Genomic DNA, 230686 nt, shown 5'->3' on the forward strand with positions numbered 1-230686 from the left:
TCTTTATGCGTGATTTTCAAGGAGAGATGCGTCCTTACGTGCATGTGCGTTTCGGCATCAACGCATTGATACAACGATCAACTTTTTTTCATTTAGTTGAAATGGGGGAGTTGAGCGAAAATGAGCAAGGTGAATCAGTTTTGAATTTAAAAAGTGGTAATCTGCTATTGCAATTAGGGACTTGAGGTTTAAGCTTAGCCCATTCATTTAAGCATTATAAAAGTAGTCGTTGAGATGTCTGCAATTTTACCCCAACCGAGCTCTAATGAGCCTATGCCTCATGCACTTGAACATGCCCCTATTGGGATTTTCGACTCGGGGATTGGTGGTTTATCAGTTGCATTGGAAATAGCAAAATATTTACCCAATGAGCATATCCTTTACTATGCAGATACAGCTCATGTCCCTTATGGTCCGCGCGAAGATCAAGATATTCGTCAGCTCACAGCACATGCAATTGAGTGGTTGTATCGTCAAGGATGTAAAGTTGCGGTTGTTGCGTGTAATACGGCATCAGCTTTTAGTCTGGATTACTTAAGGACACATTATGGTGAGCGATTTCCGATCATTGGGTTGGTTCCTGCGTTAAAACCTGCAGTGTTACAGACACAGTCTAAAGTAGTGGCTGTATTGGCGACTCCAGCGACTTTTAGAGGCCAGTTAATCAAGGATGTAATGCAGAATTTTGCAGATCCTTTAGGTGTTAAAGTTCATCAAGTCACCAGTTTGGATTTGGTTCCTTTCGTGGAAGCAGGGCAACAAAATTCGCAAGCCTGTATTGCAACATTACAACGGATACTTGATCCCGTCATGCAAGATCAAGCCGATTATTTGGTGTTGGGTTGTACGCATTATCCATTTTTAAAATCAGCAATTGAGCATCTTTATACAGAGCGACTGACTTTGGTTGATTCAGGATTTGCTGTTGCACGCCAAACAGCAAGAGTCCTTATCAAAAATAAATTCAATGCTACTCAACCATATGACAAATCAGTGCAGTTGCGTTGTGTCGTCAGTGGCGGAAATGCGCTTGAACTTCAGCCTGTACTTCAAAATATGATCGGGCATGAAATACTATGGTCAATTGAAAATTTAACTGATACATTCGAAGAAGAATGATCAATATCAAGCTATATATTTTAAGCCTTATGAGTAAGGCATTTTTACCTAGATGCAGGATTGGATTAAGGCATGCTAGATAAGCGTTACCAAGTGTTTATTACAACTTCTGGTAAAGAGATGCAGCCAGAACGTATGGTTGTGTCTCAAACGCTGATCGGTATGGGTTTTTTTTCATGGGGTTTAGAACAAAGAACACCTGTAACAACCGCTTTTGCACGCCGTCAAATTGATGATTGTGATTATGTACTTCTGCTTTTAGGAAGCCAGTATGGTGAGCAATCTGTCTCTGGCATTAGTTACATGCACTTGGAATATATCTATGCAGTGACTAAGCAAAAGCCCATCATTGTATTTATGCATGAACAGCCAGAATCGCGTGCGGAGCATTTACGAGAGCATGAAGCGGATCTTCAACAGCGCTTTCAAAATTTCCGTCAACAGATCGTGAAAGAAGTTGATCAGGTCGTATGTTTTAAAAGTGCTCGTGAATTAGAGCTTGCACTCAGGTCTCATATGCCTCAAATGCTTGAGCGTTACCCTGTTTTGGGTTGGGTAAGACCACAAAGCATTCAAGCAAAACAAGATGAGATTGATCGATTAAGAGCTCAGCTGGCACAAGCAAAAATGGAACAAACCAAATCTGAAGTCGATCCTTTTCTATCTTTGCCTAGAATAGAGTGGGATGATCAATTCAGTTTTGATTATCGTATGCATGCCTATGTTGATAGTCATTTTAAAGAAATTATTTGTATACGTTCCATGCGATGGCATGAAATTTATACTGTTCTTGAGTCTCAATTTTCCCAAGCAACACCAGAAGATTTTTATTCTAAAGTGTTGAATCAGTATTTGACTGATACGGGGCTGGTCGATGCTCAATTGCAACTTCCTAAGGCACATATGGTATCTAGAGCACAGATTAATGTACGTGCATTGCATACCATCAAGCAACAAATGCGTAATAATGAATGGATCGTTCCTGTAGGACGAGATGATCGTCAGCGGATGTTATGGAAATGCATGAATAAATAGATCAAGTTCATATGATAGTTTTTCTCTTTCATTCACATTTTAAAAAGCAATCATAAAATCACGCCGAATTTACTTAGACTCTGATAAAGTATTTCTTAATTAAACAGTGAATTGATGTGGATCAGATGTCTGAGTTAAAGCCGAAAATCACCGTAATTATTGCCAACTTGGGAACACCAGATGCCCCTACAGTGCCTGCGGTACGAACTTTTCTAAAACAGTTTTTATCTGATCAGCGTGTGATTGAGATTCCATCGTTTTTGTGGAAAATTATCTTACATTGTTTTGTTTTACCATTTCGACCAAAGCATGTTTCTGAAGCATATGCGCAGGTGTGGAATGAAGATTCACCTATGCGTGAAATTCTGTTAAAGCAAACAGATTTAATCCGTCAAAAAGTTATTCAAGATTATCCAGATTTTGAGGTTCAGGTCGTTCCTGCGATGACTTATGGTCATCCTAGTATTCATGATGTTCTAAAAAAACTCTCTCAGACACCGCAAGATCACGTCATTTTATTTCCACTTTTTCCTCAATATTCAGCGACATCTACAGCACCTTTGTATGATGCATTGGCGAAATGGGTTTTAACGCAGAGAAATTTACCTGGCTTAAGTTTAATACGCGATTATTATCAACATCCAAAATTTATTCAGGCTTTGGCAAAGAGTGTTCAGGTTTTTCAGGCGCAACACGGTAAAGCGGAAAAATTATTAATGTCTTTCCATGGGATTCCTCAGCCTTATGCAGATAAAGGTGATCCATATGCCGACCGTTGTAGAGTTACAGCGAAAAAAGTCGCAGAGGCTCTGGGATTACGTGACGATGAATGGGCTATCAGTTTCCAATCACGATTCGGTAAACAGGAGTGGGTCAAGCCATATACAGATGCGTTGCTGACTGAATGGGGACAACAAGGAGTTCAATCTGTCCATGTGCTCAGCCCTGCTTTTTCAGCAGATTGCTTAGAGACTTTAGAAGAGTTGGCTGTGGAAAATGCCGAAACCTTTAAAACGGCTGGCGGGAAAGATTATGTCTATATTCCAGCATTAAACACTGATGCAGCACATATTGATTTGTTGGTCGATTTAGTAGAAGCTCAACTGGATGCACTCAAGATTACCCTTCAACATTCTGCATAAATTTAAAGGTTCCTATGCTTCAAGTTAAAATTATTCCTGTGACAGCATTTCAGCAAAATTGTTCCTTGGTTTGGGATCAAGAGACCAAAGAAGCTGTGTTAATTGATGCTGGAGGTGAGCCTGAAAAAATTATGCAAGTTGTGCAAGAGTTAGACTTAACCGTGAAGGAGCTATGGTTAACTCATGGTCATCTTGATCATGCTGGTGCGGTCGGAGCATTGGCGCGAGAGTGGGGTATTCCAGTAATTGGTCCTCATAAAGAAGATGCATTTTGGTTAGATATGATTCAGGAAGTTTCAGCACGATATGGGTTTCCGATACCTGAACCTGTTGTGGTTGATCAGTGGCTTGAAGGTGGTGAAACTTTAAAATTGGGGGATGAGTCCTTTGAGGTTCGATTCGCTCCCGGTCATACGCCTGGCCACGTCATGTTCTATAATGCTAACTATGGCTTGTTATGGACTGGCGATGTTCTTTTCAAGGGTTCAATTGGTCGAACAGATTTTCCCAAGGGAAATCATCAACAGTTGCTGGATTCGATTGAGAGAGAATGTTTTAGTTTGCCAGATGAAACACAGTTTATTTCAGGGCATGGTCCAATCAGTACCATTGGCTATGAGAAAAAGTTTAACCCGTTTGTGGCAGGTAAAGCTGGTTAATTAAAAACGAAAAAAGTGATCTCGATTGATGTCATTCAATTCCCAAAAGAGAAGGGCAGCGGCTAACACAAATAGTGCAGAGATTAAAATCAAGACGAAATCATGTTGATAAATGCCTAGACCTGCAAAAAGGAGGCCTAGGCAAGATAAAATTATACTGAGTGTGAATGTGAATTTATAAAGTCTCATGTATTTATGAAGGTAGAATTGTTGTTTTAATGTGATTATCATCACAATATCACAACATAAACTTAAATAAAATCACATTTATTGAGTTTTCTTAAAAAAGCTAATTTTTTTGTTTGTGTAAATATAATTGAATTATTCTTTTAATATTGAGCAAAGTTGGCATTATTCATGATATTCCCCTTGATCAGCTTGAGGAGAATCCTGTGTCGGAAGGCGATATTCATCATTTGCCCAAGCCCCTAAATCGATAAGTTTGCATCGTTCAGAACAAAATGGACGAAATTCATTGCCAGTCCATTGACTAGGCTGTCCACAGCGTGGGCACGGAAATGTTTTTGACATAAATGAATCCTAGTAAAATAAAACAGCTAAAATAGGCAAAAGCATCTAGAGTTGCTAGACTTGTCGCGTTTTCATAAGTTTGATCTGATTATGCCGATTCGTCAATTTCAAGCACAGCGTATGCATGCGCCACGCGACTTTCAACCGATTCTAGCTGAACCACTATGTGTTGAGATTGGGGCGGGTAAAGGTAAACATGCTTTATTGTTTACGCAACAAAATCCGCAAAGACAACTAATCGCGATTGAACGAACTAGAGAAAAATTTCTAGCGATGCAAAAACAGCATCAACTAGAGGGACAAACCAATTTGCGACCTGTACATGCAGATGCAATCCCTTGGATCGTACATGCGCTATTTCCACAGCAAGTTGAAGATTTTTTTATTTTATATCCGAATCCTGAACCTCATAATCCAGCGCAACGTTGGTTGAATATGCCTTTTTTTGAATTTTTACTGTCTCGATTGCAACCGAATGGTACGATCACTTTAGCCAGCAATATTCCTGAATATATTGACGAGGCAGAGCAACAACTGATTAATGTTTGGAACCTTTCTTATGTTAAAGAACGAATCTCTTCAACTTCGGCAAGAACGCATTTTGAAGTAAAGTATCTAGAGCGTGGTGAATTATGCCAGCAGTTGATTATTCAAAAACCTGAAGCGTACCAAACTCGCTTCGATCACTTTATGCCTCTGCAAGGGCAAATGCCGATCTCTTCTGAAAATCAACAAACGAATAATCTATGAATTTGGAATATTCAAAGCGAATCGCAATCGTAGGCGCAGGTCCAGCAGGTTTAATGGCTGCTGAAGTTTTATCTGCTCATCCTGCATTTGAAGTTCATATTTTTGAACAAAAGCCTTCAGCTGCACGTAAATTTTTGATGGCAGGTAAAACAGGTTTAAATATTTCTCATGCCGAACCTATCGATCAATTTATTGGTCGTTATGATCATGCCGAATGGCTTGCACCTTGGGTAAAAAAATGGGATGCGCGTTGGATTCGAAATTGGATGAAAAACCTAGGGATTGAATCCTATGTTGGAAGCTCTGGTCGTATATTTCCCAATGAAATGAAAGCAGCTCCATTACTGCGTGCTTGGTTAAAAAGTTTAGTAGATACCAAGGTCAATTTTCATTATCGGCATCAAATTACCGCGCTTAATCAAAATGAACTGACAGTTTTTGATACTCAATCCAATTCAATACGAACTGAGCAATTTGATGCGATTGTATTGGCGTGTGGCGCTGTGTCATGGGCACAGTTGGGTAGTGATGGGGCTTGGCAGTCATGGTTGGCTAAAGAAGAGTTAAAAGCGTTTTCCCCGAGTAATGCTGGTGTAGTCAGAGCTTGGTCTTCGTATATGGAACCTATATTTGGCTCGCCACTCAAACGAGTTGAAGCTTGGGTGGATCATCAGCCCAAAGCTAAGGGTGATATCGTGATCACCCATTATGGTTTGGAGAGTGGGTTGGTCTATAAGCATGGTCGGGCACTTCGAACACAATTGCAATATCAAGATTCCATGGTTTTAAATTTAGATTTACTGCCAGAATTATCTGAGCATGAAATCATCTCTAAACTTAAGAATGCTAAGAAGCAAAGTATTAATAATATTTGGCGAAAAATGGGATTAGACACTGCAAAGTCAAATTTATTACGTGAATTAACCCCAAAGCATGATTGGGCGATTGCAGAGAAAATGGCTCAGCATATTAAACATTTATCTATCAAACTAGATGGTTTTAGACCCATTGAAGAAGCCATTAGCTGCGCAGGTGGTGTACGGGAAATTGCCTTGACTAAACAGTTACAGTTGAAAAGTAATCCAATTGTTTTCTGCTGTGGAGAGATGTTGGATTGGGATGCCCCGACAGGTGGTTATTTACTTACAGCATGTTTTGCAACAGGTCGAGCAGCAGGATTAGGTGTAATTGAATACCTAAATAAAACTGTTGAAAAAGACTAGCCAAGCGCTAGTCTTTATTTATGATTATTTCGCAGTGAGTGCATTTCCTTCAAATTTAATGCCATCCCATCCATGAATCATGAATTGACGGATATTTTGATGATCTGATGCTTCAGGTGTCGCCAGAACAGAAGCGTAGTGTTCTGCAAAAAGCTGTAATGTTTGTTCTTGAGAAAGACCATTTAATTTGGCAAAGGAAAAAACTTTAGCACTCCCTTGATTTTCATTACTGGCATTATATTGTTGACCATTACTAAATGCGGTTGGCGTATGTGTATAACCTGCTTCAATAAATGAAATTACGTCGGCAAATTTTGCTTCGCCATTTTTTAATTGTTCCAATAATGCTTGAGCCATAATTGAGTCCTTACACGTTTAAATTTGCTACATCTTAACGAAAAAAGCGTGAATCCAAGACAATAATTCGTTACTTTTTAAGGTAAAAATATGATCAATACACGAGAACGGACATAATATGAGTTGGTTATGGGTAGCATGTGGTGGAGCGATTGGTGCAACACTTCGATATATGACCAGTATGTGGTTCATGCAAAATGCAGATCAATTTCCATGGGCAACTTGGATTGTGAATATCTTGGGCTGTGTTCTAGCAGGGGGATTTTTTGCATTCAGTTTACAATATCCTGTATTACAACATGAGGCTCGCCTATTTTTTATGGTTGGCATATTAGGTGGTTTTACCACATTCTCAAGTTTTGGCTTGGAAACTTTTCAATTGATAAAATCTGGGCAATACAATTTGGCACTGATGTATGTTGTGAGTAGTATCATGATTGGACTCTTGGGATTGGTTTTGAGTTTTTTCTTTACTCAATTTTATTTAACCAATAAATAACGATAAGAATAAAAAAAAGCCTAAATTGGAGGAGTAAATTTAGGCTTTAAAATAGTGAGAGTCGAAAATTTTTTTATTTACGTTTAAAGCGACCGAAACGCTTATTGAAACTTGCCACACGACCTTCATTATTGGCCTGACGGACCTCACCAGTATAGAAAGGGTGCGAAGCACTTGAAATATCTAGCGTGACATAGGGGTAAGTTTTCCCTTGATATTCTTTTGTTTGCTTTGACTGAATCGTACTACCGATGATGAAATACTGATCTGCGTTGGTATCATGAAATAGTACTTCATGGTATTCAGGATGAATATTGGGACGCATGAAAACACTCCGAATTATTTATATAATGTTATAATATAACATAACAATAATGAGGATTGTAAGGTCTTGTTAGTTTTTTCAAATCGGAACGAGCGTTTCAAACAAATCATTGAGATTGTCATCGACCTTTAAGTTAATCAGATTCCAATAGTGTCCAGAAATCGTACGATTGACCATTAATGTGTCTGGAGAGGGCTTAAATGTATCCCAATACTTAAGTGATTTTTTCACTAAAATGACGCCATCATGATGAGATGAGTTTTCAGCAAAATTGTATTGAGTGGTAAGGGGTCTGAGCAACACTTCTAACCATTGTTTGTAAAGTTCCTCAGGGAATTTTCCTGTTTCAGCAAGAGCATCCAACGCGAATAGATGTTGTTCAATCTCTTGGATATTTTCAGCACGACCAGCGCGAACTAATTTTTTAAATCGATCCACCAGTTCAGCAGATAAGGTTTTAACACCACCAAAATCATAGATGATGACACTACCATCTGAGCGGAAAGCAAAATTGCCAGGATGCGGATCACAATGAAAGCGTTTTAGATAGAAAATCTGATGGCCAAGAGCCTGAATTAGTCGACGACCAATTTCGTTACGTGTTTCAAGCGGCCAAGTGCTTGCGGTTTCAATATTGTCACCTGCTTCTAAGCTCAATGTAAGAACTCGTCTGCTGGAATAATCTTTGAAAACTTGTGGGATAATAATTTTAGAATCCAATGCTTGATGGAAGGTTCTAAATACCTCTAAATTTTGCGCTTCAATTTCATAGTTGAGCTCTTCGTGTAAGCTGTCTTGAATTTCTGCAAATAATCGATCTTGTAATTTTTTATCGACTTTTAATACACCCATCAAACGTAAAGCCAAGCGGACTTGTTTTAAATCGCTTTCGCATGCTTCATCTACGCCTGGGTACTGTACTTTTACAACGACTTCTTGGCCATTTTTTAAGGTTGCTTTATGAACTTGCCCAATCGAAGCTGCTGCAAAAGGTTGTTCATCAAATGTTTTAAAAACATCTAACAGTGGCTGACCAAGTTCTTTTTCAACTTGTTGCTTGATTTGCTGGAAGGGCATCGCAGGGGCTTGACGTTGTAATTTAGCAATAGCCTTTGCGACTTCAGGCGGGAAAATATCTTTGTATTGTGATGCAATTTGACCAACTTTCATTACAGCACCTTTCATTTCCCCAAGGGTGTCTGCAATTTGAACACCAATGTCTTGAAAGAGCTTACTGCGTGCTTCGTTTTTTTTATCATCATCTGCATTAAAGGTGCGGATAGAGTTGGACACGGTTTTAGTAGCAATACTTGCAGTCATACCTGCGAGTTTCATGAAACGACGGCCGGGAGAGCTCGCTTTGTTTGCCATGAGTTGAGAACCTCGATTCATTATTTTCATCTTCTGATTTGATCATAGGCGACAAATCAAAAGATGCATATTTGAAATTGTTAATGAGTTGTAAGTAAATGATTGGCATAAAAAAATAAATCCCGAGCATTCGGGATTTATTGTTCATGATGATTGACTACGCTCAAGTCGCTGATTATTCATATATAAACGTCCGAGTAAGAGTACACAGGCAATACTTAACCCCACGATCAATCCAATCCATACACCCGCAGGACCAATGTTGGTAAATCTAGAGAGATATACGCCTACAGGGAATGCAATCACCCAATAGGCAAGCATAGTAATCCACATAGGACCCTTCGTATCTTGCATGCCTCTTAGACATCCTGCAGCACTGATTTGCCAAGCGTCCATCAGTTGGTAAGCAACAGCGAATAGCACCAAGTAAACCGCAATTTGAGTCACCAATACATCAGAGGTATATAACGCGACAATTTGATGGCGGAAGACCCACAATAAAACCATGGTCATTACTGCCAGTACAGTACTTGTTGCTAAACCCAACCATTGGACTTTACGCATAGATTGGTAATCCTTTTCACCATAATACGTTCCCACTCGGATGGTAAGTGCGATCGCGAGAGACATCGGGATCATAAATAATTGTGACGTAATGGAGATGGCGATCTGATGCGCTGCTACCGTAATTTCACCCAATGGACTCAATACAATTGCTGCAGTACTGAAAATACTGACTTCAAAGAAGATAGCCAATCCAATTGGGAAACCTAAAGCAAGGATGCGTTTTAACCAGTAGCGATCAATTTTTTCAAAATGACTAAAGGGTTGGGTTTTTTGATATGCCTGATTATTCAAGATATACAATGCCAACGTGATCAGCATCAGCCACTGTAGAATTGCCGTTGCAAATCCACATCCAGCACTTCCCAATGCAGGAATTGGACCTAGACCATACATAAACACAAAATTAAGCGGAATAAGTACGACTAAGGCCATTAAACTGATCACAGTCACTGGGCGTGGATTACCAATCGCCTCAGAGTATCCTCGTAGTGCAGCAAACATGGTGACCGCTGGCATACCGAATCCAATCGCATGTAAAAATAGGCCAGCTTTATGGTGAAGTGAATCTGGAACGCCAAGAAGAGGAAGCGTATAGGGAAGAATCTGTAAGACTAGACCAGCAATAATCCCGAGAACTAAAGCAACCCATAATGCTTGTCGTGTAATAGTGGCAATTTTCTCTGGAGTCCTCGCACCGTTTGCTTCAGCAACCAACGGCGTTGTTGCAATCATAATACCGCTAAATAGCAACATGACAGGAATCCAAAGACCGACCCCGACAGCAATTGCCGCTAAGTCTAATGCAGATAAATGTCCTGCCATAATGGTATCAATCAGTCCTAATCCTGCTTGCGAAAATTGCGTAATCAAGATTGGGATCATGAGATGAAATAGTTTTTTTAATTCATAACTGATGTTGGAAGTTGCAGTCACATTAGACACAAAAATTACTCATCGTTTTTATGTGCTTAGAATGAAGGTTTAGCGTTGTAAAGTGAGAAGCACACCTATAAAAATCACCACGCCACCCAAAATGCGCTGCCAATTAATGGCAATTTTTTCTGTACCTAAAATTCCAAAATGGTCGACTATCATGGACATAACAATCTGTCCAAAAATAATTAATGCCGATAAGGTTAAGAAACCTAATTTAGGTGCGGAATAAATACTAATACTGATGGCATAAACACCTAAAAAACCGCCAAGCCAAAGATGCCAAGGAATTTGTACAATTTCGCTCAATTGTGGTTTTTCAGTCTGTTGAAAAAAAACCAGTATTGCGAGAACTATTGTACCAATCAAAAATGATAAAAGTGCAGCTTGTAATGGAGAATATAAATATTCACGTAATTGTGTGTTAATCGCAGTTTGGAAGGTCATTGCGATTCCGATCCCCAGCGCTAAAGGGATAAAGAATAAAAATTGGCTCGCGACTTTAAACATAAATGCACCCACGTCCTTGTTTTATATTGAGTGTAAAGTAAAAACTGAATCAGTTCTGAGCGTTATGGTGTAGTCATGTTAAAATAAGTTTTTTAAGTTTTGAGCTGTACGTTTGGCTACTTTGAATCCACAAGATATTCCATTGTCACTTTATATTCATATGCCGTGGTGTGTGCGTAAATGTCCATATTGCGACTTTAATTCGCATGCAGTACCCAATGGGGCATTGTCCATGGCGTTGGAGAAAGAATATTTACAAGCATTGGTTGAGGATTTCAAAACACAGATAAATTTTGCTCAGGGTCGTCAAATTCATAGCGTGTTCATAGGTGGAGGTACTCCTTCTCTCATTTCTGCTCAAGGGTATCAATGGCTATTTGCTCAGCTAAGCGCTTTGATTCCGTTTGAGGATGATTGTGAAATTACCTTAGAAGCCAACCCGGGAACGGTAGAACATGATCCATTTGCAGATTATTTAAAGGCGGGGATCAATCGGTTGTCTTTAGGTGTCCAAAGCTTTAACTCGAATCATCTTCAAAAACTGGGGCGTATTCATTCCAACCAAGATGCAATTTCAGCAATTGGTTTGGCGAAAGATGCAGGCTTTAAGCGAATTAATGTCGATTTAATGCACGGCTTACCTGAACAAACGCTTGAACAAGCATTACTTGACTTAAAACTTGCCGTGGAGCACGGTGCTACACATATCTCGTGGTATCAGTTAACCATTGAGCCCAATACCGTATTTTTTCGAACTCAACCTATATTGCCTGTCGATGATGTATTAGAAGAAATTCAGGTACAGGGTGAGGCCTATTTAATCGAAAATGGTTTTACTAACTACGAAGTGTCGGCTTGGCGTAAAGAAAAACCTTCAGCACATAATTTAAATTATTGGCAATTTGGCGATTACTTAGCAATTGGTGCTGGTGCGCATGCTAAAGTGACGCTAAGTGATGGTGTATATCGTTACCAAAAAACACGATTACCGAAAGATTATCTGGCGAAAGTCCCTGCAGAGCATTTACAGTTTAAGAAAATTGAAGCTGATGAAATGCCATTCGAATTTATGATGAATGCACTTCGACTTAATCAAGGTGTACCAACCTCACATTATGAAGCTCGTACAGGTTTATCTTTGCAAACAATCCAAGATCAAGTTCAATCATTGATTGACAGAAAATTAATGGTAGATGATCGAAATCGTTTGTCATGCACTGCTCAAGGACATTTATATTTGAACTCATTGCTTGAGGAGTTTCTGTAAGTTCTATAGTTAAACTCCAATGTAATTTTTAACACTGAAACTGTTAAATCCACATTTATTTCGCTTTTTTACTGTGAAAATAATGATGAGTCTTTTAATGGTTCTCATCACGATAGGTATTAAAAATGAAATTGGTTCTAGTGGCTTCAATCTTGGGATTGGCATTCGTTGGTTGTGCTGATAAAAACAAAAATAGTGATCAAATGTCAGAACAAGAGAGACCAGCGCATTTAAATGCTGAAGCTTCAGCGCCTGTTGATCAAGTTGCTCGTGCTGAAGGTGAACAGGTGATCCATTTTACTGGACCAATGGATTTAACATTAGAGCTAAAAACAAAAGACAATTTTCAGACGGCAGAACTCAGGGATAACTCGGATGCGGTTTATCACTTGAAGAGCGCGGTTGCTGCAAGTGGTGTAAAACTTGCAAATAGAGATGGTATTTCAATTCATTTTAAAAATTTCAATGGTTTGAATGAGGGAACAGTTGAACTCGTGAAAGATAAGCCAATAGAGATTAAAGAGTACCGTGAGCATTAAAATATATGCATTAATTTACAACACCTGATTGGTTGTTCAATCAGGTGCTTTTTTAATTCCTTAATTTGAGCTTTGATCTTCAACATACTTTTTTAAATGATTGGCCATTTCCCACTGAGAACCAATAAAACGATACAGGGCTTCAACTTCTTGTTTTGTCGCGCCTTGAATAAATTGATCGTCTAAAGTTACTTCAATAGTTCGTTCAAATTCTGTGCTATTGGCGTTGATACGATCAAATTCATAGGTAATTTTTGAATGGATTGGGACTTGAGCAAATTGTTCTATGGTTGCGATAACAAACTTCTTATCTTTCTCAAACTCAATCACATGCCATTCATTACTCCAATCTTTTATGCCTGGAATCGGGCTGCTAATAAATTCTTTGAAAGTCGTACCTTTTTGAACACGAATATTCTTAGGCTCAATGGCTTGAGTTGCACCCACATTAATTTTTGGCCAAAGATTCACATTGGTTAAAATATTGAAGACTTCACTCACAGGGCGATGAATAATGACCTCAGCAGATCCACTCGTCGAGTAATTCAAATGCTTTGTTGAATACGTCGTGGTTTTTTTGTGATTTTTAATATCCGATTCAGCGAAGCTATTTGTAGCGAGAAAGACTGCACTGAGTAAAGAGAAGGAGATCAATGTCTTATGCATATTATTTTCCTTTTTGTATATTGATAAAAGCTCATTTGGAATATTTATATCGCTTGATCAAGATACCACTGTTGTATTCTTGCTCTAAATGTAATTTCGTATTCTTAAAGTACAATGGTTTATTGAATTAATAAAAAAAGACCGCCTTGGCGGTCTTTTTTTCTATGAAATCTTAGTAATCAAAACTGAAGTGTTCAGCTTCTAAAGACATTAAAGTTTTCGAAGGGTTAACCATAGATTCAGCATGACCTTGGGCACGTGGAAGTAAACGCTCAAAGTAGAAATCTGCAACTTTGATTTTCGCTTTATAAAACTCAGGAGTTTCTTGACCATCACCTGATGCTAACTTCGCTGATGCCACTGCCGCTTGTTGAGCCCAGTAATATGCCATCATTGCATAACCAGAGAACATTAAGTAATCCACAGAAGCACTTGAAACGATGTCGCGATCTTTGCGTGCAGCAAGCATAATACGTACAGTTAATGCGTTCCATTGTGCACAAATCTTAGTTAAGTCCCAAGCAAAACGGCGCATGTATTTATTGCGTGCGTGCTGGCCACAGAATTTTAAGATTTCAGCTGTATAGTCACGAACGACTTTACCTTTAGAAGATAACAGTACTTTACGACCGATTAAGTCTAGTGCTTGAACACCAGTTGTACCTTCGTAAAGCGTTGAAATACGCGCGTCACGAACGATCTGCTCCATACCATGTTCTTTGATATAACCATGGCCACCAAAGACTTGCATACCGTGATTTGCTGCTTCTAAGCCTAACTCAGTTAAGAAGCCTTTCAAAATTGGTGTGTAGAAACCTAGTTTATCATCGTAATCATCAAACTTCGCTTGATCACCTTGAGCTAAAGCATCAGTCATTTTGTCAGCAAGCTGTGCAGCATGATAGATCATTGCACGGCCACCTTCAGCAATCGCTTTTTGAGTCAAAAGCATACGACGAACATCAGCATGATGGATAATTGAGTCAGCTACTTTTTCAGGCTCTTTTTTACCTGAGAGTGCGCGCATTGACATACGTTCTTTTGCATAAGGTAATGCACCTTGGAATGCAAGTTCTGCATGTGCTAAACCTTGAACAGCAGTTCCGATACGCGCCGTATTCATGAAGGTAAACATTGCGTGTAAGCCTTTGTTGACTTCACCAATCAGATAACCCGTTGCAGCATCAAAGTTCAGTACGGCAGTAGCAGACGCTCTGATCCCCATTTTGTGTTCAATAGAACCGCAAGTCACAGGATTGCGTTCGCCTACACCACCATCAGCAGTTGGGATGAATTTTGGAACAATGAATAAAGAAATACCACGTGTACCAGCTGGAGAGTCTGGAAGACGTGCCAACACAATATGAATGATATTTTCAGTTAAATCGTGCTCACCCGCAGAAATAAAGATTTTAGTACCTGTGATAGCATAAGTACCGTCACCTTTAGGCTCAGCTTTAGTTTTAACTTGACCCAAGTCTGTACCACATTGTGGTTCAGTTAAACACATTGTGCCTGACCATGTACCAGCAGTGAGGTGAGGCATGTAGGTGTTTTTCTGTTCTTCAGTACCAAATTGCATGATGGTATTCATACAACCCATACTTAAGCCCGGATACATCGTGAAAGACCAGTTTGCTGTACCCATCATTTCTGATTTGATCAGGTTCAGCGACATAGGCAGTGCTTGACCACCAAACTCTTCAGGATACGAAAGACCTTGCCAGCCACCTTGTACAAACTGCTCGTAAGCTTCTTTGAAACCTTTAGGCGTTTTGACTTCGCCATCTTTAAAATGACAGCCTTCTTCATCTCCAGGCTGATTAAGTGGAGATAATACATTTTCACAGAAATCTGCAGCACCTTCGATAATCATATCGACAGTATCAGAGTCAGCAGCTTCGCCGTTGCTTAGAGTTTTATAGTGCGCAGGATAATCAAAAACTTCGTTCATTAAGAAACGAATATCACGTACGGGCGCTTTATATGCAGGCATTGAACTTTTCCTAATTTGAATAGAGAAAATACTTTTTAGATGATCCGATTATTGACCTACAACACTAAAAAAACATTGATGTAAGTCACGGAAATAAATGTCAGAATTGCGAATTAGTGTTTAGGCTCTTGAATGAATATAAACTGAATTCATTTGTTGTAGTAGGAGTTTATTAGAAACAATAATATTATTAATACATAAGCTTAGGTTGGTTTTGTTGTGTGGATGACCATATGTTTAATTTGAATTTATTCAATTTGAATATGCACTAAAAATATGTCACTAAAATCAATTCGAAGAGATTTAATCGATATTATATAGAGAAAAAAGTGCAATTTAAAAAATTGCACTATTCACAAGGCACTAAACGTGTGCAAAAACTAAATAAAATCTTTTAATTCTGGACGCACACCATTCCAAATCGCGAAAGATTCAATCGCTTGTCCAACGAGCATTCCAAATCCTTCTGCAGTCGGAATTCCACGCTGTTTCGCTTGATCAAGGAAAGTGGAAGGTTTGCCATAGGCCATTTCATAGGCATATTTGAATTTTAACTGTTGGGGTAGATTGATTGCATCGCCAGATAAGCTTGCCGAGGTAGCATTAATAACAATATCAAATTCACCTGCTATGTGATCAAGACCACAAGCGTTTAGCTCTAGATCTGGGACAGCAGGTTGTAAGTCCTCAATCAATTGCTCTGCGCGAGCAACCGTTCGATTAGCAATCATGATTTTATTTACACCAGCTTTATGCAGTGGATAAATCACGCCACGTGTTGCACCACCTGCGCCTAAAATAAGCACGCTTGCTTGCTCAAGAGGCCAATTTAAATGTTGAATGGCTGCAACAAGTCCTTGGCCATCGGTATTGTCGCCATGCAATACACCATCTTTCATCCATAGTGTATTTACTGCTTTTGCAATTTTGGCACGTTCAGTGAGTACATCACATTGTGCAAAAGCTTGTTCTTTAAACGGCACCGTGACATTCAGACCAATACCACCAGCCTTAAAAAATTCATTGATACTCTGTGTAAAACCATCTAGAGGAGCAAGGCGTTTGCTATATTCAAGGATCACCCCAGTCTTTTGTGCGAACGCATGATGAAGCTCTGGAGATCGAGATTGTTCAATGGGATTTCCAATTACGGCAAATTGTTTGCGCATTGCTCTAATTCCTGATGAAGAAGTGGCAAACAATATACGTCAAATGCAGAAAGTTCCCAATATGAACATATTTAATGAAGTGTATTAATGACTTGGGTTACAAATTTCAAATAGGGTATGAAGTAAAATATGCGCAATGTTGAGCAGTAGACCAACAGCTGCAAACACCATCAAGCTAAAACCAAAGCTATCATTGAGTAGTGTTTCTGAAAATATAGTGGTACTGATTGCACTCAAAAGAGCAATAACCAGTGTCCAAAATACGACAACACGTGCGCGAATAGAGTTGTGTTGCATATCGATTCCTTATGCAGAAGTAAAAACTTCCATGAGTAATACAATTAAAAATTGATTGTACAGTACTTTGCTTAAATTAAACTTAAGAGCTGTGTCAGAAGTGTGACAAAATTTAATCAATTTTATCTATTGTGCCTTTTTTTCTAAGAGAATGTAATGGAATTATTCAATTTCGTTAGACAATGGGATGAATATATTGCTCAACAAAAAAGCCCTGTTTTAACAGGGCGAGTGATTTGCAATTAATGCAGTTCAGCGAGCCAATCTCTGGGTTTTAAATAGTAGTCGGTTAATTTTTTTTCAGCAGAGCCTTCATCCCATTCAGGTCTGTATTTCCAACCCGTTAATGGAGGAAGACTTACTAAAATAGACTCAATTCGACCGCCAGTTTGTAATCCAAATAACGTCCCTCGATCGTAAACTAAGTTATATTCCACATAGCGCCCACGACGATACAATTGGAAATCGCGTTGAGCTTCACTATAGGGTTTATCTTGATTACGTTGGAAGATTGGTAGAATCGCATTGAGATATCCATTGCCTACAGCTTGCATGTATTTAAAACAAGTTTCGAAATCCCACTGATTTAAGTCATCAAAAAATAACCCACCGACACCACGTTGTTCATCACGATGCTTCAAATAAAAATAATCATCACACCATTTTTTATGATCTTGGTAGACATGATCGCCAAAAGGTGCACAAAGATCGTGCGCAGTTTGATGCCATGATTTAACATCTTCATCATTCGGATAAAATGGCGTTAAATCAAAACCGCCGCCAAACCACCAAATAGGATCTTGTCCTTCTTTTTCTGCGACAAATAGTCTTACGTTGGCATGTGAGGTCGGCACATTTGGATTTCTAGGATGGATCACTAAAGAAACCCCCATGGCTTGTGCTTGTGCGCCAGCTATATGTGGGTGCCGTTCGGTAGCAGATGCTGGTAACTTTGAGATATTGATGTGCGAGAACATCACACCACCTTTTTCGATCACTGTACCATCTTGTAATACGCGTGATCTGCCACCACCACCTTCGGGACGTTCCCAATCATCGATCTCAAATCGGGCATTACCGCCACCTTGTTGTTCTTGTTGTTCAAGCGCAGCACAAATTCGAGTTTGTAAGTCGAGTAAAAATTCACGAACACGTTGAATATCTGCAGAAGTCGGGTGTGACATACCAAGCCTCTTGGGCAATGAAAAACTAGCTACATCAAAACATAAATTGTATGAAAGATTAAGGCGATTTTATCGATATAGCAGATCGAGATTTAAGTTTAGTCAGGGTAAACGTACTTTGTGATTTGAATTTGCTTATGAATCCTGACCAAGATACTAGGTTGAATTAAAAGAATAAGCTCCTCAAAATAGGACGACTGAAAGCAGTTAAGCTTTTAATATGTGGTGATTTTAAAGGTGGGGATATGTTCGAAAACGTTGTTTCACTGGTGCAAAAATATAATGTTCCAGGTCCTCGATATACGAGCTATCCCACAGTTCCGTATTGGGAGCAGTCGACTTTTGATCGAGTACTATGGCAGCAAAAACTAAAAATACGTTTTGATAAATCGAATAGCCAACATGGTATTAGCCTTTACATTCACTTACCTTTTTGCGAGTCCTTATGTACTTTTTGTGGATGTCATAAAAAAATCACTAAAAAACATGAAATGGAACAGCCCTATATTTTGGCTTTGTTAAAAGAATGGAAATTGTATTGTGAGTTATTTATAGAGCGTCCTTTGATTAAAGAGATACATCTAGGGGGGGGGACACCTACATTTTTTTCTCCTCAGCATCTTAAACAGTTGATTGATGGGCTTTTAGCGTTATCACAAGTAGCTGAAGATCATCAATTTAGTTTTGAAGGACATCCTAATAATACTTCTTACGATCATTTAAAGACGCTGTTTGAATTGGGTTTTAGACGCGTTAGCTTTGGCGTGCAGGATTATAATGAAACCGTGCAGAAAGCGATCCACCGAATTCAATCTTTTGAACACGTAAAGCAGGTTACAGAATGGGCGCGTGAAATTGGTTATACCTCTATTTCGCATGATTTGGTCTACGGGCTGCCCTTTCAATATTTAGATGATGTTTTAAACACAATTGATCAAACCATTCAAATTAAGCCAGATCGTTTAGCCTTTTACAGTTATGCGCATGTACCATGGATCAAAGGCAATGGGCAACGTGGTTTTAAAGACCATGATGTTCCGCGCGATGAAGAGAAAAGACAGTGTTATGAGCAAGGAAAACAAAAATTATTGTCTGCTGGATATCATGAAATAGGAATGGATCATTTTGCGCTTGAGCATGATGATATGTATCAGGTATTTCAAGCACAACAGTTACATCGTAATTTTATGGGATATACCGTTTCAAAAACAGAAGTGATGATTGGCTTAGGGATGTCAGCTATTGGCGATTGTTGGCAAGGTTTTGCCCAAAATGAAAAGACGCTTGAAAATTATTATGCTCGATTAGAACAAAATGAAATTCCAGTTTTTAAAGGCCATCTTTTAACAGAAGAAGATTTGAAAATCAGAAAACACATTTTAAATCTCATGTGCCACTTTGAGACGAATTGGCAAGGTGACATGGATTTTGCACAGCGACCACAAGTTTTAGAAGATTTAGCTGAAATGCAAAATGACCAACTTGTGAAGATGAGTGAATATGGATTGAAGGTAACGAAAGCTGGAAAACCATTTGTACGAAATATCTGTATGGCTTTCGATTTAAGGTTAAAAAGAAACAAACCTGAAAATCGGATATTTTCTATGACGATATAGTCATCTTCACAAATTAGATTGAGTCTAAGTGAAAAAATACCCCTAAGCATCGGGGTATTTTTTTACAACGATTAAATTATGCTGTAGTTAAAAATCATCCTTTTGATACATATGTGACATGCGCTCATGTTTGGTTTTTAAGTATTCTTCATTGAATTTATTCAAACCGACCGTTAACGGGACACGATCAACCACATCAATTCCTAAATCAGTTAAAGCTTTAATTTTGAGAGGATTATTCGTAACCAGTTTGACTTTTTTCACTTGTAAGTGATCCAGCATGATACTGCACATATCGTATTTACGCGCATCAGCGGGTAAGTTGAGCATCAGGTTGGCATCCACTGTGTCATGTCCTTGATCTTGCAAGGCATAAGCACGAATTTTATTGGTTAAACCAATACCACGACCTTCTTGACGTAAATATAAAATTACGCCTTGTCCTGCTTCGTTAATCAGTTTTTGAGTTGCTTGAAGTTGTGGGCCACAATCACATTTTAATGAAGCAAAAGCATCACCTGTTAAACATTCGGAATGGATTCGTACCAAGACAGGAGAGGTGGGTGCTGTATCTAATCCTTTTGACAATGCTACGTGTTCTTCACCTGTTTTAGGATCTTGAAAAACAGTGATTTTAAAATCACCAAAGGCAGTGGGTAATTTAGATGTGGCAACAAACTCTATAGGCACAGCGACTTCCATTACATGTTCATAATTTGGCTAAAGTATAGCTGAATGATCAGACCATAGTTGAGTATCATTGTGCAAATTTACACAGAAGATTTCCTTTTTTTTGCAAAGCACAAGATAATAGTTGATAAGTAGCATCGATATTCAGGATAATCTAGCTACCTAACAACGCCCGTTTAGCGAAAGCTCAACACTGGACCAATATAAATGTGGTTGATTTAAGGTGTTTTTTTTCGATTTCTCGATCAATAAGAAGAATCGAGCTAACCCATTTACCTAGCTTAGGATTTGCCAGGCTTTAGAAGGCATTGCCACATATGTTGTATACCGAAATACCTAGTCAACGTCCTGTTACGCCTTTGTTGGATGCGATTGATCATCCAATGCAATTGCGTCAACTAGCCAAAGAACAATTGAGTCAAGTGTCGGACGAGCTACGTCAATTTATTTTGTATGCTGCTGGACAAAGTGGTGGGCATTTCGGTGCCAATCTGGGTGTAATCGAATTAACTGTTGCCTTGCATTATTGTTTCAATACACCACATGATCGTCTTATTTGGGATGTGGGTCATCAAGCATATCCACATAAAGCTTTGACTGGACGTCGTGAGCAACTAACAACAATTCGTGCAAAAAATGGCTTAGCGGCGTTCCCCGCTCGTGAAGAGTCTGAGTTTGATACTTTTGGTGTGGGCCACTCATCAACTGCTATTTCAGCGGGTTTGGGAATGGCTTTAGCTCGTCGTTATCAAAAAGATCCTTGTGAAGTAGTTGCAATTATCGGTGATGGTGCAATGACAGCAGGGATGGCATTCGAAGCCATGAATGATGCTGTTGCACATAATGCTGATCTCATGGTGGTACTGAACGATAATGATATGTCGATTTCATGTAGCACGGGTGGTTTTGCAAAACATTTGGCTGCTATTTGGGAAAAAGGGCAATCTGTACACATTGATGAGCAGGGTAATCCATTTATTCGGGATTATCCTGAGTGGGACTACACTTCACGCTTACATTGTGCTGCTACAGAGGCTGCAGATAACTTATTTAAAGCGATTGGATTTGACTATTTTGGTCCATTCGATGGTCATAATGTCGATGAACTTGTTAATGTATTTAGTGCCTTAAAAAAACGTAAGGGGCCGCGCTTAATTCATATCTATACCAAGAAAGGTAAGGGCTTCGCACCTGCTGAAGTAGATCAAATAAAATATCACGCAATTGCTAAATTAAATGCTGCATCAGCTTCAACAAAAGCACCCAAATATTCTGATGTTTTTGGGCAATGGTTGTGTGATGAAGCCCAGTTGGATGATAAGTTGTTAGCCATTACACCTGCCATGTGTGAAGGTTCAGGTATGGTGCAATTCGCCAAACAATATCCTGATCGTTACTTTGATGTGGCAATTGCAGAACAACATGCAGTGACCTTAGCTGCTGGTATGGCATGTGAAGGTTTAAAACCAGTAGTGGCAATTTATTCAACCTTCTTACAGCGTGGTTATGATCAGCTCATTCATGATGTGGCATTACAAAACCTTGATGTCACATTTGGTATCGATCGTGCAGGTTTAGTAGGTGAGGATGGACCAACTCATGCTGGTGCATATGATTACGCATTTATGCGTACAGTTCCGAATATCGTGATTATGGCACCAAAAGATGAAAATGAATGCCGTCAAATGCTACATACCGCTTATTTGCACCCGGGTCCTGCTGCAGTACGTTATCCACGCGGAAATGGTTTAGGTGTTGAAATTCAAAAAGAACTGACAGCGCTTGAAATTGGTAAAGCTGAGTTAACTTTGGAGCTGAATGTAAAAGCCGAAGAAGTGATTACTATTTTAGCTTTCGGTAGCCGCGTGAGTGTTGCAGAAAATGCTGCTCAGCTTTTAGTTGATCAATTGGATGTTGCAGTACGCGTTTTGAATATGCGTTTTGTTAAACCCCTAGATGGTCAAATCATTCGACAATATGCAGATCAAACCCAACTTTTTGTAACGGTTGAAGAGCATGCAGTCATGGGTGGTGCTGGAAGTGCTGTGAATGAATTTATAATGGCCGAACACATTCTCAAGCCAGTTTTGAACATAGGCTTACCTGATCAATTCTTAGCACAAGCCAGTCATGGTGAGATGCTTAAAGATTGTGGATTGGATGCAGAAGGTATCCAATCTTCAATTCAACAAGCTTGGTTGAAGCTTGTACAGGTGGTTTAAATACAAGTCATAAAATTTTAGAAACATTTTTTACCTAAAAGCGCCGATATTTGATAAAATGTCGGCGCTTTTATGCATTATTCTTTATCAGTATCTTCAAATTTGTAGTGGGTGTTCAATGGAACCTATGGTGGTGATGGCTGCGCGTGCGGCTCAAACAGTTGGTCAAGAGCTTTTAAAAGCGCATCAGAATCGTCATAAACTTGATCTGCAAGTTGAAGAAAAAGGTATCGAAGGTCCTGTGACTCGCGTTGATCGCTATGTTGAAGAGTTGACGATCGATATCTTGCGCAAAAGCTATAAAAATCACAGCTTCCTTGGTGAAGAGTTTGGTATGCAAGAAGGTAAAGGTCACGATGCTGACTGGTGTTGGGTGATCGATCCTTTAGATGGTACTTTAAACTTCATTAATGGTGTCCCACACTTCTGTATTTCTATTGCAGTTCAACACAAAGGCGTGACTCAACACGGTGTTGTGTATGACCCAATCAAAGATGAATTGTTCTCTGCGAGTCGCGGTCGCGGTGCAATGATGAACCAACGTCGTATTCGTGTGAATGTAAAAGATAGTTTAGATCGTACATTCTTGGCTGTTGGTCATGCATATCGTGCTAAACGCGATGGCGAAGTAGTTTCTTATGCAAAAAATCACTTCGATTCTTTGTTGGCTGTATCTGAACAAGGTGCTCAATTCCGCCGTTTAGGTTCGGCAGCACTTGACTTAGCTTATGTTGCTGCTGGTCGTTACGATGGTTATTTCGAACTTGGTTTGAAACCATGGGATATCGCAGCGGGTGAGCTAATTGTTAAAGAGGCTGGTGGTACAGTAGTTGATGCGCGCGGTGGTTCAAATTCAATGGAAAATGGTCAAGTCTTGGCTTGTTCTATGAAATTATTGAAACCATTGATGCAAGCAGTTGTCCCAGCTTGGGGTGCTGCTGCTAAATAAGCAGATCAAATTTATGATAGCTCCCTAACTGGGAGCTTTTTTATGTCCAAAACATGATAAATCTGAATATTTGTACTTGAATGCACCAAAAAGCAATTAAACTTAATGACATTATAAAAAAATCTGTTATACTCCGCGCACGCACTAAATTTCGTTCATTACCTGAACATTTCTCTTCTATATTGTGTATGCGCGTCCGGTCCAAAGAGAGGACATTATTTCGCGCCCCACCCAATCGCTAAAAGCGATTCCTTCAGGTTCAGGCTGTAATCATGTGTGCGTTATACGCATCGTCGTTCTCGGATCGCCGCTGATTCTATATTTTCAGCGATTATTGCTGTACCGCTTTTTGCCGATGTCCATCAGACTTTATTTAATGGAGCACCCAATTTTCGGGTGAAAAACTCTATGAGCAAAACTTTTGCTGATTTTCCACTACACGAATCACTTCAACAAGCATTACAAGCATTAGGCTTTACATCGCCTACTCCTGTTCAGGAACAATCAATTCCTGCTGCTTTAGATGGTAAAGATCTTTTAGTATCAAGCCAAACAGGTTCTGGTAAAACTGCTGCATTCTTATTACCTACACTTCACGCTTTAGCGGGTAGTGAAGATACGTTGCTTTCTTTCAAAGAGCGTATGCGTGCTGTAACTGCACCTACAATTTTAGTACTTTGCCCAACACGTGAATTGGCTCAACAGGTGAGCCAAGATGCGATTGCATTTGTACGTCACATGAAAGGTGTTCGTATTGCTGCGATTATGGGTGGTATGCCTTTTGGTAAACAAATCCAACAATTAAAAGGTGCACAAGTTGTTGTGGCGACTCCAGGTCGTTTACTTGATCTAGTAAACCGTCGTCAAATCAAATTGGACAAAGTTAAATCATTAATTGTAGATGAAGCAGACCGTATGCTTGATCTTGGTTTCTCTGAAGATTTAGAGGCGATCAGTGATTTAGCGGGTAACCGTGATCAAACATTAATGTTCTCTGCGACGTTCGCACCACGTATTATTACGTTGGCAGAACGTATGATGAATGAGCCAGAACGTATTGCGATAGAAACTGGTCACACGACGAATACTGACATCACTCAGACTCTACATTGGACTGATGGTTTTGAGCACAAGAAAAAGCTTTTAACACATTGGTTAAATGAAGAAGATCTTGATCAAGCTGTTGTATTTGCTTCTACGCAAGAAGATACAGATATGCTTGCAGAAGAACTGTCTGAAGCTGGTCTTTCAGTTGTAGCACTTCATGGTGCAATGCCACAGACTGTACGTAACCGTCGTTTGCGCAGCATCCGTGAAGGTCGCGCAAAAATTTTAGTTGCAACTGATGTTGCAGCACGTGGTCTAGATGTACCAACAATTTCACACGTGATTAACTTTGGTCTTCCAATGAAGAACGAAGATTATGTACACCGTATTGGTCGTACAGGTCGCGCAGGTCGTACTGGTAAAGCAATCACATTAGCGACTTACCGTGAACGTGGTAAAATTCGTGCTTTAGAAGACTACTTAGATGCACGTCTAGAAGTTTCTGAAATTGAAGGTCTTGAGCCATCTCCACCTCCAGCACGCGGTAGTCGTGATGGCGCTGGTCGCGGTCGTGGCCGTGGTGGTGAAGGCCGTGGCCGTGGTGGTTTCGGTGGTGGTCGTCGTTTTGAAGGTGAATCAAACTTCAAACGTCGCGAAGGTAACCGTGATGGCGAACGCCGTTCGTTTGGTGAAGATCGTCCACGTCGTGAATTCAATGGTGAGGATCGTCCACGTCGCGAGTTTAACAACGACCGTCCACGTCGTGAATTTAATGGCGAAGATCGTCCGCGTCGCGAGTTCAACAACGATCGTCCACGTCGTGAATTCAATAGTGAAGATCGTCCACGTCGCGAGTTTAACAATGACCGTCCACGTCGTGAGTTTAATGGCGAAGATCGTCCACGTCGCGATTTCGGTGACCGTCCGCAACGTTCATTTGATGATCGTCCAAAGCGTGATTTCGGTGATCGCCCTCGTTCTAACGATGACAATCGTGGTAACCGTGTAGATTATAAACCTCGTGAAAACAGTTTTGGTGACCGCCCAAAACGTGATTTCGGTGACCGTCCAGCACGTCGTGAAGGTGGTTTTGATCGTCCAAAACGTACATTAGGTGATGACCGTCCAAAGCGTGAATTCAATAGCGATCGCCCACGTCGTAAATTTAACGACTAATCGGTAAAGCTAAATAAAAACCAGCCTTCGGGCTGGTTTTTTATTGCTCATATAAAAAAATCTGTTAGAATAAAAGTGAATAAGTTCACATTATTTATGGTAAATGTAAAATATGAATAATAAGATTATAATGATTGAGACGAAGCAAATGAATGTTGGTGCAATCATGATGTACGTGTTCTTTTTATTGGTATTACTTAATCTTGCCTATTACTTTTTTAGTATCACATTATAAATTTATAAAAAAGAATAATTTCAAATCATTGTTTCATAAATAAAACACATCTTTCTATAAGCAAAATTAATAAAAATGATCAATAATGCTACAATGTCCGCTTAACCTTGTATTTTATAAATAACATTTAAATTCAGTTATTTCAGAGTATAGTATGCAAGCTGAAAAATTGTAGGAACACGCTCAGCTATGAATAATCAAATACAAATCGATGAGCAAGCGTTGATCGAAGTAAAAAATCTAAGCTTTAATCGTGGTGATCGTGTTATTTACGACCAAGTCAATTTAAAGATTCGTAAGGGTCAAATTACTGCCATTATGGGGCCTTCAGGGACGGGTAAAACCACGCTTCTTAGACTCATTGGGGGGCAACTTGTACCTGATGCAGGCGAGGTCTTGTTGGATGGCAAAAATATTAGCCAAATGAGTCGTCAGGAATTGTTTAAAGCACGTGCTCGTATGGGGATGCTCTTTCAAAGTGGTGCGCTTTTCACTGATATGACTGTCTATGAAAATGTAGCTTTCCCTATCCGCGCCCATACTCAATTGCCTGAACATCTGATTGCAGAACTGGTCGCTTTAAAACTCGAATCTGTGGGATTACGTGGCGCTGAGCAAATGATGCCTTCTGAGCTTTCAGGGGGGATGAATCGTCGTGTGGCGTTAGCTCGTGCAATTGCACTAGATCCAGATTTGATTATGTACGATGAACCATTTGCTGGTCAGGATCCCATCGTAATGGGGGTTTTAACCCGATTGATTCGTTCTTTACGAGAAGCGTTAGACCTAACGACCATTATTGTGTCTCACGATGTTGCTGAAACATTATCGATCGCAGATTACATTTATGTGGTTGCGGAAGGTAAAGTACAAGGCGAGGGCACACCTGATCAGTTAAAGAATCATAGTTCGCCTTTCGTCCGTCAATTCTTAACAGGTTCGGTCGAAGGTCCTGTGGATTATCAATTTAGTCATCAAGCATATTTAAGTGATGAGGTGCGTACATGAATGCGATAGCCTCACTAGGTAGACGCGTTATAGAACGTGTTCAAGGTATTGGCGTTGCAGCCATTATGCTAGTTCAAATTTTATTTTCGATGCCAACTTGGATTGGAGTCAAACTCTTTATCTATCAAATGTATCGTGTTGGCGTATTATCATTGCTTATCATTGTGGTGTCAGGGCTGTTTATAGGTGCAGTCTTGGGTTTACAGATGTATAGCATTTTGGTCACTTTCGGCAGTGAAGCGATGCTTGGTGCAGCAGTTTCGTTGACCTTGTTGCGTGAACTTGCGCCAGTGGTTGCTGCACTTCTTTTTGCGGGGCGTGCAGGATCTGCTTTAACCGCCGAAATTGGTTTGATGAAAGCGACTGAGCAATTGTCTAGTATGGAAATGATCGGTGTTGATCCACTTAAACGCATTATTTCACCACGTTTATGGGCGGGTATATTTAGTTTGCCTATGCTTGCCGTAATTTTTGCTGCTGTGGGGATCATGGGCGGAAAAATGGTCGGTGTGGATTTTTTAGGTGCTGATGAAGGTTCGTATTGGAGCGGTATGGAAAGTGCCGTTCAATTTTATAAAGATGTCTTTAATGGCACGATCATCAAAAGCTTTGTATTTGCTTTAATCTGTACGTGGATTGCCGTATATCAGGGGTATTCATGCGAGCCTACATCAGAAGGCATTGCGACAGCAACAACAAGAACGGTAGTGTATTCATCACTATGTGTTTTAGGATTTGATTTTGTTTTGACTGCGGTCATGTTTGGAGGTGTGTAATGAAATCACGTACGAGTGAGCTCGCAGTTGGAATATTCGTGATTCTATTTGGTTGTGCATTATTTTTCTTGGCAATGAAAGTAAGTGGCTTAGCTGGGACAAATTTAAAAGACAGTTATAGCATGACCGCAACTTTCGATAATGTGAATGGTATTAAACCACGTGCTAAAGTTGCACTGAGCGGTGTAAAAGTTGGTGAAGTTGAGTCAATCACATTAGATCCGTTAACACGTCTTGCAACAGTGAAAATTAATTTAGATGGTGAGCTGACATCTTTCAATGATGAACAACTTAAAACTGTGCAAGAAGGTGCTTTAGAAGAGTTGCGTTATAGCAGTGACTATGAAGTTGCGACGCCATCGCAACAAAAAGAAATGGAAAAGCAACTGATCGCTAACATGAACTCCATCACCAATATTGATGAAGATGCTTACATTATGGTAGCGACAAATGGCTTACTGGGCGAGAAGTATCTCAAAATTGTTCCAGGTGGTGGTTTAAATTATTTAAAACGTGGTGATCAAATTGGCAACACACAAAGCACAATGGAAATTGAAGACTTAGTGTCTAAATTTGTGACTGGTGGTGCTGGTGATTCAGCTGCGAAAAAAGATTCAAATGGTTCATCAGATGCAGAAACTGTAGAATTCACAGATGAAACTGCTTCTTTTGTTGAATGATTAAATAGAGGAAAAATAAATGAATACGTTCGTAAAGCAAACACTGACTGTTAGCGTTTTATCGACGATGATTGCGAGTACAGCATTTGCTGCACCTACGGAGACTCCTCCTGCATTTATCAAAAAAGTAGCTGATGGCTTAATTTCACGTTTAAAAGCAGACCAAGCTAAGTTACAAAATAATCCTGCTGCGGTACGCGCAATTGTTCGTCAAAATTTAGATCCATATATTGATTCGCAATCATTTACTCGTATCGTGATGGGAACTTATGCGACGAATCAATATAGTAATGCTGCTCAACGCGCACAGTTTGAGAAGAACTTCCGTGAAACATTGATTGAAAACTATGGCAGTGCTTTCTCTAAGTTTTCTAATCAGACATATACAATTCGTCCGTATAAAGCATCTAACACTAAAAACCCTGTTGTAACGATTGATTTTATTAACAAGGGTGAGAAGATCCCTGTATCGTTCCAATTGGCTGATAAAGGTGATCAGTGGAAGATTCGCAATATCAACGTTTCTGGAATTGACTTAGGTTTGCAATTCCGTAATCAGTTTGCTGCTACTGTGAAGCGTAATGGTGGCGATATTAATAAAGCAATTGCAAACTTCAAGCCTGATGCTGAAGCTGCAGTTGAGAAAAAATAACAGAGAACAATTGTGATTTCACTCAAAGATCAAGAAATTATGGTTTCTGGAAAAATTAGCTTCGACAATGCTGAACAGTATTATCAACAAGGTTTAATGTTGATTCAGCAGGCAAAGCAGTTTCCACTTACTGTAAATTTATCAGGTCTTGAACATGGTAGTACTCTGGCGCTAGCTGTTTTAGTGCGTTTATTGCGTCAAGCACCTGGAACATCGAGTTTACATTTTAAATCTGTGCCAGAAAAAATGATGAAAATCATTCAATCTTGCCATTTAGAAAATGATTTAAAATTGATTTGATTGAAAAATAAAAAAGCACCTTAGGGTGCTTTTTTATCGCTATAAAATAGTAATTTACTCAACAGAAAGTACTTCATACGTTGTTTAAAAAACGCGACATCCAAGCGTGCTCAAATCCATTTTTTCCATCTAAAATAAATCAGTGGTCCAAATAAGAACACTAGGATAATCAGACTGACAACAACAAAGCTCGTCGTCCCTTGAGCAAAGGGCAGTACATCAGTATTCATACCATAAATACTGGCCACCAACATCGGGGGAGCAAGCATACTAGGTAAAATCGAGAATCGACGAATCGTATCATTCTGTTCAGTATTAATGAAACCGGAAGTGGTATCCAATAAGAATCGAACCTTTTGGAACAAGAATGCATCATGTTCTACTAATGAGCGAACATCCTCACTGAGTTCTCGAATATCAGCATCATAAATATGACTGCCTAAGGCACGGGGTCTTGCTAAGAACGTCAGGACGCGGCGTAAGTCAATCAAACAGAGTTGTGCTTTACCCAACATATCTTCTTTTTGAGCAAGACGGGTAATCATATCATCGAGATCAAGAATTTGTTCACGGTGGCGAACATTCAATACTTCTGTAGAGTAGAGTTCTAGATCCTTGTGGATATCTTCTAAGATATCCGCAAGCTCATCGAGTTTAGCTTCGAGTAAACCCAAAAGTATCCAAGTCGGATCTTTATAGTCAATGTCGTAATCATTACGGCGAGCACGTGCTCGAAAGGCACGGAAAGCAACGAGCTTTTCACCACGTAAAGTAAATAGTCGATCTTTATGTAAAATAAATGCAACGGTTTGAACCGTTCCTAGCATATTGGATGACTCTTCAGGGTCACCATCGACTTGGTAGTTTTTATTTTTCGTTAAAAAATACGTACTGATATGTAAAATGCCATCATCATCACGGTAGAATCGCGCAGATGATGAAATATCTTCTAATGATTTTAGTGTTGGAAGATTTTGTTTATAGGCATCTAAAACCCATTCTTGCTCATCTTGAGAGGGTGCAATTAAATCGATCCAAACCAATTCAGGGTGTAAATCAAACCCACCATTGATCGTTGCATCTTCTAGACTACCGCGCTCTGTGGCATAAAAGGCTTCAAGCATTTTATCTTTTCTCCCTTGCGCAGTTTGTGTGTGAACGATGGGTGTATTTTAGACAAGGATGCCATGAAAAAAAACTGATTCCATCATTAATTAGGTTAAAAAACACAGAACATATCATTTTAATTGTTGTTATAAAAACTTAAGGCTAATTTTAAATGAATTCTATTGCAATATTTTGTGGTTCAACATTAGGTTCCGATCCTGTTTATGCTGATGCAGCAAAGAAAACAGGGAAATATTTAGCGCAACAAGGCAAGACCTTGGTGTATGGTGGCGGTCGTTCAGGATTAATGGGGATTGTTGCGGATAGTGCATTAGAGGCTGGTGGAAAGGTCATTGGCGTGATTCCACAAGGATTGGTGGATCGTGAATTAGCACATCCAAATTTGACTGAACTTCACGTTGTTACCAGTATGCATGAGCGTAAAACGCTGATGGCAGATTTGTCGGATGGTTTTATTGCCTTACCGGGTGGTGCAGGAACAATTGAAGAAATTTTTGAACAATGGACATGGGCGCAACTCGGTATTCATCTTAAACCCTGCGCATTTTTAAACATTAACGGGTTTTATGATGTTCTATTACAATTCATTCAACATACGACAGATCAAGAGTTTACTCGAGCTCGCTTTACCAATGCATTAATCAATTCAACTTCAATCGAGGATATTGTGTCAAAATTCGAGTCTTATCAGGCACCACAACCGAAATGGGGTGTCCAAGATCGAGAAGATTTGGTGAAACTAGATACATGAGCAAAATCATTACTGTCGCAGCAGCGATTATTTCCAATAAGGATCAGCAGTTGTTGTTGGTTCGAAAAAAGAATACCCAGTTTTTCATGCAAGTTGGTGGGAAGTTAGAGGAGAATGAGCCTTCTGAAGACACGATTCTGCGAGAAATTAAAGAAGAAATTGGCGCTGAGGCAGTAATAGATCAATATATAGGTCGTTTTGAAACCAAAGCTGCAAATGAAGCGGATCATCAGTTGATTAGTTATCTCTATCGAGTTCAGCTTAAACAAGAGCCTCACATTCATGCAGAAATTGCTGAAATGAAATGGATCGATTTAGATGATGATGCTACGCCTTTAGCACCGTTAACTCGAGAAATCGTGATTCCTTGGTGTAGGCAGCATTTTAATGCCGATTAAAACTTAAAGTGACTGTGTCAATATTCTGCGGCTGCAATGCATGCGATCTGAATGTTCTGACAGCCGAGCTTTTCTAGTGCATTGGTCAACGCATTGACTGAACTCCCTGTGGTCACGACATCGTCAATAATCAGGATATTTCTAAACTTTCCTTTTTCTGAACGTATAGGTTTGAATTGAGATTGAATATCCTCGATTCTTTCTACACGTGTTAAGCCTTTCTGTGAGTGTTGTGCTGAACGTTCAATTGGCTGCCAAATGGGTATTTGCAGTTTTTTGGAAAGAATTTTTCCGATGACCATCATTTGATTATAACCACGCTCTTTCAAGCGCTCGTTTGAAATAGGCATAGGTACAATCGCTTGAAAACGTTTCAGTTTAAGTTCTAGCAATGTGTGTGCTAGAAAAGTTTGATAATGAAGTTGTTGTTCATATTTGAATAAGTGAATAATGCGATCTATAGGAAAGCTATAGTCGAAACAAGCATAAATATTTCTTTCATGTCGATGAATGAGTGAAGGGCTTTTCCATGGAAGCATTGTCCAACAGTCATCACATAGTCTGTGGGTTTGAGTTGGAGAGAATCCGCATAATTGGCAAGCGCGTCGTGATAATAATGTGTGATAGAGGTTATGAATAGGGCTCAGCATCATGGCTCAAGTTATTTTTATTGTGAGTACCTATGATTATAACTGAGCTCGTTGATTAAGGAACATATTAAACATACGCATATCTAGGCGCTTCTGGTAACCATCGTTTAAGAAGAGCATCCGCTTGATGTGGGTAATCTTTTAAAATTTGAGTCGCGACATAGTGCGCTTGAGTTAACAGATGGTCATCCCGTTCCAATTTAGCCACGCGAAAGCCCATGTCTCCAGTCTGTTTCGTTCCTAACAGTTCGCCTGGGCCGCGGATTTCCAAATCTTTTTCTGCTATTAAAAAGCCATCATTGGTTTCACGCATAATGCGTAAACGCTCTTGTCCATTCTGCGATAAAGGACTTTTATATAATAATGCGCAAAAACTTGCTTTAGCACCTCGACCCACACGGCCCCTTAATTGATGTAGTTGAGATAGACCCAGTCGCTCCGCATTTTCAATGACCATGATGGATGCATTTGGTACATCCACTCCAACTTCGATCACAGTTGTTGCGATCAGCAGTTGTAATTGATTGTCTTTGAACTGTTGCATGACAGCTTGTTTTTCATCAGCTTTCATTTTGCCATGAACCAAACCAATATTGAGGTGCGGAAAGCGTTCTTTAATCTCCTGATAAGTCGCTTCAGCAGCTTGGGCATCTAACGTCTCTGATTGTTCCACTAATGTACAGACCCAATAAGCCTGCTTACCTTCAGCGCAGTTTGTCGCAATACGCTGCAGGACCTCTTCACGACGATCGAGTGGAATAGTGACTGTTTGGATTGGGGTACGCCCTGGGGGTAACTCATCAATCACAGAAGTATCTAAATCTCCGTACGCTGACATTGCTAACGTACGTGGGATAGGGGTGGCGGTCATTACTAACTGATGTGGTGTCGTATCCTGTGCCCCTTTATTTCGTAATGCTAGACGCTGGTCAACTCCAAACCGATGCTGTTCATCAATGATGACAAGACCCAATTTATGAAACTGGACGTTATCCTGAAATAGTGCATGAGTGCCGACGACCAATTGGGCAGAGCCTTCTCTAATCTGCTGTTCTGCAGCAGCGCGTGCTTTCCCTTTTTGTTTGCCTGATAACCAAGAAACTTGGATGCTGAGTGGTTCGAACCATTTTTTAAAATTTAAATAATGTTGTTCTGCGAGGATTTCAGTCGGTGCCATAAGAGCAACTTGCCATCCCTCTTCGAGTGGATGACATGCCGCAATGCCTGCTACTAGGGTTTTGCCTGCGCCTACATCACCTTGCACCAGTCTGAGCATCGGTTTGTTTTGTTTAAGATCTTTCACAATTTCATTTGAAACACGTTTTTGAGCATTCGTCATTTCAAAGGGAAGTGTGGAGAGAAGTTGTTTGGCAAATGTTCGACTGGCTGAAAATGCAGGTGCGGAGATCTGTTGAATGTATGCACGACGAGTCAACAAACTAATTTGATGACTGACTAATTCTTCAAAGATGAGACGTTGCTGCGCAGGATGCTGCCCTTCAGCCAGTTGCAACATATTGGCATCGGTGGGAGGGTGATGAATATATTCTAGTGCTTCTTTTAAAGCATACCCATTGGTAAATTTTGCAGGAATCAGTTCTGGTAAATCATGGGCATGTTGTGCTAAAGCTTGTTTAATATATTCGCGCAGTTTAGGTTGAGTGAGTCCTTCCGTTGATGGGTAAATTGCGGTTAGCTGCGTTTTGGGAAGTGGGGTATGCTCCGTAATCAATTGAATTTCTGGGTGATACATTTCTAGGCCACGAGCGCCTACTCGGACTTCACCAAACACTCTTAAACGATTTCCAGGCTTTGCGCGATCCATCAATGCTTTATAAATATGATAAAAACGTAAGGTGACTTTTCCAAAATCATCTTGTAATAATATTGCCATGGATTTGCGTTTACCGGGCGGCATATCCATTGATGCGACAGTGCCTTCAAGTAAATAGCTTCGACCTACTTGAAGTTGATTCATGGGCACAATAGTACTGCGATCTTCATAATCTCGAGGCAGATGAAACAAAAGATCATCCGTATTCCAGATATTTAATTTTTCGAGTAAAGCGGCAGCGGCGTTTCCTACACCTTGCAACTGATGGACTGCAGTCATGTCCCCTCAACTTTGCTTAAATTGACTTTATAACACTAGAGAATAGGTCTTACATGCATATTCTATTTATCGGTTATGGTAAAACATCCCAACATGTTGCTAAACAATTATTTCAACAAAGACATCAAATTACCACAGTCAGTTTAAGCAGGAAAGATCAAGCAGGTGCTATGCATCTTCAACAAGATATACACCAACTTGATTTATCGACATTGTCGCCTATTGATGCAGTATACGTGTTGATTGCACCCAAAGACCCATCACTAGACGGGTATAAAGCTGCTTTCATAGATGCGATTCCACATATGAGAAATCAGCTGGCATTGCATCCCATCCAAAAGATTATTGTTGTCTCATCAACACGCGTTTACGGACAAGATCAAGGGGAGGAGATTGATGACCAAACAGAGATCAATCCGAAAGATGAGAAAGCATTAGTGTTAGCCACAATGGAGAAACTTTGGCAAGACGCCTTCCCACAGCAATGTATCATTGTGAGACCCACTGGTATTTATGGCGTATCCGTGAAGAGAATGATGCAGCTTGCTCAAAATACAATGACCTATCCCAATGTGCATTGGTCGAATCGAATTCATATCGAAGATTTAGCGGGTTTTCTTGTCCATTTACTTCACGTGGAACATCCAGAAAAAACTTATATTTGTAGTAATAATCAACCCATTCCATTACATGAAATTATTCTGTGGTTCCAAAAGCAGTTAAACATCCTTCCATTAAAATTATTGAGTGAGGCACAGCATGGAAAGAAAATTTATGCCTCTCGAATGTTAAGCACTGGTTTTAAATTGAAACATAATCAATTTTTTAAGGATTATCGAGAACTCATTTAGGCATAAAAAAACCCTCGCTGGGGAGGGTTTTAGATACTATTTTTTCTTGCGTTTTAAGCGTTTTTTGGCTTGTTGATCAGCAACTGCATCCAAAGCTTCTTTGAGCTCTTCATCGTTAAATGAAGTGATATGTTGCAACATTTGTAAGGTTACATCATCTAGTACCAAGTTGGCATATTGAGCAACCTCTTTGAATTGTGCATCAAAGACTATTGCGCCTTCTTCGTTATTACTGATATAGCCTTGTTGAGTCAGAACTTTGATAAAACTTTGGAAGAGCGCTTTATCAAAGAATTCAGGTGAGTTGAACTCATAAAGTACAGATAAACGCTGACCTAATAGATGGCTTAAATCTTCGACCTGCTTGGTCGTAATATTTCCAGAGCCACGTTGAGTAATTAGGGCAAGTGTCATGTAGTAGCGTTCAATACTTTGCTTCACTGGAGCAGCAAGCACGACTAACTGATTGTGTTGTTCAGAGTTAGGTGCAGGGCTACATAAATTTCCATGTTCATCAATCGTAATCAACTGTGCTTCTACCAGACCTTGAACATAGTTACAGATCTGTTCTTTAAGTTCATCCGTATTCCACTTAAGGAAAAGTTCAGCTTTCAAGAATGGATAAAGTGTACGAATGACATTAATCAAATCGCCCTGTGAAATTTTACCATTGTGCTCGACCATCGCAGCAATCAGTGATGGCAAGACATAAGCATGCAAAATATTATTGCGGAAATATGTCAGTAATACTGCTTGACCATCTTCAATCGCAATGATGTCGCCAAGGACATGTTTTACACGCTTAATCAACTTGAGTTTTAAACCATAAGCAATGATTTCTTTACCAGACAGTGGTGTGATTTGAACTCGATGATCATAAGGTAAAGCTGTTAGAAGATTGCGATAGGTATCTAACTGTTTAATGCAAATCTCTTCATCAAGCGTGTGCTTGGAAGTCGATAAAAGAATAAGTGACAATAACGAAACTGGGTTGATAACAGCAGCACGGTTAATATTTTCAAGAATTGCATTTGCTGAGGTGTTGACTGCATCAGAAACTTCTTGAGGAATCGGGTCATCATTCTTCTCAATTTTGATATTTTCAGCACCATGCTGTTTCAAAATCTCATCAAGGAAGACGGGTTCACCAAAGTTTACGTGTACTTTACCGAAGATGCGTTCAATCTTTCTTAAGGTTTGTAAAATACCAAAGATAGATTCGGCCTCTTTAGGCTTACCATTCATTTCACCGACGTAAGTTGCACCTTCCATCAGGCGTTCATAACCAAAATAGGTCGGGACAAATACAATAGGTTTAGCACGACCACGCAAATGACTATGCACAGTCATTGCCAACATACCTGTTTTCGGCGGTAATAAACGTCCAGTACGTGAACGTCCACCTTCAATAAAGTATTCTAATGGCGTGTTGCGCGATAGGATACTGTATAGATATTCTTTGAATACAGTGGTGTATAACGCATTTCCACGGAAGGTTCGACGTATAAAAAATGCACCGCCACCACGTAAAAGCTGACCAACGAATGGCATATTCAGGTTATCACCTGCAGCAATGTACGGTACCATCATCCCACGCTTATAAATCACATAAGAGAGTAATAGGTAGTCAATATGGCTACGATGACAAGGTGTATAAATAATTTCGTAGTCTTTCGCTAATTCACGAACTGTATTGAAATTATGTACTTCTACGCCGTCATAGAGTTGAGTCCAAAGACGCGTCAGGGCTTGTTCTGCAAAACGTACGGTTGCATGAGAATAGTCTGATGCAATTTCATTCACGTAGCCGATCGCACGGCGCTCAGCTTCAATCAAACTGATTTTAGAGCGAATACTTTCTTTGCGAATTCCGTCCTGAACATCTTGAGATTTAATCAATGATTGCATCACGTTTCGACGATCTGACAAATCTGGACCTAATACAACTTCACGCTGACGATCTAGATAATCATTGAGTTGATTGACGATATATGTTGCAGGAGACAAGTTTGGATGTGTTACACGTGCGTAATCTACCAATTCGCGCAGTGATTTTGGTTCATGGAATTCAAGAAAAGATTGGCGACCATGTAAACCAATATTCATCAGTTGTTTAACAGTACTTGGTGTTGCCCAAGTGTCCGTAAATAGCAATTTAAATAATGAATCTTCTTTGTCCGGTGAGCGGCCCCACAATACAGTCACTGGTACAAGTTCAATGTCAGTATCTGGGTGCTTATCCAATATCTCGATCAATCTGAGGAGACGAGGTGGAAATGCATGGGGTGGCGGATTAAGTAAGTTTGTTTCATCTTGATGTTGTAAAAATAATACAGCAGCTTTCTCTTTATGGTCCCCGATCATGAGTGGGTCAAGTGCTGGCGCGAGATTTAATCGACGAGTTTCGCCGTCAACCACTAACGCATTACTACGCGAGTAATTTTGTAATACATAGCACACCACTTTTTTGTGAGTCGTGTTATTTTCAGTGGGTGGTGTTGAAGGTTGGGTTTCAGTAGGAACCTCTCCAAGAACATGCGGTGTTACTACGAGGTCAAGCAACTTACTGGAAAGTCGACGATACATTTGACCAAAGCCATTCTTGGACATACATACTCCTAGCCAAAGACGAATTTCGCATGACGCGAATGAAGGCAATTATTTTCTTAAATCTGTGATCAAAACAATATGTCATTTTCTAACAAAATGCACAGAATTTGGATGAATTTTCGTTAATAATCGTATTTTTAGCCAAAATATCAAATTTGTTTTATGACAATATAGTCAAGCAAAGTTTAGTTGTTTACTCGGAAATTATGGCAAGATAGAGATTGAGTCATTAAATTGGAAAATCTGTTTAAATTCAACAGGACCAATTTAATGTCGTAGCAATGAAATATATAGGTCCGATATGAATCAGCTCACGCAAGAACTCGTAGATTTACTCACGCTAGAACGACTTGAAGAAAACATTTTTAGAGGCAAAAGCCAAAATTTGGTTGGCAAACGCGTCTTTGGTGGACAAGTTCTAGGTCAAGCTTTACGTGCTGCTTCATATACAACTGATCGCCCTGCACATTCATTGCATGCATATTTCTTATTTGGTGGAGATGTTAATGCACCCATTATTTATGAAGTAGATCGAATCCGAGATGGGCGTAGTTTCGTGAGTCGCCAAGTTCGTGCGATTCAACATGGCAAGACGATATTCATGTGTATGGTATCTTTTGCAGACCAAGAAGAGGGTCTCAATTATCAAGTTGCTGAACCAGAATACCCGCCAGTAGATGGGCTAAAATCTGAAGCTGAACTCAAGAAAATGATTGTCGATTTCGTACCAGAGAATGTGCGTGCCAGCTTTATGCGTGATCGTCATGTTGAAATTAAGCCTGTAATGCCAGTCAATCCATTCCAACCACAACCTGAAGCGCCGTCTTACGCGCACTATATTCGTACACACGATCGTTTGGCTGATGATGTAGATGAAAATGCATTACATCAGGCGATCGCTGCTTTTTATTCAGACTTTACTTTGATGACAACTGCACTACGACCACACGGACTCAGTTATATTTCACCGAGTTTACAATGTGCCAGCATTGACCATACCATGTACTTTCATAAACCATTTCGTGTAGATGATTGGATGCTCTATGACATGGAAGCAACGATTAGTGCAAGTTCTAGAGGATTGAACTTTGGAAGAATGTGGCAAAATGGACAATTGGTCTGTAGTACAGTGCAAGAAGGTCTAATTCGAATTCGTGAAATCGAAACGCAATAAGATAATTGATCCATGCTTCAAGCCAAATCTTCAGATTTGGCTTTTTACTTCATATTTGTATTTATAAATTATTCGTTTCGGTTGCAAAGCTAACAAGAAAAAATGATCGATTCTTGAGGGCGCTCATGGCATAGTGCGACTAATAAATCAAAATGAAAAGCACATGACATGAGTCTAAATACGCAAATTTTAATTGCTGCAATTTTAGGTGTGGCTTTTGGCTTCTTGTTAAATGTATTCCCTCATACAGCATTTTTTAACGGAAGTTTATATGGCTTAGGGATTGCCAGTAGTATCTTTATCGGCCTACTGAAACTATTACTGATTCCTCTCATTTTTAGTTCTATTGTTGTCGGAGTTTCCAATCTACAGACTGGTGGCCAACTTGGTAGAACTTGGAAAATTACCCTCGCTTGTTGTGTCACAACCACAACGTTGGCGCTGATTTTGGGGCTTGCGTGTGCGCATCTTTTTGAGGTCGGGAAGGGTGTAGACATCACTATTTTTCAAGAGACCATGAATCAGCATCAGACGCCTGATACTTTGACGCCCTCGAGTTTTTTTACCAACTTTATCCAAAATACACTAATAAACCCGTTTAAAGCATTTGCTGAAGGTAATGTGTTAGCCGTTGTCGTTTTTGCACTTTTAATTGGGGTGGCTCTTGTTAAAGGTGGTGAAAAATTTGAAACAGTGAAAGCGTTGAGTCAGCAATTTTTTGAAATCATGATGTTGATGATTGGTTGGGTGATGAAGCTCGCACCAATAGGGATTTTTGCGTTACTGGCAAAGTTAATCGCGACGGAGGACCTATCTGTTCTGAGTCGATTAGCAGAATTTGCAGCAGTAGTCACGGGAACGACCATCTTTCATGGTCTTGTTGTTTTGCCTTTGTTGCTCTGGATTTTCGGGAGAATGAATCCAATTACATTTTTTAAGGGAACACGAGCAGCCTTGATTACGGCGTTTGCTACCAGCTCAAGTTCCGCAACCATGCCGCTATCAATGAAGTGTGCTCAGGAAAATTTAGGAGTAAGACCCCAGACTGCAGGATTTGTGATCCCTCTCGGGACACAGTTGAATATGGATGGGACGGCATTGTATGAGGCTGCGGCGGCGCTGTTTATTGCGAATTTAATGGGGCTTGACTTAACGTTAGGACAACAATTGATTGTGTGTGCGACAGCAATGATTGCATCTTTAGGGGCACCAGGTATACCTAGCGCAGGTATGGTTACCATGATTATGGTTTTACAATCAGTTGGACTCCCAGCAGAAGCAATCGCGATATTATTGCCGATTGACCGTTTATTAGATACTGTCAGAACAGTGGTGAATGTGCAAGGGGATATGATGATTAGTGTTGTTGTAGATCGTTACACGAATCCTGATCATGAACCCATTGCAAAAAATACAGCTTAAAAGATTAGATCAGATATAAAAAAAGCAGGGATCACCCTGCATTTTTATTGAATACATTATGCAACTTTCAGTGCTGCGCGTTCCGCTGCTGGTGATTGATTTAGATAGTTGATCGCATCTTCAGTTTTTGCTTCATGAACAGGGTCGTACCAAGGCATTAAATAGCCGAGTTGTTGAGAAACAAGCCAGAATGGGTGTGGGAGTAAACCATTGTCTTTTTGGGCAATTCGTGCCCATTCACGCCAAATCCAAGGTTTGTAAACAGCTGGTTTAATTGATTTAAAGCGAGGGTCTTGACCCATAATATGAGCAGCACCATCAACCCATAAACCTAATACAGCAGCAATCACAACTACACTTTGATAATAACGAGAAATATAACCACCGCCGAGATGACGATATAAGTCAAATGCAACGGTACGGTGTTCAATTTCCTCAGCACCATGCCATTTTACGAGATCGAGCATATTGGCATCAGCGCCCAATTCACCCCATTTTTTGTTGTACAAGGCATATTTGCCGAGGACACAAGTCATATGTTCAACAGTAGCAATAATACCTAATCTGAATAAATCCCACTGATGATCTAAGGCTTTTGGGATGTTTAGACCTAAAGGTTTATCCGCTAAAAGTTTTCCAAAAAGAAAGTCCATGATATCGAGGTTACGTTGAATATCGATATGACGTGCGCTGAGATATTCTTTATTTGCTGAATTATGTGCTTGAGCGTGCATCGCTTCTTGGCGAATAAAAGCTTTCACATCTTCTGCAAGTTTTTCATCAGTAATTTTGGGCAAAACTTTGTTGTACAGACGACAAAACCAGAATTCGCCTGCTGGTAAGATGTTATTGATTTCATTGATAAAATAACTAACGAAAGGCTGATTTGGAACCCAATCTACTGGTGTATCCGCCCACTCAAATTTAACTTTACGAGGTTTGATGTGATACTCAATAGAAGATCCAATCTTACTATTTCTTAATCGAGACAATAATTTCATCACACTTTCCTGAATTTTTGTTGTGATTATCATTTTTCAGTATAAAAAAATGCCCTCAAATAACCTTAGCATTTGGGGACATTGATGTATCAATTAGTGAATGTAATGATTTAACCATTCGGTAGGGTAGATACTATTCGGCTTTGTTGGATTTTAGTTCGGTTGTTTCGCTTGGTGATTCATCATCTTCTTGAATAACATGATCAAAATCTTCATCGATGTCTGATTCACTTACTTCAGGAATTGCACTTAGATCAAATCCGTTAGGCTGCTCAAGCGTAAAATTTAAACGACCAGCAATAACGCTTGCGAGTTCTTCAAGACCATGCTTATTGAGGGATGAGAACAATTGGATAGAGAAGTTAAGCTTCATTTTCTTTAATTGAGCTTTGACTTCTTGCAATGCTTTGGAAGCTGGACCACGATTTAACTTATCTGATTTTGTTAATAAAACATGGACAAATAATTTACGTGAATAAGCCCATTCTAACATCATAACATCGAAATGTTGTAAAGGGTGTCGTATGTCCATTAACAGTACAAGCCCTTGTAAACTTTCACGATGAATGAGGTAGTTTTCAAGCTCTTTTTGCCAAACGATTTTCATGCTTTCAGGTACAGCAGCATAGCCATATCCAGGAAGGTCAACTAATCTTTGTTCGGCATTGCCCATGCTAAAAAAGTTAATCATTTGTGTGCGACCAGGTTTTTTAGACGCACGTGCAAGTTGTTTTTGATTGGTTAATGCATTAATCGCACTCGATTTACCAGCATTCGAGCGACCTGCAAAAGCAATCTCATAACCTGTGTCTTCTACACATAAATTCAGTTTTGGTGCACTCATTAAGAATTCGGCTTTGCGCAACCAGTTGAGCGCTTGAACCGAATATTCAGTAATCGCTGGATCGGCTTTTTTCTCATAGCTGATCTTTTGCTTTGGGGCATTTGACGCCTTACTGTTTTTCGACTTTCCTCTGCTGTGATGCATAGCTCAACTTCAATAACTCAATTTACAATCAGCTATTATAAAGGAAGTCGCGCATGCAAGCGAATACTCAATCGAATTGAGTCAATCTATGGTGTAACTTGAATGAAAGGAATGGGTGAATCTGAATTGAATTTTATACCTGAGGTGGTTATAACATCCTTCAGTTTAAATTGATCTAAATGCTGATAAAACTGTTGGACTGCATGATCTAAAATGCCTTTTAATCCACAGTCACTTCTTAATATGCATGGTGGATTATGACACTCAACAATTTGCTGATCGCCTTGAAGTGTTCTCACTAAAGTCCCTAATGAGATATTCAGAGTTTGAGGGGCTAGACGTATACCGCCACCTTTGCCTCGAGTGGTTATTAGCCAACTTTGTTTTGCCATATAGTGAACGATTTTCATGGCGTGGTTTTCTGAGACCTGCAATTGGTTTGCCAGTTCTGCAATGGTATAAGGCAAGTCGCGAGGGTGTGCGACATACATCAATATACGCAGCGCATAGTCGGTAAATTTATTCAGTTGCATAGATCATCATCAAAGATAGCTTATTTCTATCTTAACATTGAAAGCCCCGCGAACGGAGCTTTCAATGATCTCTTAAAATCTTATTTCGGTTAAAGATTTAGATGAATTAATTTTTTAGTGGTGCAGATACCTCAACCACATCACCTACTTGATAGTGGTTTAATAAGATATTTGCCACAGAATATTCAGTTGCTTCATCTACCGCTTTTACTGTGATTTGATACTGGTCAGCTTGTGCAGCATCAAAGCTAAATTGTTGTGGTTGGCGAATCTCTTGCCCCGGTACTTGGACTCGCACCGAAATATATTCACCTGCTTCAGCCGTCGCAATGGTGTGACCGTCTTTGGCAGCTAAAGTTAAGGTTTTGGTGTTAGCTTCAGCTTCAATCGCTGTAATTTTAAATTCACGCCAGCCAGCCCAACCGCCATCTTGTGCAGTCAAAGCTTCATATTTTGATTTTTCGACACCGATTAAAATGTCTGCCAATTGCATATACGCGGCTTTCCAAGCAGCAATCAGATCAGAGTCCATTGGCACATCTAATACTTCGCTGATTGAATGCAGAAGGTTTTCACCCACAATCGAGTATTGATCCGCTTGAATGTCTAAACTTACGTGTTTAGTGGTAATTCGCTCAATCGCTTTTGCCAAAACTGTAGGATTTTCAATATTTTCAGCATATGCCAAAACAGCAGCAGCTAAAGCACGTGGCTGACGACCAGTACTTTGGTGATCCATGTTAAATGTATTTTTTAACTCGGGGTTGTTGTTCAGCATGCGATTATAGAAATAGGTTGTAAGGGCTACACCATTCTCACGCAGGACGGGAACAGTCGCTTTTACAAGTTCAATATGTTGTGGCGTCATGAGCTTCAACTTTAGTTTTATTAAAAGATATATTTAAAATACATCTTTTAGGGTCGAGCTGCAATATGACTTGCATAGAAAACCTTAAAATAATTATGGGATATTAAAATATCCCATAATGAAGTTAGAAATGATGGGTAAAGGGAGGGCTATTTTTTTCCAAATAATGAGCCCAGTAGACCGCGTACGATTTTTTGCCCAGTGCTTCCGCCGAGGCTTCGTGCAGCACTTTTAGCAAACGTACCGACAATATCTTGGGTGAGTTTTTCGCGTTGTTTGGCTGCACGTTCTGCTTCTTTTTGTTGTTCACGGGCAAGGCGTTCTTGTTCTTTGGCTTGCTGTTTTGCGAAAGCTTCTTGCTCTTTAGCAATTTGCTTCGCGTAGGCCTCTTGTTCCTTAGCTTGTTGTTTTGCTAACGCTTCTTGTTCGGATTGTTGTTGACGCTGAACTACTTTGTTTTGCAGCATTTCAAAAGCACTTTCTCGATCAAGTACTTGCTCATAAACACCTGCAATCACACTGTTTGTCATGAGCGTCTTACGCTCTTCAAGCGTGATAGGTGTAAAAGATGAATATGGGGGCATAACCCAACCGCGTTCAACCATTTGTGGCGTACCTTGCTCATCTAGACAGCTAATCAGCGCTTCACCAACTGCCAGCTCCGTAATAGCATCTTGTACATTGAATGCAGGATTTGCTCTAAAAGTATCAGCTGCAGTTTTTACTGCTTTTTGATCTTTTGGTGTGAAGGCACGAAGTGCATGCTGAACACGGTTGCCCAGTTGTCCTAAAACACTTTCAGGTAAATCCAGAGGATTTTGGGTGACAAAATAAATACCTACTCCCTTAGAGCGGATTAAGCGTACCACTTGTTCGATCTTTTCTTGCAAAGCAGGGCTGGCATTGTCAAACAGTAAATGAGCTTCATCGAAGAAAAATACCAATTTCGGTTTATCCATATCACCGACTTCAGGTAATTGTTCAAAGAGTTCGGAAAGCATCCACAGTAAGAAAGTCGCATAAAGCTTTGGGGTATTCATTAATTTATCGGCAGCGAGCAAATTAATATTGCCGTGACCTTGTGCATCGGTTTGGATAAAATCCATGAGGTCTAATGCAGGCTCACCAAAAAATTGATCACCGCCTTGATCGGACAGTGCTAGCAAATTACGTTGGATTGCACCCAGGCTGGCAGGGGAAAGATTGCCGTATTCTGCTTTAAAGTCAGCTGCATGCTCAGTCACATAAGTGATCATCGCTTTGAGGTCTTTAAAGTCGATCAGTAATAAACCTTGATCATCCGCGATGCGGAAAATCGCAGAAAGCACACCTTCTTGGGTGTCATTCAAATTCAGCATTCGGGCTAAAAGCAATGGACCAATTTCTGATACTGTAGTCCGAATCGGGTGACCTTGTTCGCCAAATAAATCCCAAAAAACCACAGGTGATGCGCGAAATGGGATTGATTCAATATTGAGGCTCTTGATGCGTTCATCAAATTTTGAATTATTTTCACCTGCTTTGGCAAGGCTAGAGACATCACCTTTTGCATCGGCTAAAAATACCGGCACACCAATACGAGAAAAGTTTTCTGCCAAGACCTTTAAAGTGACTGTTTTGCCTGTGCCTGTTGCGCCGGCAATCAAGCCATGTCGGTTTGCCAGTTGCGAATGTAAAACAATCTCTTGGGATGTATCTGAGGTTTTTTTTGCGATGACAATTGGTGTGCCCATAATTATTCCTTTTTATTCGATCTTTTGTTGTTGCATTATTTTGAGTGCTTGTTGAATATCTTCTATCAAATCGTGAGGATGTTCCAGTCCTATACAAAAACGAACCAATATTCCTTCTTGTAAATGTGGATGTGCAAGCTCACGCATTTGATCAATTTGATAGAGCATTACTAAACTCACTGGGCCACCCCAGCTAAAACCTAATTTAAACAGGTGGAGAGCATCACAAAAATGGCGTATATCTTGAAGATTATATTTTTTATCAAAAATTACACTGATTAAACCTGCACTTAATTCTGATATGCAAACTTCCTTCCAAAAAGTATGACCTGCAGATTTTGGATTGGCAGGGTGTAACACTTGTGCAAACTCATTTTGCTGTTGAAGCCAGCTCAATAAAGTTAGCGCTGATTTAGATTGGTGCGTATAACGGAGTTCCATTGAAGATAGGCTGCGCTGAATCTGTGCAGTATCATCGCCTGATATTGAAATCCCTTGAATTGCATGCATACGAAATAGCTTGTGGTATAAATCCTTGGTTTTTGTAACGACACTCCCCATGAGAATGTCACCACCACCGCTTGGATATTTGGTGAGTGCATGGACGGTGATATCGACTGCTAAATGTTCTGTACCAAAATCAAAAGCATTAAAAGCCAGACCTGCTCCCCAAGTATTATCAAGTGCGGTAAGGATCTTATGCGTTTGAGCTTTTTTGACCAGATTCTTTAAATCTGGAAATTCGAGTGTTACAGATCCTGCAGCTTCTAACCAAATTAACTTAGCTTTATCACTGGGTTTAAAGCTCTCAACATCAATTGGGTTATAGACCTTAACGGCAATACCATAACGTGATTCTAGGTTTCGCAAATGCTCCATATTTGGACCGTAAATATTGTCAGCGACCCAAACTTCATCACCATGTGCTAAAAAACAAGAATTCACCAAGTTGATTGCAGAGAGTCCGCTTGGTGCAAGGAGGCAGTATTCTCCGCCTTCTAATTGTGCAATATTGTCGCCTAGCGTAAACGTAGTGGGGGTGCCATGCGTTCCGTAACTATAGTCATAAGCATTGGTCCAATGGCGATTGAAAAGAGCATCGGTATTTTCAAAAATGATCGTTGATGCACGATAAATAGGAGGTTGAATACTATTTAAAAGTTGAGGTGCTTTTCTAGGGCTATGTATGAGTTGAGTTTGCGTATTTATTTTCACAATTTACCTGTATAAACCGTCATTTTATAACTAACAAAACATACTACTAAAAAACTGCATAGCTGTGCTTTGTTTAAAATTATTTAACAGCCTATAGGTTGGCTTCATTTTTGCAACTGCTAGTGCAATATAAGAAAAGTTCGGGTTGGAAAATGAAGCCATTAAAAGTGCATTACTTTCAGCATATTGCTGGTGAAGGGTTCGGAAGTTGTTATGAGTATTTAAAATCAATTGGAGCACAAATTAGTGCTACCGAGTTTTTTGCATTACCTGTTGAGATGGCATTAGAAATCGAGGCGTTACCAGCAATTGAAGATATTGATTTACTAATCATCATGGGTGGAGCAATGAGTGTAAATGATGAGGCAAATTATCCATGGCTAAAAATAGAAAAAAGATGGATCCGTCGATATTTATCACTAGGCAAGCCAGCAATTGGTTTGTGTCTCGGAGGTCAGCTTATAGCCAATGCTTTGGGAGCAAGTGTACGTTTAAATGAACAACAAGAGTTAGGTTGGACTAAAGTCTTCAGAACTCAACATGGTTTATCAGATTACTTTGAAATACCTAAAGAATTGGAAATAATGCAATGGCACAGTGAAACTTTTGAGATTCCTAAAGGAGGCGTCAGACTGGCTGAAAATAATGTGTGTGCAAACCAAATGTACCAAATTGGAAAGAATGTGCTGGGTTTTCAGTTTCATCCAGAAATAACGCCGAAAGTTTTACAAATGTATATTGAGAATGAAGAGCATGAGAAGGTATTTTCTGGCACTTATGTACAATCATTAGATACCTTAAAACAAACAAAAAAAACGAGGTTTCAAAAAGGGAATGAATTGCTGATCGATGCAATTAATTATGTATTGGGGTTCGGGCAGGGTGTACAAAAGAAAGCCGCCAACGCTTAACCGTAAATTGAGAAAAAATGATAAATAGGTTTGCTTAACAGTTAAACAATCGTTATAATGGGCGACCCTTTGATATTAAGGGCTAAACAACGTTGATTGTTGTTTAGATCGTTACAGTCGTGGCATCGATCACGACCTTAGTGATTTTCACTGCCTCTGACACTTGCCTTGTTTTCGGACAGGGTGAGATGCGTCATGGGTGATTCTTTATATATTTGGCTTGGAGTTTACTGGTATGTCTAACCAGAGAATCCGTATCCGTTTGAAGTCTTTTGATCACCGTTTAATTGATCAATCTTCTCAAGAGATCGTAGAAACAGCAAAACGTACTGGCGCACAAGTTTGTGGTCCAATCCCGATGCCAACTCGCATCGAGCGTTTTAACGTTCTAACTTCACCGCACGTTAACAAAGACGCGCGTGATCAGTATGAAATCCGCACTTACAAGCGTTTGATCGACATCGTTCAACCTACAGACAAAACTGTAGATGCATTGATGAAATTAGATCTTGCAGCTGGTGTAGACGTTCAGATCGCATTGGGTTAAGGCTTTCGGTTAATTAACACTCTAAGTTAATTAAGCCGCTTTTTTAGAGGTTTATGCACATGGCTATTGGTTTAGTCGGTCGCAAGTGCGGTATGACACGTATCTTTACAGATGCTGGTGTTTCTGTACCTGTTACAGTGATTGAGGTTGATCCTAACCGCATCACTCAAATCAAAACGCTTGAAACTGATGGTTATCAAGCGATTCAAATCACTACTGGTGAACGTCGCGAATCTCGCGTTACTAATGCTCAGAAAGGTCACTTCGCTAAAGCGGGTGTTGCTGCTGGTCGTTTAGTTCAAGAGTTCCGTGTTACAGAAGCTGATCTTGAAGGTCGTGAAGTTGGCGGAACTATCGGTGTAGATTTGTTCACAGTGGGTCAAATCGTTGACGTAACTGGTCAGTCTAAAGGTAAAGGTTTCCAAGGTGGTGTTAAGCGTTGGAACTTCCGTACTCAAGACGCTACTCACGGTAACTCTGTTTCTCACCGTGTTCTAGGTTCTACAGGTCAAAACCAGACTCCTGGTCGCGTATTCAAAGGCAAAAAAATGGCTGGCCATTTAGGTGCTGAACGCGTAACTACACAGGGTCTTGAAATCGTTGCTATCGATACAGAGCGTTCAGTTCTTGTAGTTAAAGGCGCGGTTCCTGGTGCTACCGGTGGTGACGTAACTGTTCGTCCTACTATCAAGGCTTGAGGGGAAATAACGTGAATTTAAATACTGTTTCCGGCTCTGCTGTTGAATTATCAGAAGTTGCGTTCGGTCGTGAATTCAATGAAGCTCTTGTACACCAAGTTGTTACAGCTTATTTAGCTGGTGGTCGTCAAGGTTCAAAAGCTCAGAAATCACGTGCAGACGTTTCTGGCGGTGGTAAAAAACCATTCCGTCAAAAAGGTACTGGTCGCGCTCGTGCTGGTTCTATTCGTAGCCCAATCTGGGTTGGCGGTGGTAAAACTTTTGCTGCTCGTCCACAAGACTGGTCTCAAAAAGTAAACCGTAAAATGTATCGCGGTGCTATGCAATGCATCCTAGCTGAACTTGTTCGTCAAGATCGCTTAGTTTTAGTTGAAGAGTTTGCTGTAGCTGCTCCAAAAACTAAAGAATTGCTTGCAAAACTTAACGACTTGAATGCTACTCGTGCATTAATCGTTACTGATGCTGTTGATGAGAACTTGTATCTAGCTGCTCGTAACCTTCCACACGTTGATGTGGTTGATGCTGCTGCTATCGATCCTGTTAGCTTGATCGCGTTCGATAAAGTTGTTATGTCTGTAGCTGCTGCTAAGAAAATTGAGGTAGAACTCGGATGAACAACGAACGTATCTATCAAGTCCTAAAAGGACCTGTATTCTCAGAAAAAGCACAAGTTTTAGGTGAAACTGCTGGTGTTCAAGTGTTTAAAGTTGCTATCGATGCAAACAAACTTGAAATCAAAAAAGCAGTTGAACAATTATTTGGTGTAGAAGTTGTTAAAGTTAACACGACTATCACTAAAGGTAAGACTAAACGCTTTGGTAAAACTATCGGACGTCGTTCTGATGTTAAAAAAGCATACGTCACCCTGAAAGCTGGCCAAGATGTAGAAATGGCTGACTTGGGCGATACCGCTGAAAGCACAGCGGAATAAGGACGAGAATTATGCCTATTCAAAAATGTAAGCCAACGTCTCCAGGACGTCGCTTTGTAGAGAAAGTCGTTCACGACCATCTTCACAAAGGTGCGCCTTATGCTCCGTTGGTAGAAGCTAAAAAACGTACTGGTGGTCGTAATAACAACGGTCACATTACTACACGTCACGTTGGTGGTGGTCACAAGCAACATTACCGTATTGTTGACTTTAAACGTAACAAAGATGGCATTCCTGCGACTGTAGAGCGTATCGAATACGATCCTAACCGTACTGCACACATTGCATTAGTTTTGTATGCTGACGGTGAGCGTCGTTATATCATTGCGCCTAAAGGTCTACGTGCTGGTGATAAAGTTCAATCTGGTAACGATGCTCCAATTCGTCCAGGTAACTGCTTACCACTTCGTAACATGCCTATCGGTTCTACTCTTCACAATATCGAGCTTAAAATCGGTAAAGGCGCTCAATTAGTGCGTTCTGCTGGTGCTTCTGCTCAGTTATTGGGTCGTGACGGTTCTTACGCAATTATTCGTCTACGTTCTGGCGAAATGCGTAAAGTACACGTTGAATGTCGCGCAGTTCTTGGTGAAGTTTCTAACCAAGAAAGCAACTTACGTTCACTAGGTAAAGCTGGTGCTTCACGCTGGCGTGGTGTTCGTCCTACCGTTCGTGGTATGGCGATGAACCCGGTAGATCACCCGCATGGTGGTGGTGAAGGGCGTAACAAAGGTATTCAACCTGTAAGCCCATGGGGTCAAAAAGCTAAAGGGTACAAGACACGTACCAATAAGCGTACGACTAAGATGATCATTCGCGACCGTCGCGTTAAGTAACAAGTAAAGGAATCTGACAATGCCTCGTTCTCTGAAAAAAGGCCCATTCGTCGATGCGCACTTGTTCGCTAAGGTTGAAGCGGCTATCGCGGCTAATAACCGTAAGCCGATCAAAACTTGGTCGCGTCGTTCGATGATCCTCCCGGATTTTGTTGGTTTAACAATTTCTGTACACAATGGTCGTAACCATGTTCCGGTAATCGTATCTGAGCATATGGTTGGTCACAAGCTTGGTGAATTTGCACCGACTCGTACTTACCGTGGTCACGGTGTTGACAAGAAATCTAAACGTTAATAGGTGCTATGATGGAAGTAACTGCTAAATTACGCGGTGCCGCTATCTCGGCACAAAAAGCTCGTTTGGTTGCAGACTTGATTCGCGGCAAATCTGTTGCGCACGCTCTTAACATCCTAAACTTCAGCAACAAAAAAGCTGCAGTTTTAGTTAAGAAAGCGTTGGAATCTGCGATTGCAAATGCTGAACATAATAACAGTTTAGATGTAGACGATCTTAAAGTTTCTACGATCTACGTTGATGAAGGCATGAGCCTTAAACGTATTTTGCCACGTGCTAAAGGCCGTGCAGATCGTATTACTAAGCGTACTTGTCACATCACCGTTAAGGTAGGGGTTTGATATGGGTCAGAAGGTTCATCCAATCGGTATCCGCCTAGGTGTTGTGAAACGTCATAACGCTAACTGGTATGCGAATCCGAAACAATACGCTGAATACTTGCTTAAAGATCTTCAAGTTCGTGAGTTTTTAAACAAAAAACTTAAGAATGCGATGGTGAGCAATATTCTTATCGAACGTCCAACAGGCGCTGCTAAAGTAACAATTAGCACTGCTCGTCCTGGTATCGTGATCGGTAAAAAAGGCGAAGACATTGAAAAATTACAGCGCGAACTTACCAATATTATGGGTGTTCCAGCGCAAGTAAGCATCAACGAAATTGATCGTCCAGATTTAGACGCTCGTCTAGTTGGTGAAGCAATTGCTTCTCAATTAGAAAAACGTGTAATGTTCCGTCGTGCTATGAAGCGTGCGGTTCAAAACACTATGCGTGCTGGTGCGAAAGGTATCAAAGTTGAGGTTTCTGGTCGTTTAGGCGGTGCAGAGATTGCACGTACTGAATGGTATCGTGAGGGTCGTGTACCTCTACATACTCTTCGTGCTGACATCGACTATTCAGCGGTTCGCGCAGAAACTACTTACGGTACGATCGGCGTTAAAGTTTGGATCTTCCGTGGTGAGATCTTGGGCGGCATGAAACAAGTCATGAACCCAGCTCCAGCTGAAGAACGTCCAGCTAAACGTGGTCGCGGTCGTGGTGAAGGTCAAGAGCGTCGTGGTCGTCGCAATGATCGTTCTGCTGAAAAAGGAGAATAATCCATGTTGCAACCTAAACGTACTAAATTCCGTAAAGTGCAAAAAGGCCGTAACACTGGTCTAGCACATCGCGGTAGCACAGTATCTTTTGGTACTATCGCACTTAAATCAGTTGAACGTGGTCGCATGACTGCGCGTCAAATTGAAGCAGCGCGTCGTACAATCAGCCGTCGTGTAAAACGTGGTGGTAAGATCTTTATCCGTGTATTCCCGGACAAACCAATTACTGAAAAACCATTAGAAGTTCGTATGGGTAAAGGTAAAGGTTCTGTGGAATATTGGGTTTGTGAAATCAAACCAGGTAAGATCCTGTACGAAATGGAAGGTGTGAACGAAGAATTAGCGCGTGAAGCATTTACGCTTGCTGCTGCTAAACTTCCGTTTAAAACCACTATCGTGACTCGGACGGTAATGTAATGAAAACTAAAGATCTACGTGAAAAGTCGGTAGAAGAATTGACAGCTTTGCTTGATGAGCAACAGTTGAACCAATTCCGTCTTCGCATGGCTAAAGCAACTGGTCAATTGGGTAAATCGCACGAAGTGCAATTAACTCGTAAAACTATTGCTCGCATCAAGACCCTCCTTACCGAAAAACAGGGGAACGCACAATGAGTGAGCAAACAGTTCGCACGTTAACAGGCAAAGTAGTAAGCGACAAGATGGACAAGTCTATCGTTGTTCTTATCGAACGCCGCGTTCAACACCCGTTGTATGGCAAATCAATCCGCCGTTCAACAAAATTACACGCTCATGATGAGAACAACACTGCTAAAACTGGCGATGTTGTAACTATCAAAGAAAGCCGCCCAATTTCTAAAACTAAGTCTTGGACTTTAGTTGAAGTTGTTGAAGCAGCTGCTGAGTAAATAACGTTCTTGTTGCATCATCGGTCAATTTCGAGTACTCTTTGAGCCTTTCGAAATTGTGACCGGTGATGCTCGGTTTTGGAGTAGGGCAATGATTCAGACCGAAACTATGCTCGACGTAGCAGACAACAGTGGTGCTCGCCGCGTACAATGTATTAAAGTACTTGGTGGTTCACATCGTCGTTATGCTTCAGTTGGCGACATTATTAAAGTTACTGTAAAAGAAGCAATTCCACGTGGCCGTGTTAAAAAAGGCGACGTAATGAATGCAGTAGTTGTACGTACAAAATTCGGTATCCGTCGTCCAGATGGTTCTGTTATTCGTTTCGATGATAACGCTGCTGTTATTTTGAACAACAACAAAGCTCCGATTGCTACTCGTATTTTCGGACCAGTGACTCGTGAACTTCGTACTGAACAGTTCATGAAAATCATTTCATTGGCTCCTGAAGTTCTATAATAGAGGCAATCATGGCTAAGATTAAAAAAGGCGATCAAGTAATCGTGATCGCAGGTAAAGAAAAAGGCAAACAAGGTACTGTTTTGTCTGTTTCTAATGACCGAGTTAAGGTTGAAGGTCTTAACTTAGTTAAGAAGCATCAAAAGCCTAACCGTGCAACAGGTGCTGAAGGCGCTATCGTTACACAAGAAGCTTTGCTTCATATCTCTAACGTGGCAATTTTTAATGCTACAACCCAAAAGGCTGACCGTGTTGGTTACCAAGTGATTGATGGCGTGAAAACTCGCGTTTACAAATCAAATGGTGAATCAGTGGCGGTAGCGAAGTAATAGGTTGAAATAGGCAATGGCCAGACTTAAAGCGCGTTACAACGACGAACTTAAAGCTCAATTACAAGAACAATTGGGCGTTAAGAATGTGATGGAGATCCCTCGCATCACTAAAATCACGATCAATATGGGTGTTGGTGCAGCAGCTGCTGACAAAAAACTCCTTGATGGTGCTCTTTCTGATATGCAAGCTATCGCTGGTCAAAAACCAGTTCTTACGTTAGCTCGTAAATCTATCGCTGGTTTCAAAATCCGTGATGGTTGGCCGATTGGTTGTAAAGTTACTTTACGCGGCGAACGCATGTACGAATTCTTAGACCGTTTGATCTCTATCGCGATCCCTCGTATCCGTGACTTCCGTGGTTTCTCTGCGAAATCATTTGACGGTCGTGGTAACTACTCTATGGGTCTTAAAGAACAGATCATGTTCCCTGAGATCGATTTTGATAAGATTGACCGTATTCGTGGTATGGATATTACCATCACTACGACTGCTCGCACCGATGACGAAGGCCGTGCGCTTATGCGTGCATTCGGCTTCCCGTTCAAATAAGAGGTCGATATGGCTAAGAAAGGTATGATTAATCGCGAATTGAAACGCGAAGCTACTGTTGCTAAATACGCTGCAAAACGTGCTGAATTAAAAGCTGTTATTGCAAACGTAAATGCAAGCGACGAAGAGCGTTTCGAAGCGATGATGAAGTTACAAGCATTACCACGTAATGCATCTCCAGTACGTCTTCGTAACCGTTGTGGTTTAACTGGTCGTCCTCATGGTTACTTCCGTAAGTTCGGTTTAAGCCGTAACAAATTACGTGACACAGTAATGCAAGGTGATGTACCGGGCGTTGTTAAGGCAAGCTGGTAAGGAGCACTATAAATGAGTATGCAAGATACCGTTGCCGACATGTTAACACGTGTTCGTAACGCACAAATGGCGAAGAAACAAACTGTTTCTATGCCAAACTCAAAGTTAAAAGTTGCGATTGCTAACGTTCTTCAACAAGAAGGTTATATCGCTGATGTAGCTGTTGCAGATGCTGAAGGCAAACCAACACTTACTTTGACTTTAAAATATTTCGAAGGCAAACCAGTTATTGAAACTGTGAAGCGCGTTAGCCGTCCAGGTTTACGTCAATATCGCGGTAAAGATAACCTTCCAAGCGTTAAGCAGGGTTTAGGTATTGCAATTGTTTCTACAAGCAAAGGCATCATGACTGATCGCGCTGCACGTGCTGCAGGTATCGGTGGTGAAGTTATTGCTTTTGTTTCTTAATAGGTGATTCCTCATGTCTCGTGTGGCTAAAGCCCCAGTAACTGTACCTAACGGTGTAACAGTTACTCAGAACGGCCGGCAGGTCGAAGTGAAAGGCAGCAAAGGTACTTTGTCTTTCAACCTGCATGCGCTGGTCGAGCTAAAACAGGAAGACGGTATTCTAGCTGTTGCTCCTAAAGCTGAATCTAAAGATGCTTGGATGCAAGCTGGTACTGCTCGCGCTGTGCTTAACAACCTTGTTAAAGGTGTTAGCGAAGGTTTCGAACGTAAGTTACAACTTATCGGTGTTGGTTATAAAGCTGCGGTTAAAGGGAACACAGTTCACCTTAACCTAGGTTTCTCTCACCCGATCGATTACAACCTTCCTGAAGGTGTAACTGCTGAAACTCCTACAGCTACTGAAATCGTGCTTAAATCTGCTGATAAAGCAGCTTTAGGTCAAGTTGCTGCAGATATCCGTGGTTACCGTCCACCAGAGCCATATAAAGGTAAAGGTGTTCGTTATTCTGATGAAGTTGTACTTCGTAAAGAAGCTAAGAAGAAATAAGGCGCGAGGTTCTTATGAACGAAAAGAAACAAACCCGTTTGCGTCGTGCGAAAAGCACACGCTTGCACATCCGTGCATTGGGTGCGACTCGTTTGTGTGTAAACCGCACTCCGCGTCACATCTATGCTCAAGTAATCTCAGCAGATGGTGGCAAAGTATTAGCGCAAGCTTCTACTTTAGATGCTACGTTACGTAGTGGTACTACAGGTAACGTTGAAGCAGCTACTAAAGTTGGTGCTTTAATCGCTGAACGTGCTAAAGCAGCTGGCGTAACTAAAGTTGCATTTGACCGTTCTGGTTTCAAATATCATGGTCGTATCAAAGCCTTGGCTGATGCTGCTCGTGAAAACGGCTTGGAGTTCTAATCATGGCTAAAGTTGAACAAAACGAAGGTCTTGTTGAAAAGCTGGTTGCCGTTGATCGTGTAGCCAAAGTTGTTAAGGGTGGTCGTATCTTCTCTTTCACAGCATTAACTGTTGTGGGTGATGGTAATGGTCGCGTAGGTTTTGGTCGTGGTAAAGCTCGTGAAGTTCCAGCTGCTATTTCTAAAGCACTTGAAGCTGCTCGTCGCAACATGATTACTGTTGAACTTGTTGATGGTACTGTTCAGCACCCTATCAACGCTCGTCACGGTGCTAGCCGTGTTTACATGCAACCTGCTTCTGAAGGTACTGGTGTAATTGCTGGTGGCGCTATGCGTGCTGTTTTAGAAGCTGTTGGTGTACGTAACGTATTAACTAAATGTTATGGTTCTACTAACGCTGCGAACGTAGTAAACGCGACTTTTAATGGTCTGCGTGATATGACTTCTCCTGAGAAAGTTGCTGCGAAACGTGGTCTTTCAGTAGCACAAATTCAAGGGTAATCAATCATGAAAACGATTAAAGTTACCCAGACTAAATCTGCATCGCATCGCTTGAAAAATCACAAGCTTAGCCTTAAAGGTTTAGGTCTGCGTCGTATTGGTCACACTGTAGAAGTTCAAGATACTCCTTCTAACCGTGGTATGATCAATCAAGTTTACTATATGGTTAGTGTAGAGGAATAAGCCATGACTCTGCGTTTAAATACAATTGCACCTGCAGAAGGTGCTAAACGTGATAACCTTCGTTTAGGCCGTGGTATTGGTTCTGGCGTTGGTAAGACTGGTGGCCGTGGTGTCAAAGGTCAAAACTCACGTAAGAGCGGTGGTACTCGTCCAGGTTTTGAGGGTGGTCAAACTGCATTATATCGTCGTCTACCTAAGTTCGGTTTCACTAGTCAATTGGCTTTGAAAACTGCTGAAGTACGTTTGTCTGAACTTAACAAAGTTGAAGGCGATATCGTGTCTCTTGAAACTTTAAAAGCAGCGAACGTTGTACGTAAAGATATGATTCGTGCTCGTATCGTTCTTTCTGGTGAAATCACTCGTGCATTCACTGTTCAAGGTGTTGCATTGACTAAAGGCGCTAAAGCTGCTGTTGAAGCTGCTGGCGGTAAAGTCGAGGAGTAATCGCGAGTGTCTATGTCTCCTAGTTCTACAGGTCATGTTCACATGATGAAAGGTCAACCATTTCACGTTAAATATCGTGAAATTATACGCCGATTAATGTTTTTAATTGGTGCTTTGGTGGTCTTTCGACTAGGAGCGCATATTCCGCTGCCAGGTATTGATAATGTCGCTTTAGAACGTTTCTTTAATGCAAACCAGGGTACTTTCCTTGGTTTGTTTAATATGTTCTCAGGCGGGGCATTGGAACGAATGTCCATTCTTGCGTTGGGGATCATGCCGTATATTTCTGCATCGATTATCGTGCAGTTAATGTCAACGGTTGTTCCTTCGCTGGAAGCATTGAAAAAAGAAGGCGAGCAGGGCAAGCGTAAGATTAACCAATATACGCGTTACGGCACATTATTCCTTGCAATTGTACAAGGTATTGGTATGTGTGCGGGTCTGATCAGTCAAGGGATTACCTTTACTTCAGGTTTAGCATTCTATATTCCTGCATTAACGTCTTTAGTTGCAGGTACCATGTTCTTAATGTGGTTGGGAGAGCAAATTACCGAACGTGGTGTTGGTAATGGGATCTCTATGATCATCTTTGCAGGTATTGTTGCTGGTTTACCAAGTATGGTTGTGCAATCATTTACCCTTGTGGAAAATGGTCAATCAAGTTTAATTGGTATTGCTATATTTGGCTTATTGTCTTTAGCTGTTTTAGCTGCGATTGTGTTTATTGAAAAAGCACAACGTCGTATACCTGTTAACTATGCTCAAAAGCAGCAAGGTCGCCGAGTATTTACTGCACAGCAGACTCACTTACCATTAAAAATAAATATGGCGGGTGTAATTCCAGCAATTTTCGCAAGTTCGTTATTGCTGTTTCCTGCAAGTTTAGGTCAATGGTTAGGTAGTTCTGATCCTAATGCAGGGATCGTTAAGCGTACACTACAAGATTTGGCATTAGTTTTATCGCCTGGACAACCATTATATTTGGTGCTATTCGGTGCGCTTATTATTTTCTTCTGTTATTTTTATACGGCACTAGTTTTCAGTCCTAAAGAAGTATCAGAAAACTTAAAGCGTAGTGGAGCTTATGTACCTGGTATCCGCCCAGGTGAGCAAACTGCTCGTTATTTAGATCATATTCTTAGTCGTTTAACATTTATCGGTTCGATTTATATCACTGTTGTATGTTTAATGCCGATGGTGCTTCAAAGTTCTTTCGGTATTCCATTCCATTTGGGTGGTACATCGCTGTTGATCGTGGTTGTTGTAGTTATGGACTTTATGGCTCAGCTACAGGCACACCTCACATCGCGCCAATATGATAATCAAACACTAATGAGTAAAACGACTGCTCATCCTAAGGGATAAGCGCACTTAGAGGTTTCATCATGAAAGTTCAAGCTTCTGTAAAGAAAATTTGTGGTAGCTGTAAAGTTATCCGTCGTAATGGGGTAATCCGCGTGATTTGTAGCGCTGAACCTCGTCATAAGCAGCGTCAAGGTTAATCTGATCAAGACCTGTTGATTTCAGTAGGCTAATTAGGTTATTATCCGCCCCTCAAAGATTTTGTGGGGCGGTTGATTATCTCTACTGCCTTTTTGGAGAAAGTGAATGGCTCGTATTGCCGGTGTAAACATTCCGGATAACAAGCATGCTGTTATCTCTCTTACGTATATCTTTGGTATTGGTCGCCATACTGCTAAGCAAATCTTAGCTGCAACTGGTATTGCACCAACTACTAAGATCCGTGAATTAGATGACGCTCAGCTTGATGCGATTCGTGCAGAAGTTGCTAAGGTTCCGACCGAAGGTGACTTACGTCGCGAAATTTCCATGAACATTAAACGTTTAATGGATTTAGGCTGCTACCGCGGTCTTCGTCATCGTCGCAGCTTGCCTGTCCGCGGACAACGCACCAAAACTAACGCACGTACCCGTAAAGGTCCGCGCAAACCTATTAAGAAATAAGATTTCTGGAAGCTAAAAGATGGCTAAAGATACTCGCACACGCAAGAAGGTCACTCGTACCGTCTCTGAAGGTGTTGCACACATTCACGCTTCTTTTAATAACACCATTGTGACTATTACCGATCGTCAAGGTAATGCACTGGCTTGGGCCACTTCAGGTGGACAAGGCTTCCGTGGATCACGTAAATCAACTCCGTTTGCTGCTCAGGTAGCTGCTGAAGTTGCTGGTAAAGCTGCTTTAGATTACGGTTTGAAAAACTTGGACGTCCTTGTTAAAGGTCCTGGTCCAGGTCGTGAATCTGCGGTTCGTGCTTTAGGTGCAGTGGGTTATAAAATTAATAGCATTACCGATGTGACTCCAATTCCTCACAACGGTTGCCGTCCACCTAAAAAACGTCGCGTGTAAGGAGAAACATTCATGGCTCGTTATATTGGTCCAAAATGCAAACTCTCTCGCCGCGAAGGGACAGACCTGCAACTTAAATCAGGCGTTAAACCGTTTGATGTTAAGACAAAAAAACATGCTAAAGCTCCTGGCCAACATGGTGGAGCTCGTGGTGGTAAACAATCAGAGTACTCACTACAATTACGTGAAAAACAAAAAGTACGTCGTATGTACGGTGTTTTAGAACGTCAATTTAGTAACTACTATAAAGAAGCTGCTCGTGTTAAAGGCGCAACAGGTGAAAACTTGTTGAAATTGCTTGAAAGCCGTTTAGATAACGTTGTTTATCGTATGGGCTTTGGTTCTACACGTGCAGAAGCTCGTCAGCTTGTATCTCACCGTTCAATCACTTTAAATGGTCGTCGTGTTAACATCGCGTCAATCCAAGTTAAAGCTGGTGACGTGATTGCAGTACACGAAGGCGCTAAACAACAATTACGTATTAAAAACGCAATTGAATTGGCTGCTCAACGTGGAACTCCTTCTTGGATGGAAGTTGACCATTCTAAATTAGAAGGTACATTCAAATCTGCACCTGATCGTTCTGATTTACCTGCTGAAATCAACGAAAGCTTGATTGTTGAATTGTATTCTAAATAATCCTTGAGGTAGCAATAATGACGCGTACTGCAAACGAGTTTCTAACTCCGCAAGCGATCAAGGTCGAAGCGGCAAGCGGGACCTCGGCAAAAGTGATTCTAGAACCTTTAGAGCGTGGCTTTGGTCATACTCTAGGTAATGCTTTACGTCGCATTCTTTTATCATCTTTACCTGGCGCTGCTGTGGTTGAAGTTGAGATTGAAGGCGTCGAGCACGAGTACAGTACTTTAGAAGGCTTGCAGCAGGACATCGTCGAGCTCTTGCTGAACCTTAAAGGATTGTCTATTAAGCTGTTCGATCAAAATGAAGCATATTTGACATTAGAGAAACAAGGTCCTGGCGATGTAACTGCCGCTGATCTTCGTTTACCTCACAATGTTGAAGTGGTTAACCCTGAACATTTGATCGGCACGTTAAGTGCTTCAGGCTCATTGAAAATGCGCTTGAAAGTTGTTCAAGGTCGTGGTTATGAGACTTCTGATTCTCGCTTCCCAGAAGGTGAAACTCGCCCAGTGGGACGTTTACAATTAGATGCGTCTTATAGCCCGATTAAACGTGTTTCTTACACAGTTGAAAATGCTCGTGTAGAACAACGTACAGACCTTGACAAGTTGGTCATTGATCTTGAAACAAACGGGACTGTTGATCCTGAAGAAGCGATCCGTAAAGCGGCAACAATCTTGCAACAACAAATTGCAATCTTTGTTGATCTTCAGAAAGATCAAGCTCCAGTTGCTCAAGAACCTCGTGAAGAAGTTGACCCAATCTTGCTTCGTCCAGTAGATGATCTAGAGCTTACTGTTCGTTCTGCTAACTGTTTGAAAGCAGAAAATATTTACTACATTGGTGATCTTGTTCAACGTACTGAGGTTGAGTTGTTAAAAACTCCTAACTTAGGTAAAAAATCGTTGACTGAGATCAAAGATGTTCTGGCTTCAAAAGGCTTACAACTCGGCATGCGTTTAGAAAACTGGCCACCAGCTAGTTTACGTATGGACGATCGTTTTGCCTATCGTAGTCGTTAATTAAGTAGGACTATCACCATGCGTCATCGTAATAGTGGTGTGAAATTAGGCCGTACAAGCAGTCATCGTAAAGCGATGTTCCAAAACATGGCTAATTCTTTGTTTGAACACGAGTTGATCAAAACAACTGTGCCTAAAGCAAAAGAGTTACGTCGTGTAGCTGAGCCTTTAATCACTTTAGCTAAAGTCGATACAGTAGCAAACCGTCGTTTAGCGTTTGCTCGTACTCGTTCAGCAGCAACTGTTGGTAAATTATTTACCGTTCTTGGCCCTCGTTACAAAGAACGTAACGGCGGTTATCTACGTGTTCTTAAAGCGGGCTTCCGTGCAGGTGATGCTGCACCGATGGCTTACGTTGAGCTAGTAGATCGCGAAGTTAAATAATTTCGTGTAGAACATCGCAAGTTGTTCAAAAAAGGTCGGTTGAATAAACCGGCCTTTTTTTGTCTAACAATTGGCATTACTTGACCTGAATTGATATGTTTTTTGCAACTTTTAGTCAAACTTGACATTGTGTATTGTCAAAAATATGTTTTAATAAAAATGTTCTTATAAAAAGGTTAATAAAAGAAATGGATAAGCAAGTCGATATTCTTATTGTTGGTGCTGGTATCTCTGGAATTGGAATTGCAGCACATTTAATTAAAAATAATCCGAACCGTAAATTTGAAATACTCGAACGTCGTAAAAGTTTCGGTGGAACGTGGGATTTGTTTAAATACCCAGGTATTCGCTCCGACTCAGATATGTCTACTTTTGGCTACAATTTTAAGCCATGGCGTAAAGCGAATGTGCTTGCAGATGGCGCTTCGATTAAAGGTTACTTGGGCGAAGTTGTTAGTGAGTACAATATTAAAGAAAAAATTCATTTTGAACATCGTGTCCTTTCAGCGAATTACGATACTTCAATTAAAAAATGGATTGTAGAAATCGAAGATCAAAATGAAAAGAAACAAACTTGGCAAGCTAATTTCGTCTTAGGATGTACAGGCTATTATAACTACGATCAAGGTTTCCAACCTGATTTTCCAAATCAAGATAAATTTAAAGGTCAATTGATTCATCCACAATTTTGGCCTGAAAATTTAGATTATACCGGTAAGAAAGTAGTTATCATTGGTAGTGGAGCAACTGCAATCACTTTAGTACCAGCAATGGCAAAAGGTGGGGCTGGGCATGTAACAATGTTACAACGTTCACCAACGTATATTGCTTCAATTCCTTCGATTGATTTTGTTTATGACAAAACACGTAAATTTATGACAGAGGACATGGCATATAAGTTCACGCGTGCTCGTAATATCGGAATGCAACGTGCGATTTTTGCTTTGTCAAAAAAACAACCTCAACTTGTTCGCAAGTTACTTCTTAAATCTATTGAAATGCAGTTGAAAGGTAAAGTGGATATGAAGCACTTTACCCCAAGTTACAATCCTTGGGATCAACGTTTATGTGTAGTGCCAGACGGTGATTTATTCAAAATTTTACGTAGTGGTAAAGCAAGTGTTGAAACAGATCATATTGAATCCTTCACTGAAAATGGTATTCAATTAAAATCTGGTAAACACTTAGATGCAGATATCATTGTTTCTGCAACTGGTCTAGAAATTCAAATTATGGGCGGTATCAAAGCGACTGTTGATGGTCAGCCGATCAAGACTAGCGAACATATGCTTTATAATGGTGTGATGGTAAGTGATGTACCAAATATGGCGATGGTTATTGGTTATGTGAACGCGTCATGGACCTTAAAAGTAGATGTCGTTGCTGATTATATTTGCCGTTTATTCAAATATATGGATCAGAACGGTTATGATGAAGTTGTCGCACCAACTGACCATTCTGCAATGCTCGATGAAACAGTTATGGGTGAAATGTCATCAGGTTATATCGCGCGAGCGGCTGATCAACTTCCAAAACAAGGTACTAAGGCACCTTGGATGGCAACGCATAACTATTTAGCTGATCGTAAAGATCTCAAAAATGCGACTTTTAACGATGGTATTTTAAAATTTTCGAAGGCTCCCGCACAGTCTGTAAAAAAGCCTAAATTAGTATCTTAATGAATAGCTATTAAAATAAAAAAGGAAGCGAAAGCTTCCTTTTTCTATTTATAAAGAACGTGATATGAGTTCTTTCATGATTTCATTGGTGCCTGCATATATACGATTTGCACGGTTATCAATATATGCGCGTGCAATAGGGTATTCAAGCATGAAGCCATAGCCACCATGTAACTGCAAGCATTCATCGACGACTTTAGAGAACATATCAGAAATTTTATATTTTGCAGCTGCGGCCGCATCTACACCTAACGTACCCTCAAGTTGTAATTCCATACAACGATCTAAATAAGAACGACAGAAGTCTATTTCAGTTCGAAGTTCTGCTAGCTTAAAACGTGTATTTTGAAATGCACCAATTGGCTTACCAAATGCTTTACGATCTTTTGTATATTGTACTGTGTGCGCAAAGGCAGCTTCTGCACCTGCTTGGCAGATGATTGCAACAAGCATACGTTCCCATGCGAGTTCTTTCATAAGCATGATGAAGCCCATGCCTTCCATACCAATTAAATTTTCCTTTGGTACACGAACATTATCAAAGAACAATTCGCAAGTATCTTGTCCTTTCATACCAATTTTATTGAGTGGTTTACCTTTGGTGAATCCTGCTCGATCAGCTTCGACAATGATAAGCGATAAGTTGGCTGAACCTTTATCACTATTACCTGTCTTGCACACAACAATCGCCATGTCACATAGATAACCATTAGTAATAAAAATTTTAGAACCATTGATGACATATTCATCGCCATCTAAAACTGCAGAAGTTCGTACAGCTTGTAAGTCTGAACCTGTACCAGGCTCCGTCATCGCAATGGCAGTGACAACTTCGCCAGAAGCCATTTTAGGGAGCCATTTTTTCTTCTGCTCTTCGTTGGCAAAATTATTCAGGTAGTTCGCAACAATATCCGAATGCAATGAAAAACCAGTTGATGAATCCATTGCATAAGCTTGTTCTTCAATGAGGATCATACTGTAGAGTCGATCTACACCATATCCACCATATTCTTCAGGCATTGTGGTGCACAATAGACCCATTTCACCCGCTTTATTCCATAAGTCACGATCTACATGTTGTTGTTCTTCGTATTTGGCAATATTTGGAACGACTTCTTTTTCATAGAATTTTCGGACAGTATCACGAAAGGCTTCATGTTCTGCATTGAATAATTTTCGAGGCAACATATTAGGAATTGGTCGAATTGCGCCTGATTGCATATTTATATTTCCATAAGTGTTATTAGAATAGCCACAACATAAGAGAGCCTGAACATTGGTGCAATGTGTTGAATGCTCAAAACACAAGAATTGCTGATGAATTTGGTCAATTGATATTTTTAAAACACAAAGCTCATGGCTTCAGTTAAAATGGAATGAACACAGATTAGGGGATAAAAATGTACGATGAATTAACGCTTGAAGAGCGTAAAGTTATCTATCGCGCACGTCGTGGTTTAAAAGAAATTGACGTGTATTTTGATCCTTATGTAAAGCAATACTATTTGCAAGCTGAACCAGAAGAGAAAGCAATGTTTGCTGAACTGGTTGAACAAGAAGATCCTGATTTATTGGATTGGTTTATGGAGGTTTCTGAACCACCTCGACCTGAATTGCGCCAATTTATTCAAAAATTAAAAGATTATGTCCATAATCCATGAGCGTTATTCACTGAAACACAGCCTTTATTCAGCTGTGTTTCACGCTTTCTTTATGTTCATCATGAGTATTACTTTATTAATCAGTATTGAGCTCATTTATGCTTTAAGCAGTATTATATTTATACTGATTATCTGGTGGAGTTTTAGAAAAAAACCACAATTAAGTGAATTACAAAAACTAGACAAAGATTTATGGTCGATTCAAATGACTTCAAATCCAAAAATATACCAAGCAAAACTGACTCGAGTTTTTCATTTTCATTACTTGGTGGTACTCAGTTTTAACGAAAAGAAATTAGATTCTTTGGTGATTTGGAGAGATCAAATAGATGAAAAACAATGGAAAAGCTTGATTACTCATGCAAATTTTGGCTAATTGTTAGACAAAAAGTGCTTTATTTTAAAATTTAAAACATAATAAAAAACAATTATTTAAAAACGTATAGTATGAACAAAAAAATGAATTGTTTGACGAAAATGAAAGAAAATCAAATTGTTAGACAAAAATGCGATGAAATCTAAATTTCTAAAGTACATTAAATATACCAACAGCTAATGAGGAATTTCAAAATGAGCGAAATTCATATGTGGTTGTTTCTAGTGGTTGCTGCTGTTATGGCAATTATAATTGGAAGACTAGGAACTGTGCTGAAGGAACGAATTGAACACCACAACAACGAACAAAATAAACTCTCTTGAGTTTACCATTTAATAAGTAGCATGTGCCGAACCGTCGCAATGCTACTTTTTTTTGCCCAAAATTTTAACAATTCAAAAAATAAGTCAATTATTTCAATTCAGATCAATGACAGACTAATTGTTAATGAAGTGCATTGCTGCACTTTTATTCAGCGATTGCATCTGATATTTTAAATCGCAAGGATGACAAAATTATAAAATTGAGGACAGGAAGTATGTCTAAATTAAAGACTCAAGGTCTTTTCACGGCAATTGCGGTTGTAGCAGCTACAACTTTATCTGGATGTTCATACGTAATCAAAACTGGTGCGAATGCATCACTTGCGTTTAGTGAAAAACACATCTTACCGCCAGTACTCTCAATGGGTGATGTGGATATGGTGTGTAATCAGGGCACAGCTTTGACTCCTGTGATTATGGCGACTAAAGATATGGGTGCTGATCCGACCCGTATGGCAGTTCTTTTATATTCAGCTTCAGGGATGTGCGCAGAAAATCGTGCCTTAGATGCAGAATTAAGATACCTAAGAGCATCAAAAGCAGGTCAAGTGACAGAAGCACAAGATGCGCGTATTGAACAAAAGCGTTGGGCTGCTGTTGCTGCCGAACGTCAATATACGGGTTATCAATTGTTTGCGGAGCGTTGGCAGTCTAAATATAAATATAATTTAGGTGACTCATGTCCAACTATGCGTCGTAATCTTGACCAAACAGTATATCTGTTAGGTATGTTAAGTGGCTTACAAGCGATGACCAATGATATTGCTTCTGGTGGTCAAGTGCATGTTCCTAAAGATATCGCAGCAATTGTTGAACGTGGCATGGTCTGCCTCGATAACAACAAGTTCTGGGGCGTACCGAATGCTACTCGAGCAGTGATTTGGACATTATTACCTGGAGCTGATGCAGGCAAACCAGATCCATACCAAACGCTTAAACAATCTATGCAAATTGGTGAGCAAAAAGGAGTACGCTTATCGCATGCCTTGTATGCTGTTGCAGCACAAGCCAGTGGTGACGATGCAAAAATACGTGATGCATTACGTTCTTATGCTGCTTCACGTGCAGAAGAAGTTCCTGTAAATCCAGAGTTTAAGTTATTGGATAATATGGCAGGACAAATGATTCAAGCGATCTCAGACCGTTATTGGACGGAGAATACAGGTGTTCGAACTGAAGCAGATGGAATGTCGAGCTTCTGGGATGATCAAGCGACCAATGAAGCCGATGATCTTTTCGAGAACACATTAGGCGAATAAGGTTTTTTAATTTTGTTCAAAATTAAAAATGGAGTTATTCAAGAAAAAGAGCTTAAAGCTCTTTTTCTTTTAGGAATACGAAAGATGAAAGATACTATCCTGATTCGAAAAATACTGTTTATTGCATGCTGTATCAGTATTGCTGCTAGTTTGCAGATTTTTCAGGAGTATTTTTTCTATTGGCGTCCTGTATTGGATGAAGAAATTTGGCGAGTATGGACAGCCCACTATGTACATGTGGGCTGGATACACTATGCATTGAATATGGTGGGTTTAGCCTGTCTGCCATTCATCTTCCCATATGTCAAAATTAGGTACATGTTGTACTTGTTGATCGCACTCCCGCCATTAGTTAGTTTAAGTTTTTATTATGTTTATCCTCACGTTGAAGCTTATGCAGGTCTATCAGGGGTACTACATGGTATGTATACGGCTTTGGCAGTTTATTTTTTAAAATTTGAAAAAGAACGTAAATTCTCGCTGCTTGTATTAGCTTTAATCACGGGCAAAATTTTGTGGGAAAATATCTTTGGTTCTCTCGATACTGCGCAAATGATTGGTAGCCCAGTATTGGTTGAAGCACATTTAACAGGTGCAATATGGGGGGCATTACTCAGCATGCTCTTTTTAATTTATCAGCATATCTCCGTGAAGGACACACACATCTCTTAATTCCTCTGATGCTTAATTATCACTTTTTTAATGTGTGATCAGATTCAAATCTTTTGCATTTATTTTTTTAAGGTCATATTTGTTTAAAAAAAGAAATACAGTATGGTATAGCCTACTGATTTAGTTGGTTTTTATCTCGCTCTTAAGAGGTGAATTGATGAAAATTGGCATAAATTTAAAAAAAATGGAAAAGTCAGTCATTCTTTTTTAAAAAAAAATCAGTCAGATTCATGTGATAAAAGTGGTAAGGAAATTAGGTAAAGGATTTTGCCTAAGCCCGAATTAGAAAAGATGAGCTGTACAGGCAATGTATAGCAGTATTAAATAATGGAATAACAATGCAAGAGCCTTCTAAAAAGAGATCTGGGTTAGGTCTACTTAGTTATATATGGACTGAGTGGATATCTGCGTTTACGATTTTGCTTCTACTGTTACTGACGCTCATCATCGGGACAGGAGAAATGATTCACGGGCAGATGTTACGTATAGGTGAAAGTCTATACGGTGACGAAAAAATTGGTATGCAGTATTCATTCTTGCGTGCCGAACCTGAAAAGCCAGTCTGTGATCGAAATCCAAATATTGACCTTTTGGTTCAAAACCAAATGCAAGCCAATGCAAAAGATGAATTTGCAGATATCTTTGGTACAACGTCTGAAGAAGATGTTCGTGCCTCTGTATTGGCTGGTCAACAGTTATGTGAAGAAAAATATGCCTTCTACGATAAATCAATTCAGTATTTAGAAGATAATCCTTCAATACGAACTTACCGAACCATGGAAACAACTTTCTTTGGTATTTTCCAATTTGGTACGGAAAATAAGGCAGTTCTATTGATTATCATGGTGGTACTTGCAGCGATAACTGCAACACTTAAAATCCACCACATTGGTCTACGCGGTCCAAGTTCTGTTTTAGATTATCGGGTTTACGCTGTCGCAATGATACTTGCGAACAGTTTCTTAACCAGTTCAGCGATCAGTCAGTATAGATCTGTATTGAACTCTGGTGTTCCGCCAACCAGTGAGATGACAATCATCTATTGGTTATGGATAATCTTGTTCAGTACACTGACATTAATTAGTTTGTACCAATTGTTCCGTGTACCAGAAAATGCGAAGCCAGGTGGTACGATTGGCATGGCATTATTGTCAGTCCCACTTTATGCCTATATGGCGATCACAACAGGATTTAACTTTACCTTTGTGATGGACTATCCAATGGGTCAAGGGATTTATTTAGGGCAGCTGGTTGAGTTCTCTACCATTTTCCTTAATTTATCACTGTTCATTTGGGCAGGTATGCTGCTAAAGCAGACCTTGATTGTTGATAAATTCCTAAACATTTTACGTCCATGGAATCTAGCGCCTGAAACGCTTACCTGGTTAATCTTACTTGCTGCTGCATTACCTACAGCTTATACAGGTGCATCAGGTATTTTTGTAATCGCTGCAGGTGCGATCATTTATAAAGAAGTTTGGAATGCGGGCGGACGCCGTCAATTCGCTTTGGCTACGGCTGCAATGTCAGGTTCGCTTGGTGTGGTACTCCGTCCATGTCTATTGATTGTTGTTGTTGCATCGCTGAACAAAGAAGTGACGACTGACTTGTTATACCAATATGGTATTGGTGTTTTCCTCATCACTTCAACTTTGTTCTTATTGATTTCACTGTTCTTTGCTGAGCAAAAATTCCGTATTGCAGCGCCATCAGTTGCATTCCCGAATTCAGCTAAGGCATTAGTGGCAGTAGTTCCTTATGTGATCGTATTCCTGATTGTGTGGGCATTCTACAAGTATGCGTTAAATACCAACTTGAATGAGTTTACTGCACCAGTCATGATGCCAATCATCTTACTTGTCATGGTGCTTTATGAAAAATTACGTCATGAACCAGCACCGCTCGCACCAGTAGGACATTGGGATACGACATTAAGCCATACTTCGGTTGAACAAGAAGCAGCTAAGGCGCGAGTGTCAGCATCTGAAATTGCAGCACAGGATAGTCCAGACAATCCTGCACGTAAAGTGAGTTTCTGGAAGTCAATTCATGTATCTGCAAGTGAAACAGTCGGACATATCGGGGCGCTTGTGATCTTAATGGCATTGTCTGTCAGCGTTGGTGGATACTTAGAGCGTATCGAGTTGATGGAACACTTCCCAACGGATATTGAAAATATCTATATCGTGATTACCTTGATCGTATGTCTCATGGTATTCGTCGGGATGATTATGGATCCGTTTGGTGCTGTCATCTTAATTTCAGCAACAGTTGCTCCTGTCGCCTACGCTTATGGTATAGATCCTGTTCACTTCTGGATGATTGCTTTAATTGGTTTCGAATTGGGTTATGTATCACCTCCAGTTGCACTCAATCACTTGCTCGCAAGGCAGTCGATTGGTGATGAAGAGGTGGCTGCTGCCGATGCAGAAGTGAAAGATAAAACGTTCTACTACAAATACGAACGTTGGATTCTTCCTCTGATTGTGATGATTCCAGCTATGTTAATTATCGCCTATGTACCTTATATCTTTAAGTTATTTGGTTGGTATCAATAATTAAATAAAATAAGCACCTTCGGGTGCTTATTTTTTAATGAATTTACAATAAAGCCAGCTCTATAGAGCTGGCTTTATTGACTTTAAGCATCTTAATTTCTTGGACTAGGTTTAAATTGAATAACACCAATTTCGTCTGCAACCTCAGGCATTTGAGGTTCGTCAATGTGTGTCGGACGATTTTCAGAATAGTTGCATTCAATACATTCGATCCATTCTGAATCACCTGAAGTGAGCATGACAATACGATCCATAGCTTCACATTTCGGACATTTTGCACCTGCAATGAAACGACGTTTGATCGACATAATGACTCTCACCTTCAAAAATTAGTAGCGTAGTTTAAGCAGTTTTAGTGTCATTCGTCCAACCTTGATGGCGTAATAATGCATCAATTTTAGGCTCACGACCTCTAAATTTAACAAAGGCATCAAGCGCTGTATCTTTACCGCCTACAGCCAGCACTGCCTTGCGGAAAGCAAGTCCAGTCTCTTGGTTGAAGATCCCTTCTTGTTCAAAGCGATCGAATGCATCACTTGCTAAAACTTCAGCCCATTTGTAAGAGTAGTAGCCTGCGGCATAACCCCCTGCGAAAATATGGCTAAAACTATTTTGGAATCGGTTGTATGGTGCTGTAGGGAGAACAGCATATTGTTCACGAATTTCGTTTAAGGATTGTTGAATACCTGTTGCATCTAAAGCAGGAGATTGTTTATGTATATTCAAATCAAACATGGCAAACTCAAGCTGTCGAAGGGTTTGCATGCCTGATTGGAAAAATCTCGCATCCAAAAGAGACTTAAGGAGTTCTTCAGGTAACGGTGTTTTGGTTTCAATGTGTTGGCTGATTAAAGCCAAGCTTTCATTATCCCAAGTCCAGAATTCCATAAACTGACTTGGCAGCTCGACGGCATCCCAAGCGACACCATGTGTGCCTGCTACAGAGATATGATCTACTTCTGTGAGCATATGATGCAGACCATGTCCAAACTCATGGAAAAGAGTAACGACTTCATCATGTGTCAAAAGCGCAGATTGTTGACCAATCGGTGGTGTAAAATTACCGACCATGTAACAAATCGGTTTCTGCATGCCATTGTTGGTTTGCATACGTGAGCGGAATCCGCTCATCCATGCTCCACCACGTTTCCCACTTCTAGCGTACAAGTCAAAATAGAATCCACCTATGACACTGCCTTGATCTTCAAGCTCATAATATCGTGCATCTGGATGCCATACTGGTGCTTCACGTTCAATGACTTGAATACCATATAAACGCTCCACAATTTTAAATAAACCTTGAATGACGACAGGGGTAGGGAAGTATGGCTTAAGTGCTTCCTGAGACAGATTAAACTGTTGAACTTTGAGTTTTTCCGAGAAATACGTGGTGTCCCAAGGTTGTAGTTCATCTACACCATGAGATTGAGCAATTGCTTTTAATGCCTCAATTTCTTGTAGGGCAGGTTTACGAGCATGTTCTGCCAACTCAATCAGGAATTGATCTACAGCTTCAACACTTGGAGCCATCTTACTTGCCAGTGAATATGCTGCATAATGATCAAAACCTAAAAGTTGAGCCATTTCTTGGCGCAATTTGAGAATTTCTTCCATCACCGCAGTATTGTCATATTCAGGGTGATCTGACTGATCCGACGCTCGCGTGGTATATGCTTTATATAAGGCTTCGCGAAGCTCTCGATTATCTGCGTAAGTCATGATCGCAAGATAAGAAGGGAAATCCAATGTCGCCACGGCTTGATCGAGTTCACGTTGTTGACCGTATTGCTTTAGCAGTTCGATACTGCTCGCAGGTAAACCAGCAAGTTCATCTTCAGTTAATGGTTTGAAATATGATTGTGTGGCATCAAGAACGTGGTTAGAAAAATCTGAAGAAAGCTGCGATAAACGAGCTGATATTTCTGCGTAGCGTTTTTTTGCATCGCCTTCTAGAGCCACGCCTGAGAGTTTAAAGTCTCTAAGTGCAAGTTTAATCGCACTCTGTTGAGCTTCTGGTAAATCCGAAAAAATAGGTGCATCATGCACATGTTGGTAGGTTTGATAGAGCGCAGTATGTTGCCCTAATTGTGTGTAGTATTCACTTAAGCTAGGTAAAAGAGACTGATAAATCTCGCGGGTTTCAGGATTGTTCATCACAGCATTTAAGTGAGACAAAATTCCCCAAGATTCGCTCATTTGGTTTTCTAATTCATCGATTTGATCGAGCACATTTAGTTGTAATTGTACCGTGTCTGGGACTTTCTCGAGTTGGTTTATAAAGTGTTGACCATTTTGAATCGCTTGTTCAATCTGTGCTTTAAGTTGATCAAGTGTAATTTGAGAAAAATCGGGTACAGGCAAAGTTGCCTTTTCTAAAGTCATTCAAGGACCTAATTGATTCATTTACTTCATTTAGATGTAGGGGTTTATGGACTTTAAATCAAGTGATACATTCAATTATTTACGTAAGTGCTAAATAAAGAATCGGTGCACTTGATTATAAATTAAAAAAATAAAGCTTAAAAAAAAGAGCGCCGTAGCGCTCTTTAAAGATTTAGTCTAATTTAGCTTTCGCATTCGACTTTTTCTTTTTCACTTTAGCTTTCTTTTTCGCTTTATCTTTTACTTTTCCATCAGATTTTTTGTCTGATTTTTTAGAATAAGAGCTTGGTTTTGCCTTGGACTTTTTCTTACGAACAGGGCGTTCACCGTTTTCATCTTTATCTTTTAGGAGTTCGACAGGCTCATTCAACATGCGATTTAACGCTTCTTGCTTGGTGACCGGTTTTTCCTTTACGACACGTGGTGCTCGACTACGAATAGCGCGACCTGCATGGCTGAGTTGTTGAATCAATTCAAAATCAATCTTACGTTCTTCTAAATTGACACCTGCAACCTTGATGCGTACTTCATCACCCAAACCGAAGGTCTGACCACGATTTTGCCCAACTAAACTTTGACTCGCTTGATCGAAGACAAAGAAGTCATCGCCAAGCTGGCTTACATGGACCATACCATCGACATATAAATCTTTTAAAGTGACAAATAGACCAAACTCAGCCGTAGCACTAATGACGCCAACAAACTCTTCACCAAGATGCTGTTGCATATAATGGCATTTTAACCAAGTGGTTACTGAGCGAGAAGCTTCATCAGCTCGACGTTCTGTTGCCGAGAAATGATTACCGGCTTCTTCTAGTGCGCCACCTGAGACTGGTGCAGGTTTATTTTTCAGGTGTGCTTTGATAGCACGATGTAATAATAAATCTGGATAACGACGAATTGGAGAGGTGAAATGAGTGTATGCCTCATACGCCAAACCATAGTGACCAGCGTTATTTGGCCCATAATAAGCTTGCATCATGGAGCGAAGAAGCACAGCATGAATACTTGGCGCATCAATACGGTCTTTAGTGGCTTCAATGACCGCTTGGTAGTCCGCTTGCGTAGGTTGATCAGGGAATTTCAAACCTAATAACTTAACAAAGTCGCGAACTTTTTGAATGCGTGAGAATTCAGGTGGCTCATGCACACGATACAACATTGGAATTTCGTGTTTTAAAGCAAATTCAGCAGCAGCGACATTGGCTAACAACATACATTCTTCAATGAGTTTATGAGCATCGTTACGTGATCTTGGTAGAATTTCTTTAATTCCACCAAGTTCATCAAAGGTCATGTACGTTTCAACGGTTTCAAATTCCATTGCATGGCGTTCTGCACGTAAACCTTTTAATACTTGGTAAAGTTGGAATAATGTATTCAGTGATTTACGCACTGTACGATCTTCAGGTACAGCTTGACTATCACCTTCAAAATATTTTGCAACTTGGTCATAGGTGAGTCGTGCTTTAGAGTGCATCACCGACGGATAGAATTCAAATTTTGTGACTTTACCTGCGCGACTTAAATTCAAATCACAGACCATACATAGACGATCGACATTTGGGTTGAGTGAGCATAAGCCATTTGAAAGTGCTTCAGGCAACATCGGTAAGACAAAGTGAGGGAAGTACACAGACGTACCGCGTTCTTGTGCTTCATCATCTAAAGGTTTACCAATACGAACATAATGACTGACATCTGCAATTGCAACCACGACGCGATAGCCGCCACCAGGACGTTTTTCTGCATAGACAGCATCGTCGAAGTCACGCGCATCTTCACCGTCAATTGTGACTAAGGGTAAATCTCTTAAATCAATGCGTCCTTGACGATCTCGTGCTGTCGGTTCTTTAAAACTTTCAGCTTCTTGAACTACTTCTTCTGGAAATTCGTAAGGTAAACCATATTCTAAAATGGTTTGAGGAATAATAATTTCAGTATCAGATTTGTCGGCCATAGATTGAATAATATGACCTGTAGCAAACTCTTCACGATTTGGAAAATCATCAATTTCAACTCGAAGAGAATCACCAACTTTAGCTTTCGCATGCGCAATGAGTTCTTTTTCTAAGGTAATCGGTTGATGCGCATTTGGATTTGCTGGTTGAATGAAGTATTCACCTTCATATTCTGCGAGTTTCCCAATGATTTGTTTGACGCGTCGTTGGGTAATTTCAGTAATGAAACCCCATGGTTTACCTTTACGGTCAACAGAGGTCTGTTGAACTTTAACTCGGTCACCATGGAAGACTTGACGTAATTCACGCTCAGGTAACAAATATTCTTCTTTCTTACCATCTATACTCGCAACCCCTAAACCTTTGCTATTGATATAGATGGTCGCATCATGAACAGGTTGATCTGCCATAAGCTGGAACTTATAACCTTCTTTCGTCAATTGACCATCACGAACCATCGCACTTAAACGGTGACTAAGTGCTTCAATACTTTTTTGATCCGCAATTTCGAAGTGTTCCACAAGGTCTGCATGAGACAATGCTTTTTTCTTATTCTCAATCGTTTCTAGAATCAGAACACGGCTTGGAATAGGATTATCGTAACGTTCAGCTTCCGCTTTGGCTTCAGGGTCGACCCAATTTTTCATAATGTCTTTGGCTTCATATCAGAAGATAAGTTTAGCATAAGACATGATGAGAAATACTGCACGTAAATGATTGCAATAAAGTGTTTTTAGTTCATAAATTATAAAAGAGATGCAGAATAGACAGTATTAAAGTGAAATTAATGCAGATTAAAGGCAAAAAACCTGAAAATTGTTTAAAAAATATATGATTGAACAAAAAACATAGAATTTTTTAAATTCTCACTTGAAGAGTAGGGACGAAGTTTGTATTATGGCGTCTCGTTACGGTGAGGTGGATGAGTGGCTGAAATCACTTCCCTGCTAAGGAAGCATACCTATTACTGGTATCGAGGGTTCGAATCCCTCTCTCACCGCCAACGATAAACTTGAAATGCGCTCATAGCTCAGCTGGATAGAGCACTTGGCTACGAACTAAGGGGTCGGGAGTTCGAATCTCTCTGAGCGCACCAATCAAGTTAATCGATGTAACGAAGTCGTAAGACACTCAAGTACGCGCTCATAGCTCAGCTGGATAGAGCACTTGGCTACGAACTAAGGGGTCGGGAGTTCGAATCTCTCTGAGCGCACCAACTTGATCATCTCTAAGATGTAAAAAAGAGAAGAAACCGCTTAATTGCGGTTTTTTTGTTTCTAGAATGAAGTGATGCTATAAATCATCATATTTTATTAGCTACTTAAGAAAGAAATAAATTTTAAAATTTCTACACATATTATTTTTAATTAATAGATATTAGCTCTTATAAAAACATCATCAATCCAACTCAGGATTGTTTGGAATTTGGATTGATCTTGTTGACCATCTCTTAAATTGTTGATTATCTAGCCATAATTTACATTTACGTATAAATACTGTTCGCTTGATTTAAATTTTATTAAAAAGTACTTAACAAATAATAATATTCATATATAATGCACTCCATCAAGACGTCGCGCTCATAGCTCAGCTGGATAGAGCACTTGGCTACGAACTAAGGGGTCGGGAGTTCGAATCTCTCTGAGCGCACCAACTTGATCATCTCTAAGATGTAAAAAAGAGAAGAAACCGCTTAATTGCGGTTTTTTTGTGTCTATTTTTTTATCTTATTTCTTCTGCTCTTCGTTTTTGACTTTCAATGCAAAGACGACATTCGCCCCAACTGTAGGGAGCACATCATGATAAGGCAAGCTCCGTGCTGCACGAATCAGGAACGGTGCTTTTTCATCTATTTTTCCAGCATTCGTCATTTTCAATAAAGTACCTTGTTGAAACTTATCAAATTGCATTTTTCCTTTAATGTATTTCAGATCACCGCCTTGAGCATAAAAACTATTCTGATTCGAATGAGGAAAGCTAAAATTTAGTTTAAATCGGAATGGAATTTGAATAACTCCTAACCCGAGTTCAACTTTAAAATCTGCCAATTGTGTTTGGTCTTTTAGGGTTTCGATATCAATAGATTTGAGTTGGCGGGGAAACAGCTTTTTATAATGTACAGGCTGTGTCCATTTTTGTAATTGTTGCACTGGTTGGGAATAATACTGATACGTCGTCACAAAACGCATTGATTCTGCACCGTGCTGATAAGGCAAGGTTGTCGGTGTATGGACAAAACTTACAGGGTGTCCGGTGATACGACTGATTTGTGCGATTTTGGCCAATTGATTTGTCGTTAATTGGTCGGATGGAAATTGCCCTGGTTTGAGCGCACTCGAAGAAGGCGCTGTTAATTTTTTTCGAATTGATTCAAGTAAAAATGCATGTGTACCACTTGGAATTCCCATTTTTGCTTCAGGCACTGCATTCAGAACTTTGCTAAATAGAAAACCTTTAGGTTGGTTTAAATCTCCCCATTGCGTTAGGGTTAGAAGGGTATGATTCTGATCCAATTTGAACCATTCAAATTTGCCTAGACCATAAGGAACAGGTGCATCCACAATCAAACTCGAAATACTATTGGCTTCAATATGATGCTGAAACACTATGGTCTCATTAAAGTTGAGCACTGGTATTGGTGTTGGAATGGAAATTTTATATTGAACCTGAGTGATATTTTTTTCTTGATTTAATATTTTAGCTGATTTCAATGTCGGGAATAATCCAACAAAATTTTCAAACTGTGAAAGCGTTTTGGCGACCTTTTCTTCATTAACAGGCAATACGATGGCAGATGATGTGAACTTCACATTTGGATTGGGTTGTTTTTTGCGTGTCGGAATAGATGTTTGAATATTTGTGTGCGCATAGATGAGAATCTGATCTTTGGCGATGCTAGCGAGTTCGGTACTATTATTTTGAAATGGTTTTAACGCACTGGGTATATTTTCTTTCCATTCAATAATCGCGCTGTACGACAAGCTGGGTATAAAAATAAGGCTTAAGCACAATGCTCGATAGTTAAAGTATTTCATTTTCATCCTGAACTATGAAGTTAGACTTTTTATTTTGTGTCATTGTAAATCGTGTGATGCTTTCATCAATAGTGCGATGATGTAATCAACAGTATTCATTAAAACGACAATTCGATTTCAGGTAAAGTGGTGTAATATCTTTGCTTAAGAAAATCGATTGTTGAATCCCCTATGTCTGATACTCAACCAGTTTTATCTGTCCGTTACTTCTTAAATTTACAAGAGTCTCAGGATGGTTTTGCATTAGCTACTTTTGGCAAAAAACAATTTACGCGTTTTTTAACGCCACTTGTCAGTATTGCGATCGTGATTTGGGGGCTTTATCTTGGATTAGAGGGAGTAGGGCGCTATTACGTGGCTTTAGGCACGTTCTTTATCTTGTTACAAATCGTTATGCGTTACTGGTTCTTACCTATGATGTTCAAGCGTCAGTTTGAAAAATATCAATTTGGTAAGACTGAACAAGGTATCGATTTGTTTCAAAACTCTGCCGAGCTTTTTTCAAGTGGTCGTCCTAAACAAGCATTTGCCTACAGTGAAGTACAAAAATTTGTAGTGGGTAAATTGACCTATATGCTTGAACTTAAAAATCATACAGTGGTCATTATTCCAAAACGTGCATTTGAGTCTGATGTAGACAGAACACTGTTTGAAAATACATTCCAAAAACGTTAAGTTTTGATGAGTTCATTACTCAAACTATAAATAAGAGAGATTTTCATGAGTGCAGTTCCATCAAAAATTGTATGTGTCGGTCGCAGTTATGCTGCGCATGCTCAAGAATTAGGTAATGCGATTCCTGATCAACCTGTCTTATTTATCAAGCCGCCGAGTAGCTTGGTGTCCTTAGCAGAAGGGATTGATTGGAATCGTGCATTGGGACAGTGTCATCATGAATGTGAACTTTCATTACGAATAGATCGACCGCTCAAAAACGTTACGGATCCTCAAGAGGCATTAGCAGCAGTAGGCGCAGTCACCCTTGGTTTGGATTTGACTTTAAGAGATCAACAAGATCAGCTTAAAAAGAAAGGACAACCTTGGGAACGTGCTAAAGCATTTGATGGATCTTGTATTCTGGCAGATTGGATTTCGCTTGATCAGGTTCCAGCATTAGATCAACTCCAGTTTAAGCTCGAAATTAATGATGAACTTAGACAACATGGCGATACGGGTTTACTGATTTTTAAATTAGGAGCGCTTTTGGCAGAAATCAGTCAAAACTTTAGCTTAATGCCTGGTGATGTTGTCATGACGGGTACGCCTGCAGGTGTAGGACCATTAGAATCGGGTGATCAGCTCAAAATGACTTTGACTGGCTTAAATGAAGATTTTGTGTGGACTACGCAAGTGCATTAATGATGCATCAAGCTCAATTAAAAAGGATGTTGGTTCATCCTTTTTTTATGGCTAGAGATTGTCTGAATTGATGTTTTTACGAAACTGTTGGGGCGTGATGTGCATCCAGCGTTTAAACATATTGATAAAGGCTGAGGCGTTGGCATAGCCCAAATCTAGAGCAATATGTTCAACAGTTTTATTTTCAGACAATAAGCTTAATGCTCGTGTAATTTTAAAGCGTTGACGCCATTCATTGAGCGACATCGAAATTTCAGCTTCACATAGGCGAGATAAAGTGCGCTCACTCATATTCACCATTTGAGCATAATCTCTCAGTGGACGCTGATCACTGAGATGCTCATGGATGTAGGTAAATATCGTTTGTAATGCAGGATGATCAGAATGGGGCAAGTAGCTTTTGAGCAGGGATGAGCTTTTTAATTGATCCAGTAAAACCATTAAAAGTCGTTGATATTCGGGTTGATCATGTTTGAAATAAGTTTTTCTGAGTTCATTGAGTAGCGCCGTCACTAAGGGGGAGCTTAGTAAAATACCTGCTTGTTTGGGCAGTGCATCACACAGGCTTTCATGCACGTATAAGGTGGCATGAGAAACAGCTGTGAGATTAATACTGCTGTGATGCAGATGCGGCGGTAGCCAAATTCCGTAGGGCGGAGGTGTTAAATATTGATTTTGATCAATATGAACTTCCATTACACCATCAAATGCATAGATAAATTCGCCCCATGCATGACCGTGTTTAGGATATTCCGAATGGGCTGGATCATTACGGAATGTTAGCCAAAGATTCTCTTGGATATGTTCATAATTATCTAACTGAACGAATGGTTCATGTGGATGGCGTTTTGGCATATTAAATTGCCTGAATAAATGTATTTGTTGTCTGTTTTGAATTATATATTCTAATTCAGTCAGCAGTATAGTGACAACTTGTTTGTGTGAAGAGTGCCACTCATGGGTGAGCGAAGAGGTCTTAACCTTCAGGCGTCAAGCTTAATGATCGTATTGTGTTTAGTCTGGGGTTTACAGCAAATTATCTTGAAACTTGCAGCTACTGATATTAGTCCTCTGATGCAAATCGCATTGCGCTGTGGTTTGGCAACCTTGCTTGTCGTTCCATTATTGTATCGACAACGAGTGCGACAACTGTTTCATTACCGTTATGTTGTTCCTGGAATTTGGTTAGCCTTTTTATTTTCTGCAGAATTTTATTTGGTTGCTGAGGCACTCAGGTACACCAGTGCTGCGCACACTGTTGTTCTGCTCTATACCGCGCCTATTTTTGTGGCTTTAGGCTTACATTGGAAAGTCAAAGCTGAAAAATTGAATCACTTGCAGTGGTTTGGTATTTTGTTCGCATTTTTTGGCATCGCTTATACTTTTTTAGTGCGTGATCAAGCTCAAAGTCAACTCAACCATATTTTATGGGGAGATTTTCTTGCTGTAATGGCAGGGATGATGTGGGCATTGACTACGATTTCTTTAAAATTTTCAACGCTTTCTGAGGCGCCGCCCACTCAAACATTATTTTATCAATTGCTTGGGGGCTTTATTTTTTTATTACCCTTAGCTTTTTGGACTGGACAAGCAGATGTACGCTGGTCACAACTGACGTTTCTGAGCTTAACATTTCATGCGGTTGTCATGTCTTTTTTAAGTTTGCTGCTATGGTTTTGGTTGTTACGAACTTATTTAGCAAATGGCTTAGGTGTGTTTTCGTTTTTGACCCCCATGTTCGGCATGTTGTTTGGTGTATGGCTGTTAGATGAGGAGATCGAAACGAGTTTCTTGTTCGGTTCTTGTATGGTTCTTGCAGGGATTATAATTGTATCTTTGCACCGCTATTTGAGAATTTATCTTGATCGAATCAGCGCAAGAATTGGAGCATTCCATTGAATCAGTATACATGGCTGGGATTAAGCTCGATTTTGATTTGGGCCTCGTTGGTTGCGGTGGTGAAACTTGTAACTGAATCATTAAGCCCGGTACAGGCGGTGGCACTGATCTATAGTTTTAGTGCATTGTTCATGTTATGGAAAAATGGTTTTCCCAAGCTTTCACTCATGCCTAAAAAATACCTATTGGGCTGTGGTGCTCTTTTTGTGGGCTATGAAATCCTATTTTTAATTTCGATTGCTCTTTCAACACATCGAGAACAGGTATTAATTATTGCAATGATTAATTATCTTTGGCCTCCTTTGCTGATTGTATTTTCGATTCTTGCACGGCAATTGAGCGCGAATATTTGGGTGATTGCTGGCTTTGCATGTGCCATTCTTGGGTTAATGATGGTTGTTAATCCAGATATTCTCGAGCCGAAACGCATATTGGTGGCCGTGCTTGAAAATCCATTGGCGTACTCATTTGCTTTCATTGGCGCCGTGCTATGGCCTTTGTACAGTATATTTACCAAGAAATATGCAGAAGGTCATAATGCTGTTCCATTTCTATTTCTAATGACTGCAGTTGGATTGTGGGCTGTACATTTTGTGATGCGAGAACCGTTTGTTGAGATGAATTTGATGACATGGCTGATGGTTGTAGTCATTGGTAGCTTAATTGGCTTGGCTTACAGCAATTGGAACCAAAGCATGCAATATGGGAATCTCAAAATTTTAATTTTGACAACGTATTTTATGCCCATTTTTTCAAGTCTGATGTCGATGCTGATTCTAGATGTGCAACCTCTAATGAGCTTTTGGATCGGTTGTGTCTTAGTGACCTTAGGCGCACTTATTTGTTGGCAATCTACACGTCTATATAATCCATCTATGCAATAAGAAAAAGACCTATAGAGGTCTTTTCTTATTGCAAGAGTTTATTTTTCTTCAAGTATGGTCGATAGCGGTACGGAGAGCTTTGCAGCCAGATAATCATCAGCTTCAATCAGTGCTGGACCAATACGGTTCATCCATACATCATCTTCATGGATTTGTCCGATATCATTTTTATCTGGCAGTGTATAAGGCAATGATTTATAAAATGACCAAAAATCAAGATGATCTAAATTTCTAACCAAAACATATTCATTATTATCTGTACGTTTAATAATATTCTGTTCTTCCAATAGATTGACATATTTAGGCCAGCGGCCAATTTCACCGCGTCCTAAAATATCAAGTGCCTCCAGATCGGTTACGGTTTTACCTTGTTTTTGTTGTTTATAGAATAACTCAAGCATATCTAGAAGCATGAGAATTGGATGGCGCGTTTCAGTTTTACCTGTATGAAATGCTGTGAGAGCATAACTTATCTCAACACCAAGCAGTACGATGTTCCAAGAGAGATAAATCCACAACAGGAAAATTGGAACTGCTGCAAAAGCACCGTAAACCAACTGATAACTGGTAAAGTTAGTCATAACGAAGCCGAATAAATTTTTCAGTAACTCGAAGGTAACAGCACTAAAAATCGCAGCAATCATGGCTGCTTTTATTGGAACAGAGCGGTTTGGAATCGTCCAATACAAGGCAAAAAAACCAAATGCGGTGAGTGCAAATGAGATGACCCACAAAATAAACGTCCCATTCAATTCATAACCTGCAAAATTATTACTTAGGATGTTCATAGACGCTAAAGTCGATGAAATCACAAAAGCCGAACCCAGCAGGATTGGTCCCAGTGAAATGATGGTCCAATAGCGCATAAAACCAATAATGCCATTACGCGTTTCTGTCACACGCCAAATACGATTGAATGCTGTCTCAATGCTAGTGAGCATCATTACTGTGGTAAAGAATAAAAACAGCACACCAATAATGGTTAAGTTGCTCGAATTGTCAGTAAATGCATTCAATGCTTTGTCAAACGCGATACTGGTTTTAGGCAGAAAATTACTGTAGATCAATTGTTGTAATTGTTGCCGAGCAGGTTCTAATGCTTTAATCGATGAAATGATAACCAAGAATACGGTCAACATCGGCACGACAGCGAAAAGTGTGGTGTAAGTTAAAGAGCCTGCTTGCTCACGACAATTGTTAGCTTCAAAGCGTCGTAGTACAAACAAAATAAACTGAAACCATGTTTTATTGTAGAAAGGTAACTTTTTTAAGATTTCCGCCATAAATAATGAGTCTCGAGTATTTTTTAGTTAAAATTCTGTACGTTCGTTGCACAGCTTAACCAAATTTTAAAAAAAATACCGTATAGTTTTCTTTTTTTCATTGGATGATCTTTTTATGCAAGCATATGTTCTAGTTTTGTATTACAGCAAATATGGTTCAACCAAGGAAATGGCACATTTAATTGCTCAAGGAATTGAATCTACTGGAATGCTTGCGAAAATTAGAACAGTTCCACAGTTGGCAACAGTGGTGACCGAAGCAGCACCAAGTATTCCAGAGGAGGGCGATATTTATGCGACTTTGGATGATCTTCAACATTGTTCGGGACTTGCATTAGGATCACCAACTCGATTTGGCAATATGGCATCAGAAATGAAATATTTTTGGGATCAAACAACGAGTTTATGGCTCAGTGGTGCATTGCATAATAAACCTGCTTGTGTATTTGGTTCATCGGGCTCTATGCACGGCGGGCAGGAAAGTACATTACTGACTATGTTGCCACCTTTGTTTCATCATGGAATGTTGATTTTGGGTTTAACCAATGCCAACCCAGCTTTATCGAATACAAAATCAGGTGGGACACCCTATGGTGCTACACATGTCAGTGGTCCTAGACACGATCAATCTCTAAGCCAAGATGAAAAATCACTGTGTATCGAGCAAGGGAAACGATTAGGTGAAGTGGCGTTGCAAATGTTAAAGAAATAATTTTAAAGATTATTTTATCAGGCATAAAAAAGTGAGCTTCTCGCTCACTTTTATTTTGAAATATGTTTTTGTTCAAAGCGGTGTTTGCACTTTTTGCATTGGTAATCGAGGAAAACATTTTTATCGACGATTTCTCCCGCTTTTTTTCCAAAACGATGACCTAAAAAGCCACCAGTCACACCCACACTGATTGCACCAACAAAAGTGCCAATTGTGCCACCCATGATTACACCTAAAGGGCCCGCAACAGCACCAATGGAAGCACCAATAGAAGCCCCTGATGCAGCACCACCCACAGTACCCGCAGTTGTACCCGCTGCGGAAAGAAGAACACCACCTGTTTTTTGCAGTAATTGTTCATGGTTGCGTTTTTCAATATCAGTTGAACCGCATTTTGGGCAGTGTATTTCTAAGTTTTCAGTCATTTAGGATTGCTCTAATCTATACATCCATTTATTTAAAAGATTCTAGCATTGCGCTTAAAGTTGCAACATGGCCGAATGTAGAAAAACTGTAATGGCAGATAAAATAAAAAATTGATTTGAAAATAGATTAATTTAATTTTTAAGGATAAAACCATATTTTATGAGCAGGATGGCTTAGATCTTGAACTGAATAACTAAGCGCAAATAGTGATTTAATTTTTTTCGAAGTTTGGCTTATTTTTTTATTCCAATCAAAAAATTACCAAGACAATGAAAAAATTATTTGTACTAAGCACCATTGTGACATTGAGTTTTAGCCTTATTGCATGCTCAAAAGAAAAGCCTACTGAGCTTAAGGGGCAAGATGAATCAAAAGAAAAGTTAACAACCTTGAATATTGGCTATCAAAAAGCGGCGCTTAAATTCATCGTTGCAAAACAAAATAAAACTTTTGAGCAGGCATTCCCTGGTGTGAAAATTCAATGGAAAGAATTCCCGGCAGGTCCTCAAACACTAGAAGCATTAAATGTCGGTGCTATTGATGTGGGGTATACAGGGGATACACCTGTAATTTTCGCACTTTCTGCAGGTAAACCAATTCAATATTTAGCTTATGAAAATGGATCTAAAAACTCACATAGCTTGCTCTTACCCAAAGACAGTACGATTCAAAGCTTAAAGGATCTAAAAGGTAAGCGCATTGGTGTTACACAAGGTTCAAGTGCGCATTACTTTCTCTCACAAATATTAGATCAAGCTCAATTGAGCTGGTCTGATATTCAACCCGTCTGGTTAACGCCTGCAGATGCCCGAGCTGCTATTGATAAAAAATCACTCGATGCTTGGGCGATTTGGGATCCTTATGCAAGTGCTGCTTCGCTTAAAGGTGATACACGTGTTCTTATTGATTCAAAAGCTTTGCCATTAGCGTATAGCTTCTATTTGTCTTCTCCAAAATTTTTAAAACAACATGCGGTTGAAGCCCAAAAATTTGTGCAAACATTAAATCAAGTAGATGATTGGATCAATCAACACCCAGATCAAGCCGCAAAAATTTTGGCGCAAAGTACAAGCTTGGACGAAAATATTACCAAACTGGTTTTAGAAAAAAGAAATATTCCTGCTTATGCCAAACTGGTCGATACAGATACAGTCACGGCGCAACAAAAAATTGCAGATTTGTTTTATCAACTTAAACTCATTCCGAATGCCGTGTCTTTAAAAGATCATGTGTGGACTGGGCAAGAGTAAGTGATTGAACGTGAATCATATTTTTATAGACGCATAAGTATCCAATTTAAATGATTTCAAAAGCATTCATCTTTCAGTCATTAATACAATGAAGTATTAGAAAGATGAGTGCATCATGACTCAACCATTAAAACAAAGCTTAAACGCATTTCCTATTCTGAATTTAAGTCAATTTGATCAATCATCAACGCAAGCAGATTTTCTGCAACGACTTGCACATATCGCCAAGGATATTGGTTTTTTTTATTTGACAGGTCATGGCATTTCAGCTGTAAAAATTTCAGAGATTCAGCGTATTACTCGGCAGTTTTTTTCGCTGCCACAAGAACAAAAAGATGAAATCGCTATGATTCATTCCCCGCATTTTCGAGGGTATAGTCGAGTAAATGCCGAAGTTACACGTCTGCAACCTGATTTTAGAGAACAAATAGACATTGGTTTTGAACTAGCAGCATTAGAACCTGAAACTGGACCGATATGGAGACGTTTGCAGGGACCAAATCAGTGGCCTTCGAATTGGCCTGAGTTTCAACGCCTAGTCACCGCATGGCAACGAGATCTCAGACAAGTTGCAATTAAATTATTAAAAGCTTTGTTGCTTTCATTGGGGCAGCAGGACACAGCACTTGATCAATTGATTACAGGCAGTCCACATGAACTACTCAAGCTGATTCATTATCCCCCAATTGATCAAATGAATCATCAGGGTGTAGGGCCTCATAAAGACTCCAATATTTTAACTTTACTTTTACAAGACCAGATCGGAGGACTTCAGGTCTTAAGTCAAGGCAAATGGATTGAAGTACCATTTGTTGAACACGCATTTGTCGTCAATATCGGTGAGGTTTTAGAGCTTGCTACGAATGGTTATTTGATTGCAAATCAACATCGAGTCATATCTCCAACGAATGCAGATCGGTATTCGGTTGCTTATTTTCTTTCTCCCAATTTATTTGCTGGTGAAATTCCGCTTTTAAATCTTGCAGATAATTTAAAAGCGCTTGCACAAGGACCAGAGACAGATCCGCTGAATCCTTTACTGAGAAATGTAGGAGAAAACTGTATCAAAGGTCGACTTAGATCTCATCTAGACGTTACAGAAAAATATTATCCAGCGCAATTTAAACAACTCAAACAATCAACAACAATATCGAGTAAATCATGAAGTCAAAATACGCCCAATTTTTATTTATTATTTTTGCAATTCTCATTATCAGTGCATGTAGTGCTCAACCTGAACCTCAAAAAACAAAGCAAACACAACAAACAATCGTGATCGGATCACATGGATCGGATGTTGATATTTGGAGATATATCGCGGATTCTGATCAGGCGAAAACAGCAAATGTTGACATTGAGGTGAAAGAAATTAATGACGGTGTGGCTTTGAATCAAGCTTTGCTCGATGGTGAAATTGATGTAAATGCATTTCAATCTTGGGCGTATTTCAAAGAATTTAATGACTTGAATCATCATAAGCTTGCTGTCTTGGCGACCACTTATTTAGAGCCTATGGGTTTATATTCTCAAAACTACAAGTCACTAACTGCTTTGCCTGATCGGGCCTTAATTGCAATTCCAAATGATGTGGCGAATACAGCACGTGCATTAAGACTATTAGAACGTGCTCAGTTGATTCAACTTAAGCCAGATTTTAATACGATTTCTGGAACTCTTGAAAGTATCCAGTCAAATCCGAAATCACTCCAATTTAAATTGGTCAAAGGTGCGCAACTCCCACGTGTCTTGTCTGAGGTGGATTTAGCCGCAATTGGAAATACTATTGCTCTGGAAAGTGGACTAAATGTAATAACAAATGCGATATTTAAAGAAGAGGTCACTGATAAAGCTTTAGAAAATGTCAATATACTTGCAGTGCGTAAAGACCGATTGAATGATCCAAAATTTCAAAAACTTTCAAATCTTTACCATCAGCCTTACGTTGAGGATTATATTCAAAAGCATTTTGGTGGTACAAAATTGGGCATTCAACTAGATCCTGCCACATTAAAATAAAAAAAGCGCCGTTAGGCGCTTTTTTTAATGTTCAAAATTATTCTTGAACAAAAGTCACTGTCCCATTTGCAAGTGATTCAACACGAGCAAGTGACTCAACTCGGTAACCTTTTTCAAGTAAAAGATCACGGCCAGGTTGGAACGACTTTTCAATCACGATACCAATCCCGACAACCTCAGCTTCAGCTTGGTGAATCAAATCAGCTAAACCTAAAGCTGCTTGTCCATTCGCAAGAAAGTCATCGATCACAAGAACCTTATCTGTTGCTGCAATGTGCTTCTTAGAAATAGCAATTGTGCTTTCTACTTGCTTTGTAAAAGAGAATACTTTTGAACGATATAAATCATCTTTTAAAGTTAAAGATTGATACTTACGTGCAAAAATTACCGGTACACCAAGTTCCAAGCCAGCCATCACAGCAGGTGCGATACCTGAAGCTTCAATTGTGATGATTTTGGTGATGCCTGCATCTTTGAATAGACGAGCAAATTCTTGACCAATTTGTTGCATCATCACTGGGTCGATTTGGTGGTTTAGAAAAGAATCAACTTTTAAAACCTGATCAGATAGAACGATACCTTCGTTTAAGATTTTCTGTTCTAGTGCGTACACGGGAGAATCCTCTAGGGCAGGTGCCTTTTTAAGCAAAGACGTATTTTAAAAAGCATCTGCAAAAAAGCAAGTAAAAAATGCCTTAATTTTGTGGACCGTTATACCCTGTCAGTAAGAGCCCGTATGAAGATTTCTTATCTTGGTGTGTGACTTTCACTGGTAGATAGTCCAATTTCGGAGACAGCCAAAAAATCGTTTCACGACCTGGTTTATCATGTTTCATCACTACTTTGATGGTATCAAACGTGCCGTACTTGGTTTCCACTTTTTCAGTGCCTTGTTTGACGAATCGACGTGATTCAACTTCTTTAGCATCTGCAATCCAATATTGCGATTTTAAACCGTTATTTTTGAGGTCTTCACGAATTTGCAATTCTGCATTTAACTCATCCAGTACACCAGATTTCCATGCAAATGAGCGTTGCTCTTTATCTTTGGTGGTGTTAATGGTTTTGGCACTCGGATTAAATTTAATGCTCATTGTATTGTTATGAACCAAAATTTTACTGGTGCGACTGAAATTGGATGATTGAATCTGATTATTGTTGAATGTGAAGTTACTGGTTTCAGTCGCTGAAGCAATACCACCTGCTTTAGCTGCAAAAACGTAATTCCATGTGTTACCTGATTTTTTCAAGGTTCGTGTTGCTGACCCCAAGTTTTTACCATTGTATGCAAACTGATAAGAGGCTTGGAAGGGCGTCATGGCAAGCGCTTGACTTGAATAGCCTGTGAAAAGCACGGCTGTACCTACACTTGCAATCACACTCAAAGTTTTAAACGATTTAAATGCCATAAATATTTTCCTTTACCTTCGTATCGAAGGATCACTTGAAGTTTTATTATCTCTGATAAATAAGGAGAAATAATCAATAATCACAGTGAAAATGTATTTTTCTGTAGCTTAAGCTTTATGACGACATCAAAACGCTGCGCTCTAGTCGTCCTTTTGTTTAATTGGTGTAATGTGATCACTTTCCACTTCATCAGATTTAGATTTGAATCGATCAGTATTCATTTTGCTGAATAAAGCCATCAAATTTACATTACCAATCACCACCAATTCTGTTTCACGAAGTTCTGCATGGTTGACGTGTACTTTGCCCAATGTTTCAATGATCGAGCGATTTTTTCCGAGCCACTGATTTAAATCGAGATGTAAGAGATCGTCCTTGACTTTAATGACATTAAACCGCTCTAAAATCATGCCAAGTGGATCTTTACGAAGAATTTTTTGATAGAAAAATAGGGCAGAGCGGAATGCAATTTTCATCCAAAAGGTTTGAAATTTTGCTTCAATGACTTCGGTTTCACTAATTTGTTCAAATACAATCAGTTGTACATCTTTATTCAATTCCATTTGAATCAGCTTTAAATCTACAGAGAGAATGGTATAAAGCCCTTTCACATTCAAAGTGGCATAGAGTCGAAGCCAATCGTCGTGTAAATCAGCATGTAAGTCTTCAAGGATGCTGACATTGTCGGTCACAAAGCGCTTGAAAGTCGCATTTAAAAAAACTTGAGAGACAGGAAATTCACGTTCTTCTTCAATAAACCCTTCAGCCTTTTGATAGACTTTACGAAATTTGTTCGCGATATTTGAAATAATCGTTGGCATAAGTGAAGTTCCATTACCTCTAAATCTTGTGAGATGTCAGCTAGTGTATATCTTGTAGGTGATTACTGCCGAAGGATAACAGCTTATCCAATTGCGATGTAATGTTTACAAAGACGTTTATTATGGTTTTGATGGTCAGGCGTTATTTAAGTTTAATCTATTGGTTTCGCATGACTTTATCTTATTTTATCTGAAGAACTTGCTCAATATTTAACTCATTTGTCTAAAATATGTCATCAATATAAAGATCAACTCGATTTATTCAGATTGATAAGCGCGCTGAATCTGACAGACCTCAATCGAATACGTGTCATACCATGATAGGCGACCTTTTTGTTGGGCATAAAGATGTTGGGTGTCTTGATGCCAAGCTTGAATATCTTCTAACCGACTCCAATAAGAAAGACTGACTTCATTATCCTTCTCTTGATAGCTTTCAAACTTTGTACAATGGTAATCATGCATCGCTTTATGCCGCATTTGGCTAGCCAATATTACATATTCATCATCAATATTTTTTATTTTAGCTTTGAAGATGACAACGAAGTTCATTTTTGAATACTCATTTATTATTTTAATTTGCTTCCCGAATAACGGGAAGCATAGACCGAAGTCATTGAGGAGTGTTATTCGTCATCCAAAAGCAGGTAAGGATTTTCAAAACCTAGTTTTTGTAAAATCTCAATCTCAATTGCTTCCATTTCCTCAGCATCTTGTTCAGAAGTTTCATGATCATAGCCCATCAGATGTAAAGTACCGTGAACCAACATATGAGTGAAATGTGTTAATGGTGCTTTAAATTGTTCTTCTGCTTCACGAAGCACAACGGGAATACAAATCACCAGATCTCCGATAGGGAAACTGTCTAGAATTTCAGCCATTTCATCTGGTAAGTCGCTTGGAAAAGATAAAACATTGGTTGGCTTATCTTTACCACGATATTCAAGGTTAAGTTTGTGACTTTCTTCGACATCTACGCAAGCTATACCAATTTCACAATCGCTTTGTGTATCAATATGACGAAGGGTGGTTTCAATAATTTTTTTAACATACGCACGTTTGAGCACCAAGCTTGATGCTTCAAACGATTGTTGTAATGAGAGACTGAGTTTCAAAATCTTGCCTTGAGCGTGATTAGATTTAAATTACTCTGCATCTTGATGCTGAGCATCAGCAGCAGAATCATTTTCTGATATGAGTACTTCTTGACGCGCTTTACGTTCCGCACGTGCTTCAGCAGTTAAACGATGTTGTTCACTGTCCCAACCTTCGTATGCTTCTACAATTTTTTGTACAAGCTGGTGTCTTACAACATCACGTGAGTGAAAACGTGTGATATGGATTTCTTTAATCTTTTCAAGCACACGTAATGAATGTGCCAAACCAGACTGTTGTCCACGTGGTAAATCCACTTGAGTAATGTCACCGGTAATGACTGCACGCGAACCAAAACCAAGACGAGTTAAGAACATTTTCATCTGTTCTGGCGTTGTATTTTGAGCTTCATCTAAAATGACAAAGGAGTGATTGAGTGTACGACCACGCATATATGCAAGTGGGGCTACTTCAATAATTTGACGCTCAATTAATTTTGCCACTTTTTCAAAGCCAAGCATTTCATACAGGGCATCATAGAGTGGGCGTAAATAAGGATCAATTTTCTGTGATAAGTCACCTGGCAAGAAGCCAAGTTTTTCACCAGCTTCCACAGCAGGGCGAACTAAAAGAATACGTTGAATTTCATTGCGTTCAAGCATATCAACGGCAGCAGCTACAGCCAAATAGGTCTTACCTGTACCCGCTGGACCAATCCCGAAAGAAATATCACTTTGAAGAATACGTTGTACATAGCGTTTTTGGTTGGCCCCCCGTGGATTAATGCGGCCCTTACGGGTTTGGAGCCAGACTTCGTCAAGTCCTGTGTGTTCTTGATTAGGATCCAATTGTAATTCATGATCAGTCTGGCTGCCTTGAATCATTAAATGAATCAAATCAGAGCTGATTTGTTGAGAAACTTCAGCTTCGGCGTATAAGCGCTGAAGTAAGCTTTCAACTCTCTCGACTTCATCAATTCCACCGTCAATAAAAAAACTATCGCCACGCTGACTGATTTTTACATCTAAACGTTGTTCAATTTGTTTCATATGACCGTTGTACGCGCCAAGCATGGTTTGTAAACGGTCCATTGAAACACCGGGAAAAGCCACTGTACGTCGAATCGCTGCAGTCAAGAGATTTCCTTTAGAGTCTATTAATCTATACCTCTACATTACGCCACGTCAGGTTCAAGATTCAAGAGTTCACCGTAAACTAAATTTAAGGTTTTAATCTCTGTAATCTCAATCTCTGCAAAGCGTCCAAGCCAAGAGGCATCACCAATAAATGTTACTAAACGTGTATTGTCTGCGGTTCCTACCAATAAGTTTGGATCGTGTTTTGAAACGCTCTCAATGAGCACACGTTGGACAGTACCAAGCATAGCATCAGTTTTTTGGATACTTGACTGCTTAATCCATTGTTGAACTTTAGCCAAGCGCTCTTTTTTAACATCTTCAGGTGTTAAATCTTCCAGCTCTGATGCTGGTGTACCAGGACGTTTCGAGTAGATGAAACTATAAGAATGATCAAAATCTAAGTCTTGAATAAATTGATATGTCTCTTCAAAGTTAGCATCAGTTTCACCAGGGAAGCCAATAATAAAGTCTGAAGACAAATGCATATCAGGGCGTACCTGGCGTAATTTAGCAATCTTATCGATATAAACGTCAATCGTGTGGTTACGCTTCATCGCCTTCAATACATCATTTGAACCACTTTGAACTGGTAAATGAAGGTGAGAAACCATCTGTGGTAGGTCACGATAGCATTGGATAAGGTCATCATTGAATTCTAATGGATGAGATGTCGTATAGCGAATACGACCAATGCCTGGAATTTCCGCCACTAGACGAAGAAGATCAGCAAACGTACAGATTTCACCTTCGAATGTTTCTCCGCGGTAACCATTTACGTTTTGACCGAGTAAAGAAACCTCACGTACGCCCTTTTCCGCAAGACCAGCAATTTCAGCAAGTACATCATCTAGGGGACGAGAGACTTCCTCACCACGAGTGTATGGCACCACGCAGAATGAACAGTATTTTGAACAGCCTTCCATAATCGATACGAAAGCTTTATAACCTTCAACGCGAGGTTCAGGTAAGAAGTCGAACTTTTCGATATCTGGAAATGAGATGTCTACCAGTTTGATTTTCTCTTTTTTCGGCTTTTCAATTTGATCCGTATGCTGATCAAGCATTTGTGGCAAACGGTGAAGTGTTTGTGGACCAAATACCATGTCGACATAAGGTGCACGTTTTTGGATATTGTCACCTTCTTGAGATGCAACACATCCACCTACACCAATCACCAAATCAGGATTTTTTTCTTTCAGCTTGCGCCAGCGACCTAATTCTGAAAATACTTTTTCTTGCGCTTTTTCACGAATTGAACAGGTATTCATTAAAAGAATATCTGCATCAGCAGGGTCTGTTGTTAATACATAACCGTGTGAATCACCTAGCAAGTCGGCCATACGATGACTGTCATACTCATTCATCTGACACCCTTGCGTTTCGATATACAGTTTTTTGACTGCACCATCGATGGCTGGGGTGTGCTGTGGCTGGGTAACAGTGTTTTCTGAGGCAGCTGGGGCACTATTCGGAATGAAGGTTTGAACCGTCATGAAGGCTCCTATCCTATAAAAAGGGATAAATATGTTCCGGTGAAGTATGGGGGAATCCCACACTCGATAAAAGCGAGCTATTTTACAGTATTTGTACTACGGGTTGAACAAATATATAAATCAGATCAAGTTTATGGATTTACAGTAAAAATACTTTAAAATAATAGTGGTTAATCAGCGCTTTACATAACAGAACAGTACTTGATCATTAGAGTATTTAAAATACATTTTAAAATTGCCAAGCGCTGCAAAAGAGTTGATCATGCAAAAAAGCATGTCCAAATGTAGCGACGAGTTAAAGTTGAGAAGAGAAGCGTGTTAAAAAAAGCAGTGAAGCAAAACCAGTTAAAACAATATTTAATGGGGCTGATAACACTAGGTTGTTTGCCCGTTGCTCATGCGGCTGAAGAGCAATTTAATGAGGCGATTAAATTTGCGAACTCGGGTAATACAGCTCAGCTCGAATATTATCGTTCTGCAATGCAAAATGATGCGCTTGGATATTATCCAGAATATTGGATGTTGAATAATAATTTAGGCTTCCAACCCGCAACGAATATTATCAGCTTTGCACAGCGCTATCCTCAATCTGCAATGGCTGAAAAATTAGCTGCTGATTATGTCGAAGAAAAGGTAAAACAAGCGGATTTCAAGACAGCTCAACCTGTTTTACCTTATGTCACCAATCCTGACCAAGCTGAAAGCTGTGCGGTTGCGCAAGTACGAGCAAAAAATGGCGATACATTGGTGTACGCGGAATACAAAGATGTCTGGCTTACAACAGAGTCGCAGCCAGAATCGTGTAATGGTTTAGGTCGCTTAATGCTAAGTAGTCCCTTACTCACCACCACTGATCGTCAACAGCGCTTGTTTGCGCAACTTAGAGCGGGCCAGTCTGGTCCAGCGATCGCAACAGCACAAACTCTGGGTTTAAACTTGTCATTAGCACAATTAAATCAAATTCAGGCAGATCCTTTGAATTATTTATGGTCTGCGACCAAAGGAACAACAGTAGATTATGCTTATTTGGTGTTTGCTTTAGGTCGTGCTGCAGATGCTGACTTGAACACGGCGCTTCAAAATCTTCCTCGTGTCGTGCAAGGTGTTCCTGCAGATGTTCAAAAGTATATGTACCGCACGGTGGCGTATATTGGAGGCACGACAGTGATGAAAAATAATTTTAATCCTGAAGTGCTGAAGAACTTTGATTACAGTTATGGCGTGCCTTTTACACCAGAAGAGGCTGAAATTTACGCGCGTCAAGCGATTCGTTTTGGTGAGTGGGAAAGTGTGTTGCGCGCCATAGATAGTATGAGCGTTACGCAAAAACAAGAAGATCGCTGGCAATATTGGATGGCGAGAGCGTATGAAAATCGCAAAGATCAAGCTTCCAAGCAAGCTGCAAAAAGTATTTATCAACGATTAGCTGCCGCTGGCGATGATTATCACAATCTGTTGGCAAAAGATCATTTAGGTATTCGTTATAATGAAGCACATGATCGGGCACAACCAAGCGCACAGGATATTCAACGTTTAGATCAAGATATTCACTTTAGACGTGCTTTTGCATTACGCAATATCAATGCTTCAGCAACTTACACAAACCGTGAATGGAATTGGGCTGTCCGCCAAGCTTATCTTAAGCAAGATGATGGTCTATTACTGGCTGCGGCAAAACGTGCCACAGAAATGGGGTGGTATGACCGTGCTATTTATGCGGCGGAAAGAACACTTAAACGTCATAACTATGCATATCGTTATGCGACACCACATCAAAATCTAGTGGTGACGCATAGTAAAAATGCAGGGATTGATCCTTCGTGGGCTTATGGTTTAATGCGTCAAGAAAGTCGCTTTGTAACCACGGCCCGTTCACATGTAGGTGCTGGTGGATTGATGCAAATTATGCCTGCAACAGCAAAAGATGTGGCACGAAAAATGGGTGAAACGTATAATCCTGCTGCATTATCAGATCCGAATACCAATATTCGTTATGGGACATATTACCTGTCAATGATTCAAGGTATGCTGAGTAACAGTCCAGTTCTAGCTACGGCTGGCTATAATGCAGGGCTGACTAGAGCACGCCGTTGGCAACCAGAGTTTAAAAGTATTGCGGCGGATCAATACACAGAGTCAATACCACTTCATGAAACACGTGACTATGTGAAGAAAGTTATGACCAATGCTGCTCATTATGGTGTTTTGCTTGGACAGGGGCCGCAAGCGATCGAAAGTCGTATGCCGCCTATTCCAGTAAGAAATACGCAATAGCATTTCAACTATTTTTGTGAGCTTTGATGAATCACACAAAACTGCTGTTTAGTCGTCAACACACTTACCTCCTCAGTAGTTTGAGCGTAGGGGCTTTGTTGTGTTCAGCAGATGTGATGGCATCAGGGAAAGGTTTACAAGGATATGTGCTTCAAGTACAGATGACACCTGCCATTTGTGCATTAGATCGAACAAAAGCGAAACACCGTAAATGCCTAGAAGGATATTCACTGACGATAAAGGGTCTTATCCCAGAAACCAGTCGTCATGATTGCCAAACGAGTTCATCTGCCACCTTGGCACCGCTACAGAAGAGGGTTGTTGCTAGGGTGATGCCTGATGAGCAGGCTAGAATTAGGCTGTGGGCCAACTATGGTGGTTGCGTTCCAATGAATGCCAGTCAGTATTTTCGTACCATTATTAATCATGCAGACCAATTAAAAGTTCCTGATTACTTAACAGGAGTGGATCGTAAAACAGTCTCTATCGCGACATTACGATCGCAATTCATCAAACTCAACCCAAAATTACCCAGCCAAGGTATTGAATTTCAATGCCAAAGCTTAAATGGTCGCCCGGTGTTAACGGGGGTTGAAATCTGTTATCGCACGAATGGTCAATTCAAGTCATGTGCATCTGATATTGTCTCAACATGCCCAAATACATTTGACATAGAGGGCGCCTACTAATTTATTTCCGCGAAGTTAATTTATATTTCCTATCAGACTTTTGTTGAAATTCATTCTCTTTTCAATGCATCTGTCAAAGTATTGGAGTACAATCTTCGCCGTTTATGATTATTAAGATTAGATAGAACAGCTATTTAATCGCATTGACTATCCTCTCAACTGGAGATAATTACATGAAGCAACCTGTTCGCGTTGCCGTTACTGGCGCTGCTGGTCAAATTGGTTACAGCCTTTTATTCCGTATCGCTAGCGGTGAAATGTTGGGTAAAGACCAACCAGTTATTCTTCAATTATTAGAAATTCCTGTTGAGAAAGCTCAACAAGCGCTTAAAGGCGTGATGATGGAACTTGACGACTGTGCTTTCCCATTATTGGCTGGCATGATCGGTACTGATGATCCTAAAGTTGCATTCAAAGATGCTGACTACGCGCTTCTTGTTGGTTCACGTCCACGTGGTCCTGGTATGGAACGTGCTGACCTTCTTAAAGTCAACGGTGAAATCTTCATCGGTCAAGGTCAAGCGCTTAACGAAGTTGCTAGCCGTGACGTTAAAGTTCTCGTTGTAGGTAACCCTGCTAACACGAATGCTTATATCGCAATGAAATCTGCTCCAGATCTTCCAGCGAAAAACTTCACAGCAATGTTACGTCTTGACCACAACCGTGCGTTAACTCAACTTGCTCAAAAAGCTGGTGTTGCAGTTTCAGACATCAAAAACATGACAGTTTGGGGTAACCACTCTCCAACAATGTATGCTGACTACCGTTTTGCTAACGTAAACGGCGAAAGCTTAAAAGACAAAATCAACGATGCTGCATGGAATAAAGACGTATTCCTTCCAACTGTTGGTAAGCGTGGTGCTGCGATCATCGAAGCACGTGGTCTTTCTTCTGCTGCTTCTGCTGCAAACGCTGCAATCGACCATATGCGCGATTGGGCTCTTGGCACAAACGGCGAATGGGTAACTATGGGTATTCCTTCTGATGGTTCTTACGGTATCCCTGAAGGCGTAATGTTCGGTTTCCCTGTAACTTGTGAAAATGGCGAGTACAAAATCGTTCAAGGTCTTGAAATTGACGAATTCAGCCGTGAGCGTATCAACTTCACGCTTAATGAGTTAGAAGAAGAACGTGCAGCGATTGCTGACATGGTTAAATAATTTAGTTTTCAACTAAATTAAAAAAGCACTCCGAATGGAGTGCTTTTTTAATGCACAAAACTTAACAATGCTTAAGAAATCCTTCTACATAGAACTTTGTACTGACATGTTATCTTGAACAAAATCATGAAAATTCAAGGAGCAATCCATGTTGGATATGGAAGTAAATCAAGAATTACTTTTTGAGCAATTGGGCTTAGATAGCTCACCTGAAGGGATTGATCAATTTATACAAACACATCGGCTTGATCCCAATACGCCGATGCATGAAGCTGATTTTTGGAATCCATCGCAACGCGATTTTATTATTAGTCATTGGAAAAAAGATAATGAATGGGCCATTGTCATTGACCAATTGAGTGAGCAGCTCACAAACGATACAAAGTGATGAAAATATAATCACAAATTGAAACAATAAACCCAGACTAAAAGCTGGGTTTTTTCATGGATTTTTTATAAGTTATTTAAATAATAATTTTATTAAAATCTGATAAGGGGAGTCTCTTGATGGAACATAAACCTTCCTTAGCGTTATTATTTTCTCAATTGGGGTTGGCAAATAGTCCAGCGGCAATTGAACTCTATATCCGTACACATCAGCTTTCCGCGCAACAAAATTTACATGATGCACCATTTTGGAATAAAGGTCAGCGTGACTTCTTAATTAGTCATTTAGTACAAGATGATGATTGGGCAATATGGATAGATGAACTTAATCAACAATTACATATGGATGCATATAAATTAAGAATGGCCTAAAAAAAAGCCCCTTTCATGGGGCTTTTTTTAATGCATCTTAGGTTTGGTTAACTGGATAAACCACTCTTGGTCATGAAATTGTTTGAAAGCAGGGTGAGTTCTTATCACCTCTAAATCATGATCAATAGTTTTAAAATATTTATTTAGCCAATGGCGTGTAAGTGCTGATTCTTTACGAGAAGCGCAAGCATACGCGAGATTAAAATAAACATCACTATGATTGGTCGATGTTAATGATTTTAAAATTTGCTGAGTGATGATCGCAAATTTTTCATCTTGAGTAATCTCAAAATACATCATGTAGGCTCTGGCTAACATCAGGGTAAGATTAATATACAAACGCATTGGCATTTCTTCGAAATCTACTCGACCTTGTTCAAGAAGAACAATCGCTTCTTGAAGAAAATGAATTTGTTCCTGACGAAGCTTACTCATACTGACCAGCTCTAAACGCAATTCGGCACGTTCAAAGGCAAGCTCAGGCGTATTTTTTTGTAAGTAAAGTTGGTCTGTTTCACCAATGCGTTGAATAATTAGCTTGGTATTTGATTGCATGGATGAGTCCTCATCAGGTTTAAAACCTATATGGAGGCAACTTCGAAAAAATAAAGCGCTAAATTAAAGTTCGTGCGGTCCTTAACCAAGCTGTAATCGAAAGACGTTGGTGGTGTGCAACAAGAACTTCATGTAATAAATCGCTTTGAAATAGAGCGATGCGATTAGGTTTAGGTTCAATAATATGCCACTGATTATTCTTATCTTGGAGCTTTAGTTGACCACCCCAATGCTGATGCCATTCCTCATGCAGATAAAAAACTGTCGACATCACACGACCATTTTTGCCTTGAGGGTTGTCTCGATGTAAAGCATAGAAATCACCAGGATTATAACAAGCGAAGTGGGCTTCGACTTCTTGAATGCCTAGATAAAATGCACGATTTAATTCCTGAGAGAGTAAATCTAAGGTTTTTATGTGTTGATGGGAAATTGATAGTTTTGGATCTAACCACAAAATGTGATCGCTGCGGATTGTGCTGACAATGCCATTTTGAATTGCTGCATTTCGAAAATCATCAAGATGGATTTGGCATTCATTTACAACGTTTTTTAAATAGCTTGGTGGGTATGCATGATCGATGATACTGAAGCCATGTTGATCTAAATCATCAAGGATTTGATCAACATTCCAATCCCCTGGGATGACAACTGCTTCCATATTTATCTCGCTATTTACTGTATAAAAAAAAGGTCAGCTATTTTAGAGTAATAATCGATTCTGAATGAAACACTTTTTCATGTTAAAATGATTGTTGATCTTAGGAATAATTGAAACATGAATTACCGTCACCATTTCCATGCTGGAAACTTTGCCGATGTCATGAAGCATGTATTGTTGCTTCAGATTTTGTCACGTCTTAATCAAAAAGATAAGCCGTATCGTTACATTGATACACATGGTGGTGCAGGTAAATACGATTTATCAACGTCTGCAGCACAGAAGTCGGGAGAGTTTTTAAATGGTATTCACCGTTTAGTTAAACTTGATGACTCAATTAAGCGTAATGCCCCTGAAGGTGTTAAGCAATATCTTAAAGTTGTAGAAGATATGCGTGCAGGTGCCGGAAAAGGCGCTTATCCGGGTTCGCCATGGTTCGCTTTGGAAGGAATGCGCGAAACAGATAAAGCAACAATTTTTGAGATGCAACGAGATGTATTTCAGCAACTTTACATGAATGTGCGTGATCGTCGGGCAGGTTTGCATGAGCGTGATGCTTATGAAGGTTTGCTCGGTGTGATTCCTCCAAAAGAAAAACGTGGATTGGTCATGATTGATCCACCATATGAGGTGGAGCGAAAGGATTTTCCGCAGTTGGTTGAACTCATCGCTACGGCATATAAGAAATGGCCTACAGGCGTATTTGCAATTTGGTACCCAATTAAAGATCGCGCAATGATTGATCGTTTTGAGAAAAAAATGATTAAGACTGGTATTCGCCGTCAATTGGTTTGTGAAGTATGTGTATGGCCAGACGATACACCTGTAGGATTAAACGGTTGTGGTTTATTGGTGATTAATCCACCTTGGAAGTTTTCTGAAGATGCAGATGAAGCATTGCAATGGCTTTTCCCGCACTTAAGAATGAGTGAAAATGGTGGTCATGCTGCCGTTCGTTGGTTGGTCGGCGAATAAGAATATTGAGAGATAAGGCTACAGTTAGGACGAATGACAATGACAAATATAAATAAACCTGAAACTGAATCTTCTCCAAGAAATGTTCCGGGCTTTGATGGTATTACTTTCGAAGTTGAAGAAGAGGAACATACGCAAGAAGGGCAAAAGGTTAAGCGTCGTGGGATTTATCTGTGGCCAAATCTGATTACTACTGCGGCATTGTTGTCAGGGTTTTACTCAATTATTGCAAGTATGAATGGCGAATTCACACAAGCTATTTATGCCATTTTTATCGCTGCTTTATTTGATGGTTTAGATGGTCGGGTCGCACGAGCAATTGGAGCGCAAAGCCCTTTTGGTGAGCAGTTTGATTCATTATCAGATATGTTGGCATTTGGTGTTGCGCCTGCAATTTTGATGTATAGCTGGAGCCTCCATGATCTAGGTCGAATCGGTTTGGCTGCATGTTTTGTCTATACTGCTTGTGCTGCATTCCGATTGGCACGTTTCAATGTGCAAATAGGTGTGGTTGATAAACGCTATTTTATTGGTGTAGCTAGTCCTCTAGCCGCAGTAATGATCATTTCTTTGGTTTGGGTGGGGCGTGATTTCCCTGAAATTTTTGTCCTATCTGATCCAATGATTCAGACCATAAATGCAGTCATTATTATTGCAGTTGGCTTGCTGATGATTTCGAATATTAAATACTATTCGTTTAAAACCGTAGATCGTAAACGTGTGCCGTTTGCAGTCTTGCCTATTGTTGTGTTTATCTTTGCTGCGATTACGTACAATATTCCTGTCGGTATTTTAGTGCTTTCGATTATTTATGCACTTTCAGGTTTCGTCACTACATTTTTGGCTCGAGAAAAGACAATATAAATAAAAAAGGAGTTTGGTATGCAGTTGTTGATGAGTTTAGCGGACGATTCAAAACAGCTGAATCAGGCTCCTTTTCCTCTTCGGTTGGATTATCACGGTCCACGAGGAATCTATAAAATTATTCATCAAGGACTGATGATTCCAGGATTACCATCTCCACTTTATTATTTTAATTTTTTAACCATTATCGGACAGCCGAATGTTCCAATGCTGCGTAATGATTATGCAATTAAAACAAGAGCCTTGGATACTGTTTCACTCATTACGAGCATTAGTCCACATATGGTTGGACATTTTCATGGTTATTCAATCATCAATGATTGCGAGATTAAAGAGAATAGATTTGTATTCGGACAAAGAGAGCAACTAGAAGGCTCAATCCCAAACTTCAAATTAATAAGAAAGGACAATGAACTTTCCGTTGATCTGAATATTCAAACTCAGCCAATTATTTCGCACTTTACCAAACTAAAATTAGGTTTATTTGATCACTGGTCATTAGTGTGTCAATGCAAAGGAACAGTAACCTATAAAGAACAAACATATAAAATTGACCAGTTAGGATCATTTGAATTTGCCAGAGCGATCAATATTCCTTATCTACCGCTTCATTTTTTTACCTATCAGATAATTAACTTAATCAACCAAAGACAGTTACTTCTTGCTCATATACGCAATGGTTTAAATCAAATTGTGCAATCAAGGATGTATCTAAGAGATTTAAAAGCTCAGACATCTGAAATGTTTGATGATGTTTATTTCAAAGTCCATCGTGTATACCCAAAAATAAAGACCCCTAATGGACATGAGATGTATTTAGCGCGCGTATTTGAATGGTCATTTGAAAATAAAAAAAGAAAAATAATCGTGAAAGGTGAAAGTCGTGGAGATTTTAAATTCGGTCTTGCCGCAGGTTATGTCGGTAGTTTTAGTTATCAGGTGCAGATTGATGGAATTAAAGAAGTGGGACAATCTGGGTATTGTGAATATATAGATTGCCGTAGTTTAAAGTGGCAAGAAATTAATAAAGATGAAAAATTAATGGATAATTTTGCAAGTATTGTGCCATGCACGCTTAAAAAATAGCTCCAAAAGCATAAAAATCACGTAAATTGAACAATAAATATCCAGTTAATCATATTTTTTTTAAATATTTAAAAAACATGGTTGCATTGGGGGAGGAATACTGTAGAATGCACATCCATCGGCGGTGATGTTGATTAAAACTTGTTGAAAAACAAGGATTTAGCTGAATATGTTGGATCTAAGTTTTGAGAATGAGTTAGAAAATAAATTAACATTGCTAGTTGACTTTCTGAAAAGAAAGGGTAATATAGCCGACCTAGCTTGATGCTGACGAAGCATTAAGAAGATCATTAAGAGATTATGAAGAACAACTTGTGTGGATTTTTACTGGTTGATTGATCGATATATATTATCATTAATAATTGGTAGAAATTTCTCGAAGTTTATTTGAGCAAATTTTTTGTCAGTAATTGATGAGCCAAGATTGGTACCCTTTAGGTACTATTGATTTTAAACTGAAGAGTTTGATCATGGCTCAGATTGAACGCTGGCGGCAGGCTTAACACATGCAAGTCGAGCGGGGGAAGGTAGCTTGCTACTGGACCTAGCGGCGGACGGGTGAGTAATGCTTAGGAATCTGCCTATTAGTGGGGGACAACATCTCGAAAGGGATGCTAATACCGCATACGTCCTACGGGAGAAAGCAGGGGACCTTCGGGCCTTGCGCTAATAGATGAGCCTAAGTCGGATTAGCTAGTTGGTGGGGTAAAGGCCTACCAAGGCGACGATCTGTAGCGGGTCTGAGAGGATGATCCGCCACACTGGGACTGAGACACGGCCCAGACTCCTACGGGAGGCAGCAGTGGGGAATATTGGACAATGGGCGGAAGCCTGATCCAGCCATGCCGCGTGTGTGAAGAAGGCCTTTTGGTTGTAAAGCACTTTAAGCGAGGAGGAGGCTACTAAGATTAATACTCTTGGATAGTGGACGTTACTCGCAGAATAAGCACCGGCTAACTCTGTGCCAGCAGCCGCGGTAATACAGAGGGTGCGAGCGTTAATCGGATTTACTGGGCGTAAAGCGTGCGTAGGCGGCTTTTTAAGTCGGATGTGAAATCCCCGAGCTTAACTTGGGAATTGCATTCGATACTGGGAAGCTAGAGTATGGGAGAGGATGGTAGAATTCCAGGTGTAGCGGTGAAATGCGTAGAGATCTGGAGGAATACCGATGGCGAAGGCAGCCATCTGGCCTAATACTGACGCTGAGGTACGAAAGCATGGGGAGCAAACAGGATTAGATACCCTGGTAGTCCATGCCGTAAACGATGTCTACTAGCCGTTGGGGCCTTTGAGGCTTTAGTGGCGCAGCTAACGCGATAAGTAGACCGCCTGGGGAGTACGGTCGCAAGACTAAAACTCAAATGAATTGACGGGGGCCCGCACAAGCGGTGGAGCATGTGGTTTAATTCGATGCAACGCGAAGAACCTTACCTGGTCTTGACATAGTAAGAACTTTCCAGAGATGGATTGGTGCCTTCGGGAACTTACATACAGGTGCTGCATGGCTGTCGTCAGCTCGTGTCGTGAGATGTTGGGTTAAGTCCCGCAACGAGCGCAACCCTTTTCCTTATTTGCCAGCGGGTTAAGCCGGGAACTTTAAGGATACTGCCAGTGACAAACTGGAGGAAGGCGGGGACGACGTCAAGTCATCATGGCCCTTACGACCAGGGCTACACACGTGCTACAATGGTCGGTACAAAGGGTTGCTACCTAGCGATAGGATGCTAATCTCAAAAAGCCGATCGTAGTCCGGATTGGAGTCTGCAACTCGACTCCATGAAGTCGGAATCGCTAGTAATCGCGGATCAGAATGCCGCGGTGAATACGTTCCCGGGCCTTGTACACACCGCCCGTCACACCATGGGAGTTTGTTGCACCAGAAGTAGGTAGTCTAACCGTAAGGAGGACGCTTACCACGGTGTGGCCGATGACTGGGGTGAAGTCGTAACAAGGTAGCCGTAGGGGAACCTGCGGCTGGATCACCTCCTTAACGAAAGATTGACGATTGGTAAGAATCCACAACAAGTTGTTCTTCATGACGATGTATCTGAGGGTCTGTAGCTCAGTTGGTTAGAGCACACGCTTGATAAGCGTGGGGTCACAAGTTCAAGTCTTGTCAGACCCACCACTACTGACGAAGCAATTCATACAGAAGAAAGATACATTGATCTAAATGATAAGCTGGGGACTTAGCTTAGTTGGTAGAGCGCCTGCTTTGCACGCAGGAGGTCAGGAGTTCGACTCTCCTAGTCTCCACCACGTATTCATTCGAATACGTAGTAAGCAAACGAGTTGATAGCTTATAGAGCTTAGTAATAAAGCTGTGTATACTGCACGCCTTGATTATTAAGCTCTGTGATTTATCACAGTTGACTGCGATCTGACGAAGACGTAGTGAATCATTAACAGCATATATTTGAGTTGAAATAATTTGTTCATACTCATAGAAAGAGCGGAAACGAGATAACGTAAGTTATTGAGTTGAAGTGATTGAAATGAGAACTAGCGAAATTAACTGAATCAAGCGTTTTGGTATATGAATTTGAATTGAAGCTGTACAGTGTTTAGATACACAGTACTTCAAACTGTAATGTTGAACGATCTACTTGTAGGATCGAACGACTGTTTGGGGTTGTATAGTCAAGTAATTAAGTGCATGTGGTGGATGCCTTGGCAGTCAGAGGCGATGAAAGACGTGATAGCCTGCGAAAAGCTCCGGGGAGGCGGCAAATATCCTGTGATCCGGAGATATCTGAATGGGGGAACCCACCTATCATAAGATAGGTATTGCAACATGAATACATAGTGTTGCAAGGCAAACGCGGGGAAGTGAAACATCTCAGTACCCGTAGGAAAAGAAATCAATTGAGATTCCCTCAGTAGCGGCGAGCGAAAGGGGAAAAGCCCATTAAGTTATGTAAGCTTTAGTGGAATGCTCTGGGAAGTGCAACCATAGTAGGTGATAGTCCTGTACACGAAAGGGCTTACATGATGATGTCGAGTAGGGCGGGGCACGTGAAACCTTGTCTGAATATGGGGGGACCATCCTCCAAGGCTAAATACTCCTGACTGACCGATAGTGAACCAGTACCGTGAGGGAAAGGCGAAAAGAACCCCTGTGAGGGGAGTGAAATAGATCCTGAAACCGCATGCATACAAGCAGTGGGAGCATCTTCGTGATGTGACTGCGTACCTTTTGTATAATGGGTCAGCGACTTACATTCAGTAGCAAGGTTAACCGAATAGGGGAGCCGTAGAGAAATCGAGTCTTAATAGGGCGTTTAGTTGCTGGGTGTAGACCCGAAACCAGGCGATCTATCCATGAGCAGGTTGAAGGTGAGGTAACACTTACTGGAGGACCGAACCCACTGTCGTTGAAAAGCCAGGGGATGACTTGTGGATAGGGGTGAAAGGCTAATCAAGCCTGGTGATAGCTGGTTCTCCCCGAAAGCTATTTAGGTAGCGCCTCGGACGAATACCATTGGGGGTAGAGCACTGTTTCGGCTAGGGGGTCATCCCGACTTACCAAACCGATGCAAACTCCGAATACCAATGAGTACTATCCGGGAGACAGACTGCGGGTGCTAACGTCCGTAGTCAAGAGGAAAACAATCCAGACCGCCAGCTAAGGTCCCTAAATCATAGTTAAGTGGGAAACGATGTGGGAAGGCATAGACAGCTAGGAGGTTGGCTTAGAAGCAGCCACCCTTTAAAGAAAGCGTAATAGCTCACTAGTCGAGTCGGCCTGCGCGGAAGATGTAACGGGGCTAAAACTATGTACCGAAGCTGCGGATTTGCAATTTATTGCAAGTGGTAGGGGAGCGTTCTGTAAGCCGATGAAGGTGGATTGAGAAGTCTGCTGGAGGTATCAGAAGTGCGAATGCTGACGTGAGTAACGATAAAACGGGTGAAAAACCCGTTCGCTGAAAGACCAAGGGTTCCAGTCCAACGTTAATCGGGGCTGGGTGAGTCGACCCCTAAGGCGAGGCCGAGAGGCGTAGTCGATGGGAAATTGGTTAATATTCCAATACTTCTGTGTAATGCGATGAGAGGACGGAGAAGGTTAAGTCAGCCTGGCGTTGGTTGTCCAGGTGGAAGATTGTAGGCATGTATCTTAGGCAAATCCGGGGTACTCTATGCTGAGAATCGATAGCAAGCTAGTTTACTAGCGAAGTGGCTGATACCATACTTCCAGGAAAAGTCTCTAAGCTTCAGTTACACAGGAATCGTACCCGAAACCGACACAGGTGGTCAGGTCGAGTAGACCAAAGCGCTTGAGAGAACTCTGCTGAAGGAACTAGGCAAAATGGTACCGTAACTTCGGGAGAAGGTACGCTGCCGGCGGTGATAGGACTTGCTCCTTGAGCTACTGGCAGCCTCAGAAACCAGGCCGCTGCAACTGTTTATTAAAAACATAGCACTCTGCAAACACGAAAGTGGACGTATAGGGTGTGATGCCTGCCCGGTGCTGGAAGGTTAATTGATGGGGTTAGCGTAAGCGAAGCTCTTGATCGAAGCCCCAGTAAACGGCGGCCGTAACTATAACGGTCCTAAGGTAGCGAAATTCCTTGTCGGGTAAGTTCCGACCTGCACGAATGGCATAATGATGGCGGCGCTGTCTCCAGCAGAGGCTCAGTGAAATCGAATTCGCCGTGAAGATGCGGTGTACCCGCGGCTAGACGGAAAGACCCCGTGAACCTTTACTGCAGCTTGACATTGAACTTTGATCTTACTTGTGTAGGATAGGTGGGAGGCTTTGAAGTAGAAACGCCAGTTTCTATGGAGCCGTCCTTGAAATACCACCCTGGTAATATTGAGGTTCTAACTCTGCTCCATTATCTGGAGCGAGGACCATGTCTGGTGGGTAGTTTGACTGGGGCGGTCTCCTCCTAAAGAGTAACGGAGGAGTACGAAGGTGCGCTCAGCGTGGTCGGAAATCACGCGTAGAGTATAAAGGCAAAAGCGCGCTTAACTGCGAGACCCACAAGTCGAGCAGGTACGAAAGTAGGTCTTAGTGATCCGGTGGTTCTGTATGGAAGGGCCATCGCTCAACGGATAAAAGGTACTCTGGGGATAACAGGCTGATACCGCCCAAGAGTTCATATCGACGGCGGTGTTTGGCACCTCGATGTCGGCTCATCTCATCCTGGGGCTGAAGCAGGTCCCAAGGGTATGGCTGTTCGCCATTTAAAGAGGTACGCGAGCTGGGTTTAGAACGTCGTGAGACAGTTCGGTCCCTATCTACCGTGGGCGTTGGAAATTTGAGAGGATCTGCTCCTAGTACGAGAGGACCAGAGTGGACGAACCTCTGGTGTACCGGTTGTGACGCCAGTCGCATCGCCGGGTAGCTATGTTCGGAAGGGATAACCGCTGAAAGCATCTAAGCGGGAAGCCTACCTCAAGATTAGATTTCCCAAGGACTTTATGTCCTCTAAAGAGCCGTTGAAGACTACAACGTTGATAGGTTGGATGTGGAAGTACGGTGACGTATGAAGCTGACCAATACTAATTACTCGTGAGGCTTGACTATACAACACCCAAACAGTTGGTGTTGTGGTTCAAATCATGACAAATAACTTGATTTAGTTAGATAAAACGCTAAACTGCACAAACTAAAGCAACTCAAATAGCTGTTAATAACTTCTTTGACCAAGCAAAGGCACGCAAACAATATATGCGAATAAGACCCAAGCAAAGTCACAACAGTTGTGCTGGCGACAATAGCAAGAGTGAACCACCTGATCCCTTCCCGAACTCAGAAGTGAAACCTCTTAGCGCTAATGGTAGTGTGGGGTTACCCATGTGAGAGTAAGTCATCGCCAGCTCATTATTCTAAACACCCCCTTCATTCGAAGGGGGTGTTTTTTTATGCAGTAAAGAATGAATTAGAATGTAAAATATAAGCCCTAATCATAGGGCCTTACATCAAACAATAGATTAAAGTTGTCGTCGAGCGTGTTTTAACGCAGTTCTTAGGCCTTCCTCTAGCGTTGGATGGTAGAAAGGGTGATCTAGAATTTCATCAACAGTAAGATCACTGGAGATAGCCCAAGCGAGCAAATGTGCTAAATGTTCTGCTGAATAACAAAGAAACTCTGCTCCGAGAAGTTTACGTGAGTGTCGATCGACGTAAACCTCTACAGCCCCAATATTTTGTCCATTGACAATCGCTCGTCCTTGCTTTTCGTACGATACGATACCCGTAACGAACTTATGATTGGCTTTACGCAGTGTTTGATAATTGGAGCCGACCCCTGCCATTTCTGGTGAGCTAAACATAATACCCAATCGGGTAAGACTTTTTTTCTGACTCGATTGATGTTGATTGAGGCAATTATGAACTGCCAATTTACCTTCATAAGATGCTTCATGCTGGATAGGCGTTGCAGTAAAAGCATCACCTACGATGTAAATGGGGTAGTCACCAAGCTGTTTAGTGGTTGGATCAACAGGTAGTTGCTTTAGATCAATGAATTTATCATTTATATACTGAATATTTAAAGAATCTAAATTCGTGGTACGACCAGTCGCAGATAATAGGTAATCAACTTCTATAGCTTTATTGCTACCATTTTCGATAAAGTTAATTTGAACCTTATCTTCGCCTAATTTCTCAACCTGCTCGGGTAAAATCTCATATTTGATATTTAATTCTTTTGAGAATATTTCTTGAGCAAGCGTTTGTAAGTCTGGGCTAGTCAATGAACCAATTTTTTTACTGCGAGCAAAAACTGTAGTTTCCACACCTAGACGCTGCATGGCTTGTGCAAGTTCGATTGCAATTACACCGCTTCCAATTACAGCTAAACTTTTTGGTAAAGTAGGTATTTCAAAGACTTGATCAGAAGTTAAATATAAATGACCAAGTTTTTGTTGCCAATCTTGATTTACTGTTGGTCTTGAACCAACAGCGATAATGAACGATTTAGCTTGGTATTTCTTATTATTAACATTGATTGTGTTTGCATTTACAAATGTTGCGCGACCTGAAATTTTGTGCGCTGTAGGCCATGAATTAACGTCCTTCAGTGTTGCTTTTGTAAATCGATCACGTAATTGCTGTACATGTTGCATAACATCTTTAGTGTCAATTTGAGAAGAAATTTTTAGCCCAAGTTGTTCTGAAGTTCTCGCATTATAGGCAAGATTAGCTGATGAAATTAGAACTTTACTCGGCATACAACCTACTCGAGCACAAGTGGTATCCCACGGACCGTCGTTCACAATAAGTATATTTTGTGTAGTTTTAATGGCTTCTTTATAAGCTGAAATACCAGCAGTACCAGCTCCAATAATAATGATATCGTACATATTGTATTGACTAAGAATGATTTGAATTCACTATATAAAAAAACCTTCGATGAAGAAGTTTTTTTTTCAATTTATTACACTTAAACCTTTAACTTTTGGTGATATCCACATTATTGAAAATTTGTATTATTTAAAACTAAGTATTTTAATGGTTGTTATTGAAATAAGATGAAAGAAAAAGGCGCTTGTGCGCCTTTAAAATGAATAAGATACATTTATCTTATAATGATGTACCTGCATGCACACCAACAGTTGGTTTTACATTCATCGATGTGCAACCGAGTAAAAGAAACGAACAACATAATGCAATACAAATTTTATTCATGAATGAGTCCTAATGAATTTGCTTTATTAAATAGTAACGTAGAACGACTACCTGACTTACATACTAAAAGTATAGGTTTAGGTAGACTATTGTAATACTTCGCAAACTCATGAACATCTGCATCTGTTATTTGACCTGAAATAACAGGTTGGTAAATCAAACTGATTTTAGACTTTTCGGCTAAAGCTCTTAATTCACTTGCAGTTGTTTCGTTACCTGATTCTTGATCAGGACGGTTAACGATCACAGACTTAAATCCCTGCTGCATTAAGGCATTGAATTTTGTAGCCGTCATATGACCCGATACACTCACAGATGGATTAAGTGCTTTACTGAGCGGTTCTGATGCTGAATGACTTAGCGTTACGATACTAAAAATGAAGATGGAAAGGATGAATCTAAACCACATCTTAGTCATCAAGCAAATCCATTTGTTTTGCTAATTGGTAGAGATTGTTAGAGCGATTTCCCGTACGACAGAACATTAATACTGGTTTTGGTAGCTCATTGAAATGATTTGCAAAAGTACGAACATCAAGCTCAGTAATTTGACCTGCAACTACAGGTTGATATACATAATCTAAGCCTTGAGCGCGTGCAGCTTCTTCAATTTGGGCACTTGTTGGCTGTTCTGGTCCGCCTTCCATATCGGGGCGATTATTAATCACAGATTTAAATCCTTTTTCAACAACTTGAACTAAATGTTCTGGCCCAATTTGACCAGCAAAACCTACATTTTCACTCATTGCGTCACTCCCAAAATAAATTAAAAGACTATGCTACTATCATAGCATCTCGCTCAGATATGAGCTTTGATCGACACAAAAAATTTAAAATAAAAATCGTATGAATATATGCATGGAGCACCTATGTACGATTACACCGTAGAGCCGTTGTACGTACAAAAAGCAAATGAGTTGATCGCTGCTGACCTTTATTTGCCTGTCAAAGTTAAAAGACCTCCTGTGCTTATTATGGCGCATGGTTTTGCAGGATTACGTCAATTCAAATTAATCCAATATGCGCAACGTTTTGCTCAATCAGGTTTTGCAGTTGTACTCTTTGACTATCGTTGTTGGGGAGGAAGTACGGGTAAACCACGAGAAATGGTCTCTATCCGTCAGCAGCTAGAAGATTGGTATGCTGTGATTGCGCATATCAAATTATTCCCTTTGGTTGATGGACACCACCTTTTCTTATGGGGAACGGGTCTGAGTGGCGGATATGTTCTAAAACTTGCATCTGAGTTAAATGGGATTCGGGCTGCAATAGCGCAAGTACCCTTTGTGGACGGAAATGCCAGCAGTAAAATTTATCCAATTCAACATATGGCGCAGGCTTTAAAGTTATCGAGTCAGGATTTAATGGCAGCCAAAGTAGGACGTGTTGGAAAAACAATGCCTGTCGTTCATCCTTATGCATTAAGTTTTTACCCGAGTCAGGATAGTTATCAAGGGTATATGTCGATCGTTGATTCAAACTATTATTGGAGCGGTGAGGTGCCTGCAAGAGCTATGTTAGACGTCATACGATTTCGACCGATTACTACGGCAAGAAGTATTAAAATTCCTGTGTTATTTATAGCTGCCAAGAAAGATGCAGTTATTCCCATAGAGATTAGTCGTGAAACTGCAACCAATATGGCACCTTATGTGGAATACCATGAGTGGAATATGACACATTTTGATATTTATCAAGCAAATTGGATGGAAAGCGCAATCAAGCTTCAATTAGAATTCTTAGATCAAAATAGAGGAGTAAACTCATGATTGTTGTTTGTCCATCTTGTGGCGCAAAAAATCGTGTACCTGAAGATAAAATTCAATCTCAGCCGAATTGTGGTCAATGTCATGAGCATTTGATTCCGCTTGCCCCTATTGAGCTGAATGAGCAAAACTTTAGTAACTTTATTACCAACAGTGATTTACCAGTATTGATTGATCTTTGGGCAGAATGGTGCGGGCCTTGTAAAATGATGGCACCGCATTTTGCTGAAGTAGCCAAATCAAATCCGCATGTGGTTTTTGCGAAGATAGATACTGAAGCGAATCCGCGCTTAAGTGCTGCCTTTAATGTTCGTAGTATTCCAACGTTGGTATTGATGAATAAAACGAATGAAATTGCTAGAATAAGTGGTGCATTACGTGCAAATCAATTACGAGATTGGTTAAATCAGCAATTAAATGCTTAACCAATAGGCCAATATTTGGAGTGACTGTGTCAGATTCTCAACTTAAGCCAGAAGGTACATTATCCCTTCAAACCATTGCTATGCCTGCAGATACCAACTGGAGTGGGGATGTTTTTGGTGGTTGGATTGTTTCACAAATGGATTTGGCTGGAGCTATTCATGCAGAGCGTTATACAAAAGGTCGCTGTGCAACCATTGCAATTAATCAAATGACATTCCTTGTGCCTGTTAAGGTGGGTGATGTCATTAGTTGTTATACTAAAATTTTAAAGCTCGGAAATACCTCAATTCAAATGCAAATTGAAGTATGGGATAGTCACGACTCTTCACGTCCAGCGAAAAGAGTGACAGAAGGTGTTTTCACTTTTGTTGCGGTGGATGTGAAAGGGGCAAAACGCCAGATTCCAGATGATGTTAAACAAAAGTTTCAAGAATCTCTAAGCATCTAATCACAAAAAATCCCAACATCGTTGGGATTTTTTATTAGGGAAACTTTTTTTAGGATCAATATGATCATGAGCTTTATTGCTTAAGTTGAGATTTTGCAATCCAAGCCCAGAGCATTTCACATTGAATTGGCTCTTCGCCAGATTCATCTGTCACGATCACCTTGACAGGGGTTTCACCTTTTTCAGACTCTTGCATCTGTTTTTGTTGATCATCAGTCAATGTAGCGACTGCAGTCATCGCACCTTTAGATGGGCGTTTGAAATCTACTTTTAAACTTTTTATTAATACGATTGAGGTATCGGGTACATTCATGCCCGTAACAAAGCCTGTAGCTGTTTCAGCGATCAGCGCCATTGCGCATGCATGCACTTGACCAATATGATTTTGCATTGCTTTATGGTTTTCGATTTTAACGACAACTTTAGCATGACTAACTTCAAGATAACGTAATTTAGCGGTTCCCACCATTGGAACGACACGGCCGAAAGCTTTGCTCCATAAAGTACTACGGATACCTTGTGGAAACTTAGAAGTCGCTTTTACTAACTTAGATAAACGATTGCCTTTTGCCATGATCAGTTCCTATGATGGAGCAAAGAGATTAGTCTTTGAAATTGTTAAATTGAAGTGGGATACCGAATTGTTGTTCTTTTAAGAACGCCATAACTTGTTGTAAAGTATCGCGCTTCTTGTCAGTGACTCGGATTTTATCGCCCTGAATAGAAGATTGCACTTTGATACCACTTTCTTTAATGGCTTTATTAATTTTTTTTGCTGTATCAGAGTCAAGACCGTCTTTAAGTTTAATCACTTGAATGACATTTTTGCCAGATGCTGTCATTTTTTGCGGATCTAGTGCTTGAACGTCGACCTTGCGTTTATAAAAATGATTTTCCAGCATGTTGTAAACTTGCTCACATTGGAAGTCACTTTCAGTCGAGATCTTAATTTCTTTATTTTTTTCGTTTAATTCGATCGAAACGTCTTGACCACGGAAGTCGAAACGCGTTCCGATTTCCTTTTGTGTGTTTTGAACTGCATGATTTACTTCAAAAATCTCTAATTCTGAAACAATATCGAAAGATGGCATAGTTTAGACCTTTACAAATAGAAAGAATATCTGAGATGCTAGGGATGTTTTCTTCATTTGCCAAGTGTTGTTTACATCAAAGGAGTGCGCAATGATCCGTAAACAAGAAATTACAACATTTGAGTTCCCAGCTGACGCGATTATCTGGGATGTACGTGATACAAGTGCTTATGCTGAAGCACATGTGAAAGGAGCGGTGAACCAACCGATTTCCACACTTTCAGCAGAAAGCCTGACTCAAGTTGCAGCGGATCAACCGATTTACATTTTATGTGGCGGCGGAAGTAAAGCACCACGTGCTGCAGAACTATTAGAAGGCTTTGATAGTTCACGTGAATATGTGGTCTTAATGGGTGGTACTCGTGCTGCTCGTGAGGCAGGATTACCTTTAGAGCAAGGTTAATCATGGTTGAGAAAAAGCGCCTTATGGCGCTTTTTTAGTTTCAATAAATCATGGTGATTGAGTTTTAGCCTGAAAATATGGCTTCTTTATTCTTATTTTCTTTCTAAATCGATGAACATTGAGTTTATTGAGTAAAGTTTCAGATACAGGGCATGCTGTTTTTAAGATTTGAGCCACTAGAATTTCAGCACACAAAGGAGCAAATAAAAAGCCTTTAGAGCCCAAACCTGAGAGTGTATAAATCTCAGTATCAGATTCAACCTGACCTAAAAGCGGAAAATAATCCTGACTTTGTGCACGAACAGAAGCTCTACCATGCCAAGAATGATGGTCAGGAAATTGTGCAGCAATATCTGGTGCGAGATCTGCAAGTAACCTGTAGTTATGTTCATGATCTTCATCAAGAACATCTTGATCATCTCGATTAGGGTAAAAAGAAGCACCTAAAATGATTTGATGATCATTTAAAGGCATACAGTAGCCACCATAGCTATATGCTTCATGTTTCTTGAACTGTGAAGATGAAACATGATTAAACCAGCTAACTTGACCACGTATCGGTTTTAAAATTGGAAAATCATCAAAGAGATTCATACTTTCACGGGCACAACAAATAATCACGTGGTCAAATTGATATTGTTGTCCAACATGATCTGTTATACCGACTTGATGATTGGCAAGTCGGTCCCACGATTTGATTGTCGCTTGCTGAAATTCGATCAGTTCATTCGATAAAATTTCTTTAGCCAAATCATGCGGTCTGATTGTTCCAGCCTGTTTCAGGGTGAGGAATGCTTGGTTGAACAGGCTGTTTTCAGCGGCAGAATTTGCTTCGAGTATGTTTTCTGGATATTGATTTGCAAGATCGAGAAGTTCATCAACGTGTTTAAGAGGGATTTGATGGACTTGTGCTTCGTCAAAGGCTTTAAATTTTGAATAATGGTTCATCGCATGTTGCCATGCTAATGTCATCAAATGATCGGCACTTTGTTCAATAGGGCAGAGTTTGGGATTCAATAAAGCCAGAGGATTTCCTGACGCGCCACTTAATGGCTCATGGTGGTCAAATAGGCGGACGCGGTGACCTCTTAATGCAAAGGCATAGGCACAACTTAAACCCGCAATTCCAGCGCCTACAATGCCTATACGGCGTTGAGAACTTGAGTGTGGTTTGTATTGGTAATCTTCGGGAGAGAGTTCACTTTTTTCAGCCTCTTCGTCTAAAGGCAGTAAAACTCCCTTTAGCATTTCACGTTTGTGTCCGAACCCTTTTGGGCGTGTAATTTTCACGCTGTGTTTTTTTAATCCTCTTTTGAGGATGCCAGCAACACTGAAAGAGGCAAAAGTAGTTCCAATATCTGATAGTCGAATAATTTGATTCAGAACTTGTTCTTCCCACATATCTGGATTACAGGCAGGAGCAAATCCATCTAAAAACCATGCATTGACAGTGCTAGTTTTGGCAATGGCTGGAAAAACATCGTGTGCATCACCTAACCAAATATCAATACTAAAACGCTCATCTGGAAAATGAAGGCGGTGGCATCCTGCAATCGGCAGTGGATATTGGGCAATGAGTTGATCTGATAAATGTTTCAGTTCAGGCCAAGCATTTAAAGCTCGGATCAGATCAGCCTTGCTCAGTGGAAATTTTTCCACCGTAATGACATGCAGTTGACTATGATTATTTGGACGAATTAATTGCCAAAGTTGCCAAAGAGTGAGGATATTTAAACCCGTGCCGAAGCCAGTTTCTCCGACTGTGAAATGTTCAAATGGTTTTAAGTCCGATAGGCGTTCATGTAGATCATTACCATTGATAAAGACATGACGAGTTTCAAGAAGGCCATTGGCTTTTGAAAAATAAACATCACCGAAAATTTTAGAAACTGGAATATCGATTCCATCAACGAGTTGCCAATCGAGATCAGCAGTTTGAATGGCCTGAGTCAAAATTTGAAACCTTTGAAAAGCGTGTCAGTGGTTTACCACTGACGACGTCGTTTTGTATAGATGTAACTGGCAATAATAAAGCCGACAAAAATACCGACAGCCATTGTTGCTGCACCGTACAAAAACATTTGAGCACTACGTTCACTTTGAAGCACCTGAATTTGTACACCTAAATTATCATTTTTTAGTTGTAATTCTTGATTCTGTGCTAAAGCTTCTAGGTTTGCTTTTTCAAGCTGTTGGAGACGTGTTGCTTGGTCTTTGACTAAAGCCTTTACTTTTGCTTCTTGAAGCGCTTTATTTCGTGCAATTTGTTCAGCTGTAAGTGGCTTTGCAGGCGTAGCTGTTGCTGGCTGAGACTGTGCAACTGGATTCGCTGGTGCAGCAGTAGTTGCTGCGGGTTCAGCCCAAGCTGAAGATACCAATGCAAAACTGATGAAAAGAGCAGAGCGTGTCAAATTCATCATCTTATTCATGTGGTAATGCTTTATTAAAAGGTTTTACGTCAATGCTGGCATAAATACCTTCTTTTAAAAAAGGCTCATCTGCTAACCATTCATCTAACGCTTCACGGCTTTCAAAATCTAAAATAAGGGTGCTGCCATAAAATCCAGCTTGTGGGTTATTACGAACTTTTGGCATCGCGCCAGCGACGATTACGCGACCTTCCTCAGCCAGTTTTTCAAGGCGTGCAAGGTGTTGTGGGCGTGTTGCTAAGCGTTTTTCAACAGTACCTTCTTGGTCGGTACACGTCACTACAAATAAGGGCATGGCGAAATCTCTATATCCTCTTTCAACACGATTATTCTTCTGCAGATTTAAAGTGTTTTCGTAAAATGATGAATTGAATAATGATAAATGAAAACATCACAATCATGTCACCAAAAGCAGTAAATTCACCCCAATATTTTCCATCCATGAACACGAAAGCAAAGAAAATATGCAATGATGCCATACCAACAAACATCGCGGCCCAAGCATAGTTTAAATTTTTCCATCCCTGCGGTGTTAAATTTAAAATAGGACCAAATAAGCGTTGAATGAGAGGTTTGCGGTCTTTACCAAAATAAGGTGAAATTAAGAAAGCACCAGCAAATACAAAATTCAAGATCGCTGCTTTGAGACGAATATAAAAATCATCACTCAACATGAGAGTAATCCCACCAAAAATCACCGTCATAAATAAAACAATCCATTGTTGTTTATCAAGGTGAAATTTTTGACGGACAAATAATGCGCCGTAGACCACGAGCATAGAAATGATTAAGCCCGTTGTAGCAACGAGAATATGGTTATTATCGACGCCACCTGCAGAGCCGATCCATTGCAGTAAAGGGTGATTGTTATCTTTGGGATCGACAGTTTTGTAAAGCCAAAAGAAAATTATGAGTGGCACAAAGTCTAAAAGTGCTTTCATGTTAAAGTATCTATGCAGTTCAGGTGGATGGATTAGTATAAAAGATGCAAGGCGTAGATTTACACACACATAGTAATATTTCTGATGGAACTTTGTCGCCAGAGTTACTGGTTCAAGCTGCGCTCGAAAAAGGGATACATACCCTTGCACTGACTGACCACGATAGCATGGATGGTTTGGTTTTGGCTGAAAAAGTTGCAAAAAATCAACCAATTCAAATTATTTCAGGTGTGGAAATTTCAAGTCAGTGGTCTAGACCTTCGACCAAAAAAAGTTATGGTGTGCATGTGGTCGCACTGAATATGCAATCACCTGATCCTTTGCATAAGCTACTAGAACAACAAAAGATAATTCGAGCTGAACGTGCTCAACTCATCTGTGAATTGTTGAAGCCTCTTATTGGAGAGGATATTTACGCGGATGTGGTTGCGAAGGTCGAGGGTATACCTGATCGTGTGACACGAACCCATATTGCGAAGACGCTGGTCGAGAAGGGTCATGTTTCACGTCCGCAACAAGCTTTTGACAAATATATCAAGGAAGGTAAAAAAGCTTATGTTCAGTTTGAAGGACTTGGTCTGGAGGAAACGATACGTGTAATTCATGAGGCTCAAGGGTTTGCTGTTTTGGCACATCCTACCCGTTATGATTTATCTGCGACGAACATTCGTTATTTGATTGAAATATTTGCACGTTACGGAGGCGACGCAGTTGAGTTGCCACCTGCGATTGAGCCTACCTCGACGCGACAAATGGTAGACCGAATGATTGCCGAATTTGGGCTTAAAGTATCAGTTGGAAGTGATTTCCATGGAGATAATATGCCATGGATAAAATTGGGGAATATCCCTCAAGTGAAAGAGGGACAGGTTGGCATCTGGGAAAGTTTTATTGTATAGAAATTCTCTTATAACAACGGATAAGAGAATTTTAGGCGTTGATCAGACATTAAGTTGTCATGAATCAAAGTAAGTTGTGATCTTGGGCTTGGATCGGTGGAGGAGTTGGTTTTCCTAAAGTCCCGAGTAGTTCAATCTCGATTGTACGAACCATGGCATCGAGTGGAAGATCATTACTTTGCGTACCAAAAGGCTCTTCTATTTCAGAGCTGAGCGCATCAAGCCCCAAAAACGTATATGCTAAAATACCGACTAAAAGTGGCGTCGCCAAACCGAGCACCGAGCCTAAACTAAATGGAAGCATAAAACAGAAAAAATAAACGGTACGGTTTAAGAGTACTGAATAAGCATAAGGTAAAGGAGTTGTAGCAATACGATCACAGCCTGTTTGAACCAAACTTAATTCAGTTACATGTTGGTTCATTTGTGTATAAATAATGTCTGAAATTTCGCCTTCTTTCAGTGACTGCATCAACTCCCATTGAATCAAACTTAATGTGTATTGTGGTGCATTGGCTTGCTGGTAAAGTTGAGTTAAAGCTTGTGGGCTCATGCCACTGGTTTGATGCAAAGCATCGGGACTGACTGTTTGATGACGAAGACGGTCACGCAGTACGTTAGCAAAAACAATCATATGCTGAATTACACGTTCACGACGACCTTGCGGCAAGATCCGGCAGTCTCGATCGAAATGTCGAGCATTGGCGATTAAGCTTCCCCATAATTTACGCGCTTCCCACCAACGGTCATAACATGCCGAATTTTTGAAACCTAAAAAAATCGACAATACTACTCCGATCAGTGTAAACCCAACCAAAGGAATTTCAGGGAATCTATAGAGATTTATATATTCAATTCCCCCCACGATTGCTGAAATCAGCATAACGATTCCAAGTGGAGGTAATACCTTCGGTAAGATGGTTCCACGCCATGAAAATAATAGTTTTAGCGTATCGGTTTGATCACGAACAATCATGTAAATCAATCTTTCATTTTTCTATGATCTTCACTAGTTCAGCGAGTATTGTCAATGATAAAAAATGGAAACTTCGAGCAATTTTATTCTGTAATTTATAGACTTATTCTCGGATCAGTTGGTGCTCCATAAAAGAGTAGCTGCCTTCGGTGGAAATGATGACATGATCGAGTAATTTAACCTCAATTAAATTGCAAGCTCTACTTAAAGATTTCGTCAAATTGATATCGTCAATTGAGGGCTGAGGAATTCCTAAAGGATGATTGTGTGCAATAATCACAGCACTCGCCTGAGTGTGGATGATATGTCGAATAAACTGATTAATTGAAACTGCACAGTGGTTAGTAGAACCAAAGAATAATTTTTTAAAATTAATTTTTCTGAGCCTTGCATCTAAACAGAGTACCGCGAAAATCTCTTGAGATTCGCCAATAAGTTCATAGCGAAGATAATCTTGAATTAAATCAGAGCGACTTAAATCAATTTGTTGGTTCAATTGATGTTGCAAGTAACGCCGTCCAAGCTCTTTTACAGCCATCAATTGAGAGTATTTAGTGTCTCCCATGCCATGGAACATGCGAATTTCGTCTATCGATGCATCAAACACTGCATTTAAGCTTCCAAAATGTTGCAACATCAATCTTGCTAATTCGACCGCAGAATGTTGTTGAGATCCTGATCTTAAAAAGATGGCGAGGAGTTCTGCATCAGAGAGGCTATGAGCACCTTGGCGGAGTAATCTTTCTCGCGGTCGTTCTTGTTCGGGCCATTGTTTGATCGAATTATTCATTATTATTCACTGTTTTAAATTATTTTAACTTTTGAATATTCACCAAGGTATATCTTGGGTGGCAGAATATTTAATGCTATTGTGAGCGCCACTGCAATAAAAAGGTGACGTGATCTTGAGTTTTGATCTTAGTGTGTTCTCCAATAAAAATATTATTCTTGCTGTTACTGGTGGTATTGCTGCTTATAAAAGTGCCATCTTAGTACGCCGACTTAAAGATTACGGATTTAATGTCCGAGTTGTAATGACTCAAGGTGCCCAAGCTTTTATTACGCCGCTTACCTTTCAAGCATTGTCGGGTAATCCAGTACATACTGAACTTCTAGATACAGAAGCTGAAGCTGGAATGGGGCATATCGAATTAGCACGATGGGCGGATTTGGTGCTTGTCGCTCCTGCCAGTTGTGACAGTATTGCTAAATTTGCTTGCGGACTAGCGGATGATTTACTCAGTACACTCTATTTGGCAACAAAAGCACCTGTTTGGATCGCACCAGCCATGAATCAACAAATGTGGGCGGCTAAAGCAACACAGCGCAATTTGAGTACTTTGGTCGATGATGGTGTGCATGTCATTATGCCTGAGGCGGGTTCTCAAGCGTGTGGCGATGTTGGATTAGGACGTATGCCTGAGCCTGAAGATTTAGCTGAACAGGTACGAGAATATTTCCATAAAGCGCAGCGTGCAATTGCAGAAAAATTTGGCTTGCTGGCGGGTAAAAAAGTGACGATTACAGCAGGTCCCACTCGAGAGGCAATTGATCCAGTGCGCTATATTTCAAATCACAGCACTGGAAAAATGGGGTTTGCTATTGCTGCTGCATGTTATTCAGCAGGTGCTGAGGTGACACTGATCGCGGGTCCTGTCAGTTTAGATACACCGAATGGGGTGAAGCGTTTAAATGTATCTTCAGCGAGGCAGATGCTTGATTTAAGCATGAATCAGTTGGAAACAGGATGTGATGTATTTATTGCGACAGCTGCCGTAGCGGATTATCGTGTTGCAGAAGTTGCGGAACATAAAATCAAAAAAGCTGGTGATGAGTTAGCTGTCTCTCTTGTTAAAAATCCTGATATCGTGGCGACGATAGCTTTGCAAGACAAACGTCCATTTATGGTCGGTTTTGCAGCTGAAACGCGTAATGTTGAAGAATATGCCGCAGGTAAATTGGTGGCTAAGAAACTAGATATGATCGCATGCAATGATGTTTCAAGAGCGGATATTGGTTTTGCTTCAGATGAAAATGCGATGACTGTGTTTTTTGCTGAACAATATGAAATGGAAAAACGTGATCTTGAAAAAGCTTCAAAGCAAGAAATTGCACAACAATTGGTTGAAGCTATCCATGATGCATTACATCAAGAAAAACGACCTGTTTAAATGTAGGATATAAAAAAGACCGCAAATGCGGTCTTTTTTATAAGGGTAAACTTAATCAGACGATTAAGCTTGACCTTCAGCAGCTGCAGCTTGAGCGCGTTGCATGTTCGCCTCAAACTCAGCATCAAAGTTAATCGGTGTAAGAAGTAATTGAGGGAAGCTACCTTTAGTTACAAGATCGTTCACCGCTTCACGAAGGAATGGGAACAAAATATTAGGGCAATAAGCACCAAGAATGTACGGAAGACGTTCATCTTCAACGCCATCAATCAAGAAAATACCTGATTGTGTTACGTCTACGATAAATGCAGTTTCACCTGCATTCGCAGCTTGTACAACCACTTTTAAAGAAACTTCAAAATGAGTTGGATCTACTTTTTCAGCTGATGAAGAAAGATTGATGTTTAACTCAGGTTGCCATTCTTTTGTAAAAACCGCAGCACCAGGAACTTCAAAAGAAATGTCTTTTGTATAAATACGTTCTAATGCTAATTGTGGTTGAACTTGTTGTTCTTCACTCATTCTTAATTCCTTAGATTTAGTGATTATGCCAATAATTCGTCTAGTTTACCTTCACGCTCTAAAGCATAAAGTTGGTCGAAACCACCGATGAATTGATCTTTAATGAAAATTTGTGGCACTGTGCGGTGGTTGGTTTTTTGCATTAACTCAACACGAACCTCAGGTGCTTCTTTTGATAAATTAATTTCTTTGTACTCAATGCCTTTACGTTCAAGGAGTTGCTTTGCACGTACGCAATAAGGACACATCGTTGTTGAATATACAGTCACTTGAGCTGTCATTTTACAAACTCCTTAAGCTTTTTTGCTTTTTACTAAAGGTAAGCCTTGAGCTTTCCAGTTACTGATGCCACCGTCTAAACGATAACTATCTGTATGACCGACTTGTTGTAGAGCAGAGCCTGCAACTTGGCCTAAATTACAAATGAATACCAATGGACGGTCCGCAGCTTTTAATTCTTCAACATTTGCAGCAATTTGACTATATGGAATATTACGACTACCGCTAATATGACCTTCACGGAAATCTTTAGCATCGCGCAAATCAATCAGCATCGCATTTTTAGCTTTCACTAAAATTCCGAGCGATTGTGGAGAAATTTTACGACCACTACGTTGTCCTTCAAAAACGAAAAACAAAACAATAAGGGCCCCTAAAATTGCAAATAAAAAGGGGTGATTCCCCATAAATTCGAACCAACGTTCCACAAATCACCTAATGACTAATTAAAAACTGCGTTGAGTATAACGTATATATATGGTGATCAAAATCACCGCTTCAAGGGTGCACTTAAAGAAAACTAATTTTTTTGTTGCGCCTCAGTAATCTCATCAATTAGACGTAAATAACTTTCTAAACGTCTTTGTAAAATATCACCATTTTTGACACCTTCTTTAAGCGCACATTGCTTTTCGTGCGTATGGGTGCAATTGCGATACTGACAATGTCCTAAGAGTGCAGAAATTTCAGGAAAGCCACCATCGATTTTCTCATGATCTAGATGCCATAAGCCAAATTCACGAATACCTGGGGAATCGATTAAAGCACCATTTTCACCAAAACGAATTAAACGTGTTGAGGTCGTGGTATGTTGACCGAGTGCGGAGTTTTCTGAAATGACATTGGTTTTTTGATCAGCATCAGGAATGATGGCATTAATAAGTGTACTTTTCCCAACACCTGATTGACCTACAAATGCAACAGTTTGGTTGTCAATACGTTGAATCAACTCATCTAAATTACCATTGGATTGGGTCAGGATGAAATCATAACCAAGTTGACGATATTCTTCTGCTAACAGCAAAATTGGATCATTTTCTTTCAGTAAATCACATTTGTTTAATACTAATAAAGCAGGAATATTGGCATCTTCACATGCAACCAAATAACGATCAATTAGGGTTGGTGCAGGTTCTGGTAACGGTGCAATCACAATGACGATCAGGCTGATATTTGCAGCTACAGGTTTTACTTTGTGATAACGATCTGGGCGAGTCAACAAGGATTGTCGCGGTTGAATCGCTGTGATAATACCTAAGCCAGTATTTGGATCTGCTTGCCATTTTACGCGATCACCTGTAACCAATAATTCTAAATTGGTACGGGTATGACAACGCCAAACGCTATTCAGCTCAATAGGTTTCCAAAAAGGTTCTGGCTCACCTTCTTTGGTATCTGGTTTTATTGGATGTTGATCAGGCAAGGAGAGGGCTTGTACTTCGAGTTGTCGACCATAGTGTTGGACGACTAAGCCTTCTAAGTCGTGAGACGTGTCGAGTTCTTCTTGACGTGTTTGATGTTGTTTCTGAATACGACGTTGTTGTTGCTCTGTCAAACGACGCTTACGAATTAAAGCCATTCACAACCTAAAAAACCTTGAAATTTAGATGGCAAAAATAGCATGATGAGCCATGGATTTACAGCCAAGATCGGAATAATTTGCTACTATCCATCTTTAATTTAGCCCAATAAGATTGCACTTTATGAGCAGCACCCCTGATACCCGCTTAATTTGGATCGACCTTGAAATGACAGGGTTAGATACAGACAATGATCAGATTATTGAAATTGCAACGATTATTACGGATGATCATTTAAATATTCTTGCTGAAGGCCCAGTGTTAGCTGTACATCAGTCAGATATTATTTTAAATGCGATGGATGAATGGAATACACGTCAGCACGGGCAATCTGGACTTATTGAACGCGTACGCCGTAGTAAGTTAACTGCGCAAGATGCTGAGCAACAAACACTTGAATTCTTAAAAAAATGGGTCAATCCAAAATCATCTCCAATGTGTGGAAACTCAATTTGCCAAGATCGCCGTTTCTTACATCGTTTAATGCCAGAGCTTGAGCAGTTCTTCCATTACCGTAATTTGGATGTGTCTTCTGTTAAAGAGTTAGCAAAACGCTGGCGCCCAGAAATTATGAGTGGTTTAAAGAAAAATGCTTCTCATCTTGCGATGGATGATATTCGTGACTCAATTGCTGAATTGAAGTATTACCGTCAATATTTTTTCATCTCAAATAATTAAAACGTTCTGTTGAAATTTTAGAAAAGGGGCTAAGGCCTCTTTTTTATAGATTTTATAAATGATCTAAAGAACAAAGTATTAATTAAAATGTTTAAAAGTTGATAGCAAAAAATAAACTGACTTTTATGCTGATAGATCCCAGAATAGTGAAAATTTAAGAATGATAACAGAGACTAAGTTATGCAAAGTAGTAATCCGATTTTAACCCGTGTAGAGACTGTATCCAATTATCAACAACCCATGACCATTCAAGGCGCGATTCAGAAATCAGTTGTATTAACTGTGATTTCTGCAGCGGTGGGTATCGCGCTGTTTATTTATAGCTTTATGACTTTAAATGTCTCACTCGCTTATGCCAGTGCGATGGTGGGGGCGATTGGTGGATTCATTCTGGCACTCATTACTACTTTTAAGCCGAATACTGCTCGAACTTTGGCTATTCCATATGCTTTATTTCAAGGTGCATTTTTAGGGGGGATTTCAGTCATATTTCAACTGAAATATCCTGGTGTTCCTTTAAAGGCTTTGCTCGCAACATTTGTCACGACTTTGGTGATGTTCACGCTTTATCGTTTTCAAATTATTCGTGCGACTGAGAAATTTAAAGCGGTTGTGTTGTCAGCCACCATTGCGATTGCGATTGTATTTGTTCTCCAATTTATTATGAGTCTAGCTTTTGGTTCGAGCATTCCATATATATTTGATAATAATTGGCTAGGTTTAGGATTTGCAGCTTTTGTGGCCATTATTGCATCATTAAATCTAATTTTAGATTTCGACTTGATTGAAAATGCCGCAGCTCAATACGCGCCTAAAGCGATGGAGTGGCTATGCGGTATTGCCTTGTTAGCCACTTTAGTTTGGATGTATTTCTCTTTCTTGCGTTTAATTGGTCTACTGTCTAGTAATGACTAATGTCGTTCAGCTAAGGCGTGTAAAAAGATCAGACTGATGTCTGATCTTTTTTTAGCGTCTAATTCGGTTTAACAATTTTTTGAAAAAAGATGCATTATGCAATTTCGTAAATGCTCTAGACTTGGCATCATGCATGAAAATTAATTTAAGTGAGAGTCACATGGCACAAGGACTATTAGCAGGTAAACGTTTTTTAATCGCGGGTGTTGCGAGTAAATTGTCGATTGCATTCGGTGTTGCAGAAGCTTTACACCGTGAAGGTGCAGAATTGGCATTTACCTATCCTAATGAAAAAATGAAGAAGCGTGTTGATGACTTTGCTGAACAGTTTGGTTCAAAACTAGTTTTTCCATGTGATGTTGCTGTTGATGCTGAAATCGAACAGGCATTTGCTGAATTAGCAAAACATTGGGATGGTTTGGATGGCGTAGTGCATTCAATTGGTTTTGCACCAGCACATACTTTAGATGGTGATTTTACTGAAGTTACTGATCGTGAAGGTTTTAAAATCGCGCATGACATCAGTGCCTATAGCTTTATTGCCATGGCTCGTGCGGCAAAACCACTTTTAACTGCTCGTCAGGGCTGTTTGCTCACACTCACTTACCAAGGTTCAGAGCGTGTGATGCCAAACTATAATGTTATGGGATTGGCGAAAGCATCTTTAGAGGCTGGCGTTCGTTACTTGGCTTCAAGTTTGGGTGCTGAAGGAATTCGTGTAAATGCGATTTCAGCTGGTCCAATTCGTACGCTTGCGGCTTCAGGTATCAAGTCTTTCCGTAAGATGCTTGATCTGAATGAAAAGGTTGCACCTTTAAAGCGTAATGTCACGATTGAAGATGTAGGTAATGCGGCATTGTTCTTGTGTTCACCATGGGCAAATGGTATTACTGGCGAAATTTTATATGTAGATGCTGGTTACAATACGGTTGGTATGAGTGCAGATTTAATGCTAACAGAATAAATCTCATCGTAAGAAGAAATAAAAATCGGCAATTTTATTGCCGATTTTTTTACATTTTTTAAAGTTCATTTATGTAACCAAGACTAGGTAAATCGTATTTTTTTTGATTAAATATTAAGAAATTCTTTAGCTTTATTAAATTATAAAAGACAGATAATAACCATGCTTGCCAACATCTTTTCGGCATTGGAACAGCTCGGCCTAACCGCCCAAAACAGAGCCCTCCACATCCAATTCAGTCATTCACAGCTGAATAGCCAAGTCTTCCTACAACGTATCAATGGCAGCCATGCCCTTAACGAAGGCGTGCAAGCAGAACTCGTCTGTCTCTCGACCAATGCCTTAATTCCACTCAAACAATTCATCGGCACACAAGTCGCCGTCGATCAAGTCACTGATCAAGGAACCCTGTTTAGAACCACTGGCATCATCACCGAAGCCTCACAAGGACAAAGCGATGGGGCACTGACCCTCTACAAACTCACGCTCAACGATGCAACAAACTTGTGGCACAAACGCCGCAACAGCCGCGTATTTATGAATAAATCCGTGGTCGAAGTGGTGGAAATCCTCTTTGAAGAATGGCAAAACAAAAGCCCACTCTTTGCCTCGAGCCTCAGCCTAGACCACAGTGGACTACAACAACAATACGACATCCGACCCTTCATCATGCAAAGCAACGAAAGCGACTACGACTTTCTGACTCGCTTACTACGCAGTGAAGGCATTAACTGGCTCATTGATGAAGCCCAACTGATTGTACCGAGCAACAACAGCCCGATCGAAGCACAAAAGCTCCGCCTGATTGACGACAACAGCCAATACCAAGCCCTTAACCGACGCAACATTCGCTACCACCGCAGTGATGCGACAGAACAATTTGATAGCATCACCAGCTTTATCGGACAACGTAGCCTACAACCCACCGCAGTCCACCTACAACGCTGGCAAGCCACAGCCCTCGAACAAGAAGAAGGTGCAGGCTCAGTCCAAAGCAAACACCAACACAGTGACCACCAAGACAATGCCAGCCTAGGCCTCGAACAAGCATGGCACATCAGCCCTGCATGGATCCAAGACCTCAAAGGCGAAGACCAAGCCACCGCATCAGGCAACAGCCAAGTCGAAAAACTCAACCAACACCTCAGCGACTACTACGCCGGACAAAGCAAACAATTCATCGCCAAAGCCAGCGTCAGAGACAGCCAAGTCGGCTACTGGTTCAAACTCGATGGACACCCAGAAATTGCACAACACAGCGGAGCTGACCAAGAATTCCTCATTGTTGGCAAACGCTACTACAACCAAAACAACCTACCCAAAGACTTAGACCAACAAGTCCAACAACTGCTACAACGCAGCCAATGGACGCCAAAACACAAGACAAACACCAACCAAGCAACCCACAAGGATCAAGAACGCCAAGCCAGCGAACTCATCCTACAACGACGCAACATCAAAACCGTACCCGAATACAACCCCTTACAACATCGACCCAGCACCCATCCGCAACGCGCCAAAGTGGTGGGACCTGCAGGAGAAGAAATCCATGTCGATGAATGGGGACGCATCAAAGTACGCTTCCTGTTTACCCGAGCAGAAGACCACCAATTTGATGGCGGTGCCGGCAGTAACAACAACGACACCGATTCAGCTTGGGTCGATGTACTGACCCCATGGGCAGGCGAAGGCTATGGCGCACGCTTCCTTCCTCGAATCAATGAAATCGTGGTTATCGACTTCTTTGACGGCAACATCGACCGTCCCTTTGTGGTGGGCCGCCTACATGAAGCCCAACGCAGCCCAACCCGATTCGACAGTCAAGGCCAACTGCCGGACACCAAAAAACTCGCAGGGATTAAAAGTAAAGAAGTCCAAGGCGAAGGTTATGGACAACTCCGCTTTGATGACACCACAGGACAAATTTCCACTCAACTGCAAAACACCCACGGGGCGAGCCAACTTAACCTAGGGAATCTCAGTCATCCCAAAGCAACCGCAGAAAGTGAAGGACGAGGCGAAGGCTTCGAACTCAGAACTGACCAATGGGGTGCAGTACGAGCGGGCGAAGGCATACTCATCTCCACCTACAAACAAGAACAAGCCAAAGCAAACCATTTAGATGCAAGTGAAGCTAAACAACAACTCGAAAGTAGCTTAAACAACGCCAAAGCCTTAAGTGAAGTGGCAAAAAATCAACAAACTGATCCACTCAGCTTACTCGAAAACCTACAGGGCTATCTCAAGAACTTAGAGAGCGAAGACCAAAGCAAAGCCGCAGCTTTCAAACAAGCGATCATGCTCTTGGCTTCACCAAGTTCAATTGCAATAGAAAGTAACGAAGACATCCACCTCAGTGCAGATGGGCAGATCAACCAGATTGCACAAGGAAGCGTTAACACCAGCACCCAAGACAGCATCCTCAGTCATGCCAGTAAAAAGATCAGCTTATTTGCCGCTCAAGAAGGAGCACGACTGTATGCAGGGAAAGGCAAGATCGAGATTCAAGCTCAAGGGGATGGTGCTGATCTGATTGCCAGAAAGGGTGTGCAGATTATTTCCACGGAAGATACGATTTATATCACCAGTCCGAATGAAATTAATCTAACTGCAGGCGGCTCTCAAGTGAAACTAAATAGTTCTGGGATATTACCAACCACGGGCGGGAAGTTTGAAGCGAAGGCGGGGCAACATAAGTTTATTGGAGGTGAGAAAGTCAATACACGACAGCCTGAATTAGCTTTACTACCTGATTATTATCTAACCTATATTGCAAAAAATGCCGTAGGTAAACCTATAAAAAATCGTAAGTATGTAATTACTTTGCCAAGTGGTGAGGAAATAGCAGGTAAAACTAATGATCAGGGTAGAACGAAAAAAATTGTTACAAAAGGACCACAGCAAGTGTCTATTACACTTGAGGATTTACCAGAAGAAAATAATAGCTATCAAATCTTAAGAGAAAATACAAATGAGTAAAATAAGATTAAAATTATTTATTAAAGAGTTACCGACTGGTAAGGTTACAAATATTTCAAATACAAATTATATAATTACTAAATATGATCAGAGTATAAATGATTTTGAAAAAGAAAAACAAAATTCTATTTTTGGTATACCTACACTAGCTAATATTGAGAAAGCTGAACATAATGTTAAAGAGTTTAATAAATATATATTAGATCAAAAAATAAAATTAGGTAACCCAAAAAATATATTTCCTGATAGAAAAGAGATTATTTCTCATTATAAAAGTAGATCTTCAAAGACAAATAATGATGGCTATACAGAAATTATTGATTTACCCATAGGTAAGTATGCAATATGGTTATCACGAAATGGTCAAACTAATAAGATTTCACGGATTAAACAAAACTCTGATATTTTATTGCATGGTTTTGAAATCACTAAAAATGTTAATTCATTAATAAGTTTAGATATTCAAGTGAAGCAGTACTATTGCTATAAGCTTATCGATGCAAATACTCAAAAACCATTATCAAATGTAGAATTTGATTTATATACATTGGAAAATAACAAACCTAAAAAAATTTCTAGAAGTGATATAAAAATTAAAAAGACAAATATTAAGGGGTTAACTCCTGTTATTTATACCATTAAAGGTGAGGTGATTTTTGTAAAATTTAAAAAGGGGGAGATTGAAAAACAAGTGGAATTAGATTCGATTACGCCATATTTTTCATTTTCAACAAATAATTATCAAACTATAAAATGGCCTGCTGTTAAAGCTCAAACTGAAAAACCTGCTGATACAAAAGCAAATTTGCAACAATCTACAAAATTACCGTTTCTATTTGATTTGTTAAACTGTGAAGTATGTGTTTTAGATCCTCAAAATTTTGCAAAGTTTGAGAAAGAAAGTTCGGAATTGGAGACTGTTATATATAATTCAGTCGAGCTTAAAGAAAGAAGAGCTTTATTGCTAGAGAACCGTGAAGCAAATCAAGCAGAGATTGCGAAATTAGATAAAGAGATAGATGAAGTAGATAAAAAAATACAAACTCATTTAAATACAAATTATAAAGCCAAAAATGATTTGGTGGAATTATTTGTTGCTACGTCGCATTCCGTTAAAGATTCTAATCGAGTTCAATCGGGCTTTAAACGCAAATATCTGAGAATGTCTCGTTACCAAAAATACAAGCTTGAACGTCTTAACAAAGCTAATTTTAAAATAGATAAATTGACCCAAGGACTTCAAGATTCTGTTAAGAATAAGAAAATCACGCCAGAATTACAAAAGGCTGGATTTGAAGAACTTAAGAAAGTGAATTTAGATCTGGTTAAATATGAATGGTTTAAAAAAGATGGGTATGCAGATTGGCCAAATGGTGTAGGTGGCGCTTTCTATGAGAATATTCAACATTCCGATTCGTTTGATACAACTAGGGATGCGCAATGGTTAAGAGCAGTAGGTGGCGCATCTGCATCAGGTAGTGCTAATTGGAATCCTCTAAAAGGAGAGATTGGAGTTAAAGTTAATGCAACTGCACAAGGAAAGCTTATACTAGTTGAAAAAGCCTTCAAAGCTAATTTATGTATTCCCAGTCGAGCAGGATTTAGTCTTAAATATAGAGATATTTATTTGGGAGCGATGAGATCTATAATTAGTGGTGAAGTAAGTGCCTTTGTAGGTGCTAAGGCTGCTTTGGGAATTGGTCTTAATTTAGGTTTCAGTTTAGCAGGTGAACCTGAGCTTTCTGCAGATGGGAACATAGAGCATAATTCAAGTTCATTATCAGAAAACTATGATAATAGGAATAAACGCCCGACTTTTGTTGTTGCTAAAGAAGGGGAAGAAGTTAAATCACAGAAAGGTGTGAATGCTAATGCTAAAGCAGGAATAGATGTATTTGCTGGTGCAGAGGGAGGGATAAAAGTTGGAGTAGGCCTAGAATGGCTGTCACCAGAATCCAAAAAATTTGAAAATATTGCGTCTGTAACACCAAAATTAACTGGTCAGATTGGTGGTGGCGCAGGATATAATTTTGAAATTTATTTTAGAGATGGGCAATTTCGAGTTAAAGCTAAAGCCTCACTTTGTGCAGGCGTTGGAGCTAAAGGGGAAATTGAACTAACTGTCGGTGCAAATACGTTAGTTCAATTCAATAAATGTTTAAATTATCAACTAATTCAAAATGGGACTAAATTATTACCTTATATTGCTGAAGATGCATTTACTTATTGGAAGGAAATTCAGCTGGTAACAATTATTGAGGGTATAAAACTTGCGTACCATACAGTTGAACAAATTGAAGAAATGTATATCACTTTATCTAATAAGTTCAAAAAATCGAGAGAGATAAAAGAACTTGCTATAAGAATTAATAATAGTTCTAACTTTTTACTTTATGCGACACCTGAAGCAAAAGGTATTTTGTTATTTGCATTAATGAATGACGAGACTTTTTCAAATCTATTCGATCGGCCAAAAATAGACGTAAATAATATAGAACTGCATTTCATGCCTGAGCGGAAAAAAGCGATTATAACAATTTTTAAATCTATTGTGACTAAATCAGCTTGGGATAATACATTGCAACATATGACTCCTAATGGTGCGAAGTCTAAAGAGTCAATTGCTTGGATGGAGTCTCGAGTTATCTTCTTTCTCAATAATGGTAGAATGTTAGCCAACCAGTATGAGGTAAATGATGCAATTAGTGAAGGTCGATCATGTATATCCCCACCAAAAACAGGCAATTCACTCTTAGATGAGTATATTCGACTCAGATGCTCGTTAATAGAAAAATATCCATTAGGTGCAGCAATTGTAACTCTAGATAGCCCAGAATATAACTTAATTGCTTTTGAAAGTGATAATTCTGGTAGTGACAATGATTTACTAATAGCTTCAGATATAGAAATGTTTGATGATTTAGAAAATGATAATCCTCATCAATCTTATAACGCTTAATTTCATGAGATTCTAAATTTAAATTAGGAAATTAGAATCTCATTAAAAATTTAAGCTGTGCATCTAAATGAAAAAGATTTACTTGCATCGCGGATTTTACCATCAGTGCCTTCACTTACAGCTTTAGGATCAGCTTTTTTCCTAACTATGTTGATACCCTCTCCATGTTTTGCATTATCACCTCCTTGAGCCGCTGAACTTCTTACAGATTTAAATTGTCCAAATTTAGGTCCTTTAGGGTTATTTATCTCGGATGTTTTATAATAATCTTCATCATACCAATCGAGGACCCATTCTTTATTATTAGTGACCATATCATAGAAACCTAAAGGATTAGGTGGAGTTTCTCCTAATACAGGCAGGTGACTAAAGTTATGATATCCATATTTCTCACCAATTTCTCTATATTGAGAAAAGCTGAAAACATTAACGCCATTTTCTATATTGCCATTGTTGGTTGCATAGGCAACATATTGCCCTTTATTACGAGCTGCATATTCCCATTGTGCTTCAGTTGGCAAATTCATTTTTTTCCCTATTTGTTTACCTAACCATATACAATAATTTTGACTTTGTTGCCAATTGGCACCAGCTGGCAATTTATCGAATACTGCTTTAGGATAATCGTCTAAATATTCTGGATGAGTAATGTTATTTGCATCTAGATAAATTAAAAAATCAGCTAATGTAATTTTATTATTAGTCATTTCAAATGAATCAAGTATTACCTTGTGAGGAGGCTTATTATCATCATCAGGAGTAAAAGGTAGTTTTTGTTCGTGAGGATCTAAAGTATTTCCTTTTGGATTTTTTAAAGCTGCACTATTTGGAACAGTTTTTTCAAGTTCAGGAGTAACAAGTCCGAAGTCTCCCATGAGATATTCGCCACCTTCAACAAAAATCATATTCTTTTTAGTTTTTTCAACTAGCTGATCAATTCTCTTTTGTAAAACAGGGTCTTGTTTAGAACTTACAGAATGTTTTGATGTTGGCTCTGAAATTGCTGATTCAGTCTTAGATTTTGCACAAGCAGTCAGAGCAATTGTAGAACATAAAAGAGCAACTAAATTTTGTTTGATCATCTTATTATTCAGCAAATTAAAGAAATTATATTAGATATCATAATAAAAGTATAAAAATAGAGAAAGTTCGGTTTTGTAATATTGTGATGATCAAATTTTTGGTATTTGTAGTTTGAAAGACAACTTGAAAATAGATCAGTTTAAAAAAAGCCCTTGCGGGCTTTTTTACTTGAAATCACGGTAACTGCTGAATCGGACTGCCACCCAATGCTTGCAGTAACATCACATAAGCATTGTACTGAGTCTGTTTGGCTTGAACCAAACTCAAACGTGCTTCACGAGTAGTGCGCTGGGCATCGATCAAGTTCTTCAGCGCAATCGCACCATTCTTATAACGCACTTGCGTGAGTTGTTCCGTTTTCTCAGCGAGTTGAACATTACGTTCTTGTAAAGCGACTTGTTTGTCTATTTCATTGCGTGCAGATAACGCATTTTCAACATCGGCAAAAGCTTTGTATAAGGTCTGACGGTATTGAATAATTGACTTTTCATAATCCAATTCGTTCACACGTAAATCACGTTTCATGTCATTCCATTGCAAGAAGGGTAGTGTAAGACCCGCACCCAATATTGCCGCAGGATTCGACAGAACATTGCTGAGCGAAGTGCTTGAGCCTCCAGTAGCTATACTACCCGTTAAATTAATCGAAGGGTAATAACTGGCTTTATTCGCATCTTTATTGGCAAGTGCTTTGCGTAAACGTAACTCGGCTGCTTGCAAATCAGGACGGCGCGATAAAAGCTCAGCTGGTAAGCCCGATTGAATTTGCGGTAGGGCAGAGTGTGGTAAACGCTGTGGCTCCGAGATATTCAACTGTTGCACAGGTTGATTGAGCAATACCGCAAGAGCAGTTCGAGTTTCAACTTTTTGCTGTTCGATCTGACTTAACGTAGCTTTTTGACTTTGAACAGCTTGTTCAGCTGATGTTAAATCAAGACCTGATACCGCCCCAGCTCGATACTGGGTTTGCACTAATTCATAAGTTTTCTGCGTACTCGCCAAATTTTGTTGAGCCACAGATAGGCGTTCGTTGAGATATCCCAATTGCCAATACAATTGTGCAGTTGTCGCAATCAGGCTTTGTGCAGTGGCTTGTAAATCTTGCTCAGTCGCAAGCGCTTCCCATCGAGAGGCTTCAGTTTGATTGGCCAATTTACCGAACAAGTCTAGCTCATAGCTTAAGCCAGGATAGTTCAGTGAAATACCATTTGAAGAATCGCCATCACCATCTAAACTAAAGCGATGACCGACCGATGCACCTGCATTGCCAATACGCACACCTTGCTGACTTTCAGATTGCTTGGCTTGAATGCGTGCTTGTTGCAAATTAATCCCAGCAACAGCTAAATCAGTATTACGGGCAATTACTTGTTCAACCAATTGGTTGAGCTGTGCATCACCAAATAATGTCCACCATTGATCATGAAAAGCCTGTTGGTGGATATTTTGGCTGAGTTGCTGGCTGTTTTGAAAGCCCTGTGGAATATTGACTGCAGGAGCTTGATAAGGCGTTTTCACTACAGCCGCACAGCCGACTAAAGAGCCTGTTAATGCTAAGGTCATGAACAGTTTATGAAGTTGATTACGCATAGTTATACCTTATTATTCTCTTGACAGTGCATCGACAGGATTTAAACGAGCAGCATTTCGTGCTGGGATAAAACCGAATACGATCCCGATTAAACTTGAACAAACGAATGCAGCTATTATTGATGTGGTTGAATACGCCATTTGGAACGTGCCACCAGCAAAGTGTGTAATCAGTTGACCAATTCCCAGTGACAACAACACCCCAAGGATACCGCCTAAAATACAGACCAATACGGCTTCAATCAGGAATTGTTGCAAAATATCGCTTTGTCGAGCACCCACGGCCATTCGTACACCAATTTCTTGCGTTCGTTCAGTGACAGACACCAACATAATGTTCATGACACCGATACCACCAACGACCAAAGAAATCACAGCAATCGCAGAAATAAGTAAAGTCATTGTAGCGGTAGTTTGCTGGATGGTTTCACGAATACTGTCCGCATTTTGTGTGAAGACATCTTGAGCACCATGACGTTGAACGAGTAAATTCAAGATTGCATTTTCAGCAGCTGTGCTTGAATATTCATCTTTTACACGAACGATGATGCTTCTCACATTCGATTGTCCAAGCATTCGACTCATGACGGTTGAGTAAGGGAGATAGACATTGAGACTATCTGAATTACCCATTGCACCTTGTTGAGCATCTACAATACCAATAATACGACTAGGTACACTGCCCAATAGAATTACTTGACCAATAGGATCCGTACCATCGCTAAAGAATGTCTTTTGGGTATTGGTATCAATCACAACATCTTGGGCTTGTTCAGTAACACTATGTTTGTCAAATGGTTGACCTGATTTAAATGTTAAACCACGCACATAGAAAAAGTCTTCACTCACGCCATTGACTGTCGTGGATGCCTCTACATCTTTATATCTTCCCGTGACAGAACTATTGACTGAAGGACTTACACCATCTACGTAAGGCTGTTCCGCTAACGCATCAGCATCAGCAGGGATTAAGGTCTTAGCCTGAGAAGATCGGGAGTTATCACCAAAACCACGTCCTTGGTAGACCGTAATGGTATTGGTGCCCAAACTACTAATATTTTCTAAAATTTGTTTTTGTGATCCATTACCAAGTGCGACAACCGAAACGACAGATGCGATCCCGATAATGATTCCGAGCATGGTCAAAAAAGTACGCATTCGATGAGCATTCATGGCCAGAAGCGCCATGCGGAAAGCTTCACCTAAACGGTCTAAAGCTGAACGCCAAGACGATGTTTTCTTTTGCTCAGCACGAATCAATTCTTCACGTTCAAAGCCATCATCAATCTCAGGAACATTGGGTTCATCTGAAATAATATTACCGTCTGAAATCTCAATAATACGAGTCGCATTTTTGGCAACATTGTGATCATGAGTAACGAGAATGATGGTATGACCTTTGGCATTCAGTTCGCGTAAAATACGCATCACTTCAATACCGCTGTTTTTATCTAATGCCCCAGTAGGCTCATCGGCGAGAATAACATCACCGCCATTCATCAACGCGCGAGCAATTGAGACACGCTGTTGCTGACCGCCCGAAAGTTGGCTCGGGCGGTTTTGGGTTTTTTCACCTAGACCTAAATCGGACAAAAGCTGAACTGCACGATCATGGCGTTCAGAAGCCTCAGCGCCGGCATAGATCGCAGGGACTTCGACATTACCAGCTGCATTTAAGTCACCAAGTAAATGGTAGCGCTGGAAGATGAATCCGAAATATTCACGGCGTAATTGAGCAAGTTCATCAGGTTCTAGCTCACGTGTTTCGCGGCCCTTAACCTTGTAGCTACCATTGGTCGGTTTATCTAAACATCCTAAGATGTTCATCAGTGTTGATTTTCCTGAGCCTGATTGACCTACAATGGCAACCAATTCTCCAGGATAAATCTCAAGATTTACCCCTTTTAGAATTTGCACAGTAGATTCACCAGCAGGGAATTCACGGGTCAGGTTTTTGACCTCGAGTAGAGGTGTTCTCGTCTGACTCATAATTACATTCTCATTGGACCAGCGCCACCACGTGCGCCACGTTTAGCTGAGTCATTTGATGAATCAGAGCCATCCGCAATTACAACTTTATCGCCTAATTTTAAACCGCGTAAAACTTGTGCTGTTGCACGGTTATTTAGACCGATAAGAACAGGGGTCGGTTTGGCTGTGCCATCTGCTTGAAGTACGCGTACCATAGCCATGGAAGCTTTACCTTGATCGACTAATTTCTTTTCCTCAGCGGTTAATTCTAAACGCTTAGGACGATCAGCTGATGAACGTTCGGCACGCCCTTCACCACGAGCTTGTTCATTACGTTCTTGAGCATTGGAACCCGCATTTGCACCACGCTGGCGAGCAGGACGATTAGAGCTTTGAACAGCAGAAGATGGAATAGTCAGTGCATTCTTTACTTCATCTAACACGATATAAACTTGAGCAGTCATATCAATACGCAATTTTCCATCTTCATTAGGAACATCGAATAGAGCGTTGTAATACACAGCTGTGCTTGATGAAGATGAATTTGAGTTGTTGGTTTCTGTATTGATTGAGTTAGGTGCAGGTTCAACTTGACGCAGTGTTGCGTAATGCTTTTTCTCGCTATTACCTAAAGTAGTGAAATAAACAGTTTGACCTTCCTCAACACGCATAACATCTGCTTCAGAAATTTCAGCCTTAACCGTCATGGTGTCAAGTTTTGCTAATTTCACGATGGTTGGCGCGCTTTGATTCGCGTTCACTGTTTGACCTTCTTCAGTCACAATTGCCACAATTGTGCCATCCATCGGAGCAACGATACGGGTATAGCCTAAATCTTCTTTGGTCGTCGCCAGTGACAATCGAGATTGCTCGATTTGAGCATTCATCGCGACGATATCGGCTTGAGCAGTTTTATAACTTGCTAATGCGGACTCATATTCGGCACGAGAAGTTGCATCTTGGGCATACATGGCTTTTTGGCGATTATATTCCGCCTCAACTTTAGTCAGATTTGCTTGTTTGACTGCCAATTGAGCCAACTGATTTTTAATGCTGGCTTCAGCTGTTTTTAGATCATTTTCCTGACGAACGGAGTCGATTTGAGCAATCAGTTGACCTTGTTTGACTTGGTCGCCCAATTGCACATACATTTTTTTCACCTGACCTGAAACCTGTGCACCAACGCTAACCATTTTGGTCGCTTCTAATACACCTGTTGCAAGGACAGAGTTTTCAATATCACCACGTGTCACTTCAGCGGTAATAAACTGAGGTTGCTCATCTTTAGGTTTAAAGAAATACCAAGCTAAAGCGATAGCTGCAATCGTAATGATCGCGATGATAATCAATTTCGTTGGTTTTATTTTTTGCATGGCGATATTGAAAAATGACGGAAATTAAGCGAATTATAATGATGAAATAAGGATAAAAAGTGTATTTTTCTTAAATAAAATCAATAATCATTTTTATAGTTATAAATAGACCTTGCTCGTTAACTAAGCAAACAAGGTTTTTCCACATAATTCAGCAATGGCTTGTTGCATGAGGTGTTCTGGATTTTCATTATTTTTGCCTTTGATGGCAGCATCGATTCTTAATAGCAATTGTGGCCATGTGAGAAATTGCTTGGGATTAAGACGTCTCAAGGCTTGTTGATAAAGACTGACTTTGGTTTTCCAGATGCCGAGTTGTAATGCATTTTGTGGTTGCTCAAAAAGTTGCATCAGTAAGCGCATTTCTTTGCTTACCGTCCATAATACTAAACTGTGTGGTTCGCCAGCTTCGACTAAATATTGGTATATTTTGATCGCTTGACTTAGGTTGCCTGAAATTAATGCATCGCTTAAGTCAAAAGTGGTATAGCGTGATTGATCTTGTAAGCATTCGAGCAAATGTTGCATTTCAAGATGCTGTACATCGGGGAACGTGTCTGCCAGACGCATTAAGCTGTTTTTAGCAGCCAATAAATTATGTTCGTGGTGGACTTCGAGCCATTGCCATGCATCTTGGCTCAGTTGAATCCCAATTTTATCAGCTTCTATGCTGAGTATACGCTGACGATCTTGCGCATAAGTTGCTGTAAGAGGAACCAAGACGCCATTGGCTTCAATCGTTTGAAAAAACGCCGACTTTAAGCTACTGCTATCTTGCTTAGGCATAATGATCAACAACAAGTTGTGTTCATTATGCTGGATATAATGCTTGAGTAACTTTAACGCATTGGCATCTGGCTTAATGTTGCCATGGACCTCTACTGCGAGATTTTGTGAAAAAAGAGAAAGGCTGTTGAGTGCATTAAATACATTTTTCCAATCAGCAACGCTTTGGATGTCATAGCGTTCTCTTTCCACGTGATTGATGATCCAACTTTGACGGAAAGCATCTAAAAGATTTTGCTCAAGTAAAGGTTCTTGACCATGTAATACCCATGCACCACGTGCTTCGTTTACACGTTTTAATGCTTGTAGATAATCTAACTTCATTCTGAGTTACGGATTTTCAGAGGCAGTAGGTTCAAAAGTTTGTTGCACAGGTAACAGTACATTTGCTTCTGCTTTTGGCAGACGGTTTGCAGCAATTTGACGAGAGATCTGTTGAGCAACATCGTCAATTAAGATTTCACTGAGATATTTATTTTGTTGATCATCTGTGTTCACGGTTGCAACATTATATTGATATGTACGTGTCGCAGTTAAAGTTCGAGGTTTTGTCACCAAGTTACCTTGACGATCTTCGATTTGGAAAGTCACAGAAAGTCTGAGTAGAACTTCAATGAGTTTGCCGTTGAGCTCATGGCGAATTGGCTTATAGTCGATGATACGTAATACATATGCATCGTTGGAATTACTCAGTTGCACACCTGCAGCAGTGAGATAAACACTGAGTTTACGCTCTAAATCTGAAGTATTGGCAGGGAGTGCCAATTCAAGCTTTGTATAAGCCAGTGGCGTTGAAGTTGGATTGGTCCCTTTTAGATGAAATCCACAGCCGACCATAGTTGCGCTTAAGCCTAAAGTTAGAACAGCAATAGCTAAACGTTTGCTCAAATGCATTGTAGATCCTCTGTGTATTTCCTGAGACGCAGGATAAATTTTGAATATTCTGATTGTATGTGCAAAGCCCGTTGACTGGCAACGGGCTTTGTTTGGGAATTGTGAAATCCTTATATTCCCCTCCTTTTAAAAGAGGTGAGAAGCAATGCTTCGCAAGGGAGATTAAATCCCTCCAAACCTCCCTTTCTTGCGCTTTGATCTAAAGCTGTGCTTTATATCTTACTCAGTGAGGCTTTAAGGTTCTTAAACCACCAAATTCACTAATTTATTCGGAACAACGATTTCTTTCTTGGTTGGACCTGTTAAGAATTGTTGTACTTCAGGCAATGCTTTTGCTTGCGCCAGAATGTCATCTTTCGATGCATCGACAGGCACTTCAAGTTTGCCACGAAGCTTACCGTTCACTTGAACCACGATGGTTTGTGTATTACGTGTTAATGCAGATTCATCCACTTGAGGGAATAATGTTGCATTTAACTCGATACCAAACTGCGCCAATAACGTTTCACTTAAATGCGGTGCAAATGGTGCAAGCAAAGTTAAAAGCGTTGTAATAGATTCACGTGCAACAGCAACATCGTTGTCATCTTTCGCTTCAAACTTATTGTTCGCATTCAGAAGTTCCATCATCGCTGCAATCGCAGTGTTAAATGCATGACGACGTTCGATGTCATCACCCACTTTTTGGATGGTTTCGTGAGTCTTACGACGTAAGTCTTGAGCCGCAGTTGAAAGCGCAGCTTTATCAATCGCTGATGCAGTATTACCTTGTTCAAGGAAACCAGTTGCCAAGCGCCATACACGTTTTAAGAAGCGGTTTGCACCTTCCACACCTGCATCTGACCATTCAAGTGATTGATCAGGTGGTGCAGCGAACATCATAAATACACGTGCAGTATCTGCGCCGTATTGGTCAATAATCGCTTGTGGGTCGATACCGTTATTTTTCGATTTCGACATTTTTTCTTGACCGCCAACGATAACGTCTTGACCATCACCTTTGTATTTTGCAGATGTGATACGACCTTTTTCATCACGCTCAAGTTCGATGTCAGCAGGGTTGAACCACGTTTTTTTACCTGATTCAGATTCGCGGTAATAGGTATCAGCAAGTACCATACCTTGCGTTAACAAGTTGGTGAATGGTTCGTTACCTTGTACCACGCCTTCATCACGCATCAATTTGTGGAAGAAGCGTGCATATAACAAATGCAGAATCGCGTGTTCAACGCCACCGATGTATTGGTTTACAGGCAACCACGTTTGACCTGCTTCAGGTTTTACCATGCCGCCAGTAAAGTCTGGAGATGCATAACGTGCATAGTACCAAGATGATTCTACAAATGTATCCAGCGTATCTGTTTCACGACGTGCATCACCGTTACAGCTTGGACATTTCGTTTCATAGAACTCAGGCATCTTGTTGAGAGGGTTACCTGAACCATCAGGTACAACGTCAGTTGGAAGTACAACAGGAAGTTGATCTTCAGGAACTGGCACTTGACCACAGGTTGGGCAGTTAATCATTGGAATCGGACAACCCCAATAACGCTGACGAGATACACCCCAGTCACGTAAACGGAATTGAACTTTTACATTCGCAAGACCTTGTGGTTCTAATTTTGCAAGGAAAGCATCAAATGCACCTTGGAAGTCTAAACCGTCAAATTCGCCTGAATTGACCAATTTACCTTCTTTTGAACCGTACCATTCTTGCCATTCTTTCGCATCAAAATCATTATCATCAACGCCTTTGGCATCAATGACTTGCTTAATAGTTAAGCCATACTTATTGGCAAATTCGAAGTCACGTTCATCGTGTGATGGAACCGCCATCACCGCACCTGAACCGTATGACATCAATACATAGTTTGCGATCCAAACAGGAACTTCTTCGCCTGTTACAGGGTGCTTCACAGAAAGACCTGTTGCCATGCCTTTTTTCTCAGCAGTTGCAAGGTCAGCTTCTGCCACTGAACCCATACGGCATTCTTCGATAAATGCAGCAAGTTCAGGGTTATTTTCCGCAGCTTTTAATGCCATTGGATGTTCTGCTGCAACTGCAACATAAGTCACACCCATTAATGTATCGGCACGTGTGGTAAAGACTGTTAAACCATCTGCATAAACGTCTGGGTTCGCTGAAGGGAAGGTGATTTCCATCCCTTGTGAGCGACCAATCCAGTTACGTTGCATCGTAAGGACTTGTTGTGGCCAACCGTCTTTGAGTGTGTCTAAATCGTCAAGTAATTCTTGCGCATAGTCAGTGATGCGGAAGTAGTACATTGGAATATCACGTTTTTCAACCAAGGCACCTGAACGCCAACCACGACCATTTTCTACTTGTTCATTTGCAAGTACAGTTTGGTCTACAGGGTCCCAGTTCACTGTTGAAAGCTTACGATAAATTAAGCCTTTTTTATAAAGCTGAACGAATAACCATTGTTCCCAACGATAATATTCTGGTGTACACGTTGCAAATTCACGATCCCAATCAACCGCAAGACCTAATTTTTTAAGCTGATTACGCATGTAATCGATATTTTCAAAGGTCCATTTTGCCGGTGCAACTTGGTGTGCAATCGCAGCATTTTCAGCAGGTAAACCAAACGCATCCCAACCCATTGGTTGTAATACAGTTTCACCTTTTAAACGGTGGAAGCGGCTGATCACGTCACCAATCGTGTAGTTACGTACATGACCCATATGCAGTTTGCCACTTGGGTAAGGGAACATCGAGAGGATATATCGACGTGGACCTTCTACAGTGTCGGCAACTTTAAAGGCTTTGCGAGATTCCCAGTTCTGTTGAACTTGGGGCTCAATCGCACTGGCTTGGTATTCAGAGTCAATGTGAGTAGTCATATACGTAATACAAGAGAACGGTTAAAAAATTTAGCGCACAGCATAGCGCAAAACGCACCTAAAAGTGAATTTTACAGACTGAAAATGGATGCAAAACTTAAATTAAGATCAAAAAGACAATTTCACTCATTTGAAACTTGAGTTTCGCTTAATGGAGCAGCATTTGTGTTTTGTGACTCAGTATTTGAAGCACCGTTTGTGTGCTGTTGCGTTGGTATCGTTTGAGTCTGTGAGGTTTGAGGAGCTTCGCTCGGGTTTGTATTGGTATTGACTGAGGTTGTTGGTGCTTTCCAACCATATGTTTCAACTTTACCTTTCTTTTTTGCTGATTTTGGTGGCGGGGTAGTGGTGTAGTGGGTTGAACCATTTTGATCGACCCATTTGTAATATTCTTTTGCCTGCACCATAGATGAATAAATAGAAACGAAAACAACCGTTGATGCTAAACAAGAAAGTTTTAAAGATGATGCTAGTGAATTCATGACTTCACCTATAAAGAAATATGAGGGGAGTGAGTTCTTTTACACGTTTATATCGCAGCATTTTGCTGGATACTGATGAAGATTAATTGGTTTTATTTTAATCAAAAAAATCATTTTGCGTATAAATTGTTTTATATAAATATTAAAAATAAGTGTTTGAAATTTTTTTTATAAATCATCCAACCAAAAGTTATCGTTTGAAAAATAATCGGTTGGTAAATAAACAATAAAAAGGTTTCGGCAAACCTTGACTTTGGTCGTGAAAAAACTAAAAATGCTGCTCTAGTTTTATATGTTTTGTTCGATCACCCTTCGAATAAATATCATAGCTTGCAATAACGTTGTCTCTAAGCCGAGACAATGAAATAGCAGAAATATGTTTATCCCAACATGTTGAATATGCAGTCGCAACTCAAACGGTTGTGATCGAAAAATTTTATTATTGCAGCAAAAACGATGAAATATGTGTGCTATAACAGTGCATACAAACGAATGAATGAAACACGACTTATGTCTCCCATAACCGTCGTGGAAATAAGATTAGGGTGAATACGTTGGAACTTTTATCTGGTGGTGAAATGCTTGTTCGCGCATTGGCGGACGAAGGCGTTGAACATGTTTTTGGATATCCAGGCGGCGCAGTTTTACACATTTACGACGCGCTATTCAAACAAGACAAAATTAATCATTACCTCGTGCGTCATGAGCAAGCTGCTGGTCATATGGCAGATGCATACTCGCGCGTAACAGGTAAGACAGGTGTTGTACTGGTGACTTCGGGTCCAGGTGCGACTAACACTGTGACACCAATTGCGACAGCTTACATGGACTCAATCCCAATGGTGATTTTGTCTGGTCAGGTTGCAAGCCATTTGATTGGTGAAGATGCATTCCAAGAAACGGATATGGTTGGTATTTCTCGTCCAATCGTGAAACACAGTTTCCAAGTGCGTCATGCGAGTGAAATTCCAGCGGTTATTAAAAAAGCTTTCTATATCGCGTCATCAGGTCGTCCAGGTCCTGTGGTTGTTGATATTCCAAAAGATGCAACAAACCCTGCTGAAAAATTTGCATACGAATATCCTGAAAAAGTAAAAATGCGCTCTTACCAGCCGCCACATCGTGGTCATACTGGACAGATCCGCAAAGCTATTGATGAATTGATCAATGCTAAACGTCCTATTATTTATACGGGCGGTGGTGTTGTTCAAGGCAATGCATCACATTTATTGACTGAATTAGCGCATCTATTGGGTTATCCAGTAACCAATACATTGATGGGGCTAGGTGCATTCCCCGGTAATGATCCTCAATTTATTGGTATGTTGGGTATGCATGGGACATATGAAGCGAACATGACCATGGGTCACGCTGATGTGATTCTATGTGTTGGTGCGCGTTTCGATGACCGTGTAACCAATAATCCTGCAAAATTCTGTCCAAATGCGAAAGTGATTCACATTGATATCGATCCTGCGACGATTTCAAAAACAATCATGGCGCATATCCCAATCGTGGGTGCGGTAGAGCCAGTTCTTCAAGAAATGTTAGCGCAATTAAAACAGCTGAATATTTCTAAGCCGAACCCTGAAGCTATTGCGGATTGGTGGAAACAAATCAATGAGTGGCGTCAAGTTCATGGTTTGAAATATGAAAAACCAACTGACGGTACGATGAAACCTCAACAAGTTGTTCAAGCTTTAGATAAAGTAACGAACAGCCAAGCAATCATCACTTCTGATGTTGGTCAACATCAGATGTTTGGTGCGTTGTATTACAAATACACACGTCCACGTCAATGGATTAACTCAGGTGGCTTAGGCACGATGGGTGTTGGTCTTCCATATGCGATGGCGGCTAAGCTTGCATTCCCTGACCAACAAGTTGTTTGTATTACAGGTGAAGCATCCATTCAGATGTGTATCCAAGAGCTCTCAACATGTAAGCAATATGGCCTAAATGTTAAAATCTTGTGCTTAAACAACCGTGCTTTAGGTATGGTGAAACAATGGCAAGATATGAATTATGAAGGTCGTCACTCAAGTTCATATGTTGAGTCATTGCCTGACTTTGCGAAGTTGATGGAAGCTTACGGACATGTAGGTATTCAAATTGATCATGCGGATGAGCTTGAATCGAAGCTTGCAGAAGCAATGGCGATTAATGATAAATGTGTATTCATCAACGTGATGGTTGACCGTACTGAGCATGTTTATCCGATGTTAATCGCGGGTCAATCTATGACAGATATGTGGTTATCTAAAGGGGAGCGCACAGCATGAGACATATCATCTCTGTTCTCATTGAGAACGAATCTGGCGCGCTTTCACGTTTAGTGGGTTTGTTCTCACAACGTGGTTATAACATTGAAACTTTGAACGTTGCGCCAACAGAAGACCCAACAATGTCTCGTTTGACATTGACGACTTATGGTGATGATCACAAGATTGAGCAAATCACAAAACAACTCAACAAACTTGTTGAAGTGGTTAAAGTGGTTGACCTTTCTGAAGGTTCACACATTGAACGTGAATTGATGTTAATCAAAGTAAAAGCTTTGGGTTCTGCGCGTGCTGAAATTAAACGCACAGCAGATATCTTCCGCGGACAAATCGTGGATGTAACACCAACGACTTACACGATTCAAATCGCGGGTACAACTGAGAAAATTGATGGTTTTATTGATGCTTTGGCAGAGAATACCATTCTTGAAGTTGTACGTTCAGGTGTGTCTGGTATCGCACGTGGCGAAAAAGTTTTAACAATCTAATTTTTTATTAACAAATTCTTCCCTCCTCCGAGAGGAGGGGGTTGGCGAACCACATTAACATTCGCTAATCAAACGGAAGCCAAAGCATTTTAGCGGAGACAGCAATGCAAATTTTTTATGATAAAGACTGCGACTTATCTATCATCCAATCTAAGAAAGTAGCAATCATTGGTTACGGTTCACAAGGTCACGCTCACGCGCTTAACCTTAAAGATTCTGGCGTTGACGTAACTGTTGGTTTACGTGCTGGTTCTGCTTCTTGGAAAAAAGCTGAAAATTCTGGTCTTAAAGTTGCTGAAGTTCCTGCTGCTGTAGCTCAAGCTGACGTAGTAATGATCTTGACTCCAGATGAATTCCAAGCTCAACTTTACCGTGATGTAATTGAGCCAAACATCAAGCAAGGTGCTACTCTTGCATTTGCTCATGGTTTCTCTGTTCTTTATAACCAAGTTGTTCCACGTGCTGACTTAGACGTAATCATGGTTGCTCCAAAAGCACCTGGTCACACTGTACGTTCTGAATACCAACGTGGTTCAGGTGTTCCTGATCTTATCGCGATTCACCAAGATGCTTCTGGTAATGCACGTAACCTTGCGCTTTCTTACGCTTCAGGTGTTGGTGGCGGTCGTACAGGTATTATCGAAACTTCTTTCCGTGAAGAAACTGAAACTGACCTTTTCGGTGAGCAAGCAGTTCTTTGTGGTGGTGCTGTTGAATTGGTTAAAATGGGCTTCGAAACTCTTGTTGAAGCTGGTTATGCGCCAGAAATGGCTTACTTCGAATGTCTACACGAACTTAAATTGATCGTTGACTTAATGTTCGAAGGCGGTATCGCGGACATGAACTACTCTGTATCTAACAATGCTGAGTACGGTGAATATGTAACTGGCGTTGAAGTAATCAATGAACAGTCTCGTGAAGCGATGCGTAATGCGCTTAAACGTATTCAATCTGGTGAATATGCGAAGATGTTCATCCAAGAAGGTGCGTTGAACTACCCATCTATGACTGCTCGTCGTCGTCAAAACGCTGCTCACGGTATCGAAGTAACTGGTGCTAAATTGCGTGCGATGATGCCTTGGATTCAAGCAAACAAAATCGTTGATAAAGAGAAAAACTAATTTCTCGAATCATCTGATTTGAATGCGAAAGCCCACTCAAAATGAGTGGGCTTTTTTTGTCTTAAAAAATGGATCAGATTATTAATTAAAATTGTGTGCCTCAAGGTAAGGCAGTGTTTTTCATTTCTTGTATTTTATTCAAAGTAGGGCACTGCTTCCTTGCACTTCGTAAAAAAACAGTGTTTTGTACTCGTTCATACCTTGGATTATTGATAATAGGTTACCACTATTTTAGGAACCTTGAATCCTGAGACTTGTCTTTTTTGTAATGCATTAAAAAAAGACGACAGGCATGATAAAAATAGTCATTAAAAAGTAACTCAATGACAGGTAGATCAAGTTTTAGCTGAGTGAGGCTTAGCTAAACATAATAATTAGTATCTAACAAGAATACTTAATAACTCAAGGATTGAGGTTGGGAATGAAATTATCGTTTGTATGTTACTTATTGGCGATTTAGCCCATCTGTAGATGGGCGCAACAAACCATTGATATTGAGAAAAAAACGCCAAATAGTGATGCTGAGCTTGTCTTGGATAATGTTCGCTTATCAATGCAGCGATTATTAAGGTCAACAGATAACGAATATTTTTTGAGTCTTTATTTGGATGTGCTTCATCCAAACGCAACGCTTACTTCGCTCAAAGACAACGTCGCTATCCAATTTAAAGGGGAGCAAAAAGGCGATCAAGTTTTTTTAAAGCAGAACAATCGAGTGATGATTCAAATACATTTCAAGAGTTTAAAGAACAGCTTAACTATAAAACGAATGTGTTTAAATCTACATTGGTCAATCATGCGGGTGTGATTCGAACAAAGAAATTCGAGCCTGCTTTTAAAGTAAAAAATATGCCTGATGTGAGTTTTAATTTCTACGGCATATCTAAAGCTGACCATCCTTTCAAACGATTAATGACACGTATCGAGGTGTTTGACAAAGTCAATCAAAAAAGATTGCAAATACTTGAAGGCTTTCAAGCGTTTCCCAATAGTATTGGTTATATGGATGTGAATTTTGATGGTTACTATGATGTAGTGCTCTCTGATCTGTCAGAGGATAAAACGCTTCAAGATCGTCGTTTTATTTACTGAATTTATGATTCTGTTCAACAAAAATTTAACCGTGCAGAGCAGTACGAGCAAATCGTTGGATTTCCACTGTTACATGGTGATAAACAGCACATCGATTTTTCTAATGGACAGGTTTATACAATTGTTGAAGGCAGTTTGAAACCAGTAGCAGTTAATGCTGAACAAGAAACTAAACAATTAGAAGATCGGACATCATCAGAATCCTCTGTAGCACTTCAAGGAGAAAACTTGGAAAAACGGATTGAAGAACCACCAGTGAACTCTGGTCAAGAGCAAGAGCCTTAAAAATGTGAAAATCTGAATGAGTCTTATGACAAGGCTGTCATAAAACCATCATCATATTGACATTATGTTCTTTTAAATTTTAGGGATAACATTAATAAAAGGTGTGATGATGGCACTCCTAAATTTACAAGCAACACAACAAAAAAAATTATTTGAATTATTGGACATTAAAAAAAATACGTCATTTGAGGATTTTATTCTTCTTCCTGATGCTGATCAGCCTAAACGACATCCTCAATTAAAAATTGCCATTGTGACAGAGACATGGTCACCAGAGATTAATGGTGTTGCAAACTCACTGATGAATTTATGTCTGGGTTTGCAGAAGCGAGGTCATCAAATTTTGTTGATTCGTCCCCAACCCAAAGTGAAATGTAAACGGTTTAAACCTGATGCAGAGTGTTGGGTGCATGCTCAGGCGATTCCGAAATATCCCACCTTACAATTCGGTTGGCCACAGTTTTCTAAAATCTCAAAAGCGGTTGAGGTATTTCAGCCAGATGTTGTGCATATTGTGACAGAGGGACCATTGGGATTTGCGAGTCTAATGGTAGCTAAATCTCAGAATATTCCTGTTTCAAGTGGTTTTCACTCTGCCTTTCAAGAGTTTAGTCGATACTTTGAGTTTCCTTTTCTCGTTAAACCTATCTCAAAATATTTAACATGGTTTCACAATAAGACAGACGTGACTTGTGTGCCAAGTTTAGATACACAGCATGCTTTAAAACAAATGGGAGTAAGCGGTGAGTTAAGGGTGGTGGGGAGAGGTGTTGATACCCAATTATTTAATCCGAATAAAAGATCGGAGTTGCTCAGAGAGCAATGGAATGCAAATGAGCATACACGAGTTCTGATTTCCGTTGGTCGGTTGTCACCTGAAAAAGAAGTAGACCAGATTATTCGGACTTTTTTGAAAAAGAAAGGTGAGGTTGATCATTATACTAAATTGGTCATTGTCGGAGATGGGCCAGATCGAGTAAGGCTTGAAGACCTTGCGAATCATCACCCTGATATTATTTTTATGGGAAGTTTGACTGGTGATGATTTGGCATGTGCATATGCCAGTGCAGATGTGTTTATTTTTCCAAGTCAAGTTGAAACCTTTGGAAATGTCGCGCTTGAAGCATTGGCAAGTGGCTTGCCTGTGGTGGCTTATGATTATGCATGTGCCAAACTGCATGTTGTGCACAATGAAACGGGATGGCTGATCCCTCTCGGTGATCTAGATATGTTCGAACGAGCAATGACAGCAACATTGAATCAATCCGATTTAAAAATAATGGGTGAGAAAGCGCATCTTGCAGTTGCTGCAACAGGATGGTTGAAACCTGTTATTGATTTTGAGCAAGCGTTATTTTTTGCTGTGCATCGTACTTTATTTCACTAAGTTATCTTGAATTTGTAGATTCTTGTCGCGTGTTTGAGGGTGGTCGGTGAATCAGTCATCTATTCTAATTATGACAAGTATTTAATGAAATCATCATCATAATGAAATGATCCATCTCTAAAGTAAAAGTATGAAAAAAATACAAAAGAGGTGTGATGATGGGAATCATGGACACTGTATTGCCTAGATCGACAACGCAATATGATCACCAGAGGCTAAAATTTAAAAATCAAAACTCCGATCGTGATGTATCGGTGCTTGAGCAATTGGGGCGATCTAGATTAAAAATAGCTGTCGTTACGGAGACATGGCCGCCAGAACTGAATGGTGTTTCATTGTCTTTACTACAGATTTGCAAAGGTCTACAGAAACTTGGTCACAAAATTCTATTGGTGCGACCTTCACAAAAACAAATATGTTCGGAATTTTCACCGAATCGTGAGTGTTTGGTGAATGGTCAAACCATTCCGAAGTATGCCCATATGCAATTTGGCTGGCCACAGTATGGCAAAGTGGCTAAAGCTTTTGATGAATTTCAACCAGATTTGGTGCATATCGTGACGGAAGGACCATTAGGTTTAGCGGTACTTCAGCTCTCAAAAAACAAAAAGATTCCTGTGAGTAGTGGTTTTCATTCTGCTTTTCATGACTTTAGTCGTTTTTATGATCTTGCATTTATGGTCAAGCCGATTCAGCACTATCTCAAATGGTTTCATAACAATACGCAATTGACCTGTGTACCAAGTCAGGACTCGGCTGATGCGATACGTAACTTTGGTGTTACATGTCAAGTTGAAGTGATTAAGACTGGGGTGGATGTTGAAAAGTTTTCACCTACTTTTCGAAGTGTGCAACTCAGACGACAATGGGATGCTTGTGAGAATACAACTGTCCTGCTTTATGTTGGTCGTGTTTCACCTGAAAAAGAAATTCAGGTGTTAATTGATGCCTATTTAAAACTTAAAACACAAACAACGCGCAGATTTAAGTTGGTCATCGTGGGGGATGGGCCCGATTATTCGCGTTTGGTTCGTCAAAGCAAACATACCGATATCATCTTTACTGGAAGCTTAAGTGGTACAAATCTTGCTGAATCATTTGCAAGCGCAGATGTATTTGTTTTTGCCAGTCAAGTAGAGACTTTTGGCAATGTCGTGCTTGAAGCGATGGCGAGTGCATTGCCTGTGGTTGCTTATGATTATGCTTGTGCTAAGCAGTATTTAGATGCGGAAACAGCATGGTTAGCACCTTTGGGTGAGCCTGCAACCTTGGTTCAATATATTATTAATCTGCCCCAGAACAAACGCTTGCATGCAATGGGGATGCAAGCAATGAAAAAAGTACAACAAGTCGGATGGCAACATCCAGTTCAACAACTCGAACATGCATTTTATCGTGTCGTGCAGCAGAAAACGCTTACGGCCTGAACGATAGGAGTAGAGTGTAATGAATTTTAAAAATACCAAAATAAAAATACTCGATCTTGATCTAAGAGGATGTCTCTATTTCAATAATCTATCGCATACACAAAGTATTGCACTCATATTTAAAATTATTAGTCGGCTCGGAGATGGAGTTTTTTGGTACATGATGGTGGCGTTGGTGTGGCTACTGCAAGGACCGCAATACACTATTCAAATTTTATATATTGTTGTTGCTGCTTCGTTAGGTACGCTGATTTATAAAATTTTAAAAACAAAAACAGTACGTCCACGACCATACCAAGTTCACCAAGTTATTCATATCGGCGAAAGACCACTAGATCATTTTAGTTTTCCATCTGGTCATACATTGCATGCAGTAATGGCAACAATCGTATTGGGTTATGTAGAGCCTGTCTTGCTGATTATGATGATGCCATTTACCATTTTGGTTGCGTTGTCGCGCATGGTATTGGGATTGCATTACCCAACTGATGTTTTAGTTGGTGCCTTAATTGGGGCGACGGTTGCGAGTGGTATTATCTTGGCTGCTCCAGCATTGAATATCATATTGTGAGGGTAAGTTGATTGCATGGTGAGGCGTACAAAAGCAATATAATTGTACGTCTTGATTTGCTTTTTGCTAAAATTAAGCCATGAATTTACCAAAGATGATTTAGGAATAAGTATGGGTTTACGTTGGACAGACACCCTTGATATCGCAATTGAACTGTATGAAGCCCATCCAGATGTAGATCCACAATGGATCCGTTTTACTGATCTTCATGCATGGGTTTGTGCGCTTCCAGAGTTCGAAGATGATCCAAACAAATCAACAGAAGGATTGTTAGAAGCAATTCAAATGGCTTGGATTGACGAAGCTCGATAATTCATCGGTCGAAAAAAACCATTTTTTTACACGCGAAAAGCAGATAATCGCGCATTATTCGGTATAATGCGCCAAAATTTTCATGTCAATTTGACTAAAGGAGCCAATCATGGCTATTGAACGTACTTTATCTATCGTTAAACCAGATGCAGTTGCTAAAAACCACATCGGTGACATCTTTGCTCGTTTCGAAAAAGCTGGTCTTAAAATCGTTGCGACTAAAATGAAACATTTAACTCAAGCTGAAGCTGAAGGCTTCTATGCTGAGCACAAAGAACGTGGTTTCTTTGCTGACCTCGTTGCGTTCATGACTTCTGGTCCAGTTGTTGTATCAGTTCTTGAAGGTGAAAACGCAGTTCTTGCTCACCGTGACATCCTTGGCGCTACTAACCCTAAAGAAGCTGCTCCAGGTACAATCCGCGCTGACTTCGCTGTAAGCATCGACGAAAATGCTGCTCACGGTTCTGACTCTGTAGCATCTGCTGATCGTGAAGTTAACTACTTCTTCGCTCAAACTGAGATCGCTCCACGTACTCGTTAATTCGCAGTATTCAAACCAGATAAGTGCTATACTGCTTATCTGGTTTTTTTATTTCTGAAAGATTTTATTGCTTGAAAATTGAGCATGTTCTTTTATCCCACATTATGGTTTAGGTAATACTCATGAATTCTGAAGTTGTCGCTTCATCCGTCAATTTAGATGAACAACAGCCCACTACTGTTCAAGTGCAGCAGGCTGATACTGTACAGAAAGTGAATTTACTTGGCCTGTCACGTCCGCAAATGGAAAAATTCTTTGAGGATATGGGGGAGAAAAAGTTCCGTGCGGGTCAGGTGATGAAATGGATTCATCAGTTCTTCGTTACTGATTTTGCTGAAATGACCAATATTTCAGGGAAATTACGTGAAAAACTTGAAAAGATTTGTGAAATTAAAGCACCAGAAGTCGTGCATAAAAACTATTCTAAAGATGGAACACGTAAGTGGGTATTCCGTGTAGGTGATGGTGCGGGTTCTTTGGTTGAAACAGTACTGATTCCTGCTGAGGATAAAACGGGTTCGCGTAAAACCTTATGTATTTCATCACAAGTCGGTTGTGCTTTGGACTGTTCGTTCTGTTCAACAGGAAAACAAGGTTTCCAACGCGATTTAACACAGGCTGAAATTATTGGTCAGTTGTGGATGGCGAACTATTCCTATATGGAAGATGTGCCTGTTGCTGAGCGTGAGCGTTCTGTGACCAACGTGGTAATGATGGGTATGGGCGAACCATTATTGAACTATGATGCTGTGCTTAACTCAATGCGTATCATGCTTGATGATTTCGCCTATGGAATGTCTAAACGCCGTGTCACATTGTCAACGTCAGGGGTTGTGCCGAAGATAGATCAATTGGCTCAAGACATTGATGTTGCGCTTGCAATTTCATTACATGCAACCAATGATGAGTTACGTAACGAATTAGTACCAATTAATAAAAAATATCCCTTAGAGCAACTCATTGCAGCGTGTCAGCGTTACATCACTAAAGATGGTAATGAAAGTGCACGTAAGCATGTCACAATTGAGTATGTCATGTTAGACGGGGTCAACGATCATCCCGAACATGCACAGCAGATGATTAAGTTGTTGAAAAATTTACCAAGTAAAATTAACTTGATTCCATTTAATCCATTCCCACATGCACCATACGGGCGTTCGAGCCGAAATCGCATCATTTCTTTCCAAAAAACTTTGTCTGATGCTGGTTTTGTGTGTACGATTCGTCAGACACGTGGGGATGATATTGACGCAGCTTGTGGTCAATTGGTAGGTCAAGTGGCTGACCGTACTCGTCGTGCAGAACAATGGAAGAAAAAAGTGCTAGAACGTAATGAAATTATGCGTTCACAAGGCTAGTTGTATCATTTAGATGTGAATGATTAAAAAGAGGGAGGCATCATTTGAGCAAGCCGATGTATAAAAAAATAGTCATGACGATGACAGTCGCTTTATCTGGATTGCTTTTCTTTGGATGCCAAACTACCAGTGGCGATACGAGCAAAAAGGATCCTGAGAAATCAGTGAAAGTTCGTACCCAAATGGCGGCTGAATATATTCGGAATGGAAATTTAGATGCTGCCAAACGTGTGCTTGATCAGGCATTAGAGGTTAATTCGCGCGATTCAACTGCAAATATGATGATGGGGGTGTTGCTTCAGCAAGAAGGAAGTGACATCAACATGCAACGTGCAGATCATTATTTTTCTCGTGCTATTTCAATTGATCCTAAAAATGCGCAAGCACGTAACAACTATGGTACGTATTTGTATCAAGTGAAGCGATATAATGATGCTGTTAAACAGCTTTCAATTGCAGGCGCAACGCTTGGATATGACCAACGTCATCGTGCATTAGAAAACCTTGGACGGATTTATCTCATTCTAGGGGATATACCGAATGCTGAAAAAACGTTCAAACAAGCACTGCAAGTCAATCGTGACTCGACTATTTCAATGATAGAGTTAGCAGAGATATTTTATCTGCAAAAGAATAATATTGCCGCGCGTCAGCTATATGAGCAATTTGTACTCAAAGTTGGCCAGCAAAATCAAGGTGCGCGAGCACTCTGGATTGGTTTACGTATCGCACGTGCCAATGGTGATAGAACGGGAATGTATGTGCTGGTGAATCAGTTGCGTACTTTATTTCCAAATAGTCAAGAATTTCAACGTTATTTGCAATTACAGTTCAATACTGAGGCCGTATGGAAGTAAATCCTAATTCACAGCAACCTACTGGTTCAAACGTAGCACCTAATGCTTTAGGAAATATTCAACGCCCTGGCGAGTATTTGCGTCAAATCCGTATTTCTCAACAACGTGATCTGGTCAAAGTTGCTGGTGATTTGAAAATGCCAGTAAAAACGCTTGAAGCGTTAGAGCAAGACGAATACAAATCGTTGCCAGAAGCGACTTTCATTAAGGGATACTATCGTTCGTATGCGAAGTATCTCAAAGTTGATGCCTCTGCTTTGATTCAACGTTTTGATGAAATCTATCAAAATGATACAGGTTTACTGCCAAATCATGCTTTGAACAATTCTCCAATTAAAATTATGGGGAAACTTCCTGGCTCGAAAAGCGTACGTAATCGCAAGTGGATTAAACGCATCGTGATTGCGTTAATTATTTTGGGCGTGGCTTGGCTATTAATCTCCGCAATCCAAAAATGGGCTGCTAAAGGTGATTCGTTAAACACTGATACGAATCAATCCAACAATGTCCAAATTCTGACCTTAAACAATGGTACAGGCACGACTGAAGCAGTATCAGGCGATACGATGAATCTCAGTTTTAGCCGCCCTACATCAGTACACATTGTGGACAGTACGGGTAAAGTTTTAGCAACTGGACGCCAATCAACTGCGATTAGTTTGAATGGACAGTCTCCATTCCAAATTCGATTAGATGATGCTCAAGCCGTTTCATTGAGTTTAAATAATGAAAATATTTCATTGTCACCATATACCGTAAACGGAAAAGCTGAATTCCGTTTATCACGTTAATGGGTTAAAGGTAAAACGATGATCGAGAATCCGATTCGACGCAAACCAACACGTAAAATTCGCGTAGGTTCTGTGTATGTGGGTGGCGATGCGCCAATCAGTATTCAAAGCATGACCAATACTGAAACTTGTGATGTAGCTGCAACAGTTGCACAAATTCAACGTTGTGTGGATGCTGGCGCAGATATTATGCGTGTGTCTGTACCGAGTATGGAAGCCGCTGCTGCTTTTGGAGAAATCCGTAAACAAGTGCAAGTTCCACTCGTTGCCGATATCCATTTTGACTATAAAATTGCTTTGGCTGTTGCAGATTTGGGTGCAGATTGTCTGCGTATCAACCCAGGGAATATCGGTTCAGAAGCAAAAATTCGCGAAGTGGTTGCTGCGGCTCGTCACAACGATATTTCAATGCGAATTGGTGTCAATGCAGGCTCTCTCGAAAAAGATATTCAAAAGAAATATGGTGAGCCAACAGGTCAAGCTTTGCTTGAGTCAGCAATGCGTCATATTGATATTTTAGATCGTTTGGATTTCCAAGAGTTTAAAGTGTCAGTGAAAGCATCGAATGTCTTTTTGACGATGGATGCTTATCGTTTGTTGTCACAACAAATTGACAATCCTTTACATTTAGGGGTGACTGAAGCTGGAATTTACCGTACTGGTTCGGTGAAGTCGGCAATTGCACTGGGCGGATTGTTAATGGAAGGCATTGGCGACACCATGCGAATTTCATTAGCAGCGGAACCTGAGGAAGAAATCAAAATTGGTTTTGATATTCTTAAATCTTTGGGCTTACGTTCAAATGGTATTAACTTTATTGCTTGCCCAAGTTGTTCACGTCAAGAATTTAATGTCATCAAAGTGATGCAAATGCTTGAAGAGCGTTTGGAAGATGTACGTACTCCAATGGATGTTTCTGTCATCGGGTGTAAAGTCAACGGTCCTGGTGAAGCTAAAGAAGCTGATATTGGTGTAGTGGGCGCAAGTCCACGTTCACTGGTGTATCGTAATGGTGAAAAGAGTCATTTAATTGACACAAATCAATTAGTTGATGAAATCGAAAATATGGTTCGTCAACGTGTTAACGAGCTTGAAAAAGCTAAATCAAAAGAGATTATTCGCACAGGTTTTTCTGAGTAGATCATGAGTTCAATCGTCGCAATCAAAGGTTTTAATGACATTCTCCCAACGCAAACCCCAGCTTGGAGACGTCTTGAACAGCATCTGTCTGGTTTGATGGATGCCTATGGCTATCAACAAATTCGTTTGCCGATGGTTGAACAGACAAACTTGTTCAAGCGTTCTATTGGTGATGCAACGGATATCGTTGAAAAAGAGATGTATACGTTTTTAGATAAAGGTAATCCTCCTGAGTCTTTGACTTTACGTCCTGAAGGTACTGCGGGTTGTGTACGTGCTATGCTCGAACATAATTTGCTTCGTGGTGCGACACCGCGTGTTTGGTATATTGGACCGATGTTCCGTTATGAAAAACCGCAAAAAGGTCGTTACCGTCAATTCCATCAATTTGGTGTGGAAACGTTTGGTGTTGCAACTCCTGATCAAGATGCTGAACTGATTTTGATGACTGCGCGTCTGTGGAAACGGATGGGTGTTGCGGACAAAGTTCAATTAGAGCTCAATACTTTAGGTGAGTCAGATGAGCGTGCAGCTTATCGCGCAGCCTTGGTTGAGTTTTTAGAATCACATAAGTCAGATTTAGATGAAGATTCGCAGCGTCGTTTAACGACGAATCCACTGCGTATTTTGGACTCTAAAGATGCAAAAACTCAAAGCATTTTAGAAAATGCGCCTAAACTTCATGACTTTATGGGTGAAGAGACGCTGGCACATTTCCAACAATTACAGCAATATCTAACCGATGCAGGTATTTCATTTGTCATTAACCAAAAGTTGGTTCGTGGCTTGGATTACTATAATAAAACTGTATTTGAATGGACGACGACACATCTCGGTTCACAGGGTACGGTTTGTGCTGGTGGTCGTTATGATGGTTTAGTGGGTCAGTTAAAAGGTAAACCAGATCAATCGGTTCCTGCGGTTGGTTTTGCAATGGGTATTGAGCGTTTATTGCTTCTTTTAGAACAAGTAGAAGACAATATACCAGTACGTGATTGTGAAGTATTTTTACTTGCAGATCCTGGGACGCAAGGTAAAGCTTTAGTTTTGGCTGAGCAAATTCGAGATCAACTTGAAGCTGCAAGTAGTTCAGTGCGTCTGAAAGTTGGCTCTCAAGGCTCGATGAAAAGTCAAATGAAAAAAGCGGATCAGTCTGGTGCAATTTATGCCTTAATCTTTGGTGAGCGTGAAGCTGAGGTGCAACAACTTTCAGTCAAAGAGTTGGCTACAGCAGAGCAGACACAAGTAGCGGTCAATGACATTGTGCCGTTCATCATTGATAAACTATCTTCAAAATAAATTTAAGAACATAAGGAAAGGGCGATCATATGAGCGCAATGACTGACGAAGAACAACTGCATACAGCAAAGTCGTTTTTTAAGAAATATGGATCGGCGTTGATTACGCTGATTCTTCTTGCCCTGATCGCCTTTTTCGGATGGGAATATTGGAAGAAGAAAAACGTAGCAGAAGATCAAATACAGACTGCTAAAGTACAGCTCTTGGTTGATGAAGCGAAAGCTGCAACAACTGATCCTAAAGTAGCGACTGCTTTGGATGGAACTGCTGAAAAAATTGTAAAAGAAAATCCTGATTCGATTCATGCGGTTCAAACGCAATTTGTAATGGCAAAATTGGCTTATGACCAAGAGAATTATGCCAAAGCTGAACGTGAATTGAAAAAAATTGAAAATGCTCAAATCAAAGATGAAGGTTTACAACACATCATTAAGCTTCGTTTAGCAGATGCTCAACTGGCACAAAAAAAATATGATGAAGCTTTAAAAACATTGTCTGGTTTGACTTTGCCCGCTTTCAAAACAACTGTAGATGAAGCACGTGGCGATATTTATATTGCTAAGAATGATATTGAAAATGCGAAAAAAGCTTATCAGAGCGCGTGGGATAACTTAATTGCAACTAAACAAGAACGCCAAATCTTACAAATTAAACTCGAAAGTGTTGGCATATTAGTAGATGATCCTGAAATTGAGCGCCCAATTTTAGATATACAAACGGATGAGTCTTAATGGATAGAAAGTATAAAATTTCTTTTGTTCTAGCGACATTGTCGTGTGCACTAATGGCGTGTACAAGCAATACGGTGAAAGAAGAAAAGGTGAAACCTAATCCGTTGCCTAAAATTCAGCAATCGGTGAGCTTAGCACCTATTTTTTCACATAATGTTTCAGCGACGGATGCTGCTGATCCATTGCGTTTGAGAATGGCGAATGATCAAGGTGTTTTATACTTTTTAGATCCTAAGGGACAGGTTTCTGCATATCAAGGTAAGCAGCGTGTCTGGGAAAAACAAGTTACCAAGCTTGGTTTAAGTTCAGGTGTTGAAGCGGCCAATGGGTTAGTGATCGTCGGCAACAAGAAAGGTCAACTGTTTGCTCTCGATCAAAAAACGGGTGATATCCGTTGGACTGCGCAATTAAGTGGTGCAATTTTGAGTGCGGCGCTTATTCAGACTGGTCGAGTGATCGTTGTTGCAAATGACGGTACGGTGTTTGGTATGGATGAAAAAACAGGTCAACAAGTGTGGACCTATCGTATGCCAAACGAACAATTGAGCTTACGCGGTCAAGCTTCACCTGTGCGCTTAGACCCACGAACAGTGTTAGTGGCCTCGTCAAATGCATACGTGTACGCAATTGATAGTCTCACTGGAACTTTGCGTATGCAAAGACGTGTGGCAGTCAGCGATGGTCGTTCTGATATACAGCGTTTAGTTGATGTGGATGCAGATCCAATCGTTGCAGGACAATTGGTTGTAACCACTAGCTATCAAGGCCAAGTCACTGTACTAGATCTAGTTTCGCAACGTGTGATTTGGAGTGAAGATGCAAGCAGTATTAATCGTGCTGAAGTTGCAGGTCGCCAAGTCTTCGTCACGCAAACAGATGGTAAAATTGTATCGTTTGATCTGGTGACGGGCCAGCCGTTATGGACTAATGATCAATTGCTTAACCGTCAATTAAGCAACCCCGTAATGTTAGGTCAGTATTTAGTGGTAGGTGATTATGAGGGGGTACTCCACCTTGTAGATCCTAAAAATGGTCAACTTGTTGGTCGTGAAAAAACGCGTGGTGAAGTACGTTCGTTACGTGTAGTGAACAATCAGCTTTACTCAGTGACACGTACAGGCGCACTTACAATTTGGCAGAATCGTTAATTTTTTCTCTGCTTATGGTAAACTAGTCGCTGAATACATATTTTAAGTTCGGGGTGTTGAATTTTCAGACCCCGACATTTTTATTTTTAAGTAGATGATTCGTCTAACTTCTTCCACAGTTTCTGATGTTCAGGCCAATTGAGTTGGCTGATCTTGTTAAAGGTTAATCTATGAAACCCGTTATTGCGCTCATTGGTCGTCCGAACGTCGGAAAATCAACGCTGTTTAACCAGATTACCAAAAGTCGTGACGCGCTTGTTGCAGACTTTGCCGGTCTTACTCGTGACCGTAAATATGGTGATGCAGTATACCAAAATAAATCATTTATCGTTGTAGATACTGGCGGTATCGGTGAAAACGAAGGTGGGATCGACTCTTACATGGCAGAGCAGTCTAAAACTGCGATTCATGAAGCAGATATGATTATCTTTGTTGTCGATGCGCGTGCAGGTCTTCTAGCATCTGATGAACAGATTGCGCGTGAGTTACGTACACTCGGTAAAAAAGTATTTTTAGTTGCCAACAAAGTTGATGGTGTTCATGCAGAGGCAGCATTGGTTGAGTTCTTTAAATTGGGTATGGGTGAACCGATGCAAGTGGCTGCAAGCCATGGGCGTGGTGTTCAACAAATGCTCGAAGAAGTACTTGAAGATGTACCAGAAGATGACCTAAGTGAACAGCGTGATGAAGATACTGGGCTCCGTCTAGCGATTATCGGTCGTCCGAACGTAGGTAAGTCAACATTAGTTAATCGCCTGTTAGGTGAAGAGCGTGTCGTTGCTTTTGACCAGCCTGGTACTACACGTGACTCAATTTACATCCCATTTGAGCGTGATGGTCGAAAATATACGCTCATTGACACTGCTGGTGTTCGTCGTAAAGGCAAAGTGGATGAAATGATTGAGAAATTCTCAATCGTAAAGACTTTACAAGCAATGAAAGATGCCAACGTTGTTGTTGTTGTTGTTGATGCGCGTGAAGGTATTGTTGAGCAAGACTTGCATTTGATTGGATATGCGATTGAAGCTGGTCGTGCGATGGTGATTGCGATCAATAAATGGGACAATATGTCAGAATATGATCGCAAACAATGTAAATTGGATGTTGAGCGTCGTTTTGACTTTATTCCATGGGCAAAAATCCATTTAATTTCTGCTTTGCATGGTACAGGTGTGGGGGAGCTTTATCCTTCAATCCACCGTGCATATGAATCTTCACGTTTGAAAGTATCTCCAGCGAAAATCACTGAGATCTTAAAAGATGCAACAGATGCGCATCATCCACCTAAAGTTCAAGGTCGTGCAATTAAAATGCGTTATGCGCATATTGGTGGTCAAAACCCACCTACGATTGTGATTCACGGTAATAAAGTTGATAAAACCCCAGCTGACTATCGTCGTTACTTAGAAAACGTGTTCCGTAAAGTGTATAAACTTGAAGGTACACCTGTAAAAATTGAATTCAAAACTTCAGAAAACCCATTTGAAGGTCGTAAATCTCAAATTGATGAACGTACTGCGGCACGAAAACGTCGTTATGTACAGAAGTTTAAGAAAGCCGAGAAGAAGTTCAAACGCGGTTAATCAATTGTAAATTCAGTTCAGAAAGCCCAAATGTGAAGTTTGGGCTTTTTTTATGATGCGAATAAATTAAGATAAATGGAATCATTGAGAACCCTATTATGACCCGTCATATTCAAATTGATATTTCAAAAATTTCTTCTTTTTTTCAAGTTTCTGAAAATCTCACACGCACAGAAGAAATCAGTCTTAGAAAAAACATGATTTACCAATATCGCAACAGCTTACTAGGAAGTAAATTAAACAGAACAATAAAAAATGAGGATATTGACCTAACAAAAGATGGAAAACCTTTTTTGAAGGAATTTTCAAACTTTGAGTTTAATCATAGTCATAGTCAACATTATTATGCTTTAGCTACCTCACATATCATCCGAGATTTGGGTGTGGATATTGAGGAGCTGAATCGATCAATTCGATTCGAAGCCTTAGCAAAACATGCATTTCATCCACAGGAATATGCGATATGGGCAGAATTGGATTTTGATTCTCGCTATTGGTTTAAAGTCTGGACCATTAAGGAAGCAGTTTTGAAGGCACATGGGATGGGAATACGCATGAGCTTAAATGAGTTGAATACCAATGCCCATATCACACATATGGGTGGGATTTGTGAGCATCCAGTCTTAGGGGTATTTGCGTATCAGAATTTTGAAATCATGAATTGTATGCTGACAGTCGCATGGCGAAGTGAATACTCTTGCCGTGGTTTTGCAATTCCTCAAATTCAAATCACTCAACATTAAAAAAGCCCATCATTTGATGGGCTTTTTTGTACTGAAGGTTTATTGAGGAATTTCTTCTTCCTCTTCGAATTCAGGTTTTACTTGAACAATAAAGTCTTGGCGGTTCAGACCACGCCACAATGCAAATGCAGTACCGATATAAATCGAAGAATATGTTCCGACAAAAACACCGACAAACATTGCAATCGAGAACCATTTCAAACCATCGCCGCCCATGATCATCATAGCAACGACCACAAGCAATAGCGTCATCGAAGTGTGGATGGTACGACGTAAGGTTTCAGTCAATGCAATATTGATGATCTCAAGAGGTTCTGCCCCACGAATTTTACGGAAGTTCTCACGAATACGATCCGAGACAACAATATTATCGTTTAATGAGAAACCAATAATCGCTAGAAGAGCAGCTAAAACGGTTAGGTCAAATGGCCACTGCATCAATGCAAAAATACCAAGAGTCACGATAATATCGTGAAATAGCGATAGAACTGCACCCATTGCCAACTTGAATTCGAAGCGAATCGTCACATAAATCAGCATGATAATCAGAGCCAAAGCCACAGCACCTGCTGATTTAATGTAAAGTTCGTTTCCGACTTGACCACCAACAACATCTACCTTAGGTACAGTCACGGTATTATTGTCTAATTGAACTGCGGTGGTAATTGCTTTGGTTAGATCTTCCGCTTCAATATCTTCTTGTACGGGCATACGAACCATTAAATCTCGTTCAGAACCTAAGGTTTGAACAACAGCATCATTAAAACCCGCATCACTTAATGCTTGCGTCACTTCAGAGGGTTTTACAGGATTGGCATAATTCAGTTCAGCTGCAACACCGCCAGTAAAGTCTAATCCTAAATTCAGACCTTTAGTCGCGATAAAGAAGATACTTGCAATAGTCAGGATGATTGAAAGCCAAGCTGCTGGCTTTGCAATCTTCATGAAAGGAATTACGCGTTCGTTGTCTGGACGGCCGTATTGTTTTGATTCGAGTTGAGTATTTTCAGTCATGATAGATCTCCTAAATGCTCAACTTTTTCAAGTTACGTTTTTTACCGTAAATGATCTGTACAATTGCACGGGTTACTGTAATCGCAGTAAACATCGAGCAAACAATACCAATCATGAGTGTCACGGCAAATCCTTTGATCGGGCCAGTACCAATGGCAAAGAGGATAAATGCAACAAGGAATGTGGTTAAGTTCGAGTCAAAGATGGTGTTATAAGCTCGATCATAACCTGCAACAATCGCCTGTTTAGGCGATGCTCCCCATTTGATTTCCTCGCGTATTCGCTCGCAAATTAGAACGTTTGCATCCACCGCCATACCGATGGTAATAACGATACCTGCAATACCTGGCAGCGTTAATGAAGCACCGATCCAAGACATAACCGTCAAGATCATTGCTAAGTTGAATACTAGAGCGAAGTTCGCAATGACACCGAATAAACGGAAGAATACCACCATCCAAATTGCGACCAAGATGAATCCAATTTGAGTGGATAGTACACCCTTATCGATGTTTTCTTGACCTAAGCTTGGACCGATAACACGCTCTTCAACAAAGTACATTGGCGCAGCGAGCGCACCTGCACGAAGCATTAAAGCTAGCTCAGCTGCTTCTTGAGGTGAATCTAAACCAGTAATACGGAACTGTGAACCCAGTACTGCTTGAATATTTGCTGCATTAATGACGACAGATTCAGTATATGGTGTGCGTACTTCAGTTTGTGCACCTGTTTCAGGATCTTCAACGTAACTGATATGTTGTTTATTCTCAATGAACAGTACCGCCATACGCTTACCAACAGCGCTACGAGTCGCATCTGACATTAACTTACCACCTGCATTATCAAGGGTAATGTTAACTTCTGCTGTACCACTATCTTGTCCAAAGCCTGAAGAAGCATTTTGTACACGCTCACCCGTCAGAATACGATTACGGTTAAGTAAAAGTTCACGACCACTGTCTAAAGACTCATAGGCGAATACTTCTGTCCCTGGAGGTAAGGGTTGACCATTATATTTCCCTGAATAAGGATCAACATATTGATCATTTAGATCAGACACCAAACGGAATTCTAAGTTTGCTGTACGACCTAAGATACGTTTTGCTTCAGCTGTGTCTTGGACACCTGGTAATTCAACCACAATACGGTTGCTACCTTGGGTTTGAACCAATGCTTCTGCAACACCAAGTTCATTAATACGATTACGAAGTGTTGTTAAGTTTTGATCTAACGCATACGACTGAATTTCTTGCTTTGTGGTATCTGTATAGGTTAAACGAAGACTGGCACCATTTTCAGTTGCAAGTGCTTGTTGAGTATATTTATTACCGTTACGACGAAGTTGATCCATCGCTGCTGCACGATCTTCATTGTTAGCAAATTGAACAGTGATCGCATTGTTATTTAATGAAAGACTATTGAATTTGATCTTGTTCTCACGGAATTCGCGTCGCAAATCAGCAGCCGATGTTTCCATGCGCTGCGCAATCGCTTTGTCCATATCCACCTCAAGGAGGAAGTGGACACCACCACGCAAATCAAGACCAAGTTTCATTGGTCGTGCACCGATTTTCTGTAACCATTCAGGTGTTGTTGGTGCGAGGTTTAATGCAACAACATAGTTTTCACCCAGACCTTCACGTAGGATATCTTTTGCTTTTAATTGGGCTTCAGAACTGTCTAAACGTAGAAGGGCAGCATTTTGAGTAAAGCTGTTATTGTGGGATTGGATATTGTTGCTTTTTAATAGTTGCTCTGCTTTTTGAATCACTGTGTCATCAATGACAGAACCAGCTTTTGCACCAGAAATTTGGACAGCTGGTTCATCAGGATACAAACTTGGCAGGGCATATAATGTACTCACGACTAGTACAACTAGAATGAGTAAATATTTCCATGCTGGGTAACGCATTCGCTTTCTTCTTAAAATGAAAAAAGTCGTGCAGCTGCACGACTATTTTATAATTAAAGGTTATTTAGAGTGCCTTCAGGTAATACTGAAATGACACTTGCACGCTGAATTTTAACTTCGTTGCCACGGTTTAATTCAACCACAGCGAAATCACCTTCGAGTTTAGTAATACGGCCCATTAAACCGCCTGCAAAAACGATTTCGCTGCCAACGCCTAAGCTCTCAACCAAAGTGCGATGTTCTTTCGCACGTTTTGCTTGAGGACGCCAAATTAAGAAGTAGAAAATTGCAATGAATACTGCAATCATCAATAAGTTAGCAACTAAGCTTGGTTGTTGTGCAGCTTCACCAGCTGCGTGTGCAGTCGAAATAAAAAGGCTCATTTCATTTTCCTAAACTAAAAATATCAAAAAAGATGATAAAAAATCGGCTTGTTCAGCAATTTACATTGTCTTTTTGCTCAGCGCAAATACTGATGTATTAATCTTGCGGACAAGGTGGTACTTCAAGCCCACGGCGTGCATAAAAATCGTGAACAAAATCATCAAATGTTCCGTTATCTAATGCATCACGCATCATTTCTGCTAAACGCAAGTAATAACGGAGGTTATGGATTGTGCCAAGCATTGATGCAAGCATCTCACCACATTTTTCTAAATGGTATAGATACGAACGGGTAAAGTTGGTACAAGTGTAACAATCACAATGCGGATCAAGTGGGCTTTGATCATGGCGGTATTTCGCATTTCGTATACGCACTAAACCGTCCGTAACAAAATAATGTCCATTACGTGCGTTACGAGTTGGCATTACACAGTCAAACATGTCTACACCACGACGAACAGCTTCAACGATGTCTTCTGGTTTGCCAACACCCATTAAATAACGTGGTTTATCCGCAGGCATTTGCTCTGGAAGATAATCAAGGACTTTGATCATCTCTTCTTTTGGCTCGCCTACAGAAAGACCGCCAATCGCATAACCATCAAAACCGATTTCTTTTAATCCATTTAGTGATTCTTGGCGGAGGTCTTCATACATGCCGCCTTGAATAATACCAAACAGAGCATTGCGGTTTTTTAACACATCATGATGTTGAGTCTTACAACGCTTTGCCCAACGCAATGAAAGTTGTAGAGATTTCTGAGCTTCTTCGTGAGTCGCTGGATAGGGTGTACATTCATCAAAAATCATCACGATATCTGAATTCAATGTATGTTGAATATCCATCGAAATTTCAGGAGAAAGAAAGACTTTAGAGCCATCAATTGGAGAGCGGAATGTTACGCCGTCTTCTTTGATACTACGCATTGCGCCTAAGCTAAATACTTGGAAGCCACCAGAGTCAGTCAAAATTGGTTTATTCCATTTCATAAAACCATGTAGACCACCGTGCTCACGAATGACATCTAGGCCGGGGCGTAGATATAAATGAAAGGTATTCCCTAAAATGACCTGTGATTTAATTTCTTCAATATCACGTGGGAGCATGCCTTTAACAGTGCCGTAAGTTCCGACAGGCATAAACATCGGTGTTTCAACGACACCATGTTCCAAGGTTAAGCGTCCGCGTCGAGCGCGACCAGACTGACCTAATTTTTCAAACTTCATAAATTGTCCAAATCGAGGCGAAAAAACAGTTCGCTGATTGATAGCGATAAAGCGCTCTATTTTCCTAGATTCGCGCAGTTTATGCTAGAAAAATTACATTATTCTTAACGACTTGGATTTTTGTATATGAAAAATTACAAGAGATTCATGATCTTGCTAAACAATGAAGAAACCTGCTTATTCTTTGCTCAGATGTACAGTTTTTAGCGTATCTTAATATGAATAAATCGTAATAGATAAACAATGTGATTCTCTAAGATATTGCCACTTTTTAAGGTGGAATCCTTATTTGAAATTAGGGCGATAATCAAAATTTTGTTGCGCTTTATGATCTGTAAATGGGCGAATAGGTTTCTTTGCGAGGCTGATACTGTTGATTAAGTTATTTGGAAAAACTTGAATCAAGTTATTAAACTCTTCGACATTTCGATTGAATATTGAAATTGCAGCGCTGACATTTTCATTTTGCTCTTGAATGTCATGCATCATTTGGTTGTAAAGCTGATCAGCTTTGAGATCTGGATAATTCTCAACAACCACATTTAAACTTTTCATTAACGACTGACTTAGCGCTTCAATATGCTGAAGCTGAGCTACATCAGTTGATTGTGTATTGAGATTTAGGATTTGTTGGCGTAAGGCTGTGATATTTTCTAGTGTTGATTTTTCAAACTCAGTGTATTGAGATAAATTTTGCTCAAGATGCTCTAATGTTTTAATTTTCTGACGTTCAAAATTTGCGACATCTGACCAAGCACGCTGAGAAGCATTCAAATATCGAACGATATTATTTCGAACCCATATTCCCCAGACAATAATCAAAACAAAGATGGAAAGAAAAATGAATAAGCCCACACGCATTACCTAATATGATCGTTATTATGCAACTAAGTTTAGCATGCTCTGTTTGAGTTGTTGATAATTTGGCATGGTTAATGTTCTTAAGTAACCGCGCAAAGCGGATATATTTTTAATGTCTTTGATTTCAAGCTTGTGCGTGACTTCAAATAAATCGCGCTCTCCCAAATAGCACATGATTTGGTCATGAGGGTGGAAAATTAAGTCGCCGTGGTGCAGTCGATAAAATTCAATCAGTTTGAGTGTGGTTGATGGCGTCATGATCTTTGCGAGTTGTAAACGATCTGTACCGTAAATCTGAACTTTTTTACGTAGCTCTAAATCACTGCTCTCCCAGCGCTCTGTATATGGTGTGGTGAACCCTTTCTTTCTACTGGTCGTCGCTAATCCTAGTGGTGATATATCAAATACAAATACGCCCCAACGATGACGTTCAATTTTTTTTAATTTTTGTGGTGTTTTGTTTTGCTCAGGCAGATTGACTTCATCAATAAATCGGTAATGAAAAAGCATAACAGGGAAATCTTGGTTTTGAGCGTTTTTCCACGTGGTAGAGGCAAATTTTAAAATGTCATTGGCATGGTTGCCTTGGTTAAACAAAGGAAATTTTTGCCTTAGCTGACTTATGATCAAGGTGTTATGTCTATTTGTTCCAAGGTGTGATGGCGTTGAATAAGCTTCTATACCGAATTTAAAACCAATCATTCGCTCTTCAAGAAATGAAATCACTTCATGAATAGGTTTATTCGGTTCATAAATTATATATGCAATCAGGATAAGTATCGCCGCTGAGCTATATGCCATCCATTTTAATGTGTCAAAAATAGGAAAGAGCGAAAAAACAATGAATATGATGGCAAGCGTAACTAAAAATTTAGGTATGCCATTGTGAAAAAAGAGTTGGGTATTCGAACCCCATGGATGTAATCCTTGTAGGATGTCATCAGAATGTTGAGCAGAACGTCCAAGAGCCCAAAGCCGATCAATACTGGCCATAATTTGCTTGTTCTTTCGGGTACGAAGGTGAAGCAGTTGCTGAACAGAATCAATCGGCATAGATCAGATCCTAATCTTTTGCTTGGTCAATCAACATTGCGTCACCATAACTAAAGAAACGATAGCGTTCTTTTACAGCATGTTGATACGCATTCAAAATATAATCACGATTGGACAGGGCTGAGACAAGCATTAATAATGTTGATTCTGGAAGGTGGAAGTTAGTAATTAAGCGATCTACTACTTTAAATTCATAACCAGGATAAATAAAAATCTGAGTATCACCAGTCCAGCCCTTCAGTTGGCCATCATTGGCTTGAGCCGCACTTTCAGTTGCCCGTGTTGCAGTCGTTCCGACGGCAATCACTTTATTGCCTCGATCTTTAGTCGCCTTAATCAACGCCATAGCTTCATCGCTGACTTGGCACCATTCACTGTGCATGATGTGATTTTCGATATCAGTGGTGCGTACTGGTAAGAAGGTACCTGCACCCACATGTAAGGTGACAAATGTCTTGTTTACACCTTTATCTTCAAGTTTTTTTAATAGTTGTTCATCAAAATGTAGAGACGCCGTTGGAGCAGCAACGCTAGCAATTTTTGTAGGATCATTAAATACGGTTTGATAACGAACAGTATCAATATCTTCTGCTTCTCGGTTGAAGTAAGGTGGAATAGGCAATGCACCATACTGATCCAATACATCTAAGATTGGTTTGGAAAATTCCACCACATAGAGATTTTCATGGCGCCCTTGAACCGTAACTTTAACCTCGTCTGATCCGACAAAAAGCTCAGCACCTGGTTTTGGTGAGTTACTTGCTTTGATATGGCAATGAGCAATAAATTGATCAAGCATTCTTTCAACCAGAACCTCAATCGCACCACCCGAAGCACGCTTACCTTTCAAGCGAGCTTTCATTACCTTAGTATCATTGAGAACTAATAAATCACCTTCATTAAACAGGTCTAAAATATCGGTAAATTGGTGATCGTCATATTGACCATCGGCTTTAAGATGAAGTAAGCGAGAAGCGCTTCGCTCTTCAAGAGGGTAACGGGCAATAAGTTCGTCAGGGAGTTCAAAGTTAAAATCAGAAAGTTGCATAAGAATATAAAAATGGAATCAGCAAAAATTTTGGCATTAGTATATGCTTTTTTTGCCCAGTTCGAGTTGAGTTTGGTGGTTAAAAAAGCATAATGCATGCTATTGATTTAAAAATAGGCGCTTGAGTCAGGTTTTGCATTGACAAAGAAAAGAAAAACGATATCATACCGAACACAACCTTTCCCGAGGTGGTGAAATTGGTAGACGCGGCGGACTCAAAATCCGCTGTCAGAGATGACGTGTCGGTTCGAGTCCGACCCTCGGGACCAAATACTTAAAGGCCTTCAAGCATATTCAGACTTGAGGGCCTTTTTATTTGTTTTAAATAAATTAAGGAATTTTAAAATTTCAAATGAAGATTTGATGAATAATATAAGATAAGGATTGAGTAAATTTTATTTTAATAATAAATAGTTATGGTTTATTCAATCGATCTTCACTAGACGCTTACGTTTTATAAAGTATGACTCATGCTTTAGCTAGATATTCAGTCCTCAAAAATGCACTTTCTTAATATTTGAGAATGTATTAGTCTTGATGAAATAAGGTTTCATTTCTTTACTGTGAAATGAAAAAATAAAATGTAATCGATCATTATTCCCCTTTACTCCATGGCAGGATGTAGACATGAAAATAGAATTTATAGATGTCGATCAAGCTGATCAGCTCAGTGCCTGCAAAATGTCTCTTTTACTCGGTGTATCAACGCCAAAAAATCAACTTGAGAGTTTTTTAAGATTTGCGCGTGGCATTTTAAATGCGGAGTCAGCAATCTTAGCTTTTCATGATGAACCATATGTGTGGCATTCTTCTCCAAATGGATTTAAAGCTTTTAATGCCAATAAAAAAGCAAAATTATTACCATATTTCGCGGGTCAAACTTCGATCAGTCGTGATCATCCTAATTATTCATCTTTTTCAGCACATATTCATCAACTCGGAGTTGATCACGAGCGAATTATAGCCATTGATTTAAAAGTGAATGATGATTTTTCAATTGGTCAAGTGATTTTATTTGATAATCAGCACCAACCTTTTGATGATCAAAATTTAGAACTGGTTTATGATTTTTCAATGAGCTTAATTCGTATATTAGAGCTTCATTCGGATTATGCGGAACTCAAAGAATTATATGAACAACAATCGGCGCTTAATTTCAGTAAAACAAAATTCTTTCAAATCATTGCACACGATTTACGCGCACCATTTCATGGCTTATTAGGTTTTTCTGATGTATTGGCCAATGAACGTGAAAGTTTGGATGAGGACAGTGTACAGAATATCGCTGAGTATCTACATGATACCGCTCAATCGACTTATAACTTATTGGAAAGCCTATTAAATTGGGCAATGGCTGAAGGCGGGAGATTTGTCTATCATCCTATTCAGTTTGAGCTTAAACAGGTGACAAAAATCGTTTTTGATGTTTTAAACACGTTGGCTGTGAAAAAAAATATTCAATTAATTGAAAGTGTGCCGCAAGAGTTAAAAGTCTTTGCCGACATTAATATGATCACATCAGTGATTCAAAACTTGGTATCCAATGCTTTGAAGTTTACTCATGTGGATGGAACTGGAAAAGTTTATATCGAAGCATCAAAATGCGATCAAGGTGTCGAAATTGCCATTCGAGATACAGGTTTAGGTATGACACCACAGCAAATTGAGAAGCTTTTTCAACCGGATTTGAAGGTATCTATTCGTGGTACATCTGGTGAAAAAGGTGCTGGTTTAGGTTTGGTGTTATGTAAAAGATTTGTTGATTTGAATCATGGTGAAATTGGTGTCAGTTCTCAACAAGGTCAAGGTACGACTTTTAAAGTCATATTACCTGAAGCAGACACTCATGCAGCGTTACCTGCCACCCCAAATACGAGTAATCAAACATCTTTGGAAAAAGTGAACTAAATAGTCCACAAATTGCGTAAGGACTGATATAAAAGAGTTTTAGATTTATTCAGGCTTTTTTTCAAATGAATGCTGATCAGTTGCAAAAAACTCTTAGAGCCAGTCAATACGCGGAACAAGTTTATAATTTACATCAAACATTATTAGAACAAGATTATTCATCTGATCAATTTAATAAATTTTTAAGTACTGAACAAATCTATCACATTGTACAAAAAGAACTTGCTGACATTCAGGATGAAAAAGAATGGATGCAAAAAATTCGAATTTTGCGAGCACGGTTAATGTTTCGGTGGATTTGGCAGGATGCGAACCGCCTCATTTCAGTTATTACATTGACTCGTGAGCTTTCAGACTTTGCCGATGCCAGTATTGATGCAGCCAAAAGCTTCGCTTATCGTCCATTGCAAGCCAAACATGGAGAGCCGATCGGCTATAACGGTAAGCTTCAAGACCTTATCGTGATTGCAATGGGTAAATTGGGGGCTCAGGAACTTAATTTATCCAGTGATATTGATCTTATATTTGCCTTCGATGAGCAAGGTGAAACCAATGGTCGTAAATGTATTGATGTTCAGCAATTTTGCATCCTTTGGGGGCAAAAAATTATTTATTTGTTGGAACATATCACCGCAGATGGATTTGTATTCCGAGTGGATATGCGATTGCGACCATGGGGTGATGGTTCAGCACTAGCAATCAGTCATGCGGCACTTGAAAAGTATCTCAGTCAACATGGGCGTGAGTGGGAGCGTTATGCATGGATAAAGGCGCGTATTGTTACAGGAGGAAAGGAAGGGGATGAGCTTCTGGAAATGACTCGACCTTTTGTATTCCGCCGTTATGTGGACTACACTGCTTTTGCAGCGATGCGTGAAATGAAAGCGATGATTGAGCGTGAAGTTCAACGTAGAAATATTGAAGATGATATTAAACTTGGTGCAGGTGGTATTCGTGAAGTCGAGTTTATCGTTCAAGTTTTCCAGTTGATTTATGGTGGTTCAAAACTTGAGCTACAAGACCGTCAATGTTTAGTGAGTCTACATCATTTGGGGGTTGTTGGATTACTTGAACCTGAAGTGGTGGATGAGCTTGAAAATGCTTATTTATTCTTGCGTCGTGTGGAACATGCCATTCAAGCCTTAAATGACCAACAAACACAATCACTGCCTACTGAGGTTGACCAAAGAAATCGCATCGTAGAAACACTTGGATTTGAAAGTTGGGATGCGTTCTTAGATGTTCTCAATGAGAAGCGCGCTATAGTAACTTATCAGTTTGAGCATTTAATTAAAGAAAAAGAAGTAGATCCATTGGTTGAAAGCTTTAGCCAAATAGAGCAGCAATTGAATGAAGTTTTAGATGAGTCTGCTAAAAATTTGGTTCGTGAATTTTGGTATGGACATGCCATCAAAAAATTACCCGCTAAAGCAGTTAATCGTTTAAAAGAGTTTTGGCCTCATCTGATTCAAGCTGTTCTTGAATCGGATAATCCACAAGTCGCTTTGGTAAGGCTGATGCCACTGGTTGAATCTGTGATGCGGCGAACAGTCTATCTAGTGATGTTGATTGAAAGCAAAGGAGCATTACAGCGACTCGTTAAAATGGCGACTGTAAGCCCATGGATTTGTGAAGAGCTAACCCATTATCCAGTTTTACTCGATGAGTTTTTATCAATGGATTTTGAGCTACCTAAACGCCAAGATTTGGAGGATTCACTCAGACAGCAGCTGCTGCGTATTGAAATTGATCAAGTGGAAGATCAAATGCGCGTATTGCGCTTATTCAAAAAATCGAATGTTTTGACTGTAGCAGCAAGTGATGTATTGGCTGAAAGTCCACTGATGCGTGTGTCTGATGCGCTCACCGATATTGCTGAGGTTTCAGTTCAAGCAACTTTGAATTTAGCATATCAAATTACAGCAAAAAAACATGGTTACCCAGTAGATGCAGATGGTCAACGTTGTTCAAAAAATCATATGGCATTCAGTGTCATTGGGTATGGGAAATTAGGCGGTATTGAACTTGGGTATGGTTCAGACCTTGATTTAGTCTTTATCCACTATATGGATGAGCAGGCAGATACAGATGGCTTGAAACCAATTAGTGGTTTTGAATTTGCGATGCGTGTTGGGCAAAAGCTCATGTCGCTGATGACAACCCAAACTTTAGATGGTCGTGTGTATGAGATTGATACACGATTGCGTCCTTCAGGAGAAGCTGGGCTTCTCGTCACAAGCCTTAAGGCTTTTGAGCAATACCAACTTAAAAATGCATGGCTTTGGGAGCATCAAGCGATTGTTCGTGCGCGTAGTATAGCGGGTGAGCAAAGCTTAAGAGAAAAGTTTGAGGAATTACGCTGTCGTATTTTAACTTTGCCTCGAAATGAAGAAACGGTGAGAGCAGAAGTGCTAAAAATGCGTCAAAAAATGAAAGACCATTTAGGCTCATCAAATGAGCAAAAAAAAGATGGAATTTTTCATTTAAAACAGGATGCAGGTGGTATCGTTGATATCGAATTTATGGCACAGTATGCAGTATTAGCATGGAGTGGGACGAATCCTGATCTCGCCCATTACTCCGACAATGTACGAATCCTTGAGGATGCCGCAAAAACTGGCTGCTTATCCAGCGCCGATGCGACAGCATTGATTCAAGCTTATCTCCGTGAACGTGCCGAGAGTCATCGTTTAGCCCTTGCAAATCAATCCATGCAAGTGAGTGCTGCGAATTGGCTCGATACCCGTAAGGTCGTTTGCAAGCTATGGCAAAGATTAATAGATCCAACTGCATCAGTAGTTGGATAGAAATGACTGTGTATAAAAATTTGGAGTTTAGGTCATGAATTTGGCTGATCGTGATGGTTTTATTTGGCAAGATGGACAATTAGTTGATTGGCGTGAAGCAAAAACTCACGTCTTAACACACACTTTACACTACAGTATGGGTGTATTTGAGGGTGTCCGTGCCTACGAAACTCCGAATGGAACGGCAATTTTCCGTTTAAAAGAACACACTAAACGTCTTTTAAACTCTGCCAAAATTTATCAAATGAAAGTTCCGTTTGATCAGGCGGCATTAGAACAAGCTCAAATTGATGTGGTGCGTGAAAATAAATTAGCTTCTTGCTATTTACGTCCAATTATCTTTATTGGTTCGGAAAAGCTAGGTATTGCAGCGACGGATAATACAATTCATGCAGTGGTTGCTGCGTGGAGCTGGGGCGCTTACCTTGGTGAAGAAGCAATGGCGAAGGGTATTCGTGTAAAAACTTCTTCTTTTACACACCATCACCCTAACGTGACGATGTGTAAGGCGAAAGCATCAGGAAACTATACGCTGTCTATTTTGGCACACCAAGAAGTTGCGCACTCAGGTTATGACGAAGCAATGTTACTTGATCCACAAGGTTATGTGTGTCAAGGTTCAGGTGAAAACGTATTCTTAGTGCGTGATGGCGTGATTCATACCCCTGATATCGCTGGTGGTGCTCTTGATGGTATTACTCGTCAAACCATTATTACGATTGCGAAAGACCTTGGATATGACGTTGTAGAGCGCCGTATCACACGTGATGAATTCTATATCGCTGATGAGGCATTTTTTACAGGTACAGCGGCAGAAGTAACGCCAATCCGTGAATATGATGATCGTCAAATCGGTGAAGGTGTTCGTGGTCCAATCACAACACAAATCCAAAAAGCATACTTCGATGCCGTACAAGGTAAAGACCCTAAATATGCTCACTGGTTAACATATGTGAAGTAATTAATGCTTTGAAAAAAGGACTCAATTGAGTCCTTTTTTAATCATCTTTACCAAAAATATCTCTGGTATACACTTTATCTGCAACATCATTTAGTTTATCGCAATGACGATTACTAATAATTAAATCTGCTCTTTTTTTAAATTCTTCCAGTGTTTTGATGATTTTTGAGTTTTGAAATTTTTTCTCTGAAAGTGTGGGTTCGTAAATAATGATCTTGATTCCTTGTGCTTTGAGACGACGCATAACACCTTGTATTGCTGACGATCGAAAATTGTCTGAACCACTTTTCATGACCAAACGATATATCCCAACAACGCTAGGGCATCTCTCCAAAATAGACTGTGCAATAAAATCTTTGCGAGTAATATTCGCGTCTACAATGGCTTGAATTAAATTGCTTGGAACTTGGTCGTAGTTGGCGAGTAATTGTTTAGTATCTTTAGGAAGACAATATCCGCCGTATCCGAATGATGGATTGTTATAAAATTTACCAATTCGAGGATCTAAACAAACACCCTCGATCATTTGGCGAGTGTCCAATCGGTATATTTGAGCGTAAGTATCTAGTTCATTGAAGAATGCAACGCGCATAGCTAAATAGGTGTTTGCAAAAAGTTTGATTGCTTCTGCCTCGGTGGAGTCAGTGAACAAGACTGGACAATCTTTTTTATAAGCACCCTCTATGAGCATGTTTGCAAATTGATGTGCTCGTTCAGAATTTTCACCCATTATAATTCTTGAAGGATATAAGTTATCCAGCAATGCTTTTCCTTCTCTGAGAAACTCAGGTGAAAATATAATATTCTGTGTTTCAAATTTACTTTTTAGTTGTTGGGTGTAACCTACAGGAACTGTCGATTTGATAATGATCGTCGCTAATGGATTGATACTTAAAATCTCAGTGATCACAGATTCAACACTTGAAGTGTCAAAATAATTGGTTGTAGGGTCATAATCAGTTGGTGTCGCAATAAGAATATAGTCTGCCTGAAAATATGCATCCACAGCATTAGTTGTTGCTTTAAAGTTTAATGGTTTATTACTTAGAAAATCAGAGATTTCTGTGTCTTGTATAGGTGAGATTTTCTTGTTCAATAAATTTACTTTATTTTGATCAATGTCTAAGGCGGTGACTTCATGATGTTGCGCTAAAATCATCGCATTTGAGAGACCGACGTACCCAGTGCCGACAATAGTAATTTTCATTATTTTAGTTCAAGCCAGATTAAATTTAATTTGACAAAATAGGGTTTCTAAGACGTGACAATTTAATGAAGATTTGATTTCAATTTTGACGAGTTTGAATTCTTATCGTTCAAGAATATTTTAACTCTGTGGTATGATGCAGCTATTGATTAGGTGGAATAAAACGGCATGTCAATACATGAAAACAATGTCTTATTAGAAGAAGAGATTGCACAAGAACAGAACATTGTTTTGTGTATGAAGTGGGGAACCAAATATGGTTCTGAGTATGTGAATCGTCTTTATAATATGGTGAAACGACACACGACTGTTGATTTCCAGATGGTTTGTCTCACTGACCGTACAGAAGGAATTGATCCAAATGTTAAATGCTTTCCTATTCCACCGTTAGCATTGCCTGAAGGCGCGCCTGAGCGTGGTTGGAACAAACTTTCAACTTTTGAGCCTGACTTATATGGCTTAAAGGGTAACGCGCTATTTTTAGATTTGGATGTTGTTATCGTTGATAACATGGATGATTTTTTCACTTATCCAGGTGATTTTTTAATTATTCACGACTGGAAACGACCATGGCGAATCACAGGTAATAGCTCAGTATATCGTTTTAAATTGGGCGCTTTCCCTGGATTATTACCATATTTTCGTGAGAACTTTGATGAGATCCGAAAAAAATTCCGTAATGAACAAGCCTATTTGTCATGGTATGTAGATAAACATGCGAAGCAAACCTATTGGCCAGATAGCTGGTGTAAAAGTTATAAATATCACTGTTTACAAAAAATCCCAATGGCGTTTTTTAAGCCACCAGTAAAACCTGAAGGTGCTAAAATTATTATTTTCCATGGTGAGATTAATCCACCTGATGCTGTGAATGGTGGCGGTGGTAAATGGTACCGCTATGTGTTGCCAAGTCAATGGATTAAGGATGCTTGGCAATAATAGTTGCCTTTTAATGGTGGTTTATAATGCCTGTTAGAAAAAAAAGTAAATTCGAACAATGGTTCTCCTTTAGTCGGCATCAACGTCGTTTTGGTGCAGATGAGGTCTATGCGCAATTTGAAGGTATAGATATTAATGCGTTGAAAGAAAACTTGATTGAAGGTGATGAAACACGCTATACCCATGGATCAGCGAAAGATTTGAAGCAGCATATAGAGCAGCTCAAAGATGAGTTCGTAGGTCAACCTGCGTTGAATCATTATCATGCTAGTCTAATTGTATTGATGCGCCGAGATGTTGATACGACAGATAACTATCTAAAATTTAAATCTTTATGGCTTAAAGAGCGAGATTTTTTACTGAAATCCTTAAATATACGATGGTTAATTTCAGCGTGTGATACTTTCATTGATCATGATGAAGATTCTCTTCTGAAAGCAATTTTGATGAATGCTGTGGTTCTTATTAATACTTTAAAGCTTCAGGAAACGGAACGCTATTTATGTGATCATCAGATGGAAGAAAATCTAGAGTGTCTAAATCATTTACAGTCACAACGTTATGCTCTATTTGATGGTACATCTGCTTTTGCAGTGGGTACTGATGATACATTGAGAAATATGCGTTGGCGTTTAGACCAGATATGTACTGATCATCCATTAGGTCAATTGGTTATTGAAATTTTTGAGCGGATTAATCAAGACGTTAATGATACTGTCTATGTGCGTTTTAAAAAAAGACATACGCGTGAAAAAACACGTTGGTGGTAATCCATGCAGATCTTGATTATAAATCTTGAGCGTTCAAAAGAGCGTTTGGCTTTTCAGACTCAACAGTTTGATGATTTGGGTTTATCTTTTCAGCGTTTAGCTGCTGTATCAGTTGATGATATCAATGATTCACAATATCAATTATTAGGGTTTGGTTGGCAAAGACCTTTGCGTAAGGTGGAGGTAGCATGTTTTTTGAGTCATCAGAAAGCTTGGGAAACTGTTATTAAAACTAATGAACCAGCATTGATATTAGAGGATGATGCAGTCTTATCATGTCATATTCCTCAGTTACTTGAAGAAATACAAAATTATAATTTTAAAGATATAGATTTAATTAATTTTGAAGTACGTAGTCGTAAAAAAATTATTTCTAAAAAACCAGAATATCAATTAGTCGCTGGACAAACTGCGCTATATACTCTATATCAAGACCGAACAGGTGCAGCAGGATATTTACTCTATCCATCGGGCGCAAAGAAGTTATTACAACGTTTAGCAGAAACCTCACCTGCAATTGCTGATGGTTTTATTTTTAGCCATTATGGATTGAAGAGTTTACAAGCTGAGCCTGCCGCAATTATTCAAGAAGATCAAATGGTAGCTTATGGTCTTGTACCTGCTGAGCAGTTTGAATCAGTGATCGGACGTTCAGAACATCACAAGCCAATTTATTCTTCTGCTATGGAAAAAAGAGTATTTAGAAAGAGACGGATCATCGGTCAGTTGGCTATGGGATGTCGCTATATGCAAGTCATATTTAAAGCGCAAAAGCGATTTATTCGTCTTGATAAGGCACATTTTTAACAATATTGAATATCGAATTATGAAGAAAAAAAAGGTTGTACTTGCTATTTTTACTTTACAAGGTAACGGTGCTGAACGGTTCGCATTAACTTTAGCTAAAGGAATAAATAATGCAGGGCATGAAGCACATATTGTTTATTTCAAAGATATTATAGATTTACCTATTCCTGATGGAGTAGAGACACACTTCTTTAATTATCAAAAATTTCGTGGCATACCTAAATTTATGCGCCAAAGTATCGCTGCCAAAGCCTTTGATCGCTTTGTGCGTCAACAGATTGGTGAGCCAAATTTGGTACTGTCCAACTTATATCCAGTCGATTTTATTTTAAGTCGTAGTCAGTTGCCTAATGTACATTTGGTAATTCATAACACCACTAGTTTGGAGTATGGACAACGTCTGACTAAGGCCTTTAAAAAGCAGTTGGCCAAAGTGTATTTAGCCAAGCCTTGTGTAGCGGTTAGCAAAGGGGTGGAAGCTGATTTTAAAGATATTTTTGGTGCTGATAGCAGGGTTCAGACAATCTACAATCCAATTGATGTCGATGCTGTTCGACACGCTGCATCAGAATTTATTCCTGATCTACCTCAGCCTTATTTGGTCAATGTTGGTAAATTTAAGCAGCAAAAACGTCATGATGTGTTGATTCGTGCGTATGCACAAGCACAGCTGGATCTGCCTTTGGTCTTGGTGGGTACAGGCGAGCTGATGGCTGACAATCAGCGTTTATGTCAAGAACTAGGGGTATCGGATAAAGTTCACTTTATCGGCTTTCAAAATAATCCGTATCCGTTTATTCAACGTGCACAGGCGATGGTCGTATCCTCAGACTTTGAGGGATTTAGTATTGCAATTTTAGAAGCATTAGCTTTAAATACGCCGGTTTTAAGTACGGATTGTCCATCTGGTCCTAGTGAAATTTTAGATAAAAATTTTTTAGTTCCAGTTGGTAATATTGATAAGTTAGCTAGTAAGATGTCTGAAATTTCATCATGCGATAAAATCTATAATCCTAGTTTATCTCGAAAATTTAAAGTTCAAACGGCTGTTGATGAATATTTAAGCCTTGGTGATTGTAGTGTACAAAGTTGAAGAAAAAATCAAGTTATCTGTCATTATTCCTGTTTATGGTGTAGAAGACTATATTGAAGACTGTATATCATCACTTTATAGTCAATTAACTAAGGAGGTGGAATGTATTTTTATTAATGATGGTTCAAAAGATAGATCTATTGATATTTTAAAGAATTTTTTAAATAAACAATCCTTTAAAAAAAATATTAGGATTATTGATCAGGATAATCAAGGGCTAAGTATGGCACGTAATAATGGTGTTGATTTAGCTGAAGGAGATTATGTATCTTTTATTGATTCTGATGATTATGTCCTAAATGATTATATAGAAGAAATAATTAATGTGATTGATCATAACAAGAATGTTGATCTTATACATTTTAATGCGATCGAGGAAAACAAATTTTTAACTCAAAAACCACTTGTATTAGCTGATCAAATACAGTTAGTTAATAATGTAAATGAAGAGTACTTAAAGAGAATTTTTAAAAAAAACAAGTGGTATGCATGGTTGAGGGTTTATAAAAAAGACTTATTAAAAAACATTAGATTTCCTAAAGGTTATTATTTTGAAGATATGCTTGCTGTGCCGTTTTTATATAATGAAAATATAAAAATTTATGAATTAAATAAAACACTAATTTTTTATAGGTATAGACCATCTAGTATAAGTAATTGTAGTGTTAATGAAAAACACTTAGAGAGTTTATTTTATGGGGTGGATTTGTTTAGAGAAAATCGTGATAAGTGTCATTTTAAACAAGTGTATATTCATTTAATATTAGGATTATTTAATAATTATATAAAAATGAATTTTAAAAAGTATTGTCGTTTTATCAACTCAATTAAGTTTAAAGATTTGAATTATATTAAAAATAATTCAAATGAGTTGCATTGGAAAGTAAGGTGGATGTTGAAAACCCCTAAATTTTTTTACCTATACAAAAATTGGCTAGGTCTTAGAAAACATAAATAAATATAATAGGGTATTTACAGTGTTCTATTATTTATTATCCGCATTTCCTTTAATCACCATATAAATAAGTGCGGCGATTGAACCAAAAGCTGCAATAAAACTACTCGTACTAAAGAACACTATACGCTGATAAGTGGTGAGGTTAAATAATTGTTCATTCAAGATATAACGCATAAATGCCCATTGCACGATGCAAAATACAATAATAATGATTGTATGACGACGAACATCAGGACGCATAGCCATATGAATGAACTCTTAAATATTTTCTGAGATTATGCCATTTTTGAGCGTTTATCTCAATGAAATAAAAACCCTGCAGTTGCAGGGTTTTTATTTAGATCAACAAACGTTATTCTTGTGATTCAGCTTTTGGTTTTTCACGTAAGCGAATACCAAGATCACGAAGTTGAGTTGATTCAACTGGTGCAGGAGCTTGTGTTAAAGGACATTCCGCAGTTTTCGTTTTCGGGAATGCAATCACATCACGAATAGAAGAACCGCCAGTCATTAACATCACAAGACGGTCTAAACCGAATGCTAAACCACCGTGTGGAGGTGCACCATAACGTAAAGCGTTCAATAAGAAGCTGAATTTCTCTTCTGCCTCTTCTTCACCAATACCTAATGCTTCAAAAATTGCTTTTTGCATTTCTAGGTTATGAATACGAAGCGAACCACCACCGATTTCAGTACCGTTAAGTACCATATCGTAAGCAACAGATAATGCTGCACCTGGGTTATTCTTCACTTCTTCAACGCTAGATTTTGGTAATGTGAATGGGTGGTGAACAGAGGTCCATTTACCATCATCAGTTTCTTCAAACATTGGGAAATCAACAACCCAAAGTGGTGCCCACTCGCAAGTTGCCATCTTCATGTCATGACCGACTTTGATACGTAAGGCACCCATTGCATCGTTTACAACTTTCGCTTTATCTGCACCGAAGAATACGATATCGCCATTTTCAGCACCCACACGTTTTAATAGATCAAGAACGATTGGCTCGATGAATTTCACGATAGGAGATTGTAAGCCTTCGATACCTTTTTCAAGTTCGTTAACTTTGATATACGCCAAACCTTTTGCACCGTAGATGCCAACAAATTTAGTGTACTCGTCGATTTGGCTACGTGGAAGAGAGCCTGCACCTGGAACACGTAATGCAACAATACGACCTTTAGGATCTTTAGCAGGGCCAGCGAATACTTTGAACTCTACGTCTTGCATTAAATCTGCAACGTCAACGAGTTTAAGTGGAATACGTAAGTCAGGCTTGTCAGACGCATAGTCGCGCATTGCATCTGCATAGGTCATACGTGGGAACTTATCAAATTGAACATTAAGAAGTTCTTTAAACATCTTAACTGTTAAACGTTCCATTAAATCCATGATGTCATCGTCACTCATGAACGATGTTTCAACGTCGATTTGTGTAAATTCAGGCTGACGGTCAGCACGTAAGTCTTCGTCACGGAAACATTTAGCAATTTGGTAATAACGATCAATACCACCCACCATTAACAATTGTTTAAACAACTGTGGTGATTGCGGAAGAGCGTAGAAACTACCATTTGATACACGGCTTGGAACTAAATAGTCACGCGCACCCTCAGGAGTCGCACGTGTCAAAATAGGTGTTTCAACGTCTAAGAATCCATTTTCTTCGAAATAGTTACGAATAAGGTTTGTTAATTTAGAACGGAAACGTAAACGCTCTAACATTTCTGGACGACGAATGTCCAAGAAACGATATTTCAAACGAATTTCTTCTGAAATATTAGTATTATCATCATTTAATGGAAATGGTGGAGTTTCAGACGCTGCTAGAACTTCAATTTCTTTACCTAATACTTCGATTTGACCACTCACCATGTTGGCATTTTCAGTACCAGCATAACGACGGCGAACACGACCAGTAATTTTTAATACAAATTCAGAACGAGCTTTATCAGCTGTTTCGAAAGCTTCTGGTGTATCAGGATCAATAACCACTTGAACTAGACCATCACGGTCACGCATATCAAGGAAAATTACACCACCATGGTCACGGCGACGGTGTACCCATCCGCAAAGTGTAACGGTTTGATCAATTTGAGCTTCGGTTAATGAACCGCAGTAATGAGTTCGCATCATAGCGTTAAAAATCCAACTATATGGGTTAATGAAAGCGTATACGTAAACAGCGTAACGCCTTTATACAAAGGGTGAATTATGCCTCTTTGAGACTACAGTCACAAGGAGAAGATTATGAAAGCACTATTATTTAATGCAAATTTAAAATTAAGACGATCCTTCGAATAATTCCAATTGATCTAAGATTTGAAAAACAAGCGTACAAATCGCAAACGTCAATAGAAAGCCTCTAAAGAAATAATTAATTGAGAAGCCAATGTAACCATATAGGTCATTTAAAATGGCTGTATTGTAATTAGAGTAGAAATGAATAAATCCAAATAATCCACCTAATATTGAAATTAGCACGGATACCACAGCAAAAATAGTGATAGAACGGGTTACTCTGAATGATTGACGGTAAGTACAAAAATACTGTTTTGCAAACCATAAAATAAAGGGCAAAACAATAATAGAGGTACCGACCTGTAAAATTCGATGGAGGGGGTAGTGTTGTCCGAAAAGATTGATTTGTTTAGCTAATAGGTCATGAAAAGCAAAGGTTCTGTAATCAACATGAGTTAAACCATCCCAAAGGATATGACTGCTGATACCCAAGATTAATGAAATATTGATCAGCACCAAGAATTGAAAGACAGATCTAAAGTTCGAGAGTTTTAAGGGATTGTAAATACCAACCCATCTAAAAAAAGTAGGTCGTAATAGTGCATACCATAATAGACAGAATGCCATTCCCACCAATAAATTGGGATATAGCAATGCGCTCCATTGATGTGAGATTTGGATATGTTCGTCTGTAAAAAGACGAAATAAGTCAGGGACCATGCCACCAATTGCTAGAGCAGAAATAGGAAGTGTTCCTTTCGATGCTTTATGCAAAATTGGTGCGAGTACAGCATGTGAAATTGTAAAGGGCATTGCTGAAATATATCAAAAAAATGCTATCCGAATTTTATAGATTAACATTGATATGTAACCCATTGGTTTAATTATATGAAGGTAATTAATTTGGAGTAAATGAATGAAATATGATTGAAGTTTGGTTGAAATGTTATATTATAACAACAATTGTAAATTCTCGAATTTTGAGCTTGTCGTATGAACTTTCATAAAAATATCATTACTGCCTCCGTCTTGGCAGTGATAGCATCCGCAGCACATGCTGATCAAAAACAAAAAAATGTTCAATTAGATACAATTTCTTCTACCGCACATCCATTGGTTCAAACAGCTGCTGACTTCGCTGTAGCGGATCATGTAATTGATCAAAAAAAATTATCTGAAAGACCAACAACCATAGGTGATGCGTTAGCCGATGAGTTGGGTGTTTATTCTAATCAGTATGGAACAGGTGCAAGTCGTCCTGTGATTCGTGGCCAAGATGGACCGCGTGTAAAAGTTTTACAGCATGCTTCTGAAACTGCAGATGTATCAACACTTTCTCCTGACCATGCCGTAACGGTTGATCCTATTTTGGCGAAGCAAGTGGAAGTTATCCGAGGACCTTCAACATTACTGTACGCAGCTGGAACTGTGGGTGGTTTAGTCAACGTGACTGATCAAAAAATACCGACACAAATGCCAGCTAATGGTCTAGAGGGGCAAGTGGGCGTCCGCTACAACTCTGGGAGTGATGAAAAACTTGCGAGTGCAGGTGTAACAGCAGCTATAGGTGAAAATTTTGCACTTCGTGTTGAAGGCACGAAGCATAAAGCCAGTGATTATATCCCTTTCAAAGGTTACTTCACTGAACATCATCATGAGGGTGAGACAGAGCCTCATCGTGAAAGTGCTAAACGTGTAGAAAATACCTTCTCAGAAGGTCAAACAGTTAATGTCGGCGGCTCATGGATCCATGATCGAGGTTTTGTGGGGCTGTCATATAGTAATCGACAAGATAAATATGGATTACCTGGTCATAGTCATGAATATCATGGATGTGAATTGCATGGAGATCATTTCCATTGTCCACCACCTAATTCAGCGCACGACCATGAACACGAAAATGCTGCAGGTCCATGGGTTGACTTAAAATCTGAACGCTATGATTTGCGAACTGAATTAAATGATCCATTAAAAGGATTTGAAAAGCTGCGAGCTCATTTAAGTTTTACAGATTACGAGCATGATGAACTAGAAGAAAATGAAGTTATTAGTAACTTTAAAAGTAAGGGTTATGATGGTCGTTTAGAGTTGGTTCATATACCGTTGTTAGGTTGGGAGGGTGTTGTAGGTGTACAAGCATCTCAGCAAAAAATAAAACTTAATGCGCCTGAGGGACATGACCATGATGAAGTTGATCATGGTGACCATGATCATAGTGATCACGATCATGAACATCATGGTCATAGTCATGATGTTCTGATGGCGGATACAAAAACCAATAAGTACAGTTTATTTGCACTAGAACATAAACAGCTTGGTCCTGTGCATGTCGAATTGGGCGCTCGTGTAGACCATCAAAAAATTGATGTCGATTCCAATCAAAAGAACTACTCAGGGACTGCTGTTTCAGGATCAGCTGCAGCTAATTGGGAGTTCGCGCCAAATTATAAGTTGTCTCTAGTGGGGTCTCATCAACAACGTTTACCGCTAGCTCAAGAGTTATATGCAGATGGTCTTCATTTTGCAACAAACACATATGAGCTAGGTAATCCAGATATTGATAAGGAAACATCAAATAATCTAGAGTTGGGTCTCCATTATGAAGGTGATCAGCTCGATTATCATGTTCATGTTTATCACAATTGGTTTGAAGACTATATTTATGGTGCAACTGTAGCTCAACAAGGCAATTTACGTGGACTTAAATATACGCAGGATAAGGCACGTTTTTATGGAACTGAGGCTCAGCTAGGCTATCAAATTAATGATACTTACAAGGTGAGTGTGTTTGGTGATTATGTAAGAGGCAAGATAGAGGGGGAAAATGCTCCACGTGTTCCTGCTGGACGACTTGGTACAAAGGTGGAAACCAATTTTGCTGATGGTTGGTCTGGTTTAGCTGAGTATTATCATGTATTCACGCAAGATAAATTTGCTGACTTTGAAAAAGAAACCCAAGGTTATAACATGGTCAATGTTGGTGTGTCTTATGCTGGGCAGTTAAACAATCGCAACGATTATCGGGTTTATTTAAAAGCAAATAACTTGTTGGATGATCAGGTTTATTCGCACAATTCATTTTTATCGAATATTCCACAAATTGGACGTAATTTTACCGTCGGCGTTGAATACGGGTTCTAATTTAATTCAACGTGTTAAAAACAGTTTAATGCTTGAAAAAACGTAAATTAAAACCTAGTCTGAAAGTATCGGACTAGGTTTTTTGTTATGCGTCTATTTAAACGAATTCACCAAAAATTAAATTGGTCAAACCGACGTTATGTTGGTCTGATTCTCGGTATGCTGACCATCGGCTATTTAGCCTCAGCGCTATATCATATTTATAAACCATTACCAGAAGGGCTTAATTATTCCGGTAAATTACGGCATGCAAATGTGAAATTCCTAGCAGACCAAACTTATATAGATACGGCGGGTCAGCGACAGCAGCATCAGATTTTTGATGAAATTCTCAATCTTATTGAGCAAGCGCAAACCACAATTGTGTTAGATATGTTTCTGTTCAATCCTGAAACTGGTCAGTCTCAAAATCAACATCGCGCCTTAACACAAGAACTGACCCAAGCACTCATTCAAAAAAAGCGTCTAACACCGAATATTGAAATTAAATTAATCACTGATCCTATAAATTCAGTTTATGGTGGAATAATCCCAGAGCACTATCGACAACTCAGACAAGCAGGAATTGATGTCATAGAAACAGATTTATCACCATTACGCGCATCGAATCCACTGTGGTCGGGCATTTGGTATTTTTGTTGTCAGAGTTTAGGTAATAATGCTGAGAAAGGTTGGTTAAATAATCCTTTCGGGGAAGAAAAAATTACCATTCGAAGTTATTTAAATCTTTTTAATTTTAAAGCGAACCATCGTAAAACCATCGTAGTGGATACATCCGAGGGATGGAAAACACTAGTGACTTCGATGAACCCACATGATGGAAGCTCACGCCATTCCAATGTAGCACTTGTGGTCGAAGGGCATACAGCTGTCGATATTTTAAAAACTGAACAATCAGTGGCTTTATTTTCTAAAGCAAATATTCCAATGGTTATTGTGGGAGATGTGCCAGAAGATAAACTGTTGCCGCAAGTGCAAGTACTGACAGAAAAAGCAATATATGATGAACTGCTGAAACTGATTGAATCTGCTCAAGGTGCTGATGCAAAAATAGATTTGGCAATGTTCTATTTATCAGAGCGAGAAATTATTGAAGCCTTAATTAAAGCTCACCAACGCGGTGTTGAAGTTCGTGTATTACTAGACCCGAACAAAGATGCATTTGGACGTACTAAAAATGGTATTCCAAATCGTCCTGTCGCGACAGAGCTCTATAAAGCTGGAATAGACGTACGCTGGTGTAATACACAAGGTGAGCAGTGCCATTCAAAAATGATTATTAAGCGTAGTTCAAATCAGGTTGAACTGATTTTGGGGTCGGCTAATTTTACTGCTCGTAATTTGAAAAATTATAATTTAGAAACTGATTTACGTGTTATTGGCTCTTCAAATCAGCAAGTTTTTAAAGATGCAGTACAGTATTTTGATACTGCTTGGATGAATTTAGAGGGTAAGCAAATGAGTGTTGATTACTCAGAATATGCAGAAGATTCAATAATGAAATATGCCATTTATCGATTCATGGAATGGAGTGGTCTCTCAACCTTCTAAAAAAATCCCTCGAAAGAGGGATTTTTTCATTTATGGATTCGGTGGAACTAATTTATCGAGTTCCTTATCATCAATCTGATCGAGCTCTTTAATATCGGTTTTAATTTTCCACTTAGACTCATCCTCAACAGGTTGAGGTAAACGTGCTTCTAACCAATCACAAACCACATCTGGCGTAAAATCAGGATGATTACACTGAATCACCCAAGATAAGAATTGTTTCGCCTCACCATTCATATAGGGTGGAGGAGACACTGGTAAAAACTGAGTGGGTAGGCGTTCATTTTTAGAAATGTAATTTAATACATGACCAAGTTCTTGAACCGTTTGCCAAGCTAAGGCATGGTCGATATTGATTTGAAATTTAAACCACCATGCATGTTCACCATCAGTGCCATAAGAATCGATATAGTTTTCTTGGACACTCGGAACTTTACAAAAAAATTGGTGCAGGCGATCAAAACTCATTTCAGGCACGGTGGATAATCTCGCAAAGTTAAAAATGGTTAGTCTAGCAGATTTACAAACAGACTCATGCAGATAAATAAAAGGTCTAAAGTATTAAATTTAAAATTTTAAATAATGTTCAAGATTTCTACATGATTGATCTATATTTAAGCTTTAGAATGAATTTTGAAAATAAAAGTAATCTTAAATTTGGAATGAGGTAATAGAGATGAACAATACATTATTGGTTAAGACTCTATTGGGTTCAGTGATTCTTTTAATAACGAGTCATACTTTTGCAGATAGTTGGGGTAATTACCAAGGTTCTAAGGTTCGACCTGTAAAACCAACACAGACTCCAATATATACTGGTAATGCAGATCGTCTAAGTAAGCCAGTCCCATTGCAACAACCACGTTTTGCTCAGAATAGACCTCAATTACAGCGACCATATCCTCCTTATCCAGCGTATCCGCAGCAGAATGGGATTACAGTGATCTATCAACAGTCTTTACCGACCACGACGACATATTCTAGCAAGCAGTCAAGTTTCGTAAATGGGCAGGGTGGTACTATTGAAATGAGTCAGTATATGCTGATTTCAGATTGGCGTCGTTATGGTCTTCCTGCACCACAAGTTGGAATGCATTGGATATACCAAAATGGTCGATATATCCAGATGCCAAATGATCGTTAGATGCTTGTTCAAACTTGCCTAAACCATCTCTATCTAAGCCAACTCATCATCTTCAGGGCGTGGTGTTTTTCCAAATGGTAAAGGTTTATCTTGGTGTTTATCTCGGATCACTGATGGAAAATTCCAAGAAGCAAAACGCACGACCAATATAGCGAATGCTAGGATTAAAATTGATCCTGTAATAATGACTAAATCAATATCAGCTTTATGGTCATGTTGAATATCTGAAATTAACAGACGTGTCAGGGCAGTGATGGCGATATAGATCAGAAATCTGACGGGCATATGATTGGTCTTAAAATAAATACCTACCATCGCGCCTAGCTCTAAATAGATAAATAACAACAGAATGTCATCAATCGTTGCATATTGTTTTACCGTAAGAATATCAATCACGGTATGTCCTGCAGACCAAATTACCATGCAGCCAATAATAAAGAGCGCAATATAGTGGAAGCTCTCAACTGCTAGATTTCCAAAACGATCTAATAAGGATTCGAATTTTGCTACGCTAATATCTTTTTTACTCATGACATCTCCTCCTTTGAAAAAACCTGATGGTTTCATTGGAGTGATGCAAAATTCATGCTCATCTTATGCCTAAGCAGGGAAGACTATTATGAGGTGATTTGAAAATAAGCAAATTTCAGATAAAAAAAGCCTGAAGAATCAGGCTTTTTTAAGATAAAACTTATGATTGATTTGTGAAGTAATCTTCGCTAAATCCCATCACGATTTCAGAGCTAGCTTTGATGCGAGCTAAACGTGTATTTAATTCAGGTAAAACGCGTTGGATGTAGTAGTTCACCAAAGATAATTTGTTCTCATAGAACTCACCTGATTTTTCACTCGCAGCTTTAGCAATTTTAGCAAACATATAGGTAAAGCTGAGTAAGCCTACCGCATGTAAATAATCCACCGCAGCAGCATTCGCATAATCAGGATTTTCAGCAGCACGTTCAAGAACAACTTGTGTAATCGATTCAAGTTCAGTTGCAGCATCAAGAGTGGCATCTTTGATGTAATTTAAGTCCGCATCTAATGCATTTGCAAAGTCACGAATTTCTTCGATATATTCTGCGATGAATTGACCATTACATTTAATCGTTTTACGACCAATCAAATCTTGTGATTGAACGCCGTTCGTGCCTTCATAAATTTGTGAGATACGAAGATCACGGATACATTGTTCCATACCCCATTCACGAATATAGCCGTGACCACCAAAGACCATTTGGGCATCTAGTGTCGCATTGAAAGCAGTGTCTGTTAAATATGCTTTTGCGATTGGTGTGAGCAAAGCAACACGATTATTTGCTTTTGCAACTGCTTCTGGATCCGTCGAGAACTTTGTAATATCCAGTTGTTGACCTACATATACTGCAAATGCACGTGATGCTTCATTGTTCGCACGCGCATTTAAGAGCATACGACGTACATCACCGTGTACAAGAATACTATCAGCAGGTTTATTCGGAGATTTCACACCTGTTGCACTACGACCTTGTAAACGATCAGTGGCGTATTGAGCAGCATTTTGATAAGCAAATTCTGAAGCGCCTAAACCTTGGATACCCATGGACAAACGTTCATAGTTCATCATCACGAACATTGCAGCAAGACCTTCGTTTTCTTTACCGACTAAATAGCCTTTTGCACCGTCAAAGTTCATCACACATGTTGCAGAGGCTTTGATCCCCATTTTGTGTTCAATAGAACCAGGGCCTACAGGGTTACGATCACCCAAGGTACCATCTTCATTCACTAAGAATTTAGGTACAATGAACAGAGAAATACCGCGTGAACCAGCAGGAGCATCAGGCGTTTTTGCTAATACAAGGTGAATAATATTTTCAGCTAAATCATGGTCACCACCGGTAATAAAAATTTTAGTACCTGTGATGTTGTAAGTACCATCTTCATTACGTTCAGCCTTAGTTTTAATAATGCCTAAATCAGTACCTGCGTGAGGCTCTGTGAGACACATCGTACCTGACCATTCACCTGAATAGATTTTAGGAAGATAGGTTTCTTTTTGTTCTTGAGAAGCATAGCTATTTAATGCCATACCCGCACCCACAGAAAGAAGTGGGTAAAGCATAAATGATGGGTTGGTTGCAAAAAGCATTTCATCTGCAAGCACAGTCAGCATTTTTGGCATGCCTTGACCGCCCCATTCTTCGTCAGCACCTAAGCCAATCCAACCACCTTCTGCATATTGTTGGAACGCTTCTTTAAAGCCCGCTGGTGTGGTAACAGATCCATTATTATAAGTTGCGCCTTCTTCATCACCTGTGCGATTTAGGGGAAGGGTTACGTTTTGAGCGAATTTAGCCATCTCTTCTAAAATAGCTTCAGCTGTCGCAGCATCAATATGAGCTAAATTCTCATTTGATTGCCAAAATTGTTCAGCTTGAAATACATCATTCAAAATGAACTTCATATCTGTAAGAGGCGCATTATAGATTGGCATTTTCGTTCACCTTTTTTTTGTTTAAATATCTTTAGTTCTTAGCAGTCTATCGAAGCATATTAGGACTTGTTAGACGACTAAAGGTTAATATCTCGAATTTATTTATAAAGAAAAAGGACGGCCAAATCTATGACTGTCCTTTTTCTTTTACACATATTTAATATGGATCATTAGAATGCAAAATGTTCAGCATCCAAAGTCATTAATGGTTCTAATCCACCTGCAATTACGTCAACATGTGAGCGAACGCGTGGAAGGATCTTCTTGAAGTAGAAGCGAGCTGTTGTGATTTTCGCATTGTAGAAGTCAACTTCAGTTGAACCTGCTGCAAGTTGTTGTTGAGCAACTTGAGCCATGCGAGCCCATAAGAATGCTAGCGTTACATAACCAGAGAAGTATAGGTAATCTACTGCAGCAGCACCGACTTCATCAGGGTTTTGCATCGCGCGCATACCGATCTGCATGGTTAAATCGCCCCATTCTTTGTTGAGTGCAGCCAAAGGTTCAACAAACTCTTTCAAGTCTGCATTATCTTTGTTTGCTTCAGCGAATTTGTGAATGATTTTGGTGAAATCTTTCAACATCGCACCTTGAGTTTGCAGTACTTTACGACCTAACAAATCAAGTGCCTGAATTTCAGTGGTACCTTCATATAAGCAAGCAATACGTGTATCACGAACAATTTGCTCCATACCATGCTCTGAAATGAAGCCGTGACCACCAAATACTTGTACGCCTTTGTTTGCAGCTTCATAACCAACTTCAGTTAAGAATGCTTTAGCAATTGGCGTTAATAATGACAGAATATTATCTGCAAATTTACGTTCTTCTTCAGTCGCGCCTTTCTCAACGATATCAGCATAGTGAGCAAGGTAGTACACTAGAGCTCGACCACCTTCAGCAAATGCTTTTTGCGTTAAGATTAAGTTGCGAACTGCTGGATGCACAATAATTGGATCTGCTTCTTTTTCAGGTGCTTTAGGACCAGAAAGTGAACGCATTGCTAAACGATCTTTCGCATATGCCAAAGCACCTTGGAAAGATGATTCAGCAGCAGACAAACCTTGTACAGCTGTACCAATACGTGCAGTGTTCATGAAGGTGAACATTGCATTCAGACCGCGGTTTTCAGGGCCAATCAAGTAACCTGTTGCACGATCAAAATTGATCACACATGTTGCGTTACCATGGATACCCATTTTATGTTCAATCGAACCACAACGAACAGCGTTGCGCTCGCCAACTTCACCATCAGCAGTTAAGTTAAACTTAGGTACGATGAATAATGAGATCCCTTTTGTTCCCTTAGGAGCACCTGGTAAACGCGCAAGAACGATGTGAACAATGTTGTCCGCCATGTCATGCTCACCAGCGGAAATAAAGATTTTCTCACCTGAAATTGCAAAACTACCATCTGCATTAGGTTCAGCTTTTGTGCGGATAATACCAAGGTCAGAACCCGCATGAGATTCTGTTAAACACATGGTACCTGTCCACTCACCTGAAATCAGTTTTGGTAAGTAAGTATTTTTTTGCTCTTCCGTACCATGGTGCTCAATTGTACGAACTGCACCATGAGATAGACCTGGGTACATACCCCATGCCCAGTTCGAAGAGCCGATCATTTCAGAAATGATAATGCCTAAAGAGTTTGGTAAACCTTGACCACCATATTGTTCTTCAGCAGCTAAAGATGGGAATCCTAATTCTACATATTTTTTATATGCTTCTTTGAAGCCTGTTGGAGTAGTAACTACACCATCATTCCAAGTACAACCTTCGCGGTCACCTACTTGGTTGAGTGGAGATAATTCGTTTTCACAGAAATCTGCAGCAGCTTCTAAATATTGATCAACCAACTCACGGCTTACGTTTTCTTGGAATGCAGGGAGTTTTGAAAAGTGTTCTTCAGCATTTAATAATTCATGCAAAACGAATTGCATATCACGTAAGGGCGCTTTGTATTGTGGCATATCGGGTTCCTCAATACTGGTTAAACCAGATTTATAATCCTAATAAAAAATGTCGTGTCATCTACGACACCTATTTTGTTCTATTACATCGTGCAATAAGTTATTGCTTGGTACAAGTTTTATAGCCATATTCTGTGTGACTGTAAAGTCAAAGAAAAAATATTAATTTTGGCTAAGTGTTTAGAGTATAAAGTTTTTTCGTGAATTATATGTGAACAGAATAGTCAAAAACGTAATAAGTTATGACATAAAAAAAGGCGCAACATGCGCCTTTTTAATATTCAATCACTTAGTAGTGAGTTGAATTGAATTATGCGGATTTTTTTAAGTCTGGTTTAACGAGTGGTTGATTTGGTTTGAAATAAACTTTACATACACCGTTGATAGTCTGTTCACCCACTTTGATTTGAACTTTTTTACCGTCAGTTTGTCCATTGCATGCTTGAAGTTTTGCATTTTGACTAACTTGCTGTTGCATCAAACGTTGATCAAATTTTTGAACAAGCTCAGCACGTTTGGCATCTGTGAGCGGTTCACCTTTTTGTGAACGGTTAGCTTGGGCCGAAGTTGGCTTTCCAGCTTTAAATTGGGCACGTGCTTGCTCATGCATTTTTTTCATATCAGCACGATCCGCTATGAAACGGATATGACAAGTACCATCAATATTTTGTTTATCAGTTTTGAGTTGAACAGTTTGACCTACAACTTTGCCGTCGCATGCTTGACGAATTTGCTGCATCATCGCTTTACGGTCAGCACGCGCTTGTTTGAATTGCTCGCGTTGTTCAGGTGTTAAACGTTCTTTATGATGATGTTTTTTATCAAAGTGACCCTTTTTAACTTCTTGAGGTGCTTGAGTTGTTGTTTGACATGCAGTAAGTGCGCCCATACTGATTAAACCAGTGGTCACCAATACAATTTTGTTCATCGCTTTCATTATGTTTATCCCCAAAGTTGTTTGGATTCGGTATAGGTAAAGATTAAATAATAAAGATGAAGAAACAATGGAGAGTTTTTTGAATCAGTGTTAGATACAATACTGAAAAACGAAGAAATAATGTGAGTTAAATTTGAATATACGTCGCGTACCAATCGCACTACGCTTATTTTTTACAGTACTGTTAACGACATTGCTCATTACGACGGTTAGCTTAAGTGTGCTGCATTGGACGATGCAAAAAAACTTCACCAAATATGTAGCTGATGTAGAAATGCAAAAGCTTGATCATCTGATCGATAATTTAGCGGGCGTATTCTCTGTTTATCAGGATTGGGGAAATGCCGTTCAAGCTCAGATTTTACAAATTGAAGGTGAAGCTGCACCCGATGATTATGATCGACTATCACGTTGGTGGTTACGTCGCCAATATGATATTGCATTGCAACAGCGTTATTTCAAAGAGCATACATTAATTAGCGAAATTGAGTCACAAAGAACGCAAACTATTAGCCCTGAAGAGCTGAAAGTCTTAGAAGAAAATTTACCTTCTGCATTTCAGCCATTTGAAGGATTGCGTTTCCCATTAAGTTCAAATCAGAATCAGACAAGAACGACGAACAGTTCTGATAAATCACATGAAAATAAGCTTTCTAGTTTGAGAACTTCTGAATACCAGCAGGGCAAGAAACTATTTATATCTATGTCTGATCACTTGGGTTTAAGTTCTAGACTTTCCTTATATGATGCAAAACAACAGTTTATCTTGGGGGAACCATCAGAGAATATGGTGTCGTATCGACCGATCACAGTTGATGGCAATATTGTGGGGTATCTCGGGCTAAGACCTGTTTTAGATCAAGATGATGCTTTAAGTATTAATTTCTTTAGCAATCAAAAGCGTTATTTATTTTTAATATATATTCTGACATTTATTTCGAGTTTGGTTGCTGCCTTATTATTAGCAACTTATTTTAGAAAGCCAATTCAACGCTTATTAAATGCAACACGAGAATTAACCAAAGGAAATTTTCAGCATCAGGTGAAAGTAAATCGTAACGATGAGCTTGGCGATCTTTCGACTGAAATTAATCAGTTAGCTGTGATTCTAGATCAGCATGAAAACTCTAGAAAGCAGTGGGTTGCAGACACTTCGCATGAGTTAAAAACGCCGCTGGCTGTTTTGCAAGCACAAATTGAAGCAATGCAAGATGGAATACGTAAACCAACGCCTGAACATTTTGCTTCAATGTTGGCACAAGTTTCGAGTCTGAAAAAATTAACACAAGATTTGGCTGCGTTAGCACAAGCTGAAGCACAACAACTCAATTTTGATTTCAATGAAATTGACCCTTGGAGTGTCGTGTTAAATGAGATTGAAAATTTCAAACCTAAATTTGAACAAGCCGATCTCACGATTAGCGCAGAGGGGCATGGAACGAAATTACAATTAGATGTAGATCGTTTTAAACAAATTATGGTCAACTTACTCGGTAATACTATTCGCTATACGGAAGCCGGTGGAAGAATTCATGTGCATACGATCGAAAACGATAAGACTTGGTCGGTGATTGTTGACGATAGCCCATTAGGTCTTACTGATGAGCAATTGGCTCATTTAGGTGAGCGTTTCTATCGAGCGGATGATTCTAGAACACGTAGTACTGGCGGAACTGGATTAGGTCTAGCATTATCGTGCAAAATTGCACAAGGCATGAAGGGCTCCTTGAAGTTTGACCACTCACCATTGGGTGGATTGCGCTGCATCCTCACATTTCCAAAGAAATCGTTTTAAATTGAAGAAGGGTGACATATGAAACATGTGATGCTGGTTGAAGATGAAGTAGAACTTGCTCAATTGGTGCGAGATTATCTTGAAGCAGCTGGCTTTGAAGTCAGTATGTTTCACGATGGTCAAGAGGCTTATGATAGCTTTTTACAACGTAAACCAAGTCTAATGGTTTTAGATTTGATGGTACCTCGTATGGATGGTCTCACGATCACCCGTAAAGTCCGTGAGCAGTCTGATTTGCCTATTATCATGGTGACAGCACGAACGGAAGAGATTGATCGTGTACTTGGTTTGAATATGGGGGCGGATGATTATGTTTGTAAACCATTTAGCCCTAAAGAGTTAGTTGCTCGTGTTCAAGCAGTGTTGCGACGTTTAGATCGTAAAGCAGAACCTGAAGAAAATAATTTATTCCGTATGGACAAAGGTCAACAACGAATTTGGTATCAAAACAAATCTTTAAATTTGACACCTACAGAATTTCGACTTCTTGAATTATTTTTAGAACACGTAGGTCAGGTGTACTCTCGTGCGCAATTATTGGATCATATCAACCCAGACAGTTTTGAAGTGGCAGATCGTGTGATTGATAGCCATATCAAAAACTTGCGCCGTAAAATCTCGGATGCCGCGGAAACAGGTAATCGCCATGAATGGGTTCAAGCTGTTTATGGGGTGGGATATCGTTTCGAATATCCTGAAGATTGATTCTTTGTGATAAAAAAAAGCGAATCTAGAAGTTCGCTTTTTTTTGGTGCGTTGGTTTTGGTTAGGGTCTCTACAATTGGCCATTTCATATGCAACTTTCATGTAACTTTGTTAGGATATAAGCTTATTAAAGGTGGCTATCGTATTTTTATTTAAAGTAAGCTTCGACTCTAGCTTTTACTATAGGATCAACATCATCAACCATATAAAAACAATATCTATATTTTTCGATCAAAACACTAATATATTTTTGTTTATCAGGAACTGTGTGCTTTAAGATTATCTGTGCAGCTACGGTTATTAAGTTATTTGATTGGCGTGTCAAGGTGATCAGCATCTCATCTTCATATCCCATAACATCTCTAGTAAATGACTGTTTTACAGTATGTACTATGGAGTTAAGTTGCTTCAAATGATATTTTTTGAAATCACAAAGGGTGAATAGCCACCAAAATTATTGGCTGAGCAGGTAAGTTTGCAGCACCAAGCTTATCAAGCATTTCAGAAATCATTGGACATGTGTCGGATTCAAATTGCTCTTCAAATGTGTAACTAAATTGCAATTTTGATATTTGATGATTACTTGCAAGAAATAATAACCAATATGCTCTGACTACAGCTTCAAATTGTGATCTAAGTAAAATCATAGCTTGTGTTGGTAGATTTGAAGATAATAAACCACTTACTCCAAGCCCATGCTCAAATGAGATGTAAATACATTGTTCAACTAAGTCCAAACGCGGCCCACAATCGATAATGTCACTATTAATAATTTCTTGTTTTAGCTCTAAGATCATCTGAGTTGATAATCCAAAAAGTTGTTCTATATCCATAATGAATATCGTACTCATAGAGTTGTAATGATATAACCCAAATATAGAATGAGTTTTTCGTATTACTACTATTTATTAATTTAGCGTAATTATTGTTATAGAAAAGCAATTTTTAACTTTATTCAAATGACTCTGAGTAAAGCGATATGCTTTTGTTCGGCTTTTTTAAGCTTCGATACCACAAGATTATAGGAATTGGAGATCAAATCTTTGATAAGCTCTTCATCCAATTCAGATTCATCATAGATGGAAACCCAGTGTCGTTTATTCATGTGCCATCCAGATCGAATATAAGGATAAATATCTTTTAACATATGTCCATGATCTGGTTCGACTTTTAAATTAATCGCAGCTTTGCCTTTTAAATGAAATGCGAGCAAAAAGACTTTATCCATAATTTTATAAACATCACATCCCTCACCAAACGGTTGACTGACAGTGACTTCAGGAAATTTTAAAGCTTGTGATGCTGCCAATTGATGTAAATGCATAGTCAAAACGAATGGTTATTGTGGATAATGATTAAATTATCCACAGAATGAGAGAGGTTTGTGAATAACTTATGATGAACAACTGACTTGAATTTCAGGGACATCACTAGCTAAAGGGCCTAAGTCTTCTGGTTGTTCAAGACGTTCTTGTTTGGTGTATGGTGTTTGAAGAAGTTTGAACAAGCGATCAACTTCAGAGAAATCATCACGTTCAGCAAGTTCAATTGCTTTCTGTGCCATATGGTTTCGTAGAACGTAGTGTGGATTGGCTGTTAACATCGCTTGATCGAGATCGTCAGTGTCTTGATTTTCTCGTATTGAGAGATATTGGTGAAGAAACCGCTCAAATGCGATACGATCAAGGCAATCATCTTTGATTTGTTCATACGCTTTATTCTGTAAACGAATAAAACTTTGGGTGTAATCAAGTTGTTCTGTTTGTAAAATATGTAGAAAAGCCATACCACAATCAAAGCTATCTTTATGAAAACTTGGTAATCCCATTTTTTGACTTAAACCAAGTTTATAGTGTTCCAGGAACGTTGGTTCATAGTGTTCTAAACAGTAAGACAAGTCTTGTTTCCATTGCTCTCGATCATAATTTTCTGGACAAAGATGAATGAGACTATTTAACCAAGTCCATAAATTCCAGTGCCCGATACTCGGTTGGTTCTGATACGTATAGCGTCCTTGGTAATCAGAATGATTGTTGATCCAATTAGGACGGAAAAGCTCCATAAAACCATAAGGTCCGAAATCTAAAGTTGAGCCGGTAATATTCAGGTTGTCAGTATTCATGACCCCGTGCGCAAAACCAATCAGTTGCCACTTGGCGATCATGATCGCAGTACGTTGAATGACTTGAGTTGCAAAAGAAAGAACAGGTTGTTCTGTCTCCAAACATTCAGGGTAGTGCCATTCAATGCACTTTTGTGTAAATTCTTGCAGTAGATCTGGCTGAAATTGATTAATCCACTCAAAGTGACCTAAGCGAATATGTGTATCACACGTACGCAACATCATCGCGCCACGTTCAAGTTTTTCTCGTTGTACACCTTGATCTGATGATACAAAACCAATCGCATTACTGGATTGAACACCTAGGGCATTGAGGGCGTGTCCAGCCAAATATTCACGAATAACGGAACGTAACACTGCACGACCATCGCCTCTCCGAGAATAGGGGGTAGAGCCAGCACCTTTAAGATGTAAATCGACCGTGTTGTTATTTTGATCCAGGATTTGAGCAATGAGTAAACCGCGACCGTCACCAAGCTGTCCAGCCCATTGTCCAAATTGGTGACCCGCGTATACCATCGCCAAAGGTTCAAACTCAGCAAAAGTTTTTTGCCCGCTACAGATTTCTACCCAGTTCATCTTATCTTCTTGAGTCCACAGTAACTCATCTGCAAGTGCTTCATTAAAATGACCAGGTTTAGCCCCTTTTAGCGGAAGAGGTTGTTGATGATGATACAGTCGAGCGGGTAGTGTGTTATAGCGAGAATTGAACTGCATATAATTTTTCAAAATGTGATGAACAACTTTGACTATAGCAAAATTCGATACATAAAACTGTGACTGCTACATTGGAAATGGTATCGAAAAAATAAAAAAAGCCCCGATCAACGGAGCTTTGGAGTAACTGAAGAGTCTCTTGAATGAGTTATTCAGATACTGGTGATTTCTTTAAATTACGAACCAATAAGTTCAATGTCTCTCTATGATGAGATAAACGTTGTTCAACCAATTGGAATTCAACTTTCAGTTTACTATCCATTAGGTGAATTTTTTCAGCAACAGCTGCTTTTTTGGCATTAATTTCTTGCTCTTTAAGCTTCGCCCAATCATTTAAAGTTTGCGTAAATGCTTCATATTCTTGAGCAATTTTTGTTTTAACTGTCACGATATCATCATTCACGTTATGGCCGTAAACAGCGAGATCTTGTTGGGCATATTTAAACTTCATTGCAAGCTCAGCTTTTTTAATATTAAAACTTGGAATACGTCGTAAGTTTTTTGCGAGCCCTAGTTTTGAACACGTCCAGATCAACCATTTAGTTGGGTCGTACTGCCACCATTTTACGCCATTGCGATAGTCGTATTGGAAGATATGATGGTAGTTATGATAACCCTCACCCCAAGTCGCAATAGCAAGAACAAAGTTGTCACGTGCAGTATTTTCATCTGTGTACGGACGTTTGCCCCACATATGGCATAGCGAGTTGATAAAGAAAGTCACATGATGGCTTAAAATTAAGCGCATTAAACCACCCAACAATAATACTCCCCAGACATCACCAACTGCCCATCCAATAGGAAGAAGAATAGCGGCATGAACGACAATCACGAGAGGGATGTAATATTTATCTTGGAACATGACAATTTTGTCAGCCAATAAATCAGGGGCGTTTTTGTAATTTGCTTCAGCTGCTGGATAGTTGCGTAGCATCCAACCGATGTGCGCGTACCAGAAGCCATTGTTAATTGAGTAGGGATCTTTTTCTACATCATCAACATGACGATGATGGGTACGGTGACCTGAGGCCCAATACAAAATGCTGTTTTGTACAGCAAAGGTTCCCATAATCATTAAAATGATTTTGAGTGGTACAGTCGCTTCATAAGCACGATGTGCCCATAAGCGGTGATAACCTGCGGTAATGCCAAGACTGCTCAGACCCAACAGCGCAAACATACTGATCCACGCAGCAAGCGAGAAATCATGATGATAAGCATAAAGTGGAATCGCAATAACGGCGACAATAGGTAAAAACACCAATGCAAATACTGCAATCCAGTTGATTGGGGCTTTGGGTAGGGGAGCATTCATCTCCAACAGCACTCCTAGAACCTTTAATAGGTTAAAACTAAATCCACTCACAAATTTGTGAGGTTAGACTCGTTAATACTAACATGGGCGAACATGTGTTCACTAGCATTATTGTACAGTTGTATTGTTTAAACCGTAACAGAATACATCATTGTATAAATTCGACTTTGGACGAATTCCAAAAAATAAATTAGAAAAAATAATCAAATAAGTTTTTGAATTTGAAAATATTATAGGTGAGACATCATTAACTTGGGATAATCAGTAATTAAGCCTTGAACTCCTAAATCCTTAAGCTGTTTAGCACGATCTATATGATTGACTGTCCAAATACTAATATTTAAATTTGCGGAAAGTGTGGAGGCAATGATCTCATTTGTAGCAAGTTCGTTCATCCAACCAATTTGACAACATTCAAATTTCAAAGCTTGATCAATGGCTGCATGCTTTATATCGGTTTCAACCAGTAATCCACGCTTAAACCTTGATTTTTGCTGTTGAAGGGCTTGATGAATTTTAGGATCGAAACTGGTGATAATGGCGGAATCTTCAAAGCCTATTAATTGTTGATCTAAGGCTTCGACAATCTTTTCTGCGGCCTTCATCGATTCAACAGCTTTGACCTCAACTTCAATATGATTAAAATTATGAATAATTTTGAGGGTTTGATCGAGTAGAGGCGTAGCTTCGACTTTATTCCATTCAGACCACGTTACGGCATGATTATACTGCGCTAAATCTTGCTCATCACATTCGTATAAATGTTTAGCTTGGCCTGTAGTACGAATAAAGTCATCATCATGCATCACGATCAGAGCATTATCTTTGAGTTGACGAACGTCAAATTCTACAGCGCGGATACCAATATCTTGAATATATTGAAATCCACCGAGGGTGTTTTCAGGTGCTTCCCCACGCGCACCACGATGACCAATTATTTTCATAAAATACCCTGAAATTTCAGGGTGATTTTAGTGCTAAATCATGAATGAAATATGACGATTTTTAATCAAAATTTTGATTAAAAAAGCATTTTAAGTGGATGGGGCAATCAACATGCAGACCTTTTTACACTTTTAAGGTCAGGCCTCAATCGTCTCATTGATATTCTTTTGCCAAAGCACTTCTGAGCCACCTTCAGCACGTTGTAAGGTACGAGATGCGACGAATAACCAATCAGATAAGCGGTTCAAAAGTTGCAATGATGTGGCTTGGATATTTTGATCACGTTGATGAACAGACATCACGCTACGTTCAGCTCTACGGCAGACAGCACGTGCTTGATGAGCAAAACTGCAGACTAATGTACCAGCTGGCAAAATAAAGTCTTTTAGCATGGGTAATGCTTCGTTCATACGATCAATATCATTTTCTAAAAATTCAATACATACTGGTTGAACCAAGTTAAATCCAGGAATGCAGACTTCGCCGCCTAAATCAAATAACCAATGTTGAATCAGACTGAGTGATTTATCCCATTGAGCTTTGTCTTCAATGCTACTTAAAGCAATGTGCGAACGTAATACACCAATGGTCGCATTGAGTTCATCGACATCACCTAACGCATCGATACGTAAATCATCTTTAGGTACACGTGAACCATCGCCTAGTCCGGTAGTGCCCGTATCTCCCGTGCGGGTATAAATTTTACTTAAACGGTGACCCATGTTATTTCCTTAATATTCAGATATCGCAATTTAAAAAGGATAATGCTACAGCTGTGACATTATCCTCAAAAAGTATTTAGCTATAGGTTGATGAAATTAGTACTTGAACGTAACACCAACGGAAGCTTGGCGACCACCATTGATGTAATAAATACCATTCCCACTAGAGTATTCAGTTTCATATTGAACATCACCAATGTTTTCAATATTAGTGAATAGTTTAATATTGGGGTTTATATTCCAGTAAGCATTTACATCGATGGTTGCATAACCAGGATTATTGTATTGAGTGCTGTAACTTTTAGACTTAGAGCTACCAACTATAGAAGTGCTAATTCCGTAAACCTCATTTTGTAAGCCTGCTGATAGTGTTGCTTTTTTACGAGGGCGCTTTTGCAAATCTTCATCTGTTTCTACATTTTTTGCTTGCACATAAGCGTATGAAGCATTTAAGAATAAATCATCTGTATTCCATTTATAAGAAACTTCACCACCTGTAAATTTAGACTTATTTACATTTATGAGGGTGCTATTTTTTGAAGTAATCAGATTGTCTACTTCATTACGATATACAGATAAAGAAATTAAGGAGTTTTCTGTAACTTTATGATCTAAACCAACTTCATATGAAAAGCCTTCTTCAGGTTTTAGGTTTGGGTTGCCACCCCAATTTTTTGCATATAAATCATTCATACTTGGTGCTCTAAATGAGCTACCAATATTGGTATAGATACTTATAGATGGGCTAAAGTGATATCTTACAGCCCCTTGACCAACGGTATGTGAGCCGAAACGTTCATCATCTTCTAAGCGAATGCCAAATTGCGCATCGATATTATTTGCTTGGTATTGATGTTGAGCAAAATAGCCTGTGCTGTTGTTTTTACGACTATATTCAACATCGTACATAGGATCCCAATCACTTTTAGATAAAATATCTGCTTCAATATTTTTATGAGTTACCCCCATTAGAATATTTTGAGAAGGTGTGAATTGCCATTTTCCATAAACTTCAGCTTCTTTAGAGGTATTGTGAACAAAGTCAGGCTTGTCCATTTGGTCTAAATCATCTTTAAACTGTGATAAACGGGCATTTAATTCAAGATCTGATGTGATTTTAACCTTACCCTTTAAGTTCACAATTTCATTTTGAAAATCTTGGGAAACTAAATTGCCGTTTAAGTTGTAAGCACCATTTCCTTCATTTTGGGTGTAATCTAAAGATGCAGAAAAAGCTTCTTTGTCGACACCAAATTTTGCGCTGTATCCTTTTTGATCATATGCATATTTTTGATTACTGTTGCTTAATACTTCAGTGCCATCAGATTCTAAACGTTGACCGCGAATTTGTGCATACAAACCATTTTCAGCAAAGTCGGCACCTACAATTGATTTATAAGTTTTGTTTTCACCAATTTCGCCTGTAACAAATGCACCTGTTTTTACCGGTGTTTTAGATACAAGTTGTATGACACCACCAATAGCATCAGTACCATAAAGTACAGATGCCGGTCCTTTAAGAACTTCAATTTGCTTCAGGTCTGTTGTGTCAATAAATTGAATTGATGCTGAACCCTGAGAGGGTGTATTTAAACGAACACCATCACGCATGACTAAAGTATGGTCAGACTCAGTTCCACGTAAAAAAATAGAAGCTTGCTGTCCATATCCGCCAGTCTGAACCATATTGATTGATGCATCATTAATTAATAAGTGAGGTAAAGATACAATAGGGGATTGATCTAAAACTTTAGGCTCAATAATTGAAATCCGCGCAGGCACATTTTCAATATTTTGTTCACTACGAGAAGCTGTAACCACAATCGTACTTAAAGAAGATTTTGCAGAAGTTTGAGCTTCAGTCGTTGCTGTTACAGACGTTGAAAAACCCATCGCAATAGCGATTGCACCAACCAAAGCTGTTGGTTGACATTGAATAGACATAACGTGCTCCATACATTCACTTCCCCGTGAATGATTGAGTGAAAGAACACAACAAGCAGGTATCCGGACTCAAATGTAGTAACTGGATTACTTACATTTCCACCTTCCCACATATGACATGCAGTGGTGTAGATCTCTAAAAATCAGAAATCTATTGAGAAATGCTTTTCATTTTTTACCGTTGCGGGGGCAGTGTTGGATTTTCACCAACTTCCCTAAAGCGATTGCTTTGACTTGTTGCAATTTGAGCGCAGTATAAAGAGCGCTTCTCATTTAAACAATCTTCACACCGAATATTCTGAGTGAACTTTACGCAAGATGAAAAAATTGCTTTACAATGAAGCGCCCAAAAATGATAGATCGGCTATGATGAGGGTGGATTAGAGCTAGAATAGATGCGAACTCGTGCAAAAATATGCGGAATTACCCGATTAGAAGATGTCCAAGCTGTTGTGCAAGCTGGTGCGGATGCCATAGGATTTGTGTTTTTTCCACCAAGTCCAAGACACGTAGATGTTGAGCAAGCATCACTGTTGGTTCAAGCGATTCCTGCTTATGTGCAATCAGTTGGATTATTTGTTAATAGTTCAGCCGAAGAGATCCAAAACATACTTAAAAAAGTCCCTTTAGATATTTTGCAGTTTCATGGCGATGAAAGTCCAGAACAGTGCAAACAAATTGCTCAAGCAGTGGGTCGCCGCTGGTATAAAGCAATTCAAGTAAAACCAGAACTAGATATCGTTGAAGAAATCAATAAATATCAAAAGTTTGGTGCGAGTGCTGTGTTGTTGGATGCATGGCATCCAGATTTAAAGGGCGGAACAGGCCACAGCTTTGATTGGACAACATTTCCAAAATTAAATATTCCATTGATCTTGGCAGGAGGACTAAACCCTGACAATATCGAGCAAGCAATTCTTACAACACAAGCATATGCTGTGGATGTGAGCGGCGGTGTAGAGTCCGCAAAAGGTATAAAAGACCAACAACTCGTAGAACGCTTTATGCAAGGAGTCCATCGTGGATCAGCAAACCGTTAATCAACAAGATCAAGTGATTGACTATACCCAATACCCTGATGCAAAAGGGCATTTCGGTATCCATGGCGGACGTTTTGTGTCAGAAACTCTAATGGCTGCACTAGAAGATCTAGAGCAACTGTATTTCCGAATGAAAAATGACGAACAGTTTTTGGCAGAATTCGACCGTGACCTCGCTTTTTATGTAGGTCGTCCAAGTCCGCTTTATTATGCTGAGCGATGGTCAAAGGAGTTGGGTGGTGCACAAATCTATTTAAAACGAGAAGACTTGAACCATACTGGCTCCCATAAAGTAAATAACACGATTGGTCAGGCTTTACTGGCGAAGTTATCAGGCAAAAAACGTATTATTGCTGAGACTGGTGCAGGTCAACATGGTGTGGCAACAGCGACCATCGCAGCGCGTTTAGGGCTTGAATGTGTTGTATACATGGGTGCAGATGATGTGAAACGCCAAGCGATGAATGTATATCGTATGCGTTTATTGGGCGCGACTGTTGTTCCTGTCGAAAGTGGTTCTAAAACATTAAAAGATGCCATGAATGAAGCCATGCGTGATTGGGTAACAAATGTCGATTCTACCTATTACGTGATTGGTACAGTTGCAGGTCCACATCCATATCCTCAATTGGTACGTGATTTCCAATCGATCATTGGTCGTGAAGCACGCCGTCAAATTCAAGAGCAAGCAGGTCGTCTACCGGATGCATTGGTTGCTTGTGTCGGCGGTGGTTCAAATGCGATGGGCTTGTTCTATCCATTCCTGAATGATCAAGAGGTGAAAATGTACGGTGTTGAAGCTGCTGGTTACGGTATTGAAACTGGCAAACACTCTGCTCCATTAAATGCTGGTCATGTTGGTGTGCTGCATGGTAACCGTACTTATCTGATGTCAGATGCGCAAGGTCAGATTATTGAAACACACTCAATTTCAGCAGGTTTGGATTATCCTGGTGTAGGCCCAGAGCATAGCTTCTTAAAAGATATGAAGCGTGTTGAGTATGTTCCAATTAATGACAATGAAGCATTACAAGGCTTCCGTGACTTAACTAAGATTGAAGGTATTATTCCTGCACTTGAAAGTTCGCATGCGATGGCATATGTGACTAAGTTGGCTCCAACGATGTCTAAAGATCAAATTATTATTGCGACGGTTTCAGGTCGTGGTGATAAAGACTTAATGACAGTTGCACGCATTGATGGCGTGGAAATGGTAGAGATGTAATTCACCCTTTAAGCCTCTCCCTTTGGAATGAGAAGCACTGCTTCGTAAGGGGAGAGGTGCTATTTAGAAAATCGCATTTAAGCCATTGGATGCGATTTTTTTATGCGCTCTAGAAAAGCTAAAATATTTTCCTAAAATTTGATTTTTGGATCGGTGACATGGATGTCGTCTGTATTTCTGTGATACAGGCAAGTAACATCAGAAATACAAAATGATTTTGTTACTTTTACCGAAAAAAGTAAGGCAGTTTGGAGTGTGAATCTATTTGAGATTCAGATTTGAAGAGCTATTTCATGGACTTACTTTTACGTTACTTTGGAAAAGCCCAAAGTAACCGAAGGCTTTCTGTTGAGCAGATATTACATTCTTGTAATACTGCTCAACGGGGGACATCCATGTCGCCACCACGTATCCATTATCGTTGAATTGGTCAGGTTAATCTTTAAACCCTGTATAAAAATCAGTAACACAGCCAATCCATTCTTTTCAGTAGTGGCAAATCCAAATTCAGGTATGATTAATGGTCTTGTCAAAGCCAAAGGAAATCAACCATGCCAAGCCTATTTCTTGTAATGCTCGGTGGTCGTCATGCACGTGCCAATACTGAAGTGCATGATGTGGTTTTGGCTGTTGGGGATTCACTAGAAGAAGTCTATCCTCAACTCAAAAATGCTTGGTTTGGTGAGCAGAAAGGCTTACATATTGATGCTTGGGCGAAGGTAAATGGAGTGGAATATAATGAGCAGCAATTCCAAATCCATTTTACAGATGCAGCTCCTAATGAAAACGAAATGAAACTCTGGTTGATTAATTTGGGTGGGTACCACGTTAATGAGTTCGGAGAGCTACATCGTTATGTATTAGTACCCGCTTTAAATACTGCATCGGCTAAAGAGCGTGGAAAATCATTCTTTGGAAAAGATTGGCAAAAACAGCATACAGATCGGGTTTTGGACGTTGATGATTGTATTGCCATTGATCATGTGCATGGTCGTTATGTGCAATTGATTGAGGGTCAATTTAAAGAAGGGTACTGGGAAAATACATACATCACGATCGTATAATTTTTAATAAAGAACAAATTTACTATCTATATGAATTTATGTGCTAAGAATGGCTAAATAAAATCTTTATGTGGAATAAGTGCTGAAATCCAGAGCTTGTCTATATATCAGTGATTCGAGTGATTACATATCAATAAAACCGCTATTAAATATGTAAAAAACGCATTTTATTGATAGATGAATAAAAGCTATGCTGTGCTTCGTTAAAATTAAACTACTAGCTGTACGCCATGTATTTATATACTGATTTCGATCAGCAACTGATCAATGAACGTGTTGCACAATTCCGTGATCAAACGGAACGTTATTTAGCTGGAAAGCTTACTGAAGATGAATATCGTCCATTACGTTTACAAAATGGATTATATGTTCAGCGTTATGCGCCGATGCTTCGCGTCGCTGTACCTTATGGTTTGATGAACTCTAAACAGCTTCGTAAAATTGCTGAACTCGCTAAAGCGTATGACCGTGGTTATGCACACGTTTCTACTCGTCAAAACTTTCAATTTAACTGGCCAGCATTAGAAAATGTGCCAGACATGTTGCAAGAGTTGGCATCAGTTCAAATGCATGCGATTCAAACATCTGGTAACTGTATTCGTAATACAACAACAGACCAATATGCAGGTGTCGTTGCTGGTGAAATTGAAGATCCAAGACCGACATGTGAGTTGATTCGTCAGTGGTCAACTTTCCATCCAGAATTTGCATTCTTGCCACGTAAGTTCAAGATCGCAGTTTCTGCACTTGCTGAAATCGACCGTGCTGCAACGGCATTTCATGATATCGGAGTGTATATCGTTCGCAATGAAGCGGGAGAAATGGGCTACAAAATCATGGTTGGCGGTGGTTTAGGTCGTACACCGATCATTGGTGCTGTGATCAAAGAGTGGTTACCACGTGAAGACCTTATTGCTTACTTAGAAGCAGTACTTCGTGTGTATAACTTACACGGTCGTCGTGATAACAAATATAAAGCTCGTATCAAAATCTTGGTAAAAGCTTTAACACCTGAAGTTTTTGCTGAAAAAGTTGAAGCTGAATTTGCACATACAATTAAAACTTTAAAAGTTGATGCAGATACTCTGGCGAAAATGGACCAGAACTTTACACCATTTGTGTACCAAGATTATGCAGATGAAGATTTCTCAGAACTGTTTGCTGCACATCCGAAATTCAAACAGTGGTTTAACATCAATACCAATGCACACAAAGTGAAAGGTTACCGCATCGTAACAATTTCATTGAAACGTGCAGGCGTCGCACCAGGTGACGTGACCACTGAAGAAATGAACTTGATTGCTGATCTTGCAGATAAGTACACTTTTGGTGAATTGCGTACCACGCATGAGCAAAACATTGCCCTTGTCGATGTACCGCAAAAAGATTTATTTGAGCTTTGGACGATTCTTGAAAAGAATAACTTGGCTCGCGCGCACATTGGTTTTTTAACCGACATTATCTGCTGTCCAGGTGGTGATTTCTGTTCGTTGGCAAATGCGAAATCTATTCCGATTTCTGAAGCGATTTCACGCCGTTTTGATGATCTAGATACGATTTACAACTTAGGTAAATTAGACTTGAACATCTCAGGTTGTATGAATGCCTGTGGTCATCACCATGTGGGTAATATTGGTATTTTAGGTGTCGATAAGAAAGGCGCAGAATTCTACCAAATTACATTGGGTGGTAATGCAGACCATGATGCCTCAATCGGTGACATCTTAGGACCATCATTTGCTGCTGAAAAAGTACCAGATGTGGTGGAAGAAATTTTGAACACTTATCTTGATTTACGTCAAGAAGGTGAAGAGTTCATTGATACTTATCGCCGTGTCGGCATTCAACCATTTAAGGAGCGTGCATATGCTTAATACCGCACTACAAGTGCTCTCTAAGGATGGCACGATTGCAGACAATACTTATCAACTGATTGGTGAAGATGGCGTATTGCCACAAGGTGATGTGGTTTTAACGGTGGAGCAGTTAGACCAGCTTGCCAATGTTTCAGGTAAAAAAGCACTTTACCTAACCGTAGATGCCTCACCTGAAAACAATGAATTCCCACTTGATCAGCTTGATGCAATTTTTATTGAGTTTGCAGGTTTTAATGATGGTCGTGGATATTCATTTGCCGCATTGTTACGTCGCCAAGGCTTCCAAGGCGAACTTCGTGCAACAGGTGATGTATTCAAAGACGTGTTGAACTACATGAAGCGTGCTGGTTTCGATACTTTCGTGATTAAAGAAGGTAAAGACATTGCAGAAGCAGCGGCAGGTTTAAACGACTTTACTCAACCTTACCAAGCGTCGACTGCTGTACCAAAACCAAATTATCAAACGGGTGCTTAATTTTATTAAGTGATAAAAAAAGCTGAACTTGGGTTCAGCTTTTTTATTTTATGGAAACAGGATTTAGGTATTCATAGTTCAGCCTAAGCGCTATTCAAAATGACACATAGAAGGTCAAAGTTTAATCCTAAGTCTATTTAGAGCAGAATTTTTTAATTCATTCAGAAATATATAGCGACAAAGCCTTTAGTGCAGCGGTTTTTTATATGATTCAATTGATCGATTAACACTGATTTAAATGATAAATTTGCTCCAAAAAAGTGCAGTTTATTGTAGTATGTTAGTATTCATTTGATCATTTTTGGTGCGGGTTTTTCTCCATTCAATCAGACTGTTTTGCTGTATATGTTTAGTACTCAGTCTAGTGATCTTACCATCATTTAAATAGTGAAGCAGTTGTTATGCAAAATTTGATTCGTATTGGTATTGTCGGTTATGGCAACCTCGGTCGTGGCGTTGAAACGTCAATTCAAAAGAACCCAGATTTAGAGCTTGTGGGAATTTTTACACGCCGTGTACCTGAATCAGTGTCTCCTTGCTTTAGTGACACGAAAGTTTTTCATATGGATGACTTAAATGACCTTCAAGACAAAATTGATGTGTTGATCTTATGTGGTGGATCTAAAGATGATCTTCCAAAACAAACACCAGAATTGGCAAGTAAATTCAACACAGTAGATAGTTTTGATACGCATGCACGTATTCCTGAGTTTTTTGAAGCAGTGAATGAGCCTGCACTTGCTAACAAAAAAACGGCAATGATTTCGATTGGATGGGATCCAGGCATGTTCTCAATTAATCGTTTATTTGGTGAGGCATTATTACCAGATGGTGAAACCTATACTTTCTGGGGTAAGGGTTTGAGTCAAGGTCACTCAGATGCGATTCGCCGTGTGGCGGGTGTTAAAGCAGGTGTTCAATATACTATTCCATCACAAGATGCGATTGATAAAGTTCGTAGTGGTTCACGTCCTATATTAACCACTAAAGAAAAACATACTCGTGAATGTTATGTTGTGCTTGAAAATGGTGCTGACGCTGAAGCTGTAAAGCAGGCGATTGTGACCATGCCAGACTATTTTGCAGAGTACAACACGACTGTGAACTTCATTGATGAAGAAACGCTTCGTAACGAGCATAATCGTATGCCCCACGGTGGATTTGTCATTCGCAGTGGTAATAGTAGTGCAGAGCAGACTCAAGTAATGGAGTTTTCGTTGAAATTAGATAGCAATCCTGAGTTTACTGCAAGTGTACTTGTGGCTTATGCACGTGCATGCTACCGCATGAATCAAATGGGTCAATATGGCGCGAAAACTGCATTTGACGTTGCACCAGGCTTATTGTCAATGAAATCTCCAGAGCAACTTCGTAAAGAAATTCTTTAAGTCTAATAATTCAAAGCTATGCTTTGAATTGAGATTATAAAAAAGCCTCTAGCTAAGTAGAGGCTTTTTTATTTACCCTCCTTTAGTCAAGAAGGGTTTAGGGGAGGATTGATCATTTAAATCTCCCTCAAGCCCCTCTTTGAAAAATAGGGGCTTTAGACGCTTTAGATTAACTCAATCGCCACTGCAGTTGCTTCGCCACCACCGATACAAAGCGCAGCAATACCACGTTGACCACCTGTGCGTTTAAGTGCATGGATTAACGTTAAAATAATCCGTGAACCTGTAGATCCTACTGGATGTCCTAAAGCACATGCTCCACCGTTGATATTTACTTTTTCAGGGTCGAGTTTGAACTCATCAATAGGACACATTGTGACCATTGCAAAAGCTTCGTTGATTTCCCAAAGGTCGACTTCTGCGACATTCCAACCTGTTTTATCGAGAACCTTTTGGATTGCACCGACTGGTGCAATCGTAAACTCAGAGGGATGTTGTGAATTAGAGGCATATGCCACAATTTTGGCTAAAGGATTTAAACCCTTTGTATGTGCTTGTTCAGATGAACTGATAACCAAGGCTGAAGCACCATCAGAGATCGAGCTGGCATTGGCAGCAGTGATCGTACCATCTTTAGCAAAAGCTGGGCGAAGTGTTGGTATTTTATCGATGTTTGCGTTAAAAGGTTGCTCATCTTTATCTACAACGACATCTCCTTTACGAGTTGACACAGTCACAGGAACGATTTCATCGTTGAAGTAGCCTTCAGTAATCGCAGTTTGAGCACGCTTTAATGAACGTATTGCAAAGTCATCCATTTGCTCACGGGTATAGCCTTTAGTGTTGGCCATATCTTGAGCAAATGAGCCCATCAAACGACCAGTTTCAGCATCTTCTAAACCATCGAAGAACATATGATCTTTGATTTCACCGTGACCCATGCGGTAACCACCACGTGCTTTAGGTAAGACGTAAGGAGCGTTGGTCATAGACTCCATACCGCCTGCAACCACAAAATTTGCTGAACCAGCTTTAATCATATCAGCTGCTTGCATCACAGCTTTCATGCCTGACCCACATAATTTATTGATTGTCACTGCACCTGTCGAGTCAGGTAGTCCAGCTTTGCGCATGGCTTGGCGAGCAGGGCCTTGTTTTAAACCTGCAGGCAAAACGCAACCCATAATGACTTCTTCAATGTCTGCTGGCTGCAAACCCGAGCGTGAGATAGCCTCTTTAATGGTCACTGCACCCAGTTCTGGTGCAGTCACACTTGATAAACTTCCCTGAAAGCCGCCCATTGCCGTACGTGCACCATTAAGGATGACGATATCAGTCATTATTCTCTCCAATTTATTTAGCTTTGTTTTACAGCTTGAGTATATGTAATATCAGGCCAATTAATATTGGCTATAGTGTGTAAAATGTGACTGATAAGTTGTCATTCACATGTCTTAGTTTCTTCAAGACGAGTCTGTCCCATCATTGAAAGTCTAACGATTAGATTTGATTTATTTGAATGTGCACAGTATTTAAAATGTCCCATTGATCCACGTGGTAAACCAGAGTCTGGTTGGAAGGTGATCGTATTCTTGCTGGTAACACCACCTTTCCAACTGAAATCACCATATTGGTAATCTGTCGAAGTTGCTTGAATAAGCTTTTCGTGAGGATCGAATTGTTGATTGTGATTCTGATCTAGAAAGATGATAAACCCTTTATGCCATTGACTGTTCTTACACGATTTTAAATCTTGAGAAGCACAGATCATCACAGGGCTTCGGTAACTTACAGCATTGGCTTTAGCTTGGCTGATGGCTTGCCGTACCGTGCTAAGAATTTGCGCCCTTTCTTGATTTTCACGAAATTCATGATAATGAGGGAGTGCTATCATCACAAGAATACTAATAATGACGATCGTGAAAATGAGTTCTAAAAGGGTAAAAGCAAGAGATTTACAATAGGAATACATTTTAAAGCTTCTAGTATTTGTTAATTATTTGAATTTATAGATAATCTTGGTGAAGTTATATTATAAGCTGAAGTGCTAAAAAATGATTACTATCACCTTTGAATGCTGTTAATATACCAAAAATGAAAAGATAAGTTATTCATGCGGATAAATTGAGTAAAAAATTACCGAATTACAACGGAAATTGTAAGTAATTTTGTCAATAATTTACTTGATTAAAGTAATCAAACACTTGGAATTCACTTTAAGTGTTTGTATGATTCAACATGAGTAGCTTAAAAAAAATACTGGGGTATAAAAAAGCCTATCTCAGGAAGCCATAATTATTTTAGGCTGAGCTTGAAAAACAATTGTTATCTCTGGAGGATATCCATGAAATTGAGTCGTATCGCACTTGCTATGCTTGTTGCTGCTCCATTCGCTGCTGCTAATGCTGGTGTAACTGTTACTCCACTATTAGTGGGTTACACATTCCAAGACACTCAACACAACAACGGTGCTGCTGATCACTTATCTGACAGCATTATCGAATTACAAGACGATTTATTCGTTGGTGCTGCGTTAGGTATTGAACTTACTCCATGGTTGGGTTTTGAAGCTGAATATAACCAAGTAAAAGGTGATATCGAAGGCACAATTACTGGTAATGATGTTGGCGAGTACAAGCAAACTCAAATCAATGGTAACTTCTATGTTACTTCTGATTTAATCACTAAGAACTATGACAGCAAAATTAAGCCATACGTTCTTTTGGGTGCTGGTCACTACAAATATGAATACGATGGTGTAAATCTTAAAGATGACGAAGGTACTTTAGGTAATGCAGGTGTAGGTGCTTTCTGGCGCTTAAATGATGCTCTATCTCTTCGTACAGAAGCTCGTGCAACTTATAACATCGACGAAGATTTCTGGAACTACACAGCACTTGCTGGTCTTAACGTAGTTTTAGGCGGTCACTTGAAGCCTGCTGCTGAAGTAGTAGAAGTTGCTCCAGTTCAACCAGCTCCAGCTCCAGTTCAACCAGCTCCACAAGAGTTGACTGAAGATCTTAACATGGAACTTCGCGTATTCTTCGATACGAACAAGTCTAACATCAAAGATCAGTACAAGCCTGAAATTGCTAAAGTAGCTGAAAAATTAAACGAATATCCAAATGCAACTGCTCGTATTGAAGGTCACACTGATAATACTGGTCCACGTGCGTTGAACGAACGTTTATCTTTAGCTCGTGCTAACTCTGTGAAATCTGCTCTTGTAAGCGAATACAACATTGACGCTTCTCGTTTAGCGACTCAAGGTTTCGCTTGGGATCAACCAATTGCTGACAACGCAACTAAAGAAGGTCGTGCGATGAACCGTCGTGTATTCGCTACGATTTCTGGTAGCCGTACAGTAGTTGCTCAACCTGAAGCAGCAGCTCAATAATCTTTAATAGATTGTAAAAAACAGCTCTTAGGAGCTGTTTTTTTTTACCCCTTTTTTGTAAATGTGATATATTTCACAAAATATAATCAACTACACAATGAGAATAAAGATGAAATATAGTTTAATAGCAAGCTTATGCATTGCTTTAACTTTGGCAGCTTGTACAACGACAAAGATGCAATCAACTAATGGTGTACAAGACTTGGATCAAAAGATATTAATTGAATTAAAACAAGGTCTACCGCTGTATTTTAATCACAATTCCCGTCAAATAGATGTCCGATATGAACCTTATTTAACAGCAGCTTCAAAAATTCTGGCGCAGAATAAAAGTTTTATACTTCAAGTAGATGGGCATACAGATAATCGAGGGTCTATAGCAGCGAATCAAAAAGTATCACTTGAGCGAGCAAATGCTGTCCGTAATGAATTGGTGATGCAATATAATGTTGATCCTAAACAAATTTCGACTCAAGGTTATGGCCCAAATCAGCCAATCGCTGATAACACGACAGAAGAGGGTCGAGCATTGAATCGTCGAGTGAATTTAACCTTAAAAATACAATAAGATCAGAATCTAATAATAAAAAAAACAGCTCAATTTGAGCTGTTTTTTATTAGTCTTGTTCGACTTGAATCGGTTTTACATCCATATCTTGATATTGAATCAACTTGGTTTTGTACTTGAACTTATACACTAGCCATATTGCTAAGAATAAGAAGATCCCAATATATGTGGAGACTACTGCGATCCACTCCCCATCAAGTACGGCTTGATAATTTTGACCTAACACCACGATTGCACACAAAATAAAAGCGAACCACGGTGCAAAAGGGAAAAATTTTGCACGATATGCTAAATCTTCTAACTTATATCCTTGAGCCAAATAGCCTTTCCTGAATCGGTAATGAGAGATTGCGATACCGAGCCATACGATAAAGCCACACATACCAGACATATTCAGAAGCCAATTAAATACTTCCTCTTCACCAATAAATGTCGTCAAGAAGCATAGTGCTGCGATTGCTGTCGTAGCATAAAGTGCATTCATTGGTACACCGCGGCCATCAAGTTTGGAGAAAACTTTGGGTGCACTTCCATTTTTTGCCATATCAAACAGCATTCGTGTGGAAGAGTACATTCCTGAATTTCCGGCAGAAAGGATAGCCGTAAGAATGACTGCATTCATGACACTTGCAGCGAAAGCAAAGCCTGCTTGTTCATAGAGTAAAGTAAAAGGTGATAATGCAATATTCTCATCTGAAGCAGCTTGCATTAGACGAGGATCATCATACGCAATCAATGTACCGATAATAAAAATACAAACGATATAGAATAAGAGAATCCGCCAGAAGATCTGTTTAATCGCAATAGGAATGGTTTTCTTCGGATCTTTCGACTCACCAGCGGCAACACCAACCATTTCAGTACCTTGAAATGAGAATCCTGCGATCATCGCGACACCAATTAATGCTGACAAACCACCTACAAATGGCGCTTCACCCTTTGACCAATTTGCGAAAGTTGCAACATTGGGTGTCATCATGATTTTGGCAATCATGAAAATACCAATGATGATAAATGCAATGATGGCAAGAACTTTAATGAGTGAGAAAAAGAACTCAGACTCACCAAAACCTTTGACTGTTAAGGCGTTAATACCAAAAACGATAGCAAGGAAAATGGCACTCCAATAGAAACCTGGGATATCAGGAAACCAAAATTTCATGATGAATTGAACTGCAACAAGTTCAAATGCGACGGTTATCGCCCAGTTGTACCAATAGTTCCAGCCTAGTGCGAATCCAAACCCACCTTCGACATATTTGGTGCCATAGGTGAAGAAAGCACCTGATGTTGGATTGTGTGTTGCGAGTTCGCCTAAGCTGGTCATGAGGAAGTAAATCATTACGCCAATTAAACAATAGGCAAGTAATGCACCACCAGGGCCCGCATTGGCAATTGTTGCACCCGAAGCTAGGAATAGTCCTGTACCGATAGAACCACCAATGGCGATCATATTAAGATGGCGTGCTCCAAGCTTTCGCTTAAGTTGACCGGTTTCGCTCATCGAAAGTTCCTTATGATTTCTTTTGAGTACTTGCAAACAGTACTTTAAAGCCTTGTTGATCAGTCAAAGTTTCACATTGACCAAAATTTTGCTCAATGAGAGTTGGGTAGTTTAAAAAACGATTTGCCACGATCCAAAGTTCACCACCAGATTTTAGATGGCGACGTGATGTATTACAAAGATTCTCACTCGCATTGTAATCAGTGTATATACCCTGGTGGAAAGGAGGGTTACTGACGATGGCATGTAAAAATAGTGGCGCATCTTCAATGCCAGTCACAGCTTTGATTTCGAGCTGTTCTGGTGACAAATTATTTTTTTCAAATGTTAGGCGGGTGGAGGCGAGCGCAAAAGCATCCACATCAAGCGCAAAAATACGATTTTTGGGATTCAATTTGGCTAAATATGCACTGATAATGCCAGCACCACAACCGAAGTCAGCGATTTTACCTGAACTCACTCGATTGAGGTAGGGGAGAAATACAGCTGTACCAATATCAAGTTTATTTTGACTAAATACACCAGGTAAAGCATAAATCTGTAATTCGCCATTCGGTGTTGGAATTGTATATTGTTGAGCCCAATTTTCTAAAGTTCGAGGCGTAGGAGTCTGATCGATAATTAATTGCCACATTTGACAATGACGAGCGCTATCAAGTTTGACACATTTGCCAAATGGAACGAGTTGTTTTGCTGCTCGTTCAACGCCACCTTTCTTTTCACCGACAAGAAAAATTGATGCACCAAGACCGAGTTTTAATACCACACTGTGTAGTAAGTAATTCAAAAGCTCTTTGGCTTTAGGCACAAAAACAATAACTTGATCATATTCTGCTTCAGGCATATCCGTCCCAAAATGAACAGGAATATTTTGATTTTGGAAAAATAGAAAGTCGTTATAATTCCATGTCCATACTGAAGCCTGAATATTTTTATCGAGCTGAGTGCTTAAGTCATCAGTTGGTGCATTGACTAATAATATTCGACCTTTCAGAAAGTTATGTTGACGAATAACAACTTCACTTTGAGGAACCATATATTTCTCCACAGAATAAAAGAGCCCAGACAATGCTGGGCAGTCTTTGATTCAATCTAAATTATTTCTTTGCTTCAGGTAGAACGAAGTTCAAGATCAAGGCTGCAATGCCGCCAGTTGCTACACCAGAGCTAAATATATTACGAATGAGTTCAGGCATATGTTCAAGAATCTGTGGAACTTGAGCAACACCTAAACCAAGAGCAAGTGAAATTGCAATAATAAGCAATGCACGGCGGTCAAGCTGAATACCAGAAAGGATATTAATCCCTGATGCTGCAACAGCCCCAAACATCACCATGACAGCGCCCCCCAGTACAGCTTGAGGAACAGCTTGGATGATGGCAGCCACTGCAGGTAGTAAACCCAAAATAACTAATAGCGCGGCGATCCATATACCCACGTGGCGACTAGCGACACCAGTTAATTGGATTACTCCGTTGTTTTGAGCAAAAACAGAACTCGGGAAAGTATTAAATAAGCCTGCGAGTAAGGAGTTTGCACCGTTGACGAGTACACCACCTTTAATGCGCTCCATCCATTTCGGACCATCAACAGGTTGATTAGATAACTTAGAAGTCGCGGTGATATCACCAATCGCTTCTAATGAAGTAACCAGATAAATAAATGCCATTGGTATAAATAAACTCCAAGAGAAGTCTAAGCCAAAGTGCATTGGTGTAGGGATTTGAACCAAAGGTGCATTTTCTAAGCCAGAAAAATCTAAATGGCCCATGAAGCCTGCTAGCGCATAACCTACGATCAGTGCAATTAATATCGCACTACTCTTAACCCATGTAACATTTAAGCGGTTTAAGAGAATGATTAATGCCAAAACAGTACAAGACATAATGAGATTGTCTGTATTGGCAAAAGTGTTATTCCCCATCGCTTGGTAACCACCACCCATTGAGATTAAACCTTCTTTAATCAAGGTTAAGCCAATGAGAAGTACAACAATACCAGTCACAAGTGGAGTAATGAGTTTTTTCACCCATGGTAATATGCGTGAAACTCCCATTTCAATGAATGAGCCTGCAATCACGACACCAAAAATTGAACCCATAACAGTTTCAACTGGAGTTCCCGCGGCAACCATTGCTGAGCCAATCCCAATAATAGGACCGATAAAGTTAAAACTTGTACCTTGAACAATTAGTAAGCCTGCACCGAAAGGACCAACCTTTTTACTTTGTAAGAATGTCGCAATACCTGAAATCACCAATGACATGGAGAGGATCATGTTTGTATCTTCTTTAGAAACACCTAAAGCCAAACAGATCAATAGACCAGGAGTAACAATCGGAACAATAATGGCAAGTAAATGCTGAATGGCAGCGAGAAAAGCGATGAACGGTTTTGGTTTATCGTCTAAACCATAAACAAGATCGAGTTTCGGTTCTTGAGATTGGTCGGGAGCAGACATGGTCTATACCATCTAGATTAAGCGAAAGTGCCGACATTCTAATCGAGTTACATGGGTTTACAAAACCGAAACATAACCATTCGTCAAAAAAAAATGAAATTGTAAAGAAACAGTCACTATAAAAGTTTAGGATTTTTCTGTATAATTTGCCCTCAAATTTAAAGCGTATCGAATTTACATGTCAGATATTAAAACTCTCCGTAATATTGCCATCATCGCACACGTCGACCATGGTAAAACGACTCTTGTCGACAAACTTTTACAACAATCAGGTGCTTTGGGTGAACGCGCGGGTGAGATCGAGCGTGTCATGGATTCAGGCGCTATTGAAAGTGAACGTGGTATTACCATTCTTGCAAAAAATACTGCAATCAAATGGTTAGATAAACGTACTGATACTGAATACCGTATCAACATCGTGGATACCCCGGGACACGCCGACTTCGGTGGTGAAGTTGAACGTGTAATGTCGATGGTTGACTGTGTACTTCTTTTGGTAGACTCACAAGAAGGTCCAATGCCACAAACTCGTTTCGTAACGCAAAAAGCGTTCGCACGTGGTTTGAAACCAATCGTAATTATCAACAAAGTTGACAAGCCTAATGCGCGTCCTGACTGGGTAATCGATCAAGTATTCGATTTATTTGATAACCTTGGTGGTACTGACGAACAGTTAGACTTCCCTGTGGTTTATGCTTCTGGTCTTCGTGGTGTAGCAGGTCCTTCACCAGAAGAATTGGCTGAAGACATGACTCCGTTGTTCCAAACAATCGTAGACATCGTTGAGCCGCCAGCAGTGGATGTTGATGGTCCATTCCAAATGCAAGTGTCTTCACTTGACTATAACAGCTTCGTTGGTGTTATTGGTGTTGGTCGTATCCAACGTGGTTCAGTGAAATTGAACACACCTGTAACGGTAATCGACAAAGATGGTAAAACACGTAACGGTCGTATCTTAAAAATCATGGGTTACCATGGTTTGGAGCGTATTGACGTTGAATCTGCTTCTGCAGGTGACATCGTATGTGTAACAGGTATGGACGAACTTCATATCTCTGACACGATTTGTGATCCTAAACATGTTGAAGCATTGCCACCGCTTTCTGTAGATGAGCCTACAGTATCGATGACATTCCAAGTTAACAACTCACCATTCGCCGGTAAAGAAGGTAAGTTTGTGACCTCACGTAACATCCGTGAACGTCTAGATCGCGAATTAATTCACAACGTAGCACTTCGTGTAGAAGATACTGACAGTCCTGACCGTTTTAAAGTGTCGGGCCGTGGTGAACTTCACCTTTCGGTATTGATCGAAAACATGCGTCGTGAAGGCTTCGAGATGGGTGTATCTCGTCCGCAAGTAATCTTGAAAGAGATTGACGGCGAAATGCAAGAGCCATACGAAAACGTAACATTTGACGTAGAAGAACAGCATCAAGGTGCTGTAATGGAACAAATGGGTAACCGTAAAGGTGAAATGACCAATATGGAAGTCGACGGTAAAGGTCGTATTCGTATTGAAGCAACTGTACCTTCACGTGGCTTGATTGGTTTCCGTTCAGAATTCATGACCATGACTTCAGGTACTGGTATCATGACCTCAAGTTTCTCGCACTATGGACCAATGAAACAAGGTTCTGTTGCAAAACGTCAAAACGGTGTGTTGATTTCTATGGTTCAAGGTACATGCTTGGGCTATGCATTGTTCAGTTTACAAGACCGTGGTCGTCTATTTGCTAAACCTCAGTTAGAAGTTTACGAAGGTATGATTATTGGTATTAACTCTCGTTCTGACGATATGGTTGTAAACCCAACTAAAGCGAAACAATTAACAAACGTTCGTGCATCAGGTACTGATGATGCATTAACACTTGTTCCTGCAATTGAATATACGTTAGAACAAGCACTTGAATTTATTCAAGATGATGAGCTTGTTGAAGTTACACCTAAATCAATTCGTATTCGTAAGCGTTGGTTGACTGAAAACGAACGTAAACGTAATAAATCTTAATTAATTTAAATAAAAAAACCGCTCAAAAGAGCGGTTTTTTTATATCTTGACTACATCATTTAAGATATGAAATAAAAGGTGTTGAATTGTTGTAGTTGATTTGGACAAGATCTTGTTTATTTAAACAGAGATACTTATGATTTTGGTGGAAAACCAACGAGTTTAGACGGAAATATCATTAAGAATAATGTATATTATGTCACATTAATGCATAGAAAAATTTTGGAGAAAAAATGAGCATTATTAAAGAGTTTAAAGAATTTGCCGTGAAAGGCAATGTAATGGATCTGGCGGTCGGTGTGATCATTGGTGGGGCGTTTGGTAAAATCATCGATTCAATGGTGAAAGATGTCATCATGCCAATTATCAGTTGGATCTTAGGCGGTGATGTTGATTATTCAAACTGGTTTGTTGTATTAGGAGATAATCCAAATAACCTTACAACGCTTGCTGCCGCTCAAGAAGCGGGTTTAAATGTTTTGGCTTACGGTAATTTCTTGACGATTCTCATCAACTTCATCCTGCTTGCATGGGTGGTATTCTGGTTAGTGAAATTGATGAATAAAATGCGTCGTAAGCAAGAGGAGGAAGCTCCAGCACCTGAAGCTACTCCAGAAGATATCGAATTACTTCGTGAAATTCGTGACGAATTAAAACGTAAAGGTTAATGCTTTTACAATGAAAACGGCGCTAAATGCGCCGTTTTTTATATCTCATCATTTTTTTAAAATCGCCCGAAATCCCCCTTTGTCAAAGGGAGGCTGGGAGGTATTGATTCTTAGCTCTCCCTTGCGAAGCGATGCTTCTCATCTCCTAAAAGGAGAGGGAAATCCAGGAAGTTTAAAAATCCATACGAAATTTAATTTCGAGTAAATGCCAGCCGAATTGACTCTTAATTGGTCCATGTAATTCACGTTCAGCCAAACTAAAAACTGCCTTATCGATAGGACCAACCAATTGTCCTTTCTTTACCTCACCTAATTCCCCTCCTTTTTTTCCTGAGGGACAAGTTGAGTGTTGCTTAGCAATTTTAGCAAAATCAGCACCGTCTTTAAGCTTTTGTTTAAGTTGGATACACAGGTCTTTATCTTTGACTAAAATATGCCGAACAATTGCTGATTTCATTTGGATTTTACCTTTGATACAGGATTATTTGAGGCTTGAGGTCGCTTAAGCGGTTGACACTCAGGGCAAAAAACAGAAGCACGTTGCCCGAGCTTAATATTTTCTAAAGTTGTTTCACAGTTGATGCACATTTCACCAGCGCGCCCATAAGCCAATAGCGTTTGTTGAAAGTAGCCATTTTCGCCCATGGCATTGGTGTAATCACGTAAAGTAGATCCGCCTAAATCAATTGCTTGTTTAAGGATTCGTTTGATTTCAATGACAAATTTTTCAATTTGTGACCGTGTAAGACTAGAGGCGGGTTGTGCAGGATGAATGCCCAAATTAAACAGACTTTCAGTTGCGTAAATATTTCCAACACCCACAACAATGTGGTTATCCATAATTGCAACTTTGACTGCAACACTCTTATTTTTAAATTTCTGCTCTAGATAGTCAGCATTGAAAGATTCACTTAAAGGTTCAGGTCCAAGCGTATCTAAAAGTTTGGATTGAGCATGATCATCCAGCCATAAAATGCAACCAAAACGACGAGGATCGTGGTAGCGTAATTGGATATCATCGAATTGAATGATGAAATGATCATGCTTTCTCAACGCATCACGTGAATCACTCAAACGAAAGCTTCCAGACATTCCCAAGTGCCATAACATGGTCACATTTTCAAATTGTGCCAAAATATATTTGGATCGACGTGTTAGCCCTATCAGTCGTTGACCGACCAATTGATTTACATCATTTGGTATAGGCCATCTCAGACTTGAATTATTGACTTGAACAGAAAGTACTTTTTGATTCAGCAAAGGGAGCAAGCTGGTTTTCGTGGTTTCAACTTCAGGTAATTCAGGCATGGAAACTCTGTTAAATGGGCGAGTAGAAAAATATTGGGTTAAATGAGGATATTGCAAGCAGCATCGAGTGAACTACAAGATATTACGCTTGAACAGAATATGATACACAATCCATCTAGTGCCTTCATGGTTAAGTTTTAAAATGTTTTTTAAAGCATTCAATGATGAAATGAACTTAGATGATTTATCACGTAAATGCGTTGTACACTGCTACAAATAAATCAATTTAAAATCAGGGAGATTCAGTGTGGCAAAATTATTTGAGCCAATTCAATTCGGAAATTTATCACTCAAAAATAGAATTATTGTTGCTCCCATGTGTCAGTATTCTGCGAATGAAGCAGGGGAGCATAGTTTTTGGCATGAACAACAATGGGCGAGTTATGCATTGTCGGGTGCTGGATTATATATTATTGAAGCAACTGCGGTACAAGCTGTAGGTCGTATCAGTTTTGCAGATTTAGGGTTGTGGAATGATTTACAACGTGCACAATTAAAAGCATTGATTGATAAGGTAAAATCGATTGCTCCAACGCCAATCGCCATTCAGTTAGCGCACGCGGGACGTAAAGCTTCAACTGATAAACCATGGTTGGGACGTGGTCAATTCTCATCGAATCATGAACATGGCTGGCAAACGGTATCTGCAAGTGATTTACCATTTAATCCAGATGATCAGGCTCCTCATGAATTAAGTATCGAGGAAATCGAAAAAATTATCGATGACTTTGCAACTGCAGCAGTCAGATCTGTAGATGCAGGTTTTGATCTCATCGAAGTCCACGCGGCTCATGGTTATCTATTACATCAATTTATGTCCCCTTTATCTAATCGAAGAACAGATGAATATGGTGGAAGTTTTGAGAATCGCATTCGTCTAACTTTAGAGGTTTTTCAGGCGATCAAAAATGCTGTTCCAGACAACTATCCAATCGGTGTTCGTTTGTCTGCAACAGACTGGATGGAGCAAGAAAAGGGATGGAATATTGATGACTCAATTGGGTTATCAAAGGCATTAGAAAAACTTGGTGCCGTTTATATCCATGCATCATCTGGTGGATTACATGTCGATCAAAATATTCAGATTGGTCCTAATTACCAAGTTCCATTTGCGGAAGCAATCAAGAAACACGTAGACATTCCAGTGATTGCTGTTGGGCTGATCACTGAACCTCAACAGGCGGAAGATGTCTTACAACAAGGCAAAGCTGATGCAATCGGGCTCGCAAGGGTAATACTATTTAATCCAAGATGGCCATGGCATGCTGCTGCTCAATTAAAAGCAGAGGTTGAAATTAGTCCGCAATATTTACGATGCCAACCGCATGATGTGAAATCATTATTTAAGCCATATGCTGATAGATAAAATAGGCATAAAGGTATACTTAAAAAGTCATCCTGGGTAATTACGGCTGTTGTATGATAATTTGACTAACTCATACAATAGCTAGGGATGCTAAGTCATGGTTTTATCGGTCATTATTCCGATTTTTTTACTGCTTTTTTCGGGATATGCCTCGGTTAAACTGAATTTACTTAGCAAGGAACAAGTCTCTATTGTTGGTACATTCGTCATTCGAGTCGCTTTACCTGCTCTATTTTTACAAGCGCTTTCATCAAAAGATCTTGATGCGATATGGCAACCTGAACTTTTCTACAGTTATATTGTGGTGACTGCCTTTGTATTTGCAATCGCTTTATGGATTTTGGTAAAGCATTTTAAAAACAATTTAAGTGATGCTGCCATTCTCTCAATTGGAGCGTCAATGTCTAATACTGGACTACTTGGTACGGCCATTTTAAGTCTATTGATTGGTCATATCGCGCTTGCCTTTACTTCTTTAATCGTAATTATCGAAAGTGTTTTTCTTGTTCCAGCAGCTTTATTTATTGCGGGATTGCAAGCTCAAAATCAGCAAGCACTACTCAATACATTAAAAAATAACTTTATAATCCTATGTAAAAATCCATTGTTTATTGGTGTGGTAATCGGAATTGTGTGCGCGGTTTTTCAGGTTAAACTGCCGCATTATATAGATCAAGTTTTCTTAATGATTGGTCAGACGGCATCTCCTTTGGCGTTATTTGTGATTGGCGGAAGCATCGCAGTTTTAACCCTAAAATATGTCAATCAGCAGAGTCTTTATATTGTTCTATCGTCCAACTTTATTTTTCCAATACTCATGTATTTGACTCTACGATTTATTGCTCAAGCACCAATGGATATCGTGTATGTAGGGACATTGATTGCAGCTTTACCTACACCTGCATTATTTGGAATGTTGGGACAAGCATATGGGCTCAATGATCGTGCAATTACACCTTTATTGATGAGTACAGTAATTGGATTTATTGTGACTGCTGGATTAATTATTTTATGGTGGTAATTGAGTAAAACCTAAAATGTAATCATAAATATCCTTTTCATATAAGAAAACCCTATCTCGTGATAGGGTTTTTGTATTTGAGCAGCGGTTTAAAATTTAAATTAATGCTTATGATTTAGCTTTCGTATTTGCTGCAGGTTTTTTTGCATTCTCAGCAATCAGTTTGTTCACGATCGCTAGATTTTCTTTGGCTTGAGGAATATTTTCATCTGCTAAAGCACTAAATATTTTTTTTGCCTCAGGTAGGTTTTGCGGAACGATATTTCCGTTTACGAACATGTTACCAATGGCCATAAGCGCAGGGATGTATCCTTTTTTACCTAAATCTTGAATGCTCGCTAAACCTTTTTTCACAGGCGCTTCAGTTTTGGTTTTGAAGCCTAATGAAATATCGTATAAAGCACGAGCATGAATGGCTGGATAACTTCCTTTCTTAATTAAAGGATCAAGTTTTTGCAAAGCGAGCTTATCAGATTGTTCTTTACCTTCAGAGAACAGTAGAACAGCAGATTCAACAATCGCATCTTCAAAACCTTGAGCTGCAGCTTTATCTAAGTATTCACGAGATTTTTTCTCATTTTTGGTCAGCCCCAAGCCGCCAGTGGCATAGTTTTGCGCCAATACATAATTGGCTAAAGGATAGCCTGCAGTGCCAGCTTGTTCATAAAGTTGTACTGCTTTTTTGTTGTCTTGTTTGGTTCCTTGACCAGCTTGAGTGAGATATGCCAAGTTATAAGTCGCTTGAGGATTCCCTGCTTTTGATAAGCGTTCAAGTTCTTGGTAGGCCGCATTGTAATTCTTTGCTTGAATCAGTTCCTGTACTTTGCTGAATGCAGGATCGACTGGTGCGGCAGCGAAGCTAAATGAGGTGGCAACAGCGAGTAAAGCACCACATAATATTTTTTTCATAATTGTTTTATACCTATCTTAAAAGCAACCCTATTTATTTGATGTAAATAGAGTTTTACACCATTTCATCATAGTCCGAATTATGTGAATGTAAATATAGAATATGTATACATCCTTCAAATTTAGCTTCGCTTTGTGAATAAAGTGTGTGTATTGCAGTATAAGCATATAAACGACACTGGATTTATGTTGTTCAGCCTTGAATATATGGATTTAACCAAAATTTTAATCCACTAGTAGTTCTTCGATGGTTTTGCTTAAATACGCATTGTGCAATGAGGTGGTCAACGATGTTTATAAAAGGCATTAAACGTAATTACGATAAAGTTTTTCAAGATGATTCAATCCCAGATGAACAAAAGATAGATGCGCTCTTATTAAAACTTGGCGAGCAGTATTTGGTGAGTCAGGAGAATCGAGTGTATGTATTCCAAAAAGGTGATTTAACCGTAAAGTTTGATGCTAAACACGCGAGAGCATTTCATTTTAAAGATTATGTGGTGAAGGATATGAATAAATTATTTCATGGCTTTTAGAATAAAACCTCCTAGCGATATAGGAGGTTTTTTTATGAGTCATCTCTCAATCGATTGAGAGTTAAAATCTATTCCATCTAACGCCTTGGTCTTATTTTCATATCTTTATCAATAAAAAAACTCTATTATAAAACGATACGAAACGTATCGTTTTATTTGTGAGAATTTCATGACAAGCGAAGACAAAAGTGCACGACGCCGATCATGTATTTTAGCTTCAGTCAAACAGGCTTTGAATGAAGTGGAATATCACCAACTGACAGTAGAAGACATTGCTTCACGTGCTGGGGTGGGAAAGTCGACTATTTATCGATGGTGGTCACATAAATCTGAATTGGTTCTAGACACGTTTAAGGAGCTCACACTCTCAATTTTTGAGTTTGAGCCAGAATTCGATCTTGAACAAAATCTTAATCAACAATTGCTTCGTTTGGCTAAGGCTTTAGATCATCCAGTGGGACGTGCGATGTTGGTGGTTATGGCGAATCATCGTGAATTGGCTGCAACATTCTTCAAGCAATATTTGTTACCTAAACGAGTTCAACTGCATCAACTGATCCAACAGGCGATTGAGGTGGGGGAGCTGATAGAACATGATCACTATGATTTGGTACTTGATCGACTGTATGGTCCTATTCATTACCAAATTATTTTCTTTAATCATTTGCCTGATGAGCACTATATCCGTCAATTGGTCAAACTGAGTTTAGATCCATTACGCCCTCAAGCCCAAACATTAATGCGACAAGAGTAGATTTTCATGAGTGTAACCACCGAGCGACTTTGGAATCGTTCATTTATCTTGTGTGTATTAAATAATTTATTTGTTTTTATTTACTACTTTGCCATGTTGGCTGTCCTTCCGATTTACATTGTGAAGGACTTAGCGGGATCAGTTGAAGAAGCAGGATTAGCGTTAACGCTTTTTCTCGCCTCATCAATAGCAGTACGACCATTTTCAGGTATGATCATTCAAAAAATGGGTAAGCGACTCACTATGCGTGGATCGAGCACGTTTTTTGCGGTCTTTGCATTTGCTTATTTATTCATTGATAACATGTGGTCATTGTTGCTTATACGATTTTTACATGGGATATGGTTTAGTGTGTTGACCACTGTGGCTGTTCCAGTCGCGAATGACTTCATTCCTGAGCATCGTAAAGGTGAAGGCATGGGTTATTATGTGATGTCCACTAACCTAGGTGTGGTATTTGGACCGTTAATTGCTCTTACCATGATTCAATTTTATAGCTTCCAAATTTTATTCGGTGCTCTCGCGGTGCTCATCAGTTTAGGTCTAATTTTTAGCTGGCTATTAAATATTCCAGCGAATCAGATACCTCAGCAACATAAAATGAATAAAAAAGGTTTTAAGCTAGACGATTTTCTTGAGCCTAAAGTTTTTGCTGTAAGTGGTGTTGCTTTACTTACAGCTTTTGCTTACTCGAGTATTACCAGTTTTATTACGGTTTATAGTGAGAGCAAACAACTGCTGGCGTACACCAGTGTATTTTTTATATTGTTTGCGGCGTCGATGTTAATTGTAAGACCTTGGGTCGGTAAAATTTATGACCGTCAAGGTCCGAGTGCTGTTATTGTTCCTTCTTTTATATTTTTTGCGATTGGGCTTATGGTCGTAACATTGGTCAATGATCAATGGATGTTGTGGTTATCTGCAATTTTTATTGGAATTGGATATGGTTCAGTATTTCCTTGTTTGCAAACGCTCACCATTCAAACCGTAGATAAACATCGGATGGGGCATGCAATATCAACATTCTTTATTTGTTTTGATATTGGTCTAGCGATTGGTTCAGTTGTGATGGGATTAGTTATCGCACAATGGAGCTTTGAATTTATGTACTGGTGTTGTGCGGTATTGGTCATATTAAACCTGATTATTTACCGGAAATATGTTCCAAATCCTCAGCCTAATGGTTAATAAAAAACCTCCTAAATGGAGGTTTTTTTTAGATTATTTTACTGTGGTCTAGCCACATCACCATTTAAATACTCAGGCAAATCTAAAACAGTCACGTCTAACTCTGCTAATGCTTCAGGGCGTGCCACCACCAAAGCGATATAACCATTTTCAAATGCAGCACTATTGACCACTTGTACGCTTTTATCGAGTTGTTCCGCTTCTGCAGGCACAGCACCTGTACCTTGAATCAGATGTAACCACGCTTTCGGTTTGGCTTTAAACCATAAGCGTGCAATGACTTCCTGACCCAAGTAACAACCCTTGTCATAGTGAACGCCTTCACGTTGATGTAAACGGAGTTCTTGGGGTTGGAACACGTGTTCTATGGCTTGATCAATGTAAGCTTGACCCTGTTGAATGGCCTGAACTTGCCAAGCGGCAATATCTGTTACTTCTGCTGAGAACGTTGTGGTGTCACCTTGAAGCGTAGGATAGACCTGACTAGCTTCTTCAAGTTTCATTTTGGAAAAAGCACCGAATTTTTTAATGTGTTTGGAAAATTCTTCAGCTTGATCTTGAGTGGTTACAATGACAAAGCTTTCAGGATTCAGCTTTGTTAGCCATAAACCAAAGTGAATTCGACCTTTTAAATCACAAATTG

The 230686-nt window shown here is 39.8% G+C and carries 227 protein-coding genes, 7 tRNA genes, 3 rRNA genes, 1 pseudogene and 1 riboswitch (2 of these 239 only partly in view); of the genes and pseudogenes, 143 read left to right on the plus strand and 95 right to left on the minus strand.

All coding sequences use genetic code 11. From position 1 onward, the window contains the following. From AC1M9E_RS01505 to AC1M9E_RS01525, 5 genes are all read left to right on the plus strand, one after another. Positions 1 to 185: the end of a DUF1285 domain-containing protein gene (locus tag AC1M9E_RS01505; protein ID WP_035264966.1), read on the plus strand. It extends 427 nt beyond the left edge of the window; the window shows 185 of its 612 coding nt (coding positions 428-612); its start codon lies beyond the left edge, outside the window; its stop codon occupies positions 183 to 185. Positions 186 to 234: 49 nt separating this feature from the next. Then, complete coding sequence (gene murI / locus AC1M9E_RS01510) at positions 235 to 1119, plus strand: glutamate racemase (protein ID WP_481592062.1); 885 nt, start codon at positions 235 to 237, stop codon at positions 1117 to 1119. 72 nt (positions 1120 to 1191) lie between these two features. Beyond that, positions 1192 to 2154, plus strand: coding sequence for a DUF4062 domain-containing protein (locus AC1M9E_RS01515; protein ID WP_481608147.1), 963 nt, complete (start codon positions 1192 to 1194; stop codon positions 2152 to 2154). 125 nt (positions 2155 to 2279) lie between these two features. Then, the gene (hemH, locus tag AC1M9E_RS01520; protein ID WP_481596527.1) at positions 2280 to 3296 is read left to right on the plus strand and encodes a ferrochelatase; all 1017 of its coding nucleotides are present in this window, start codon (positions 2280 to 2282) and stop codon (positions 3294 to 3296) included. Between the two features lie 14 nt (positions 3297 to 3310). Beyond that, on the plus strand, positions 3311 to 3955 hold the full coding sequence (locus AC1M9E_RS01525) for an MBL fold metallo-hydrolase (RefSeq protein ID WP_092768141.1): 645 nt from the start codon (positions 3311 to 3313) through the stop codon (positions 3953 to 3955). Between the two features lie 351 nt (positions 3956 to 4306). Here the strand turns inward: AC1M9E_RS01525 and AC1M9E_RS01530 are convergent, their stop codons facing one another. Next, the gene (locus tag AC1M9E_RS01530; protein WP_481608148.1) at positions 4307 to 4486 is read right to left on the minus strand and encodes a DNA gyrase inhibitor YacG; all 180 of its coding nucleotides are present in this window, start codon (positions 4484 to 4486) and stop codon (positions 4307 to 4309) included. An 84-nt stretch (positions 4487 to 4570) separates the two neighbouring features. Here AC1M9E_RS01530 and AC1M9E_RS01535 point away from each other — a divergent pair, with 84 nt between their 5' ends. Both AC1M9E_RS01535 and AC1M9E_RS01540 read left to right on the plus strand, forming a co-directional pair. After that, on the plus strand, positions 4571 to 5236 hold the full coding sequence (locus tag AC1M9E_RS01535) for a class I SAM-dependent methyltransferase (RefSeq protein WP_481608174.1): 666 nt from the start codon (positions 4571 to 4573) through the stop codon (positions 5234 to 5236). Then, a complete protein-coding gene (locus tag AC1M9E_RS01540; protein ID WP_481608149.1) occupies positions 5233 to 6459 on the plus strand; it encodes a TIGR03862 family flavoprotein in 1227 nt (408 codons plus the stop codon). The genes AC1M9E_RS01535 and AC1M9E_RS01540 overlap by 4 nt, the downstream gene beginning before the upstream one ends. A gap of 24 nt (positions 6460 to 6483) precedes the next feature. Here AC1M9E_RS01540 and AC1M9E_RS01545 read toward each other — a convergent pair whose 3' ends face one another. Then, complete coding sequence (locus tag AC1M9E_RS01545) at positions 6484 to 6816, minus strand: HopJ type III effector protein (RefSeq protein ID WP_035264987.1); 333 nt, start codon at positions 6814 to 6816, stop codon at positions 6484 to 6486. A gap of 118 nt (positions 6817 to 6934) precedes the next feature. Between AC1M9E_RS01545 and crcB the strand changes: the two genes are divergently transcribed. Then, the gene (gene crcB / locus AC1M9E_RS01550) at positions 6935 to 7315 is read left to right on the plus strand and encodes a fluoride efflux transporter CrcB (RefSeq protein WP_481608150.1); all 381 of its coding nucleotides are present in this window, start codon (positions 6935 to 6937) and stop codon (positions 7313 to 7315) included. Positions 7316 to 7388: 73 nt separating this feature from the next. On the opposite strand, the gene AC1M9E_RS01555 is transcribed toward crcB, so the two are convergent. The 4 genes from AC1M9E_RS01555 to AC1M9E_RS01570 form a co-directional block, all read right to left on the minus strand. Further along, positions 7389 to 7640, minus strand: a complete 252-nt coding sequence (locus AC1M9E_RS01555) for a type B 50S ribosomal protein L31 (RefSeq protein WP_035264993.1) — start codon at positions 7638 to 7640, stop codon at positions 7389 to 7391. A 78-nt stretch (positions 7641 to 7718) separates the two neighbouring features. After that, positions 7719 to 9011 carry an ABC1 kinase family protein gene (locus tag AC1M9E_RS01560; protein ID WP_481608175.1) on the minus strand — a complete coding sequence of 431 codons (1293 nt, stop codon included), beginning with the start codon at positions 9009 to 9011 and terminating at the stop codon, positions 7719 to 7721. Positions 9012 to 9155: 144 nt separating this feature from the next. Next, positions 9156 to 10460 carry an MATE family efflux transporter gene (locus AC1M9E_RS01565; protein ID WP_481608176.1) on the minus strand — a complete coding sequence of 435 codons (1305 nt, stop codon included), beginning with the start codon at positions 10458 to 10460 and terminating at the stop codon, positions 9156 to 9158. 99 nt (positions 10461 to 10559) lie between these two features. After that, the gene (locus tag AC1M9E_RS01570; RefSeq protein WP_035264998.1) at positions 10560 to 11021 is read right to left on the minus strand and encodes a DMT family transporter; all 462 of its coding nucleotides are present in this window, start codon (positions 11019 to 11021) and stop codon (positions 10560 to 10562) included. A 112-nt stretch (positions 11022 to 11133) separates the two neighbouring features. Between AC1M9E_RS01570 and hemW the strand changes: the two genes are divergently transcribed. Both hemW and AC1M9E_RS01580 read left to right on the plus strand, forming a co-directional pair. Next, positions 11134 to 12288 carry a radical SAM family heme chaperone HemW gene (hemW, locus tag AC1M9E_RS01575; protein WP_481592059.1) on the plus strand — a complete coding sequence of 385 codons (1155 nt, stop codon included), beginning with the start codon at positions 11134 to 11136 and terminating at the stop codon, positions 12286 to 12288. Positions 12289 to 12413: 125 nt separating this feature from the next. Beyond that, positions 12414 to 12827 (plus strand): hypothetical protein, encoded by a 414-nt coding sequence (locus AC1M9E_RS01580; protein WP_481592058.1) that lies wholly within the window; start codon positions 12414 to 12416, stop codon positions 12825 to 12827. A gap of 60 nt (positions 12828 to 12887) precedes the next feature. Here AC1M9E_RS01580 and AC1M9E_RS01585 read toward each other — a convergent pair whose 3' ends face one another. The 5 genes from AC1M9E_RS01585 to hemF all read right to left on the minus strand — a co-directional run bounded on the left by AC1M9E_RS01585 (position 12888) and on the right by hemF (position 18139). Then, positions 12888 to 13493: an SRPBCC family protein gene (locus AC1M9E_RS01585; RefSeq protein ID WP_481608151.1), complete on the minus strand. Its 606-nt coding sequence runs from the start codon at positions 13491 to 13493 to the stop codon at positions 12888 to 12890. A gap of 172 nt (positions 13494 to 13665) precedes the next feature. Then, a complete protein-coding gene (locus tag AC1M9E_RS01590) occupies positions 13666 to 15489 on the minus strand; it encodes an acyl-CoA dehydrogenase C-terminal domain-containing protein (RefSeq protein ID WP_481597859.1) in 1824 nt (607 codons plus the stop codon). Between the two features lie 380 nt (positions 15490 to 15869). Beyond that, positions 15870 to 16658, minus strand: coding sequence for a shikimate dehydrogenase (gene aroE, locus AC1M9E_RS01595; RefSeq protein WP_488224969.1), 789 nt, complete (start codon positions 16656 to 16658; stop codon positions 15870 to 15872). A gap of 84 nt (positions 16659 to 16742) precedes the next feature. After that, the gene (locus AC1M9E_RS01600) at positions 16743 to 16955 is read right to left on the minus strand and encodes a hypothetical protein (RefSeq protein ID WP_035265018.1); all 213 of its coding nucleotides are present in this window, start codon (positions 16953 to 16955) and stop codon (positions 16743 to 16745) included. A gap of 242 nt (positions 16956 to 17197) precedes the next feature. After that, complete coding sequence (gene hemF, locus AC1M9E_RS01605; protein ID WP_481597857.1) at positions 17198 to 18139, minus strand: oxygen-dependent coproporphyrinogen oxidase; 942 nt, start codon at positions 18137 to 18139, stop codon at positions 17198 to 17200. Positions 18140 to 18384: 245 nt separating this feature from the next. Between hemF and hemN the strand changes: the two genes are divergently transcribed. Beyond that, positions 18385 to 19755, plus strand: a complete 1371-nt coding sequence (gene hemN / locus AC1M9E_RS01610) for an oxygen-independent coproporphyrinogen III oxidase (RefSeq protein ID WP_488224970.1) — start codon at positions 18385 to 18387, stop codon at positions 19753 to 19755. Between the two features lie 87 nt (positions 19756 to 19842). On the opposite strand, the gene ribA is transcribed toward hemN, so the two are convergent. Continuing rightward, a complete protein-coding gene (gene ribA, locus AC1M9E_RS01615) occupies positions 19843 to 20445 on the minus strand; it encodes a GTP cyclohydrolase II (RefSeq protein ID WP_180028265.1) in 603 nt (200 codons plus the stop codon). A 317-nt stretch (positions 20446 to 20762) separates the two neighbouring features. On the opposite strand from ribA, the gene dxs reads away from it, so the two are divergent. From dxs to AC1M9E_RS01655, 8 genes are all read left to right on the plus strand, one after another. Further along, on the plus strand, positions 20763 to 22667 hold the full coding sequence (gene dxs, locus AC1M9E_RS01620; protein ID WP_481592053.1) for a 1-deoxy-D-xylulose-5-phosphate synthase: 1905 nt from the start codon (positions 20763 to 20765) through the stop codon (positions 22665 to 22667). A 118-nt stretch (positions 22668 to 22785) separates the two neighbouring features. After that, positions 22786 to 23616 (plus strand): inositol monophosphatase family protein, encoded by an 831-nt coding sequence (locus tag AC1M9E_RS01625; RefSeq protein WP_035265030.1) that lies wholly within the window; start codon positions 22786 to 22788, stop codon positions 23614 to 23616. 408 nt (positions 23617 to 24024) lie between these two features. Beyond that, a complete protein-coding gene (locus AC1M9E_RS01630; protein WP_481590851.1) occupies positions 24025 to 25839 on the plus strand; it encodes a DEAD/DEAH box helicase in 1815 nt (604 codons plus the stop codon). Positions 25840 to 26263: 424 nt separating this feature from the next. Next, the gene (locus AC1M9E_RS01635; RefSeq protein WP_035265033.1) at positions 26264 to 27082 is read left to right on the plus strand and encodes an ABC transporter ATP-binding protein; all 819 of its coding nucleotides are present in this window, start codon (positions 26264 to 26266) and stop codon (positions 27080 to 27082) included. Continuing rightward, a complete protein-coding gene (gene mlaE / locus AC1M9E_RS01640) occupies positions 27079 to 27858 on the plus strand; it encodes a lipid asymmetry maintenance ABC transporter permease subunit MlaE (RefSeq protein WP_035265034.1) in 780 nt (259 codons plus the stop codon). Before AC1M9E_RS01635 ends, mlaE begins: the two co-directional genes overlap by 4 nt. Further along, positions 27858 to 28538: an outer membrane lipid asymmetry maintenance protein MlaD gene (gene mlaD / locus AC1M9E_RS01645; RefSeq protein ID WP_481609202.1), complete on the plus strand. Its 681-nt coding sequence runs from the start codon at positions 27858 to 27860 to the stop codon at positions 28536 to 28538. The genes mlaE and mlaD overlap by 1 nt, the downstream gene beginning before the upstream one ends. 19 nt (positions 28539 to 28557) lie before the next feature. Further along, positions 28558 to 29190, plus strand: a complete 633-nt coding sequence (locus tag AC1M9E_RS01650) for an MlaC/ttg2D family ABC transporter substrate-binding protein (protein WP_035265038.1) — start codon at positions 28558 to 28560, stop codon at positions 29188 to 29190. A 39-nt stretch (positions 29191 to 29229) separates the two neighbouring features. Further along, the gene (locus AC1M9E_RS01655) at positions 29230 to 29490 is read left to right on the plus strand and encodes an STAS domain-containing protein (protein WP_481589461.1); all 261 of its coding nucleotides are present in this window, start codon (positions 29230 to 29232) and stop codon (positions 29488 to 29490) included. Positions 29491 to 29600: 110 nt separating this feature from the next. Here AC1M9E_RS01655 and AC1M9E_RS01660 read toward each other — a convergent pair whose 3' ends face one another. Beyond that, complete coding sequence (locus AC1M9E_RS01660) at positions 29601 to 30614, minus strand: CorA family divalent cation transporter (protein ID WP_035265042.1); 1014 nt, start codon at positions 30612 to 30614, stop codon at positions 29601 to 29603. 155 nt (positions 30615 to 30769) lie between these two features. Here AC1M9E_RS01660 and AC1M9E_RS01665 point away from each other — a divergent pair, with 155 nt between their 5' ends. Next, positions 30770 to 31369: an LOG family protein gene (locus AC1M9E_RS01665; RefSeq protein ID WP_488224971.1), complete on the plus strand. Its 600-nt coding sequence runs from the start codon at positions 30770 to 30772 to the stop codon at positions 31367 to 31369. Then, the gene (locus AC1M9E_RS01670; protein WP_488224972.1) at positions 31366 to 31767 is read left to right on the plus strand and encodes an NUDIX hydrolase; all 402 of its coding nucleotides are present in this window, start codon (positions 31366 to 31368) and stop codon (positions 31765 to 31767) included. The genes AC1M9E_RS01665 and AC1M9E_RS01670 overlap by 4 nt, the downstream gene beginning before the upstream one ends. Before the next feature lie 17 nt (positions 31768 to 31784). Here AC1M9E_RS01670 and AC1M9E_RS01675 read toward each other — a convergent pair whose 3' ends face one another. Then, positions 31785 to 32417, minus strand: coding sequence for a ComF family protein (locus tag AC1M9E_RS01675; RefSeq protein WP_481608153.1), 633 nt, complete (start codon positions 32415 to 32417; stop codon positions 31785 to 31787). 67 nt (positions 32418 to 32484) lie between these two features. Further along, a complete protein-coding gene (gene recG / locus AC1M9E_RS01680; protein WP_481592047.1) occupies positions 32485 to 34530 on the minus strand; it encodes an ATP-dependent DNA helicase RecG in 2046 nt (681 codons plus the stop codon). A 53-nt stretch (positions 34531 to 34583) separates the two neighbouring features. Here recG and AC1M9E_RS01685 point away from each other — a divergent pair, with 53 nt between their 5' ends. Continuing rightward, entirely contained in the window at positions 34584 to 35381 is a 798-nt protein-coding gene (locus tag AC1M9E_RS01685) for a Rossmann-fold NAD(P)-binding domain-containing protein (RefSeq protein ID WP_481592046.1), read from the plus strand. Between the two features lie 36 nt (positions 35382 to 35417). On the opposite strand, the gene plsB is transcribed toward AC1M9E_RS01685, so the two are convergent. After that, the gene (gene plsB, locus AC1M9E_RS01690; protein WP_481610312.1) at positions 35418 to 37991 is read right to left on the minus strand and encodes a glycerol-3-phosphate 1-O-acyltransferase PlsB; all 2574 of its coding nucleotides are present in this window, start codon (positions 37989 to 37991) and stop codon (positions 35418 to 35420) included. A gap of 301 nt (positions 37992 to 38292) precedes the next feature. Between plsB and AC1M9E_RS01695 the strand changes: the two genes are divergently transcribed. Both AC1M9E_RS01695 and AC1M9E_RS01700 read left to right on the plus strand, forming a co-directional pair. Then, on the plus strand, positions 38293 to 39165 hold the full coding sequence (locus AC1M9E_RS01695; RefSeq protein WP_035265059.1) for an acyl-CoA thioesterase: 873 nt from the start codon (positions 38293 to 38295) through the stop codon (positions 39163 to 39165). 168 nt (positions 39166 to 39333) lie between these two features. Next, positions 39334 to 40587 (plus strand): dicarboxylate/amino acid:cation symporter, encoded by a 1254-nt coding sequence (locus AC1M9E_RS01700; RefSeq protein WP_481608155.1) that lies wholly within the window; start codon positions 39334 to 39336, stop codon positions 40585 to 40587. Between the two features lie 56 nt (positions 40588 to 40643). Here the strand turns inward: AC1M9E_RS01700 and AC1M9E_RS01705 are convergent, their stop codons facing one another. The 6 genes from AC1M9E_RS01705 to AC1M9E_RS01730 all read right to left on the minus strand — a co-directional run bounded on the left by AC1M9E_RS01705 (position 40644) and on the right by AC1M9E_RS01730 (position 46925). Next, the gene (locus AC1M9E_RS01705; protein ID WP_481592044.1) at positions 40644 to 41588 is read right to left on the minus strand and encodes a metal-dependent hydrolase; all 945 of its coding nucleotides are present in this window, start codon (positions 41586 to 41588) and stop codon (positions 40644 to 40646) included. Between the two features lie 133 nt (positions 41589 to 41721). Next, entirely contained in the window at positions 41722 to 42576 is an 855-nt protein-coding gene (gene yihA / locus AC1M9E_RS01710; RefSeq protein ID WP_481592043.1) for a ribosome biogenesis GTP-binding protein YihA/YsxC, read from the minus strand. 86 nt (positions 42577 to 42662) lie between these two features. Next, a complete protein-coding gene (locus tag AC1M9E_RS01715) occupies positions 42663 to 43109 on the minus strand; it encodes an RrF2 family transcriptional regulator (RefSeq protein WP_481608156.1) in 447 nt (148 codons plus the stop codon). Between the two features lie 106 nt (positions 43110 to 43215). Then, positions 43216 to 43977, minus strand: a complete 762-nt coding sequence (locus tag AC1M9E_RS01720; RefSeq protein ID WP_481608157.1) for a globin domain-containing protein — start codon at positions 43975 to 43977, stop codon at positions 43216 to 43218. A gap of 149 nt (positions 43978 to 44126) precedes the next feature. Next, complete coding sequence (locus AC1M9E_RS01725) at positions 44127 to 45710, minus strand: helicase HerA-like domain-containing protein (protein ID WP_481608158.1); 1584 nt, start codon at positions 45708 to 45710, stop codon at positions 44127 to 44129. Positions 45711 to 45722: 12 nt separating this feature from the next. Then, a complete protein-coding gene (locus AC1M9E_RS01730; protein WP_481608159.1) occupies positions 45723 to 46925 on the minus strand; it encodes a PLP-dependent transferase in 1203 nt (400 codons plus the stop codon). 152 nt (positions 46926 to 47077) lie between these two features. Here AC1M9E_RS01730 and AC1M9E_RS01735 point away from each other — a divergent pair, with 152 nt between their 5' ends. The 30 genes and pseudogenes from AC1M9E_RS01735 to AC1M9E_RS01880 all read left to right on the plus strand — a co-directional run bounded on the left by AC1M9E_RS01735 (position 47078) and on the right by AC1M9E_RS01880 (position 63308). Beyond that, a complete protein-coding gene (locus AC1M9E_RS01735) occupies positions 47078 to 47836 on the plus strand; it encodes a type 1 glutamine amidotransferase (RefSeq protein WP_481597845.1) in 759 nt (252 codons plus the stop codon). A 235-nt stretch (positions 47837 to 48071) separates the two neighbouring features. After that, on the plus strand, positions 48072 to 48383 hold the full coding sequence (gene rpsJ / locus AC1M9E_RS01740; protein ID WP_004725677.1) for a 30S ribosomal protein S10: 312 nt from the start codon (positions 48072 to 48074) through the stop codon (positions 48381 to 48383). Positions 48384 to 48442: 59 nt separating this feature from the next. After that, positions 48443 to 49081 carry a 50S ribosomal protein L3 gene (gene rplC / locus AC1M9E_RS01745; protein WP_035265091.1) on the plus strand — a complete coding sequence of 213 codons (639 nt, stop codon included), beginning with the start codon at positions 48443 to 48445 and terminating at the stop codon, positions 49079 to 49081. Positions 49082 to 49092: 11 nt separating this feature from the next. Then, complete coding sequence (gene rplD, locus AC1M9E_RS01750) at positions 49093 to 49695, plus strand: 50S ribosomal protein L4 (protein WP_035265093.1); 603 nt, start codon at positions 49093 to 49095, stop codon at positions 49693 to 49695. Continuing rightward, the gene (rplW, locus tag AC1M9E_RS01755) at positions 49692 to 50012 is read left to right on the plus strand and encodes a 50S ribosomal protein L23 (protein ID WP_035265097.1); all 321 of its coding nucleotides are present in this window, start codon (positions 49692 to 49694) and stop codon (positions 50010 to 50012) included. The genes rplD and rplW overlap by 4 nt, the downstream gene beginning before the upstream one ends. A gap of 11 nt (positions 50013 to 50023) precedes the next feature. Next, positions 50024 to 50848, plus strand: coding sequence for a 50S ribosomal protein L2 (rplB, locus tag AC1M9E_RS01760; protein ID WP_035265099.1), 825 nt, complete (start codon positions 50024 to 50026; stop codon positions 50846 to 50848). Between the two features lie 19 nt (positions 50849 to 50867). Next, positions 50868 to 51143, plus strand: coding sequence for a 30S ribosomal protein S19 (rpsS, locus tag AC1M9E_RS01765; protein ID WP_004281508.1), 276 nt, complete (start codon positions 50868 to 50870; stop codon positions 51141 to 51143). Positions 51144 to 51154: 11 nt separating this feature from the next. Then, complete coding sequence (rplV, locus tag AC1M9E_RS01770) at positions 51155 to 51484, plus strand: 50S ribosomal protein L22 (protein WP_035265103.1); 330 nt, start codon at positions 51155 to 51157, stop codon at positions 51482 to 51484. A gap of 1 nt (position 51485) precedes the next feature. Beyond that, a pseudogene (gene rpsC / locus AC1M9E_RS01775) lies at positions 51486 to 52302 on the plus strand (30S ribosomal protein S3). Next, positions 52242 to 52655 carry a 50S ribosomal protein L16 gene (gene rplP, locus AC1M9E_RS01780; protein ID WP_035265110.1) on the plus strand — a complete coding sequence of 138 codons (414 nt, stop codon included), beginning with the start codon at positions 52242 to 52244 and terminating at the stop codon, positions 52653 to 52655. The pseudogene rpsC and the gene rplP overlap by 61 nt, the downstream one beginning before the upstream one ends. Next, positions 52655 to 52852, plus strand: coding sequence for a 50S ribosomal protein L29 (gene rpmC, locus AC1M9E_RS01785; RefSeq protein WP_035265113.1), 198 nt, complete (start codon positions 52655 to 52657; stop codon positions 52850 to 52852). The genes rplP and rpmC overlap by 1 nt, the downstream gene beginning before the upstream one ends. Continuing rightward, complete coding sequence (gene rpsQ, locus AC1M9E_RS01790; protein ID WP_004691314.1) at positions 52849 to 53106, plus strand: 30S ribosomal protein S17; 258 nt, start codon at positions 52849 to 52851, stop codon at positions 53104 to 53106. The genes rpmC and rpsQ overlap by 4 nt, the downstream gene beginning before the upstream one ends. Before the next feature lie 91 nt (positions 53107 to 53197). After that, positions 53198 to 53566, plus strand: coding sequence for a 50S ribosomal protein L14 (gene rplN, locus AC1M9E_RS01795; RefSeq protein WP_035265119.1), 369 nt, complete (start codon positions 53198 to 53200; stop codon positions 53564 to 53566). 11 nt (positions 53567 to 53577) lie between these two features. After that, positions 53578 to 53895: a 50S ribosomal protein L24 gene (gene rplX, locus AC1M9E_RS01800; RefSeq protein ID WP_035265122.1), complete on the plus strand. Its 318-nt coding sequence runs from the start codon at positions 53578 to 53580 to the stop codon at positions 53893 to 53895. A gap of 16 nt (positions 53896 to 53911) precedes the next feature. Continuing rightward, complete coding sequence (rplE, locus tag AC1M9E_RS01805; protein ID WP_004809796.1) at positions 53912 to 54448, plus strand: 50S ribosomal protein L5; 537 nt, start codon at positions 53912 to 53914, stop codon at positions 54446 to 54448. Between the two features lie 9 nt (positions 54449 to 54457). Continuing rightward, positions 54458 to 54763 (plus strand): 30S ribosomal protein S14, encoded by a 306-nt coding sequence (gene rpsN, locus AC1M9E_RS01810; protein ID WP_067731180.1) that lies wholly within the window; start codon positions 54458 to 54460, stop codon positions 54761 to 54763. Between the two features lie 12 nt (positions 54764 to 54775). Then, a complete protein-coding gene (gene rpsH / locus AC1M9E_RS01815) occupies positions 54776 to 55171 on the plus strand; it encodes a 30S ribosomal protein S8 (RefSeq protein ID WP_035265132.1) in 396 nt (131 codons plus the stop codon). Between the two features lie 13 nt (positions 55172 to 55184). Then, positions 55185 to 55718 carry a 50S ribosomal protein L6 gene (gene rplF, locus AC1M9E_RS01820; RefSeq protein ID WP_035265135.1) on the plus strand — a complete coding sequence of 178 codons (534 nt, stop codon included), beginning with the start codon at positions 55185 to 55187 and terminating at the stop codon, positions 55716 to 55718. Positions 55719 to 55732: 14 nt separating this feature from the next. Further along, the gene (gene rplR, locus AC1M9E_RS01825) at positions 55733 to 56083 is read left to right on the plus strand and encodes a 50S ribosomal protein L18 (protein ID WP_035265138.1); all 351 of its coding nucleotides are present in this window, start codon (positions 55733 to 55735) and stop codon (positions 56081 to 56083) included. A 2-nt stretch (positions 56084 to 56085) separates the two neighbouring features. Then, positions 56086 to 56583 (plus strand): 30S ribosomal protein S5, encoded by a 498-nt coding sequence (gene rpsE, locus AC1M9E_RS01830; protein WP_035265141.1) that lies wholly within the window; start codon positions 56086 to 56088, stop codon positions 56581 to 56583. A gap of 6 nt (positions 56584 to 56589) precedes the next feature. Continuing rightward, positions 56590 to 56766 (plus strand): 50S ribosomal protein L30, encoded by a 177-nt coding sequence (rpmD, locus tag AC1M9E_RS01835; RefSeq protein WP_004786899.1) that lies wholly within the window; start codon positions 56590 to 56592, stop codon positions 56764 to 56766. Between the two features lie 3 nt (positions 56767 to 56769). Next, complete coding sequence (rplO, locus tag AC1M9E_RS01840) at positions 56770 to 57210, plus strand: 50S ribosomal protein L15 (protein WP_179999269.1); 441 nt, start codon at positions 56770 to 56772, stop codon at positions 57208 to 57210. 45 nt (positions 57211 to 57255) lie between these two features. Continuing rightward, positions 57256 to 58575, plus strand: a complete 1320-nt coding sequence (gene secY / locus AC1M9E_RS01845) for a preprotein translocase subunit SecY (protein ID WP_171076742.1) — start codon at positions 57256 to 57258, stop codon at positions 58573 to 58575. Positions 58576 to 58595: 20 nt separating this feature from the next. Then, the gene (gene rpmJ, locus AC1M9E_RS01850) at positions 58596 to 58712 is read left to right on the plus strand and encodes a 50S ribosomal protein L36 (RefSeq protein WP_000867907.1); all 117 of its coding nucleotides are present in this window, start codon (positions 58596 to 58598) and stop codon (positions 58710 to 58712) included. A 106-nt stretch (positions 58713 to 58818) separates the two neighbouring features. After that, complete coding sequence (gene rpsM, locus AC1M9E_RS01855; RefSeq protein ID WP_035265156.1) at positions 58819 to 59175, plus strand: 30S ribosomal protein S13; 357 nt, start codon at positions 58819 to 58821, stop codon at positions 59173 to 59175. Positions 59176 to 59194: 19 nt separating this feature from the next. Next, positions 59195 to 59581 carry a 30S ribosomal protein S11 gene (gene rpsK / locus AC1M9E_RS01860; RefSeq protein WP_001040166.1) on the plus strand — a complete coding sequence of 129 codons (387 nt, stop codon included), beginning with the start codon at positions 59195 to 59197 and terminating at the stop codon, positions 59579 to 59581. 12 nt (positions 59582 to 59593) lie between these two features. Continuing rightward, a complete protein-coding gene (gene rpsD / locus AC1M9E_RS01865; RefSeq protein WP_035265160.1) occupies positions 59594 to 60220 on the plus strand; it encodes a 30S ribosomal protein S4 in 627 nt (208 codons plus the stop codon). A gap of 17 nt (positions 60221 to 60237) precedes the next feature. Continuing rightward, complete coding sequence (locus AC1M9E_RS01870) at positions 60238 to 61245, plus strand: DNA-directed RNA polymerase subunit alpha (protein WP_035265161.1); 1008 nt, start codon at positions 60238 to 60240, stop codon at positions 61243 to 61245. Between the two features lie 18 nt (positions 61246 to 61263). Then, positions 61264 to 61629 (plus strand): 50S ribosomal protein L17, encoded by a 366-nt coding sequence (rplQ, locus tag AC1M9E_RS01875; RefSeq protein WP_034587447.1) that lies wholly within the window; start codon positions 61264 to 61266, stop codon positions 61627 to 61629. 188 nt (positions 61630 to 61817) lie between these two features. Then, positions 61818 to 63308 carry a flavin-containing monooxygenase gene (locus AC1M9E_RS01880; protein WP_481597843.1) on the plus strand — a complete coding sequence of 497 codons (1491 nt, stop codon included), beginning with the start codon at positions 61818 to 61820 and terminating at the stop codon, positions 63306 to 63308. 48 nt (positions 63309 to 63356) lie between these two features. On the opposite strand, the gene AC1M9E_RS01885 is transcribed toward AC1M9E_RS01880, so the two are convergent. Continuing rightward, positions 63357 to 64529, minus strand: coding sequence for an acyl-CoA dehydrogenase family protein (locus tag AC1M9E_RS01885; protein WP_035265167.1), 1173 nt, complete (start codon positions 64527 to 64529; stop codon positions 63357 to 63359). A gap of 179 nt (positions 64530 to 64708) precedes the next feature. Between AC1M9E_RS01885 and AC1M9E_RS01890 the strand changes: the two genes are divergently transcribed. The 5 genes from AC1M9E_RS01890 (at position 64709) to AC1M9E_RS01910 (ending at position 70157) form a co-directional block, all read left to right on the plus strand. Next, positions 64709 to 64969 (plus strand): FAD assembly factor SdhE, encoded by a 261-nt coding sequence (locus AC1M9E_RS01890; RefSeq protein WP_035265169.1) that lies wholly within the window; start codon positions 64709 to 64711, stop codon positions 64967 to 64969. Positions 64970 to 65030: 61 nt separating this feature from the next. Further along, the gene (locus AC1M9E_RS01895) at positions 65031 to 65345 is read left to right on the plus strand and encodes a hypothetical protein (RefSeq protein ID WP_481592038.1); all 315 of its coding nucleotides are present in this window, start codon (positions 65031 to 65033) and stop codon (positions 65343 to 65345) included. 538 nt (positions 65346 to 65883) lie between these two features. Then, on the plus strand, positions 65884 to 66927 hold the full coding sequence (locus tag AC1M9E_RS01900; protein ID WP_035265182.1) for a hypothetical protein: 1044 nt from the start codon (positions 65884 to 65886) through the stop codon (positions 66925 to 66927). 84 nt (positions 66928 to 67011) lie between these two features. Further along, the gene (gene rrtA / locus AC1M9E_RS01905; RefSeq protein WP_481608161.1) at positions 67012 to 67599 is read left to right on the plus strand and encodes a rhombosortase; all 588 of its coding nucleotides are present in this window, start codon (positions 67012 to 67014) and stop codon (positions 67597 to 67599) included. A gap of 1172 nt (positions 67600 to 68771) precedes the next feature. Next, positions 68772 to 70157 carry a TRAP transporter large permease subunit gene (locus AC1M9E_RS01910; protein ID WP_373687203.1) on the plus strand — a complete coding sequence of 462 codons (1386 nt, stop codon included), beginning with the start codon at positions 68772 to 68774 and terminating at the stop codon, positions 70155 to 70157. Positions 70158 to 70249: 92 nt separating this feature from the next. Here the strand turns inward: AC1M9E_RS01910 and AC1M9E_RS01915 are convergent, their stop codons facing one another. The 3 genes from AC1M9E_RS01915 to rnr form a co-directional block, all read right to left on the minus strand. Further along, on the minus strand, positions 70250 to 70459 hold the full coding sequence (locus AC1M9E_RS01915; RefSeq protein ID WP_481586819.1) for a YheV family putative zinc ribbon protein: 210 nt from the start codon (positions 70457 to 70459) through the stop codon (positions 70250 to 70252). Between the two features lie 40 nt (positions 70460 to 70499). After that, complete coding sequence (locus AC1M9E_RS01920) at positions 70500 to 72539, minus strand: M3 family metallopeptidase (RefSeq protein WP_481608162.1); 2040 nt, start codon at positions 72537 to 72539, stop codon at positions 70500 to 70502. Positions 72540 to 72711: 172 nt separating this feature from the next. Next, positions 72712 to 75150: a ribonuclease R gene (rnr, locus tag AC1M9E_RS01925; RefSeq protein WP_481608177.1), complete on the minus strand. Its 2439-nt coding sequence runs from the start codon at positions 75148 to 75150 to the stop codon at positions 72712 to 72714. A 262-nt stretch (positions 75151 to 75412) separates the two neighbouring features. Here rnr and AC1M9E_RS01930 point away from each other — a divergent pair. From AC1M9E_RS01930 to AC1M9E_RS01945, 4 genes are all read left to right on the plus strand, one after another. After that, a tRNA-Ser gene (locus AC1M9E_RS01930) sits at positions 75413 to 75503 on the plus strand. Between the two features lie 16 nt (positions 75504 to 75519). Next, positions 75520 to 75596, plus strand: a tRNA-Arg gene (locus tag AC1M9E_RS01935). A gap of 43 nt (positions 75597 to 75639) precedes the next feature. Next, positions 75640 to 75716: transfer RNA gene (locus AC1M9E_RS01940), tRNA-Arg, on the plus strand. Between the two features lie 360 nt (positions 75717 to 76076). Then, positions 76077 to 76153 (plus strand) — tRNA-Arg (locus AC1M9E_RS01945). A 74-nt stretch (positions 76154 to 76227) separates the two neighbouring features. Here AC1M9E_RS01945 and AC1M9E_RS01950 read toward each other — a convergent pair. Next, positions 76228 to 77535 (minus strand): SRPBCC family protein, encoded by a 1308-nt coding sequence (locus AC1M9E_RS01950; RefSeq protein WP_488224973.1) that lies wholly within the window; start codon positions 77533 to 77535, stop codon positions 76228 to 76230. Positions 77536 to 77706: 171 nt separating this feature from the next. Between AC1M9E_RS01950 and AC1M9E_RS01955 the strand changes: the two genes are divergently transcribed. Continuing rightward, complete coding sequence (locus tag AC1M9E_RS01955; protein ID WP_481613513.1) at positions 77707 to 78210, plus strand: YcxB family protein; 504 nt, start codon at positions 77707 to 77709, stop codon at positions 78208 to 78210. 45 nt (positions 78211 to 78255) lie between these two features. Then, a complete protein-coding gene (locus AC1M9E_RS01960) occupies positions 78256 to 78894 on the plus strand; it encodes a fumarylacetoacetate hydrolase family protein (RefSeq protein WP_488224974.1) in 639 nt (212 codons plus the stop codon). Between the two features lie 51 nt (positions 78895 to 78945). Here the strand turns inward: AC1M9E_RS01960 and AC1M9E_RS01965 are convergent, their stop codons facing one another. Next, a complete protein-coding gene (locus AC1M9E_RS01965) occupies positions 78946 to 79749 on the minus strand; it encodes an AraC family transcriptional regulator (protein WP_488224975.1) in 804 nt (267 codons plus the stop codon). Positions 79750 to 79851: 102 nt separating this feature from the next. On the opposite strand from AC1M9E_RS01965, the gene AC1M9E_RS01970 reads away from it, so the two are divergent. Further along, positions 79852 to 80793, plus strand: a complete 942-nt coding sequence (locus AC1M9E_RS01970; RefSeq protein ID WP_481597837.1) for a DMT family transporter — start codon at positions 79852 to 79854, stop codon at positions 80791 to 80793. Continuing rightward, complete coding sequence (gene yddG / locus AC1M9E_RS01975) at positions 80790 to 81677, plus strand: aromatic amino acid DMT transporter YddG (protein WP_481597836.1); 888 nt, start codon at positions 80790 to 80792, stop codon at positions 81675 to 81677. Before AC1M9E_RS01970 ends, yddG begins: the two co-directional genes overlap by 4 nt. 38 nt (positions 81678 to 81715) lie before the next feature. Here the strand turns inward: yddG and AC1M9E_RS01980 are convergent, their stop codons facing one another. After that, positions 81716 to 82960: a YihY family inner membrane protein gene (locus AC1M9E_RS01980; protein WP_481596492.1), complete on the minus strand. Its 1245-nt coding sequence runs from the start codon at positions 82958 to 82960 to the stop codon at positions 81716 to 81718. 115 nt (positions 82961 to 83075) lie between these two features. Here AC1M9E_RS01980 and wrbA point away from each other — a divergent pair, with 115 nt between their 5' ends. Further along, positions 83076 to 83672 (plus strand): NAD(P)H:quinone oxidoreductase, encoded by a 597-nt coding sequence (gene wrbA, locus AC1M9E_RS01985; RefSeq protein ID WP_481608167.1) that lies wholly within the window; start codon positions 83076 to 83078, stop codon positions 83670 to 83672. A 50-nt stretch (positions 83673 to 83722) separates the two neighbouring features. On the opposite strand, the gene AC1M9E_RS01990 is transcribed toward wrbA, so the two are convergent. After that, positions 83723 to 84097 (minus strand): hypothetical protein, encoded by a 375-nt coding sequence (locus tag AC1M9E_RS01990; protein WP_035265212.1) that lies wholly within the window; start codon positions 84095 to 84097, stop codon positions 83723 to 83725. A gap of 270 nt (positions 84098 to 84367) precedes the next feature. Between AC1M9E_RS01990 and AC1M9E_RS01995 the strand changes: the two genes are divergently transcribed. From AC1M9E_RS01995 to AC1M9E_RS02005, 3 genes are all read left to right on the plus strand, one after another. After that, positions 84368 to 85348, plus strand: coding sequence for an aliphatic sulfonate ABC transporter substrate-binding protein (locus tag AC1M9E_RS01995; RefSeq protein WP_488224976.1), 981 nt, complete (start codon positions 84368 to 84370; stop codon positions 85346 to 85348). A 115-nt stretch (positions 85349 to 85463) separates the two neighbouring features. Then, positions 85464 to 86513, plus strand: a complete 1050-nt coding sequence (locus tag AC1M9E_RS02000) for an isopenicillin N synthase family dioxygenase (RefSeq protein WP_488224977.1) — start codon at positions 85464 to 85466, stop codon at positions 86511 to 86513. After that, on the plus strand, positions 86510 to 87364 hold the full coding sequence (locus AC1M9E_RS02005) for a MetQ/NlpA family ABC transporter substrate-binding protein (RefSeq protein ID WP_488224978.1): 855 nt from the start codon (positions 86510 to 86512) through the stop codon (positions 87362 to 87364). The genes AC1M9E_RS02000 and AC1M9E_RS02005 overlap by 4 nt, the downstream gene beginning before the upstream one ends. A gap of 37 nt (positions 87365 to 87401) precedes the next feature. Here the strand turns inward: AC1M9E_RS02005 and AC1M9E_RS02010 are convergent, their stop codons facing one another. From AC1M9E_RS02010 to miaB, 7 genes are all read right to left on the minus strand, one after another. Next, positions 87402 to 87977 carry a xanthine phosphoribosyltransferase gene (locus AC1M9E_RS02010; protein WP_035265221.1) on the minus strand — a complete coding sequence of 192 codons (576 nt, stop codon included), beginning with the start codon at positions 87975 to 87977 and terminating at the stop codon, positions 87402 to 87404. 82 nt (positions 87978 to 88059) lie between these two features. Beyond that, positions 88060 to 88773, minus strand: a complete 714-nt coding sequence (locus AC1M9E_RS02015) for a DUF3108 domain-containing protein (RefSeq protein WP_035265223.1) — start codon at positions 88771 to 88773, stop codon at positions 88060 to 88062. 141 nt (positions 88774 to 88914) lie between these two features. After that, positions 88915 to 89595, minus strand: a complete 681-nt coding sequence (locus AC1M9E_RS02020) for a hypothetical protein (protein WP_179999309.1) — start codon at positions 89593 to 89595, stop codon at positions 88915 to 88917. 258 nt (positions 89596 to 89853) lie between these two features. Beyond that, entirely contained in the window at positions 89854 to 90147 is a 294-nt protein-coding gene (locus tag AC1M9E_RS02025) for an antibiotic biosynthesis monooxygenase family protein (RefSeq protein ID WP_180028263.1), read from the minus strand. Between the two features lie 74 nt (positions 90148 to 90221). Beyond that, positions 90222 to 90710: an rRNA maturation RNase YbeY gene (ybeY, locus tag AC1M9E_RS02030; RefSeq protein WP_035269880.1), complete on the minus strand. Its 489-nt coding sequence runs from the start codon at positions 90708 to 90710 to the stop codon at positions 90222 to 90224. Between the two features lie 30 nt (positions 90711 to 90740). Continuing rightward, a complete protein-coding gene (locus AC1M9E_RS02035) occupies positions 90741 to 91826 on the minus strand; it encodes a PhoH family protein (RefSeq protein ID WP_481608171.1) in 1086 nt (361 codons plus the stop codon). A gap of 38 nt (positions 91827 to 91864) precedes the next feature. Further along, entirely contained in the window at positions 91865 to 93322 is a 1458-nt protein-coding gene (gene miaB, locus AC1M9E_RS02040) for a tRNA (N6-isopentenyl adenosine(37)-C2)-methylthiotransferase MiaB (RefSeq protein ID WP_179999317.1), read from the minus strand. A gap of 360 nt (positions 93323 to 93682) precedes the next feature. Between miaB and AC1M9E_RS02045 the strand changes: the two genes are divergently transcribed. The 5 genes from AC1M9E_RS02045 to AC1M9E_RS02065 all read left to right on the plus strand — a co-directional run bounded on the left by AC1M9E_RS02045 (position 93683) and on the right by AC1M9E_RS02065 (position 98204). Further along, positions 93683 to 95596, plus strand: a complete 1914-nt coding sequence (locus AC1M9E_RS02045) for a lytic transglycosylase domain-containing protein (protein WP_481608178.1) — start codon at positions 93683 to 93685, stop codon at positions 95594 to 95596. A 26-nt stretch (positions 95597 to 95622) separates the two neighbouring features. Beyond that, the gene (locus AC1M9E_RS02050) at positions 95623 to 96285 is read left to right on the plus strand and encodes a ribonuclease T2 family protein (protein WP_481608172.1); all 663 of its coding nucleotides are present in this window, start codon (positions 95623 to 95625) and stop codon (positions 96283 to 96285) included. A gap of 173 nt (positions 96286 to 96458) precedes the next feature. Further along, a complete protein-coding gene (locus tag AC1M9E_RS02055) occupies positions 96459 to 97445 on the plus strand; it encodes a malate dehydrogenase (RefSeq protein WP_035269892.1) in 987 nt (328 codons plus the stop codon). A gap of 148 nt (positions 97446 to 97593) precedes the next feature. Further along, positions 97594 to 97833 (plus strand): DUF2789 family protein, encoded by a 240-nt coding sequence (locus AC1M9E_RS02060; protein WP_179999322.1) that lies wholly within the window; start codon positions 97594 to 97596, stop codon positions 97831 to 97833. A gap of 119 nt (positions 97834 to 97952) precedes the next feature. Then, positions 97953 to 98204, plus strand: a complete 252-nt coding sequence (locus AC1M9E_RS02065; protein ID WP_481586807.1) for a DUF2789 family protein — start codon at positions 97953 to 97955, stop codon at positions 98202 to 98204. Positions 98205 to 98231: 27 nt separating this feature from the next. Here AC1M9E_RS02065 and AC1M9E_RS02070 read toward each other — a convergent pair whose 3' ends face one another. Next, positions 98232 to 98759 (minus strand): hypothetical protein, encoded by a 528-nt coding sequence (locus AC1M9E_RS02070; RefSeq protein WP_035269895.1) that lies wholly within the window; start codon positions 98757 to 98759, stop codon positions 98232 to 98234. Between the two features lie 58 nt (positions 98760 to 98817). Next, entirely contained in the window at positions 98818 to 99420 is a 603-nt protein-coding gene (locus tag AC1M9E_RS02075) for a 2OG-Fe(II) oxygenase (RefSeq protein WP_092768036.1), read from the minus strand. A 117-nt stretch (positions 99421 to 99537) separates the two neighbouring features. Between AC1M9E_RS02075 and AC1M9E_RS02080 the strand changes: the two genes are divergently transcribed. The 8 genes from AC1M9E_RS02080 to rrf all read left to right on the plus strand — a co-directional run bounded on the left by AC1M9E_RS02080 (position 99538) and on the right by rrf (position 108170). Then, positions 99538 to 100395, plus strand: coding sequence for a 23S rRNA (adenine(2030)-N(6))-methyltransferase RlmJ (locus AC1M9E_RS02080; protein WP_092768034.1), 858 nt, complete (start codon positions 99538 to 99540; stop codon positions 100393 to 100395). 39 nt (positions 100396 to 100434) lie between these two features. Next, the gene (gene pssA / locus AC1M9E_RS02085) at positions 100435 to 101259 is read left to right on the plus strand and encodes a CDP-diacylglycerol--serine O-phosphatidyltransferase (protein WP_035269898.1); all 825 of its coding nucleotides are present in this window, start codon (positions 100435 to 100437) and stop codon (positions 101257 to 101259) included. Positions 101260 to 101277: 18 nt separating this feature from the next. Next, a complete protein-coding gene (locus AC1M9E_RS02090; protein WP_481608173.1) occupies positions 101278 to 102345 on the plus strand; it encodes a DUF6670 family protein in 1068 nt (355 codons plus the stop codon). Positions 102346 to 102797: 452 nt separating this feature from the next. Continuing rightward, a 16S ribosomal RNA gene (locus AC1M9E_RS02095) occupies positions 102798 to 104335 on the plus strand. Between the two features lie 61 nt (positions 104336 to 104396). Next, a tRNA-Ile gene (locus AC1M9E_RS02100) sits at positions 104397 to 104473 on the plus strand. A gap of 55 nt (positions 104474 to 104528) precedes the next feature. After that, positions 104529 to 104604 (plus strand) — tRNA-Ala (locus tag AC1M9E_RS02105). 379 nt (positions 104605 to 104983) lie between these two features. Then, positions 104984 to 107875: ribosomal RNA gene (locus tag AC1M9E_RS02110) — 23S ribosomal RNA — on the plus strand. A gap of 180 nt (positions 107876 to 108055) precedes the next feature. Then, positions 108056 to 108170: ribosomal RNA gene (gene rrf, locus AC1M9E_RS02115) — 5S ribosomal RNA — on the plus strand. The 16S, 23S and 5S rRNA genes sit together here with 2 tRNA genes alongside, the layout of an rRNA operon. A 112-nt stretch (positions 108171 to 108282) precedes the next feature. On the opposite strand, the gene AC1M9E_RS02120 is transcribed toward rrf, so the two are convergent. From AC1M9E_RS02120 to AC1M9E_RS02130, 3 genes are all read right to left on the minus strand, one after another. After that, positions 108283 to 109656, minus strand: coding sequence for a dihydrolipoyl dehydrogenase (locus AC1M9E_RS02120; protein WP_481608241.1), 1374 nt, complete (start codon positions 109654 to 109656; stop codon positions 108283 to 108285). 317 nt (positions 109657 to 109973) lie between these two features. Next, positions 109974 to 110399, minus strand: a complete 426-nt coding sequence (locus tag AC1M9E_RS02125) for a protein tyrosine phosphatase family protein (protein ID WP_481596686.1) — start codon at positions 110397 to 110399, stop codon at positions 109974 to 109976. Continuing rightward, complete coding sequence (locus AC1M9E_RS02130) at positions 110392 to 110727, minus strand: protein tyrosine phosphatase family protein (protein WP_035269714.1); 336 nt, start codon at positions 110725 to 110727, stop codon at positions 110392 to 110394. The genes AC1M9E_RS02125 and AC1M9E_RS02130 overlap by 8 nt, the downstream gene beginning before the upstream one ends. 123 nt (positions 110728 to 110850) lie before the next feature. Between AC1M9E_RS02130 and AC1M9E_RS02135 the strand changes: the two genes are divergently transcribed. The 3 genes from AC1M9E_RS02135 (at position 110851) to AC1M9E_RS02145 (ending at position 112621) form a co-directional block, all read left to right on the plus strand. Continuing rightward, positions 110851 to 111750 carry an alpha/beta hydrolase gene (locus AC1M9E_RS02135; RefSeq protein WP_092768900.1) on the plus strand — a complete coding sequence of 300 codons (900 nt, stop codon included), beginning with the start codon at positions 110851 to 110853 and terminating at the stop codon, positions 111748 to 111750. Further along, positions 111747 to 112172: a thioredoxin TrxC gene (gene trxC / locus AC1M9E_RS02140; RefSeq protein WP_481589621.1), complete on the plus strand. Its 426-nt coding sequence runs from the start codon at positions 111747 to 111749 to the stop codon at positions 112170 to 112172. The genes AC1M9E_RS02135 and trxC overlap by 4 nt, the downstream gene beginning before the upstream one ends. A gap of 80 nt (positions 112173 to 112252) precedes the next feature. Then, positions 112253 to 112621: an acyl-CoA thioesterase gene (locus tag AC1M9E_RS02145; protein WP_218945426.1), complete on the plus strand. Its 369-nt coding sequence runs from the start codon at positions 112253 to 112255 to the stop codon at positions 112619 to 112621. A 73-nt stretch (positions 112622 to 112694) separates the two neighbouring features. Here AC1M9E_RS02145 and AC1M9E_RS02150 read toward each other — a convergent pair whose 3' ends face one another. Both AC1M9E_RS02150 and AC1M9E_RS02155 read right to left on the minus strand, forming a co-directional pair. Further along, on the minus strand, positions 112695 to 113195 hold the full coding sequence (locus tag AC1M9E_RS02150; protein ID WP_481608240.1) for a DUF4442 domain-containing protein: 501 nt from the start codon (positions 113193 to 113195) through the stop codon (positions 112695 to 112697). 28 nt (positions 113196 to 113223) lie between these two features. Then, positions 113224 to 113712: a YajQ family cyclic di-GMP-binding protein gene (locus AC1M9E_RS02155; protein ID WP_035269703.1), complete on the minus strand. Its 489-nt coding sequence runs from the start codon at positions 113710 to 113712 to the stop codon at positions 113224 to 113226. Between the two features lie 91 nt (positions 113713 to 113803). On the opposite strand from AC1M9E_RS02155, the gene AC1M9E_RS02160 reads away from it, so the two are divergent. Next, complete coding sequence (locus tag AC1M9E_RS02160) at positions 113804 to 114115, plus strand: rhodanese-like domain-containing protein (RefSeq protein ID WP_092768890.1); 312 nt, start codon at positions 113804 to 113806, stop codon at positions 114113 to 114115. 48 nt (positions 114116 to 114163) lie between these two features. Here AC1M9E_RS02160 and mnmC read toward each other — a convergent pair whose 3' ends face one another. The 4 genes from mnmC to AC1M9E_RS02180 are packed head-to-tail and all read right to left on the minus strand — an operon-like array spanning position 114164 to position 117485. Further along, complete coding sequence (gene mnmC, locus AC1M9E_RS02165; RefSeq protein WP_481608239.1) at positions 114164 to 116068, minus strand: bifunctional tRNA (5-methylaminomethyl-2-thiouridine)(34)-methyltransferase MnmC2/FAD-dependent 5-carboxymethylaminomethyl-2-thiouridine(34) oxidoreductase MnmC1; 1905 nt, start codon at positions 116066 to 116068, stop codon at positions 114164 to 114166. A gap of 32 nt (positions 116069 to 116100) precedes the next feature. Further along, the gene (locus AC1M9E_RS02170) at positions 116101 to 116535 is read right to left on the minus strand and encodes an SH3 domain-containing protein (RefSeq protein ID WP_481587235.1); all 435 of its coding nucleotides are present in this window, start codon (positions 116533 to 116535) and stop codon (positions 116101 to 116103) included. 1 nt (position 116536) lies between these two features. Beyond that, positions 116537 to 116839, minus strand: a complete 303-nt coding sequence (locus AC1M9E_RS02175; protein WP_481587137.1) for a YciI family protein — start codon at positions 116837 to 116839, stop codon at positions 116537 to 116539. Positions 116840 to 116870: 31 nt separating this feature from the next. Beyond that, the gene (locus tag AC1M9E_RS02180) at positions 116871 to 117485 is read right to left on the minus strand and encodes an inner membrane-spanning protein YciB (RefSeq protein ID WP_035269690.1); all 615 of its coding nucleotides are present in this window, start codon (positions 117483 to 117485) and stop codon (positions 116871 to 116873) included. Between the two features lie 44 nt (positions 117486 to 117529). On the opposite strand from AC1M9E_RS02180, the gene AC1M9E_RS02185 reads away from it, so the two are divergent. After that, positions 117530 to 118384 carry a PHP domain-containing protein gene (locus tag AC1M9E_RS02185; protein ID WP_035269688.1) on the plus strand — a complete coding sequence of 285 codons (855 nt, stop codon included), beginning with the start codon at positions 117530 to 117532 and terminating at the stop codon, positions 118382 to 118384. 64 nt (positions 118385 to 118448) lie between these two features. On the opposite strand, the gene AC1M9E_RS02190 is transcribed toward AC1M9E_RS02185, so the two are convergent. Both AC1M9E_RS02190 and radC read right to left on the minus strand, forming a co-directional pair. Beyond that, on the minus strand, positions 118449 to 119360 hold the full coding sequence (locus AC1M9E_RS02190) for a bestrophin family protein (RefSeq protein ID WP_035269686.1): 912 nt from the start codon (positions 119358 to 119360) through the stop codon (positions 118449 to 118451). Positions 119361 to 119463: 103 nt separating this feature from the next. Then, positions 119464 to 120150, minus strand: a complete 687-nt coding sequence (gene radC, locus AC1M9E_RS02195; protein ID WP_035269684.1) for a RadC family protein — start codon at positions 120148 to 120150, stop codon at positions 119464 to 119466. Positions 120151 to 120265: 115 nt separating this feature from the next. Between radC and coaBC the strand changes: the two genes are divergently transcribed. Next, positions 120266 to 121531 (plus strand): bifunctional phosphopantothenoylcysteine decarboxylase/phosphopantothenate--cysteine ligase CoaBC, encoded by a 1266-nt coding sequence (gene coaBC / locus AC1M9E_RS02200; protein WP_035269682.1) that lies wholly within the window; start codon positions 120266 to 120268, stop codon positions 121529 to 121531. A 63-nt stretch (positions 121532 to 121594) separates the two neighbouring features. Here coaBC and secB read toward each other — a convergent pair whose 3' ends face one another. From secB to rsgA, 4 genes are all read right to left on the minus strand, one after another. Then, complete coding sequence (gene secB / locus AC1M9E_RS02205) at positions 121595 to 122053, minus strand: protein-export chaperone SecB (protein WP_035270796.1); 459 nt, start codon at positions 122051 to 122053, stop codon at positions 121595 to 121597. 23 nt (positions 122054 to 122076) lie between these two features. After that, complete coding sequence (grxC, locus tag AC1M9E_RS02210) at positions 122077 to 122334, minus strand: glutaredoxin 3 (protein WP_035270794.1); 258 nt, start codon at positions 122332 to 122334, stop codon at positions 122077 to 122079. 12 nt (positions 122335 to 122346) lie between these two features. After that, positions 122347 to 122760, minus strand: a complete 414-nt coding sequence (locus AC1M9E_RS02215) for a rhodanese-like domain-containing protein (protein WP_035270792.1) — start codon at positions 122758 to 122760, stop codon at positions 122347 to 122349. A 92-nt stretch (positions 122761 to 122852) separates the two neighbouring features. Then, the gene (rsgA, locus tag AC1M9E_RS02220; protein WP_035270790.1) at positions 122853 to 123911 is read right to left on the minus strand and encodes a ribosome small subunit-dependent GTPase A; all 1059 of its coding nucleotides are present in this window, start codon (positions 123909 to 123911) and stop codon (positions 122853 to 122855) included. A 124-nt stretch (positions 123912 to 124035) separates the two neighbouring features. On the opposite strand from rsgA, the gene orn reads away from it, so the two are divergent. From orn to AC1M9E_RS02245, 5 genes are all read left to right on the plus strand, one after another. After that, entirely contained in the window at positions 124036 to 124590 is a 555-nt protein-coding gene (gene orn / locus AC1M9E_RS02225; protein ID WP_035270788.1) for an oligoribonuclease, read from the plus strand. 180 nt (positions 124591 to 124770) lie between these two features. Then, positions 124771 to 125505: a Bax inhibitor-1/YccA family protein gene (locus AC1M9E_RS02230; RefSeq protein WP_481587139.1), complete on the plus strand. Its 735-nt coding sequence runs from the start codon at positions 124771 to 124773 to the stop codon at positions 125503 to 125505. A 160-nt stretch (positions 125506 to 125665) separates the two neighbouring features. Next, on the plus strand, positions 125666 to 126469 hold the full coding sequence (locus tag AC1M9E_RS02235; RefSeq protein ID WP_092768909.1) for an enoyl-ACP reductase FabI: 804 nt from the start codon (positions 125666 to 125668) through the stop codon (positions 126467 to 126469). Between the two features lie 162 nt (positions 126470 to 126631). After that, positions 126632 to 129448, plus strand: a complete 2817-nt coding sequence (locus AC1M9E_RS02240; RefSeq protein WP_488224979.1) for a type VI secretion system Vgr family protein — start codon at positions 126632 to 126634, stop codon at positions 129446 to 129448. Beyond that, positions 129441 to 132407: a hypothetical protein gene (locus AC1M9E_RS02245; RefSeq protein WP_488224980.1), complete on the plus strand. Its 2967-nt coding sequence runs from the start codon at positions 129441 to 129443 to the stop codon at positions 132405 to 132407. The genes AC1M9E_RS02240 and AC1M9E_RS02245 overlap by 8 nt, the downstream gene beginning before the upstream one ends. 50 nt (positions 132408 to 132457) lie before the next feature. Here AC1M9E_RS02245 and AC1M9E_RS02250 read toward each other — a convergent pair whose 3' ends face one another. The 8 genes from AC1M9E_RS02250 to AC1M9E_RS02285 form a co-directional block, all read right to left on the minus strand. After that, a complete protein-coding gene (locus AC1M9E_RS02250) occupies positions 132458 to 133489 on the minus strand; it encodes a formylglycine-generating enzyme family protein (protein WP_481587142.1) in 1032 nt (343 codons plus the stop codon). A 175-nt stretch (positions 133490 to 133664) separates the two neighbouring features. Further along, on the minus strand, positions 133665 to 135080 hold the full coding sequence (locus AC1M9E_RS02255; protein WP_481587143.1) for an efflux transporter outer membrane subunit: 1416 nt from the start codon (positions 135078 to 135080) through the stop codon (positions 133665 to 133667). 12 nt (positions 135081 to 135092) lie between these two features. After that, a complete protein-coding gene (locus AC1M9E_RS02260) occupies positions 135093 to 137069 on the minus strand; it encodes a MacB family efflux pump subunit (RefSeq protein ID WP_035270153.1) in 1977 nt (658 codons plus the stop codon). Between the two features lie 2 nt (positions 137070 to 137071). After that, a complete protein-coding gene (locus AC1M9E_RS02265; protein ID WP_035270155.1) occupies positions 137072 to 138424 on the minus strand; it encodes a MacA family efflux pump subunit in 1353 nt (450 codons plus the stop codon). Between the two features lie 123 nt (positions 138425 to 138547). Beyond that, on the minus strand, positions 138548 to 139534 hold the full coding sequence (holA, locus tag AC1M9E_RS02270; protein ID WP_035270157.1) for a DNA polymerase III subunit delta: 987 nt from the start codon (positions 139532 to 139534) through the stop codon (positions 138548 to 138550). 6 nt (positions 139535 to 139540) lie between these two features. Continuing rightward, entirely contained in the window at positions 139541 to 140104 is a 564-nt protein-coding gene (locus AC1M9E_RS02275; RefSeq protein ID WP_035270158.1) for an LPS-assembly lipoprotein LptE, read from the minus strand. A 243-nt stretch (positions 140105 to 140347) separates the two neighbouring features. Further along, complete coding sequence (gene leuS / locus AC1M9E_RS02280; RefSeq protein WP_488224981.1) at positions 140348 to 142969, minus strand: leucine--tRNA ligase; 2622 nt, start codon at positions 142967 to 142969, stop codon at positions 140348 to 140350. A 122-nt stretch (positions 142970 to 143091) separates the two neighbouring features. Next, positions 143092 to 143451, minus strand: coding sequence for a DUF4124 domain-containing protein (locus tag AC1M9E_RS02285; RefSeq protein ID WP_481597929.1), 360 nt, complete (start codon positions 143449 to 143451; stop codon positions 143092 to 143094). Between the two features lie 554 nt (positions 143452 to 144005). Here AC1M9E_RS02285 and AC1M9E_RS02290 point away from each other — a divergent pair. The 19 genes from AC1M9E_RS02290 to AC1M9E_RS02380 all read left to right on the plus strand — a co-directional run bounded on the left by AC1M9E_RS02290 (position 144006) and on the right by AC1M9E_RS02380 (position 162607). Continuing rightward, positions 144006 to 145733, plus strand: a complete 1728-nt coding sequence (locus AC1M9E_RS02290) for an acetolactate synthase 3 large subunit (RefSeq protein ID WP_035265632.1) — start codon at positions 144006 to 144008, stop codon at positions 145731 to 145733. Next, the gene (gene ilvN, locus AC1M9E_RS02295) at positions 145730 to 146221 is read left to right on the plus strand and encodes an acetolactate synthase small subunit (RefSeq protein ID WP_035265631.1); all 492 of its coding nucleotides are present in this window, start codon (positions 145730 to 145732) and stop codon (positions 146219 to 146221) included. Before AC1M9E_RS02290 ends, ilvN begins: the two co-directional genes overlap by 4 nt. Before the next feature lie 104 nt (positions 146222 to 146325). Then, the gene (ilvC, locus tag AC1M9E_RS02300) at positions 146326 to 147342 is read left to right on the plus strand and encodes a ketol-acid reductoisomerase (RefSeq protein WP_035265630.1); all 1017 of its coding nucleotides are present in this window, start codon (positions 146326 to 146328) and stop codon (positions 147340 to 147342) included. 771 nt (positions 147343 to 148113) lie between these two features. After that, positions 148114 to 148434: a hypothetical protein gene (locus AC1M9E_RS02305; protein ID WP_488224982.1), complete on the plus strand. Its 321-nt coding sequence runs from the start codon at positions 148114 to 148116 to the stop codon at positions 148432 to 148434. 135 nt (positions 148435 to 148569) lie between these two features. Beyond that, a complete protein-coding gene (locus AC1M9E_RS02310; RefSeq protein ID WP_488224983.1) occupies positions 148570 to 148719 on the plus strand; it encodes a hypothetical protein in 150 nt (49 codons plus the stop codon). Between the two features lie 109 nt (positions 148720 to 148828). Beyond that, positions 148829 to 150106: a glycosyltransferase family 4 protein gene (locus tag AC1M9E_RS02315; RefSeq protein ID WP_488224984.1), complete on the plus strand. Its 1278-nt coding sequence runs from the start codon at positions 148829 to 148831 to the stop codon at positions 150104 to 150106. A 155-nt stretch (positions 150107 to 150261) separates the two neighbouring features. Next, positions 150262 to 151533, plus strand: coding sequence for a glycosyltransferase family 4 protein (locus AC1M9E_RS02320; protein ID WP_488224985.1), 1272 nt, complete (start codon positions 150262 to 150264; stop codon positions 151531 to 151533). Between the two features lie 19 nt (positions 151534 to 151552). Beyond that, positions 151553 to 152104 carry a phosphatase PAP2 family protein gene (locus tag AC1M9E_RS02325; RefSeq protein ID WP_481607944.1) on the plus strand — a complete coding sequence of 184 codons (552 nt, stop codon included), beginning with the start codon at positions 151553 to 151555 and terminating at the stop codon, positions 152102 to 152104. Between the two features lie 111 nt (positions 152105 to 152215). Continuing rightward, the gene (gene iscX, locus AC1M9E_RS02330) at positions 152216 to 152416 is read left to right on the plus strand and encodes a Fe-S cluster assembly protein IscX (RefSeq protein WP_035265625.1); all 201 of its coding nucleotides are present in this window, start codon (positions 152216 to 152218) and stop codon (positions 152414 to 152416) included. A gap of 109 nt (positions 152417 to 152525) precedes the next feature. Then, entirely contained in the window at positions 152526 to 152957 is a 432-nt protein-coding gene (gene ndk / locus AC1M9E_RS02335; RefSeq protein ID WP_035265623.1) for a nucleoside-diphosphate kinase, read from the plus strand. 122 nt (positions 152958 to 153079) lie between these two features. Further along, on the plus strand, positions 153080 to 154315 hold the full coding sequence (gene rlmN, locus AC1M9E_RS02340; RefSeq protein ID WP_035265621.1) for a dual-specificity RNA methyltransferase RlmN: 1236 nt from the start codon (positions 153080 to 153082) through the stop codon (positions 154313 to 154315). 56 nt (positions 154316 to 154371) lie between these two features. Beyond that, on the plus strand, positions 154372 to 155172 hold the full coding sequence (gene pilW / locus AC1M9E_RS02345) for a type IV pilus biogenesis/stability protein PilW (RefSeq protein WP_488224986.1): 801 nt from the start codon (positions 154372 to 154374) through the stop codon (positions 155170 to 155172). Beyond that, positions 155163 to 155963 carry a RodZ domain-containing protein gene (locus AC1M9E_RS02350; RefSeq protein WP_481589257.1) on the plus strand — a complete coding sequence of 267 codons (801 nt, stop codon included), beginning with the start codon at positions 155163 to 155165 and terminating at the stop codon, positions 155961 to 155963. Before pilW ends, AC1M9E_RS02350 begins: the two co-directional genes overlap by 10 nt. An 18-nt stretch (positions 155964 to 155981) precedes the next feature. Continuing rightward, positions 155982 to 157103 carry a flavodoxin-dependent (E)-4-hydroxy-3-methylbut-2-enyl-diphosphate synthase gene (ispG, locus tag AC1M9E_RS02355; protein ID WP_092767631.1) on the plus strand — a complete coding sequence of 374 codons (1122 nt, stop codon included), beginning with the start codon at positions 155982 to 155984 and terminating at the stop codon, positions 157101 to 157103. A 3-nt stretch (positions 157104 to 157106) separates the two neighbouring features. Continuing rightward, positions 157107 to 158402 carry a histidine--tRNA ligase gene (hisS, locus tag AC1M9E_RS02360; RefSeq protein WP_488224987.1) on the plus strand — a complete coding sequence of 432 codons (1296 nt, stop codon included), beginning with the start codon at positions 157107 to 157109 and terminating at the stop codon, positions 158400 to 158402. Positions 158403 to 158431: 29 nt separating this feature from the next. Beyond that, the gene (locus AC1M9E_RS02365; protein WP_180028873.1) at positions 158432 to 159133 is read left to right on the plus strand and encodes a YfgM family protein; all 702 of its coding nucleotides are present in this window, start codon (positions 158432 to 158434) and stop codon (positions 159131 to 159133) included. After that, a complete protein-coding gene (gene bamB / locus AC1M9E_RS02370) occupies positions 159133 to 160281 on the plus strand; it encodes an outer membrane protein assembly factor BamB (RefSeq protein ID WP_180028872.1) in 1149 nt (382 codons plus the stop codon). Before AC1M9E_RS02365 ends, bamB begins: the two co-directional genes overlap by 1 nt. A 170-nt stretch (positions 160282 to 160451) precedes the next feature. After that, positions 160452 to 161864: a ribosome biogenesis GTPase Der gene (der, locus tag AC1M9E_RS02375; protein ID WP_035265604.1), complete on the plus strand. Its 1413-nt coding sequence runs from the start codon at positions 160452 to 160454 to the stop codon at positions 161862 to 161864. Positions 161865 to 161962: 98 nt separating this feature from the next. Further along, the gene (locus AC1M9E_RS02380; RefSeq protein WP_488213157.1) at positions 161963 to 162607 is read left to right on the plus strand and encodes a 4'-phosphopantetheinyl transferase family protein; all 645 of its coding nucleotides are present in this window, start codon (positions 161963 to 161965) and stop codon (positions 162605 to 162607) included. Between the two features lie 39 nt (positions 162608 to 162646). Here AC1M9E_RS02380 and secF read toward each other — a convergent pair whose 3' ends face one another. From secF to queA, 7 genes are all read right to left on the minus strand, one after another. After that, complete coding sequence (gene secF, locus AC1M9E_RS02385; protein WP_179999020.1) at positions 162647 to 163624, minus strand: protein translocase subunit SecF; 978 nt, start codon at positions 163622 to 163624, stop codon at positions 162647 to 162649. Between the two features lie 7 nt (positions 163625 to 163631). After that, entirely contained in the window at positions 163632 to 165533 is a 1902-nt protein-coding gene (secD, locus tag AC1M9E_RS02390) for a protein translocase subunit SecD (protein ID WP_488224988.1), read from the minus strand. 53 nt (positions 165534 to 165586) lie between these two features. Then, entirely contained in the window at positions 165587 to 165916 is a 330-nt protein-coding gene (gene yajC / locus AC1M9E_RS02395; RefSeq protein ID WP_035265599.1) for a preprotein translocase subunit YajC, read from the minus strand. A 97-nt stretch (positions 165917 to 166013) separates the two neighbouring features. Continuing rightward, entirely contained in the window at positions 166014 to 167144 is a 1131-nt protein-coding gene (gene tgt, locus AC1M9E_RS02400) for a tRNA guanosine(34) transglycosylase Tgt (protein WP_035265598.1), read from the minus strand. Positions 167145 to 167429: 285 nt separating this feature from the next. Next, positions 167430 to 167999, minus strand: coding sequence for a LemA family protein (locus tag AC1M9E_RS02405; RefSeq protein WP_481607939.1), 570 nt, complete (start codon positions 167997 to 167999; stop codon positions 167430 to 167432). A gap of 24 nt (positions 168000 to 168023) precedes the next feature. Then, complete coding sequence (locus tag AC1M9E_RS02410) at positions 168024 to 169058, minus strand: hypothetical protein (protein ID WP_481607938.1); 1035 nt, start codon at positions 169056 to 169058, stop codon at positions 168024 to 168026. Positions 169059 to 169068: 10 nt separating this feature from the next. Then, a complete protein-coding gene (gene queA / locus AC1M9E_RS02415; RefSeq protein ID WP_180028870.1) occupies positions 169069 to 170106 on the minus strand; it encodes a tRNA preQ1(34) S-adenosylmethionine ribosyltransferase-isomerase QueA in 1038 nt (345 codons plus the stop codon). Between the two features lie 182 nt (positions 170107 to 170288). On the opposite strand from queA, the gene AC1M9E_RS02420 reads away from it, so the two are divergent. The 4 genes from AC1M9E_RS02420 (at position 170289) to AC1M9E_RS02435 (ending at position 175782) form a co-directional block, all read left to right on the plus strand. Next, positions 170289 to 170375: transfer RNA gene (locus AC1M9E_RS02420), tRNA-Leu, on the plus strand. A 358-nt stretch (positions 170376 to 170733) separates the two neighbouring features. Then, a complete protein-coding gene (locus AC1M9E_RS02425) occupies positions 170734 to 172014 on the plus strand; it encodes a sensor histidine kinase (protein WP_488224989.1) in 1281 nt (426 codons plus the stop codon). Between the two features lie 65 nt (positions 172015 to 172079). Next, positions 172080 to 174821, plus strand: a complete 2742-nt coding sequence (gene glnE, locus AC1M9E_RS02430; protein ID WP_180028868.1) for a bifunctional [glutamate--ammonia ligase]-adenylyl-L-tyrosine phosphorylase/[glutamate--ammonia-ligase] adenylyltransferase — start codon at positions 172080 to 172082, stop codon at positions 174819 to 174821. A 34-nt stretch (positions 174822 to 174855) separates the two neighbouring features. Further along, positions 174856 to 175782 (plus strand): branched-chain amino acid transaminase, encoded by a 927-nt coding sequence (locus AC1M9E_RS02435; RefSeq protein WP_035265589.1) that lies wholly within the window; start codon positions 174856 to 174858, stop codon positions 175780 to 175782. A gap of 37 nt (positions 175783 to 175819) precedes the next feature. On the opposite strand, the gene AC1M9E_RS02440 is transcribed toward AC1M9E_RS02435, so the two are convergent. Continuing rightward, positions 175820 to 176989: a nucleotide sugar dehydrogenase gene (locus tag AC1M9E_RS02440; RefSeq protein ID WP_035265588.1), complete on the minus strand. Its 1170-nt coding sequence runs from the start codon at positions 176987 to 176989 to the stop codon at positions 175820 to 175822. 168 nt (positions 176990 to 177157) lie between these two features. On the opposite strand from AC1M9E_RS02440, the gene AC1M9E_RS02445 reads away from it, so the two are divergent. From AC1M9E_RS02445 to AC1M9E_RS02465, 5 genes are read left to right on the plus strand one after another with little or no spacing between them, the layout of a single operon-like run. Further along, a complete protein-coding gene (locus AC1M9E_RS02445; protein ID WP_035265587.1) occupies positions 177158 to 177928 on the plus strand; it encodes a hypothetical protein in 771 nt (256 codons plus the stop codon). A 26-nt stretch (positions 177929 to 177954) separates the two neighbouring features. Then, positions 177955 to 178698, plus strand: a complete 744-nt coding sequence (locus AC1M9E_RS02450; protein WP_481597944.1) for a hypothetical protein — start codon at positions 177955 to 177957, stop codon at positions 178696 to 178698. Positions 178699 to 178701: 3 nt separating this feature from the next. Beyond that, entirely contained in the window at positions 178702 to 179505 is an 804-nt protein-coding gene (locus AC1M9E_RS02455) for a glycosyltransferase family 25 protein (RefSeq protein WP_488224990.1), read from the plus strand. A gap of 19 nt (positions 179506 to 179524) precedes the next feature. Beyond that, entirely contained in the window at positions 179525 to 180598 is a 1074-nt protein-coding gene (locus AC1M9E_RS02460; protein WP_481597946.1) for a glycosyltransferase, read from the plus strand. Further along, positions 180585 to 181556 (plus strand): glycosyltransferase family 2 protein, encoded by a 972-nt coding sequence (locus AC1M9E_RS02465; protein ID WP_488224991.1) that lies wholly within the window; start codon positions 180585 to 180587, stop codon positions 181554 to 181556. The genes AC1M9E_RS02460 and AC1M9E_RS02465 overlap by 14 nt, the downstream gene beginning before the upstream one ends. Before the next feature lie 27 nt (positions 181557 to 181583). Here AC1M9E_RS02465 and AC1M9E_RS02470 read toward each other — a convergent pair whose 3' ends face one another. The 3 genes from AC1M9E_RS02470 to AC1M9E_RS02480 all read right to left on the minus strand — a co-directional run bounded on the left by AC1M9E_RS02470 (position 181584) and on the right by AC1M9E_RS02480 (position 184611). Next, positions 181584 to 181802, minus strand: coding sequence for a hypothetical protein (locus tag AC1M9E_RS02470; protein ID WP_481593534.1), 219 nt, complete (start codon positions 181800 to 181802; stop codon positions 181584 to 181586). A 106-nt stretch (positions 181803 to 181908) separates the two neighbouring features. Beyond that, a complete protein-coding gene (gene aspS / locus AC1M9E_RS02475) occupies positions 181909 to 183693 on the minus strand; it encodes an aspartate--tRNA ligase (RefSeq protein ID WP_035265578.1) in 1785 nt (594 codons plus the stop codon). A gap of 147 nt (positions 183694 to 183840) precedes the next feature. After that, positions 183841 to 184611 carry a DUF4184 family protein gene (locus AC1M9E_RS02480; protein ID WP_488224992.1) on the minus strand — a complete coding sequence of 257 codons (771 nt, stop codon included), beginning with the start codon at positions 184609 to 184611 and terminating at the stop codon, positions 183841 to 183843. 180 nt (positions 184612 to 184791) lie between these two features. On the opposite strand from AC1M9E_RS02480, the gene znuD reads away from it, so the two are divergent. Together znuD and AC1M9E_RS02490 are read left to right on the plus strand one after the other, a co-directional pair. After that, positions 184792 to 186939 carry a zinc piracy TonB-dependent receptor ZnuD gene (gene znuD / locus AC1M9E_RS02485; RefSeq protein ID WP_481607931.1) on the plus strand — a complete coding sequence of 716 codons (2148 nt, stop codon included), beginning with the start codon at positions 184792 to 184794 and terminating at the stop codon, positions 186937 to 186939. 87 nt (positions 186940 to 187026) lie between these two features. Continuing rightward, complete coding sequence (locus tag AC1M9E_RS02490; RefSeq protein WP_481607930.1) at positions 187027 to 188490, plus strand: phospholipase D family protein; 1464 nt, start codon at positions 187027 to 187029, stop codon at positions 188488 to 188490. A gap of 30 nt (positions 188491 to 188520) precedes the next feature. Here the strand turns inward: AC1M9E_RS02490 and AC1M9E_RS02495 are convergent, their stop codons facing one another. Further along, on the minus strand, positions 188521 to 188967 hold the full coding sequence (locus AC1M9E_RS02495; protein ID WP_092767573.1) for a hypothetical protein: 447 nt from the start codon (positions 188965 to 188967) through the stop codon (positions 188521 to 188523). 199 nt (positions 188968 to 189166) lie between these two features. Between AC1M9E_RS02495 and AC1M9E_RS02500 the strand changes: the two genes are divergently transcribed. After that, a complete protein-coding gene (locus tag AC1M9E_RS02500; protein ID WP_481589245.1) occupies positions 189167 to 189634 on the plus strand; it encodes an RcnB family protein in 468 nt (155 codons plus the stop codon). A gap of 33 nt (positions 189635 to 189667) precedes the next feature. On the opposite strand, the gene AC1M9E_RS02505 is transcribed toward AC1M9E_RS02500, so the two are convergent. The 4 genes from AC1M9E_RS02505 to AC1M9E_RS02520 form a co-directional block, all read right to left on the minus strand. Beyond that, the gene (locus tag AC1M9E_RS02505) at positions 189668 to 190165 is read right to left on the minus strand and encodes a phosphate-starvation-inducible protein PsiE (protein ID WP_481607929.1); all 498 of its coding nucleotides are present in this window, start codon (positions 190163 to 190165) and stop codon (positions 189668 to 189670) included. 160 nt (positions 190166 to 190325) lie between these two features. Continuing rightward, a complete protein-coding gene (locus AC1M9E_RS02510; RefSeq protein WP_092767569.1) occupies positions 190326 to 192107 on the minus strand; it encodes an acyl-CoA dehydrogenase C-terminal domain-containing protein in 1782 nt (593 codons plus the stop codon). Positions 192108 to 192277: 170 nt separating this feature from the next. Next, positions 192278 to 194080 (minus strand): acyl-CoA dehydrogenase C-terminal domain-containing protein, encoded by a 1803-nt coding sequence (locus AC1M9E_RS02515; RefSeq protein WP_180028280.1) that lies wholly within the window; start codon positions 194078 to 194080, stop codon positions 192278 to 192280. A 310-nt stretch (positions 194081 to 194390) separates the two neighbouring features. Next, entirely contained in the window at positions 194391 to 195017 is a 627-nt protein-coding gene (locus AC1M9E_RS02520) for a hypothetical protein (RefSeq protein ID WP_481607928.1), read from the minus strand. 133 nt (positions 195018 to 195150) lie between these two features. Between AC1M9E_RS02520 and baeS the strand changes: the two genes are divergently transcribed. Continuing rightward, positions 195151 to 196812, plus strand: a complete 1662-nt coding sequence (gene baeS, locus AC1M9E_RS02525; RefSeq protein WP_035265564.1) for a sensor histidine kinase efflux regulator BaeS — start codon at positions 195151 to 195153, stop codon at positions 196810 to 196812. 18 nt (positions 196813 to 196830) lie between these two features. Continuing rightward, the gene (locus AC1M9E_RS02530) at positions 196831 to 197517 is read left to right on the plus strand and encodes a response regulator (RefSeq protein WP_092767563.1); all 687 of its coding nucleotides are present in this window, start codon (positions 196831 to 196833) and stop codon (positions 197515 to 197517) included. Between the two features lie 148 nt (positions 197518 to 197665). Here AC1M9E_RS02530 and AC1M9E_RS02535 read toward each other — a convergent pair whose 3' ends face one another. From AC1M9E_RS02535 to AC1M9E_RS02570, 8 genes are all read right to left on the minus strand, one after another. Continuing rightward, a complete protein-coding gene (locus AC1M9E_RS02535; protein WP_481607927.1) occupies positions 197666 to 197929 on the minus strand; it encodes a hypothetical protein in 264 nt (87 codons plus the stop codon). Between the two features lie 16 nt (positions 197930 to 197945). Next, positions 197946 to 198350: a DUF6988 family protein gene (locus tag AC1M9E_RS02540; RefSeq protein WP_481587176.1), complete on the minus strand. Its 405-nt coding sequence runs from the start codon at positions 198348 to 198350 to the stop codon at positions 197946 to 197948. A 122-nt stretch (positions 198351 to 198472) separates the two neighbouring features. Further along, positions 198473 to 198841, minus strand: coding sequence for an MmcQ/YjbR family DNA-binding protein (locus AC1M9E_RS02545; protein WP_481587177.1), 369 nt, complete (start codon positions 198839 to 198841; stop codon positions 198473 to 198475). 69 nt (positions 198842 to 198910) lie between these two features. Then, complete coding sequence (locus AC1M9E_RS02550; RefSeq protein ID WP_481607926.1) at positions 198911 to 200356, minus strand: protein adenylyltransferase SelO; 1446 nt, start codon at positions 200354 to 200356, stop codon at positions 198911 to 198913. Between the two features lie 148 nt (positions 200357 to 200504). Further along, the gene (locus AC1M9E_RS02555; protein WP_035265557.1) at positions 200505 to 201671 is read right to left on the minus strand and encodes an acyl-CoA desaturase; all 1167 of its coding nucleotides are present in this window, start codon (positions 201669 to 201671) and stop codon (positions 200505 to 200507) included. A gap of 230 nt (positions 201672 to 201901) precedes the next feature. After that, a complete protein-coding gene (locus AC1M9E_RS02560; protein ID WP_180028285.1) occupies positions 201902 to 202615 on the minus strand; it encodes a glycerophosphodiester phosphodiesterase in 714 nt (237 codons plus the stop codon). Positions 202616 to 202753: 138 nt separating this feature from the next. Next, a complete protein-coding gene (locus AC1M9E_RS02565) occupies positions 202754 to 203338 on the minus strand; it encodes a cob(I)yrinic acid a,c-diamide adenosyltransferase (protein WP_035265549.1) in 585 nt (194 codons plus the stop codon). A 96-nt stretch (positions 203339 to 203434) separates the two neighbouring features. Continuing rightward, positions 203435 to 205282: a TonB-dependent receptor plug domain-containing protein gene (locus tag AC1M9E_RS02570; RefSeq protein ID WP_481596045.1), complete on the minus strand. Its 1848-nt coding sequence runs from the start codon at positions 205280 to 205282 to the stop codon at positions 203435 to 203437. Positions 205283 to 205319: 37 nt separating this feature from the next. Next, positions 205320 to 205535: riboswitch (cobalamin riboswitch) on the minus strand. 142 nt (positions 205536 to 205677) lie between these two features. Between AC1M9E_RS02570 and AC1M9E_RS02575 the strand changes: the two genes are divergently transcribed. The 6 genes from AC1M9E_RS02575 (at position 205678) to AC1M9E_RS02600 (ending at position 212351) form a co-directional block, all read left to right on the plus strand. Beyond that, entirely contained in the window at positions 205678 to 206322 is a 645-nt protein-coding gene (locus AC1M9E_RS02575; protein ID WP_035265546.1) for a phosphoribosylanthranilate isomerase, read from the plus strand. After that, positions 206303 to 207547 (plus strand): tryptophan synthase subunit beta, encoded by a 1245-nt coding sequence (gene trpB, locus AC1M9E_RS02580; protein WP_092767544.1) that lies wholly within the window; start codon positions 206303 to 206305, stop codon positions 207545 to 207547. Before AC1M9E_RS02575 ends, trpB begins: the two co-directional genes overlap by 20 nt. 551 nt (positions 207548 to 208098) lie before the next feature. After that, entirely contained in the window at positions 208099 to 208611 is a 513-nt protein-coding gene (locus tag AC1M9E_RS02585; protein WP_481607925.1) for a DUF1543 domain-containing protein, read from the plus strand. Between the two features lie 230 nt (positions 208612 to 208841). Further along, positions 208842 to 210485, plus strand: a complete 1644-nt coding sequence (locus tag AC1M9E_RS02590; protein WP_481607924.1) for a nitrite/sulfite reductase — start codon at positions 208842 to 208844, stop codon at positions 210483 to 210485. Next, positions 210478 to 210963, plus strand: a complete 486-nt coding sequence (locus AC1M9E_RS02595) for a DUF934 domain-containing protein (RefSeq protein ID WP_481587188.1) — start codon at positions 210478 to 210480, stop codon at positions 210961 to 210963. The genes AC1M9E_RS02590 and AC1M9E_RS02595 overlap by 8 nt, the downstream gene beginning before the upstream one ends. Positions 210964 to 211364: 401 nt before the next feature. After that, entirely contained in the window at positions 211365 to 212351 is a 987-nt protein-coding gene (locus AC1M9E_RS02600) for a diaminopimelate dehydrogenase (protein WP_481607922.1), read from the plus strand. Between the two features lie 164 nt (positions 212352 to 212515). On the opposite strand, the gene AC1M9E_RS02605 is transcribed toward AC1M9E_RS02600, so the two are convergent. Continuing rightward, entirely contained in the window at positions 212516 to 213691 is a 1176-nt protein-coding gene (locus AC1M9E_RS02605; RefSeq protein WP_481596048.1) for a thiolase family protein, read from the minus strand. Positions 213692 to 213792: 101 nt separating this feature from the next. Further along, positions 213793 to 214323 (minus strand): GspH/FimT family pseudopilin, encoded by a 531-nt coding sequence (locus AC1M9E_RS02610; protein WP_481607921.1) that lies wholly within the window; start codon positions 214321 to 214323, stop codon positions 213793 to 213795. Between the two features lie 372 nt (positions 214324 to 214695). On the opposite strand from AC1M9E_RS02610, the gene omp38 reads away from it, so the two are divergent. After that, entirely contained in the window at positions 214696 to 215748 is a 1053-nt protein-coding gene (omp38, locus tag AC1M9E_RS02615; RefSeq protein WP_035265534.1) for an outer membrane protein Omp38, read from the plus strand. A gap of 109 nt (positions 215749 to 215857) precedes the next feature. Continuing rightward, positions 215858 to 216316, plus strand: a complete 459-nt coding sequence (locus tag AC1M9E_RS02620) for an OmpA family protein (protein WP_035265532.1) — start codon at positions 215858 to 215860, stop codon at positions 216314 to 216316. 49 nt (positions 216317 to 216365) lie between these two features. Here the strand turns inward: AC1M9E_RS02620 and AC1M9E_RS02625 are convergent, their stop codons facing one another. The 3 genes from AC1M9E_RS02625 to AC1M9E_RS02635 all read right to left on the minus strand — a co-directional run bounded on the left by AC1M9E_RS02625 (position 216366) and on the right by AC1M9E_RS02635 (position 220282). Next, positions 216366 to 217820, minus strand: a complete 1455-nt coding sequence (locus AC1M9E_RS02625; RefSeq protein ID WP_488224993.1) for an amino acid permease — start codon at positions 217818 to 217820, stop codon at positions 216366 to 216368. A gap of 10 nt (positions 217821 to 217830) precedes the next feature. Further along, the gene (locus AC1M9E_RS02630; RefSeq protein ID WP_488224994.1) at positions 217831 to 218856 is read right to left on the minus strand and encodes a methyltransferase; all 1026 of its coding nucleotides are present in this window, start codon (positions 218854 to 218856) and stop codon (positions 217831 to 217833) included. A gap of 61 nt (positions 218857 to 218917) precedes the next feature. Then, entirely contained in the window at positions 218918 to 220282 is a 1365-nt protein-coding gene (locus tag AC1M9E_RS02635) for a uracil-xanthine permease family protein (RefSeq protein ID WP_035270592.1), read from the minus strand. Between the two features lie 178 nt (positions 220283 to 220460). On the opposite strand from AC1M9E_RS02635, the gene typA reads away from it, so the two are divergent. Next, a complete protein-coding gene (gene typA, locus AC1M9E_RS02640; protein ID WP_035270590.1) occupies positions 220461 to 222293 on the plus strand; it encodes a translational GTPase TypA in 1833 nt (610 codons plus the stop codon). Between the two features lie 233 nt (positions 222294 to 222526). After that, positions 222527 to 222961 (plus strand): large conductance mechanosensitive channel protein MscL, encoded by a 435-nt coding sequence (mscL, locus tag AC1M9E_RS02645; RefSeq protein WP_035270698.1) that lies wholly within the window; start codon positions 222527 to 222529, stop codon positions 222959 to 222961. A gap of 172 nt (positions 222962 to 223133) precedes the next feature. On the opposite strand, the gene AC1M9E_RS02650 is transcribed toward mscL, so the two are convergent. Both AC1M9E_RS02650 and mutM read right to left on the minus strand, forming a co-directional pair. Continuing rightward, on the minus strand, positions 223134 to 223418 hold the full coding sequence (locus AC1M9E_RS02650; RefSeq protein ID WP_180028291.1) for a peptidylprolyl isomerase: 285 nt from the start codon (positions 223416 to 223418) through the stop codon (positions 223134 to 223136). Further along, positions 223415 to 224269 (minus strand): bifunctional DNA-formamidopyrimidine glycosylase/DNA-(apurinic or apyrimidinic site) lyase, encoded by an 855-nt coding sequence (gene mutM, locus AC1M9E_RS02655; RefSeq protein WP_488224995.1) that lies wholly within the window; start codon positions 224267 to 224269, stop codon positions 223415 to 223417. Before mutM ends, AC1M9E_RS02650 begins: the two co-directional genes overlap by 4 nt. Before the next feature lie 247 nt (positions 224270 to 224516). Here mutM and AC1M9E_RS02660 point away from each other — a divergent pair, with 247 nt between their 5' ends. Then, entirely contained in the window at positions 224517 to 225635 is a 1119-nt protein-coding gene (locus tag AC1M9E_RS02660) for an NADH:flavin oxidoreductase/NADH oxidase (protein WP_488224996.1), read from the plus strand. Positions 225636 to 225732: 97 nt separating this feature from the next. Beyond that, the gene (locus tag AC1M9E_RS02665; RefSeq protein WP_488224997.1) at positions 225733 to 226656 is read left to right on the plus strand and encodes an AEC family transporter; all 924 of its coding nucleotides are present in this window, start codon (positions 225733 to 225735) and stop codon (positions 226654 to 226656) included. Positions 226657 to 226764: 108 nt separating this feature from the next. On the opposite strand, the gene AC1M9E_RS02670 is transcribed toward AC1M9E_RS02665, so the two are convergent. Next, positions 226765 to 227565 (minus strand): tetratricopeptide repeat protein, encoded by an 801-nt coding sequence (locus AC1M9E_RS02670; RefSeq protein ID WP_092767509.1) that lies wholly within the window; start codon positions 227563 to 227565, stop codon positions 226765 to 226767. Positions 227566 to 227855: 290 nt separating this feature from the next. Here AC1M9E_RS02670 and AC1M9E_RS02675 point away from each other — a divergent pair, with 290 nt between their 5' ends. The 3 genes from AC1M9E_RS02675 to AC1M9E_RS02685 all read left to right on the plus strand — a co-directional run bounded on the left by AC1M9E_RS02675 (position 227856) and on the right by AC1M9E_RS02685 (position 230043). Then, the gene (locus AC1M9E_RS02675; protein ID WP_092767507.1) at positions 227856 to 228101 is read left to right on the plus strand and encodes a hypothetical protein; all 246 of its coding nucleotides are present in this window, start codon (positions 227856 to 227858) and stop codon (positions 228099 to 228101) included. Positions 228102 to 228270: 169 nt separating this feature from the next. Next, the gene (locus AC1M9E_RS02680; protein ID WP_481953600.1) at positions 228271 to 228855 is read left to right on the plus strand and encodes a TetR/AcrR family transcriptional regulator; all 585 of its coding nucleotides are present in this window, start codon (positions 228271 to 228273) and stop codon (positions 228853 to 228855) included. A 6-nt stretch (positions 228856 to 228861) separates the two neighbouring features. After that, positions 228862 to 230043 (plus strand): MFS transporter, encoded by a 1182-nt coding sequence (locus AC1M9E_RS02685; RefSeq protein ID WP_481614117.1) that lies wholly within the window; start codon positions 228862 to 228864, stop codon positions 230041 to 230043. Between the two features lie 38 nt (positions 230044 to 230081). Here AC1M9E_RS02685 and ygfZ read toward each other — a convergent pair whose 3' ends face one another. Next, positions 230082 to 230686, minus strand: partial view of a CAF17-like 4Fe-4S cluster assembly/insertion protein YgfZ gene (gene ygfZ, locus AC1M9E_RS02690; protein ID WP_481609080.1) — the 3' portion only. The gene runs 118 nt beyond the window's last position; the window shows 605 of its 723 coding nt (coding positions 119-723); the start codon falls outside the window, past its right edge — the gene reads right to left on this strand; its stop codon occupies positions 230082 to 230084.

The sequence above is a fragment of the Acinetobacter sp. 24-47-47 genome (assembly GCF_057737035.1).

What these genes read in the sequence shown, in the direction of transcription:
- AC1M9E_RS02650 (WP_180028291.1), bottom strand. Translation starts at nt 223,418, where the DNA reads ATGAAATCAGCAATTGTTCGGCATATTTTAGTCAAAGATAAAGACCTG.
- AC1M9E_RS02490 (WP_481607930.1), top strand. Translation starts at nt 187,027, where the DNA reads ATGCGTCTATTTAAACGAATTCACCAAAAATTAAATTGGTCAAACCGA.
- AC1M9E_RS02265 (WP_035270155.1), bottom strand. Translation starts at nt 138,424, where the DNA reads ATGCAAAAAATAAAACCAACGAAATTGATTATCATCGCGATCATTACG.
- AC1M9E_RS01600 (WP_035265018.1), bottom strand. Translation starts at nt 16,955, where the DNA reads ATGCAACACAACTCTATTCGCGCACGTGTTGTCGTATTTTGGACACTG.
- wrbA (WP_481608167.1), top strand. Translation starts at nt 83,076, where the DNA reads ATGCAAGCATATGTTCTAGTTTTGTATTACAGCAAATATGGTTCAACC.
- leuS (WP_488224981.1), bottom strand. Translation starts at nt 142,969, where the DNA reads ATGACTACTCACATTGACTCTGAATACCAAGCCAGTGCGATTGAGCCC.
- AC1M9E_RS02500 (WP_481589245.1), top strand. Translation starts at nt 189,167, where the DNA reads ATGAACAATACATTATTGGTTAAGACTCTATTGGGTTCAGTGATTCTT.
- rplF (WP_035265135.1), top strand. Translation starts at nt 55,185, where the DNA reads ATGTCTCGTGTGGCTAAAGCCCCAGTAACTGTACCTAACGGTGTAACA.
- AC1M9E_RS02235 (WP_092768909.1), top strand. Translation starts at nt 125,666, where the DNA reads ATGGCACAAGGACTATTAGCAGGTAAACGTTTTTTAATCGCGGGTGTT.
- trxC (WP_481589621.1), top strand. Translation starts at nt 111,747, where the DNA reads ATGATTGTTGTTTGTCCATCTTGTGGCGCAAAAAATCGTGTACCTGAA.
- AC1M9E_RS02320 (WP_488224985.1), top strand. Translation starts at nt 150,262, where the DNA reads ATGATGGGAATCATGGACACTGTATTGCCTAGATCGACAACGCAATAT.
- AC1M9E_RS01650 (WP_035265038.1), top strand. Translation starts at nt 28,558, where the DNA reads ATGAATACGTTCGTAAAGCAAACACTGACTGTTAGCGTTTTATCGACG.
- AC1M9E_RS01880 (WP_481597843.1), top strand. Translation starts at nt 61,818, where the DNA reads ATGGATAAGCAAGTCGATATTCTTATTGTTGGTGCTGGTATCTCTGGA.
- AC1M9E_RS01970 (WP_481597837.1), top strand. Translation starts at nt 79,852, where the DNA reads ATGGGTGAGCGAAGAGGTCTTAACCTTCAGGCGTCAAGCTTAATGATC.
- AC1M9E_RS02025 (WP_180028263.1), bottom strand. Translation starts at nt 90,147, where the DNA reads ATGAACTTCGTTGTCATCTTCAAAGCTAAAATAAAAAATATTGATGAT.
- AC1M9E_RS02180 (WP_035269690.1), bottom strand. Translation starts at nt 117,485, where the DNA reads ATGAAAGCACTTTTAGACTTTGTGCCACTCATAATTTTCTTTTGGCTT.
- queA (WP_180028870.1), bottom strand. Translation starts at nt 170,106, where the DNA reads ATGCAACTTTCTGATTTTAACTTTGAACTCCCTGACGAACTTATTGCC.
- rpsN (WP_067731180.1), top strand. Translation starts at nt 54,458, where the DNA reads ATGGCTAAGAAAGGTATGATTAATCGCGAATTGAAACGCGAAGCTACT.
- AC1M9E_RS01565 (WP_481608176.1), bottom strand. Translation starts at nt 10,460, where the DNA reads ATGATCCCAATCTTGATTACGCAATTTTCGCAAGCAGGATTAGGACTG.
- AC1M9E_RS02325 (WP_481607944.1), top strand. Translation starts at nt 151,553, where the DNA reads ATGAATTTTAAAAATACCAAAATAAAAATACTCGATCTTGATCTAAGA.
- AC1M9E_RS02685 (WP_481614117.1), top strand. Translation starts at nt 228,862, where the DNA reads ATGAGTGTAACCACCGAGCGACTTTGGAATCGTTCATTTATCTTGTGT.
- AC1M9E_RS01665 (WP_488224971.1), top strand. Translation starts at nt 30,770, where the DNA reads ATGAATTCTATTGCAATATTTTGTGGTTCAACATTAGGTTCCGATCCT.
- AC1M9E_RS02675 (WP_092767507.1), top strand. Translation starts at nt 227,856, where the DNA reads ATGTTTATAAAAGGCATTAAACGTAATTACGATAAAGTTTTTCAAGAT.
- AC1M9E_RS02170 (WP_481587235.1), bottom strand. Translation starts at nt 116,535, where the DNA reads ATGATGAATTTGACACGCTCTGCTCTTTTCATCAGTTTTGCATTGGTA.
- AC1M9E_RS02245 (WP_488224980.1), top strand. Translation starts at nt 129,441, where the DNA reads ATGAGTAAAATAAGATTAAAATTATTTATTAAAGAGTTACCGACTGGT.
- tgt (WP_035265598.1), bottom strand. Translation starts at nt 167,144, where the DNA reads ATGAAGTTTGAAAAATTAGGTCAGTCTGGTCGCGCTCGACGCGGACGC.
- AC1M9E_RS02595 (WP_481587188.1), top strand. Translation starts at nt 210,478, where the DNA reads ATGCTTAATACCGCACTACAAGTGCTCTCTAAGGATGGCACGATTGCA.
- AC1M9E_RS02285 (WP_481597929.1), bottom strand. Translation starts at nt 143,451, where the DNA reads ATGAATTCACTAGCATCATCTTTAAAACTTTCTTGTTTAGCATCAACG.
- bamB (WP_180028872.1), top strand. Translation starts at nt 159,133, where the DNA reads ATGGATAGAAAGTATAAAATTTCTTTTGTTCTAGCGACATTGTCGTGT.
- rplN (WP_035265119.1), top strand. Translation starts at nt 53,198, where the DNA reads ATGATTCAGACCGAAACTATGCTCGACGTAGCAGACAACAGTGGTGCT.
- AC1M9E_RS01625 (WP_035265030.1), top strand. Translation starts at nt 22,786, where the DNA reads ATGGAACCTATGGTGGTGATGGCTGCGCGTGCGGCTCAAACAGTTGGT.
- AC1M9E_RS01580 (WP_481592058.1), top strand. Translation starts at nt 12,414, where the DNA reads ATGAAATTGGTTCTAGTGGCTTCAATCTTGGGATTGGCATTCGTTGGT.
- AC1M9E_RS01715 (WP_481608156.1), bottom strand. Translation starts at nt 43,109, where the DNA reads ATGCAACTGAATAAATTTACCGACTATGCGCTGCGTATATTGATGTAT.
- rplX (WP_035265122.1), top strand. Translation starts at nt 53,578, where the DNA reads ATGGCTAAGATTAAAAAAGGCGATCAAGTAATCGTGATCGCAGGTAAA.
- ndk (WP_035265623.1), top strand. Translation starts at nt 152,526, where the DNA reads ATGGCTATTGAACGTACTTTATCTATCGTTAAACCAGATGCAGTTGCT.
- AC1M9E_RS02260 (WP_035270153.1), bottom strand. Translation starts at nt 137,069, where the DNA reads ATGAGTCAGACGAGAACACCTCTACTCGAGGTCAAAAACCTGACCCGT.
- AC1M9E_RS01720 (WP_481608157.1), bottom strand. Translation starts at nt 43,977, where the DNA reads ATGACGCCACAACATATTGAACTTGTAAAAGCGACTGTTCCCGTCCTG.
- radC (WP_035269684.1), bottom strand. Translation starts at nt 120,150, where the DNA reads ATGAATAATTCGATCAAACAATGGCCCGAACAAGAACGACCGCGAGAA.
- AC1M9E_RS01695 (WP_035265059.1), top strand. Translation starts at nt 38,293, where the DNA reads ATGAATCAGCTCACGCAAGAACTCGTAGATTTACTCACGCTAGAACGA.
- AC1M9E_RS02275 (WP_035270158.1), bottom strand. Translation starts at nt 140,104, where the DNA reads ATGCATTTGAGCAAACGTTTAGCTATTGCTGTTCTAACTTTAGGCTTA.
- AC1M9E_RS02480 (WP_488224992.1), bottom strand. Translation starts at nt 184,611, where the DNA reads ATGCCCTTTACAATTTCACATGCTGTACTCGCACCAATTTTGCATAAA.
- aroE (WP_488224969.1), bottom strand. Translation starts at nt 16,658, where the DNA reads ATGCGCAAACAATTTGCCGTAATTGGAAATCCCATTGAACAATCTCGA.
- AC1M9E_RS02255 (WP_481587143.1), bottom strand. Translation starts at nt 135,080, where the DNA reads ATGCGTAATCAACTTCATAAACTGTTCATGACCTTAGCATTAACAGGC.
- AC1M9E_RS01955 (WP_481613513.1), top strand. Translation starts at nt 77,707, where the DNA reads ATGTCTGATACTCAACCAGTTTTATCTGTCCGTTACTTCTTAAATTTA.
- AC1M9E_RS01630 (WP_481590851.1), top strand. Translation starts at nt 24,025, where the DNA reads ATGAGCAAAACTTTTGCTGATTTTCCACTACACGAATCACTTCAACAA.
- AC1M9E_RS02130 (WP_035269714.1), bottom strand. Translation starts at nt 110,727, where the DNA reads ATGAGTGAAAATGTAGGTTTTGCTGGTCAAATTGGGCCAGAACATTTA.
- AC1M9E_RS02160 (WP_092768890.1), top strand. Translation starts at nt 113,804, where the DNA reads ATGATCCGTAAACAAGAAATTACAACATTTGAGTTCCCAGCTGACGCG.
- AC1M9E_RS02060 (WP_179999322.1), top strand. Translation starts at nt 97,594, where the DNA reads ATGTTGGATATGGAAGTAAATCAAGAATTACTTTTTGAGCAATTGGGC.
- AC1M9E_RS01960 (WP_488224974.1), top strand. Translation starts at nt 78,256, where the DNA reads ATGAGTGCAGTTCCATCAAAAATTGTATGTGTCGGTCGCAGTTATGCT.
- rpsK (WP_001040166.1), top strand. Translation starts at nt 59,195, where the DNA reads ATGGCTAAAGATACTCGCACACGCAAGAAGGTCACTCGTACCGTCTCT.
- aspS (WP_035265578.1), bottom strand. Translation starts at nt 183,693, where the DNA reads ATGATGCGAACTCATTACTGCGGTTCATTAACCGAAGCTCAAATTGAT.
- AC1M9E_RS02555 (WP_035265557.1), bottom strand. Translation starts at nt 201,671, where the DNA reads ATGAATGCTCCCCTACCCAAAGCCCCAATCAACTGGATTGCAGTATTT.
- AC1M9E_RS02050 (WP_481608172.1), top strand. Translation starts at nt 95,623, where the DNA reads ATGAATCACACAAAACTGCTGTTTAGTCGTCAACACACTTACCTCCTC.
- AC1M9E_RS02185 (WP_035269688.1), top strand. Translation starts at nt 117,530, where the DNA reads ATGCAAGGCGTAGATTTACACACACATAGTAATATTTCTGATGGAACT.
- ilvN (WP_035265631.1), top strand. Translation starts at nt 145,730, where the DNA reads ATGAGACATATCATCTCTGTTCTCATTGAGAACGAATCTGGCGCGCTT.
- AC1M9E_RS02540 (WP_481587176.1), bottom strand. Translation starts at nt 198,350, where the DNA reads ATGGATATAGAACAACTTTTTGGATTATCAACTCAGATGATCTTAGAG.
- AC1M9E_RS02315 (WP_488224984.1), top strand. Translation starts at nt 148,829, where the DNA reads ATGGCACTCCTAAATTTACAAGCAACACAACAAAAAAAATTATTTGAA.
- rplC (WP_035265091.1), top strand. Translation starts at nt 48,443, where the DNA reads ATGGCTATTGGTTTAGTCGGTCGCAAGTGCGGTATGACACGTATCTTT.
- AC1M9E_RS02070 (WP_035269895.1), bottom strand. Translation starts at nt 98,759, where the DNA reads ATGCAATCAAATACCAAGCTAATTATTCAACGCATTGGTGAAACAGAC.
- holA (WP_035270157.1), bottom strand. Translation starts at nt 139,534, where the DNA reads ATGAAGTTAGATTATCTACAAGCATTAAAACGTGTAAACGAAGCACGT.
- murI (WP_481592062.1), top strand. Translation starts at nt 235, where the DNA reads ATGTCTGCAATTTTACCCCAACCGAGCTCTAATGAGCCTATGCCTCAT.
- AC1M9E_RS02365 (WP_180028873.1), top strand. Translation starts at nt 158,432, where the DNA reads ATGAGCGCAATGACTGACGAAGAACAACTGCATACAGCAAAGTCGTTT.
- AC1M9E_RS01675 (WP_481608153.1), bottom strand. Translation starts at nt 32,417, where the DNA reads ATGCTGAGCCCTATTCATAACCTCTATCACACATTATTATCACGACGC.
- hemF (WP_481597857.1), bottom strand. Translation starts at nt 18,139, where the DNA reads ATGTCACACCCGACTTCTGCAGATATTCAACGTGTTCGTGAATTTTTA.
- AC1M9E_RS01725 (WP_481608158.1), bottom strand. Translation starts at nt 45,710, where the DNA reads ATGGGCACACCAATTGTCATCGCAAAAAAAACCTCAGATACATCCCAA.
- rpsM (WP_035265156.1), top strand. Translation starts at nt 58,819, where the DNA reads ATGGCTCGTATTGCCGGTGTAAACATTCCGGATAACAAGCATGCTGTT.
- AC1M9E_RS02120 (WP_481608241.1), bottom strand. Translation starts at nt 109,656, where the DNA reads ATGTACGATATCATTATTATTGGAGCTGGTACTGCTGGTATTTCAGCT.
- AC1M9E_RS02460 (WP_481597946.1), top strand. Translation starts at nt 179,525, where the DNA reads ATGAAGAAAAAAAAGGTTGTACTTGCTATTTTTACTTTACAAGGTAAC.
- rpsJ (WP_004725677.1), top strand. Translation starts at nt 48,072, where the DNA reads ATGTCTAACCAGAGAATCCGTATCCGTTTGAAGTCTTTTGATCACCGT.
- AC1M9E_RS02635 (WP_035270592.1), bottom strand. Translation starts at nt 220,282, where the DNA reads ATGTCTGCTCCCGACCAATCTCAAGAACCGAAACTCGATCTTGTTTAT.
- AC1M9E_RS01685 (WP_481592046.1), top strand. Translation starts at nt 34,584, where the DNA reads ATGCATATTCTATTTATCGGTTATGGTAAAACATCCCAACATGTTGCT.
- AC1M9E_RS01555 (WP_035264993.1), bottom strand. Translation starts at nt 7,640, where the DNA reads ATGCGTCCCAATATTCATCCTGAATACCATGAAGTACTATTTCATGAT.
- AC1M9E_RS02670 (WP_092767509.1), bottom strand. Translation starts at nt 227,565, where the DNA reads ATGAAAAAAATATTATGTGGTGCTTTACTCGCTGTTGCCACCTCATTT.
- AC1M9E_RS02545 (WP_481587177.1), bottom strand. Translation starts at nt 198,841, where the DNA reads ATGCATTTACATCAATTGGCAGCATCACAAGCTTTAAAATTTCCTGAA.
- AC1M9E_RS02445 (WP_035265587.1), top strand. Translation starts at nt 177,158, where the DNA reads ATGTCAATACATGAAAACAATGTCTTATTAGAAGAAGAGATTGCACAA.
- AC1M9E_RS02175 (WP_481587137.1), bottom strand. Translation starts at nt 116,839, where the DNA reads ATGCCCTTATTTGTAGTGACGTGTACCGACCAAGAAGGTACTGTTGAA.
- ispG (WP_092767631.1), top strand. Translation starts at nt 155,982, where the DNA reads ATGATCGAGAATCCGATTCGACGCAAACCAACACGTAAAATTCGCGTA.
- AC1M9E_RS02055 (WP_035269892.1), top strand. Translation starts at nt 96,459, where the DNA reads ATGAAGCAACCTGTTCGCGTTGCCGTTACTGGCGCTGCTGGTCAAATT.
- AC1M9E_RS01660 (WP_035265042.1), bottom strand. Translation starts at nt 30,614, where the DNA reads ATGCTTGAAGCCTTTTATGCCACAGAGCGCGGTAGTCTAGAAGATGCA.
- AC1M9E_RS01990 (WP_035265212.1), bottom strand. Translation starts at nt 84,097, where the DNA reads ATGACTGAAAACTTAGAAATACACTGCCCAAAATGCGGTTCAACTGAT.
- AC1M9E_RS02145 (WP_218945426.1), top strand. Translation starts at nt 112,253, where the DNA reads ATGCCTGCAGATACCAACTGGAGTGGGGATGTTTTTGGTGGTTGGATT.
- AC1M9E_RS01870 (WP_035265161.1), top strand. Translation starts at nt 60,238, where the DNA reads ATGACGCGTACTGCAAACGAGTTTCTAACTCCGCAAGCGATCAAGGTC.
- AC1M9E_RS02350 (WP_481589257.1), top strand. Translation starts at nt 155,163, where the DNA reads ATGGAAGTAAATCCTAATTCACAGCAACCTACTGGTTCAAACGTAGCA.
- rpsE (WP_035265141.1), top strand. Translation starts at nt 56,086, where the DNA reads ATGGCTAAAGTTGAACAAAACGAAGGTCTTGTTGAAAAGCTGGTTGCC.
- plsB (WP_481610312.1), bottom strand. Translation starts at nt 37,991, where the DNA reads ATGTCCAAGAATGGCTTTGGTCAAATGTATCGTCGACTTTCCAGTAAG.
- rplE (WP_004809796.1), top strand. Translation starts at nt 53,912, where the DNA reads ATGGCCAGACTTAAAGCGCGTTACAACGACGAACTTAAAGCTCAATTA.
- orn (WP_035270788.1), top strand. Translation starts at nt 124,036, where the DNA reads ATGAGCAGCACCCCTGATACCCGCTTAATTTGGATCGACCTTGAAATG.
- AC1M9E_RS02000 (WP_488224977.1), top strand. Translation starts at nt 85,464, where the DNA reads ATGACTCAACCATTAAAACAAAGCTTAAACGCATTTCCTATTCTGAAT.
- rrtA (WP_481608161.1), top strand. Translation starts at nt 67,012, where the DNA reads ATGAAAGATACTATCCTGATTCGAAAAATACTGTTTATTGCATGCTGT.
- AC1M9E_RS02510 (WP_092767569.1), bottom strand. Translation starts at nt 192,107, where the DNA reads ATGCCAATCTATAATGCGCCTCTTACAGATATGAAGTTCATTTTGAAT.
- rlmN (WP_035265621.1), top strand. Translation starts at nt 153,080, where the DNA reads ATGAATTCTGAAGTTGTCGCTTCATCCGTCAATTTAGATGAACAACAG.
- AC1M9E_RS02020 (WP_179999309.1), bottom strand. Translation starts at nt 89,595, where the DNA reads ATGCCAACGATTATTTCAAATATCGCGAACAAATTTCGTAAAGTCTAT.
- mlaD (WP_481609202.1), top strand. Translation starts at nt 27,858, where the DNA reads ATGAAATCACGTACGAGTGAGCTCGCAGTTGGAATATTCGTGATTCTA.
- rpsQ (WP_004691314.1), top strand. Translation starts at nt 52,849, where the DNA reads ATGAGTGAGCAAACAGTTCGCACGTTAACAGGCAAAGTAGTAAGCGAC.
- AC1M9E_RS02575 (WP_035265546.1), top strand. Translation starts at nt 205,678, where the DNA reads ATGCGAACTCGTGCAAAAATATGCGGAATTACCCGATTAGAAGATGTC.
- AC1M9E_RS02005 (WP_488224978.1), top strand. Translation starts at nt 86,510, where the DNA reads ATGAAGTCAAAATACGCCCAATTTTTATTTATTATTTTTGCAATTCTC.
- rplV (WP_035265103.1), top strand. Translation starts at nt 51,155, where the DNA reads ATGGAAGTAACTGCTAAATTACGCGGTGCCGCTATCTCGGCACAAAAA.
- AC1M9E_RS02515 (WP_180028280.1), bottom strand. Translation starts at nt 194,080, where the DNA reads ATGCCACAATACAAAGCGCCCTTACGTGATATGCAATTCGTTTTGCAT.
- AC1M9E_RS01700 (WP_481608155.1), top strand. Translation starts at nt 39,334, where the DNA reads ATGAGTCTAAATACGCAAATTTTAATTGCTGCAATTTTAGGTGTGGCT.
- AC1M9E_RS02440 (WP_035265588.1), bottom strand. Translation starts at nt 176,989, where the DNA reads ATGAAAATTACTATTGTCGGCACTGGGTACGTCGGTCTCTCAAATGCG.
- crcB (WP_481608150.1), top strand. Translation starts at nt 6,935, where the DNA reads ATGAGTTGGTTATGGGTAGCATGTGGTGGAGCGATTGGTGCAACACTT.
- AC1M9E_RS02550 (WP_481607926.1), bottom strand. Translation starts at nt 200,356, where the DNA reads ATGCAGTTCAATTCTCGCTATAACACACTACCCGCTCGACTGTATCAT.
- secD (WP_488224988.1), bottom strand. Translation starts at nt 165,533, where the DNA reads ATGCGTTACCCAGCATGGAAATATTTACTCATTCTAGTTGTACTAGTC.
- AC1M9E_RS01670 (WP_488224972.1), top strand. Translation starts at nt 31,366, where the DNA reads ATGAGCAAAATCATTACTGTCGCAGCAGCGATTATTTCCAATAAGGAT.
- dxs (WP_481592053.1), top strand. Translation starts at nt 20,763, where the DNA reads ATGTTGTATACCGAAATACCTAGTCAACGTCCTGTTACGCCTTTGTTG.
- AC1M9E_RS02665 (WP_488224997.1), top strand. Translation starts at nt 225,733, where the DNA reads ATGGTTTTATCGGTCATTATTCCGATTTTTTTACTGCTTTTTTCGGGA.
- hemH (WP_481596527.1), top strand. Translation starts at nt 2,280, where the DNA reads ATGTCTGAGTTAAAGCCGAAAATCACCGTAATTATTGCCAACTTGGGA.
- AC1M9E_RS02625 (WP_488224993.1), bottom strand. Translation starts at nt 217,820, where the DNA reads ATGAGCGAAACCGGTCAACTTAAGCGAAAGCTTGGAGCACGCCATCTT.
- AC1M9E_RS02155 (WP_035269703.1), bottom strand. Translation starts at nt 113,712, where the DNA reads ATGCCATCTTTCGATATTGTTTCAGAATTAGAGATTTTTGAAGTAAAT.
- AC1M9E_RS01920 (WP_481608162.1), bottom strand. Translation starts at nt 72,539, where the DNA reads ATGACTTTAGAAAAGGCAACTTTGCCTGTACCCGATTTTTCTCAAATT.
- rplQ (WP_034587447.1), top strand. Translation starts at nt 61,264, where the DNA reads ATGCGTCATCGTAATAGTGGTGTGAAATTAGGCCGTACAAGCAGTCAT.
- AC1M9E_RS01895 (WP_481592038.1), top strand. Translation starts at nt 65,031, where the DNA reads ATGAGTATTACTTTATTAATCAGTATTGAGCTCATTTATGCTTTAAGC.
- AC1M9E_RS02380 (WP_488213157.1), top strand. Translation starts at nt 161,963, where the DNA reads ATGACCCGTCATATTCAAATTGATATTTCAAAAATTTCTTCTTTTTTT.
- omp38 (WP_035265534.1), top strand. Translation starts at nt 214,696, where the DNA reads ATGAAATTGAGTCGTATCGCACTTGCTATGCTTGTTGCTGCTCCATTC.
- AC1M9E_RS01980 (WP_481596492.1), bottom strand. Translation starts at nt 82,960, where the DNA reads ATGGCGGAAATCTTAAAAAAGTTACCTTTCTACAATAAAACATGGTTT.
- AC1M9E_RS02425 (WP_488224989.1), top strand. Translation starts at nt 170,734, where the DNA reads ATGAAAATAGAATTTATAGATGTCGATCAAGCTGATCAGCTCAGTGCC.
- AC1M9E_RS01885 (WP_035265167.1), bottom strand. Translation starts at nt 64,529, where the DNA reads ATGCAATCAGGCGCAATTCGACCAATTCCTAATATGTTGCCTCGAAAA.
- AC1M9E_RS02610 (WP_481607921.1), bottom strand. Translation starts at nt 214,323, where the DNA reads ATGTATTCCTATTGTAAATCTCTTGCTTTTACCCTTTTAGAACTCATT.
- AC1M9E_RS02045 (WP_481608178.1), top strand. Translation starts at nt 93,683, where the DNA reads ATGGGGCTGATAACACTAGGTTGTTTGCCCGTTGCTCATGCGGCTGAA.
- secB (WP_035270796.1), bottom strand. Translation starts at nt 122,053, where the DNA reads ATGAGTGAAGAACAACAAGTTCAACCACAATTAGCATTAGAACGTATT.
- hisS (WP_488224987.1), top strand. Translation starts at nt 157,107, where the DNA reads ATGAGTTCAATCGTCGCAATCAAAGGTTTTAATGACATTCTCCCAACG.
- AC1M9E_RS02455 (WP_488224990.1), top strand. Translation starts at nt 178,702, where the DNA reads ATGCAGATCTTGATTATAAATCTTGAGCGTTCAAAAGAGCGTTTGGCT.
- AC1M9E_RS01635 (WP_035265033.1), top strand. Translation starts at nt 26,264, where the DNA reads ATGAATAATCAAATACAAATCGATGAGCAAGCGTTGATCGAAGTAAAA.
- AC1M9E_RS02065 (WP_481586807.1), top strand. Translation starts at nt 97,953, where the DNA reads ATGGAACATAAACCTTCCTTAGCGTTATTATTTTCTCAATTGGGGTTG.
- AC1M9E_RS01545 (WP_035264987.1), bottom strand. Translation starts at nt 6,816, where the DNA reads ATGGCTCAAGCATTATTGGAACAATTAAAAAATGGCGAAGCAAAATTT.
- AC1M9E_RS01890 (WP_035265169.1), top strand. Translation starts at nt 64,709, where the DNA reads ATGTACGATGAATTAACGCTTGAAGAGCGTAAAGTTATCTATCGCGCA.
- AC1M9E_RS01950 (WP_488224973.1), bottom strand. Translation starts at nt 77,535, where the DNA reads ATGAAATACTTTAACTATCGAGCATTGTGCTTAAGCCTTATTTTTATA.
- secY (WP_171076742.1), top strand. Translation starts at nt 57,256, where the DNA reads ATGAAAGGTCAACCATTTCACGTTAAATATCGTGAAATTATACGCCGA.
- AC1M9E_RS02075 (WP_092768036.1), bottom strand. Translation starts at nt 99,420, where the DNA reads ATGGAAGCAGTTGTCATCCCAGGGGATTGGAATGTTGATCAAATCCTT.
- AC1M9E_RS02505 (WP_481607929.1), bottom strand. Translation starts at nt 190,165, where the DNA reads ATGAGTAAAAAAGATATTAGCGTAGCAAAATTCGAATCCTTATTAGAT.
- AC1M9E_RS02605 (WP_481596048.1), bottom strand. Translation starts at nt 213,691, where the DNA reads ATGACTGATATCGTCATCCTTAATGGTGCACGTACGGCAATGGGCGGC.
- mutM (WP_488224995.1), bottom strand. Translation starts at nt 224,269, where the DNA reads ATGCCTGAATTACCTGAAGTTGAAACCACGAAAACCAGCTTGCTCCCT.
- AC1M9E_RS01735 (WP_481597845.1), top strand. Translation starts at nt 47,078, where the DNA reads ATGAAGCCATTAAAAGTGCATTACTTTCAGCATATTGCTGGTGAAGGG.
- rpmD (WP_004786899.1), top strand. Translation starts at nt 56,590, where the DNA reads ATGAAAACGATTAAAGTTACCCAGACTAAATCTGCATCGCATCGCTTG.
- rpsS (WP_004281508.1), top strand. Translation starts at nt 50,868, where the DNA reads ATGCCTCGTTCTCTGAAAAAAGGCCCATTCGTCGATGCGCACTTGTTC.
- pilW (WP_488224986.1), top strand. Translation starts at nt 154,372, where the DNA reads ATGTATAAAAAAATAGTCATGACGATGACAGTCGCTTTATCTGGATTG.
- AC1M9E_RS01540 (WP_481608149.1), top strand. Translation starts at nt 5,233, where the DNA reads ATGAATTTGGAATATTCAAAGCGAATCGCAATCGTAGGCGCAGGTCCA.
- rpmJ (WP_000867907.1), top strand. Translation starts at nt 58,596, where the DNA reads ATGAAAGTTCAAGCTTCTGTAAAGAAAATTTGTGGTAGCTGTAAAGTT.
- AC1M9E_RS01515 (WP_481608147.1), top strand. Translation starts at nt 1,192, where the DNA reads ATGCTAGATAAGCGTTACCAAGTGTTTATTACAACTTCTGGTAAAGAG.
- mscL (WP_035270698.1), top strand. Translation starts at nt 222,527, where the DNA reads ATGAGCATTATTAAAGAGTTTAAAGAATTTGCCGTGAAAGGCAATGTA.
- AC1M9E_RS02470 (WP_481593534.1), bottom strand. Translation starts at nt 181,802, where the DNA reads ATGGCTATGCGTCCTGATGTTCGTCGTCATACAATCATTATTATTGTA.
- AC1M9E_RS02080 (WP_092768034.1), top strand. Translation starts at nt 99,538, where the DNA reads ATGAATTACCGTCACCATTTCCATGCTGGAAACTTTGCCGATGTCATG.
- AC1M9E_RS02630 (WP_488224994.1), bottom strand. Translation starts at nt 218,856, where the DNA reads ATGGTTCCTCAAAGTGAAGTTGTTATTCGTCAACATAACTTTCTGAAA.
- rpsD (WP_035265160.1), top strand. Translation starts at nt 59,594, where the DNA reads ATGGCTCGTTATATTGGTCCAAAATGCAAACTCTCTCGCCGCGAAGGG.
- AC1M9E_RS02435 (WP_035265589.1), top strand. Translation starts at nt 174,856, where the DNA reads ATGAATTTGGCTGATCGTGATGGTTTTATTTGGCAAGATGGACAATTA.
- AC1M9E_RS02240 (WP_488224979.1), top strand. Translation starts at nt 126,632, where the DNA reads ATGCTTGCCAACATCTTTTCGGCATTGGAACAGCTCGGCCTAACCGCC.
- rplO (WP_179999269.1), top strand. Translation starts at nt 56,770, where the DNA reads ATGACTCTGCGTTTAAATACAATTGCACCTGCAGAAGGTGCTAAACGT.
- yihA (WP_481592043.1), bottom strand. Translation starts at nt 42,576, where the DNA reads ATGCATCACAGCAGAGGAAAGTCGAAAAACAGTAAGGCGTCAAATGCC.
- AC1M9E_RS01910 (WP_373687203.1), top strand. Translation starts at nt 68,772, where the DNA reads ATGGCGATCACAACAGGATTTAACTTTACCTTTGTGATGGACTATCCA.
- AC1M9E_RS01590 (WP_481597859.1), bottom strand. Translation starts at nt 15,489, where the DNA reads ATGCCTGCATATAAAGCGCCCGTACGTGATATTCGTTTCTTAATGAAC.
- AC1M9E_RS02570 (WP_481596045.1), bottom strand. Translation starts at nt 205,282, where the DNA reads ATGTCTATTCAATGTCAACCAACAGCTTTGGTTGGTGCAATCGCTATT.
- pssA (WP_035269898.1), top strand. Translation starts at nt 100,435, where the DNA reads ATGACAAATATAAATAAACCTGAAACTGAATCTTCTCCAAGAAATGTT.
- AC1M9E_RS01560 (WP_481608175.1), bottom strand. Translation starts at nt 9,011, where the DNA reads ATGGCAAACAAAGCGAGCTCTCCCGGCCGTCGTTTCATGAAACTCGCA.
- AC1M9E_RS02565 (WP_035265549.1), bottom strand. Translation starts at nt 203,338, where the DNA reads ATGGGTCACCGTTTAAGTAAAATTTATACCCGCACGGGAGATACGGGC.
- AC1M9E_RS01570 (WP_035264998.1), bottom strand. Translation starts at nt 11,021, where the DNA reads ATGTTTAAAGTCGCGAGCCAATTTTTATTCTTTATCCCTTTAGCGCTG.
- recG (WP_481592047.1), bottom strand. Translation starts at nt 34,530, where the DNA reads ATGACTGCAGTCCATCAGTTGCAAGGTGTAGGAAACGCCGCTGCCGCT.
- AC1M9E_RS02590 (WP_481607924.1), top strand. Translation starts at nt 208,842, where the DNA reads ATGTATTTATATACTGATTTCGATCAGCAACTGATCAATGAACGTGTT.
- der (WP_035265604.1), top strand. Translation starts at nt 160,452, where the DNA reads ATGAAACCCGTTATTGCGCTCATTGGTCGTCCGAACGTCGGAAAATCA.
- rsgA (WP_035270790.1), bottom strand. Translation starts at nt 123,911, where the DNA reads ATGGCTTTAATTCGTAAGCGTCGTTTGACAGAGCAACAACAACGTCGT.
- miaB (WP_179999317.1), bottom strand. Translation starts at nt 93,322, where the DNA reads ATGACGGTTCAAACCTTCATTCCGAATAGTGCCCCAGCTGCCTCAGAA.
- AC1M9E_RS02520 (WP_481607928.1), bottom strand. Translation starts at nt 195,017, where the DNA reads ATGAAAGCGATGAACAAAATTGTATTGGTGACCACTGGTTTAATCAGT.
- AC1M9E_RS01585 (WP_481608151.1), bottom strand. Translation starts at nt 13,493, where the DNA reads ATGCATAAGACATTGATCTCCTTCTCTTTACTCAGTGCAGTCTTTCTC.
- AC1M9E_RS01530 (WP_481608148.1), bottom strand. Translation starts at nt 4,486, where the DNA reads ATGTCAAAAACATTTCCGTGCCCACGCTGTGGACAGCCTAGTCAATGG.
- AC1M9E_RS02135 (WP_092768900.1), top strand. Translation starts at nt 110,851, where the DNA reads ATGTACGATTACACCGTAGAGCCGTTGTACGTACAAAAAGCAAATGAG.
- AC1M9E_RS02150 (WP_481608240.1), bottom strand. Translation starts at nt 113,195, where the DNA reads ATGGCAAAAGGCAATCGTTTATCTAAGTTAGTAAAAGCGACTTCTAAG.
- iscX (WP_035265625.1), top strand. Translation starts at nt 152,216, where the DNA reads ATGGGTTTACGTTGGACAGACACCCTTGATATCGCAATTGAACTGTAT.
- rplB (WP_035265099.1), top strand. Translation starts at nt 50,024, where the DNA reads ATGCCTATTCAAAAATGTAAGCCAACGTCTCCAGGACGTCGCTTTGTA.
- AC1M9E_RS01525 (WP_092768141.1), top strand. Translation starts at nt 3,311, where the DNA reads ATGCTTCAAGTTAAAATTATTCCTGTGACAGCATTTCAGCAAAATTGT.
- yajC (WP_035265599.1), bottom strand. Translation starts at nt 165,916, where the DNA reads ATGAGCCTTTTTATTTCGACTGCACACGCAGCTGGTGAAGCTGCACAA.
- AC1M9E_RS02125 (WP_481596686.1), bottom strand. Translation starts at nt 110,399, where the DNA reads ATGACTAAGATGTGGTTTAGATTCATCCTTTCCATCTTCATTTTTAGT.
- znuD (WP_481607931.1), top strand. Translation starts at nt 184,792, where the DNA reads ATGAACTTTCATAAAAATATCATTACTGCCTCCGTCTTGGCAGTGATA.
- mlaE (WP_035265034.1), top strand. Translation starts at nt 27,079, where the DNA reads ATGAATGCGATAGCCTCACTAGGTAGACGCGTTATAGAACGTGTTCAA.
- AC1M9E_RS02585 (WP_481607925.1), top strand. Translation starts at nt 208,099, where the DNA reads ATGCCAAGCCTATTTCTTGTAATGCTCGGTGGTCGTCATGCACGTGCC.
- typA (WP_035270590.1), top strand. Translation starts at nt 220,461, where the DNA reads ATGTCAGATATTAAAACTCTCCGTAATATTGCCATCATCGCACACGTC.
- AC1M9E_RS01995 (WP_488224976.1), top strand. Translation starts at nt 84,368, where the DNA reads ATGAAAAAATTATTTGTACTAAGCACCATTGTGACATTGAGTTTTAGC.
- rpsH (WP_035265132.1), top strand. Translation starts at nt 54,776, where the DNA reads ATGAGTATGCAAGATACCGTTGCCGACATGTTAACACGTGTTCGTAAC.
- AC1M9E_RS01900 (WP_035265182.1), top strand. Translation starts at nt 65,884, where the DNA reads ATGTCTAAATTAAAGACTCAAGGTCTTTTCACGGCAATTGCGGTTGTA.
- AC1M9E_RS02530 (WP_092767563.1), top strand. Translation starts at nt 196,831, where the DNA reads ATGAAACATGTGATGCTGGTTGAAGATGAAGTAGAACTTGCTCAATTG.
- AC1M9E_RS02620 (WP_035265532.1), top strand. Translation starts at nt 215,858, where the DNA reads ATGAAATATAGTTTAATAGCAAGCTTATGCATTGCTTTAACTTTGGCA.
- hemN (WP_488224970.1), top strand. Translation starts at nt 18,385, where the DNA reads ATGTTCGAAAACGTTGTTTCACTGGTGCAAAAATATAATGTTCCAGGT.
- AC1M9E_RS02190 (WP_035269686.1), bottom strand. Translation starts at nt 119,360, where the DNA reads ATGATTGTTCGTGATCAAACCGATACGCTAAAACTATTATTTTCATGG.
- AC1M9E_RS01705 (WP_481592044.1), bottom strand. Translation starts at nt 41,588, where the DNA reads ATGAAATTATTGTCTCGATTAAGAAATAGTAAGATTGGATCTTCTATT.
- rplW (WP_035265097.1), top strand. Translation starts at nt 49,692, where the DNA reads ATGAACAACGAACGTATCTATCAAGTCCTAAAAGGACCTGTATTCTCA.
- AC1M9E_RS02015 (WP_035265223.1), bottom strand. Translation starts at nt 88,773, where the DNA reads ATGGCATTTAAATCGTTTAAAACTTTGAGTGTGATTGCAAGTGTAGGT.
- rplR (WP_035265138.1), top strand. Translation starts at nt 55,733, where the DNA reads ATGAACGAAAAGAAACAAACCCGTTTGCGTCGTGCGAAAAGCACACGC.
- AC1M9E_RS01655 (WP_481589461.1), top strand. Translation starts at nt 29,230, where the DNA reads ATGGTTTCTGGAAAAATTAGCTTCGACAATGCTGAACAGTATTATCAA.
- grxC (WP_035270794.1), bottom strand. Translation starts at nt 122,334, where the DNA reads ATGACAGCTCAAGTGACTGTATATTCAACAACGATGTGTCCTTATTGC.
- AC1M9E_RS02560 (WP_180028285.1), bottom strand. Translation starts at nt 202,615, where the DNA reads ATGAAAATAATTGGTCATCGTGGTGCGCGTGGGGAAGCACCTGAAAAC.
- AC1M9E_RS02250 (WP_481587142.1), bottom strand. Translation starts at nt 133,489, where the DNA reads ATGATCAAACAAAATTTAGTTGCTCTTTTATGTTCTACAATTGCTCTG.
- rpmC (WP_035265113.1), top strand. Translation starts at nt 52,655, where the DNA reads ATGAAAACTAAAGATCTACGTGAAAAGTCGGTAGAAGAATTGACAGCT.
- ilvC (WP_035265630.1), top strand. Translation starts at nt 146,326, where the DNA reads ATGCAAATTTTTTATGATAAAGACTGCGACTTATCTATCATCCAATCT.
- AC1M9E_RS02600 (WP_481607922.1), top strand. Translation starts at nt 211,365, where the DNA reads ATGCAAAATTTGATTCGTATTGGTATTGTCGGTTATGGCAACCTCGGT.
- AC1M9E_RS02230 (WP_481587139.1), top strand. Translation starts at nt 124,771, where the DNA reads ATGCAAAGTAGTAATCCGATTTTAACCCGTGTAGAGACTGTATCCAAT.
- AC1M9E_RS02410 (WP_481607938.1), bottom strand. Translation starts at nt 169,058, where the DNA reads ATGCCGATTGATTCTGTTCAGCAACTGCTTCACCTTCGTACCCGAAAG.
- AC1M9E_RS02450 (WP_481597944.1), top strand. Translation starts at nt 177,955, where the DNA reads ATGCCTGTTAGAAAAAAAAGTAAATTCGAACAATGGTTCTCCTTTAGT.
- AC1M9E_RS02680 (WP_481953600.1), top strand. Translation starts at nt 228,271, where the DNA reads ATGACAAGCGAAGACAAAAGTGCACGACGCCGATCATGTATTTTAGCT.
- glnE (WP_180028868.1), top strand. Translation starts at nt 172,080, where the DNA reads ATGAATGCTGATCAGTTGCAAAAAACTCTTAGAGCCAGTCAATACGCG.
- AC1M9E_RS01965 (WP_488224975.1), bottom strand. Translation starts at nt 79,749, where the DNA reads ATGCCAAAACGCCATCCACATGAACCATTCGTTCAGTTAGATAATTAT.
- AC1M9E_RS02090 (WP_481608173.1), top strand. Translation starts at nt 101,278, where the DNA reads ATGCAGTTGTTGATGAGTTTAGCGGACGATTCAAAACAGCTGAATCAG.
- rplP (WP_035265110.1), top strand. Translation starts at nt 52,242, where the DNA reads ATGTTGCAACCTAAACGTACTAAATTCCGTAAAGTGCAAAAAGGCCGT.